This is a genomic window from Micromonospora sp. CB01531, assembly GCF_001905095.1.
In the GTDB taxonomy this organism is placed as follows: domain Bacteria; phylum Actinomycetota; class Actinomycetes; order Mycobacteriales; family Micromonosporaceae; genus Micromonospora.
Window position 1 is genome coordinate 227,847 of record NZ_LWLS01000061.1, and the last position, 172,256, is coordinate 400,102.

Genomic DNA, 172,256 nt, shown 5'->3' on the forward strand with positions numbered 1-172,256 from the left:
GCCGGTAGATGCGACCGAAGACCGCCATCGGCTCGGGCCGCATGCCGGCCCGCTCCCGGCGCCACTGCTCGACGATGACGTCCACGTCGTCCGCTGCCACGGAGGAATTGTGCCGCACCTCGCACTTCCTTCTTTACTCGACACTGATTAGCTTAGCTCTAAGCTACTTAGCAGCGAGGGAAGAGGGCCGCCATGCACCGCCGCTGGACCGACGTCGCGCTCACCGCCGTCGCCCCGACCACGTGGGGCACCACCTACCTGGTCACCGCCGAGCTGCTGCCGGCCGACCGGCCGCTCTGGTCCGGCGCGTACCGGGCCCTGCCGGCCGGGCTGCTGCTGCTCGCCCTGACCCGCCACCGACCGCACGGCGCCTGGTGGTGGCGGGCCGCCCTGCTCGGCGCGCTGAACATCGGCGCCTTCTTCCCGCTGCTCTTCGTCGCCGCGTACCGGCTGCCCGGGGGCACCGCAGCGGTGCTGGGCGCGACCCAGCCCCTGCTGGTCGTCGCGCTCACGGTGGCCGCCCTCGGCACGCGGCCCGGCCGGCCGGCGCTGCTCGCCGCGCTGGCCGCGCCGCTGGGCGTCGCACTGGTGGTGCTGCGGCCCGACGCCGGCCTGGACCTGCTCGGCGTGGCGGCCGGGCTCGCCGGCACCGCCGCGATGGCCACCGGGCTGGTGCTCACCCGCCGCTGGGGGCGGCCGGCCGGCGTCGGCACCCTCACCGCGACGAGCTGGCAGCTGGTCGCCGGCGGTCTGCTGATCCTGCCGGTCGCCGCCGCCGTCGAGGGCGCGCCGCCCGCGCCGGACCAGCCCGCCCTCCTCGGGTACGCCTGGCTCGGGCTGGTCGGCACCGCCCTGGCGTACGCGCTCTGGTTCCGGGGCGCGGCGCGACTGCCCGTCACCCGGGTGTCGGTGCTGGGCGCGCTGAGCCCGCTGACCGCCGCCGCCCTCGGCTGGCTGGTGCTCGGGCAGGCACTCAGCCCGCTCCAGCTGGTCGGCTTCGCGGTGGCGGTCGCCGCGATGGTGCTCGGTCAGCTACCGGGCCGGGCCGGGCCGGGCGAACGGTCGGACCGGCTCACGCCCGCCGCGCCCGGGTCCGCTGCGGAGACTGCCCCGCCCATGTCCCCGGCGGGGGCCGGCCGGCCCGCGTCCGCCGCGGAGGCGAGCCGGCCGGCGCTCAGCCGGCGAGCAGACGGGGCCAGTCCGGCGCCTCGCCGCCCCGACCCGGCAGCGCCCCCGGCGGCAACTCGGCCGCGGCGGCGAGCGGCAGCGTGAACCGGTGTGCGGCGGCCGGGCCGGCCGCGTACGACTGGTCGAGCAGCCAGCGCACCTCGTCGACCGTCCAGCCCAGCCCGGCCCGGCCAGCGATCTCCCGGACCAGCCGCAGGCCCACCCGGGTGTCGTCGTCGTAGAAGCGCATGCACCAGTGGTGCGCCCACATGCCGAGCGCCCGCAGCCCCGCCGGGTCGAGCGAGCCGACGAGCCGGCCGCAGGCGGTCTCGGCGAAGGCCCGCCCCGGGTCGTCCGCCCGGTCCCGTTCGATCGCGCCGTACGCGGCCGGCGCCACCACCCGCATCCGGTCGTAGAAGCCCTGCACCACCGCGCGATCCACCCGAATCCGCCCCGACCGCATCAGCGGGCACCTCGCCCGGCCACGCTCGCCATCTCCCCGCACCCTCTTCTTGAGTTGGTTGGCGGGACCGTACCGACCACTACCGACACTTTCGGCGCCGAAAACCGTTGCCGCGTCAGGGATAGCTGGGCTGAGCTGGGGCGTCTGTATCACTGACAGACAAGCGCGGGAGGGTACGTGGACGAGGACGACCGAGCCCGGCTGGCCGAGTTCGTGGCCAACCGTACGCCGGCGATGATGCGGGTCGCGTACCTGCTCACCGGCGACCGGCACGCCGCCGAGGACCTGTTCCAGTCGGCGCTGGCCAGGACCATCCCGAAGTGGCGGACCCTGCGGCACACCGACCCCGAGGGGTACCTGCGCGCGGTCATGTACCGGGAGCAGGTGAGCTGGTGGCGCCGACTGCGCCGGCGGCGGGAGACGGCGCTCACCGGGGCGGACGAGGCGGTCCAGCCGGACCCGAGCGGCGGGACGGACGTACGCCTGGCCATGCGGGCGGCGCTGCGACGGCTGCCGCCGGCCCAGCGCACGGTGCTGGTCCTGCGCTACTACGAGGACCTCACCGAGACCCAGGTGGCCGAGGTGCTGGGCTGCACCGTCGGCACGGTACGCAGCCGTACCCACCGGGCGGTGGGCCGGCTGCGGCAACTCCTGCCGGACGTCGAACTCCTGGAGGTACGGCTGTGACCACGCCGTTCGAGGATCTCATCCGCGCCACCCTCTCCGACCTGGCCGAGGAGGCACCCACCGTGCAGGACCAGTTGATCCCGGCGGAACACCGGACCCGGAACCGCAAGCGCGTCACCGCGGCGCTCAGCGTGGCGGGGACTGTCGCCGCCGTACTCGTCGCGGCGCCGCTCGCGCTCGCGACGACCGGCGGGGACGCACCTGGTCCCGCCGCCCCGCGCCCGCCGGCGGCCACCACGCCGGCCGGAGCCCCGACCGCCGTTCCCTCCCCGAGCGGCCCGTCCGCGCCGACCGCGAGCCCATCGTCGCAGCCCGGAAGCCCGACCGCCGTTCCCTCCCCGAGCGGCCCGTCCGCGCCGACCGCGAGCCCATCGTCGCAGCCCGGAAGCCCGACGGCCGTCCCCTCGCCGAGCAGGCCCGCCCCGCCCCCGACCCTGCCTGTCCCGTCGCCCAGCGGGCCCGTCCCGACCGGCACCGTCGTCCCCTCACCCAGCGGTCCCGCCGCCTCGCCCAGCCCGCGCCCCTAACCTTCCCGATGCACGCCCGGATGGCCTCCGTGCCTGCCGCGCTCGGGTGGCAGAGAGCCCTCTTTCACGGAACGAGTGGTCTCGCGGCGCGAATTGACCACTCTTTCCGTGAACCTGCGCGGATCTTGGGATGACGGGGGGCGGGCATCGCGGCTGCGGCGGGAGGGGGCCGGAGTGGGCGTACGGCTACGTCCGAATCCCGCCAGCCGGGGGCTGGACCTGCGAGGCAGGATCGATGGCGTGGAGTTGGACTTCGAACGGTGCTACCGGGCAGTCGACAGCCGTGACCAGCGCTTCGACGGCTGGTTCTACACCGGCGTCACGTCGACCGGGATCTACTGCCGGCCGTCCTGCCCGGCGATGACGCCGAAACGGCAGAACGTCCGGTTCTTCCCGTCCGCCGCCGCGGCGCAGGGCGCCGGCCTGCGGGCCTGCCGTCGCTGCCGCCCCGACGCCGCCCCCGGGTCACCGCAGTGGGACGTCCGGGCCGACGTGGTGGGGCGGGCGATGCGGCTGATCGCGGACGGGGTGGTCGACCGGGACGGCGTACCGGGGCTGGCCGCCCGGCTCGGCTACACCGAGCGGCACCTGCACCGGATGCTCCGCGCCGAACTCGGCGCCGGGCCGCTCGCGCTGGCCCGGGCGCAGCGCGCCCAGACCGCCCGGATCCTCATCGAGACCACCGGGCTCGGCCTGGCCGAGGTCGCGTTCGCCGCCGGCTTCGGCAGCGTCCGGCAGTTCAACGACACGGTCCGGGAGGTGTACGGGGCGACGCCGTCCGAGCTGGGGGTCAGCCGAGCGGGACGGCCGGCAGCAGGCGGGGCGGGCACGATCACGCTGCGGCTGGCGTACCGTCCGCCGTTGCACGCGGCGGCGCTGCTGGACTTCCTCGCGCTGCGGGCGCTGCCCGGGGTGGAGGAGGTACACGGCGGGACGTACCACCGGGGGCTGCGGCTGCCGCACGGAGCCGGCACCGTCGCGCTGACCCCGGCCGACGGCCACGTGGCCGCGACGCTGCGCCTGGCCGACATGCGTGACCTGGCCCCGGCGGTGGCCCGCTGCCGCCGGCTGCTCGACCTGGACGCCGACCCGGTCGCGGTCGACGGCACCCTGGCCGAGGATCCCGTGCTCGCCCCGGCCGTTCGGGCGGAACCGGGCGTCCGCCTCCCCCACGCTGTCGACGGCTTCGAGATGGCCGTCCGTGCCATCACCACCCAGCAGATCTCCCTCCAGTCCGCCCGCACCACCCTCACCCACCTCCTCACCGCGACCGCCAGCTCAGTTGATCATGAGGTTGACGGCGAAGTGGATCTCTCGGATTGCCGCCAACCTCATGATCAACAGCTAAGGCTGGGGGCGTTTCCTAGTGCGGAGGAGGTGCTGGGGGTTCCCGACGAGGGGTTTCGGATGCCGGGGGCGCGGCGGGAGACGATCCGGGCGGTGGCGCGGGCCGTGGCGGACGGGTCGCTGGACCTGGCGCCGGGCGGGGACCGGGAGGAAGCCGTACGGCGGCTGACCGCCCTACCCGGGATCGGCCCGTGGACGGCCGGCTACGTGGCGATGCGCGCCCTCGGCGACCCCGACGTCCTCCTCGCCACCGACCTGGGCGTACGCCGGGGCGCCGCCGCGCTCGGCCTGCCCGACGACCCGAAGAACCTCGACGCGTACGCCGACCGCTGGCGCCCCTGGCGGTCGTACGCGGTGATCCGACTCTGGAGAGCAGCATGACCACACTGGACAGCACCGTCATCGACACCCCCGTCGGCCCGCTGAGCGTCCTCACCGGACCCGACGGGGCGGTACGCGCGGCCGGATTCACCGCCGAGCCGGCCGACCTGGTCCCGCTGATGCACCCGAGCCTGCGCGGTGAGCTGCGGGACCGCGCCGAACTGGGCCTGGTGACCACCGCCGTACGCGCCTATCTGGACGGTGACCTGACCGCGATCGACCCGGTCCCGGTGGCGCAGCACACCGACGGCATCTTCCTGGCGCACGCCTGGCAGGTGCTGCGCGACGTGAAGCCGGGTGAACCGGTGACCTACACGGGATTCGCCGAGCTGGCCGGGCGGCCGGCCGCGGTCCGCGCCGCCGCGGCGGCCTGCGCCCGCAACGCGGCCGCCCTCTTCGTCCCCTGCCACCGGGTGCTGCGCACCGACGGCACGCTCGGCGGCTACCGCTGGGGGCTGGACGTGAAGAAGTGGCTTCTCGGGCATGAGGGACGGGTGACGGCTAGCTGACAGCGCTACCGTCACACCCTGCCGCTACCGTCGCGTAGTGCCTGCGCACAGCGACGGCAACCCTTCGGCGCCTCACCCCCCGCTGCGCAACCTCTGGCGGCTGCGTCCCTACCTGCGGCCGTACGCGGCCGAGTTCGCCTGGCTGCTGCTCGCCGCCGTGGCCGCCACGGCGGCGAGCCTGGCCGTGCCACTGGTCGTGCAGCGGGTGGTGGACGGGCCGGTGGCCCGGCACGACCCGGCCGGGCTGTTCCGGCTCGGCGCTCTCGCCCTGCTGCTCGGCGTGGCCGAGGCGGTGCTGATCTTCATCCGGCGGTGGACCCAGTCGTCGTCCTCGGTCGGCATGGAGACGGCGATCCGCGCCGACGTCTACGCCCACCTGCAACGGCTTCCGGCCGGCTGCCACGACCGCTGGCAGTCCGGCCAGCTTCTCTGCCGGATCACCAGCGACCTGTCGGTGATCCGCCGGTTCCTCTCCTTCGGCCTGCTCTTCCTGGTCCTCAACCTGATCACCTACGCCGCCGTGGTGGTGCTGCTGATCCGGCTGCACCCGTGGCTCGGCCTGCTGGTGGCGGCCAGCGCGGTGCCGCTGTTCCTGATCAGCCGCCGGTTCGCCCGGCACTACCACGCGGCGTCCCGGCGGATGCAGGACCAGCAGGGCGACGTGGCCACGCTGGTCGAGGAGACCGCGCAGGGCCTGCGCACCATGCGGGCGTACGGGCGGGGGTCGGAGCTGGCCGCCCGGTTCGCCGGCGGCGCCCGGCAGCTGCACGACACCGGGATCGGCAAGGCGCGGCTGCTGGCGCGTACCTCGGCGCTGTTCGACCTGGTCCCCAACCTGACCCTCGGGGTGGTGCTGGTGGCCGGGGCGGCGGCCGCCACCCGGGGCGTGCTCACCATCGGCGAACTGGTCGCCTTCGTCAGCCTCCAGCTCATGCTGGTCTGGCCGGTGCAGTCGCTCGGCTGGATCATCGCGAACGGGCAGGAGGCGGCAACGGCCGCCGACCGGGTTCAGGAGGTGCTGGACACCCCGCCGACCATCGTGGACGCCCCGCACGCCCGGGCGCTGGACCGCGCCGACGTCCGCGGCCGGCTGAGCTTCGAGCGGGTGACCTTCCGCTACCCCGGTACGACTGCGCCGGTGCTGCGCGAGGTCGACTTGACCGTCGAACCGGGCGAGACGCTGGCCCTGGTCGGGGCCACCGGGTGCGGCAAGAGCACGCTGCTGTCGCTGGTCCCCCGGCTGCACGACGTGACCGGCGGCCGGATCACCCTCGACGGGCACGACCTGCGGGACCTGCGGCTCGGCTCGCTGCGCCGGCTGGTCGGGATGGCGTTCGAGGAGCCGACCCTGTTCTCCATGTCGGTGTGGGAAAACCTCACCCTGGGCCGGCCGGACGCCGGCGAGGACGAGGTCCGGGCCGCGCTCGCGCTGGCCCAGGCGGAGTTCGCGTACGAGCTGCCGTGGGGGTTGGCCACCCGGGTCGGCGAGCAGGGGTTGTCCCTCTCCGGCGGGCAACGGCAACGGCTGGCGCTGGCCCGGGCGGTGCTCAGCCGACCCGCGCTGCTCGTCCTCGACGACCCGCTCTCCGCCCTCGACGTGCACACCGAGGCGCTGGTCGAGGCGGCGTTGCGCCGGGTCCTGCGGGACACCACCGCCCTGCTGGTGGTGCACCGCCCCTCCACGGTGGCGCTCGCCGATCGGGTCGCCCTGCTCGCCGGCGGGCGGATCGTCGCCGTCGGTACCCACTCCGAACTGCTGGCCGGCGTGCCGGCGTACCGGGCGGTGCTCTCCGCCGCGCCGGAGCGGCGGCCAGACGGCGTCGGCCTGGTGCACTCGTGAGCGGGGCGGGCGGTCCGCTCCGCGTACCCCGGCCCCGCCGCGGTGGCGGTTCCGCCCCGCGCCGAGGTCGTGACGGCGGCTCCGCCCCGGGCCGGCCCCGGGACGACGGCCTCGACCTGTCCCGGTGGCGCGGGCGGGCCACCGACCCGGACGCCGACCGCAGCCGGGCCGAGGTCGCCACCCCGGAGGCGGTGGCCCGGCTCCGGGCCCGCAGCCGGGCGCTGCTGCGCGGGCTGCTGCGCCCGCACCGGCGTCGGCTCGGCTGGGCCGTGGCGCTGCTGCTGCTCCAGAACGCCGCCGCGATGGCCGGCCCGTACCTGGTGATGCTGGGCATCGACCGGGGCATCGGGCCGCTGCGGGCCGGCGACGCCGGCCCGCTGGTCGCCGTCGCCGCCGCCTTCGTCGTCGCCACCGGCACCGAGTACGCGGCCCGGCGCGGCTTCCTCACCCTCGCCGCCCGGATCGGCCAGGCCGTCCTGCTCGACCTCCGCCAGCGGGTGTACGGCCACTTCCTCCGCCTCGACGTCGGCTTCCACGAGCGCTACACCTCCGGCCGGATGGTGTCCCGGCTGACCAGCGACCTGGACTCGATCGCCGAACTGGTCGACGGCGGGATCGACAAGCTGGTGATGGCCGCGCTGTCGGTGCTGTCGGTGGCGGGCATCCTGCTCTGGCTGGACCTGCCGCTGGCCGCGGCCACCCTGCTCGCCTTCCCGTTCCTGTTCTGGCTGTCCCGCTGGTTCGCCCGCGCCTCCGCCGGGGCGTACCGGCGGACCCGGGAGGCGGTGGCGCTGGTCATCGTGCACTTCGTCGAGTCGCTGCGCGGCATCCGGGCGGTGCAGGCGTACCGGCGGGAGCCGCGCAACCAGCGCATCTTCGCCACGGTGAACGACGACTACCGGCAGGCCAGCCTGGACGCGTTCCGGCTGATCGCGGTCTACTCGCCGGGCATCCGGATGATCGGCAACCTGACTGTGGCGGTGGTGCTCGGCTACGGCGGCTGGCGGGTGCTGGGCGGCCGGACCGAGGTCGGCGTGTTCGCCGCGTTCCTGCTCTACCTGCGCCGGTTCTTCGAGCCGATGGAGGAGCTCAGCCAGTTCTACAACGCGTTGCAGTCGGCCACCGCCGCGCTGGAGAAGCTGGCCGGGGTGCTCGACGAGCGCCCGGCGGTGGCCGAGCCGGAGCGGCCGGCGCCGCTGCCCGGCGGCGGCCGGGGTGCCGTGGTCTTCCGGTCGGTCTCCTTCGGCTACCGGGCGGAGGCACCGATCCTCGCCGGGCTGGAGCTGGCCGTGCCGGCCGGGCAGACGGTCGCGCTGATCGGGCCGACCGGCGCGGGCAAGTCCACCATCGCCAAGCTGGTCGCCCGGTTCCACGATCCGGGCACGGGCGCGGTCAGCCTCGACGGGGTCGACCTGCGGGACCTGGCGGACGCCGAGCTGCGCCGGGCGGTCGTGCTGGTGACCCAGGAGAATCACCTGTTCAGCGGCTCGGTGGCGGAGAACATCCGGTTCGGCCGCCCGGACGCCGACGACGCGGCCGTGGAAGCCGCCGCCCGGGCCATCGGCGCGCACGACTTCATCGCCGCGCTCCCCGACGGGTACGCCACCGACGTGCACCGGCGCGGCGGCCGGCTCTCCGCCGGGCAGCGGCAGCTCGTCGCGTTCGCCCGCGCGTTCCTGGCCGATCCGCGGGTGCTGATCCTGGACGAGGCGACCTCGTCGCTGGACGTGCCGACCGAGCGCCTGGTGCAGCGGGCGCTCGGCAGCATCCTGCGCGACCGCACCGCGCTGGTGATCGCGCACCGGCTGTCCACGGTGGAGATCGCGGACCGGGTGCTGGTGCTCGACGGCGGACGGATCGTGGAGGACGGCCGCCCCGCCGAGCTGGCCGCCGCCGGCGGCCGGTACGCCGCCCTGCACCGCCAGTGGCGCGACTCGCTGATCTGACCCCACCCCCCACACGGGGTCACGGGCGGCCGGCTCTGCCGATAGACTTCCGGACCGTCGATCGGCCGCATGCACCGGCCGCCGGGAGCGGCCCTGCCACGACAACCGTCACGCCGATCGGCTTCGCCGGACACGGGGAGGTTCACGGCGTGCGGATCCGCAGAAGTCTTGTCGTTGTCGGAGTGGCCATCGCTTGCACGGTCGGGGCGACCGGCGTGGTGCTGGCCCAGGGCGGCGACGCCGACCCGGCACCGGTGGCCGGCACGGCCGCCGCCCCGCAGAGTGCCGACGCCGCGACCAGCGAGCCGACGCCGGGCGCCCAGGCTGGCATGGGCAGCCGGGCGACCGGCGGTGCCACCCGGGACGGGACTCCCGTGGCCACCGCCGCCCGACCGGCTCGCGCGGTGGCCGAGGCCGCCCCCGCGTCCGTCGCCTACCTGCGCGAGCGCTACCGCGTCTCCGCCACCGAGGCGGCCCGCCGACTCGCCCTGCAGGAGTTCTCCGCACCGCTCGCCGCGAAGCTGGCCGGCGACCACCCCGACACGTACGGCGGCATGTGGCTGGACCAGGCGGCCGGCGGCGTGCTCATGATCGGGGCCACCGACGCCGCCCCGGTGCGCGCGGTCGTCGCCGGCTCCCCGGACGCCGCGCACGTCCGGGTGGTCCAGGTACGCCACCCGCTGCGGGAGCTCACCGACGCGGCAGCCCGGCTCGCCGCCTCGCTCGGCCTGACCGCCGGCGAGGACGTCCTGGTCGACCAGGAGCGGAACGCGGTCGTGGTCCTCACCGGGGACGGGATCGCCGCCGACGACTCCCGGCTCGCCGGGGCGCTCGCCGACGCCGGGGTGCCCGCGCAGGCCCGGCCCCGGCTGGCCGGCGCCGCCGTGCCGAAGGCGTGTGACCCGCGCTACTGCCCGCAGGCGCCGATGCGGGGCGGGATCCGGCTGGACGTGCCCCGCGACGACGGCACGGTCGGCGGCTGCACGGCCGGCTTCAACGTCCGCTCCCGCACCGGGACGGCGTACCTCCTGACGGCCGGGCACTGCGTCGTCGGCGGGCGACACACGCAGGTGGACCGGACCTGGCACCAGTTCCTCGGCCCGAAGATCCCGGTCTCGGTCGAGTCGACCGACCCGGTGCTGGCCGAGAACGCCTTCCCGTACGACTACGCGATCATGCCGTACCAGCCGGGGGCGCTGGACCGCTGGGCGTACCAGGGGGGCGCCACGAGCACCCCCAGCCTGGTCAACTACTGGTGCGTGGCCGACAACCCGCGCTGCACGACCAGCCGGGACGTGGCGATCACCGGATACGTGGCGTACAGCGCCATCCAGGTCGGCTGGGTCGTCTGCGCGACCGGTTCCGCGTACACGCCGAAGTCCGGCGAGGTCTACGTCGACTCCGGGGCGGGCGCCGGCTACCTGCCGGGCACCCGGTGCGGCGAGATCACCGGCAAGGGCAGCGGCGGCATCGACGTACGCATCTGCGCTCGGCCGGGGGACAGCGGCGGGCCGCTCTTCACCGAGTCGGACGGCAAGGCGCTGGGCATCCTCTCCAACGGCGACCCGGGCCAGGGCCCCTGCAGCAACCCGAACGAGCACAACTCGTACGCGCCGGTCTCCACCATCCTGGACCGGGCCAACGCGCGGCTCGGCGGTCGGCCCTACTTCCAGCTCGCCACCCGCGGCCCGCTGCTCGGCCCGATCGCCCGCTGACCGCCGGGGTGCCCGGCACCGCCGGTGGCGCTACTCGCGCAGCTGACCGGCTGGCCGACCGCGACGGACGGTGTGGCGAGGGCATAACTCGTGGCTGGTAGCTCACCGGCTGCCTACGATCGGCTGATGACGGATACGGCGAGGACGGGCCGCGCCGGCGTCCCCGAGCGTCCGACCCTGGACGGCATCGAGGAGACCTGGGCGCGCCGCTGGCAGGAGGAGGGCACGTACGCGTTCGACCGCTCGAAGGCGGCTGTCCGGGGTCGCGACACGGCGTCAGACGCGCCGAGCCCGGATGGTCGTAGCTCGGACGTGTACGCGATCGACACCCCGCCGCCGACCGTATCCGGCGAACTGCACATGGGACACGTCTTCTCCTACACGCACACCGACACCGTGGCCCGGTTCCAGCGGATGCGCGGCCGGACGGTCTTCTACCCGATGGGCTGGGACGACAACGGCCTGCCCACCGAGCGGCGGGTGCAGAACGTGTACGGGGTGCGCTGCGACCCGGCCCTGCCGTACGACCCGGAGTGGCAGCCGCCGGCCACGCCGGTGAGCGAGGCGGCCCGCAAGGACCCGGCCCCGATCTCCCGGCGCAACTTCATCGAGCTGTGCGAGCAGCTCACCACGGCGGACGAGCAGGTCTTCGAGGCGCTGTGGCGGCGACTGGGGCTGTCGGTGGACTGGTCGCTGACCTACACCACGATCGGGCGGGTGGCCCGGGCGACCAGCCAGCGGGCGTTCCTGCGCAACCTGGCCCGGGGCGAGGCGTACCAGGCGGAGGCGCCAACGCTCTGGGACGTCGGGTTCGCCACCGCCGTGGCCCAGGCCGAGCTGGAGGACCGGGAGCGGCCCGGCGCGTACCACCGGCTGCGCTTCCACGGGCCGGGCGGGCGTGAGGTGCTGATCGACACCACCCGACCGGAGCTGCTGCCGGCCTGCGTGGCGCTGGTCTGCCACCCGGACGACGAGCGGTACGCGGACCTGGTCGGCGCGTCGGTGCGTACCCCGGTCTTCGGGGTCGAGGTGCCGGTGCGCGCGCACCCGCTGGCGGACCCGGCCAAGGGCACGGGCATCGCGATGGTCTGCACCTTCGGCGACCTGACCGACGTGACCTGGTGGCGGGAGCTGCAGCTCGACACCCGGGTGGTGATCGGCCGGGACGGGCGGCTGCTGCCCGAGCCGCCGGCCGGGGTGCCGGCGGAGCCCTACGCGGCGCTGGCCGGGCAGACCGTCAACGGCGCCCGGCGCACCGTGGTGCAGCTGCTAACCGACGCGGGTGATCTGGTGGGCGAGCCGCGCCCGATCACTCACCCGGTGAAGTTCTACGAGCGGGGCGACCGGCCACTGGAGATCGTCTCCACCCGGCAGTGGTACCTGCGCAACGGCGGGCGCGACCCGGAGCTGCGCGACGAGCTGCTGGCCCGCGGCCGGGAACTGCGCTGGGTGCCGGAGCACATGCGGCACCGCTACGAGCACTGGGTGGGCGGCCTGACCGGAGACTGGCTGGTCAGCCGGCAGCGCTTCTTCGGCGTGCCGGTGCCGGTGTGGTACCGGCTCGACGACGCTGGCGAGCCGGACTGGTCCCACCCTCTCACACCGGACGAGTCGATGCTCCCGGTCGACCCGTCCGGCGAGCCGCCACCCGGCTACGAGGAGGCGCAGCGCGGGCTGCCAGGCGGCTTCGTCGGCGACCCGGACGTGCTGGACACCTGGGCCACCTCGTCGCTGACCCCACAGATCGTCGGTGGTTGGGAGACCGACCCGGACCTGTTCCGCCGGGTCTTCCCGATGGACCTGCGGCCGCAGGGGCAGGAGATCATCCGGACCTGGCTCTTCGCCACCGCGGTCCGGTCCCACCTGGAGCACGGCGTGCTGCCCTGGCGCGACGCGGTGCTCTCCGGCTGGATCCTCGACCCGGACCGCAAGAAGATGTCCAAGTCCAAGGGGAACGTGGTCACCCCGATGGACCTGCTTGTGCAGCACGGCTCCGACGCGGTGCGATACTGGGCCGCCAGCGGCAAGCCGGGGATGGACCTGGCCTTCGACCCGGCGCAGATCAAGGTCGGGCGGCGGCTCGCCACCAAGCTGCTCAACGCGTCCCGGTTCGCGCTCGGGCTGGGTGCCGCCGACGCGTTGGGCGCGCCGGCGACCGAGCCGTTGGACACCGCCATGCTCGCCGAACTGTCCGGCGTGGTCGCCGCCGCGACCGCCGCCTTCGACGGGTACGACCACACCGCCGCGCTGATGGCGACGGAGGCGTTCTTCTGGCGGTTCTGCGACGACTACATCGAGCTGGTGAAGGAGCGCGCCTACGGCTCCGGGCCGGGGGCGGACTCGGCGCGGGCCGCGCTGGCCACCGCACTCTCGGTGCAGCTGCGGCTGTTCGCCCCGGTGCTGCCCTTCGTCACCGAGGAGGTCTGGTCCTGGTGGCGGTACGGCTCGGTGCACCGCGCACCGTGGCCCACGACCTACGAGGTGGGTCGGGCCACCCAGGGACCGGGTGACCCGCAGCTGCTGCGGCTGGCCGCGGACGCGCTGGGCCAGGTGCGCCGGGCCAAGTCGGAACGGAAGCTGTCGATGAAGGCGGACGTGCCACTGGCCGAGGTGCTCGGCCCGGCCGCCCAGCTCGACCAGCTCACCCTGATCGCCGACGACCTCCGGGCGGCGGGCCGGATCGCCAAGCTCGACCTGCTCCCCGACCGAACCCCCGAACTCGTCGTCGCCTGCGCGTTCTGATGCACGGCTGGCCCGGCCCGCTCGGCCGAGCCAGCCGTCCACGGGCGCGCGCCGGCTGGCGGCCGGCGGAGGGCGAGCCGGGACGACGCGAGCCCGGGTAGGCGCGAGCCAATGGCCACGGAGCGTAATAGCCGAGGCGGACGAGGATAACTTTGAGCGAGATGACTGTGAGGCATAAATATGCCTCACAGTCATCTCGCTCATGACGGGTTGCGCCAGCCCACGCGACACGCCCGGGCCGTGCGCCCGTCGGACGGGACGAGGACGAGCCCCGACCCGGCCGGCGCGATCAACTCCCGGCCCGCGGTCAGCTCGTCTCGCCAGCCACGCTGAACGAGCGAAGGCGGTCGATGGCCAGGATGGTGGAGCCGATCGCCACCAGGGCGGTCAGCACCGCGGCCACCGGCACGGAGACGGTGGTGCCGAGCAGTTCGGTGGGGGCGATCCGGTCGGCGATGGCGATCACCCACTGCTGGATGGAGAGCACCTTGGTGCCGTCCACGAACCGGCCGAGCAGCCCCTCCCAGATCAGCACGTAGACCAGCCCGAGCAGCACAGGCCGCCGGGTCAGCAGGCTGAGCACCAGGAACAGCGCCGAGTACGCCAGCGCGCCCAGCGCCGACGCGGCGGCGAGCCCCAGGCCGAGGCGTACCGAATCGGCGAGCACGCCCGCGACGTAGAGCGGGACGGCGACGGTGGCCGCGCTGACCCCGGTCGCCACCGCGAGCTTGGGCAGCACGATCTGCCAGCGCGGCAGCGGCTTGGTGAGGATGTGCACCACCGTGCCGTCGTCGATCTCGGCACCGAGCACCCCGGTGCCGACGATCAGCGCGACCACCGGCAGCACCACGGCGAGCCCGAGGCCGACCAGCACCGGCGGCCCCCACTGGCCCGGGTCGACCCCGAGCGAACGGGAGACGATCGCGAGCACCAGCAGCAGCGCGGGCAGCGGGAGCAGCAGCAGGAACCGGCGCCGGCCGAACAGCCCGCGCGCGGTGATCCAGGAAACGGTCGACATGAGTCAGCTCCCCACCAGATAGGAGAAGACGCTCTCCAGCGATTCGTCCTCGGGCGTCAGGGACCGGACCCGGATGCCCCGGGCCAGCGCGATCTTCGGCAGTGCCCGGGTGAAGGCACCGTAGTCGCCGGCCCGGACGGTGAGCCCGTCCCGGCCCAGCTCCACCCCGGTGACCGACGGCTCGGCGATCAGCGCGACCGCGAGGGCCCGGTCGTCCGTGGAGCGGACCGCGAAGACGTGCGGCCGGTTGGTCATCAGCCGCCGGATGGTTCGGTAGTCGCCGGAGGCGGCCAGCCGGCCGGCCACCATCACCTGGACGGTGCCGGAGACCTGCTCGACCTCCTCCAGGATGTGCGAGCTGAACAGGATGGTCCGGCCAGCGTCGCCGAGGCGGTGCAGCAGGGCCATCATGTGCAGCCGCTGCCGCGGGTCCATCCCGTTGAACGGCTCGTCGAGCAGCAGCACCTGCGGGTCGTGGACCAGCGCGGCGGCCACCCGGGTGCGCTGCCGCATGCCCTTGGAGTAGGTGCCGATCCGCCGGTCCTGCGCGTCCGCCATCTCGACCAGGTCGATCGCCCGACGGGCCGCGGCCGCCGGGTCGGGCAGCCGGTGCAGCTTCGCGCTGGCCAGCACGAACTCGTACGCGGAGAGGAAGGCGTGCACCGCCTCCCGCTCGCTGACCAGGCCGAGCCGCCGGTAGACGTCCGGGTTGCGCCAGGTCGGCTCCCCGTCGAGGGTCACCGCACCCCGGGACGGGGCGAGAAAGCCGGCCATCATGTGCAGCAGGGTGGTTTTCCCGGCGCCGTTCGGCCCGAGCAGCCCGGTCACCCCGGGCCCGAGCCGCATGGTGACGTCGTTGACCGCCACCACGTTGCCGTACCAGCGGGAGACCCCGGCCAGGTCGAGGGTGGACGCGGGCGTGGTCGGCGCCGCCGCCTGCGGGCCGGCACTGATCGTGGTCATCGGGCGGCCACCTTCCGGTATCGGAGCAGGAGCAGGGCGACGCAGCCGGCCACCAGCACCACGGCGGCGGCCACGTAGACGGGCCCGAACTGGCCGATCTCCGCTTCGGCCTGCGCGCCGGGAGCGAGCAGGTCGCCGAGGGTGTACCGGCCGACAGCATGGATCAGGCTGGGGGGCGAGCCGAGCAGCGCCAGCTCGTTGACCGTCCGGGACGGCATGATCGAGAGGATGCCGACGATCGGGGTGGTCATCAGGAACACGGCCACGATGCCGCCGGCCGCGAACGCCCGTTTGCCGGTGAGCGAAGCGATGAGCAGCCCGATCGAGGCGAAGACCATCGCCCACAGGGCCGCGTAGAGCAGGCCGGGCAGCAGGTCGAGCAGTTCGTCCCAGACCCCGTGCATGCCGTTGTCGGTGGTGAACGCGGCGCCGAGGAACATCACCAGCTGCGGCGCGCCGAGCAGCAGCCAGAGCGCGGTGCCCAGCGCGCCGAGCTTGGCCAGCGCGTAGTCGCCGCGCGGCAGCGGCCGGGAGAAGTAGAGCGGCAGCACGCCGCTGAGCAGGTCGCGGGAGACCAGCTCCGGCCCGACCACCGCGACGAAGAAGATGACCAGCCAGCTCATCGCGTCGGCGAACTGGGCGTACGTCATGACGACCTGGCCGGTCTGGGTGCGTACCGCGGTCAGCCCGGCGGCGACGATCACCACGATGCCGACCACCAGCCAGGGGAAGATCTTCGCCTTGGCGGACCGGCCGAGGCCGAACGCGGTCCGCAGGCCGTGCAGGTAGAGCGCGCCGAAGACGTGCCGGCGGCCCAGCCGCGGGCCGGTGTAGCGCTGGTAGCCGATGTCGTGGATGACGCCGGTCGGCTCAGACATGGCTGGGCTCCCTCGTCGCGAAGAGTTCGGCCACCCGGTGCCGCCGCTGGTCCAGCCGGTGCAGCGGCAGGTCCAGCTCGGCGACCGCGCCGAGGATCAGGTCGTAGGTGGCGTCGTCGGCGAGCGGGACGAGCAGCAGCCGTCCCTCCCGCGACACCGGCAGCTGGAGCGCGGCGAGCCGGGCGGCCAACTCCTCCGTGCCCTCGCTGACCTCGACGGCGAGCACGTCGGTGGCGGAGGTCATCGCGGCCACCCGGTCGGCGCGCAGTAGCCGCCCGCCGTCGATGGCGACGAGGGTGTCGCAGATCCGCTCGACCTCGCCGAGCAGGTGCGAGCAGACCACCACGGAGATGCCGAACTCGGTGCCGATCCGGTGGATCAGGGCGAGCATGGCGTCCCGGCCGGCCGGGTCGAGGCCGTTGGTGGGCTCGTCGAGCAGGAGCAGGTCGGGGTCGTGCACCAGGGCCTGGGCGAGCTTCACCCGCTGCTTCATGCCGGTGGAGTAGCCACCGACGGCCCGGTGGCGCTCCTCGTGCAGGCCGACGTGGCGCAGCGCCTCGGAGGCCCGCTCCCGGGCGACCGTCCGCGGCAGGCCGCTGATCCGACCCAGGTGGGTGACCAGCTCGGCGGCGGACAGGTCGGGCGGGAGGGCGTCGTGTTCGGGCATGTAGCCGACCCGGGCGCGGACCGCGGCCGGGTCGGTGGTGGGGTCGAGGCCGAGCACGGAGACCCGACCACTGGTCGGGGCGAGCAGGCCCAGCAGGATCTTGATCAGGGTGGACTTGCCGGCGCCGTTGGCGCCGACCAGCCCGATGATCCCCGGCTCGACCGACACCGTGAGGTCGGCCAGCGCGGTGACCCGACCTCCGTACGTCTTGGTCAGCGACTCGGTCGCGAGCAGTGTCACGATGACCAGCGTAAGAAGTGGACGCCGCCCCGGGTATCGGGAAACGCTCGGGGATGCCCCTGATTCCGCCCGTACGGTCGGTAAGGGTTTCGTAAGCGCGGCGACCGGTGACCGCGGGCGCCGGGCGCGGAAGACTCGGCACATGCCGAGCCGACTGCTTCGCACCCCGCTGACCTGGGTCGTGGTCGCCGTCCTCGCGGCCGGCGCCGCGGCCGGCCTGTACTGGTTCCGGCCCTGGACGCTGGTCACCGACACCGAGGTGCACGAACGGCTCACCGCGGTCGAGGAGATCACCCCGGCCCCGACCACGTCCGCGTCCACCGCGAGTCCCGCCACCACCACCCCGGCGGGGCCGACCCTGGTGAGCCGGGGCGAGTTCGTCAGCCATGAGCACGACACCCGGGGCAGTGCCCGGATCGTCCGGACCGCCGGGGATCGGTACCGGCTGGAACTGGCCGGGCTGGACACCTCGAACGGTCCGGATCTTCAGGTCTGGCTGACCGACCAGCCGGTTCGTACCGGGCCGTCCGGGTGGCACGTCTTCGACGACGGGCGCCACGTCGCGCTCGGCCCGCTCAAGGGGAACCGGGGGAACCAGGCGTACGAGATCCCTGCCGGAACCGATCTCACCGGGCTGACCAGCGTCGCCATCTGGTGCCAGCGCTTCGCCGTGTCGTTCGGCGCGGCCCCGCTCACCCCCGCCGGCTGAGCCGATCGGCGTCCGCCGCGCCAACGGGCGGTGGCCGGGAGGTGGAGTGGCGCTCTCGACCGATCGCCGGTGGGCTGAGAAACTGTGTGCCGGCCGGTGAGTTGGGGGTTCGATGAGCAACGGGTGGGTGCTGCCCGAGGACGTGTTGCGGGACGCGCCGGCGTACGCGCCTCGCCCCGGTGAGCTGGCCGATCTGGAGTTGCTGCTGACCGGGGCGTACGCCCCGCTGACCGGCTTCATGGCCCGCGCCGACCTGGCCTCGCTGAGCCGGCGCGGCCGGCTCGCCGATGGCACGCCGTGGCCGGTGCCGGTGACCCTCCATGTGCCCGCGGCGCTCGCCGACGGGCTGGAGCTGGACGACCCGCTGCGCCGGGCACTGGTGCTCACCGACGGTGAGGGTGCCCCAGTGGCGGCGATGGACGTGACCGACGTCTGGCCGGTCCGCGACGGCATGACGGGCGTGGGTGGCGCGGTGCGCCGGCTGGGCGACGGCGGCCACGGGCCGTTCCAGCGGCTGCGGCGCAGCCCCGACGAGGTCCGCGGGCTGCTGCCGCCGGGGCGGGTGCTCGGGGTCTTCGCCGACCGTCCGCTGCACCGGCCGCAGCTCGCGCAGATCGCGCACGCCGCCCGCACCCTGGGCGCGCACCTGCTGGTGATGATCCCGGTGGGTGAGGCGGCGACCGGCGGGGTGCCGTCCGAGGCGCTGGTGCGCAGCGTGTTCGCCGCCCGGGACCGGATGCCTCCGGCCACCCTGCTGGCGGTGCCACTGGTGCGGCGGCGCGACGAGATCAGCGACGCCCTGCTCCGGGCCCGGGTCGCCGCCGCGTACGGGGTGACCCACCTGCTCTCCACCGAGGGGATGCTCTCCGGGGCCGGGCTGCGCGTGCTCGTGCCCCGGGAACTGGCGTACGACAACCGGGACGGGCAGTGGCGCTGGCGGGAGGACATCCCGCCGCGCAACCGGCGGCTGGCGCTCAGCCAGGAGGAGATCGACGACCTGCTGGACCGGGGCTTCCCGCTGCCCGAGTGGCACACCCCGCCGGCGGTGGCCAAGGAGCTGGCGCGGGCCCGTCCGGCGCGCCGGCACCGGGGCCTGGTGATCTTCCTCACCGGCCTCTCCGGCTCCGGGAAGTCGACCATCGCCCGGGGCCTGGCCGACCTGTTGCGCGAGGGCGGCGACCGGAGCATCACGTTGCTCGACGGGGACGTGGTGCGCCGGGAGCTCTCCGCCGGGCTGGGCTTCACCAGGGCCGACCGGGACGCCAACGTCCGGCGGATCGGCTGGGTGGCCGCCGAGATCGCCCGGCACCGGGGGGTCGGCATCTGCTGCCCGATCGCCCCGTACGCGGCCGCCCGGGCCACCGCCCGGGAGATGGCGCAGGCGGCCGGGGCCGGCTTCCTGCTGGTCCACGTCGCGACCCCGCTGGAGGTCTGCGAGCAGCGCGACCGCAAGGGCCTGTACGCCCGCGCCCGTGCCGGCCTGATCACCGGGATGACCGGCATCGACGACCCGTACGAGGAGCCCACCGATGCCGACCTGGTGGTAGACACCACGGACATGACGGTCGAGGAGGCGGTCCAGCGGGTGATGGAGCACCTGACCGAGACCGGCTGGGTGGAACCCCGCCTCCAGCCGGCCTGACCTGGGCTCCCGCGCCGCCTGATCGGGGCCCGGCGCGCCGGCGCGCCGGCGGGCCGAGCAGTTCGGGCCGCCGCCCGTCAGGTCGCCGGAGAGCGGCGGCCGGCGGCCGCGCACCCCTTTCTTCCGCCGCTTCCTCCTGCGCGCTAGTGTTCATTCTTGTTGGAACACGTTCGACCACGTGAGCACGGGGTCGGGAGGCGGAGGTGAGGTCGGGTGCTGGCACGGCAGCGGCAGGCGGCCATCCTGGAACGGGTCCGTGCCGCCGGAGGCGTACGCGTGACCGAGCTGGCCGGCGAGTTCGGCGTCTCCGACATGACCATCCGGCGCGACCTGGAGACGCTGCACGAGCAGGGCCTGTTGGCCAAGGTGCACGGCGGGGCGACCCTCGCCGGCTCGACCGACGAGCCGGGCTTCCGGGCCAAGTCGGTCCGCCAGTCGGCGGAGAAGGCGGCGATCGCCGCCCGCGCCGCGAAGCTGGTCCGGCCCGGTGCCGCGGTCGCCCTCTCCGCCGGTACGACCACCGCCGAGCTGGCCCGCCGCCTGGTCGACGTGCCCGGGCTGACCGTGGTGACCAACTCGCTGCCGGTGGCCGAGATCCTGCACGTCGCCGGCCGGCCGGACCAGACCGTGGTGCTCACCGGCGGGGTGCGTACCCCCTCCGACGCGCTGGTCGGCCCGCTGGCCGTGGCGGCGCTCGGGGCGCTCCACCTGGACCTGCTCTTCCTCGGCGTGCACGGGATCAGCGAGCGGGCCGGGTTCACCACGCCCAACCTGATGGAGGCGGACACCAACCGGGCGCTGGTGGCCGCCGCCGACCGGCTGGTGGTGCTCGCCGACCACACCAAGTGGGGCACGGTCGGCATTTCCTCGATCGTCGGGCTGGACGCCGCCGACGTGCTGGTCACCGACGAACGGCTGGCGCCGGAGGCGCGCCGGGTACTCGAGGAACGGGTCGGCGAACTGCTGATCGTCCGCGGCATGGAAGGGACGAAGTGAAGCGTACGCGGATCGAGCTGGCCGACGGCCGCGAGCTGATCTACTTCGACGAGCGGGACGACGCGGTCCGGGACCAGCCGGACCGGCGGGACCTGCCCCCGCCGCCGCAGGCGTCCCAGCTCCGGTACGACCCGCTGACCGACGAGTGGGTGGCGGTGGCGGTGCACCGGCAGACCCGCACCTTCCTTCCCCCGGCCGACCAGTGCCCGCTCTGCCCGTCCCGGGGCGACCGGCTCAGCGAGATCCCCGCCCCCGACTACGACGTGGCGGTCTTCGAGAACCGGTTCCCGTCGCTGAGCCAGCGGGTCGCCGCGGAGCCCGCCGAGATCACCCCGTTCACCCCGGTACGCCCCGGACACGGCCGGTGCGAGGTGGTCTGCTTCACCGACGACCACCACACCTCGTTCGCCAGTCTTCCGCCCCGCCGGGTGCGGACCGTGCTCGACGCGCTCGCCGACCGGACCACCGCCCTCGGCGAGCTGCCCGGCGTGGCGCAGGTCTTCCCGTTCGAGAACCGGGGCGTGGAGATCGGGGTGACCCTGCACCACCCGCACGGGCAGATCTACGCGTACCCCTTCGTGACGCCCCGGACCCGCGCCATGCTCGCCGCCGCCCGCCGGCACGCCGAGCGCACCGGCGGCAACCTGTACGCGGACGTGCTCGCCGCGGAACGCGCCGCCGGGGACCGGGTGGTGGCGCGCAACGCGTACTGGACGGCGTACGTGCCGGCGGCCGCCCGCTGGCCGTTCGAGGTGCACCTGGCCCCGCACCGGCCGGTGCCGGACATCCCCGCGCTGGACGACGCCGAGCGGGACACGTTCGGCCCGCTCTACCTGGACGTGCTGCGCCGCTTCGACGGGCTGTTCGACGTGCCGATGCCGTACATCGCGGCCTGGCACCAGGCCCCGCTGCACGTCGACCGCGAGCTGGGGCACCTGCACCTGCAGCTGTTCAGCATCCGGCGGGCCGGGGACAAGCTGAAGTACCTGGCCGGCTCGGAGTCGGCGATGGGCGTCTTCATCAACGACATCGCCCCGGAGCGGGCCGCCGAGCTGCTGCGGGCCGCCTGAACAGAAGGGCCCCTGGGCAGCGACGGCCGCCTGCCGACACTCGGGGCAGAGCGGGTGCCACAACAGGGCGCGGGGGGCCCGGGACAGGGCCCCCCGCAAGGGAAGGGACGGCTGGCTGTGCGCGACAGCCGGGAAGGCTGGCTGATCGGCACTCTGCCGCGAGGCGACCGCGGTCAACCTTCCTGGATGGGACTGGCATCCCGTCCACCCAGCTCAACGAGGCGCGCCACCTCTTGGTGACGCCGGCACCGGACGACGGAGCCCGCCGGCGGGCGCCGGCGGGCTCCGTCGGTGACGGGACGGGAATCAGGCGGCGAGCTTGCGGGCCAGGTTCTCGTCGAGCGCGTTCATGAACTCGTCGGTAGTCAGCCACGGGGCGTCCCGCGAGATGAGCAGCGCCAGATCCTTGGTCATCTGGCCACCCTCGACGGTCTCGACGATGACCTGCTCCAGGGTGTTGGCGAACTCGGCGACCGCCGGGGTGCCGTCCAGCTTGCCCCGGTGGGCCAGGCCCCGGGTCCAGGCGTAGATCGACGCGATCGGGTTGGTCGAGGTCTTCTCGCCCTTCTGCCACTGCCGGTAGTGCCGGGTGACGGTGCCGTGCGCGGCCTCGGCCTCGACGGTGCGGCCGTCCGGGGTCATCAGCACGGAGGTCATCAGGCCGAGCGAGCCGAAGCCCTGGGCCACGGTGTCGGACTGCACGTCACCGTCGTAGTTCTTGCAGGCCCAGACGAAGCCGCCCTCCCACTTGAGCGCGGCGGCGACCATGTCGTCGATCAGCCGGTGCTCGTAGCTGATGCCGGCCTTCTCGAACTCCGCCTTGAACTCGTTCTCGAACACCTCGGCGAAGATGTCCTTGAACCGGCCGTCGTACGCCTTGAGGATGGTGTTCTTGGTGGACAGGTAGACCGGGTAGCCGCGGTCCAGGCCGTAGCGCATCGAGGCGCGGGCGAAGTCCCGGATCGACTCGTCGAAGTTGTACATGCCCATGGCGACGCCGCCGCCGGGGAACTTGGCGACCTCCATCTCCATCGGCGCGCCGCCGTCGGCCGGGGTGTAGGTGATGGTCACCGTGCCCGGGCCAGGGACGACGAAGTCGGTGGCCTTGTACTGGTCGCCGTGCGCGTGCCGGCCGATGATGATCGGCTTGGTCCAGCCCGGGACGAGCCGCGGCACGTTCGACATGATGATCGGCTCACGGAAGACGACGCCGCCGAGGATGTTGCGGATGGTGCCGTTCGGCGACCGCCACATCTTCTTCAGCCCGAACTCCGCCACCCGAGCCTCGTCCGGCGTGATGGTGGCGCACTTGACGCCGACGCCGTGCTCCTTGATCGCGTTGGCGGCGTCGACGGTGACCTGGTCGTCGGTCTCGTCGCGGTACTGGATCGACAGGTCGTAGTAGTGCAGGTCGACGTCGAGGTACGGCAGGATCAGCTGCTCCCGGATCTGCTTCCAGATGATCCGGGTCATCTCGTCGCCGTCGATTTCCACGACCGGGTTGTTTACCTTGATCTTCGCCATCGGCCGGCGCTCCTCTCGGGGGACACGTGCTCAAGCAGTACGAGCGTACTGGAAACTGACCGGGGCTTCTCAGCCGGCCTCACCCGATGGAATCGGGGTCACCCGGGACGGGTCGGGATGGCATCCTTCCCGGATGCCGCTGACGCACACGATCGGGTCTATCACGGTCACCGCGCTGGTCGACGGGGCGGGGCCGTTCTTCCAGCCCCGCGAGGAGGCTTTCCCGGACGCCACCGGAGACCAGTGGCGCGCGGCCGACCGCCGGGACCCGGGCACGGTCACCCCGGACGGCCGCTGGTGGCTGCCGTTTCGGTGCTTCGCCCTGCGTACCGGGGACGGGCCGGTCACCCTGGTCGACGCCGGGATCGGCCCGGCCGGCTCCCTGGCCGCGAGCTGGGCACCGGTCCCGGGCCGGCTGCCGGCGGAACTGGCCGCCGCCGGCATCGACCCGGCGGACGTCCGGACCGTGGTGCTCACCCACCTGCACAGCGACCACGTCGGCTGGGCGGTGCTCGGCACGCCGTACTTTCGCAACGCGGACTACCTGCTGCAACACGCCGAGCTGGCGGCGCTGGACCGGTTCCACCCCGAGTTGCCGGCCCGGCTCCTGGGGCCGTTGCGCGCCGCCGGCCAGCTCCGGCTGGTCGACGGCGACACCGACCTCACCCCCGGGGTACGCGTGCTGAGCACGCCCGGGCACACCCCGGGCCACCAGTCGGTGCTGGTCGACTCGGGCGCCGAGCGCCTGCTGGTCACCGGTGACCTGCTGGTGCACACCGTGCAGCTGGTCGACCCCACCCTGGCGTACGCCCACGAGGAGGACCCCGTGGCGGCACGCGGGGTCCGTACGGCCCTGCTGCGCGAACTGGCCGAGCACGGCCGGGCGGTGCTGGCGACGCCGCACCTGGGCGCGCCGTTCACCGAGGTGCCGGCACCTCGGTGACCGACGTCAGGGGCCCGGAGCAGGCGTACAACTTCGGCCTGGCCCGGGTCCTCGACGGCCTGGGCGTCCTGATCGACGGTGGACGCGGCGGTCGAGGCCGTTCCGGCGCGGCCCGGCCCGACTGATCCCCGGCCCGGACACGAAAGCGCCCCGCGACCGGCGGTCGCGGGGCGCTTCGGGCAGCCAGGATCACATGTTGGCGACGTCGGACTGCTTGGCGCGGACCGCCTCGGCGGCCTCCTTCAGGCTGGCCAGCTCGTCGGCGTCCAGGTCGGTCTCGACGACCCGCCGGACGCCCTCCCGGCCGATCTCGGCCTCGACGCCCAGGTAGACGCCGGAGATGCCGTACTGGCCGTCGACCCAGGCGCAGACCGGCATGACCTCGCCGGAGTCCTCCGCGACCGCCTTCGCCATCCGGGCGGCGGCGGCGGACGGGGCGTAGTACGCCGAGCCGGTCTTCAGCAGCGCGACCACCTCGGCGCCACCGTTGCGGGTCTTGACGACCAGGTCCTCGATCTGCTCGGCCGGCATGACGTCACGCAGCGGCTTGCCGTCCACCGTGCTCTTCGACGGGACCGGCACCATGGTGTCGCCGTGCGAGCCGAGGGTCAGGGTCTTCACCGACTTCACCGGTACGCTCAGCGCCTCGGCCACGAAGTTGGTGAACCGGGCGCTGTCCAGCATGCCGGCCTGGCCGAGCACGCGGTTCTTCGGGAACTGGGTGGCCTTCTGGGCCAGCGCGGTCATCTCGTCGAGCGGGTTGGAGACGACGATGACGACGGCGTTCGGGGCGTACTTGGCGACGTTCTCGGAGACCTGGCGGACGATCTTGGCGTTGGTCTCCAGCAGGTCCATCCGGCTCATGCCCGGCTTGCGGGGCAGGCCGGCGGTGATGACGACGACATCGGAGCCCTCGATGGCCTCGTAGCCCTCGCCGTTCGGACCGGTGGTGACGCCGACGACCTTGGTCTCGAAGCCCTCGACCGGACGCGACTGGTTCATGTCCAGCGCAATACCCGCCGGCTTCCCCTCGATGATGTCCGTGATCACCACGGTGTCGAAGATGTCGTACTCGGCCAGGCGCTGCGCGGTGGTGGAGCCGTAGAAGCCGGCCCCGACGACAGTGACCTTCTTACCCATGGTCGTCCCACTCCCTGATACCAGTCGGTTTTCCGGACCGTATCAGCCATCCTGTCACCGATCCGGCCAGGGGCGGACGGTTATGACGTGCTTGGGATGGTCAGGCGCCACGCTCGGCGCGTTCCACCACGTTGGTCAGCAGCATGGCCCGGGTCATCGGGCCGACGCCGCCGGGCATCGGGACCAGCTTGCCGGCGACCTCGGCCACCTCCGGATCCACGTCGCCGGTGTAGCGGCCCTTGCCGTCCGGGCCGATCACTCGGGTGATGCCGACGTCGACGACGGTGGCGCCCGGCGTGATCATGTCGGCGGTGAGCAGGCCCGGCACGCCGGCCGCGACGATGACGATGTCGGCGGCACGGGTCTGCTCGGCCAGGTCGAGCGTGCCAGTGTGGCAGAGGGTGACGGTGGCGTTCTCGCTGCGCCGGGTGAGCAGCAGGCCGAGCGGGCGGCCGACGGTGTTGCCCCGGCCGATCAGCGCCACCTTCGCGCCCACCAGCGCGACGTCGTGCCGGCGGAGCAGTTCGACGATGCCGCGCGGGGTGCAGGGCAGCGGGGCGTCATAGCCGAGCACCAGCCGGCCAAGGTTGACCGGGTGCAGGCCGTCGGCGTCCTTCTCGGGGTCGATCATCTCCAGCGCCCGCTGGGTGTCCAGTTGGGCCGGCAGCGGCAGCTGGACGATGTAGCCGTGGCAGGCAGGGTCGGCGTTCAATTCGGCGAGGACCGCGTCGAGCTGCTCCTGGGTGGCGTCGGCGGGCAACTCCCGGCGGATCGAGGCGATGCCGACCTCGGCGCAGTCGCGGTGCTTGCCGTTCACGTACGCCTCGGAGCCGGGATCGGTGCCGACCAGGACGGTGCCGAGCCCCGGGACGACGCCCCGATCCGCCAGCGCCTTGACCCGTGTCCGCAGCTCGTCCTTGATCTCCGCCGCGGTCGTCTTGCCGTCCAGGATGATCGCCGTCACGTCTGGATCGTCTCACGCCGCGCGCCCGGCCGGCCCGCGACGGCCAACGGTGCCGATTCGCGCCGCAGGCTTCGTCACCCAGAGTTATGGATTGTGGATTTCGCCACACGTCGGGGCGGACAGCCGATGCTCAACCAGGGTGGAACGGACGGCGGGCCGGTAAGCCCACGAGGATGTCGAGACCTCGTTCCGGGTGCGCCGGGCGACCTCAGCAGCCCCTCTGAGCGGCTCCTTCATCATCCCCCTCAGCGCCGGTGGACAAAGGCCCCGACGCGCGCCCGGTACCCCTTCGCCGCGCTCTCGGTGCCGAAGCCACCACCCGACATACCATTGCCGACCGTTGCGCAGCGTTACCAGCGCCGGGCCATTGTCGGCGACGGCCGGACCAGCGCGCGCCACTTCGCGCAGGAGGTCCGTGATGACAGCGCCCGCCAGCACCAAGGTTCGTGGCGAGACGATCCTCTCCGTCAACAACCTGGTCAAGCACTTCCCGATCACCCAGGGTGTGCTGTTCAAGAAGAAGGTCGGCGCCGTCAAGGCGGTCGACGGGGTCAGCTTCGAGCTACGCCGCGGCGAGACGCTCGGCGTGGTCGGCGAGTCCGGCTGCGGCAAGTCCACCCTGGCCCGGCTGCTCATGCGGCTGGAGACCCCGACCGCCGGCCGGGCCACCCTGGAGGGGAAGGACCTGTTCAGGGCCTCCGGCGCGGAGCTGCGCCGGCTGCGCCGGAACATGCAGATGGTGATGCAGGACCCGTACACCTCGCTCAACCCCCGGATGACGGTCGGCGACATCATCGGCGAGCCGTTCGACATCCACCCGGACGCGGCCCCGAAGGGCAGCAAGCGGCGGCGGGTGCAGGAACTGCTGGACGTGGTCGGGCTCAACCCCGAGCACGTCAACCGCTACCCGCACCAGTTCTCCGGCGGCCAGCGGCAGCGCGTCGGCATCGCCCGGGCGCTCGCCCTGCGGCCCGAGATCATCGTCTGCGACGAGCCGGTCTCCGCGCTCGACGTGTCGATCCAGGCCCAAGTGATCAACCTGCTGGAGCAGCTGCAGGACGAGTTCGGGTTGTCATACATCTTCATCGCGCACGACCTGTCGGTGGTCCGGCACATCTCGGACCGGGTCGCCGTGATGTATCTCGGCAAGATCGTGGAGACCGGCACCGAGCAGGAGATCTACGAGCGGGCCACCCACCCGTACACCCAGGCGCTGCTCTCGGCGGTGCCGGTGCCGGACCCGGAGGCGCGGGCGACCCGGAGCATCATCCGACTCACCGGCGACGTGCCGAGCCCGGCCGACCCGCCGTCCGGCTGCCGGTTCCGCACCCGGTGCTGGAAGGCGCAGGACATCTGCGCCACCCGGGAGCCGCACGCGGTGCTCCGCGCCGCGGACCCGCACCCCTCGGCCTGCCACTTCGCCGAGGTACGCCCCGCCGCCTGACCGGGCTGGCCGCGACGCGGGCCCCGCCCCCGGAGGAAGAGGGGGCGGGGCCTGCGCGGTCGCGGCCTACGGGCCGGCCGGCCCCCACGGACCGGCCGACCCGTCCGTGGTCAGAGTTGGGCGAGGGGGAACGCCCAGATGCCACGGCCGTGGGTCGCGACGTAGACCGAGTTGTCCACCGCGTTGTACTCGACGTCCATGCCCACGGTCAGCGGCAGGCCGGTGCCGAGCCGCTGCCAGTTGGTGGCGCCGGGTGCGCGGTAGAGGGTGGCCAGGTCGGTGGCCAGCACCAGGGCACCGTTGGACAGCTCCTTGATCGAGCTGGCCGGCACGTCCGGCAGGTTCGCCGAGACGTCCTTCCAGGTCGCGCCCGCGTCGGTGGTCTCGTAGACGTGGCCGAAGCCGGCGCCAGGTCCCTCGGTGAACCGGCGGGAGAACCCGTTGATCGCGAGGAAGGCGTGCGCGGCGTTCGCCGGGTCGATCCCGACGCCCTGCACGAACCGGTTCGGGAAGTCACCCGGCAGGGTGACCTGGTGCCAGCTCGACGGGTCGCCGACCTTGCCGACCGCGACGCCCCGGGCGAACCCGGCGTTGTTGCACGGCCCGCACCAGCCGACGTACGCCATGCCGTTGGAGACGGCGACCGAGGTGGCGGTGTGCCCCGCGCCCAGGTCGAAGACGTTCGTCCAGCCCTTGCCGTTCTGGATGGCGTAGCCCTTGGTGTTCACCCAGACGTGCTGGCCACCGGCCACCCAGACGTTGGCGTCGTGGTCGTCCGGCGCGAACGGCGCGATGAACCGGGCCGGCTCGTCGCCCGGCCGCGAGGTGTACGGCCGGATGTCCCGCGAGGTGGAGGTGCTCGCCGTGCCGGGGCCGGGGTTCTCGTTGCAGTTCTCGGTCACCCGCATGGCCAGGTTGGTGTACTCCTGGACCTGCCGGCAGCCGTTGGCCGGGTCGGCCAGCGAATCGCCACCGTCACCGCCGAAGTTGGACCCCATCACGGTGTCGCCGGGGCGGAGCACCGAGACGCCGTTGTCCTGCAGGCCGCCGGAGACGACCGTGCCGGCCCTGGCCGGGTCCTTGCCCACCGCCACCGCGTAGTACTGGAGGGCGTCGATGGTGCCGTCGTTGAGGCTCTCCCAGTCGGTCGCGTGCCCGGCCTTATCGGTCTTGCCGTTGATCGGCCGCCGGTACACCCCTCCGTCGTTGCCCACGTAGACGAAGCCGTTGCCGACCGCCACCGAGTGCTGGTCGGAGTGGGTCGTCTTGCTGCAGGTGTTCTGCGCGTCGTAGATGTTCCAGCAGGAGAAGTTGAAGTTCCAGTACGGACCGACGGTCTTCCAGGTGGCGCCGGCGTCGGTCGTCTCGTAGACCTCCTCCAGCCCCGCCCAAAGGTGGTTCGGGTTGGCCGGGTCCACCGCGACGAACTGGTTGTACCAGGCCTGGATGCCCGGGCCGTAGCCCTTGCCACCGACGGCCTGCTTGAGCGCCGAGCCGGAGTTGCCCAGCTTCGACGAGTCGGCGATCTTGTTCCACGGGCCGGCCGGGTTGCCGGTGTTGGCGACGTAGATACCGTCCAGGTAGCTGTTCACGTTGCCGGCCGGCTTGTTGAGCAGCCGCGGCGACTGGTTGATCGCGTACAGCCGGCCGCCTTCGGCGGAGAAGGCGAACGTCACGTAGCCGATGTCGTCGGCCGGCATGGCGCCGGTCGGGTTGACCTTCGTCCAGCCCCCGGCGGTGTAGTCGGCGGTCTCGTAGAAGCCGTTGTACGTGTCGCCGGAACGCCAGGCCGAGGCCACCACCACGTGCTTCGGCTTGCGCGGGTCGTTCGCCACGTCGTTGACGATGTTCTTGTACGCGGCGTTCGCGTCACCCGCGTTCGCCCCGCCCGGCAGGTAGCTCGGGTTCGGCGCGAACTCCAGCTTCCAGGCGCCCGAGGTGCTGCTCATCGGGTGCGAGAACAGGCCCCGGTTGGTGGCGACCCAGACCTTCCCGTCGAAGAACCGCAGCTCGTTGATGACCGTGCTCTCCAGCTCGGTCCCACCGACCCGGTCGGTCGGCTTGAACGCGCCGCTCTTCGGGTTGGCCAGCCGGTAGACGCCGGCGCCGACGTACGAGGTGCCGCCGGTGTTCGCCTCGCCGGTGGCGTACCAGAGCGAACCGTCGGCGGCCTGCACGAGGCCGCCGCTGGACAGCGTGGGCAGCGCGTCCGAGATCGGCGTCCAGCTCCCGCCGCCGGTCGAGGAGCGCCACACGCCGCCGTCCGCGCCGGCTGCGTAGACGTAGCCGCTGTTGTCCGCCGCGAGGCCGGTGATCCGGCCGGTGACCAGGCCGGCGCCACCCGAGGAGTTCGACGCGTAGTCGCGGTAGCGCGGGTCGTCGCCGTCGTACTTGATGTTGGTGACCTCGCGCCAGGTGCCCTTGGTGGCGGCGAGCCCGTTGAGCTGGCTCAGCGCGTTGGAGTACGCGCCCGGCGAGACGATGCCTGGGGCGTAGCGGGCCTGGGCGAACTGCTCGGCGATGGTCCGGGCCTCGAAGGCCTCCTCGCCGGCCTCCTCGGACGACTCCCCGGCCGCCATCTCCGTGAACTCCCTGGGGTGCCAGGGCAGGTTGGCGCCGGGCTCGTCGGCCAGGCCGAGCTTCTCCTGCACCTCGTGGTTGGTGGCGACGACGCCACCGAGCGCGGCGGCCAGCACCAGCGCGCCCGCGATTGTCGCCGGCTTACGCCAGCGGGACTTGGACATGTGAATCCTCCGGGATTCAAGGGGCCCGGACGGGTGGCCCGGGCTGGGAAAGCCGGGGCGGCGGATGGCCACCTGGGCAGGCTCGGGATCGGACGGATCGTCCGGATTCGACGGTTGTTCCGCGGCGCGTCGGCGGCGACGGGCGGGCGCGCGGGCGGCGACGGGCGGGCCGCGCGGGCGGGTCAGGCGACGGTCGGCGGGGCGCGGGCGAGCAGGGTGCCGCGCGGCGGCAGCGGTAGGGCCGGCGGCCGGTAGCGGGTCGGGTCGAGGCCCGGATGGGGCGGGCCGCCGACGGGCACGGGCGGGGCCGGGAGGAGATCGTCCGGTCCGTCGGCGGGGACGACGCCGGCGCGGTGGTCACCACAGTGTCCGCGGACCTCCGTCCGCAGGTCCGGCGGAGCGTCGGGGGGCGCGGGGCGCGCCACGACGGCTCGGGAGTCGCCGGAGGGCGGGGCCGTACGGCCAGGCGTGGTGACCGGAGCATCGACGACGGCCCCCGGTCGCGGCGCGGTGTCAGACGTGCCGAGCTGGAGCCGTTGCCGGGCCTGTCCGTCCGGGGCAGGAGCCGACGGCGGGTCCTGGCCGATCGACCGGTGCGCGGCGGTGACCATCGCGCCGGGACCAGGGGTTTCCCCGTGGGCGGGCGCCCCGAGACCGACCAGGACGAACGCCAGCGCCACGACGACGGCGGTCAACCGGTCGAACACGCGCATGGGGCGGACCTGTCGGTAGGAGGGGGCCGCTCGGGCGGGCGTCGCGAGGGGCCCGGGCCGCGAACGGGGCTGGCCGAGAGAAGTATCGATCGCTTGCTGCCGGGGCCACGCTAGCAACAACTTTTGCCCGCGGGCAATGGCGAGGTGCTCCTACTTACGGCTGGTCAACGGCCGCCATGTGACGGTGCCATCGGACGACGACCCGGCACGTGCAACGGGGGCGCGGCCAGCCGGCCGCGCCCCCGGACGACGGTGCTCAGTGGAAGAAGTGCCGGGTGCCGGTGAGGTACATGGTCACCCCGGCCTCCTTGCAGGCGGCGATGGTCTCCTCGTCGCGGATCGAGCCACCGGGCTGGACGATCGCCCGGACCCCGGCCTCGACGAGGATCTTGGGGCCGTCGGCGAAGGGGAAGAAGGCGTCCGAGGCGCAGACCGCCCCGCGAGCGCGGTCGGCACCAGCCCGGCGGACCGCGAGCTGCGCCGAGTCGACCCGGTTCACCTGGCCCATCCCGACGCCGACGGTGGCGCCGTCCTTGGCCAGCAGGATCGCGTTGCTCTTCACCGCACGGACCGCCCGCCAGGCGAACACCAGGTCGCGCAGGGTCGCCTCGTCGGCCGCCTCGCCGGTGGCCAGCCGCCAGTTGGCCGGGTCGTCGCCCTCGGCGTCGATCCGGTCCCGCAACTGCACCAGCACCCCGCCGGTGACCTGCCGCCACTCGGCCGGCAGCGGGTTGAATTCCGGGGCGCGCAGCAGCCGGATGTTCTTCTTGGCCTGGAGGATCTCCACCGCGCCCTCGTCGAAGCCGGGAGCCACCAGGACCTCGGTGAAGATCTCCGCGACCTGCCGGGCCAGCGCCACGCTCACCGGCCGGTTGACCGCGATCACGCCGCCGTACGCCGACACCGGATCGCAGGCGTGCGCCTTGCGGTGCGCCTCGGCCACGTCCGCGCCGACCGCGATGCCGCACGGGTTGGCGTGCTTGATGATGGCCACCGCCGGCTGCGCCGGGAAGTCGTTCGCGGCCCGCCAGGCGGCGTCCGCGTCGACGTAGTTGTTGTACGACATCTCCTTGCCGTGCAGCTGCTCCGCCTGCGCCAGCCCGGCCGGGCTCGCCGGGTCGGCGTAGAGCGCGGCCGCCTGGTGCGGATTCTCGCCGTAGCGCAGCACCGCCTGCCGGCGCAGCGCCAGGCCGGCGAACTCCGGCCAGCCGTCGGCGGCCGGCGCCAGGGAGGCCGCGAACCAGTCGGCGACGGCCACGTCGTAGTCGGCGATGTCGGCGAAGGCCCGGGCGGCGAGGGCCCGCCGCTGGGCCAGCGTGAAGCCACCCTCGGCGAGCGCGGCCGCCAGCGCCGGGTACGCCGCCGGGTCGGTCACCACGGCGACCGAGGCGTGGTTCTTGGCCGCGGCCCGGACCATCGCCGGACCGCCGATGTCGATCTGCTCGACGCACTCGTCCTGGTCGGCGCCGGAGGCGACCGTGGCCTGGAACGGGTAGAGGTTGGACACCAGCAGGTCGATGCCGGCGATGCCGTGCTCGTCGAGCTGGGCGGCGTGCGCGTCCTTGCGCAGGTCGGCGAGGAGGCCGCCGTGGATCTTCGGATGCAGGGTCTTGACCCGGCCGTCGAGAATCTCCGGGAAGCCGGTCACCTGCTCGACCGGGGTCACCGGCACGCCCGCGCCGGCGATCGTGGCCGCCGTGCTGCCGGTCGAGACGATCTCCACCCCGGCCCCGTGCAGGGCCCGGGCCAACTCGACCAGACCGGTCTTGTCGTAGACGCTGACCAGCGCCCGTCGGATCGGGCGGCGCGCGTCCTCAGTGGTGCTCACGGAACCCTGACCTTTCTACCGGTGATCGTCCAACCTTCACGGACCAGCCGACCGACCTGCTCGACGAGCTGGCGCCGCTCGGCCTCCTTGATGCGCTCGGTGAGCGTCTCCTCGTCGTCGTCGTCCAGCACCGGCACGGCGACCTGGGCGACGATCGGCCCGGTGTCCATCCCGGCGTCGACGAAGAACAGCGTGGCTCCGGTGATCTTCACGCCGTAGGCGAGGGCGTCCCGGGGGCCGTGGATGCCGGGGAACGCCGGCAGCAGAGTGTTGTGGGTGTTCAGGTAGCGGTCGCCGAACGCGGCCAGGAACTGCGGGCCGACCAGCTTGAGGAAACCGGCGCTGATCACCAGGTCGGGCCGGTGCTCGGCGACCCGGGCGGTGAGCGCGGCGTCCCAGTCGGCGCGGGTCGGATGGTCCTTCAGCCGCTCCACAAAGGTGGGTACCCCGGCCGTGGCGGCCCGGTCCAGGCCGGCGATCCCGTCCCGGTCGGCGCCCACGGCCACCACCCGTGCGCCGTAGCCGGGGTCGGCCGTGGCGTCCAGCAGCGCCTGGAGGTTGCTGCCGGAGCCGGAGACGAGGACGACGAGGCGGGCGACGGACGCGGGCTCGGTCACCCGGCCACCCTATCGGGCAGGTCGGGGCGTCCAGCGTGCGGGCGGTGAACGTCGCGGGTGATCTCCGGGTGGTGCGGGCACGATACGCTGCCGTCGCCCGGTTCGTTGGCGTAGGCCCGGCCCGGTGTCGGCATCGTGACCTTGGTTCCGGGCCCGTCCGCCGCGGGGTCCCGGTGCTGGGCGAAGTGATGCGCAGCAGCAACGGACCATGGACCGTCGACCCCCAGTTTGAGGAGCACCCCGCAATGCAGCCCGGTTACCCCGGTCAGGACCCGTACGGTCAGCAGCCCAACCAGAACCCGACCTCCCCGCAGCACCAGGACCCGTACGCCCAGCCGCCGCAGGCGCCGCAGTACGGGCAGCAGCCCACCTCGGGCCAGCCGTACGGCCAGCAGCCCGACCCGTACGCCCAGCCGCCGCAGGCGCCGCAGTACGGGCAGCAGCCCACCTCGGGCCAGCCGTACGGCCAGCAGCCCGACCCGTACGCCCAGCCCCCGCAGGCGCCGCAGTACGGGCAGCAGCCCACCTCGGGCCAGCCGTACGGCCAGCCGACCTCCGGGCAGCCCTACCAGGACCCGTACGCGCAGCAGCAGCCGTACGGCGCCGCGCCGACGTACCCGGCCGCGGGCTACCCCCAGCCGCAGGGGCAGGGGCAGAACAACAACCTCGGCCTGATCGGCATGATCGCCGGTATCGCCTCGATCGTGCTGGGGCTCTGCTGTCCGCTGCTCGGCATTCCGGCCGGCATCGCCGGCGTGGTGCTCGGCGTGATGGGCCAGAAGAAGGCCCAGCAGGGCCTGGCGACCAACGCGGGCCAGGCCAAGGCCGGCCTCATCTGCGGCGGCATCGGCGTGGTCATCGGCATCATCAACGCCATCGCGGGCGCCGCGATCAACCTGAGCAACCTCGGCTCCTGACCCACCAGAAGGGGGGGGCGTCCGGCACCGCCGGCCGCCCCCCTTCTCCTTGCCCAGCCCACTCCGACCGGTTCGATCAAGAAGTTTGCGTCCGGGCTCCCGACGCAAACTTCTTGATCAACGCGGCGGGGCCGGCGGGCGCGGGGCGGCGGGGCGGGTGGGAGTGGCGCGGGTGGGGCGGGAGGGGGCGGGGGTGGCGGTGCGGGCGAGGGTCTTGGTGGCGGCGGCGCCGACCAGCGCGCCGGCGGCAACCACCAGGGTCGCCACCCCGGCCACCTGCCACCAGACCGGGCCGATCTCGGCCATCCGGCCGCCGCCGAGCGGACCGCCGGAGAGCGCGGCGGCCAGGCCGAGCAGCACCCCGGCGACCGGGCCGGCGAGCGCCGCCGGGACGAGCAGCGCGGGCCAGCCCACCGTCGCCCGCCCGTCGGTCGCGGCCCGCAGCAGCCGCCGGGCCAGCAGCCAGCCGGCCGCCATCCCGGCCAGCACCGGCACCGCGAGCAGTCCCGCGCCGGCCCCGTCCATCGGGCCGCGCGGCAGCCCGGCCAGCAGCGGTACGGCCGGCAGCGCGCCGAGCGAGACCTCTCTGACCTGGACGGCGGTGCCGCTGCCGACGGCGAACCCCGGCCCGAGCAGATAACTGGTCGACCAGACGGTGGCGTTCGGGGCGTATGCGAGGCTGACCAGGGTGATCCCCGCCTGACCGGCCACCCCGGTCCGGTACGCGCCGATCATGTCGGCCGCGTCGCCGCCCCCGGTGGCCACCGACAGGCCGGCCGCCCCGGCACCCGCAGCGAGCAGCAGCAGCCCGGCGACCAGCCCGGCCCGCACCCCGTCCCGCAGCGGCGGCGGGGAGCGCCGGGCCAGCAGCACCGACACGGCCGTGGTACGCGCCGCGCCGACCAGTGCGCACACCGTGCCGAAGATCCAGAAGGTCACCGCCGCCCGGACCGGGGACACCTGCGGGCCGCCGGCCCTGACCGCGATCGCGGCGACGGCGCCGAGCAGCGCGTACCCGATGCCGACGGCGACGGCGGCGGTGAGCGCCTGCCGGGGCGAGCGACCGCCGCGCGCGCCGATGGCCCGGCTCACGTGCACGCCGGCGCGGGTGAGCCGCCAGACGGCGAGCGCGGTGAGGGCGAGCGGCGCCAGGCCGAGCGGCCCGGCGGAGGTGCCCAGCGGCACCCCGTGGCCGAGCAGCCAGCCGGCGGCGCCGGCACGCAGCGCACCGGGCAGCGAGCCCGCGTCCGCGCTGAGCTGGGCCAGGCCGAGCACCAGGGTGACCGGCAGCCAGGACGTCACGGCCGCCCACCCGGCCGCCACCCCGGCGGCGACGGGCAGCGGGGCCCGGCCGCGCGACCCCTCCCCGGACCGGGGCGCGGGCACCCGCGGCACCGGTCGGGCACGACCGGTCGGCCGGGCACCGGCGGCGGGACGGCGGGGCTGGTCAGGGGTGACGGGTGGCATCGCGTTCTACTCTGGCATGTCACGCGGGCGACGGCAGTCCGATACCACTCCGGCGGAGCGGCGAGTTCCCTGATCCACCGGCTCTGCGCCCCCGATCCGGTTAGCCTCGGCCCAGGACGTGACCGTTCGTCGCCGGCCCGTCCGTCCGGAGGAAGCCGTGAACGCTCCGTACCCGCCGCCACCACCGCCGCCGGCCCCCGGCCGGGACCGGACCACTCTCTGGGGCGTGCTAGGGATCGTCCTCGGCCTGCTCTGCTGCGGCATCCTAGGCATCGTCTTCGGCTACCTGTCGATCCGGGACGCTCGGCGTTTCGGGCGTTCGCAACTGCTCGGCTGGCTGGCCGTCGCGCTGGGCGTCATCAACCTCATCGCCAGCGCGATCGTCCGGGCTCGGGGCGCCCACTACCCCTACTGGTACCGCTGATCCGCCGGGCCGGCCGCACCGGACTCGCCCGCCCAAGCGCCGCGCCACAAGCCCGCGGGGGTCGACCGGACCCGGTCGACCCCCGCGGTACGTGACCCGGCAGCTCAGCGGCCGGACATGATCTCCCGCATCAGCTTGGCGGTCTCGGTCGGCGTCTTGCCGACCTTCACGCCGACCGCCTCCAGCGCCGCCTTCTTCGCGTCGGCGGTGCCCGCCGAGCCGGAGATGATCGCGCCGGCGTGGCCCATGGTCTTGCCGGGCGGGGCGGTGAAGCCGGCGATGTAGCCGACCACCGGCTTGGTGACGTTGGCCTTGATGAACTCGGCCGCCCGCTCCTCGGCGTCACCGCCGATCTCACCGATCATCACGATGGCGTCGGTCTCCGGGTCCGCCTCGAACGCGGCCAGCGCGTCGATGTGGGTGGTGCCGATGATCGGGTCACCGCCGATGCCGACGCAGGTCGAGAAGCCGATGTCGCGCAGCTCGTACATCATCTGGTAGGTCAGCGTGCCGCTCTTGCTGACCAGGCCGATCCGGCCGCTGCCGGTGATGTCGGCCGGGATGATGCCGGCGTTGGAGGCGCCCGGCGAGGCGATGCCCGGGCAGTTCGGGCCGATGATCCGGGTCCGCTCGCCCTGCGCCACGTTGTACGCCCAGAGCGCGGCGGTGTCGTGCACCGGCACGCCCTCGGTGATCACCACGGCCAGCTCGATGCCGGCGTCGATCGCCTCGATGGCCGCGGCCTTGGTGAACTGCGGCGGCACGAAGATGACCGTGACGTCCGCCCCGGTCTCCTTCATGGCGTCGGCGACGGTGGCGAACACCGGCAGCTCGGTGCCGTCGAAGTCGACGGTCTGGCCCGCCTTGCGCGGGTTGACGCCACCGACCACGTTGGTGCCGGCGGCGAGCATCCGCCGGGTGTGCTTGGAACCCTCGGAACCGGTCATCCCCTGCACGATGACCTTCGAGTCCTTGGTCAGCCAGATAGCCATGATCAGACCCCCGCAGCCGCCAGCTCGGCGGCCCGCTCGGCCGCGCCGTCCATGGTGTCGACCCGCTCGATCAGCGGGTTGTTCGCGCCGTCGAGGATCGCCCGGCCGGCCTCCGCGTTGTTGCCGTCGAGGCGGACCACGAGCGGCTTGGTGACCTGCTCGCCGCGCTGCTCGAGCAGCGCCAGCGCCTGCACGATGCCGTTGGCGACCGCGTCGCAGGCGGTGATACCGCCGAAGACGTTGACGAAGACGCTCTTGACCGAGGGGTCGGAGAGCACGATCTCCAGGCCGTTCGCCATCACCGCGGCGCTCGCGCCACCGCCGATGTCGAGGAAGTTGGCCGGCTTGACGCCGCCGTGCCGCTCGCCCGCGTACGCCACCACGTCGAGGGTGGACATGACCAGGCCCGCACCGTTGCCGATGATGCCGACCTCGCCGTCGAGCTTGACGTAGTTGAGGTCCTTCTCCTTGGCGGCCTGCTCCAGCGGGTCCACCGCGGCCTGGTCGACCAGGGCCTCGTGGTCCGGGTGCCGGAACGCGGCGTTCTCGTCCAGGCTGATCTTGGCGTCCAGCAGCAGCAGCTTGCCGCCCTTGGTCTTGGCCAGCGGGTTCACCTCGACCAGCGTGGCGTCCTCGGCGACGAACGCCTGCCACAGCTTCACCGCGACCTCGACGACCTGGTCGGCCACCTCGGCGGGGAAGCCGGCCGCGGTCACGATCTCGCGCGCCTTCGCCTCGTCCACGCCGACGTTGGCGTCGATCGGAGCCTTGACCACCTTCTCCGGGGTCTCGGCCGCGACCTGCTCGATGTCCATGCCGCCGGCCACGCTGGCGATGCAGAGGAAGGTACGGTTCGCCCGGTCGAGCAGGTAGGAGAAGTAGTACTCCTCGGCCACGTCCGCGGTCACGGTGATCATGACCTTGTGGACCGTGTGACCCTTGATGTCCATGCCGAGGATGTCGGTGGCCCGGGCCACCGTCTCCTCCGCGCCCTCGGCCAGCTTGACCCCGCCGGCCTTGCCACGGCCGCCGACCTTCACCTGCGCCTTGACGACCACTCGGCCGCCGAGGCGTTCGGCGATCGCGCGGGCCTCCTCCGGGGTAGTGGCGACGCCGCCGGCGAGCACGGGCAAGCCGTGCCGCTCGAACAGGTCCCGCCCCTGGTACTCGTACAGGTCCACGATTGCGCGTCCCGTCCCGTCTCCGCGGCGCGCCCTCGCGCCGCCACCAGCGTTGGAAAATAAGTTTGACGCCTGTCATCAGATGAGACAGGCCATTTGCCGCAGCCTAACGAGATGGGAACCAGGGGCAACCGAGCGGGTGCGCGGTGTGCCGTAATGCACAGCCGCCGTTCCCGCTCATTCCGGCGGGCGGATCAGCCATCCGGGGGATTTACGGAAGAGGCGTAACCGCCCGGTGGGGGCGTCGTTGAGTCTGATGTCGGAGCGCTGGTACAGCGCGGCGACGGGAGCGGCCGATGCCCTGTCGGTCGAGGGGTGGCGGCGGGGCATCGTGCATAGAGGGGCCGGGCGTGTGAGGGGTGCGTCCGGCCCCTCCCCCTGTCCGGAGTTCCCCGGTCGCGTCCGCCCGGCATCCTTCTTTACCGCCGCTCACGCGAACACCGGTCGAGGACCGGGCGCGACCCGGGTCAGGCGACCGGCTGGGCGACGTTCTCCCGGACCCACTCGACGATCGACTGGGTGGTGGCGCCCGGGGTGAAGATCTTGGCGACGCCGAGCCGCTCCAGCTCGGGGATGTCGGCGTCCGGGATGATGCCACCGCCGAAGACCACGATGTCGGCCGCGTCGCGCTCGGCGAGCAACTCCAGCACCCGCTTGAAGAGCGTCATGTGCGCGCCGGAGAGCACGGAGAGGCCGACCGCGTCGGCGTCCTCCTGGATGGCGGTCTCCACGATCTGCTCCGGGGTCTGGTGCAGCCCGGTGTAGATGACCTCCATGCCGGCGTCCCGCAGGGCACGCGCGACGACCTTCGCGCCCCGGTCGTGGCCGTCCAGGCCGGGCTTCGCGACGACGACCCGGATACGAGAGCTCATCAGCGCACACCTTTCACCGGCTACGGCACTGTCACCTGAACGAACGGTAACCCGCCCGGTCGGGTGCCGGGAACCCGGGCCGGCACCGTTGGGGCCTGTCTCATACGACCGCGCCCGCGCCAGGCGGATCCGACGCGTGGAACCCGGGCGGCAGTCACCTGGAGCACCGCGCCCACTACCGCGCGCCCCCGTACGCCGAAAGCCGGACGCCTCCGCCGAACGGTCACTGTCCGCGACGAACGGACAGTGATCGGGCCCTCCAACCGGCGGCACGAGACATGACAAGAGCGGATGTAAAGGGACAGAAAGAAACACCATTTCGGCGCTTTGGCTTGTGACCAGTGTGGCTGTTGGCTAACGTGTCCACGGTTGTCATCAGGTCCACGGACGGGTGACGACGCGGCCACCGGACGTTCGACGGAGCTTCATCGAACGGCAGGAGGTCGCATCGGATCCCCGACAACGGAGGGTGTGCGTGCGCCAGCGCCTGTCGTCTGAGCCCGATAGATATCGCGGTCGACGCCGCGTACCCACCCCCCCGCGGAGCCGCTACGCGGCGGTCGTTACGACCGCTTTCGTGGGAGCCGGCATCGTCGCCCTCGGCGCGAACGCCCTCCCGGACGCCAAGAGCGTCAGCCCGTCGGCCATCGACGAGCTCAAGCAGGCCTCGATCACCAGCCAGGACGTGGCGAGCCGCGCCGACAGCGCTGACGTGGCGACCCGTGCCGACCGCGGGCAGAGCAAGGCCGCGACCGAGCAGGACACCTGGCTGCTGCCCCTGCACGGATACGACTTCAACGCGCCCTACGGCGTGCGCTGGGGCAAGCTGCACACCGGCATCGACCTGGTCGCCCCGGAGGGCACGCCGTACACCGCGATCCACAGCGGCAAGGTCACCAAGGCGGGCTGGTTCGGCGGCTACGGCTACGCGGTGATCGTCCAGCACCCGGACGGCAGCGAAACCATCTACGGTCACTCCTCCGCGGTCAGCGTCAAGGAGGGCCAGCAGGTCAAGGCCGGCGACCAGCTCGGCCTGGTCGGCAACACCGGCCACTCCTACGGCTCCCACCTGCACCTGGAGATCCATGTCAACGGCCAGCCGCAGGACCCGGTGCCGTGGCTGATGAAGCGCGGAGTGGACATCCAGATGGAAATCGAGACAATTTACAGTGAGACGCCTGCGTCCTGACGCTGCGCATCGTGCATTGACCGCCCGGATCGCATGATCTGGGCGGTTTTTCGTTGGCGCAAAGTTGGCTGGGTCACAGCGGGAAGTGTGAGCAGCGCCACCACCACGCATGATCCTTTTTTTAACAAGTCGCACTCAAACGGGCTTAACCCGGACACGATCGATCACCGGTCCGGCCCGGCCTACCGCACCCAGTACCCGCCACGACCGGAGCCGACACCAGTATTTCGAGGTCACGTGCCCCTCGACTGATGAAGGTCCCCGTGCAGGAAGCCAGCTCCAGCCAGAACGAGAAAACCCCGGACGCCCCCGCCCGGCATCGGCGGCGCGCGAGCACGGGTCGCCGTGCCACCTACCTGGTCCTCGGCGCGGTCGCCCTGGTCAGCCTCGGCTTCGGCGGCGTCTCCGTCGCCACCGCCGACCACGGCACCCCGGCCCCGGCCGCCGTCGACTTCGACGCCCAGGCCCGCGCCGAGGAGGCCGCCCGCGCCGACCGCTCCGTCCGCGAGTCGACCGCCCCGGTCACCCCGTCGGCCAACCCGGCCAGCCCGTCGCCGAGCCCGACTGCGGCCAACCCCACGCCGACGAGGACGGCCACCGCCAAGCCGAAGCCGAAACCGAAACCGAAGAAGATCGTCCCGCCGAAGCCCGCCTGGGTCATCCCGATGAAGGGTGCCACGATCACCTCCTGCTACGGGCCGCGGTGGGGCACCCTGCACGCCGGAATCGACTTCGCGATGCCCGCGGGCACCCCGATCCACGCGGCTACGGCCGGCACCGTGGTCAAGGCCGGTGACGCCGGCGACGGGTACGGCAACTCGGTCTTCATCGACCACCACAACGGCTACCTGACCCACTACGGGCACCAGAGCCAGCTGATCGTGAGCGTCGGCGACAAGGTGAGCGCCGGCCAGGTCATCGGCTACGAGGGCGCCACCGGCGACGCCACCGGCCCGCACCTGCACTTCGAGGTGCACCAGGGCGCCATGTGGAACCAGATCGACCCGGCGCCGTTCCTGCGCGCCCGGGGCATCGACGTGGCCTGCTGACGGCCACGGCACGAGGAGGGGCCCGGTCCGGCACCCGCCGGGCCGGGCCCCGCCGTCAGAGCTTGTCGATCGGGGCGTGCCGGAGCACCAGCCACATGGTCTGGTCGCCGAAGTCGATCTGCGCCCGGGCGCCCGGGCCGTGCCCCTCGACGGCCAGCACCCGACCCAGCCCGTAGCGCTGGTGGTTGACCCGGTCCCCCACCGACACCTTCGGCGCCTGCCGCAGCTCGCTGGCCGTGGACAGCCGGCTGGCGTCCACCCCGAGCCGCTTCGCGAGCTGGGTCGCCTTCGGCGTACCCCCGGTGAAGCCGCCCCGGCCGCCGGGCGCGCGATCCGCGCGGCCGCCGACGCCGCCGCCACCGCCGGCCCACGAGGTGTACGAGGCCTCGAGGCGCTCCCAGCGGACCAGCTCCGGCGGCAGCTCCTCCAGGAAGCGCGACGCCGGGTTGTACGCCGGCGCCCCCCAGGCCGACCGGGTGACCGCCCGGGACAGGTAGAGGCGCTGCCGGGCCCGGGTGATGCCCACGTACGCCAGTCGCCGCTCCTCCTCCAGCTCCCGGTTGTCGCCGAGCGAGCGCAGGTGCGGGAAGACGCCGTCCTCCAGGCCGCTGAGGAAGACCACCGGGAATTCCAGGCCCTTCGCCGTGTGCAGCGTCATCAGGGTGACCACGCCCTGGTGCTCGGGGTCGTCGGCGGGGACCTGGTCGGCGTCGGCGACCAGCGCCACCTGCTCCAGGAACCCGGCCACCGTGGCCCGCTCCTCCTCCTCGCCCAGCGCCTCGATCCGCTCGGTGTATTCGCGGGCGACGCTGACCAACTCCTGAAGGTTGTCCACCCGGCCGGCGTCCTGCGGATCCAGGCTCTCCTCCAGCTCGCTGAGGTAGCCCGAGCGGGTCAGCAGGGCCTCCAGCACGTCCTCGGGGGTGCCGGTCGCGGCCAGCTCGCGCGCCGAGTCGAGGAGCGCGACGAACTCGGCGATGCCGTTGGCGGCCCGGGTGGAGATCCCGGGTGCGTCCTTGGCCCGGCGCAGCGCCGCACCGAAGGAGATCCGGTCCCGGCTGGCCAGGGCCTCCACGCACGCCTCGGCCCGCTCGCCGATGCCCCGGCGCGGGGTGTTGAGGATCCGCCGCAGGCTGACCGTGTCGTCGTCGTTGACCACCGCGCGCAGGTAGGCCAGCGCGTCGCGGACCTCCTTGCGCTCGTAGAAGCGCACCCCACCGACCACCTTGTACGGCAGGCCGACCCGGATGAACACCTCCTCGAAAACCCGGGACATGGCGTTGGTGCGGTAGAAGACCGCGACGTCGCCGGGGCGGGTGTCACCCTGGTCGACCAGCCGGTCGATCTCCCGCGCCACCCAGTCCGCCTCGGCGTGCTCGGTGTCGGCCACGTAGCCGACGATCTGCTCGCCGGCTCCGGCGTCGCTCCACAGCCGCTTCGGCTTGCGGGAGGTGTTCCGGTCGATCACCGCGTTGGCGGCGTTGAGGATGGTCTGGGTGGAGCGGTAGTTCTGCTCCAGCAGGATCGTCCGGGCGTCGGTGAAGTCGCGCTCGAACTCGAGGATGTTGCGGATGGTCGCGCCCCGGAACGCGTAGATCGACTGGTCGGCGTCACCCACCACGCACAGCTCGGCCGGCGGAATCCCCTCGGTGCCGGAGACCAGCTCCTTGATCAGCACGTACTGGGCGTGGTTGGTGTCCTGGTACTCGTCCACCAGCACGTGCCGGAACCGGCGCCGGTAGCTCTCCGCGACGTGCGGGTGCGACTGGAGCAGGTGCACCGTGGTCATGATCAGGTCGTCGAAGTCCAGCGCGTGCGCCTCGCGCAACCGCCGCTGGTAGAGCGTGTAGGCCTCGGCCAGGGCCCGCTCGTTGGGGCCCTTGGCCCGGGCGGCGAACGCCTCCGGGTCGACCAGCTCGTTCTTCAGGTTGGAGACCTGGGCCGCCAGGCCGCGCGCCGGGTAGCGCTTCGGGTCCAGGTCCAGCTCGCGGGCGACCAGCTGCATCAACCGGCGCGAGTCGTCCGCGTCGTAAATCGAGAAGGTGGACTTGAGCCCGGCGTGCTCGTGCTCGGCGCGCAGGATCCGGACGCAGGCCGAGTGGAAGGTCGACACCCACATCAACCGGGCGCGCGGGCCGACCAGCGCGGCCACCCGCTCCTTCATCTCGCCAGCGGCCTTGTTGGTGAAGGTGATCGCAATGATCTCGCCCGGGTGCACGTCCCGCGCGGCGAGCAGGTACGCGATCCGGTTCGTCAGCACCCGGGTCTTGCCGGAGCCGGCGCCGGCCACGATCAGCAGTGGGGAACCGGCGTGGGTGACCGCGTCCCGCTGGGGACCGTTCAACCCGTCGAGGAGTGCCTGCGGGTCCGGCCGGACGGCCCCGGGCCGGCGTGACGGGGCCGGGCGGGACTCCGGCGCGGGCGGGGGCGCGGGAATGTCGAAGAGAGGATGCATCGCACGGCGAGTCTATGCCGCCCGGCGGACACTTCCCGCCCACGCCGGCCCGGACGAGACAAAGCCGTCAGTGCCCCATCCCATCTCTTGGCGGGTTTCCTTGCGCGCCGGGCCCGCCGGTCGGCATACTCGACGACGTGTTCGGTCAGCGCTTCTACTTTTACTACGGCACCGGGAGTCCGGCAGCCGTAGGTCGCGCCTGATCACAGACCTGCGAAAGCCCCGGGCTCCTGGAGCCCGGGGCTTTTTCGTCCCGGGATCCGGGCACCGGGCCCGAGACCCGAAGGGTACGACGATGATGACTGACGTGGTGGAGTCCAGCGGCAGCCCGGCGCGACACGACCGGACCGGCGACACCGAACCGACCGGGGCCGCTGCGGCGCGGACCGGCACCGACGACTCGGCGGCCGCCGAGCGGATCGTGGCCATCCGCGAACGGATCGACGAGATCGACCGCACGATCATCGCCCTCTGGCAGGAGCGGGCCGGGCTGTCCCAGGAGGTCGGGGCCACCCGGATGGCCTCCGGCGGCACCCGCCTCGTGCTGTCCCGGGAGCGGGAGATCCTGGAGCGGTTCCGGGAGGCGCTCGGCGCGGACGGCACCCAACTCGCGCTGCTGCTGCTCCGCGCCGGCCGTGGCCCGCTGTGAGGAAGTCGCCGGACATGACGAACCGCCTGCCGGCATCGAGCTGCCGCCGGCAGGCGGTTCGGATCGATCAGGCCACCTCGTGGGCGGGCACGATCTCCCGCCGCTCGGCGAAGTGGCAGGCGCTCGGGTGGTCCGAGCCCGGGCGGATCTGGAGCAGCGGCACCTCCTGGGCGCAGAGGTCCTGCGCCTTCCAGCACCGGGTGCGGAACCGGCAGCCCGAGGGCGGGCTGATCGGCGAGGGGACGTCACCGGTAAGCCGGATGATCGCCTTGTTGTCCCGCAGCGTCGGGTCCGGCACCGGCACCGCCGACAGCAGCGCCTGGGTGTACGGGTGGGTCGGCCGCTCGTAGATCTCGTCCTCGGTGCCGACCTCCACCATCTTGCCCAGGTACATCACGGCGACCCGGTCGGAGAGGTGACGCACGACCGACAGGTCGTGGGCGATGAAGACGTACGACAGACCGAACTCGGCCTGAAGCTTCTCCAGCAGGTTCATCACCTGCGCCTGGATCGACACGTCCAGGGCCGACACCGGCTCGTCGCAGACGATGACCTCGGGCCGCAGGGCGAGCGCCCGGGCGATGCCGATGCGCTGCCGCTGGCCGCCGGAGAACTGGTGCGGGTACCGGTTGATGTGCTCCGGGTTCAGGCCGACCAGGTCGAGCAGCTCCTTGACCTTGGTCCGGCGGCTGCCGCGCGGCGCCACCTCGGGGTGGATCTCGAACGGCTCGCCGATCAGGTCACCGACCGTCATCCGCGGGTTCAGCGAGGTGTACGGGTCCTGCATCACCAGCTGGATCTGCCGGCGCAGGCGCCGCAGCGCGCCACCGGACAGCTTGGAGATGTCCTGCCCCTTGTAGAGCACCTGGCCGCTGGTCGGCCGCTCCAGGTTCATCAGGACCCGGGCGAGCGTCGACTTGCCGCAGCCGGACTCGCCCACCACGCCCAGGGTCTCGCCGGCCTTCAGGTCGAAGGAGACGCCGTCGACCGCCTTGACGTGACCGGTGGTCTTCTTGAACACGATGCCCCGGGTCACGGGGTAGTGCTTGACCAGGTCACGGACCTCGATGATGTTCTCAGTCACGGTTCACGAGCTCCTCGGCGAAGTGGCAGGCGCTGGCCCGGCCGCTGCCGATCTGCAGCAGCGGGGGCAACTTCTCCCGGCACACCGGCTGCGCCATGGGGCAGCGCGGGTTGAACGGGCAGCCCGACGGGATGTTCATCAGGTTCGGCGGGAGGCCCTTGATGGTGCGGAGCTCCTGCCCCTTCTCGTCCAGCCGGGGGATCGAGTTGAGCAGGCCGAGGGTGTACGGGTGCGCCGGCTTGGCGTACAGGTCGTACACGTTTGCTTCCTCGACGATCCGGCCGGCGTACATCACCGCGATCCGGTCCGCGACGTCGGCGACCACACCGAGGTCGTGGGTGATCAGGATCATGCCCATCTGCCGCTCCCGCTGGAGCTCGCCGAGCAGGTCCATGATCTGGGCCTGCACGGTCACGTCCAGCGCGGTGGTCGGCTCGTCGGCGATCAGCACCTCCGGGTCCAGCGCCAGCGACATCGCGATCATGGCGCGCTGCCGCATGCCGCCGGAGAACTGGTGCGGGTAGTTGCTGAACCGGCCCTTGGCGTTCGGGATCTTCACCTGGTCGAGCATCTCGATCGCGCGCTTCTTGGCGTCCGAGCGGCTCATGCCACGCCGGACGCGGAACTGCTCGGCGATCTGGAACCCGACGGTGAAAACCGGGTTGAGGGCGGAGAGCGAGTCCTGGAAGATCATCGCAATGCCCTCGCCGCGGATGCGGCGCCGCTGCTCGGCGGACATCTTGAGCATGTCCTTGCCGTGGAAGCGGACCTGGCCACCGGTGACGAAGCCGGGCGGAGTGTCGAGGATGCCCATGATGGTCTGCGCGGTGACGCTCTTGCCGGAGCCGGACTCGCCGAGCACGGCGAGGGTCTCCCCCGCGTCGACGTGGTACGTCACCCCGTTGATGACCTTGGCGACGCCGTCCCGCGTGCGGAACTCGACCCGCAGGTCGTCAACCTCGAGCAGGCGGCCCGAGGGACGGCCGGATCCGTCGGCGCCCGGCGCGGACTGCTCGGACACGAGAATGTCGGACAACTGAATCTCCCCTATCGGAGCTTCGGGTCGAGGGCCTCGCGGACCGCCTCGCCAAGCATGACGAAGCTCAGCACGGCGGTGACGAGGAACGCGGCGGGGAAGAACAGCAGGTAGGGCGAGACCCGAATGTAGTTCTGCGCCTCGCTGATCATGATGCCCCAGGACACGACGGGCGTCTTCAGGCCGATGCCCAGGAAGGACAGGGTGGCCTCGGCGCCGATGAAAGAGCCGACCATGATCGTCCCGTACACCAGCAGCGGGGCGAGGCAGTTCGGCAGCAGGTGCTTGAGGATGATGCGGCCGGTGCCGGCGCCCAGCGCGCGCGCCGCGACGATGTAGTCGGCCTCCTTGGTGGCCAGCACCGAGGAGCGCATCAGCCGCATCACGACCGGCCAGCTCAGCACGGTCAGCGACATGATCACCAGACCCATGATCGTCCACTCGTTGTTGTCCGAGCCCGAGCCGTTGAAGGTGGTCAGGATGACGATCGAGCCGAGCACGAACGGCAGGCCGAAGAAGATGTCCGCGATCCGGGAGAGCAACGCGTCCACCCAGCCGCCGCGATAGCCGGCGATGATGCCCATCGTACCGCCGATCAGCAGGGTGCCGATCACGGAGAGCAGCGCCACCATGATCGAGGCGCGGGCGCCGTAGATGGTCCGGGCGAAGACGTCCCGGCCCTGCACGTCGTAGCCGAACCAGGCGTCGGCCGAGGGCTTCACCTGGCTGCGGGACAGCGCGCCGTTCACCGCGTCGCCGGAGGTGAACAGCGACGGAAAGGCCGCCATCAGCACGAAGATCACGATGAGCGTGGCGGAGATCCAGAACAGCGGCTTGCGGCGCAGGTCGATCCAGGCGTCACCGAGCAGGCCGCGTGGCTTCTGCTGCTTCTGCGCGCTCTCCGGGAGCCCGGCGTTGACCGGCGCGCCGGCCTCGGACGGCTGCTCGGGGCGGGGGGTGCTGACAAGCGATGCGGCGCTCGGGTCACTCATAGCGAATCCTCGGGTCCAGGGCGGCGTAGAGCAGGTCCACCAGCAGGTTCATCACCAGATACACGACGACCAGCACCACCACGATGCCGACAACGGTAGCGCTCTCCTTAGTGACGATGGCGCGGAGCACCTGGCGGCCGATGCCGTTGATACCGAAGATGCCCTCGGTGATGATCGCACCACCCATCAGGGCACCGAGGTCGGTGCCGAGCAGGGTGACAACCGGGATGAGCGAGTTGCGCAGCAGGTGCACGCCGACCACCCGGCGCATGGGCAGGCCCTTGGCGATGGCGGTACGGACGTAGTCCGCACGCCGGTTCTCGGCGATGCTGGTGCGCGCCACCCGGGCGACGTACGCCGTCGAGGCGCTGCCCAGGACGAAGCCGGGCAGGAGCAACTCGGTGATCCGCATCTCGCTGGAGACGGTGGGGTGGACGATGTGCCAGTTGACGCCCAGGAGCCACTGGAGTACGAAGCCGATGACGAAGACCGGCAGGGCGATCAGGAACAGGGTGGAGACCAGGACCAGGTTGTCCAGGAACCCGTTGCGCCGGAGACCGGTCAGCACGCCCGCGCCGAGGCCGATGGCGGCCTCAATGGCCAGCGCCACCACCGCCAGCTTCAGCGTGTTCGGGTACGACGTCAGGATGATGTCGCTGATTTCCCGGCCGCCGAAGGTGATGCCGAAGTCACCCTGGAACAGGTTCTTCATGTAGCTGGCGTACTGCAGCCAGATCGAGTCGTCGAGGTGGTACTTCGCGGTCATGACCGCTCGGAAGTTCTCCGGGCAGCCCCGGTCGCCGCACTTGCCGGCGAACGGGTCGCCGGGTACCGACCAGACGAGCCAGTAGATCAGGAATGTCGTGCCGATGAACACCGGCACGAGTTGCAGTAGCCGTCTCAAGAGATAACGGCCCATGGGGGTGGTCCTCCAGACAAGGGGCGCGTCGGATCGGCCGACACGGGCGGCGACAACGTGCGAGGGGTTTGTTGTACACCCCCTCGCGGAACGGCCCCGGGTCGGGCTCACCGGTAGGCGAGCCCGACCCGGGGTCAGACCGTTCGGATCAGAGCTCGACCGAGGTGATGTCGAGCTCGCCGACGTTGGTCAGCTCCATCTTCTTGATCTTCTCCGAGTGGCCGGACTGCTGGCCACCGAAGTAGATCGGCATGGACGGGACGTCCTGGTCGATGAGCTTGACGGCGTCAGCGAACTTCTTGTGCGACTCCTCGAGGCTGGGGGCCGCGGAGGCCTCCTTGGCGAGGGCGTTCACCTGGTCGTTGCTGTACAGACCGTCGTTCGAGGAGCCACCCTTCACGTAGAGCGGGTTGATCCAGTTCTCCACGTCCGGGTAGTCCTGCTGCCAACCGGCCCGGTAGGCGCCGTCCATCTTGTGGGCGTTGATGTTCGCCCGGAAGACCGCGAAGGTCGGCACACCGACGGCGACGGCGTCGATACCCAGGTTGGTCTTGACCTGCTGGGCGACGGCCTCCATCCACTCCTTGTGGCTGGCGTCGGCGTTGTAGTACATCTTCAGCTGCCCGGTGAACCCACCGGCCTCGGTGAGGAGCTGCTTGGCCTGCGTCGCGTCGAACTTGCAGGCGGTGCAGTTGCCCGGCTCGGCGCCCGGGGTCAGCGGGTTGGCCCAGCTGTCGGCCGGCTTGCGGTTACCGAAGAAGATCTTGTCGGTGATCTCCTGCCGGTTGATCGACAGCGAGATTGCCTTGCGCAGCTTCGGGTTCTGGAAGCGCGTGTCGTAGATCGGGAAGGCGATGATGCCCGTCGACGGGGTGGTGGAAGCGATGGCCCGGTCGCCCAGGTCGGTCTTCCACTTGTCACCGGCCAGCGACGAGACCGGGACCTGCTGCTGGAAGTCCAGGTTACCCGAGACCAGGTCGGCGTACGCCGCCGTGTCGTCCTGGTAGATCTTGACGGTGACGTCCTTGATCTTCATCTTGTCGCGCAGGCTGTAGTCGTCGAAGCGGGTGAGCTTGATCTCGACGTCGTCCTGCCACGAGACGAGCTTGACCGGGCCGTTACCGATCGGCTTCTTGCCGAACTCCTCCGGCTTCATGTTGAAGAAGGCGTCCGGGAGCGGCATGAAGGCGCTGTAGCCCAGCTTGGTCGGGAACACCGCGGTCGGCGCGGAGAGCGTGACCTCGAAGTTCCAGTCGTCGACGACCTTGAGGCCGGACATCTCCTGGACCGTCGGGGTCGGGGCCTTCTTCGGGCCGTCGCCGTCCGGGTCCTCCGGGTTCAGGTCGGAGAAGCCCTGGATGTCGGCGAAGAAGCTGGCGTTCTGCGCGCCGTTCGGGGCGTACGCCGCCCAGTTCCAGGCCTTGACGAAGCTCTCGGCCTTGACGGTGGTGCCGTCGTGGAACTTGGTGTTCTGCTTGATCTTGATCTTGAAGACCTTGGAGTCGCTCGTCTCGATCGACTCGGCAAGGGCGTTCTGCGGGGCCCCACCGTTGTTGGGGTACTCGACCAGACCGGTCCACATCCAGTCGATGATCTTGCCGCCGCCGGTCTCGGTCGTGTTCGCCGGAACCAGGGGGTTCTCCGGCTGGGTGCCGTCGATGACGATGGCGCCGTCCTTGCTGGCGCTGGCGTCGCCACCGTTGTCGTTCCCGCTCGAGCAGCCGGACGCGACGAGCGCGAAAGCCGCGCCCACCGCGAGCGCGCCGCTCGCCCGCTTCGAGACTCTCATTCCGAGGGGCCTCCTCTTTCTAACCTGGTTCCGTCGTGGGTTTCACGCACGTCTTGGGGGGTGACACCAACCGCCGACCCGAACCACAGGCCGCCGGCTTACCGCAGAGGAAATCGGGACACCCCAGGGGTACCGATCCGCCGGGCACCGCACCCCCGAGGACACCGCGCAGGGTCGACGGCCACATGCCACCACCAGAGGTGGCGCCACGTGGTCGGCGGGCCCGACGAGTTGCCTCACAGCTGGGGGTGAGGTGCTGCAACTGTGACACCAACCGGCAGCTTCCGTGAAGGTGCCGTTATCAAGACGTTAGTTGGCCGCCACGTTGCCGATACTTGAGAAAAGATCATGAAATCGACGAGCTGTACCGGTCTGAACAGCCAAAATACGGTCACAAGGGTCGAAGGGTGACGCGTAGTCTCGACGACTGTGAGCTTTCCCGCCTCCGCCTCGGTACTTCCCGACGTACGCCGGGCGCTGGCGGTTTTTGCCCATCCGGATGATGTCGACTTCGGCTGTGCGGGCACCATCGCCGGCTGGGTGGATGAGGGTATCGAAGTGGCGTACCTCATCGTCACCCGGGGGGACTCCGGCGGCTTCGACGACACCCCGCGCGCGGAGCTGCCCGCCCGACGCGAGGCGGAGCAGCGGGCCGCGGCCGCCGCGGTCGGCGTACACCGGGTCGACTTCCTCGACGGCCACCCCGACGGCATCCTCTCCCCCAGCCCAGAGCTACGCCGCGACATCGCCGCCGGGATCCGCCGGTTCCGCCCGGACCGGGTGCTGACCAGCTCCCCGCTACGCCGCTGGGAGCACCTCACCGGCCCGAGCCACCCCGACCACCTGGCCGTCGGCGAGGCCACCACCTGCGCCGTCTACCCCGACGCCCGCAACCGCTTCGCCTTTCCTGAGCTGATCGACGCGGGCCTGGAGCCGTGGGTGGTCCGGGAGATCTGGTACGCGGGCGGCCCGGCACCGGACCACGCCGTCGACGTCACCGACCGGGTGGACCGGAAGATCGCCGCGATGCGGACGCACCGCTCGCAGACCGCGCACCTGGACGTGGCGGCCTGGGTGCACGACCTGCTCGGCATGATCGCCGGCGACGCCGGACTGCCCGCCGGCCGGCTGGCCGAGGCGTTCACCGTGCTGCGCACCGAGTGATCTGAACCGGTCGTCGGCCACCCGGACAGCGCACGGCCCCGACGCCACGAGGGCACCGGGGCCGGCCGGCCGGGGCGGTCAGACCAGGCGGCGGTCGGCCGCCCAGCGGGACAGCTCGTACCGGTTGGACATCTGCAGCTTGCGCAGCACGTTGGAGACGTGCGTCTCGACCGTCTTGATCGAGATGTACAGCTCCCGGGCGATCTCCTTGTACGCGTATCCCCGGGCCAGCAGCCGGAGCACCTCACGTTCGCGGTTGGTGAGCTGGTCCAGCTCCGGGTCGGCGACCGGCGCGTCCGGCCGGGCCGCGAACGCGTCCAGCACGAACCCGGCCAGCCGCGGGCTGAACACGGCGTCGCCGTCGGCCACCCGGCGGATCGCGTCGGTCAGCTCCTCCGGCGAGATGGTCTTCGTGACGTAGCCCCGGGCGCCCGCCCGGATCAGCCCGATCACGTCCTCCGCCGCATCGGACACACTCAACGCCAGGAACCGCACCTGCGGGTGGGTACGCCGCATCGCGTCCAGCACCGCCCGGCCGCCACCGTCGGGCATGTGCACGTCGAGCAGCACCACGTCGGGCTGGGTGGCGGCGATCCGGCTGACCGCCTCGGCCACCGTGCTGGCCTCCCCCACCACCTCGACGCGCGCGCCGAGCTCGGCGCGTACGCCCGCCCGGAACATGGCGTGGTCGTCGACGAGGAACACCCGCAGCCGCCCGTCGCGGGGCTGCGCCTCCTCGACCGGTTCGTGCTCGGCCATGGTCACCTGTCCCTTTCCGTCGTGCCGCCCGAGCCGCTGATCGGCAGGATCAGCCGGACCTCGGTGCCTTCCCCGGGCGCGGAGCGGATCTCCGCCCGGCCTCCGTGCCGCTTCATCCGCCCGATGATCGAACCCCGGACGCCGTGCCGGTGATCCTCCACCGTATCCGGATCGAAGCCCTTGCCCCGGTCCCGGACGAAGGCGCTGACCTGGTCCGGCTCCACCTCGGCGTAGAGCGACACCGTGCGTACCTCGGCGTGCCGGGCCGCGTTGACCAGCGCCTCCCGGGTGGCGGCGACCAGCGCGCCCACCCGCTCGTCGGTCTCCCGGTCGCCCACCACCACGACCTCGACCGTGATGGCGAAGGTGTCCTCCACCTCGGCGGCGGCCTGTTCCAGGGCGGCGGCGAAGCGCTCGGTCGGCGAGGCGGCCGGCTTGTAGAGCCAGTTCCGCAGCGACCGCTCCTGGCCCCGGGCCAGCCGCTGCACGGTCTTGACGTCGCTGGCGTTGCGCTGGATGAGGGCCAGGGTGTGCAGCACCTGGTCGTGCACCATCGCGGCCAGCTCGGCCCGTTCCTGCTCCCGGATGCGCCCCTCCCGCTCGGAGCGGAGCTGGTTCCAGGTACGCCAGAGCACCGGGCCGGCCACCACGCCCACGCCGGCCAGCCCGACGAGCGCGAAGATCACGCCGTTGAGCACGGCGTCGAAGTTCTGCACCGGCGAGTAGACCGCCGCCACGCCGATGATGCCGACCGCGACGAGCACCCCACCGCCGACGAAGCGGAGCACGAACGCCCGCCGGTCGCTCTCCTCCACCACCGCGCCCAGCCAGGGCACCGGCATCGATCCGCCCCCCTGCCGGCGGCGCTCCGGCGCGGACTGGTGCCAGATCACGCCGGCGCCCACCGCGATGATCGCGACCAGCCAGCCGGCGGTGCCGGCCGCGCCGACGGAGTGGAAGGCCATCATCTGGACCATCAGCACACCGAGCCCGATCGCCACGAACGGCAGGAGCTGGGCGAGGTCGCGGCGGGGCGGGACGGCGGTGTCGCCGGGGCGCGGTGGCACCACCGCCCAGAAGGCGGCGTAGAGGAGCAGTCCGAGGCCGTTCAGCCCGAGCAGCACCATGAAGGCGATCCGGACGCGGAGCACGGAGACGCCGAGGTGTTCGGCGATGCCGGCGGCCACCCCCGCGGCCAACCGGTGCTCGGTGGCCCGGTAGAGCCGCGGTGGGGGCGGGGTCGTGGTGGTGCTGATCGGAGGCTCCCAGGTCGGGGACGGAGGCGGTGCCGGTCCGATCGTCACACGGCTGGACGGCCCCCGACCACGGGGACGCCCCCGACATTCGGGGGCCGAGGATCTCAGGGTGGGGTCAGGGTCGGGTCCGGAGGCCGCTCGGGCGACCGGGGCAGCAGGATCGAAGGCATGACCGACGACCCTGCCCGTCCGCCCCGGCCCGGGGCGGCACCATTGGACGGGCCCCCGCCACCCCCGCCGCCGGGGCCGGCGGCCACCCCCGCCGATGCCCCGACGCCGCCGCCGGCCGGATCCGCCGGCCCGCCGCCGGGCGCGTCGACCGCGGGTTCCGCGCCGTTCGCCGACGCGCCACCCCCGGGGTACGCCCCACCGCCCGGCACCGCCGGCTTCACCTCCCGGTACGGGCTGGTCCGCCCGCGGGACGGCCGCTACCTGGCCGGCGTCTGCGCCGCCATCGGCCGGGCCACCAACACCGACCCGGTGCTGTGGCGGGTGCTGCTCGCCGTGCTGGGCTTCTTCGGCGGCATCGGCATCCTGGTGTACGTCACCGCGTGGCTGATCATCCCCGGCGAGGGAGACACCGCCTCGCCGGTCGAGTCGATGCTCGGCCGAGGCCGGTCGAGCATGTCCCCGATCACCGTGATAATGCTCAGCATCGTGGTCGCGGTCGGCTTCGGCTACGTCGTCACCAATGCTTACCGGGCGATCCTGCTCGGTGCGGTAATCCTCATCGGCGGTGCGCTGCTGCTCAATCGGGACCAGCGCAACCCGCTGGGCCGGCAGCCGGCCCCGGCGGCGCCCGGCACACCACCGGGCCCGTCGGCCTGGCCCGCGCCCGGCGCCACCCCGCCGGCCGGTACGCCCGCCCCGGCCTGGTCCGGCTCCGCCACCGCCGGCCCGGCCGCGGCACCGACCACCGGCACGCCCGGCTGGCCGTCGAGCGCCCCGGCGAACCCGGGTGGCTGGACGGCCACCACGGCGTCGCCGGCCTGGCCGCAGGCCGCACCCACCGCGCCGTCGGCCCGGACCGGCGAGTCGGTCGGCGGGACCCTGCCGGCTCCGGACGCCGGGCCCGCCCCGGAGGCCCCGGCCTGGTCCGACCCCGAGCGCACCGCCGCGCAGCCGGCCTGGCCGGCGACCGGGTACCCCCCGGCCCCCGGCTCGGGCGACCGGACCGCCGAGGCGGGGCGGGGCGACGGGACGCCGACCTGGCCGGGCACGCCGACGACGGGTGCCCCGCTCGGGCAGCCGGTCTCCGTGCCCCCGCCGGCGCCGGTGGGCGCGCCGCTGCCACCGGGCGGCTACCGGCCGCCGTTCGCGCCGCACGGCCCGTACGCCCAGGCGTACCCGCCGTCGCCGCCGGCCCCCCCACAGCCGGCACGGCCACCGAAGCGGCCGAAGGAGCGCTCCGCGCTCGGCGCGGTCACCTTCTCACTGATCTTCCTGGCGCTGGGCGTGGTGACCGTGCTCGACCTGCTCGACGTCTTCGCCGTCGGTGCGGCCGGCTACTTCGCCGCAGTGCTGGCCACCATCGGGATCGGGCTGCTGGTGGGCACCTGGTTCGGGCGGGCCCGCTGGCTGATCGCGCTCGGCCTGGTGGCCGCGGCGGCGCTCGGGATCGCCACCGTCGCCGACTCCTACGACCGGATCCGCGGCATCGACGGCAACGTCACCTGGGCCCCGCCCAGCTACCGCGACCTGGCGGACCGCTACGAGAACAACTTCGGCGACGCGGTGCTCGACCTGCGGGCGGTGGACTTCGACAAGAAGGACACCCAGGTCACCGTGGAGGTCAACTTCGGCAAGGCGACGGTGGTCCTACCGCCGAACGTGGACGTCACCACGGTGGCCGACGTGAACGCCGGTAACGCCACCGTCTTCGGTCGGCGGACCGGCGGGGTCAACGGCCGCCAGTGGGAGACCACCGACCTCGGGCCGGACGGCCGCGGCGGGGGCACCCTGCGCCTGCTCGTCCATGTGAACGCCGGAGACCTGGAGGTGACCCGGTGAAGGCCCACCGCACCGACGTCGTGTCGTTCGCCTTCGGGCTGGTCTTCCTCGGCCTTTCCGTCTGGTGGCTGCTCGCCCGGATCCTCGGGCTGACCCTGCCCCCGGTGGGCTGGTTCCTGGCGGGCGGGCTCCTCCTAATCGGGCTGCTCGGCCTGGTCGGCGCGCTGCGCTCCGGGCGGCACGCCTACAGCGAACCGGTCCACCACCGACCCGAAGCGACGGTCGCCACGCCCTATGTGGAGACCGCCCCGACCGGCGGCGTGCCCACCGCCCCCGAGGCCGACGAGTGGGCCACCGATGCGGTGGCCGACTGGCCGGTCCAGGCGCGGGAGGACCGGCCCGGCGGCGAGCCGCACTGGTCGCCCACCACCCGCCCGGGCGACCCCGGCGACCTCGCCACCCGCGAGCTGCCCGCCGTCGAGCCGGCGGCCGAGGGAGGTCCCGGCGAGAGCGCGCCGGTGACCCGCGAACTGCCCGCGGTGGACTGTCCGGAGCAGCCAGGCGGGCGCGGTGCCGCGGACGGTCCGGGCGCCGACCGGTCGGAGCGGCCGCCGGGCTGACCACGACGGTGCAGGGCGGGGACGCTGCCGCCTATGCTGGCTGGTGGAGATCTCGCCTCCGCCGGCCGGCCCACCGCGTGGCGCACCGGCCGCGGCCGGTGCCTCCGGTCGTCGGGGCCCGTCCCGACCGGCCAGGTCACCGTGGTGGTCCCGCCGCTGTCCGTCGCTACCTCGTCAGGAGCCCGTCCGACATGACCCAGTCCCCCGCCGTGCGCACCCCCGGTCCGTTCGGTGCGGTCGGCATCGGCGAGCGTGCCGCCCGTACCCTCGTCAGCGAACTCGCCCGGCGCAACGACCCGAAGGCCGGCCTGCTGGTCGGCGCGGCCCCGGAGTCCGCGGTGCTGGCGGCGGCGATCGAGGCGCTGCTACCCGGCGACCGGCTCACCGTGGTGCCGGCGGATGACTTCTCCGCCGCTGCGCTCCGCGAGCACGTGACGGCCCAGGGCCGCTGGGTCGCCGACCGGGTACGGGTGGCCGACACCCTCGCCGAGGCGGACGCCGCCGAGGTGGTCATCGCCGCCGAACCGTTCACCGGCAGCGCCGACGAGACCCAGGTGGCCGTCGACGGGCTGTCGAAGTACCTGACCGAGGGCGGGGTGCTGAGCGTGGCCGCGCCGGTCTTCCGTACCGAGGGCGCCGGGGCGGAGCTGGACCGGCAGGGTGTGCTGCACGGGGTCCGCGTGGATCTGGTGCTGCGCAACTCCCCGCCGGTACGCGTGCACCACCTCCGCTTCACCCCGGCGACCGCCGCGCTGGCCGCCAAGCTGTCGCCGGCGTACCGGCCGTCGAGCGTGCCACTGACCCGGACCATGCACATCGACTCCAACGGCGTGGCGGCGGCCGGCATCAGCCTCGGCCTGGCCGCGCTGGCCCGGGTGGCCCGGCCGAAATCGAAGCTCTGGCTGCTGCCGGCGCTGGCTGCCGCCCCGGTGGCCGCGTTCTTCCGGGACCCGGAACGGGACGTTCCGGAGGACCCGTCGGCCGTGGTCGCCGCAGCGGACGGCCAGGTGCTCTCGGTGCAGCGGCTGCACGACGAGCGCTTCGGTGACGGCGAGTGGCTGCGCGTCGCGGTCTTCCTGTCCGTGCTGGACGTGCACGTGAACCGGTCGCCGGTGGCCGGCAAGGTGATCGACTACTTCGTCGCGGACGGCGGGTTCGTCAACGCGATGAAGCCGGACGCCGAGCACAACGTGGCGGCGTACACCGTGCTGGACACCGAGCACGGCACCGTGGTGGTGGCGCAGCGTACCGGCCTGATCGCCCGGCGGATCGTGCAGCGGGCACCGGTCGGCGCGCTGCTGGCGAAGGGCGAGCGCTTCGGCCTGATCCGGTTCGGCTCGCGGACCGACGTCTACCTGCCGGCGGACGCGGCCGAGCCGCTGGTCGGCCCGGGCGACAAGGTGGTCGGCGGCGCCACCGTGATCGCCCGCTGGCTCTGATCCCGGATACGAAGAAAAGGGGCGCCGCTCGTCGCGGCGCCCCTTTTCGCGTCGGTACGGGTCAGGCGGCGCGGCGCTGGTGCAGCCAGAGCACCGGACCGCTGACCAGGTAGCCCACCACCACGAGGCCGAAGGTGAGCCGGATGTCGACCAGCGCGCCGATCACCGGGGCCAGCCAGAGCCACGGCGGCAGCTTCACCAGCCGGGCGAGCTTCGCGTACGGGAAGCTGGAGACCATGGCGAAGGCGAGCAGGGCCACCCCGCCGACCATCACCAGGCCGGAGACCGGCACCCCGATCGCCACGGTCAGGGCCAGCACGGCCGCCGCCATGGTGGTCGGTACGCCGCAGAAGAACCGGCCGTCCTTCGGCGAGACGTTGAACCGGGCGAGCCGGATCGCGGCGCACCCCGCGACCAGGGCGCAGGCGACCGCGGCGGCCGCGGCCGGGACCGAGCCGGCCAGCGAGGCGTAGACGACCACCGGGGCGGCGAGGCCGAACGAGCACATGTCGGCCAGCGAGTCCATCTGGGCGCCGAACGGGCTGGCCACACCGAGCTTGCGGGCCAGCGCGCCGTCCAGGCCGTCGAACGCGACGCAGGCGATCAGGCAGAGCGCCGCCACCCGGACCTCGCCCCGCATGGCCAGGAAGATCGCCAGCATGCCGAGCATCAGGCTGCTCAGCGTGCAGGCGTTGACCAGGGCGAACTTTGCACGGCGGGCGGCGGTGCGGTCACCCGGCAGGAGCGGGATCGACATCCCCGGCGAGTCGTCGACCGGCGCGGCTGGGGCAAGTGCGGGGCTTACCGGCCGCACCGCCTCGACCTCCGGGTCGAACCGGCCGTAGCGGCGGCGCTGGCGGTCGGTCCAGCGGTGGTCGGGGGTGACCAGGTCGGTCGCGCTTGCGGCGGCGCCGTCCCGGCGGCCCACCCGGACCAGCAGCACCTGGCGGGCGAACGTGCTGCTGCGGCGCAACCGGCCCGCCCAGCGACGCCCTGCGGGGCGCGGACTGTCACTCGTACGACGCCGGCGCCATGGGGCTCTCGGCACGTTTCCTCCATCACCGGATCGGCTGAACCGCCGTGGAAGGCGGGTGTCCGGCTGTCTCGTGCCGGACCCATTCTGGTCCGGCAGCCCGTTTGCGGAGTACACCATTGCACAGGCAAGTGGGGCTTGGCGATAGCTGCCGGCGGTACTTATAACTCCCTTAACCGCGCGGATCGCTCAGATCTTCCCATCTCGGGCGTCATCGCCCGTTTTCGTTCGCCAAGTACCCCCGACTGTACCGGAGGCCGGCCACCCCGAGCCGACGAGCGGGTGTCACCTGCCCCGATGTCCGGTTGCCCGGGCCGCCACGTCCGTCATCCGCAGGCCGCCCACCCGGTCCGGAGCGAACCAGGCGGCACGCGCGGTGGACCCGCCGGCCAGTTCCGTGACGACCGCCTCGGTCGGGGCGTCGACGCGTACCCGGTAGATCACCCGGACGCTGTGCCAGTCCATCGGCCGCCCCTCCGGGCCGAGCGCGGCGGGGTTGTGCAGGCTGTCCACCGCCAGCAGGTCGACCACCCGGCCGAGCTGGCCGGCCTCCTCCACCAGCTCGCGGAGCAGCCCGGCCGCCGGCTGCTCGCCGTGATCGGTGCCACCGCCGGGCAGGTGCCACTTCCCGGCCCCCGGATACCCGTCGGCGATCATCGTGAGCAGCACCCGCCCGGCCGGGTCGGTGACCAGCCCGTACGCGGCGAAACGCTGCCGGCGGTCGGCGGGTGCCGGGGCGGCCTGCCCGAGCGGCAGGGCCCGGGGCAACTCCGACGGCAGCGGCGTGACCGGCAGCCCGAGCAGCTCGGCGGTGAACGGCATGAGCGGCAGGGCGGCCGCCTCCGCGGACGTGTACCAGCCCAGCTCGTCGCTGCCACCGGACGGCTCCGGACGAAGCGTCCCGCCCCGCGCCTCGACGTCGAAGACCAGCCGGTCGGTGTGCACGGTGACACCGGCGTCCCGGAAGGTGGCGACGTCGGCGACCGCGGCCCGCACCCCGGTCACGTCGACGGCCAGACCGGTCTCCTCGGCGAACTCCCGCAACACCGCGTCGGCGGGGTGCTCGGCGTGCTCCAGCCCACCCCCGGGCAGCTGCCACACCCCGGGGTAGGGACAGGCCGCGGCCTCCCGCACGAGCAGCACCCGCCCGTCGGCGTCCCGCAACACCCCGTACGCCCCGATCCGCCGCCGTTCCTCCACCCCGCACCACTCCCGTCGCCGCCACCTGCGTCGATCATGAGGTTAGCGGCCTGGCGATGGGCGTACCGCACCGTCAACCTCATGATCACCGAGGGCCGGCGGCGCGGAGGCCGGGGGATGGTCAGATGAGTTGGGCGGCCTGGACGGCCTCGGCGGTGACCTCGGTGAGGCGGTCGGTGGGGAGGGCGCCCAACTCCTCGCGGCGGAACCAGCGGGCCTCGCAGGTGGAGCCGCCCACGTCGACCACGGTGGGCGGGGCCGGTTGGTCGACGACCACCCGGTAGAAGGCGCGTACGCCGTGCCAGTCGATCGGGTAGCCCTCCGGGCCGAGCGAGGCCGCGTCTCGGTGGCTGGCGACGCCGAGGAGCTCGACCAGCCGGCCGGTCTGCCCGGTCTCCTCGACCAGCTCGCGGATCAGCGCGGCGCCCGGCTGCTCCCCGTAGTCGGTGCCGCCGCCGGGCAGGTGCCAGCAGCCGGCGCCCGGGTACCCGTCGGAGACCCGGGTGAGCAGCACCCGCTCCTCCGGGTCGGTCACCACGGCGTACGCGGCGAAGCGCTGCGCCCGGTGCAGCCCGTCCGGCCCCGGGACCGCGTAGAACGAGGGAAACTCGGGGACCTCCTCCGGGACGATGTCCCCGGTGGCGGAGGGCAGGCCCAGGGCCCGCGCGGTGAACGACCGCAGCGGCAGCTCCCGGGCCTCGTCGAGGGTGAACCAGCGGGCCAGGTCGGTCGGTCGACCCTCCCGTTCGGTCAGCGTCCCGCCGCGCACCGAGACGGTGTAGAGCAGCCGGTCGGTGTGGATGGTGATGCCCCGCTCGGGCAGCGCCCGCATGTCGGCGATCACGTCCCGGAGGCCGGCGACGGCGACCGAGAGCCCGGTCTCGGCCGCGGTCTCCCGGACGACCGTGTGGTTGGGGTCCTCACCGTGGTCGACCGCCCCGCCGGGCAGGGACCAGGTGCCGGGGGTGCCGGAGCGGTCCGATGCGCGGACCAGCAACACTCGGTCGTCTGAATCAGCACAAACTGCGTATGCCGCGATCCTGCGGAGCGGCTCCAGCGAGGTGGTCACGGGACAAAATTCTCCCCCGCTGCCGTTACGTCCATCGAAAAGAGTCAGATTCCTGACTCTTTGCTGGCGCCTCAGGGATCGGTCAGGGTAGGAGTCCGGGCGGTCACCGAGGTCGTCCGGCACACCGCGCGGGACCGTGGACGCATGACCTACCAGAGCACCCCTCACGCCCCGTACAAGCAGCTCCGTCGTCCCACCACCGACCGGATGGTCGCCGGCGTCGCCAGCGGCCTCGGCCGCTACTTCGCCGTCGATCCCACCCTGGTCCGGGTGGTCTTCGCCGTCGCCACCCTGCTCACCGGCGGGCTCGCCGCGCTGGCGTACCCGATCATGTGGTTCCTGATGCCGGAGGAGCCGGCGAGCGCCCCCGCCTGGCCGCACCCGGCGGGCACCGCGCCGGGCTGGCCGCCGGTCCCGCCGCAGGCGACCGCCGCTCCCACCCACGCGGGGGCGACGCCGCAGACCGCGCCCATTCCGGCCGCCCCGCCGGCCCCGCCCGCGCCGCAGGCTGGGCCGACCCCGCCGGCCGGACCCACGCCGCAACCGGCGCCCGGGACCGCTCCTCAGCCGCCGGCGGCCTAGCCCGAATCACTCCCACTCGATGGTGCCCGGCGGCTTGCTGGTCACGTCCAGGACCACCCGGTTCACCTCGGCGACCTCGTTGGTGATCCGGGTGGAGATCCGGGCGATCACCTCGTAGGGCAGCCGGGACCAGTCGGCGGTCATCGCGTCCTCGCTGGAGACCGGGCGCAGCACCACGGGATGCCCGTACGTGCGCCCGTCACCCTGCACACCGACGCTGCGCACGTCGGCCAGCAGCACCACCGGGAACTGCCAGACGCCCCGGTCCAGCCCGGCGGCGGACAGCTCCTGCCGGGCGATCAGGTCGGCCTTGCGGAGCAGGGCGAGCCGCTCCTCGTCGACCGCGCCGATGATCCGGATGGCCAGACCCGGGCCGGGGAACGGGTGCCGCCAGACCATCGCCTCGGGCAGCCCCAGCTCCAGGCCGAGCGCCCGGACCTCGTCCTTGAACAGCGTGCGCAGCGGCTCGACGAGGGCGAACTTCAGGTCCTCCGGCAGGCCGCCGACGTTGTGGTGGCTCTTGATGTTGGCGGTGCCGGTGCCACCACCGGACTCCACCACGTCCGGGTAGAGCGTGCCCTGCACCAGGAACTCGACGTCGCCGTGCGCGGCGATCTCCCGAGCGGCGGCCTCGAAGACCCGGATGAACTCGCGACCGATGATCTTGCGCTTCTGCTCGGGGTCGGTCACCCCGGCCAGTGCGCCCAGGAACCGCTCCCGGGCGTCGACCACCTTGAGCTTGATGCCGGTGGCCGCGACGTAGTCCTTCTCCACCTGCTCGGCCTCACCGGCCCGGAGCAGGCCGTGGTCGACGAAGACGCAGGTGAGCTGATCGCCGACGGCCTTGTGCACCAGCGCCGCGGCGACCGCGGAGTCGACGCCACCGCTCAGGCCGCAGATGACCTCCTTGGCGCCGACCTGCTCCCGGATCCGGGCCACCTGCTCGTCGATGATGTTCTCGGGCGTCCAGGTCGGCTCGATCCCGGCGATGTCGTAGAGGAAGCGGGTGAGCATCTCCTGGCCGTGAGCGGTGTGCCCGACCTCCGGGTGGAACTGCACGCCGGCCCGCCGGCCGACCAGGTCCTCGAACGCGGCGACCGGCGCGCCGGCGGACTCGGCGGTGACCGTGAAACCGGTCGGCGCCTCGGTGACGCAGTCACCGTGGCTCATCCAGACCGGCAGGTCGTCCGGAAGATTGCGGAGCAGCACGCCGGCCTCCGGGCGGGCGTGCAGCGGGGTGCCGCCGTACTCCCGGTTGCCGGTCCGCGCGACGGTGCCGCCCAGCGCCTGGGCCATCGCCTGGAAGCCATAGCAGATGCCGAAGACCGGGACTCCGGACTGGAACATGTCGGCGTCGACCTGGGGGGCGCCCGGCGCGTAGACGCTGGCCGGGCCGCCGGACAGGATGATCGCGGCCGGGTTCTTCGCCAGCATGTCGGCGACCGGCATCGAGTGCGGGACGATCTCCGAGTAGACCTTCGCCTCGCGTACGCGGCGCGCGATGAGCTGGGCGTACTGGGCTCCGAAGTCCACCACGAGGACGGGGCGAGGCGTGCTCATGTGCAGCAAGCCTACCGACAGTCACCGCCGGACCGGGCGCGGCCCGGCCGCGTCCCGCCGTGAGGTCGATGACAGCCCTCCGGGTGACCCCCTAGCGCAGCGCGGCGGGGGCGTGCCCGGGGACGGCGGGCTGGTGCGGGGCGACCGGGTCGAGCCGCCGGTACGCCGACCCGAGCGGCGGCCGGGGATCCTCCTCGCCCTTGTTCGGCCAGCACGCCATGGCCCGCTCGGCCTGGGCGGTGATGGTCAGCGACGGGTTGACCCCGAGGTTCGCCGACACCGCCGCGCCGTCCACCACGTGCAGCCCCGGGTGGCCGTAGACCCGGTGGTACGGGTCGATCACCCCACGCTCCGGGGTGGCCCCGATCACCGCCCCGCCGAGGATGTGCGCGGTCATCGGAATGTTGAACGGCTCGGTGATCGCCCCTCCGGGCGTGCCGTCGATCTCCTCGGCGAGCAGCCGCACCGCCTGGTTGCCGCCCGGGATCCAGGTCGGGTTGGGTGCTCCGTGCCCGGGGCCGGAGACCAGCCGACGGCCGAACCACCCGCGCCGGACCCGGGTGGTGAGCGAGTTGTCGACCGACTGCATGACCAGGGCGATCACGGTCCGCTCGGACCAGCCACGCACCGAGAGCAGCCGGGCCGCCAGCCGGGGCTGCCGGACGATGCTGCCCAGCCAACGCCGGACCCGGTGCGGGCCGCCGTCGACCAGCAGCGACTGGAGCAGGCCCATCGCGTTCGAGCCCCGGCCGTAGCGGACCGGCTCGATGTGGGTCTGCGGGTCGGGGTGGAACGAACTGGTGATCGCCACCCCCTCGGTGAAGTCGAGCCCGCGCTGCCGGGCCTGCCGTGGGGCGACCGAGGCGCCCAGGATCGCCTCCGAGTTGGTCCGGGTCAGCTCGCCGAGGCAGGGTGAGAGCCCGGGGAGCGCTCCGGTGGCCCGCATCTCATGCAGAAGCCGCTGGGTGCCCAGCGCGCCCGCCGCGAAGACCACCTGGTCGGCGTGGATCACCTGACGGCGCTGGCGCACCCAGGCACCGGTGCGCACGGCGTACACGTCGTACCCGCCGCCCGTGGCCGGCCGGACCGCGGTCACCGTGGTCAGCGGGTGGACCTGGACGCCGAGCCGCTCGGCGAGCCACAGGTAGTTCTTGACCAGCGTGTTCTTCGCGCCGTGCCGGCAGCCGGTCATGCAGGCGCCGCAGTGGCGGCAGCCCGTCCGGTCCGGCCCGGCCCCACCGAAGTACGGGTCGGGCACCCGCTCGCCGGGCCGGCCGAGGTGCACGCCCACCGGGGTGGCGTGGAAGGAGCGCCCCACCCCCATCCGCTCGGCCACCGCCCGCATCGCCTGGTCCGCGCCGGTGCGGACCGGGTACGTGGTGACGCCGAGCATCCGCTTCGCCTGGTCGTAGTGCCGGGCCAGTTCGTCCCGCCAGTCGGTGATGTCCCGCCACTGGGGGTCGGCGTAGAACGCGTCGAGGGGTTCGTAGAGGGTGTTCGCGTAGACCAGGGAGCCGCCACCCACCCCGGCTCCGGAGAGCACCAGGACCCCGCCACCGGTCTGCCGGTCGGCCGAGCGCAGCAGGTCGATCCGCTGGAGGCCGTAGCAGCCGAGCTTCGGAGCCCACAGGAAGCGCCGGACCCGCCAGGAGGTCTCCGGGAACTCCTCGTCCGCGAACCGCCGGCCGGCCTCCAGGACGCCGACGTGATAGCCCTTCTCGGCCAGGCGGAGCGCGGTGACGCTGCCACCGAATCCGGACCCGACGACCACCACGTCGTACCGCATGAACGCATCATTACCGACGAGTAGCCATCGCGCCAGGGCCAGTTTTCGGAGATCATGCAGAGCGCTCGACGGGCCGGGAGCCGGGCCACGCAACCAGCGGTGCCCCCTGACGCGTTGAGTGGACATCGGGGAAGGGGTCCACCATGCCGGGCGCGACATCGAGACGACGCTGGCCGCTGGGGTTGGCCGCGCTGACGGCCGTACTGCTGGTCGCCGCCGGGGCGGTGGTGGCCGCCCGGCTGGTCTCCCGCCCGTCCTCCGGCGCCTCGCCCGGCCCCGCCGCCGGCGCGGCCACGCCCACGGCGTCCGCCGGCACCCCGAGCCCGACCCCGGCCAGCCCCACCCCGCCGCCGGGCGCCAACCTCACCGGCCCGCTCAACCTGCTGCTGGTCGGGGTGGACACCCGGGTCACCGTGCCCGGCTGGGAGCCGCACTCCGACGCCGTGCTGGTCCTGCACGTGCCGGCCGGGCTGGACCGGGCGTACCTCTTCTCCCTCCCCCGCGACCTGGTGGTGGACATCCCGGCCTTCCCGAAGTCCGGCTACCCGGGCGGCCGGACGAAGCTGACCCACGCGATGAGCTTCGGCAGCCGGGTCCCCGGCGACAAGGCCCACCCCAGCACCGCCCAGGGGTACGAACTGCTGCGCACCACGGTCAGCCGGTACACCGGCCTGCGCATCGACGCGGGCGCGGTGATCAACTTCGGCGGGTTCGACCGGCTGGTCGACATCCTCGGCGGCGTGGACCTCTACGTGGACCAGCGGGTCGCCTCGATCCACCGCCGACCCGACGGGCGAATGCGGAACCTCTCCGGCAGCACCTACACCGGCCCGCAGATGGTCTACGAGAAGGGCGACCGCCACCTGACCGGCTGGCAGGCGCTGGACTACGCCCGCCAGCGCTACACCGCCGGCGGCGACTACACCCGGCAGCGCCACCAGCAGCAACTCATCCGGGCGCTGGCCCGGAAGATCCTCGACCAGGGGCTGGCCCGGGACCCGGCGCGGGTCGACCAGGTGGCCGCCGCCCTCGGCGACACCCTGGTCTACGCCGGCGGCGGGCGCCGCCTGGTGGAGTTCGCGTACGCCCTGGGCGGGCTGCCGGCGAACGGTTTCGTCCTGGTCGGACTTCCCGGCGACGCGGTGGGCAAGGGTGGGTCCTACCGCGGCGAGCAGCTCCAGCCCGTGGGCCGGCAGTTCCTGGCGGCGCTGCGCGGCGGCACCGCGGACGCGTTCCTGGCCACGCACCCGGCGCTGCGCATCAGGACCTGACCGCTGTCGGCCGGGACGGCCTGCGCTGCCGGCGTTGACCGCGGCCCTTCCTCACAGCCGCTTCGGTGCGGCCGGCCGTTCGGTGTCGTAGAGCCAGGCGGCGAAGAGCTTGCCGAGCTTCTTGTGCGAGATCCGCTCGGCCAGCGCCACAAAGTCCTGCGTGGTGGCGTTGCCGTTCTTCTTCTCCTCCGCCCAGGTCCGCAGGATGGAGAAGAAGGCGGCGTCGCCGACGGCCACCCGCAGCGCGTGCACGGTCATCCCGCCCCGCTCGTACACCGACTGGCTGAACAGGTTCGCCACCCCCGGCTTGCCCGGCGGGGTACGCCAGACCTGCCCCGAGGCGCCCGCGTACTTCTGGTCGAAGGTGCGCTGGACGGTGGACTGGCCGGTGTGCTCGGCCCAGAGCCATTCGGCGTACGTGGCCAGGCCCTCGTTGAGCCAGATGTCCTGCCACTTCTGCAGCGCCACGCTGTTGCCGAACCACTGGTGGGCCAGCTCGTGCGCGACCACCCCGGTGTTGTCGCCCTGCCGGAAAAAGCTGGCCGAGTAGACCGGGCGGCTCTGCGTCTCCAACGCGTACCGGATCCGGTCGTCGGCGACCACCACCCCGCCGTACGCGTCGAACGGGTACGGTCCGAAGACGCTCTCCAGGTAGTCGGCGACCTCGGTGGTCCGGGCGATCGACCGGTCCGGCGCGCCCTCGGCCACCTTCGTGGTGACCGCGCTGTACACCGGCCGTCCCCGGTGCTCCCCGGTGGTCACCCGGAACTTCCCGATCGCCACCGTGGCCAGGTAGCTCGCCATCGGCGACCCCTCCGACCAGCGCCAGGTGGTCCAGTCGCCCTGGGTGGTCCGTCCCTTCGGGACACCGTTACTGACCGCGGTGAGCCCCTTCGGCACGGTGATCTCGAAGTCGTAGGTGGCCTTGTCGGAGGGGTGGTCGTTGACCGGGAACCAGGTGCTCGCCGACTCCGGCTGGCCGAGCGCGATCGCCCCGTCGGCGGTGTGCAGCCAGCCGCCCTCGCCGAGCACGTCGTTGGGCAGGGCGGCCGGCTCGCCGTCGTACCTGATCTGGACGACGAAGCCGTTGCCGGAGGTCAGGCCGGTGGCCGGGGTGACCACCAGCTCGTCGTCGGTGCGGGTGGAGGCAGCCTGGGCCCCGTCCACGGTCACCGACCGCACGGTCAGCCCGGCCAGGTCCAGGTTGAACGCGGAGAGGTTCGCCGTCGCAGTGGCCCGCAGCTCGGTGGTGCCGGTGAGCTGATCCTTCGCCGGGTCGTAGCGCACCCGCACGAGGTAGTGGGTGACGTCGTAGCCGCCGTTGCCGTAGCTCGGGAAGTAGGCGTCGCCGGCCCCGGCCGCACCCGGCCCGAAGGTCCGCGCGGCCGTCGCGCTGGGCGGCCCGACGGTCGGCGCCGCGGCCGGATCGGCCGAGCCGCAGCCGGCGAGCAGCAGCGTGCCGCAGGCCAGCAGCCCGAGGCGTCGTCGTCCGCTCCGCCGTGCCCGCGTCATCGCCCTCGGTCCCTCCTCGGCCCGTCTCGGCCCTGCCCGGGCCGCTCCGCCCGCGGCAGCCTACCGATCGATGATCACGCCCGCGTCACGGCAGGGCGGGCGCGCCGGCACCGACCAGCCAGGCGTCGAAGAGCGGGCGCAGCGACCGGCCGGCGATCCGCTCCGCGTACCCGATGAAGTCGGCGGTGGTGGCGGTGCCGTTCCGCCGCTCGGCCAACCAGCCGCGCAGCATGCGGAAGAAGGTCTCGTCGCCGACCGCGCGGCGCAGCGCGTGCACGGCCAGCGCGCCGCGCTGGTAGACCGCGTCGCCGAACATCGCCGCCCGGCCCGGGTCCACAGTCGGTTTCGTCCAGTCGGTCACCGCGTACCGGTCGGCGAAGGCCTGCGCCACGGTGCGGACGCCGTCGTGCTCGTTCCAGAGCCACTCGGCGTACGTGGCGAAGCCCTCGTTGAGCCAGATGTCGCTCCACCGCGACAGCGAGACGCTGTCGCCGAACCACTGGTGGGCCAGCTCGTGCGCCACCACCTCGGTGTTCGGCCGGTCGCCCCGGAAGAAGCCCGGCCCGTAGACCGGCCGGGTCTGGGTCTCCAGCGCGTACCGGATGCGCTCGTCGGCGACCGCGATGCCGCCGTACGCGTCGAACGGGTACGGCCCGAACCGCTCGGCCAGGAAGTCGGCGACCTCGCCGGTCCGGGCCAGCGCCCGGGCGGCCGGCCCGTCCGCCGGCAACCCGGCGGCGACTGCGGTGACCAGCGGCTTCCCGGCGTGCGTACCGGTCGACACCCGGTAGTTCCCGATCACCAGGGTGGTCAGGTAGCTGGCCATCGGCGACCCCTCGGACCAGCGCCAGGTGGTCCAGCCGTCCTTGCTGGACTGTCCCTTGGGCACCCCGTTGCTCAGCGCGGCGAGCCCGTCCGGGACGGTCACCTCGAGGTCGTAGGTGGCCTTGTCGGAGGGGTGGTCGTTGACCGGGTACCAGGTGCTCGCCGACTCCGGCTGGCCGAGCGCGATCGCCCCGTCGCCGGTGGCATGGAAGCCGCCGTCGCCCAGCTCGCCGCTGGGCAGCGGCTGCGGCACCCCGCCGTACGCCACCTCGACGGTGAACCGCTTCCCGGCCGGCAGGCCGTGCGCCGGGGTGACCATCAGCTCGTTGCCGTCCCGCCGGTGGGTGGCCGGGGCGCCGTCGACGCGTACCCGGTCGACGGTGAGACCGGCGAGGTCGAACTGGAACCGGGACAGCCCGGCGGTCGCGGTGACGGTGACGGTGGCCTGGCCGGTGAGCCGGTCGCTGGCCGGGTCGTAGCGGACCCGCAGCGCGTAGTGGGCGACGTCGTAGCCGCCGTTGCCGGCCCCCGGCACGTACGGGTCGCCGAGGTCGGCCGCCCCGGGTCGGAACCGCGCGTTCGCGTCCTCGTCGGTGCACCCGCCCGCCAGCAGCGCGACCGCCAGCACCGCCGCCGACCACCGCCGACCCCGTGTCATCCGCCGAGCCTAGACGCGCGACGGCGCGGGTGAGACGGAATCCACACCCGCGCCGTCGCCGGTCGAGTCAGCGGTCGAGGACCAGGCCGACCTTCTGGAACTCCTTGAGGTCGCGGTAGCCGCACTTGGCCATCGCCCGGCGCAGGCCGCCGAAGAGGTTGAGCTGACCGTCCGGCTCGTCGGCCGGGCCGAAGAGCAGCTTCTCCATCCCGCCCAGCGGCTCGCCGGCCACCTCGAACGCGCCGCGCGGCAGCGACGGGTGGCTGGCCGCCGAGTGCCACCAGGCACCGCCGGCCGGGGCCTCCGCGCAGCGGGAGAGCGGCTCGCCCAGCATCACCGCGTCCGCGCCGCAGCCGAGGGCCTTGGCGATGTCGCCGGAGGTCTGGATGTCGCCGTCGGCGATCAGGTGCACGTACCGGCCGCCGGTCTCGTCCAGGTAGTCCCGGCGGGCCGCGGCGGCGTCGGCGATGGCGGTGGCCATCGGCACCCGGATGCCGAGCACCGACTCCGTGGTCGACCAGTCGTCGCCGCCGATCCCGACGATCACGCCGGCCGCGCCGGTGCGCATCAGGTGCAGCGCGGTCTTGTAGTCGGTGCAGCCGCCGACGATGACCGGCAGGTCGAGGTCGGCGATGAACTCCTTGAGGTTCAGCGGCTCGTCGGTGGTGGAGACGTGCTCGGCGGAGACGATGGTGCCCTGGATGACCAGGATGTCCACGCCGGCGTCGAGGATCACCGGGGCGAGCGCGAGGGTGTGCTGCGGGGACACCCGGACGGCCACCGTGCCGCCGCCGGCCCGCAGCTCGCGGACCCGCTCGGCGATCAGGTCCGGACGGATCGGCTCGGCGTACACCTCCTGGAGCCGCTTGGTCGCCCGGGCCTCCTCGTCCAGGCCGGCCAGCTCCTCCAGCACCTTGGTCGGGTTCTCGTACCGGGTCCACAGGCCTTCGACGTTGAGCACGCCCAGGCCGCCGAGCTGGCCGAGCTGCACCGCGGAGGAGGGGCTCATGGTCGCGTCGGACGGGTGCCCGACGCAGGGGATGCCGAACTGGTAAGCGTCGAGCTGCCAGGCCGTGGAGACGTCGTCGACGTCCCGGGTGCGGCGGCTCGGCACGATGGCGATCTCGTCCAGGTGGTAGCCGCGCTGCGCGGTCTTGCCCAGCCCGATCTCGACCACGTCACGCATGGGGGACTCCAGGTGGTTTGGGGGTGATGGTCAGCGGGTGTGGTAGTTGGGCGCCTCGACCGTCATCTGGATGTCGTGCGGGTGGCTCTCCTTGAGCCCGGCCGCGGTGATCCGGATGAGCTGGCCGCGCTCGTGCAACTCCGGGATGCTCTCGGCACCGGCGTACCCCATCGCCAGCCGCAGCCCGCCGACGAGCTGGTGGGCGACCTGGGCGAGCGGGCCCCGGGAGGGCACCTGGCCCTCGACGCCCTCCGGGACCAGCTTCTCGTCGCTGGTCACGTCCTGCTGGAAGTAGCGGTCCTTGGAGTACGACTTGGCCTGGCCGCGGGACTGCATCGCGCCGAGCGAGCCCATCCCCCGGTATGCCTTGTACTGCTTGCCGTTGATGAAGAGCAGCTCGCCCGGGCTCTCCTCGCAGCCGGCCAGCAGGCCGCCGAGCATCACCGTGTCGGCGCCGGCCACCAGGGCCTTGGCGATGTCGCCCGAGTATTGGATGCCGCCGTCGCCGATCACCGGCACGCCGGCCGGGCGGGCCGCCCGGGCGGCCTCCATGATCGCGGTGATCTGCGGTACGCCCACCCCGGCCACGATCCGGGTGGTGCAGATGGCGCCGGGGCCGACGCCCACCTTGACGCCGTCCGCGCCCGCGTCGACCAGCGCCTTCGCGCCGGCGTACGTGGCCACGTTGCCGCCGACGATGTCGATGGCGACGTCCTTCTTGAGCCGGGCGACCATCTCCAGCACCGCGCGCTGGTGGCCGTGTGCGGTGTCCACGATCAGCACGTCGACGCCCGCGTCGACCAGGGTGCGGGCCCGCTTGTACGCGTCCTCGCCCACGCCGATCGCCGCGGCGACCCGGAGCCGGCCAGCGGAGTCCTTGGTGGCGTTCGGGTACTGCTCGCTCTTGGTGAAGTCCTTGACCGTGATCAGGCCACGCAGCTTGCCCGAGTCATCGACGATCGGCAGCTTCTCCACCTTGTGCTGCCGGAGCAGCGCCAGCGCCTCGTCCTTGCTCACCCCGACCGGGGCGGTGACCAGCGGGGTGCGGGTCATGATCTCGCGGACCGGGGTGGATGGGTCGGAGACGAAGCGCATGTCGCGGTTGGTGACGATGCCGACCAGCTCGCCCTGCCCGTCGACCACCGGCACGCCGGAGATGCGGTAACGGCCACAGAGCGAGTCGACCTCGCGGAGGGTGTCGTCCGGGCTGGCGGTCACCGGGTTGGTGATCATGCCGGACTCGGAACGCTTCACCAGGTCGACCTGGAGCGCCTGGTCCTCGACGGAGAGGTTGCGGTGCAGCACACCGATGCCGCCCTGGCGGGCCATGGCGATCGCCATCCGCGCCTCGGTGACGGTGTCCATCGCGCTGGACAGCAGCGGGATGTTGAGCTCGACGGTGCGGGTGAGCTTGGTGCGGGTGTTCACCCGGCTCGGGACGACGTCCGACTCGCCGGGCTGGAGCAGCACGTCGTCGAAGGTCAGCCCGAGCGGCACCACCCGCGCCGAGCCGGCCGGCAGTTCGGGCAGGTGACCGCCCAGCTCGCCGCCGTCGACGCCGGCAGTAAGGTCGGTGCTGGGCGAATTCTCCACGATTGCTCCCCTGAGCTGTTTCGGACGGGCTTCAGCGAGGCGGCGCGCGCCTGGACCGGCGCACGCCCAGATGACGGCGCGTCGCTTCATCGTACCCACCAACCAGCGCGGGTCCCGGCAGCGGCGGGCCAGGGTAGGCGGCGCCACAGGGAGTCCCGGGGGCGGACTTTTCGGTGTGGCGGGGACTACGGTGAGGGGGTGCACGACGAGCCCATCGACCCGTTCAACGGCGACCCGGCCGATCCGGCTGCCGGCCTGCACGACCCGCGCGAGGACGACCCGCTCGACCCGCTGACCGAGGTCGAGCGGCAGGACGTCCTGGAGGACCTCGCCGACCTGGAGATCTACCAGGCCCTGCTCCAGCCGATCGGGGTGCGCGGCCTGGTCATCGAGTGCGAGGACTGCCGCGAGCCGCACTACTTCGACTGGGACCTGCTCCGGGGCAACCTGCGCCACCTGCTCAACTCCGGGCGGCCGCGGGTGCACGAGCCGGCCTACGACCCGGACCCGGACCACTACGTCAGCTGGGACTACGCCCGGGGCTACGCGGACGGCGTGCACGACACCCTGACCGAGGGCACCGAGGACGACCCGTCCGCCGAGGACTGACCGGCGGGCCGGTGCCGCTCAGGCGACCAGACCGGCGCGGAAGCCCGCGGCCACGGCGTGCGCCCGGTCCCGGGCGCCCAGCTTGCGGAACAGCCGGCGGGCGTGCGTCTTGACGGTGTCCTCCGAGACGAACAACTCCCGCCCGATCTCCGCGTTGCTCTTCCCCTCGGCCATGCCGAGCAGCACCTGAAGCTCCCGCTCGGTCAGCCCGATGGCGCTGCGGGCGTTGGGCGTGGCACGCTGCGGACCGCCCGCCGGCGCCGGCTCGGCATCGGCCGGATCGGGGGCGTCCTCGCCCCGCTGCACCGGCACCATCGTGGGCGCGCCGCCCGGCACCTCCGGCGGGCCCGCCGACCAGGCCGGCGCTGGCCCGGCGGGGGTACGCCCCGGCGCGACCGAGCGGGCCGTCCCGCCGACCGCCGCGGTGTCCCGGGCCGGGTCGGTCACCCGGTGCTTGGCCGCCCGTCCAGGAGCGGCGAGCAGCAGCAGGGCCTTCGCCACCGCGCTGGTCAGATCATGGTCGGCGCCCTGGATGAGCCCACGCGCTCCGGCGCTGATGGTGGCCGCCGCCGCCTCCGATTCCTCGGTTCCCAGCAGCAGCACCGCGGCCTGGGGCGCCCGGGCGAGCACCCGCCGGACGAAGCCCGCGCTGTCCGGCCGGGTGAGGGCGGTGTCGGCGAGCACCACGTCGACGGGACGTTCGGCGAGCCGCAACATCACCTCGGGATCGGAGACCGCCGTCCGGACGACGCCGGACAGCCCGAGCCGCGCCGCCGCGGAGGCCAGGTGCTGGGCCGCGATTGGTGTCCGAACGCATACGAGAACGCTACGCACAGTCGTCTCCTCTCCGCCTCAGAGCAGACCACGACGGGGTCGGGTCAGGAGGAGGTTCCGGGCAATCATCAGAACTTTTCCGGCAGATGGGGCATATGCCACCAACCGCCCCAGGTTTTCGATCAAAGATGTGTGAGCGCGGGAAAGCCCGGGTACCGAGGGATCAGGCCGGAAACGGGTGTCCCGCGCGGACCGCCGACCGGTAGCTGGCCACGAAGGATTCTCCGCGGTGCCGCGCGGGAGGAGGGGTGCTGATGTCGAACGTACGCAGACTGCCTGGACCCATTGTCGACCTGTGGGACTGGCAGCGGCTCGGTGCCTGCCGGGGGAGGGACAGCGCTCAGTTCTTCCACCCGGACGGCGAGCGCGGCTCCTCGCGGCTGCGCCGCGAGTCCGGCGCCAAGGCCGTCTGCCGGGCCTGCCCGGTACGGGCCGAGTGCGCCGCCCACGCCCTGTCGGTCCGCGAGCCGTACGGCGTGTGGGGTGGGTTCAGCGAGGCGGAGCGGCTCCGGCTGCTCGCCCTCGGCTGGGAGGACCTCGCCGACCGCCGACACACCCGGGTCGACGTGGCCCGGCTGGAGGCCCGGCTCGGCCAGCCGCACAAGTCCACCGTGCCGGAACAGCGCAAGGTCGCCTGACCGGCCGACACCGACCATCCCGACGCCGCGTCCCGAACTCCGGGCGCGGCGTCGCGTCGTGCCCGGCCGCTACCCCCGAGCCGAGCCTGCCGGGTCCGCTCCGCCTGAGCGCCGGTGGCAGCCGCACTCGGCCGTGCCTGACCGGCAGCGGCCCGCCGCCCGCGCCCCAGTCGCCGTAGCGCGACGCAGGTCGTCCTTCAGCTACTACGAACTTGATGACGTGGATGATTCAGCTCCGCTTGACGAGGTGGACGAGACTGGTCAGCCCGGCGAGCGGGTCCCGACCGGAAGGGTCGGCGACCGCCGGCCTCGGCCGGTGAATCGTCTACGTCATCAACTTCGTAGTCTCCCGACCATCACCTGCACCCGGCCAGCCGGGCCGGCCCGGATCTCATGATCGTCTGGGAGGCGAGGTGGTGCGGGCAAAGGAGCGTCCAGGTGTCACCGCCCAACTGGTCCGCGCCGCGGACCGGCCGGCTCAACCGACGGCGACCCGTACCGTGTGCCAGCCGGTGGCCCCGTCCGGCGCGACCGGCCGCCGCTCCCCCGGCTGGGTCTCGCCGTCGGCGTCGGTGGCGCGTACCTGGAGGGTGTGCTCGCCCGGGGTGGCGGCCCAGCGCCACGACCACTGCACCCAGGTGTCCACCGAGACCGCCGGGGCGAGCGTCGCCTGCTGCCAGGGGCCGCCGTCGACGCGTACCTCGACGGTTCGGATGCCCCGGTGCTGGGCCCAGGCCACCCCGGCGACCGTGACCGGGCCGGCGGTGAGCCGGTTGCGCGGGCGCGGCGTGTCGATCCGCGACTGGGTGCGGACCGGCGCCTGCGCCGACCACCCGCGCGGCACCCAGTACGCGTCGAAGTCGGCGAAGCGGGTCAGCTCCAACTCGGTCACCCACTTGCACGCCGAGACGTACCCGTAGAGCCCGGGCACCACCATGCGCACCGGGAAGCCGTGCTCGACCGGCAGCGGCTCGCCGTTCATGCCGACCGCGAGCAGCGCGTCGCGGCCGTCCCGCAGCACCGCCGTCGGGGTGCCGCAGGTCCAGCCGTCGACCGAGCGCCCGACCACCTGGTCCGCGCCCTCCTCCGGCTCGGCCTCGTCCAGCAACTCCTTGATCGGTACGCCGAGCCACCGGGCATTGCCGATCAGGTCCCCACCTACCTCGTTCGAGACGCAGGCCAGCGTCACGTAGCGCTCGACCATCGGCCGGGCGAGCAGGTCGGCGAAGCTCAACTCGATCGGCTTGCGTACCCGGCCATGGATGCGCAGCCGCCAGGTCGCCGGGTCCACCTGCGGCACCACCAGGGCGGTGTCGATCCGGTAGAACTCCCGGTTCGGGGTCACGTACGGGGCGAGCCGGCTCACCGACAGGTCCGCGCCGGCCGGCACCGGCGGGGCGGGGGCCACCGGGGTGGGCAGGGCCACCGCCTGCCGGGCCGCCGAGACGCCCCGCCGGCCGGCCAGCCAGTGCCCGCCGAGCCCGGCCACCGCCGCCGTCCCGGCCAGCAGGCCGACGCCGCGCAGGAACCGCCGCCGCGGCCCCGGATCGCCGCGCTCCAGCGGCTCCCACCCCGCGACGGGCTCCTCCCGCGCGAGCGCGGCGACGGCCGGGGGTGGGGTGGGCCCGGGTGAGGTGGCCCGGTGTGGTGTGGCCGGGGCTGCCGGCTCCGGATCCACCCGCAGCGGGCCGGCGACGAAGGCCCAGAGCGTCAGCGCCCCCAGCCCGCCGCCGACCAGCGAGGGCAGCGCGTCGGCGGCGTCCGCGCCGGCCCGGGTCAGCGCGGCGGCCACCCCGAGGGCGGCGAACCCGGCGATGCCGGCCGAGCCGGCCCAGAGTCGCCGGGCCGCGAGCACGCCGAGCAGCGCGGCGAACGCGGCCAGCAGCAGCGCCGTCCCGACCAGCAGGGCGATCTTGTCGTACCGGCCGAAGAGCGCGATGGCGAACTGCTTCAGCGGCTCGGGCACCAGGTCGACCACCAGGCCGCCGACCGCGATCAGCGGCGCCGAGCGGGGCCCGGTGAGGACGGCCACCGGCTCGGCCGAGCCGATCGCCACGGCCGCGGCGGTGACCCCGGCCAGCGCCGCCCGGCGGCGGGACATGCTGCTCACGCCGACCAGTGTGGGCGTGCCCAGCGGCCGACCGCCAGCCACGTCAGCGTTCCGTAAGCAGATACGGATCAGGGCACACCGCGTGGGCGGTGTGCCCTGACTCAGGCCGTACGGGGAATCAGAAGCCCGGGCCGTGCTGGTGGCCGTGACCGTGGCCGTGGCCGTGGCCACCGCCGGCGGCCGGCTCGGCCTTCTCCGGCTTCTCCACCACCAGGCTCTCGGTGGTGAGCAGCAGGCCGGCGATCGAGGCGGCGTTGGTGACCGCGTTGCGGGTCACCTTCACCGGGTCGATAATGCCGGACTTGACCAGGTCCACGTACTCGCCCTTGGCGGCGTCGAGGCCGTGGCCCCACTCCTTGCCGGCGACCTTCTGCACCACCACGTAGCCGTCCTGGCCGGCGTTCTGGGCGATCCAGCGCAGCGGCTCGACCAGCGCCTTGCGCACGATCGAGACGCCGACCTTCTCGTCACCGGTGAAGCCGAGGTCGTCGTCGAGCGCCGGCAGGACCTGGGCCAGGGCGGCGCCGCCGCCCGGGACCGTACCCTCCTCCACCGCGGCCTTGGTCGCCGCGATGGCGTCCTCGATGCGGTGCTTGCGCTCCTTCATCTCGACCTCGGTGGCCGCGCCCGCCTTGATGACCGCGACGCCACCGGAGAGCTTCGCCAGCCGCTCGGCCAGCTTCTCCCGGTCCCACTCGGAGTCCGAGGCCTCGATCTCCTTGCGGATCTGGGCAACCCGGTCGGCGACCTCGGAGGCCCGACCGCCACCGTCGACGACGGTGGTGGTCTCCTTGTCGACCACCACGCGGCGGGCGGTGCCGAGCACCTCCACGCCGACCTGGTCGAGCTTGTAGCCCAGCTCCGGGGCGACCAGCTCGGAACCGGTCAGGATCGCCATGTCCTGCAGCATCGCCTTGCGGCGGTCGCCGAAGCCGGGAGCCTTCACCGCGCAGACCTTGAGGGTCTTGCGGATCGCGTTGACCACCAGGGTGGACAGCGCCTGGCCCTCGACGTCCTCGGCGATGATCAGCAGCGGCTTGTTCTGCTGGAGGACCTTCTCCAGCAGCGGCAGCAGCTCCTCGATCGCCGAGATCTTCTGGGTGGTGATCAGGATGTACGGGTCCTCCAGGACCGACTCCTGCCCCTCCACGTCGGTGACGAAGTTGGGCGAGATGAAGCCCTTGTCGAACTGGAGGCCCTCGGTCACCTCCAGCTCGGTGGTGAGCGCGGAGCCCTCCTCGACGGTGATGACACCGTCGCGGCCGACCTTCTCCATCGCCTCGGCGATCAGCTCGCCGATGGTGGCGTCCTGCGCGGAGATCGTCGCGACGTGCGCGATCGACTCCTTGTCGGCCACCTCGACGGCCCGGCCGAGCAGGGCCTCGGAGACCTTGTTCGCCGCCGCGTCGATGCCCCGCTTGAGGCCGGCCGGGTTGGCGCCGGCCGCGACGTTGCGCAGGCCCTCGCGGACCATCGCCTGGGCCAGCACGGTCGCGGTGGTGGTCCCGTCGCCGGCGACGTCGTTGGTCTTGGTCGCCACCTCCTTGACCAGCTGCGCGCCGAGGTTCTCGTACGGGTTGGTGAGCTCGATCTCCTTGGCGATGGTCACGCCGTCGTTGGTGATCGTCGGTGCACCGAACTTCTTGTCCAGGACGACGTTGCGCCCACGCGGGCCGAGGGTGACCTTGACCGCGTCCGCGAGAGCGTTGACACCGTGCTCGAGCAGGTGCCGGGCGTCGTCCGAGAAGCTGAGGATCTTCGCCATCGGTATCCCTTCGAAGCGTCGTTGCCCCGGCCCGGCGAGCCGGACCGGGGCAACGACACTGATCGGTTGCTTACTTCTCGATGACCGCGAGGACGTCGCGGGCGGAGAGCACCAGGTACTCCTCGCCGGCGTACTTGACCTCGGTGCCGCCGTACTTCGAGTACAGGACGGTGTCGCCGACCTTCACGTCGATCGGAACGCGGTTACCCTTGTCGTCGATCCGGCCCGGGCCGACAGCGAGGACGGTGCCCTCCTGCGGCTTCTCCTTGGCGGTGTCGGGGATCACGATGCCCGACGCCGTGGTGGTCTCAGCCTCGTTCGCCTGGACCACGATCCGGTCCTCGAGCGGCTTGATCGCAACCTTGGTCGCGGTAGTCACGGGCATACCCTCCTGGGGTACTGGTTTCGTTGCCGGTCGGCATGCCGACCGGCGTCAATCTGCCACATGCCACCGGGCGGGGCCGTCGTCGCGGGTGCCGGTCCGCCTGGCGTTCAACCCCCGGACACCAGGGCCCGGGCGTTGGCACCCTCAGGGTGAGAGTGCTAATCGCAGGTTATTCCTCGGCTAGCACTCCGTCAAGGAGAGTGCCAACGCAACGGCCCCCGTGTCGCCCACACCTTCGCCCCCGGCGAGCCGGCGACCCTTCGTCGCCGCCACCGCCACCCTCCGGGTAACCCGGCACGGAGCCCTCGCCAGGTCGGCAACGTGGCGGGGTCCCGGCCCACCAGACCCGCCACGTCGGCGACGTCGAGGGATCCCGCCCCGCCGGGCCCCGCCAGGTCGGCGACCAGGCGCCGGCCAGGGCCGGGAGAATGGCCGGGTGGATCTCGACCAGCTTGCCGCGCTGCGTACCCCCGAGGGGTCGGCCGCCCTCGCGGCGGCCGCCGAGGTGGCCGGCGGCGACCCGCTGGCCGCGGCGGCCCGGCTCCGCTCGGCGGGGTTCCCCGCCGGGCTGGCCGCCGCCGCGCTCACCCAGGCCGAGCTGCGCCGCCGAGCGGTCGGCAAGTTCGGGCCCGAGGCCGCCGGCATGTTCCTCACCCGCCCCGGGCTGGAGCAGGCCACCCGCCGGGTGGTCGCCGACCGGCGGGCCGCGCGGCTGCGCGCCGCCGGCGTGCGCACCCTCGCCGACCTGGCGTGCGGCCTAGGCGCCGACGCACTCGCCGCCGCCCGCGCCGGCATCCGGGTGTACGGAGTGGAGGCCGACCCGGTGACCGCCGCGATGGCCGCCGCGAACGGCGAGGCGGCTGGGCTGGCCGACCTGTTCACCGTCGAGTGTGGGGACGCGACGGCGTTCGACGTGACCCGGGTGGACGCGGTCTTCTGCGACCCGGCGCGACGGACGACCGGCACCGGGCGGCGGATCTTCGACCCGAACGCCTACTCGCCGCCCTGGGACTTCGTCACCGGGCTGGCCGAGCGGGTGCCGCGGACCGTGGTCAAGGTGGCCCCCGGGCTGGACCACGCGCTGATCCCGGCAGGCGCCGAGGCGGAGTGGGTCAGCGTAGCCGGCGACCTGGTCGAGGCCGCCCTCTGGTGCGGCGAGCTGGCCGAGGTGCCCCGCCGCGCGACCGTGCTGAAGGAAGGGCCCCCGCTCAACGCCTCCGGCAGCGGAGCGGCCCCCTGCCATCAGCTCACCGGCACCGGCGACGCCGAGGCGCCGGTGGGCGCGGTCCGGCGGTACGTGTACGACCCCGACCCGGCGGTGGTCCGCGCGCACCTGGTCGCCGAGCTGGCCGCGGAGCTGCCCGCGACCCTCGCCGACCCGAGCATCGCCTACCTGTACGCCGACGCGCCGGTGGCCACCCCGTTCGCCCGCTGCCTGGAGGTCACCGACGTGCTGCCGTTCTCCCTGAAGCGGCTGCGGGCCCTGCTGCGCGAGCGCCAGGTGGGCCGGGTCGAGATCCTCAAGCGCGGCTCGGCGCTGGAGCCGGAGCAGCTGCGCCGGGACCTGAAGCTCGCCGGCAAGGCGGCGGCCAGCCTGATGCTCACCCGGGTGGGCGGCGCGCCGACCGTGCTGATCTGCCAGCCGGTGCCGGGCTGAGGCCGGATTTCGACTCGCCCGGCCGGGCCGGGCGGGGTTAGCTTGTCTGGCATGGCGGGACAGGGCACTCCGGCGACGGCGCTGCTGGCGAAGCGCAAGATCAGCCACAGCACCCACCCGTACCAGGTCTCGCCGGACGCACCGAACTACGGCGCGCTGGTCGCGGCGGCCCTCGGGGTGCCGCCGGAGCGGGTGTTCAAGTCCCTGGTCACCGAGGTCGACGGCGGGCTGACCGTGGCGGTCGTGCCGGTCACCGGGGAGCTGGACCTCAAGGCCCTGGCCGCCGCGGTGGGCGGCAAGCGGGCGACCATGGCGGACCGAACCCTGGCCGAGCGGGCCACCGGCTACGTGCGCGGCGGGATCAGCCCGCTGGGCCAGCGCAAGCGGCTGCCCACGGTGGTCGACGCGTCCGCCCTGGACCACCCGACCGTCTACGTCTCGGCGGGTCGCCGCGGCCTGCAACTGCAACTCGCCCCGGCTGATCTGGTCGCGCTGACCGACGCCGTCACCGCGCCGATCGCCGCCGCCTGATCCACCCCGGAGTCGCTCCGCACGGCGTTCCCGCACCTCGCGCGGGGAGCGCTCTCAGCCGGGTGACAGCGGCGTTGCTGAATTGTTACCGCCGCCAACAAACTACCGACCTCGGCAGTCTTGCGCTCCTCACGCGCACGGGAATACGTTGCCGGACACAACAAACCACCGACCACTCCCCCACCCCCGGAAAGGACCCGTGCACATGCGCAAGGGCTTCCTCACCTTCGCCGCCGTCGGCCTGCTGGCCACCGGCAGCATGGCCGCCTGTGGTGACAACGGCGGTTCCGACCAGGCCGGCAGCGCCAAGAAGCCGAAGATCGGCGTCATCCTCCCGGACAGCAAGTCCTCCGCCCGGTGGGAAGGCGCGGACCGCAAGTTCCTGGAGGAGGCGTTCAAGACCGCCGGCGTCGACTACACGATCCAGAACGCCCAGGGCGACAAGTCCGCCTTCTCCACCATCGCGGACGGCATGCTGACCAGCGGCGTGACCGCCCTGATGATCGTCAACCTGGACTCCGGCACCGGCAAGGCGGTGCTCGAGAAGGCGAAGTCGCAGGGCGTCGCCACCATCGACTACGACCGGCTGACCCTCGGCGGCTCCGCCCAGTACTACGTCAGCTTCGACAACGAGGCCGTCGGCAAGCTCCAGGGTGAGGGCCTGAGCAAGTGCCTGACCGACAAGGGTGCCAAGAGCCCGGTCATCGCCTACCTGAACGGCTCGCCGACCGACAACAACGCCACCCTGTTCAAGAACGGGTACGACTCGGTGCTCAAGCCGAAGTTCGACGCCAAGGAGTACGTGAAGGGCCCGGACCAGTCCGTTCCGGACTGGGACAACGCGCAGGCCGGCGTGATCTTCGAGCAGATGCTCACCCAGACCAAGGGCAAGATCGACGGCGTGCTCGCGGCCAACGACGGTCTCGGCAACGCGGCCATCTCGGTGCTCAAGAAGAACCAGCTCAACGGCAAGGTCCCGGTGACCGGCCAGGACGCCACGCCGCAGGGCCTGCAGAACATCCTCGCCGGTGACCAGTGCATGACGGTCTACAAGGCGATCAAGAAGGAGGCGGACGCGGCCGCCGATCTCGCCATCTCGCTCGCCAAGGGCCAGCGGAAGGACACCGGCCAGTCGGTGAAGGACCCGGAGAGCGGTCGGGACGTCGCCGCCGTGCTGCTCGAGCCGAAGGCCATCTACAAGGACAACGTCAAGGACGTCGTGGCCGACGGCTTCGTGACCAAGGAAGAGCTCTGCACCGGGGCGTACGCGAAGCTCTGCGCCGACGCCGGCATCAGCTGACCCGTACGCGCACCATCCCGCTCCGGCGACGCCGCCCGGCACGGTGCCCACCGTGCCGGGCGGACGCGCCACCGGACGGGCTCCGAGATCTCCCCTCCGCGCAAAGGAGACCCCCGTGTCCGCAACCCCCCTGCTGGAGCTACGCGGGATCGACAAGAGCTTCGGTCCCGTCCAGGTCTTGCGCGACGTCGCCTTCTCCGCCCATCCCGGCGAGGTGACCGCGCTGGTCGGCGACAACGGCGCCGGCAAGTCCACGCTGGTCAAGTGCATCAGCGGCATCTACCCCACCGATGCCGGTGAGTTCCTCTTCGAGGGCAAGCCGGTGCACATCAACAACCCCCGGGACGCCGCCGGGCTCGGCATCGAGGTCGTCTACCAGGACCTCGCGCTCTGCGACAACCTCGACATCGTGCAGAACATGTTCCTCGGCCGGGAGAAGCGCAGCGGGATCGTGCTCGACGAGCCGACCATGGAGCAGTTGGCCGCCGAGACGCTGGCCGGGCTGAGCGTCCGCACCGTCAAATCGCTGCGCCAGCACGTCTCCAGCCTCTCCGGCGGTCAGCGCCAGACCGTGGCGATCGCCAAGGCGGTGCTCTGGAACAGCAAGCTGGTCATCCTCGACGAGCCGACCGCCGCGCTCGGCGTCGCGCAGACCGCACAGGTGCTGGAGCTGGTCCGCCGGCTGGCGGACAAAGGCCTGGCCGTGGTGCTCATCTCGCACAACATGAACGACGTCTTCGCCGTCTCCGACCGGATCGCCGCGCTCTACCTCGGCCAGATGGTCGCCCAGGTGAAGACCACCGAAATCACCCACTCGCAGGTGGTCGAGCTGATCACCGCCGGCCGCTCCGGCAACCTCGGCCTCGCCACCGAGTCGGGCAACGGCCACGAGCCCGCCGACGCGACCCCAGGAGCCCTCCGATGACCACCACCGTCGTCCAGCAGGAAGGGCCCGCGGCCGTCACGCCGGCGCCCACCGTCGGCGACCACGTCCGCAGCTACCTCGCCCGGGTACGCGGCGGCGACCTCGGTTCCCTGCCCGCGGTCATCGGCCTCGTCGTGCTCTGCGTGGTCTTCGCGATCGTCCGCCCGGTCTTCTTCTCCGCGGCGAACTTCGCGAACCTGTTCACCCAGGGCGCCGCGGTCACCGTGATCGCGATGGGCCTGATCTTCGTGCTGCTGCTCGGCGAGATCGACCTCTCCGCCGGCTTCGCCAGCGGCGTCTGCGCGGCGATCCTGGCCAACGTGGTCAGCGTCCTGGGCTACCCCTGGTACGTGGCGGTGCTCGCCGCGCTGGCCACCGGCGTGGTGATCGGCCTGACCCTGGGCTTCCTGGTGGCCAAGGTGGGCATCCCCTCCTTCGTGGTCACCCTGGCCGGCTTCCTCGCCTTCCAGGGCGTCGTGCTGCTGCTCATGAAGGAAGGCACCAACATCTCGATCAGCGACGGGGTCATCGTCGGCATCGAGAACGACCGGATCCCGCCCGCCATCGGCTGGGTGCTGGCCGCCGTCGCGGTCCTCGGGTACGCCGCCGCGCAGCTGCTGCGGCACCGGAACCGGGCCGCCCGCGGCCTGGTCACCGACCCGATCGCGGTGGTACTCGCCCGGATCGCCGGGCTCGCCGTGCTGATCGGCCTCGCCGTCCTCGTGCTCAACCAGGAGCGCAGCATCAACCCGCTGATCACCTCGAACAAGGGCATGCCGGTGGTCGTGCCGATCATCGGGGTGCTGCTGGTCTTCTGGACCTTCGTGCTCAACCGCACCGCGTACGGCCGGCACCTCTACGCCGTCGGCGGCAACCAGGAAGCCGCCCGCCGGGCCGGCATCAACGTGGACCGCATCAAGATCTCCGCCTTCGTGATCTGCTCCGGCATGGCGGCGATCGGCGGCATCATCGCGGCCAGCAAGGACCGGTCCGTCGACCCGAACACCGGCGGCAGCAACGTCCTGCTGTACGCGGTCGGCGCGGCGGTCATCGGCGGCACCAGCCTCTTCGGCGGCAAGGGCCGGATGATCAACGCGGTGCTGGGCGGCGCGGTGGTGGCTGTCATCATCAACGGCATGGGACTGCTGGACCTGAGCTCCGGCCTGAAGTACATCTTCACCGGCCTGGTGCTGCTGCTCGCCGCCGGCGTCGACGCGCTGTCGCGGCGGCGCTCCGCCGCCACCGGCACCCGCTGAACTACTTCGGAATGGTCGTAGCAATGCGCACAGGTCCCAGCCAGGACGAGATCCGTCGGCAGAACCTGGGCGCATTGCTGCGTTACGTGCACGTGCACGGCGCCACCACCCGCGCCGAGCTGACCACCGCCCTCGGGTTGAACCGCAGCACCATCGGCGCGCTGACCGCCGACCTGGCCGGCGCCGGTCTGGTCAGCGAGGGGGCGCCGAAGGAGACCGGCCGGGCCGGGCGACCGTCGCTGGTCGTCCGGCCCGAGTCGGCCCGGGTCTACGCGTACGCGTACAGCGTGGAGGTGGACCGGCTACGGGCCGCGCGGATCGGTCTCGGTGGTGTGGTGCTCGACCGCCGAGAGCTGGACCGGCCCCGCAACCTGGTCGCCGGCGAGGCCGCGCCGCTGCTGGCCGACGCGGTCAAGGAAATGCACCAGTCGGTGCCGGCGGGCTCCATCTGTATCGGGGCCGGTGTCGCCGTCTGCGGCATGGTCCGCCGGGAGGACGGGCTGGTCCGGCTGAGCCCGACCACCGGCTGGGTGGACGAGCCGATCGGCGCGGCGCTCGCCGCCGAGCTGGGCACCGACGTACCGATCGCCGTCGGCAACGTGGCGGACGTGGCCGCCTTCGCCGAGCACGCCCGGGGCGTCGCGGCCGGCTGCGACAACGTCATCTACCTGTACGGGGACGTCGGCGTCGGGGCCGGCATCATCGCCGGCGGCCGGCGGCTCACCGGGCACGGCGGCTACAGCGGCGAGGTCGGCCACATGGTGGTGGTCCGCGACGGGGCCCGCTGCGAGTGCGGCCGCCGGGGCTGCTGGGAGACCGAGATCGGCGAACACGGGCTGCTCCGGGCCGCCGGCCGCTCCGACGCCCGGGGCCGGGACGCGATGCTGGCCGTCTTCGACGCGGCCGACCGGGGTGACGCCCGCGCCCAGACTGCCGTCCGGCAGGCCGGTGACTGGCTCGGCTTCGGCGTCGCCAACCTGGTCAACATCTTCAACCCCGAGATGGTCATCTTCGGCGGCACCATGCGCGACCTCTACCTGGCCGCCGCCGCGCAGGTCCGCAGCCGGCTCAACTCCAACGGGCTGCCCGCCTGCCTGGAGCACGTGCGGCTGCGTACGCCCAAGCTCGGCACGGACGCGGCGCTGATCGGGGCCGCCGAACTGGCCTTCGACCGCCTCCTCGCCGACCCCCTCGACGTCGGCTGACCGTCGGCCGTGCTCGACCGGCTCGCCGACCCCTCAGCCGTGCCAGGAGCGCCAGAGCGCGGCGTACGAGCCGCCGGCGGCGACCAGTTCGTCGTGCGAGCCCAGCTCGGTGATCCGGCCGTCCTCCACCACCGCCACCCGGTCGGCGTCGTGCGCGGAGAAGAGCCGGTGCGCGATGGCGATGACCGTCCGCCCTTCCAGCACCGCGGCCAGGGAGCGTTCCAGCGCCCGGGCGGCGCGCGGGTCGATCAGCGAGGTGGCCTCGTCCAGCACCAGCGTGTGCGGGTCGGCGAGCACCAGCCGGGCCAGCGCGAGCTGCTGCGCCTGGGCGGGCGAGAGCTGATGCCCGCCCGCCCCGACCTGGGTGTCCAGCCCGCCCGGCAACGCCTCCGCCCAGCCCAGCGCGTCGACGGCAGCCAGTGCGGCGCGTACCTGGGCCGGCTCCGCGTCCGGCCGGACCATCGCCACGTTCTCGGCCAGGGTGCCGATGAAGACGTGGTGCTCCTGGCTGACCAGTGCGACGTGGCTGCGCAGCTCGGCCAGGGCCAGGCCGGTGAGCGGGTGGCCATCCACGGTGACCGAGCCGGAGCGGGGCGGGTGCACCCCGGCCAGCAGCCGCCCCAACGTGGACTTCCCCGCGCCGGACGGGCCCACCATGGCCAGCTTCTCCCCCGGCCGGGGCACCAGGGTCACGCCGTGCAGCACGTCGTGTCCCGGCCGGTAGGCGTACCGGACGTCGTGGGCGGCCAGCCGGCCGGCACCCCGCCCCGGCCCGCGACCGCTGGGTGCCGCCGGGGCGTCGGCCGGGGCGGCGGTGGGGTCGGCCGCCACCCCGAGCAGCCGGGCCAGCGAGGCGCCGCCGACCTGCAGCTCGTCCAGCCAGGCGAGGAGCCGGTCGACCGGATCCACCAGTTGCTGGGCGTAGAGGGTGGCGGCGGTGACCTGCCCGAGGCTCACCCAGCCCTTGAGATGGAACCAGCCGCCGATCAGCAGGGTGGCCACCACCGGTACGACGTAGCCGAACTCGGCCACCGGCCAGAAGACCGTGCGCAGGTGGAGGGTGTACTTCTCGGCCGCGTACGACCGGCGGATGTCCGCGTCGGTGCGGGCCCGGCGGCGGGCCTGCTGCCGCAGCGCCTCGGTGGTCCGGGAGCCCTCCACCACCTCGTTGATCCCGTCGGTGATGTCCGAGTACGCCGCGTTCTCCCGCAGGTAGCCCTCCGGCGCGCGGCGCAGGTACCACCGGGTGCCGGCGACCAGCACCGGGACCGCGAGCAGCGCGGGCAGCACCAGCAGCGGGCCGGTCAGCAGCAACGCGCCGAGGATCAGCAGCACGGTGACCGCCGAGATCAGCGTCTCCGGCACGGCGAACCGCACCGTCCGGGAGAGCGCGGCGACGTCCCGGGAGGTGCGGGTGAGCAGGTCGCCGGTGCCGGCGCGCTCCACCGTGGCCAGCGGCAGGGCGAGCACCCGCTCGACGAACTCCTCGCGCAGCTCGGCGAGGACCCGCTCGCCGAGCCGGGCCGAGGCCAGGTGGGCGAAGCGGACCAGCACCGACTGGGCGACGATGAAACCGGCGATGGCCAGCGCGATCCGGTCGACGGTGACGGTGCCGACGCCCCGCGAGATCCCCTCCACCAGGTCGCCGAGGAGCCGGGGCGCGACCAGGCCGGCGGCCGCGGCGAGCGCGTGCAGGCCGAGCGCGGCGGCCAGCCCGCGCGGATGCCGGCGGACCAGGGTACGCGCGTACCGGCGGACCTGACCGGCGTCGGCGACGGGCAGGGCGGCGCTCACCGGTCCTCCTCCTCCCGGCTCACCGTGGCCGCGTAGCGCGGCTCGGCGGCGAGCAGTTCGTCGTGGCGGCCCTCCGCGACCACCTTGCCGTCCTCCACGAACACCACGTGCTCGGCACGGCCGAGCACCAGCGGACTGGTGGTGCAGACGAGGGTGGTCCGGCCGGGGCGCGCGACGCACAGCCGGTCGGCGATCCGCGCCTCGGTGTGCGCGTCCACCGCGCTGGTCGGCTCTACCAGGATCAGCGTCTCCGGGTCCGCGACCAGCGCCCGCGCCAGCCGCAGCCGCTGCCGCTGCCCGCCGGAGAACTCCCGGCCGCGTTCGGCCACCTGGCTGTCCAGCCCGCCGGGCAGCGCGTCGACGATGTCGGTCGCGCCGGCCACGGCCAGCGCCGCCTCGACCGCGGCCCGGTCGCCCCGGTCGTGCGGGTCCAGCTCCACCCGCAGCGGGCCGGTGAAGAGCTGCGCGTCGTTGTCGACCACCAGGATGCGCTCGCGCACCGTGGCCAGTGCCACGTCCCGCAGCGGTACGCCGTGCAGCGTCACGTCCCCGTCGACATACCGGCCGAGCCGGTCGGCGATCTCGGCCGCGTCCTCGGGGACGCTGGCCGCCAGCGCGGTGAGCCGACCCGGCCGCAGCACCAGCCCCGACCGGACATCCACCAGCTCGCCCGGCCCGCCGGGCAGCGGCCGCGGGCGGGCCGGGTCGGTGAACTCCGGGGCGAGGCGGAGCAACCGGACCACCCGGCGGGCAGCCACGTGCCCCCGGGTCAGCTTGTCCGCCGCCTCGGTGAGGTTGCGCAGCGGGCTGACCAGGAAGGCGGTGTAGCCGTAGAACGCGACGAGCTGACCGGCGCTGATCTCGCCGGCCAGCGCGAACCGGGCCCCCAGCCAGGTCACCAGCACCAGGAAGACGCCGGGCAGCAGGATCTGCGCCGCCTGGAGCAGCGACTCCACCCGGGCCACCCGCAGGCCGTCGGCGCGCAGCGCCTGGGACTGCTCCCGGTAGCGGGCGCCGAGCACCGGTTCTCCGCCCACGCCGCGCAGCACCCGCAGCCCGGAGACGATGTCGGCGGCGCGGGCGGTGAGCCGGCCGGTCGAGTCCCGGTACGCCGCCTGTTGCCGGTGCAGCGGCCGGATCAGCAGCGCCACCAACCCCATCAGCAGCGGCACGCCGAGCACCACGACCAGCCCGAGCGGCACGGACGCGGTCAGCAGGATCATCGCCACGGTGACGATCGCCACCACCGACCCGGCGCCCCGGGCGGTGATGTCGATGGCGCTGCCGATGTGCTCAATGTCGGCCGTACCGATGCTGACCACCTCGCCCGCGGCGACCCGGCGGGGCAGCGCGGCACCGAGCCGGTTGGTGGCGTCCACGGCGACCTGCACGGTCCGGTACGCGGCGCCGAGCCAGTTGTGCACCGCGCAGCGGTGCCGGAGGATGCCGGCGGTGGCCTGGAGGAGGCCCAGCCCCAGCAGCACGAGCCCCCAGCGCAGCAGGGCGTCCGGGTCGCGGTGGGTGAGGCCGGCGTCGACGGCGCGCCCGACCGCGGCCGGCATCAGCGCCTGCGCCACCATCCAGACGACGCCGAGTGCCAGGCCGGCACTGAAGATCAGCGGGTGTCGACCGGCCAGCCAGACCAGATAACGGGTGGCGGACCGGGCGTCGGGGGTGCCGGGATCGCCGGCCGGTGAGAAACGCATGACGCCCCGACGCTAGGTGGCCGGCACCGGGCCACGCCAACCAATTCCCGCCGCTCGGCGGCAGTGCCGGATCAGCGATCGACCTGCGTGAAGTCCCAGGCGTGCGGCGGGCGGGCGACCAGGGTCGGCGGCGGGTCTGGCAGGTCCCGCGGGCTGCTCCGCCACTTGGAGATGACCACGAGGCGGTGGTCGGTGGAGGAGAACACCTCGCTGGACAGGTGCAGCGGGTCGTGCTCGAACTCGGGCAGCACCGTCTCGCAGACCCAGGTGATCAGGTCGGCGAAGCCGTACGGCTCGGCCCTCGCCTCCCACATCCGGACGATCACGTCAGCCCCGCCCGCTCAGACGCTGACCACGGTCAGCGGCATCGCGGAGTCGGCGGGCAGGTCGAGGCGGCTCGGGGCGACGCCCGAGGCGACCAGGTGCGAGCCCAGCGCGGCCACCATCGCGCCGTTGTCGGTGCAGAGGTTCGGGCGGGGCGTACGCACCCGGATGCCGTGCCGGGCCGCCCGGTCCTCGGCCATCGCCCGCAGCCGCGAGTTGGCCGCCACCCCACCGCCGATCACCAGCGTCTCGATGCCACTGCTCCGGCAGGCGTCCAGCGCCTTGCCGACCAGCACGTCGCAGACCGCCTCCTGGAAGGACGCGGCCACGTCGGCGACCGGGACCGGCTCGCCGGCCCGCTGCCGCGCCTCCACCCAGCGGGCCACCGCGGTCTTCAGCCCGGAGAAGGAGAAGTCGAAGCGGTGGGCGGCCAGGTCCTTGGGCGCGGTCAGGCCACGCGGGAAGGCGGTCGCCGCCGGGTCACCGGCCCGCGCCTCCCGGTCGATCCACGGGCCGCCCGGGAACGGCAGCCCGAGCAGCCGGGCCACCTTGTCGAACGCCTCGCCGGCGGCGTCGTCGATGGTCGAGCCGAGCGGGGTGACCCCCCGGGCCAGGTCGTCCACGCGCAGCAGCGAGGAGTGGCCGCCGGAGACCAGCAGCGCGATCGCCGGCTCGGGCAGCGGCCCGTGCTCCAGCGTGTCCACCGCGACGTGTGCGGCGAGGTGGTTCACCCCGTACACCGGCTTCTCGGCGGCGACCGCGTACCCCTTGGCGGCGGCGACCCCGACGAGCAGCGCGCCCGCCAGGCCCGGCCCGGAGGTGACGGCGATGGCGTCGATGTCCGCGATCGTCACCCCGGCCTGCTTCAGCGCCCGATCCATGGTCGGCACGATGGCCTCCAGGTGGGCGCGGCTGGCCACCTCCGGCACCACGCCGCCGAACCGGGCATGCTGCTCGACGCTGGAGGCCAGCGCGTCGGCGAGCAGGGTGTGCCCGCGGACGATGCCGACGCCGGTCTCGTCGCAGGAGGTCTCGATGCCGAGGATCAGGGGTTCGTCAGCCATGCTCGTCAGTCCTCGTTGCGCTGCATGACCAGCGCGTCGGTGTTGCTCGGTTGGTAGTAGCCGCGGCGCACGCCGATCGGCTCGAAGCCGTATGTCGCGTAGAGGCGCTGCGCGGGGGCGTTGTCCGCGGCGACCTCCAGCAGCGTGCTGCGGACACCGCGCCGGGCCGCCTCGGCGAGCAGCGCCTCCAGCAGCGCCCGGCCGATCCCCCGGCGCTGCGCGTCGCGGCGGACCGCGATGTTCTGCACCCACGCCTCGTCGGGCGGCGCCACCAGCAGCCCGGCGTAGCCGAGCACGGAACCGTCGGCGTCGGTGGCCACCAGGTAGAAGTGCCCGTTGGCCAACTCGTTCCAGAACATCGCCGGGGACCACTGCTCGGCGCCGAACAGGTCCGCCTCGAGCGGTAGCACCTGGTCGATGTGCCACCAGCGGAACCGGCCGAGCCGTACCCCGGTCACGGCAGGACCGGCTTGTGGCCGGTCGCCGCGACGGCGTCCGGGCGGCGCAGGTAGAGCGGGGTGAGCGGCTCGCTCGGGGCGCCCGCGCGGATCCGCTCGGCGGCGAGCCGGGCCAGCGCCGTCGCGTCCGGATAGCGCGGCTCGCCGCGCACCGGCAGGCCGAGGACGTCCGCGTACCGGTGGGCACCGTCGCCGACCGCGATGGTGACGGCCAGGCCCCGGGCACGCTCCGCGGCGACCGCCGGGACGTCCACGTTCGGCCCGGCGATCCGCTGACCGGCGCCGTCGTAGACGGCCCAGTAGACCTCACGGCGCCGCGCGTCGCTGGCCGCCAGGACCGGCTCGCCGGCGGCCGCCGGGTGGCCGATCCCGTCCAGCGAACAGACCCCGTACGTGGGGATGCCGAGCACCTGGCCCATGGTGGCGGCGGTGACCAGGCCCACCCGCAGCCCGGTGAACGGCCCGGGGCCAAGCCCGGCGACGATCGCGGCCAGGTCGGCAGCGCGAGCGCCGGTGTCGGCCAGCACCGCGTCGACCTGCGGGGCGAGCAGCTCCCCGTGCGCCCGGGCGTCGACCGTGCACCGCTGCGCGCGGGCCGCGACCGCGTCCGCCGAGACCTCGACCAGGGCCGCGGTCACCGCGGGCGTCGAGGAGTCCACCACGAGTACGAGCACGGTATGCCAGCCTAGCCGCACTGCGGTCACGGCCGGTCACGGCACGGTCGGTGGGCGAGCGGATCGATGAGCTGGGGCTGGACCGGATGCCGCGCTGGCCGACCTGCCCGAGGAGCCGGGCGAGCACCGCTGGCAGACCCGGTACGGCGAGCTGCGGGCTCGGATGTGCGACGAGCTGCCGGAGCCCGTCGAGGTGCGACACGGCGGCCGGAGCTACCAGGTCGAACCGCTGGCCCGGGTAGAGGCGACCGATCCGCGCGCGCCGACCTGCTGCGCCGCCTCCGGCAGCGGCTCGCCCTCAGCTGGGCCGAGGATGAGACGCGGGCCGGGGGCGATACGCGAGGCACGAGCCGGGCGCGCGGCGGCTCAGTCGGCGGAGCGTTCCCAGTCGATGGTGGGTAGGCCGGTGTCGGCGAGGGCCTTGTTCGCCGCGCTGAACGGCCGGCTGCCCAGGAAGCCGCGCGGGTTCATCGGGCTCGGGTGGCCGGCCTCCAGCACCACGTGCCGTGGGTTGGTGACCAGGGCCGCCTTCTTGCGGGCGTAGCCGCCCCACAGCAGGAACACCACCCGCTGGTCGAGGGCGTCCAGGGCCCGGATGGTGGCGTCGGTGAACTCCTCCCAGCCCTGGTTGGCGTGCGAACCGGGGGTGGCCTGCCGGACGGTGAGCACCGAGTTGAGCAGCAGCACGCCCTGCGCCGCCCAGCCGGTCAGGTTGCCGCTGCTCGGCTTCGGCACGCCCAGGTCCTCGCCGAGTTCCTTGAAGACGTTGCGCAGCGACGGCGGCACCGCCACCCCCTCGCGCACGCTGAAGCTGAGCCCGTGCGCCTGCCCCGCCTTGTGGTAGGGGTCCTGCCCGAGGATCAGCACCCGGCACTCCGCCGGCCCGCACAGCCGGTAGGCGGAGAACAGGTCCTCGACCGGGGGGAAGACGGTCCGGGTCGCGTATTCCCCGGCGACGAACTCGGCCAGCGCGGTGGTGCGGGCCGGATCGAGGTGCGGGGTGAGCGCTGCCCGCCACGCGTCGGGGAGGAGCGCCAGCAGGTCGAGGGTGGGGGCGTCCTGGGGCATGGCAACCTTTCGCCGGATTGATCGGTCCCGGGCACTGTAGGAGCCGGGTGTGACAGTCCTCAGTCGAGGGTGGCGAGACGCCGCGCCCAGTCGCCGCCGACCGGCTCGCACGTCACCACCCGGGTGTCGTCCTCCCGCCGGTCGATCCGGACCCGCAGGTGCGCGTCGGCCAGCTGCTCGACCATCCCCTCGCCCCACTCGACCACGGTGACCGCCTCGTCCACCGAGGCGTCCAGGTCCAGGTCGTCGATCTCGGCCCGCGGGTCGGCGGACTCCCCCAGCCGGTACGCGTCGGCGTGCACCAGGGTCACCCGCCCGCCGCGGGCCGGGTCCGGCCGGTGCACCCGGGCGATCACGAAGGTCGGCGAGGTGATTTCGCCGCGTACGCCGAGGCCGGCGCCGATGCCCTGGGTCAACGCGGTCTTGCCGGCGCCCAACGGGCCGCTGAGCAGCAGCAGGTCACCGGCGCGCAGCACGGCGGCCAGCCGGCGGCCGAACTCGTGGGTGTCGTCGACCGTCTTCAGCTCCACCACGACGGTCACCGCGCCTCCAGGATCAGAGTTCTGCAAGGAACTGTTCCAGTGCCGCATTCACTTCGTCGGCGTGCTCCAGCATCACCACGTGCCCACTGTCGTGGATCTTCACGAACTTGGCGTGCGGCAGCCGCCGGACGATCTCCTCGGAGTGGGTCACCGGGGTGATCATGTCCTTGTCCCCCACAATCACCAGCACCGGCGTGCCGGCCAGCGCGGCCAGCGCCGGGAAGCGCGAGTGGGTGGCCAGCGTGCGCAGGTAGCGGGTGACCGTGTCGGCCGAGGTACGCGAGTTCATCTTCTCGACGTACGACACCAGGGCCGGGCTGGGCTTCGCGGTGCCGAAGCCGTACCGGCGGGTCAGCAGCCAGGCGACGTTGGACGTCGACTTCCGGGCCTTGTCGATCATCGTGCCGCCGTACCGGGTGGCGTTGCTCATCATGTAGAGCATCGGGGCACCGACCCGGCCGAGCAGCGCGGGCGCCACCAGCTTGGTCTCGGCGAGCAGGCCGCCCGAGGTGGCCATCAGCACCGTGCCGACGACCCGTTCGCCGAACAGCTCCGGGTAGAGCTCGGCCAGCGCCATGATCGTCATGCCGCCCATCGAGTGCCCGATCAGCACCAGCGGCCCCTCCGGGGCCACCTCGTCGAGCACTCGACGCAGGGTCCGGCCCAACCTGGCCAGGTCGTACTCGCCGGTCTCCAGCTTCCCGGAGCGGCCGTGCCCGGGCTGGTCGTACGCGACGACCCGGTAGTCGCCCCGGGCGGCGAGCAACTGGCGCTGGAAGTGGAAGGTCCCCATGTCCAGGCAGAAGCCGTGCACCAGCACGACGGTCGGGTGCCCGGCGACCGGCCGGGTCGGCTCGACCACCTCCACCTGGATGTCGGTGCCGTCCGGCATCTCCAGCAGGAACGACTCGTCGTACCGCTGCTGGCCGAAGTCCTCCTGGGCGTACCGGTCGGTGGAATCGGCCTTGAGGCGGCGGACCAGGACCCGCTCGCTCACCACGCCCGCGGCGAGCCCCGCGGCGGCGACACCGACGGCGGCGCCGACCACTCCGGCGACCCGCCCGGCGGCGGTCCGCGGCCGCGGGACGCGGAGGCGTCCGCTCACGGGGTTACCTCGGCTCGCGACTGCGGGGCTCGCAAACCCGGCTCACTCCTCGCGCTCACGGTCGTTCGCCGTCGTAGACGCGGGGCACCCGGACCCCGCCGAACCGGGTCACGATCTCGTAGTTGATGGTGCCGACCGCCTCGGCCCAGTTGTCGGCGGTGGGCTCGCCGGCCGCGCCGCTGCCGAAGAGGGTCGCCACATCGCCGGCCGCCACCTCGTCGTCGCCGCAGTCCAGCACGAACTGGTCCATGCAGACCCGGCCGGAGATGGTCCGCCGCTTGCCGCCGAGCTGCACCGGACCGGTGTTCGAGGCGTGCCGGGGCACCCCGTCGGCGTACCCGAGCGGGATGACGGCCAGGTTGGCCTCCCGCTCGGTGAGGTAGGTGTGGCCGTACGACACGCCGGTGCCGGCCGGGACCCGCTTGGTAAGCATCACCCGGGCCCGGGCGGTCATCGCCGGGCGCAGGCCGAACTGCTCGCCGGCCACCGGCGAGAGGCCGTAGACCGCCAGACCGGGGCGGACCAGGTCGAAGTGGGTGTCCTGGCGGGTCAGGGTGGCGGCCGAGTTGGCCAGGTGCCGGTAACGGGGACGCAGCCCCGCCTCCTCGACCATGGCCAGCCCCTCGTGGAAGACGGCGAGCTGCCGGTCGATGGTGGGGTGGCCGGGCGAGTCGGCGTACGCGAAGTGGCTCCACACCCCGACCACCTCGACCAGGCCGTCGGCCTCGGCCTTCGCGGCGGCCTCCAGCAGGGCGGGCCAGTCGGCGACGGTCGCCCCGCCGCGCGCCAGGCCGGTGTCGATCTTCAGGTGCACCTGGGCCGGGCGCTCCGCCCGGCGGCTCGCCTCGATCATCTCGTCGAGCTGGGCGAGGCTGGCGCAGCCCAGGTCGACGCCGACCGCGACGCCGTCGTGCAACGGCAGCCCGGGGGCGAGCAGCCAGGCCAGCACGGGTGCGGTGATCCCCGCCTGGCGCAGGTTGAGCGCCTCGTCGAGGGTGCAGACCCCGAGCCAGTCCGCGCCGGCGTCGAGCGCCGCGCGGGCGGCCGGCACCATGCCGTGGCCGTACCCGTCGGCCTTCACCACCGCCATCAGCTCGGCGCTGGTGCCCGCCCTCAGGTGGGCCACGTTCTCCCGGATCGCGTCCAGGTCGACGCGCACCTCCGACTGCCACATGCCCCCAGCCTACTTCCGCCGGTGATCACCCTGGCCCGGAGCCGCGTGGTCCGCTCGCTGGCACCCCCGCCGGGCACACCCGTCCGCCGGCCACGCCGGTGGACCGCCGCGGTCAGCCCAGGCGGGCGATCACCGGACGGAGCGCGGTGGCCACGTCGGGTGCGGTCACCGGACCGCCCCGGGCCGCCTCCCGGCCAGCCAGCCCGTGCAGGTACGCCGCCGCGGCGGCCGCCCGCTCGGCGGGCAGCCCGGCCGCGAGCAGCGCGCCGAGCAGCCCGGCCAGCACGTCGCCGGTGCCCCCGGTGGCCAGCACCGGGGTGCCGGTCGGGTTGACGTACGCCCGGCCGGCCGGGGTGCCGATGATCGTCCGGTCGCCCTTGAGCAGCACCACGGCGTTCATCCAGGCGGCCAGCCGCAGCGCGGCCGCCACCCGGTCCGCGCCCGGGGTCTCCCCGCAGAGCCGGGCGTACTCGCGGTCGTGCGGAGTCACCACGATCGGCGCGTCCCGCGTGCGCAGCAGGTCCGCCATCGCGCCGTCGACCAGCAGGGTGAGCGCGTCGGCGTCGAGCACCGCCGGAACCGGCGCGCTGAGCACGGCCCGCAGCTCCGTGACGGCCTCCTCGCCGGTGCCCAACCCGGAGCCGCAGACCCAGGCCTGCACCCGGCCGGCATCGGCGACCCGGCCGGTGGCGATCACCGAAGGGTGCTGGTGCAGCACCTCCGCGCGGGCCCCGCCCGCGTACCGGACCATGCCGGTCGGACCGGCCAGCGCGCCGCCCACCGAGAGCGCCGCCGCCCCGGGGTACGTGGCCGAGCCGGTCGCCACGCCGACCACGCCCCGGCTGTACTTCTCCGAGGACGGGCCGAGCCGGGGCCACCAGTCGACCACGTCCGACCACTCGGTGACCCGCAGCGCGGGGGTCCCACGCAGCCACGGCCCCAGCCCGATGTCGACCAGGTCCACGTGCCCGGCGAGCGCGGCGGCCGGGCCGACCACCAGGGCCGGCTTCAACGCCCCGAAGGCGACCGTCACGTCGGCGCGCACCGCGCACGGGCGGCCGGAGGCGGTGAGCGGCACGTGGCCGGTGTCCACCGCGACGCCGCTCGGCACGTCCACCGCCACCACGGTGGCCCGGGCACCGTCCCGCCCGGAGCGCCCCGCCAGGCTCGCCGCGAGCTGCTCGGCGGTCTCCCGCAGCCCGCCGGTGCCGCCGATCCCGACGATGCCGTCCAGCACCAGGTCCACCACGGCCGGCGGCCGGTCCACCAGCCGCCCGCCGGCGGCCCGCAGCGCGGCCAGCCCCTCGGCGTGCGCCCGGCCGGGACTGAGCAGCAGGGCCGAGACCGCGGCGCCCCGGCGGGCCAGGTGCGCGCCCCCGTACAGGGCGTCGCCGCCGTTGTCGCCGGAGCCGACCAGCAGCAGCACCTGGGCACCGTAGACGCCGCCCCGATCGGAGAGCAGGAGGGCGCAGCGGCGGGCCAGCCCGGCGGCGGCCCGCTGCATCAGCGTCCCGGGCGGGAGGGTGGCCAGCAGGCCGGCCTCCGCCGCGCGTACGTCCGCGACCCGCCACACCGGTCTCATGCCACCCCGTCCCGTCCGTTGTTTCGCCAGGCGGGCCGGCCGGCCCGCCGGTCGCCTCACCGCTCCGCGACCACCATGGCCGACGCGATCCCGCCGTCGTGCGACAACGACAGATGCCAGCGGTTGATCCCGCGGTCGGCCGAGGCGGCGGCCACCGTGCCGGAGACGGTCAGCCAGGGCCGGCCGTCCGGATCCGGCACGATCTCGCAGTCGTGCCAGCGCAGCCCGCCCGGCGCGCCGAGCGCCTTGGCCACCGCCTCCTTGGCCGCGAACCGGGCGGCCATCGACTCGGGCGAGCGCGGGTTGCCGGAGCGGGTGAACCGCTCGGCCTCGGTGAACAGCCGGTCGGCGAGCAGCGGGGTGCGTGCCAGGGCCCGGGCGAACCGGTCCACCAGCACGACGTCGATGCCGACAGCCACGATCACGGACCTCACCCTACCGGCGGTCGCGGCCGCACATTAGCCGCCGGCTGCGCGGTGGACAACGCCTGTGGACAACCCGGGGGTACGGCCGCCGCCGGCTGTCCACAGGGCCGGTGGAGGTGCGCGGACGCCGCCTAGCGTCCCGGTTGCCTGGTCCTGCAGGCGACCGTTGGTTCCGCCGCCGGTGAGCCCCGCCGGCGGCCCGTCTGGGGAGTCCGCCGATGGCCGAGGAGCCGTTCACCGTCGAGCCGGAGCTGCTGCGCGGGATCGCCCGGCAGTTGGGCGACGACGCGTACCGGCTGGCGCACGGGCTGGCCGGCACGCCCGGGCTGGTGGTGCCGGCCGACGGCTGGCGGGCCGGGGCGGAGCTGGCCGAGCTGGAGGCGGCGGTGCACAGCTGGTGCGGGGCGCTCGCCGCCCGGGTGGCGAGCACCGCCGACGCGGTCCGCAGCGCCGCCGACGGCTACCAGGCAACCGACGAGCGGGCCGCCCGACGGCTGGCCGGGATCCCCCGGTGACAGGCCCTGCCGGCGCCTCGGCGGCACGCCCGCCCGCCCGACCCGGTCCGGCCGGCACGGCCACGCCGGGCGGCGCGCCGACCCTGCGCCGGGAGGCCGCGCGACCGGGGTCCGCATCCGGCGCGCGGGCACCGGCCGGTGACACCTCCCTTCCGGTCGGATACGCCCAGCTCTGGGCGGCCGACCCGGGTGCCTGGACCCGGGCCGGGGCGGCCTGGCGGGGGCTGGTCGGCCCGGTCCGGCAGCGGTCGGACGGGCTGGATGCCCGAGTGGCCGCCCTGCGGCCCGGCTGGTCCGGCGGGGCCGCCGGCGCGGCGCAGGGACGGATCGGGGCGCTGCGCGGCGCACTGACCGACGTGCTGCCCGCACTGGTCGAGGTCGACCAGGTGCTCGCCGAGTTCGCCGCCCGGCTCGCCACGGCGAAGGCCCGGCTCGCCGCCGCCGTGGCGCACGCCGACGAGGGCGGCCTGCTGGTGGACCGGGTGGGTGCGGTCCGGCCCGATCCGGCCCACCCGCGCCGCGCCGCCCCGGGCGGGCCGGGGGTCGCCCAGGTGGCGGCCGAGCTGCGGGCCGCACTGGCGCTGGCCGGCGGCGCGGACCGGGAGGCCGCCGCCCGGCTGGGCGAGCTCAGCACGGCGGCGGTCACCGGCTGGGTGAGCGTCCCGCCCGACCGGCGACCGGCCCCCGGCGCCGGGCCGGCTGAGGTGAGCCGCTGGTGGGCGGGGCTCACCCCGGCCGAGCGCCGCTGGCTGGTCGGCCACGAGCCGGCCCGCATCGGTCACCTCGACGGGGTGCCGGTGGCAGCCTGGGACCAGGCCAACCGGCTGCTGCTCGGCGAACGGCGGGCGGGGCTGGCCGCTGCCCGCGTGGGGCTGCTGCGTCCGCTGCCGCCGGGGCCACCCGAGCTGGCCCGGCTGGCCCGGCTCGCCCGGCTGGAGGCGGCCCTGCGCGGCCTCGACGGGCTCACCGAGCGGCTGGACGAGGCGAAGGCGCCCCGGGCGTACCTGCTCGGGCTCGATCCGGCCGGGGACGGGCGTGCGGTGGTGGCGCTGGGCAACCCGGACCGGGCGGCGGCCGTGCTGACGTACGTCCCCGGGATGACCGCGGACCTCGCCGACGCCCCCGGCGAGCTGGGCCGGGCCGCCCGGGTGCTGGACCGGTGCACGGCGCTCGGCCCGGGCGAGGAGACGGCGGCCGTGCTCTGGCTGGACTACGACGCGCCGGACCACCTGCCCGAGGCGGCCCGGGCCAGGCAGGCCGAGGACGCCGGGCCGGCGCTGCACCGGTTCCAGGAAGGGCTGCGCGCCTCGCACGACGGCCCGCCGGCCCGTCAGACCGTGCTCGGCCACAGCTACGGCTCGCTGGTGGTCGGCACCGCCGCCGGCGACCACGGGCTGAGCGCCGACGCCCTGGTCTTCGTCGGCTCCCCCGGTGCCGGGTCGACCACGCGAGCGAGCTGCGGATGCCGCCCGGGCAGGTCTGGGCCAGCACCGCGCCGGACGACGTGATCCGGCTGGCCCGGCCGCCGGACGAGCTGGCCCGCCGGGCGGTGCTGGCGGGGGCGCCCCTCGGCCCGGTGGCGGCGGTGCTCGACCGGCACGACCCCAGGCTGTGGTTCGGGCGCGACCCGAGCGACCCCGGCTTCGGCGGCCGGCGCTTCCCCAGCGGCCGGTACGGCCACACCGGCTACTGGGAGCCCGGCAACCCGGCACTGGACGGGATGGCCCGGATCGTGCTGGGCCGATGAACGCGGCGGGTACGGAGACGACGAGGCCCCTCCGCCGGGAGCGGAGGGGCCTGGCCGGGGTGGACTACTCCACCGTGACCGACTTGGCCAGGTTGCGCGGCTGGTCGACATCGTGCCCGCGCGCGGCGGCGATCTCGGCGGCGAGCACCTGGAGCGGCACCGTGGTCACCAGCGGCGCCAGCAGCGTCGGCACCCGCGGCACGTAGATCAGGTGGTCGGCGTAGCGGACGACTGCCTGGTCGCCCTCCTCGGCGATCACGATGGTGCGGGCGCCCCGGGCGCGTACCTCCTGGATGTTGGAGACGACCTTGTCGTGCAGCATGCCCCGGCCGATCGGCGACGGCACGATGCAGATGACCGGGGTGCCCTTGTCGATCAGTGCGATCGGTCCGTGCTTCAGCTCGCCGGCGGCGAAGCCCTCGGCGTGCATATACGCCAGTTCCTTCAGCTTCAGCGCACCCTCCAGCGCCACCGGGTAGCCGACGTGCCGGCCGATAAAGAGCACCGTCGGCTCGGACTTCAGGTCACGGGCGAGCTCGCGGACGGGCTCGATCCGGTCGAGCAGCTCGCGCAGCTTGCCCGGCACCTCCTGGAGCTGCTCGACGACCGCGCCCACCTCGTCGGCGAACTTGATCCCGCGTACCTGCGCCAGGTGCAGGCCGATCAGGTAGCAGGCGACGAGCTGGGTGAGGAACGCCTTGGTCGACGCGACCGCGATCTCCGGGCCGCCGTGGGTGTAGAGGACGGCGTCGGACTCGCGCGGGATGGTGGAGCCGTTGGTGTTGCAGATGGCGAGCACCCGGGCCTTCTGCTCCTTGGCGTGGCGCAGGGCCATCAGGGTGTCCATGGTCTCGCCGGATTGCGAGATCACCACGATCAGCGTGGAGCGGTCCAGCACCGGGTCGCGGTAGCGGAACTCGCTGGCCAGCTCCACCTCGCAGGGGATCCGGGTCCAGTGCTCGATGGCGTACTTGGCGACCAGGCCGGAGTGGTAGGCGGTGCCGCAGGCGACGATGAAGATCTTGTCGACGTCGCGCAGGTCCTGCTCGCTGAGCCGGACCTCGTCGAGGGCGATCTCACCGGTCTCGGTGAGCCGGCCGAGCAGCGTGTCGGCGATGGCCTGCGGCTGCTCCTCGATCTCCTTGAGCATGAACCAGTCGTAGCCGCCCTTCTCGGCGGCGGAGGAGTCCCAGTCGATGTGGAAGTCCTTGCCGGTGGCGGGCTGGCCGGCGAAGTCGGTGATCTCGATGTCGTCCGGGGTGATCAGGACGATCTGGTCCTGGCCCAGCTCGACCGCGTCGCGGGTGTGCTCGATGAACGCGGCCACGTCGCTGGCCAGGTAGTTCTCGCCGTCACCACGGCCGACGACCAGGGGCGAGTTGCGCCGGGCGCCGACCACCGCGCCGGGGATCCCGGCGTCGACGGCGAGCAGGGTGAACGCGCCCTCGAGCCGCTGGCAGACCAGCCGCATGGCGGAGGCGAGCAGCTGCGGGCTGTCGACCTCGCCCGCCGCGCGCAGGCCGGCTAGCGACCGGGCGAGCAGGTGGGCGGCGCACTCGGTGTCGGTGTCGCTGGCGAACTCGACGCCCTCGGCCTCCAGCTCGGCGCGGAGCCGGGCGAAGTTCTCGATGATGCCGTTATGGATCACGGCGACTCGGCCGTCGGGGGACAGGTGTGGGTGGGCGTTGCGGTCGGTCGGCCCGCCGTGGGTGGCCCAGCGGGTGTGGCCGATGCTGGTCGTGCCGTCGCCGATGCCGATCGGGCTGGCCGCGCAGGACTCCGGATCGGTGGCTGCGCGCTCGGCGAGGACCTTCTCCAGGTTGGCCAGCTTGCCGGCCTTCTTCTCGATCAGCAGCTCGTCGTCGCAGACGACGGCCACACCGGCCGAGTCGTAGCCGCGGTACTCCAGCCGCCGCAGTCCGTCCAGCACGATGCCGAGCGCTGGGCGCGCGCCGGCGTAACCCACGATTCCACACATGGTCCGCAGCCTAACCCAGTTTCGCTCACCACGCGTGCTCGGAAGCCGGGTAAACAATCACTGAATCTGAGCGAACTGATGGTCAGGGGGCAAGGATCGGACATCCCACCCAACGAGCGGCGCGTGGGAGAGCCCACCCGCCGGCTCCCCGCTTCGGGCACCACTGCCAGTGGCCGGAAAATGGGCTCCGGCCCGACGGATCCGCCGGGCCGGAGCTGTAGTGCCTTGAGCGTGCCTGTGGGTCAGCTCGTCTTCACCGATCCGGTGACCGCGCTGTCCCGCACGGTGCCGCCGATGGCGTCCACCGAGCCGTTCACGTTGCTCTCCACGATCGACACCACGGAGGCGCCGGTCGCGGTGACCGAGCCGTTGAGGGTCGAGTTGAAGGCGATCAGACCGGCGCCCGGCGCGACCTTGGTGGCGCCGTTGACGGTCACCCCGTCCAGGCAGGTGATGCCGGACGTGATGTCGAGGCCACCGTTCTGCCGGTTGCGCAGGACGGTGGTGCAAGCCGGGTAGCTGGGCTGGGTCTGCACGTTCAGCTCGGCGAAGGAGATCGCCCGAGCGTTGTTCGTCCGCGGGTCGTCCAGCTTGAGGACGTCGAGACCCTTCTGGATGTCGTTCGAGTAGATGTATCCGTTGTGGTAGTACGTGGACCAGGCCCCACCGAGGATGCGGCGGGTGTCCGAGAGCGGGCCCCGCTCCCAGTAGGCGATCTCGACCGGGTTGGCCGAGTCGGTGAAGTCGATCACCGAGATGCCGCCCTGGTACCACGCCTGGACCATGATGTCGCGGCCCATCGCCGGGATCAGCGAGCCGTTGTGCGCCACGCAGTTCTCGAGGGTGGTGTTCAACCGCGGGATCTTGAAGTAGCTCTTGAAGACCAGCTTGCGGTCCGCACCGGAGCCGACGATGTCGTAGATCGCGTCCGCGCCCTGGTTGGTCCGGTAGCTGCTGGTGCAGATCGCGCTGCTGCCGCCGCCGAGCTCGTCGGTGAAGAGCACCTTGGTGCCGGCGTTGTTGAACGTGGCCGAGTGCCAGAACGCGAAGTTCGTGTCCCGGACCTGGCTGAGGATCACCGGGTTCTCCCGGTCGGAGATGTCGAACAGGACGCCGTCACCCATGCAGGCGCCGGCGGCCAGGTCCAGCTCCGGGTAGGCGGTGATGTCGTGGCAGCCGGTGGTGGAGTTGGCGCCGGTGGTTCCCGGGAAGAGAACCGGGGTGGCCACCACGGCAGCGCTGGTCGGGTTGTCCAGCGGCACCTTGATGATGGAGATCTTGTCGTGCGGCTGCTTGCAGTAGAAGGCGCTGGCCGACGGGCCGTACGACTGGACGTAGACGTAGACGCTCTTCCCGTCCTTGCTCGGCACCAGCGTCTGGGTGTGCGAACCGCAGTCGGTCCGGACCGACTTGATGTACCGCGGGTTCGCCTTGTCGCTGATGTCGAAGATCCGGACGCCCTCCCAGGAGCTTTCCTGGGTCGCGGAGCTGACCGAGCTGCTGCACGAGTCGTTGGTCCGCGGCTGGTCGACCGCGAGGAACAGCAGGTTGCCGATGACCGACGGGTCGCCCTGCGAGCCGGAGCAGACCACCTGGCTGACCACCTGAGGCGCACTGGGGTCGCTGACGTCGAAGACGTTGAAACCTTCGTAGTTTCCGGCGAAGACGTAGTTGCCCTGGAACGCCAGGTCCGAGTCGTACGCCCCCTCGCTGGCGAACCCGCCGAACTTCGGGATGTTGGCGATCTGCCGGAGGTTCGCGGTGCTGGCGATCTCGTCGACGCCCGGGATGGTGTTGGTGGCGGCGACGTCGTTGGCCGCCTCCTCGCCGATGCAGTACTCGGCGAAGTTGTCCCCGGCAGCCCGGAACGACTCGCAGACGTCGGTGTTCTCGGTGGATTCGGTGGCACCGCTCGCCGGCGCCGCGGCCACGACGGTGGTCAGGAAAAGGGCGCCTGTGGCGGCAAGGCTGACGGCCAGCCTTCGGCTCCCTCGTGGGGTTGCTTGGAACATATGGACACCCTTCGTCATGGGGTTGAGCAGGGTGTCGGGACGATAACCTGGCGCTCGAGACAAGATTGTGATCCAGCTCACACTAAACGCTCCCTTGTGGTCACGGTTCAGTGAATGTGGTGGCGGCGCGGCGGCACGAATAACCGCAGGTGGGACCAATCGAACCTTTCCGCTGCCCGCGATCTTCCCGGTGCAGGTCAACGCCGCGTTACGATCCCGGCCATCCTCGGGCGGACGGCGGGAGTCGAGTTGTGCTAGGTGTACGGTTCCGATCTCTTTTTGGACGGTCGCGGGCGATTGTGCTGGTCGAGCTGGCCGTGCTCGCCATGGTGGCCGCCGGGGCCGCGGCGGTCGTCTGGTGGCCCGACGACCAGCCGAAACCGGCGGCCAAGGCGAGCCCCCCGGAATCGCTCGCCCTGCCCGGCCTGCCGAAGGCAACCGCACCCGTGCTGCTGCCCGGGGCTCCCGGTGAGGCGGCGAAGACCCTGCCGGCAAATGAAATGCCGCCCGTGCCGCGCCGGTCGCACAACAACGCCGACATCCGGTTCGTGACGATGATGATTCCGCACCATGAGCAGGCACTCGTGATGGCCAAGCTGGTGGCGGACCGGGGAGAGAACCGGCAACTCAAGATCATCGCGGACCGGATCCTGGCGGCCCAGGAACCGGAGATCAAGACGCTGGAGACCTGGCTGACGGACCGGGGTTTGAACCGGAACTCCGGCCCCGGCCACCAGCACGGCATGGCCGGCATGCAGTCAGCGGAGGCATTGGAGCAGCTCACCGCCGCCCGGGGCGCCGAGTTCGACCGGATGTTCGTCACCATGATGGTCGAGCACCATCAGGGCGCGATCGACATGGCGGGCGAGGTGCTGGCGCTCGGAGTCGACGGCGTCCTCAACGAGATGGCCAGCAGCGTCATCGTGGAGCAGGGCGCTGAGATCAACCGGATGCGCGAGGCGCTGGGCGCCCGCCCCCCTGCGAGCTGACCTGATGTCCGAGCCAACGCCGACCCCCCAGCCGTCGGCTGACGGGGGCCACACCGATCCCACCACCCCACCGGCGCCCGCGCCCTGGACACCGCCCGATCCGCTCGCCGGCACCCAGCCCTGGGCGCCGCAGACGCCGTGGTCGCCGACGCCGTGGGCGCCAACCCCCTGGTCGCCCGGCTCGACCGGCACACCCGGCCCGACGGGCGTGGCGGGCACGGCGGGCGGCATCGGGACGCCGGGCGACCCGCCGCGACCGGCCGTCCCGCCCGTCACCCCGGTCCCGCCGCCAGCTCACCCCTGGCCCGGGTACGCCGCACCCGGCTGGCCTCCGGCCGGCTACCCGCCGCCATACGCGTACCCCGGGACGCCGCCGACCCGGACGAACGGCGGCAAGATCGCGGCGATCGTCGTCGCGGTGGCCACCGTCCTGGTGCTGCTCTTCTGCGGCTGTGTCGGCCTGGGCGTGCTCGGTAGCTCGTTCGGTGATCCGGTGACGTCCGGGGAGCCCTACGGCGACCCGGGCTACGGCGAGCCGGAGGAGGACGCCACCGCCGGGCAACCGAGCCCCGCCACCACCCCGTCGGGCGGGCCCGGCCAGCTGACGGTCCTGTACGAGGCGACCGGCGCGGCCCTGGTGGACGTGCAGTTCTACGACGCCAACGGGGACTTCTACCAGTACGAGGGGGTGCCGTCCCCATGGCGGATGGGGTTCGCCTCGAATGACCGCCACCGGGTACAGATCATCGTCTCCCCGGCCGGCCTGGCGGACGACAACCAGGTGACCTGCCGGATCAGCATGAACGGGAAGGTCGTATCGGAGGATTCGGGCGTCTACGGGGCGACCTGCTTCGGTTGGTGACACCGCCGGCTGAACGGCGGGCTTGCGGCCTCGGCGGCGGGCCGTAGGCTGGCCCGCGTGACGACGACCGATCCGCTGGTGGCCCGGATGCGGCCGTTCGGCACCACCATCTTCGCCGAGATGTCCGCGCTGGCCGTGCGCACCGGGGCGGTCAACCTCGGCCAGGGCTTCCCGGACACCGACGGCCCGCCGGAGATGCTCGCGGCCGCCGCCGAGGCGCTCCGCTCCGGCCACAACCAGTACCCGCCGGGCCCGGGGATGCCGGCGCTGCGCGCGGCCGTCGCGGCCCACCAGCGCCGCTTCTGGGATCTGGCGTACGACCCGGACGGCGAGATCGTGGTGACCGCCGGCGCCACCGAGGCGATCGCGGCCAGCATCCTCGCCCTCTGCGAGCCGGGTGACGAGGTGGTCTGCTTCGAGCCGTACTACGACTCGTACGCGGCCTCGATCGCGCTGGCCGGTGCCGTCCGCCGCCCGGTCACGCTCCGTCCCGCCGCCGACGGCCGGTACGCCGTCGACCCGGCGGAGCTGCGCGCCGCGTTCGGCCCGCGTACCCGGCTGGTGCTGCTGAACTCCCCGCACAACCCGACCGGCAAGGTGTTCACCCGCGACGAGCTGGCCCTGGTCGCCGAGCTGTGCCAGGAGCACGGCGCGTACGCGGTCACCGACGAGGTGTACGAGCACCTGGTCTTCGCCGACGCCGCCGCCCCACACGTACCGCTGGCGGCGCTTCCCGGGATGCGGGAGCGGACGCTGCGCATCTCCTCGGCCGGCAAGACCTTCTCCTGCACCGGCTGGAAGGTCGGCTGGGTGAGTGGGCCCGCCCCGCTGGTCTCCGCGGTGCTGCGGGTGAAGCAGTTCCTCACCTTCGTCAACGCCGGGCCGCTGCAACCGGCCGTCGCGCTGGCGCTCGGCCTGCCCGACGCCTACTTCACCGACTTCCGGGACGGCCTGCAGCGACGGCGGGACCAGCTCGTCGCCGGGCTCACCGACGCCGGGTTCGACGTGCTCGCCCCCGAGGGCACGTACTTCGTCACCGCCGACGTCACCCCGCTCGGCGGCCGGGACGGGGTCGAGTTCTGCCGATCGCTGCCGGAGCGCTGTGGTGTGGTGGCCGTGCCGACCCAGGTCTTCTACGACGACGCCGAGGCGGGGCGGCGGCTGGTCCGGTTCGCCTTCTGCAAGCGCCCGGAGGTGCTGACCGAGGCGGTGGACCGGCTGCGCCAACTGAAGGGAATCCGATGACCGACCCGAACGCCGACCGGCTACGCCGGATGGCGGCGCAGCGCAGCTGCGACACGGTGCTCTCCGGCAGACCGCCGGCCTCGGTGGCCGAGCAGCTGGAGGCGCTCCGGGCGATCACGGCCGACGACCTGCTGCCCGACTTCTACGGCGAGGGCGGGGCGGTCGAGGAGTTGGAACGCCGCGTCGGCGAACTGCTCGGCACCGAGGGCGTCGCCTTCTTCCCCACCGGCACGATGGCCCAGCAGGTCGCCATGCGGTACGGCGTCGAGCTGACCGGACGGAACGGCGTCGGCCTGCACCCGCTCAGCCACCCGATGCTGCACGAGCGGGACGCGCCCGCCGTGCTCGGCGGCCTGCGGCCGGTACGCTCCGCGGACGCGCCGCGCAACCCGACCGCCGAGGAGATCGTCGCGCTCGACGAGCCGATCGGCACGCTGCTGCTGGAGCTGCCGCTGCGCGACGCGGGTTTCGTCCTGCCGACCTGGGACGAGCTGGTCGCGGTGGTCGAGGCGGCCCGGCAACGGGGCGCCCGGGTGCACCTGGACGGCGCCCGGCTCTGGGAGTCCACCGTCCACCTGGGACGCTCGCCGGCCGAGGTCGCCGCCCTGGCCGACAGCACGTACGTCTCGTTCTACAAGTCCCTCGGCGGGCACTCCGGTGCGGCGTTGGCCGGCTCCGCCGAGCTGGTCCGCTACGCCCGGGCCTGGCGGCACCGCTACGGCGGAAACCTCTTCCAGCAGTCGCCGGCTGCCCTGGCCGCGCTCGCCGGCCTCACCCACGAGCTGCCTCGGCTCGCCGGCTACGTGGCGCACGCAAAGGTGGTGGCGGCGGCGCTGGCCACCCTGCCCGGCGCCCGGGTGCACCCGGCGCCCCCGCACACGCACCAGTTCCGGCTCTGGCTGTCGCACCCGGCGGACGCGCTCAACACCGCCAACCTCGCGCTCGCCGAGGAGGAGAAGGCGTGGTTCGTCGGCGGCTGGCGGGACACCGAGGTGCCCGGCATCGCGCTGGCCGAGGTGACGGTGGCCGGACCGGCGCTGGAACTGGACGCCGACCAGGTGGTCGACCTGGCCGACCGCTTCCTGCGCCGGCTGCCGCGGCGCTGAGCCCGGCCCCGGCCCGGGCCAGGCGGTCGACGGGGCAGCATGGGCGACGCGCCGGCCGCGCGGGTCCAGACGGCCGGGGAAGGCGTGACCGCCCGCTGCGCCATTGCCCGCGGAGCTGGGGCCCTTCTGCCAGACGCTACGAACTTGATGACGTGAATGCATCACCCGGCGGCCCGCGGCCGATCGTCCAGGTCGGGGACCTGCGCCAAACGGCACGGTCTGAGGACCGGACCTGGTCAGCGAGCCGGGGCGGGCTGAACGGCCGGCTGGTGGAAGGCCGCGACGCGACGGGCAGCTCGACTGATCCGTTTACGTCATCAAGTTGGCAGCGTGCCGACGATCAGGTCGTCGCCGTCGGCGTAGACGTCCCGGACCTTGCCCGAGTGCCATGCACAACCGCCGGGCGCCGGCAGACGGAGCCGAATCGGAAACGGCACCGGGCGCGGCGAGAGGATCCCGCCGCGCCCGGATGAACCGGAACGGCCGTCAGCCGGCCGGGCTGGCGGTGCGTACCTGCTCGGCGATCCGTTCCGCCACGGACCGGGCGGTGATCTCGGTGGCCGCCTCGACCATGACCCGGACCAGCGGCTCGGTGCCGGAGGGGCGCAGCAGCACCCGGCCGGTCTCGCCCAGCTCGGCCTCGGCCCGCTCCACCTCGGCCCGGACGGCCGGCGCGGCGGAGCCCACGGTCCGGTCGCCCACCGGCACGTTGATCAGGACCTGCGGCAGCTTGGTGACCACGGCGGCCAGCTCGGCGAGCGACTTGCCGGTGGCCGCCATCCGGGACATCAGGTGCAGCCCGGTGAGCACCCCGTCGCCGGTGGTGGCGTACGCGGGCATGACGATGTGGCCGCTCTGCTCGCCGCCCAGGGCCAGCCCGGAGGCGCGCAGCTCCTCCAGCACGTACCGGTCGCCGACCTTGGTCTCGACCAGCCGGATGCCCTCGGCGGACATGGCGAGCTTCAGGCCGAGGTTGCTCATCACGGTGGCGACCAGGGTGTCCTCGGTCAGCGCGCCGGCCTCCCGCATGGCCAGGGCGAGGATCGCCATCACCTGGTCGCCGTCGACCTCGTCGCCGTCGGCGGTGACCGCCACGCACCGGTCGGCATCGCCGTCGTGGGCGATGCCCAGGTGCGCGCCGTGCTCCACCACGGCGGCCCGCAGCGCGTCCAGGTGGTTGGAGCCGCAGTCGTCGTTGATGTTGAGCCCGTCCGGCTCGGCGCAGATCGCGATCACCTCGGCGCCGGCCTCCTGGTACGCCACCGGGGCGACCTCGGCGGCCGCGCCGTTGGCGCAGTCGACCACCACCTTGATCCCGTCTAGCCGGTGCGGCACGGTGCCGACCAGGTGCTGGACGTAGTGGTCGGCGCCGTCGAGCAGGTCGTGCACCCGGCCCACCCCGGCACCGATCGGCCGCTCCCAGGCGGTGGTGGCGTTCGCCTCGACCGCCGCCTCGATCCGCATCTCGATCTCGTCGGGCAGCTTGTGCCCGCCGGCGGCAAAGAGCTTGATCCCGTTGTCCGGCATCGGGTTGTGTGAGGCGGAGAGCATGACGCCCAGGTCGGCCTTGGCCTCGGCGGTGAGGAACGCCACCGCCGGGGTGGGCAGCACGCCGACGCGGACCACGTTGGCGCCGGCGCTGGTGAGCCCGGCCACCACCGCGGCCTCCAGCATCTCGCCGCTGGCCCGGGTGTCCCGGCCGACCACGGCGAGCGGCGGATGGCTCTTGTCCGACTCGGCGAGTGTGTGCGCGGCGGCGACCGCCACCGCGAGCGCCAACTCCGGGGTGAGATCCGCGTTCGCCCGCCCGCGTACGCCGTCCGTGCCGAACAACCGGCCCATACCCGCCAACCTCCGATGGAACTGCCGTTGCGAGGAGAGGAAAAGCGAACGGCCGGGCCACCTCCCGTAGAGGAGGCGGACCCGGCCGTCCGTCAGAAGTACAAGGCGCTGCTGATGATCAGCGCTTCGAGTACTGAGGAGCCTTACGGGCCTTCTTGAGGCCGTACTTCTTGCTCTCCTTGACCCGGGCGTCACGGGTCAGGAAGCCGGCCTTCTTCAGGGCCGGGCGATCGTCCGGCTCGCTGACGATCAGCGCGCGGGCGATGGCGAGGCGCAGCGCGCCGGCCTGGCCGGTGGTGCCGCCACCACGCAGGTTGGCGATCACGTCGAACGCCTCGGCCTTCTCGGCGGTCACCAGCGGGTCCTTGATCAGCTGCTGGTGCACCTTGCTCGGGAAGTAGGCCTCGAGGTCACGGCCGTTGCAGGTGATCTTGCCGCTGCCGGGGACGATGCGGACCCGGACGATGGCCTCCTTGCGCCGACCCACGGTCTGGATCGGGCGGTCGCCACGAGGCGCGCGGGCGACGGGCGCCGGCGCCTCGGTGGCCTCAGGGGCAACCTCGGTGGCGGTGATGTCGGTCATGCTGCTTCCTTCGCCCGCGCTCACTGCGCGATCTGCTTGATCTCGAACGGCACCGGCTGCTGCGCGCCGTGCGGGTGCTCGGCACCGGCGTAGACCTTCAGCTTCTTGAGAATCTGACGGCCGAGCTTGTTGTGCGGGAGCATCCCCTTCACGGCCAGCTCGATGGCCCGCTCGGGACGCTTGGTGAGCAGCTCCTCGTAGCCGACCTGCTTCAGACCACCCGGGTAACCGGAGTGGCGGTAAGCGATCTTCTGCTGGCGCTTGTTGCCGGTCAGCGCGACCTTGCCCGCGTTCACGATGACGACGAAGTCGCCCGTGTCGACGTGCGGCGCGAAAGTCGGCTTGTGCTTGCCACGCAGCAGCGTGGCGGCGTGGGTCGCGAGGCGGCCCAGCACGACATCAGAGGCGTCGATGACGTGCCACTGACGCTCGATCTCACCCGGCTTCGGGCTGTACGTACGCACAGGTCTACCTTGTCTCGTCGTCGGTCTGGGGTCGCGCGCCGAGGTGACCAGGCGCGCACGAACGACCAAGCGTACCTGATGCGGCACGCCTCTGAATGTCGTACAACAGCAGGCAACGATACCCGGCCGCCCGGCGGCAGGTCAAAACGGGGTGGTCCCCGCGCGGCCCGCGCTTCCACCATGGCGCAGGTCACACGCCGGACAGCTTACGTGGCCCCGGCCGCAGGTACACCATCCAGGTCACCGCGAAGCAGAGCGCGTACCAGCCGACGAAGGCCAGGTAGGCCGCGTCCGCGTTCCCGGCGGCGAGGAAGGACTGCCGGAAGGCCACGTTGACCAGCACCCCGCCCGAGGCGCCGACCGCCCCGGCGACGCCGATCAGCGCCCCGGACCGCCGCCGGCCGCGGCGCTCGGCCGCCGCCCGGTCTCCGGTCCGCTCCGCCTCGGCGGCGGCCCGGGCCCGGAAGATCGCCGGGATCATCTTGTACGTCGACCCGTTGCCGATCCCGGAGAACACGAAGAGCGCCAGGAACCCGACCAGGTAGAGCGGGAACGACCGCTCGCGCGCGGCGTACAGCACCAGCGCGGCGCCCACGGCCATCGCCGCGAAGTTCCAGAAGGTGACCCGGGCTCCGCCGAGCCGGTCGGCGAGCTGGCCGCCGACCGGCCGGATCAGCGAGCCGATCAGCGGCCCGAGGAAGGTCAGCCAGGCGGCGTCGACCGGAGTCGGGAACCGGTCGTGGAACTGGAGCTGGAGCACCTGGCCGAAGGCGAACCCGAAGCCGATGAACGAGCCGAAGGTGCCCACGTAGAGCAGCGACATCACCCAGGTGTGCGGGTCGCGGGCGGCGGCCCGCAGCGCTCCCGGCTCGTTGCGCGCCCCGGGGACGTTGTCCAGCCAGCGCGCCGCGGCGAGCGCCGCGAGCACGATCAGCGGCAGGTAGACCGCCGGCACCAGCCGGGGGTACGCGGCCCCGGCGGTGGCCAGCACGGCCAGCCCGACGAGCTGCACCGCCGGCACGCCGAGGTTTCCGCCGCCGGCGTTGAGCCCGAGCGCCCGGCCCTTGAGCCGGTCCGGGAAGAACAGGTTGATGTTCGCCATCGACGAGGCGAAGTTGCCCCCGCCGACCCCGCTCAGGCAGGCCAGCACCATCAGTGTCGAGTACGACACCCCCGGCTCGATCAGCAGCGCCATCGGCACCGCCGGCACCAGCAACAGCAGCGCGCTGACGACGGTCCAGTTCCGCCCGCCGAACCGGGCCACCGCCAGCGTGTACGGCAGCCGCAGCACCGCGCCCAGCGCGGCCGGCACGGCGGTGAGCAGGAACTTCCCGGCCGGGTCGATGGCGTACTCCGGGCCGAGGAAGAGCACCGTCACCGACCAGAGGCTCCACACGGAGAAGCCGACGTGCTCGGCGAAGATCGAGACGTACAGGTTGCGGCGGGCGATCGAGGCCCCGGCGGTGTCCCAGAACCCGGGGTCCTCGGGGCGCCGGTCGGTGATCGACCGCCGGTGCCCGGCGTCGGGGGCCGGGGCCCGGGGGGAAGCGAGCGTGCTCACGGCGACTCCTCCTCGTCGATGACGAGGGGGACGCTAGGAACGGGTGGTTTCCCGGCCGTGCCCGCCCCGGGTCGGGCCGGAAACGGAAACCGCACGTCCGCCGGAAGCCGGCGGTGAGCCGGTCAGAGCTCCTGGAGGATGCGCAGCGCCCGGCCGACCCGTTGCATGGTCTCGGTGTCGGCGACGTCCACGCACTCGGTGAACCACTTCTTCATGGGCGACGAGAGCCGGTCAGGCATCACCACGTACCCGCCCATGGCCACCGCGAGGGGCGAGTCCCGTAGCAACGATTCCTCGACCACCTCGGCCACGATCACGATCGGTACGTCGGTGGAGTTGTAGACGTCGGAGCTGATCACCAGTCCGAGCCGTTCCCGGGCGCCGGAGATGCGCCAGACCTCTCCCCTACGCAGCACGCGGACGTCCGCCGCCGAAGAGGGCGTCGTCGACCATCGCGGCCTCCTGGTCGTCGGCCAGGGCCGCGGACTCCAGATCCAGGCCGGCGCGGCCGACGGCGGCGGCGTGCGCGGTGAAGACCTCGCGCAGCGCCTTCTCCCGGGCGGCCTGGTCCATCCAGGCGGAGAGGGAGAGCCCTTCCCGCTTGGCGAACCGGCGCGCCTCCTCGATCGTCTCGTCCGAGAACGACAGCGTCACCTTGGCGGTCATGCCGGACAGATTACCCACTGGTACGACCAGCAGTCATCCCCACTCGCGCCCGTCGGCGAACCGGACACCAGGGCACGGGCGGGGCGGACGGGACAACCCCCCGCCGGACGCTCAGGCGGGCCGGCCGCGACGCGACGGTCGACCCCGCAGGCGCGCCGACCGTCACGGGCGGCGGCCGCCGAAGACGGCGAACCGCCACTCCTTGAAGAAGCAGTCCACGTCGGTCAGGCCGGCGTCGGTGAGCCAGCGGCACTGGTCGGTCACCGGCGCCGGCCGGTCGTGCCGCATCCGCTCCCGGGCCGCGGCGATCTCCTCGGCGTCCGAGCCCAGCTCGGTGATCCGGGCCGTCCAGACCTCGTCGTAGCGCCGGTCCAGCGCCGGGGTCGGGCCGGCGACCTGCTCGGCGTTGACGAACACCCCACCGGGCACCAGCGTCTCGGCCGCCCGCCGGTAGAGCGCCCGCTTGCCGTCGTCGACCAGGTGGTGGATGGCCAGGGCCGAGACCACCGCGTCGTAGCGGCCGGCGGGCAGCGGGCCGGTGAGATCGGCGAGCACCGTCCGGTGCGGCACTCCCCGGGCGGCCAGGTGGCCGGTGGCCACCGCGAGCATGCCCGGCGCGGCGTCGACCAGGGTCAGCCGGACGCCCGGCACCGCCGCGGCGAGCAACAGGGAGAGCAGGCCGGTGCCCGCGCCCAGGTCCAGCACCTCGGGGGTATGCCCCGACGCGAGCGCCGCCCGCAGCGGCGGTGCGGCGACCTGGACCGCGGTGCCGTAGAAGGCGTCGAAGCAGGGCACCAGCCGGCGCCGGGCCTCGTCGTAGCTCCCCGCCACCGCGTCGAACGCGTCCGCCACACTCATCGCGCCTCCCATTATTCAGGATTTCCGTCTCATATTCTAAACCTGCCCATCCGGCCCGTCACTCCCGTGCGGCGTGAGGCGCTCTTGACAGGACCGAAACAGACGGGACCCGGACCGGAAACCGCCCACCGGCACGCTTTCCCGACATGACACAGGGTGCCCGCGTGACGACGCGACCGGAGGTCCACCGCCGGGAGGTCGCCACGCACTGCCCGTACTGCGCCCTCCAGTGCGGCATGGTGCTGCGCGAGGCCGACGGGCGGATCGAGGTCGCGCCCCGCGATTTCCCCACCAACCGGGGCGGGCTGTGCCAGAAGGGCTGGACCGCCGCCGAACTGCTCGACCACCCCGACCGACTGGCCGCCCCGCTGCTGCGGGACCGGCCCGGCGCGCCGCTGCGCCCGGCGAGCTGGGACGAGGCCCTCGACCGGGTGGCCGCCGGGATCCGCGCCGTCCAGGACCGGCACGGGCCGGACGCGGTCGCGGTCTTCGGCGGCGGCGGGCTGACCAACGAGAAGGCGTACGCGCTCGGCAAGTTCGCCCGGGTGGCGCTGCGTACCCGGCACATCGACTACAACGGCCGGTGGTGCATGTCCTCGGCCGCGGCGGCCGGGCTGCGCGCCTTCGGCGTCGACCGGGGGCTGCCCTTCCCCCTCGCCGACCTCGGCCGGGCGGACACCCTGCTGCTGGTCGGCGCGAACCCGGCCGAGACCATGCCGCCGCTGCTGCGGCACCTCGCCGACCAGCGCGCCCGGGGCGGCCAACTGATCGTGATCGACCCCCGGCTCACCGCCACCGCCCGGCAGGCCGATCGGCACCTGCAGCCGTTGCCCGGCACCGACCTGGCGGTGGCCAACGCGCTGCTGCACGTGGCGCTCACCGAGGGCTGGCTCGACCGGGCGTACGTGGCCGACCGGACCAGCGGCTTCGACGAGGTCCGGCGGACCGTGGCCGGGTACTGGCCGGCCGAGGTGGAACGCCTCTCCGGGGTACCGGTGGCCGACCTGGAGGCGACCGCCCGGGCGCTCGCCACGGTGGACCGCGCGATCATCCTCACCGCGCGCGGCGCGGAACAGCACGCCAAGGGCGTCGACACGGTCACCGCGTTCATCAACCTGGCGCTCGCCCTGGGCCTGCCCGGCCGGCCCGGCTCCGGGTACGGCTGCCTCACCGGCCAGGGCAACGGCCAGGGTGGTCGGGAACACGGGCAGAAGGCCGACCAGCTCCCCGGGTACCGGCGGATCGACGACCCGGCGGCCCGGGAGCACGTGGCGCGGGTCTGGGGCGTACCCGCCGACGACCTGCCCGGGCCGGGGGTGCCGGCGTACGCCCTGCTGGACTCGCTCGGCACCGCGACCGGCCCCCGGGCGCTGCTGGTCTTCGGCTCCAACCCGGTGGTGTCGGCGCCCCGGGCGGCCCGGGTCGAGTCCCGGCTGCGCGCCCTCGACCTGCTGGTGGTGGCCGACTTCGTGCGCTCCGAGACGGCCGACCTGGCCGACGTGGTGCTGCCCGTCGCGCAGTGGGCCGAGGAGGACGGCACGCTGACCAACCTGGAGGGTCGGGTGCTCCGCCGGCGGGCGCTGCGCGAGCCGCCGCCCGGGGTCCGCACCGAGCTGGCCGTCCTCGCCGGCCTGGCCGCCCGACTGCACGCGGGGGCCATTCTTCATCGCACCCCGCACCGCACGGACCTCTTCCCAACGCCCGGGTCCGCTGGCAGCGGCGGGGGCAACGCAGCCGGCGGGCACGGCTTCCCGGCCGATCCGCGCACCGTTTTCGAGGAACTGCGCCGGGCTTCGGCCGGCGGGCCGGCGGACTACGCCGGGGTGACCTGGGAGCGGGTCGAACGGGACGAGGGCGTCTTCTGGCCCTGCCCCGACCCGGACGGGCCGGACACGCCCCGGCTCTTCACCGAGTCCTTCCCGACCCCGGACGGGCGGGCCCGGTTCCACCCGGTGACGCACTGGCCGGCCGCCGAGGAGGTGTGCGCGGAGTACCCGCTGCACTTCACCACCGGCCGGGTGCTCGCCCACTATCAGTCCGGCGCGCAGACCCGGCGGGTCGACGCGCTGCGCCGGGCCGCCCCGGAGGGCTTCGTCGAGCTGCACCCGGACCTGGCCGACCGGCTCGGCGTGGCCGGGGGCGACGAGGTGCGCGTCGTCTCCCGCCGGGGCGAGCTGCGGGCGCCGGCCCGGCTCAGCCCGGCGATCCGGCCGGACACCGTCTTCGCGCCGTTCCACTGGCCGGGCGCGGCGCGCGCCAACTCGGTCACCAACGACGCCGTCGACCCGCTCTCCGGCATGCCGGAATTCAAGATCTGCGCCGTCCGGGTGGAGAAGGCATGAGCGGGCGAAGCATCCGGAACAGCGCCGTGGCGCCTCATGGCCGATCGGAGCGGAGCGGAGATCGGTCATGAGAGTGGTCATCGTCGGCTACGGGATGGCGGGCGCGCGGCTCGCCGCCGAGCTGCACGCGCGGAACGGCGACCGGAAGGTCACCGTGCTCGGGGCGGAGCAGCACCGGGCGTACAACCGGATCATGCTCTCCGCCCTGCTGGCCGGGAAGATCGACGAGCCAGACGTGGCGCTGACCGAGGTCGCCGGGCAGGGCGTGGACGTCCGGACCGGGCTGGCGGTCACCGCGATCGACCGGGCTGCCCGGGAGGTACGCACCGACGACGGCGACCGGCACGGCTACGACCAGCTGGTCCTCGCCACGGGCAGCCGGGCCGTGGTGCCGCCGCTGCCCGGGCTCGACCCGCTGCCCGACCGGGTGGTCCCGTTCCGCACCCTGGACGACTGCCGGCGGATCCTCGCCGCCGCCCGGGGCGCCCGCCGCGCCCTGGTGCTCGGCGGCGGGCTGCTCGGGCTGGAAGCCGCGCGCGGGCTCGCCGACCGAGGGCTGGACGTGACCGTGGTCCACCCGACCGGATGGCTGATGGAACGACAGCTCGACCCGGCCGCCGGGGCGGTGCTCGCCGGCACCCTCGCCGGGCTGGGCGTACGGGCCGCGCTGGCCGTTCCGGCGACCGGGGTGGCCGCCGACGCCGACGGGGTCCGCCTCGACCTCGCCGACGGCCGCTCGCTCCACACCGACCTGCTGGTGCTCTCCTGCGGCGTACGCCCGGACACCGCCCTGGCCGCCGCGGCCGGGCTGGCCGTGGATCGGGGCGTGCTGGTGGACGACCGGCTGCGGAGCAGCGACCGGCACATCTCGGCGATCGGCGACTGCGCCCAGCACGCCAGGGCGCTGACCGGGCTGGTCGCCCCGGCCTGGGCGCAGGCCCGGGTGGTGGCCGAGGTGCTGGCCGGCGCGGACCCGCTCGCCCGGTACCGGCCGCGGCCGGTGGTGACCCGGCTCAAGGCGGCCGGCATCGACCTCGCCGCGATGGGCGACACCGCCGGCGGCACACCGCCCGCCGGCACCGCCGCAGATGACGGCGGACCGGTCGAGGAGCTGACCTTCGCCGACACGACCCGCGGCACGTACGCCCGGCTGCGGATCCGCGACGGCCGGTTGACCGGGGCGATCCTGCTCGGCGACAACCCGGCCGTCGGCACGGTGGTGCAGCTCTTCGACCGGGGTGACCCGGTGCCCGCGGACCGCCGGTCGCTACTGCTCGGGCGGGCGTCCGGCGCCGCCCCGGCCACCCCCCGCCGCGTCCCCGGCGCTGATGCCGGACGCGGCCACGGTGTGCCAGTGCAACGACGTCCACAAGGGTGCGCTGGTGGCGTGCTGGCGTGCCGGCGCCCGGACCGTCGAGGAGTTGTCGGCGGCGACCCGGGCGGCGACGGGCTGCGGCGGCTGCCGGGACGCGGTCGCCGGCATCGCCGACTGGCTCGCCGAGGCGGACCCGGTGGCGGTAACGCGATGAACGGAGTGCGGGGGCGGGAAAGCGGAGGTGATGGCATGCGGGGCGGCAGACTGGTGGTCGTCGGCAACGGCATGGTCGGGCAACGCTTCGTCGAGGCGTTGCGGGCCCGGGACCACGACCGGCGCTGGCGGGTGACGGTGCTCGCCGAGGAGCGGCGGCCGGCGTACGACCGGGTCCGGCTCTCGGCCTTCTTCGACGGGGTCGGCGCGGCGGAGCTGAACCTGCACACTCCCGACGACGGCGTGGTGCTGCACCTGGGCGAGCCGGTAACCACGATCGATCGGACGCGGCGGGTGGTGACCACGGCGACCGGCAGTCACCCGTACGACGCCCTGGTGCTGGCCACCGGGTCGTACGCCTTCGTGCCGCCCGTCGACGGCGCCGACCTGCCAGGCGTGTTCGGCTACCGGACACTGGACGACCTGGCCGCGATCCGGGAGCACGCCCGGGGCCGGCGGACCGGGGCGGTGATCGGCGGCGGGCTGCTCGGCCTGGAGGCGGCGAACGCCCTACGCCTGCTGGGCCTGTCCACCAGCGTGGTCGAGTTCGCGCCCCGGCTGATGCCGGTACAGGTGGACGAGGCAGGCGGGGCGATGCTCCGCCGTTACGTCGAGGAGCTCGGCGTCACCCCGTGCCTCGGGGTGGCCACCACCGCGCTGCGCCCCGGCCCGGACGGCACGGTCGCCACGCTGGAGCTCTCCGACGGCCGTACGGTCGACGCCGAGCTGGTCGTGGTGGCCGCCGGCATCCGGCCGCGGGACGAGCTGGCCCGGACGGCGGGCCTGCCGCTCGGGCCGCGGGGCGGGGTGCTGGTCGACGCCACCTGCCGGACGGCGGACGAACGGATCTGGGCGGTCGGCGAGTGCGCGGCGGTGGACGGCACCTGCCACGGCCTGGTCGCTCCCGGGTACGCGACCGCCGAGGTGGTCGCCGACCGGCTGCTCGGCGGGGCGGCCACCTTCCCCGGCGCGGACACCGCGACCAAGCTCAAGCTGCTCGGGGTGGACGTGGCCTCGTTCGGTGACGCGCACGGCACCACCCCGGGCTGCCTCGACGTCACCTTCACCGACCCGGCCACCCGCACGTACGCCAAGCTGGTCCTCTCCGACGACGCGCGGACGCTGCTCGGCGGCGTCCTGGTGGGCGACGCCAGCGCGTACCCGACCCTGCGGGCGAGTGTCGGCGGGCCGTTGCCCGCTCCCCCGCTGGCCCTGCTGGCACCGGCCGGGGGCGCCCCCGCCGGGGTCGGCGCGCTGCCGGCCGCGGCCCAGGTCTGCTCCTGCAACGCGGTGACCCGGGCGGACATCGACGCGGCGATCGCGGGCGGGGCGGGGGACGTGCCGGCGTTGAAGGCGTGCACCCGGGCCGGTACGAGCTGCGGTTCCTGCCTACCGATGCTCAAGCAGCTCCTCGACGCGGCCGGGGTGCGGCAGTCCACCGCGCTCTGCGAGCACTTCGACGCCGGCCGGCAGGAGCTGTTCGACATCGTCCGGGTCCGCGGCATCCGCACCTTCTCGCAGCTGATCGCCGAGCACGGGCGGGGGCGCGGCTGCGACATCTGCAAGCCGATGGTGGCCTCGATCCTCGCCTCCCTCGGCACCGGGCACGTGCTCGACGGCGAGCAGGCGTCCCTCCAGGACACCAACGACCACTTCCTGGCCAACCTGCAACGGGACGGCAGCTACTCGGTGGTGCCCCGAATCCCCGGCGGGGAGATCACCCCGGAGAAGCTGATCGTGATCGGCGAGGTGGCCCGAGACTTCCGGCTGTACACCAAGATCACCGGCGGGCAGCGGATCGACCTGTTCGGGGCCCGGGTCGAGCAGCTCCCACAGATCTGGCGCCGGCTGGTCGACGCCGGCTTCGAGTCCGGCCACGCGTACGGCAAGGCCCTGCGCACGGTGAAGTCCTGCGTCGGTGAGACCTGGTGCCGGTACGGGGTGCAGGACTCGGTTGGGCTGGCCGTCGCGCTGGAGCTGCGCTACCGGGGACTACGCGCCCCGCACAAGCTCAAGGCGGCGGTCTCCGGCTGCGCTCGGGAGTGCGCCGAGGCCCGCGGCAAGGACTTCGGCGTCATCGCCACCGAGACGGGCTGGAACCTCTATCTCGGCGGCAACGGCGGCTTCCGGCCCCGGCACGCCGACCTGTTCGCCACCGACCTGAGCACCGACGAGCTGGTCACGCTGATCGACCGCTTCCTGATCTATTACATCCGGACCGCCGACCGGTTGCAGCGCACCGCCGCCTGGCTCGAGGCGATGGAGGGCGGGCTCGATCACCTGCGCGCGGTGCTGGTGGACGACTCGCTCGGGCTCTGCGCCGAACTGGACGCGGCGATGGCGCGGCACGTCGCGTCGTACTCGGACGAGTGGCGGGACGTGCTGGCGGACCCGGAGCGGCTGCGCCGGTTCACCTCGTTCGTCAACGCCCCCGACGTGCCCGATCCGTCCATCACGTTCACCGCCGAACGCGGCCAGCCGGTGCCCGCGCGCGGCGCACCACCGGCGTCCGGCGCCGACCGCCGCCGCCAGCCGGTGGCGCTCGGCCTTCCGGAGGTACGCCCATGAGCCAGCGCAGCGAGCGAATCAGTCAGCTCAGCCTCGTGAACTCGTCGCGACACCGAGCGGAGCGAGGTGACGCGACGAGGAGGCCCAACTGGACGTCGGTCTGCCCGCTCGACCGGTTGGACCCCGATCGCGGGATGGCCGCGCTGGTCGACGGCGTGCAGGTGGCGCTCGTCCGGACCGGCGGCGAACTGTACGCGGTCGACAACCTCGATCCGGTCGGCGGCGCGTACGTGATGTCCCGGGGGATCGTCGGCAGCCGCGGCGGCGTGCCGACGCTGGCCTCCCCGCTGCACAAGCAGGTCTACGACCTACGGACCGGGTGGTGCCTGGACCTCCCGGACGTGGCGCTGCGGCGGCACGAGGTGCGCTGCCGGGACGGGCAGGTCGAGGTGCGGCTGCGGCAGGAGGAGTGATGCGGGAGGAACTGGCCGGCTTCACCATCGGGGTCACCGCTGACCGGCGACGCGACGAGCTGGCCGCGCTGTTGCAGCGGCGCGGCGCGCGGGTGGTGCTCGCCCCGGCCCTGCGGATCGTGCCGCTGGCCGACGACACCGACCTGCGCGAGGCCACCCGGGCCTGCCTCGACCGCCCGCCGGACGTGCTGATGGCCAACACCGGCATCGGGATGCGCGGCTGGCTGGAGGCGGCCGAGGGGTGGGGCCTGGGCGAACCCCTGCGTGCCGTGCTCGCCCGGTCCTACGTGGTCTCCCGCGGCCCGAAGGCGACCGGCGCGATCCGGGCCGCCGGGCTGCGCGAGCACTGGTCCCCGGCCTCGGAGAGCTGCGACGAGGTGGTCGACCACCTGGTCCGGCGCGGCGTGTCCGGCCAGGTCGTCGCGCTCCAACTGCACGGCGAGCGGCAGCCGGAGTGCACCGAGGCGCTGGAAGCGGCCGGTGCCACGGTGCTCGAGGTACCGGTCTACCGGTGGGCGCCGCCGACCGACCCGGCTCCGCTGCACCGGCTGATCGACCTGGTCGCGGGGCGGATGGTCGACGCGGTCACGTTCACCTCCGCCCCGGCGGCGGAGGCGCTGCTGCGGGCGGCCGGGGACCGCACCGAGACAGTGCTGGCGGCGCTGCGGGGGGACGTGCTGGCCGGTTGCGTCGGCGCGGTCACCGCCGAACCGCTGGTCCGGCGGGGGGTGCCGGTGGCCGCCCCGAGCCGCGCCCGGCTGGGCGCCCTGGTGCGGACGATCGTGGACGAGCTGCCCCGCCGGACGGTGACCGTGCGGGCCGGCGGGCACCAGCTGACGCTGCGCGGGCACGCCGCCGTGGTCGACGGGGAGTTGCGGCCGCTCGCGCCGGCCCCGATGGCGGTGCTGCGGGCGCTCGCCGCGTCGCCCGGCAAGGTGCTGTCCCGCACCGCCCTGCTGCGTACCCTGCCCCTAGGCGCGGACGAGCACGCGGTGGAGATGGCGGTCGCCCGGCTGCGGGTCGGACTGACGGCGCCCCGGGTGGTGCAGACCGTGGTCAAGCGCGGCTACCGCCTCCGGGTGGACTGACGGCAGCGGGGCTGCCTTCGGCGCACCGACCCGGCGGAGCCGCCCGTCCGGTCCGGCTACGGACGGGACGGGCGGGCGGTCAGCCGACCGAGGCCGGGTAGCCCCGGTCGTGCTCGGCCTGCAGCCGGAGCATGGCGTGCTCGACCACGGTCACCAGCACCTGCTTGACCGACTCACGATGCCGGGCGTCGCACATCACCAGCGGCACGTCTGGCGAGATGGCCAGCGACTCGCGGACCTCCTCCAGCTCGTACTGCGCGGCGCCGTCGAACCGGTTCAGCGCCACCACGTACGGCAGGTTGCGGTTCTCGAAGTAGTCCAGCGGGGCGAAGGCGTCGCTGATCCGCCGGGTGTCCACCAGCACCGTGGCGCCCACCGCACCCCGGATGATCTCGTCCCACATGAACCAGAAACGGGTCTGGCCCGGCGTGCCGAAGAGATACAGGATCAGGTCCTGGGCCATGGTGATCCGGCCGAAGTCCATGGCGACCGTGGTGGTCTCCTTGCCGGGCACCTTCGACGGATCGTCGATGCCCACCCCGGCCGCGGTCATCAGCGCCTCGGTGGTCAGCGGCGTGATCTCGGAGATTGCGCCGACCAGGGTGGTCTTGCCCACCCCGAAGCCACCCGCGACCACGATCTTCGCGGAGATGATCTCCCGGCTGCGGCTCGCCCCGGCGGGGTCATAGTTCGCGAAGTCCACTTAGCACCCTTCCCAGCAAGTTCATCCGCTCCTGGAACCCCGTCGCGGGAGCGGCAGTGTGTAGCGTCAGCAGGCCCTCGGCCACCAGGTCGGCGACCAGCACCCGGGTGACGCCCAGCGGCATCCGGGTGTACGCGGCGATCTCCGCGAGCGACTGCGCCCGGCCCTCGCAGACCAGGGCGATGCGGTACTTGTCGTGCCCGGCGAACCGCGCCTCGGCCGACTGTGTGGGCGTGCAGGAGAGCACCGCCTCCAACGCGATGTTCTGCAACGGCTCGGTGCGGCCGCGGGTGACCGCGTACGGTCGCACCAGCGCCCCACGCGGATCCCGCCGTGGTTCCATCTCGCGATCACCTCCCTCCGTACGGAGCCGGTCGGCTCCCGGTCACCAGGTCACACCGAACGCCGGTCAGGACCGGACAGCATCCCGCGGCAGCGGGACCAGCGCCTGGCCGACCCGCTCCACCAGCAGCGCCATCTCGTAGCCCACCTGGCCCACGTCGCAACTCCGGGCGGCCAGCACCGCCATCGAGGAGCCGTCGCTGATCGACATGAGGAACAGGTATCCGCTGTCCATCTCGATGACCGTCTGGAGCACCCCGCCGGCGCTGAACATCCGCGCGGCGCCCTCGGTCAGGCTCACCACGCCGGAGGTGATCGCGGCGAGCTGGTCGGCTCGGTCCGCCGGCAGGTCGCGGGAGGAGGCGAGTAGCAGCCCGTCCGCGGACACCGCCACCACGTGGGCGATACCCGCCACGCTGTCGGCGAAGTTGGTGAGCAGCCAACCCATGTCCTGCATGGCCGCTGGCCTGTTCATCGGTTCGTCTCCTTGGTCGAGTTGCTGTTCAGGTCCGCGCCGGCCGTCCGACCCCGCTGCACACCGCGGTGGTAGGCCGACAGCAGACCTCGTACTTCATCCGGCGTGCGCTTGGCGCGGGACCGGCCGCCCTTCGGCTCGATGCCGCCGGGAACGAGCTGGGCCTGCGGCACGCGCTTCGGCAGGCCGGAGCGGGTGGTCCCGCCGGTGCTGGGCTCCGCGGCCTGGCTGGCCCGCGCCCAACCGTCGTCGGCCGCCGTCCGCCAGGCGTCTGGGTCGATCGCCGGCGGCGCGGGCGGCGCGGGCGGGGGCACGGCGGCGGGCGGCGGGGTGTACGGCGGTGGCGAGGCCATCGCCGACGCCTGGGCGCCCGGGGTACGGGTCGGCAGCGGCGGCGCGGTGGCGGATCGCTTCGGGGCGGGCGGCGGGTCTTCGTCGAACCGGGGCCGGGCGAAGATCGTGGTCTCGTCCTCGCCATGCGAGCGGAACCAGACCGCCTCCATCTCCCGGAAGATCGGCGCCTCGGCCGGGTGGGCCGCCAGTGGCGCAGCCGGGGCCGGCTTGGCGACATCGACCGGCGGGGCCGACGCGAGCGGCTGGTACGCCGACACGGCGGGGTACGCCGGCGGCGCGGAGGTGGGGCCGAGCGGCGTGGCCGACGCGCTGGTTGCGGCCACCTCCCCGCCCGGGGTCCGCTTCGGCAGCGGGGCGAGCGCGGGGTACCCGAGGGTGGGTCCGCCCACCGCGTAGCCGGCACCGGAGACGGGGGTCGCCGGGGCGGGCGGCGGCACGGGCGGCAGCGCGCCCGTGCCGCCCCCGACCTGCACGGCGGGGCCGGTGTCCCGCGCCTCGTCCAGGGACTGCCAGCGGGCGGGCGGCGTGGGGGTCCGCCACTGGTCGGTGAGCGTGGCCGTGGTGGTCCGCCCCGCGCCGGCCAGCGGTTCTGCGGTGTGGCCCACCGGATTCAGCGGGGCCTGCTCGACGGCGAGCGGCTGGCGCGGCCGGCTCAGCTGGGCCGGGCCCCGGTTCGCCGGCAGCACCACGGCGGAGTTCGGCAGGGTCACCTGGGCGACGGTGCCGCCCTCGACGTTGCGGCGCAGCTCGACCCGGATGCCGTAGCGGGCGCCAAGCCGGCTGACCACGGCCAGGCCCATCAGCCGGAACGCGGCCACGTCGACCGTGGGCGGGGCGGCCAGCCGCCGGTTCAGCGAGTCGAGCTGCTCGTCGCTGAGGCCGAGGCCGCGGTCCTCGACCTGGATCAGCACGTAGTCCCGGATCCGTCGACCGTCCGCGACCACTGTGGTGTTCGGTGGCGAGAACCGGGTGGCGTTGTCGAGCAGCTCGGCGACCAGGCGAACCACGTCGTTGACCGCGTGCGCGGCGACCGAGATGTCGGTGTCGACGGTGCCGAACTCGATCCGGTTGTAGAGCTCCACCTCGGACTGGGCGGCCCGCAGCACGTCGACCAGGAGCGCGTCGTCCCGGCGCGGCACGGCCGAGTCGGCGCCGGCCAGCACCAGCAGGTTCTCGTCGTTGCGGCGCATCCGGGTGGCCAGGTGGTCGAGTTCGAAGAGCTGGGCCAGCCGCTTCGGGTCCTCCTCGCCCCGCTCGATCGCGTCCAGCTCGCCGATCATCCGGTCGACCAGGTTCTGCGAGCGCCGGGCCAGGTTGAGGAACATCGCCGAGACACTGGTCCGCAGCGCCGCCTGCTCGGCCGCCACCCGGACCGCTTCCCGGTGGACCACGTTGAAGGCCGCCGCCACCTGGCCGACCTCGTCGCGGTTGGTCAGCTGGATCGGGTCCCGGACCTGCTGGACGATCTCGTCCACGCCACCGTCGCCGATGGCGTTGACGTTCTGCAGCCGGTTGACCGCGTCCGGCAGGTCGTGGTTCGCCACCGCAAGGGCGCCCTCGCGCAGCCGGCGCAGCGACTCGTTCAGCGAGCGGGCCAGGACCACGGCCAGGCTCACCGCGATGAACAGCGTGAGCAGGACGATCAGGCTCTCCAGGACGGCCTGCCGGATGACCGCCGACAGGACCGCGTCGGCGTCGGCGAGCAGCTGGTTCTGGAGCTGGATCTCGGCCCACCGCATCAGGTCGTTGACCGCGCCGATGGCGGCCGCGGCGTCGTCCCGACCGACCAGCGGGGCCTTGTTGACCGAACGGGACACGTCGTTCGCGACCCGGTCGGCGAGCTGCACCGCGTCACCGGAGACCGTGCTGTCCACCAGGGCACGCTGTGCCGGCTCGGCGGCCTGGGAGAAGGCGATCAGCGCCTCCTGCTGGGCGGTCAGGGTGCCGACGAAGGAGGAGAACTGTTCCTCGTCGATCCGGCCGGCGGCGAGCGCGGTGAAGACCACCGCCTGCTCCTCGGCGACCTCCGCCTTGGCGTGGGCGAACGCGGCCACCGCCCGCCGGGCATCGGCGATGCCCTCCGCACCGGGCTGCTGGGCGAGGGTGTCGCCGTACGCGACCAGGTCGTTGAGGATGATGCCGTAGCGCAGGGTCGCCTTGGCCACCGGCATCTGTTGCCGGTCCAGGACCTCCTGCCGGGTGCCGTTCAGGGCGGCCAGGTGGTCGTCGATGACCTTGAGCCGGCTGCGGACCGAGGCCGGCACGTCGCCGAGCCCGATCCGTTCCTCCTGGTACGCCGCGATCCGCTCGTCGGTACTCCGTACCCGCAGGTTGTAGTCGTCCGGCTTCTGCTCCGCCCCGGCCAGGTACGCGGCCGCCGCCATCCGCTCCTTGTGCAGGTCCTGGGCCAGCGCCGACACGTCGATCGACAGCGCGGTCAGCGACCGGATCCGGGTGGCGTCGTACGCGCCCTCGCCGACCGAGACGAGTCGGATGGTCGCCAGTGCGATGACGGCTGCCACCGGAACAACCAGGATGAGAGCGAGCTTGGAACGGATCCGCGCGTCTCGCAGCCGAGGCAGCCTCCGTCGCCGGTTCCGCTGACCGGCGTCAGTGCTCTCGGGCAGGGTCGTAGGTCCGGTGCTCACGACATCGCCTCCGTCGTTTCTTCCACGCTTGACCCGCCGACCCGTGCCTGGTGCAGCGGCCAGCGCCACGCGCGGCACGGCCGGAATTTCATCAGAAGAGATCCGACTTGGGAAGCCGCAGTGAGGCAGGAAACGCCCGGCGGCGACTCAACCCCTGATCCGGTCAACTATTACCTTCATTTCCTCAAGCCCCTGAACAGGGCATGTAACTCCAAGGTGGTCATTCGTATCTGCGCAGTAATTACCGGTTAACGTTCCGTGCCCCCAGCATGTGGGACGACCGTCCCACGCAACTCCCGGCAGCGCGCTTGACCACAGGGCTTGGCATTGGCAAGGTTTTGCAGGCTTCGCGCACACCGTACGGCAGACCAATCCCGTTTCTCCACTGAGGACGGACTAGCGGCGGTGATCGGGCCTGCGCCCACGCCGCACCTGGAGGACTGAGTTGAGCCCCATCCGCTCCGCGAGCATCGCGGCGCTCGCATCGGCCGTGCTGGCCACCACGCTCACCGGCTGCCAGTTCGGCGGGGAGCAGCAGGACATCAGCCCCATCGTCATCGCGGCGGACCTCGAACTGTCCGGCGGCTCCGCGCCGGTGGGCAAGGTGTACCAACGCGCGCTGAAACTGAAGGTGGACCAGCTGAACTCCTCCGGCGCACTCGGCGGCCGAAAGATCGAGCTCAAGGTGAAGGACAACCGCTCGGACGCCGCCGAATCCTTGCGCAACATCAACGATTTCGCCAATGACTCGCGGATCAGCGCCGTCATCATGGGCGGTTGCAACGATTGCGCGGTCGGCGCCGCCCGGACGATCGGCGAGAAGCGCATTCCCACGATCGCGCTGGCGTCCACCAGCGCCGTCACCGAACCGGTCGCCGAGCGCAAATACGTCTTCAAACTGGCGCCGAACGCCGGCGACAGCGCTGCCGCGCTCACCGCCGAACTGGCCCGGAAGGGCCTCCGCAAGGTGGCCGTGCTGCACAGCGCCGACCAGTCCGGCCAGGAAGGGCTGACCGCGCTGCGCCGCGAGTTCGGCAAGGCCGGCATCCGGCTGCTCCGTGCCGAGGCGGTACGGCCCACCGACACCGACGTCAGCGGCCAGGTCTCGCAACTGGTGGCGAAGAAGCCGCAGGCACTGGTCATCTGGACCTCACCGGAGCAGGCCTCGCTCGCGGCCGACAACGCCCGGGAGAACCGCTACCCCGGGTCGCTCTTCTTCGACGCGGCGGCGGCGGGCGACCTCTTCCTCGGCGCCTCGGCCAAGTCGACGGAACAGGCGACGCTGATCTTCACCCAGACCATGGTGATCGACGACGTCATCGCCACCACCCCCGCCAAGGCGGCCCGGCGACAGTGGTTCCAGGACTACACCGCCCGTTTCGGCGGCTACCACGGCACCTCCTCGTTCGCGGCCGACGCGGTGCAGCTCATCGCGGACGCCGAGCTGCGCTCCGGCACCGCGGCCGGCAAGGTGAACCGGGACGCCCTGCGCGACGTCCTGGAGACCTCGCAGCTCGACGGCCTCTCCGGCCCGATCCGGATGACGCCGGACAACCACTCCGGGCTGATGCCGCAGGCGCTGACGACGCTGGTGGCGCGGGGTGGCCGCTGGCGGCTCGCTGGCTGATTTTCTTCCTTGCGGTTGGGGTGTGGCCCCAGCACAACCGGCTCCGGGCGGTCAGGCTTGATCCCTCCGCCGGTTGCGCTGGGGCCACACCGTCGGTGGTTCCGCGCCGTCCGCCCCCGCTTGGTTGATCTCGGGTGTCTACGGTCGGCGTCCGGTCCACTGTCGGCGTTGTGAGTCTCGTGCGTGCCTTGTGGTGGTTACCTGGCGGAGGTGGTGGCTCGGACCCAGGGGAGGGCCAGGCGTTCGAGCAGGGTGAGGCCGGAGTAGAGCACGATGCTCATCAGCGCCACCAGCACGATCGCCGCCCATGCCGTCGGGTAGTCGCCGATGCCGTTGTACTGGATGATCTGCTGGCCCAGCCCGGGTTGGTCCGAGTAGAACTCCCCGATCACGGCGCCGATCGCGGCGAGCGGCATGGCCACCTTGAGCCCGACGAAGATCTGCGGCAGCGCGGCCGGGAAGCGCACCTTCCGGAACGCCTGCCACCACGACGCGTTGAGCGACCGGCCCAGCTCGGCGAGGTCCGTCGGGGTGGTGGTCAGCCCGGTCGCGGTGGACAGCACGATCGGGAAGAAGCAGAGCAGGAACACCATGGTCAGGATGGGTTTCTCCCCCCAGCCCACGGCGACCACGAGCAGCGGCCCGAAGGCGATCTTCGGCACCGCGTTGACCGCCACCAGCAGCGGCGCGAACATCCGCTCCACCCGGCGGGAGGCGGCCAGCGCCATGCCGATCAATACCCCGACGGCCGACGAGAGCAGAAAGCCGAGCAGGGTCATCCAGGTGGTGAGCCCCAGCGCCGGCAGCAGTACATGCGCCGACCCGGTCAGCGAGCGCCACACCGACTGCGGCGGGGGAAGCACCGCCTGGTGGATCAGGTGCAGCGAGGTGACCAGCCACCAGGCGGTCACCGTGATCACCAGCCCGATCGCCGGCAGCAGCACCGTGGTCGGGCGTACGGCCGACCGGCGCGGGACGGGCGGGGGCTGCGCCGGTGCCCCGGCGCTGCTCTCGGTCAATTGCGTCAAGGTGTCCTCATCTCTCCGCCGGCCGGACGACCGGCACGCGAAGGGGGTGCCCCCGCCGGAGCCCCGGCGAGGCGCACCCCCGTAGTCCGAACCGGCCGGTCAGGCCTTCGGCGCGAGGTTGAAGTCGATGATCTGGTCGGGGGTCAGGTTCTGCTTGAGCGCGCCCGCGCCCTGGAGCAGCGCGATGGACTTGGCCACCCGGCCGCTGTCCAGGGCGCCGATCGCGGTGCCGGAGTTGTTCGACCGGACGTACGCGGCCATCAGCTCCAGCTCGGCGGCGGCCGCGGCCGGGTTGGTCGCGTCCACGTTCTTCTTCAGGATGTCCGCCGCCTCCTTCGGGTTCGCGAGGCTGTACTCGAGGCCCTTGAGCAGCGCCGCGACGAAGCGCTTGACCATCTCCGGCTTTTCCTTGGCGATCTTCGCGGAGGTGATCAGCGCGTTGCCGTAGAGGTCCTGCATCACGTCGCTGTAGGGCAGCACGACCGGCTTCTTCGTGGTCACCGCCTGGACGGTCGGCTGGCCGACCACGAACTGACCGATGCCGTCGACCGAGCCGGAGCCCAGCATGCCGATCAGCGCCTGCGCCTCGCCATTGACCCAGGTCACCTTGCTGGCGTCGATGCCGGCCAGCTTGGCGTACGTCGGGAAGAGGTTGTAAACGACGGAGAACTTGGTGTCGGCAAGCCGCTTGCCCTCCAGGTCCTTCGGGGTGGCGATGTTCTTGCCCTCGACCGAGACGATGGCGGCCATGGTGCGCTGCTGGATCGCCGCCACCGCGACGAAGTCCTCGGCCTCGCCGTTGCCCATCTGCAGGAGGCCGCCGGTCAGGTCGATCGGGCCGAAGTCGGCCTGGCCGCCGGTGATGGTCTGGATAACCGAGCCGGTGCCCTGCCCGGGCTTGATGTCAACCTCGAAGCCGGCCTCCTTGAAGAAGCCCTTCTCCTTCGCCACCCAGGCGTACGAGTCACGCCCAAAGTTGCCGAACGAGGTGAGGTAGGTCACCTTCTCCAGGGTGCCGCTGGCCGCGTTCTTGGTGTCCGCGGACTTGTCCGAGTCGCCGCTGCAGCCGGCGACGAGGGCGAGGGCGGTGGCCAGCGCGGCGGCGGCGACCGTACGGGTCAGCCTTCTCATCTATGCACCATGTCCTTTCCGACCAGGCAATGTCCGCCTAGCCGGGTCGTGGTTCGACGGTACCGGCAGGAGGGGACAGCCGACCGGACCGTCGTGAGGGGATTCTTCGCGCGCAACAGCGTACGAGAAGCTAGTTGAATGCCGTCAGGCGTACGGGTTGCGGAACGGATACGAAGTTGCCTGACGTAAACCGGACTGCCGTCTAACCCGGACGGTGCTATGCAAGGCTGCGCCCGCTACGCTAGCCCGGCTCACGTTCGTGACGTGGAAGGGAGCCGGCGGGAGATGATCCGACTGTCCGAGGTGTCCCGCACCTTCGACGGCCGCTCGGGACGGGTCGAGGCCCTGCGCGGCATCGACCTCGACGTCGCGGAAGGCGAGTTCGTCGCCATCCTCGGCCGCTCCGGTTGCGGCAAGTCGACACTGCTCCGCATGATCGCCGGCCTGCTCCCGGCCACCGCGGGCGAGATCACCGTGGCCGGGACGCCCATCACCAAGCCCCGCCGGGACATCGCCATGCTGTTCCAGCGGCCCGCGCTGCTGCCCTGGCGCACGGTGCTGGACAACGTCCTGCTGCCGGTGGAGATCTTCGGCTGGAGCCGGGCGAAGCACCGGGACCGGGCCTGCGAGCTGCTGGCGATGGCCGGGCTCGGCGGCTTCGAGAAGCGCCTGCCGCACGAGCTCTCCGGCGGCATGCAGCAGCGGGTCTCGCTGTGCCGGTCGCTGATCGGCGGACCACGCGTGATGCTCATGGACGAGCCCTTCTCGGCGCTCGACGCGCTCACCCGGGAGGAACTCTCCGGCGAGCTCCAGCGGGTGCACATGGAGACGAAGGCGACCATCGTCTTCGTCACCCACTCCATCGACGAGGCGGTGCTGCTCGCCGACCGGGTGGTCGTGCTCAGTCCGCGCCCCGGCCGGATCCGCAAGGTGGTCGAGGTGGACGTCCCCCGGCCGCGCACCCTCGGCCGGCACGCGCACCTGGCCGACGTGGCCCGGATCAGCGCCGACCTGCACGAGCTGCTGATGGAGCGGGACGCGCCCGCGCAGCCGGAGCCGGCCGGGGCGGCCCGGCAGTGACCATGCGAGTGTCGGTCTTCACCGAGCCGCACCGCGGAGCCAGCTACGACAACCAGCTCCGCTTCGCCCGGCGGGTGGAGGAAACCGGCTTCGAGGGCTTCTTCCGGGCCGACCACTACCGGTCGATGGGCGATGACCCGGGCCTGCCCGGGCCCACGGACGCCTGGCTCACGCTGGCCGCGCTGGCCCGGGAGACCTCCCGGATCCGGCTCGGCACGCTGGTCAGCTCGGCCACCTTCCGGCTGCCCGGGCCCCTGGCCGTGCTGGTCGCCCAGGTCGACCAGATGAGCGGCGGCCGGGTCGAGCTGGGCCTCGGCGCGGGCTGGTACGAGCGGGAGCACACCGCGTACGGCATCCCGTTCCCCCCGGTCGTGGAGCGGTTCGACCGGCTGGCCGAGCAGCTGGAGATCATCACCGGGCTGTGGCGTACCCCGGCGGACGAGACGTTCAGCTTCGCCGGCGAGCACTACCAACTCCTCGACGCGCCCGCGCTGCCCAAGCCGGTGCAGCGGCCCGGCCCGCCGGTGATCGTCGGTGGGCGGGGCCCCAAGCGCACCCCTGAGCTGGCCGCCCGGTACGCCGACGAGTTCAACCTGCCGTTCAAGTCTGTCGCCGAGACGGCCGCCGCATACGACCGGGTACGCGAGGCGTGCGACCGGACCGGCCGCGCCGAGTCGGGGCGGCCGCCGCTGGTGCTCTCCGCCGGGGTGGTGGTGGCCATCGGCCGTACCGACGCGGAGGCGCAGCGCCGGGCCGCGCCGCTGCACGTCAAGAGCGCCCTCCCCGCGGAGGATCCGGTGATCGGCTCACCCGCCCAACTCGTCGACCGGCTCGGCGAGTTCGCCGTCGTCGGCGCCACCCGGGTACACCTGCGCCTGATCGACTTCGACGACCTCGACCACCTGGAGCTCATCGCCGCCGAGGTGCTCCCCCAACTGGACGGAACCCGATGACCGACCTCTCCGCCGACCTCGAACTCGGCCCCGTGGGCCAGGAGATCGTCTTCGAGAACGACAAGGTGCGGGTCTGGCACATCCGCCTGGAGCCGGGCGAGCGGCAGCCGCTGCACCGGCACGCCCACCCGTACCTGGTGGTCGCGATCCAGGGTGCGAAGAACGTGGTGCAGACCATCGACGGCACCACCATCGATGCCGACGAGCCGACCGGCGGGGTGGTCTACCGCGACCCCGGCGCCGTGCACATGCTGACCAACGTCGGCGACACCACCTACCTGGCCCGCCTCGTCGAGCTGAAGTAACCACCCCGACACCAGCGCGCCGCACCCAGAGTGGTAAGTGGCGATCGACCCCACCTGGCCGTAACGTGCCGGACATGGCCTTTCGGACGTGGGGCAGGCTGCTGCTCACGGCGCTCGTGGTGAGCTTGCTGGCCGGGGCCGGCCAGCTCGGCATCGCATACGGGTTCGGCGTCGTACGCCTCAACGGCGCGTTCATCGACGGCTCGGTCAACCGGTGGCCGGCCCAGCTCGTCTGGGTCGCCTGGTTCGCGGCGATCGCCGCGGTGACCGGCGCCGTCCTCACCGAACGGTTCGCCCGGCGGGACGGGCTGCCCGGCGGCACCAGCGAACAGCTCGCCGTCGCCGGTGCCGCCGCCCTGGGCGCGATCGTCGTCGCACCACTGTGCATGCAGCCGGCCCGCGCGGCCGAGCTCGGCGGCACCATCGAGCCGGTGTGGGCGGTCGGCATCTGCGCGATCCTCGGCGCGGTGGTCGGGGCGGGCGCCGCGATCGCCGTCCTGCTCAAGCCGCCGCTGGGTTGGAACATCGCGCTGTCCGCGGGGGCTGTCTGGCTGCTCGCGCTGGTCTCCGCCGCGCCGTCGGTGGCCTCGACCGGGCCGCTGCTCAGCGTACGCCTGGGGGTCCTCGAACCGTCCTGGCTGGATCCCGCGCCGGCGCAACGCCTGGCCGCGCTGATCATGCCCACGGTGGCCCTGCTGGCCGGCGCGGCCGTCGGGGCGCTGGCCCGCCGGCGCGGGCACTCCCCGCTCGTCGGGGGGGCGGCCGGGGCGGCCGGCCCGATCCTGCTGGCCTTCGCGTACCTGACCGCCGGCCCCGGCGTCGCGACCGACCGCTACCAGCTCGCCCCCTACTACGGGGCGCTGGTCGCGGTGGCCGTCGGGGCGCTCGGCTCGGCCGCCACGACGGTGCTGCGCCGGCCGGTCGCGGAGACCGAAACCACCGCGATCGAGCCGACCGACATCCTCCAGCCCCTGCCGTCGTCGCCCGCCGGTCCCGGCGACCCGGGCTTCGCCGCGGAGCCGGCCACCGACTCCCTGGCGGCTGTCGAACGTACGGCCATGCAATCGAGCCTTCCCGAGGCCGGGCGGGAGCCGACCCCCCGGAGTGCCGGCGCCCCCACACCCGCCCACTGGGACTGGCCGCGGCCCTCCGGGCTCACGCCATCGCCCCGGCCGGCCCACCGGTCCCGGGCCGACCGGACGACCCCCGACCGCACCGGCCTGGACGACCGCACGGTTTCCGAGGAGCACACCGCGTTCGAGGACCGCCCGGCCGCGGCCGGGCCCATCGAGATCGAGGGCCCGCGCACCTCCGGCGACCGCGCCGGCGTTGACCGCCGCATTGCCGCCGGCCACGCCGCCTCCGTTGAGCCCGCCACCCCGGCCGGCCGGGGTGGCACCGACGAGCGCAACTCCGCCGACGAGCCGGGTTCCCTCGCCGGGGCCGCTGCCGAGCCGGAGCCGGCGGCTTCGCCGAGCCCGGCCGGCGACGCCGGCAGCGATGTGCCCGAGGCCGTGCGGGACGCCGACGACCTGACGCAGACTCTGCCGGTGCCCGGGCTGCTGCCCCCGCGGCGGCGCACCGCCGCCATCGACGTGCTCGCCGCCGGCCGCCCGGCGCCGGAGCAGGCGGTCAAGCCGCAGGAGTCGACCGCCGCCCCGGCCCCGGCGACGCTTCCGGAGCGGATGCCGTCGCCGGACGTCGCGGCGCTCGCGGGCGCGGCGCCGTCGCCGCGGGCCGAAACGCCGGCCGGACCGGAGCCGGACCACAGCACGCCACTCGGGGAGGCAGCCACGACGTCGCCCACCGTGCCACCGGGCGGCGGCCTGCCCGACCACGAGGCGCCGGCCCGGGCGGACGGAGACGACTCGACGGCCCCGGCACCCGCCGCGCGACCGACTGCCGGTCGCCAGTCCCGCCGGCAACCGCGGCCGGCACCGGCCGCGGCCAAGGCGGTCCCGGCCGAAGCGGGCAGCGGCCAGCTGACCGACGCCGAAACGGACCCGCGAACGGATTCGCCTGCCGTGGACGCCGCCGCGCCGGTCCAGGTCGGGCAGGAGCCGGCCGCAGCCGCACCGGAGAGCGCGTCGGCGAACCCCTCGGCGGCGGAGGCGGCGGCCGGTGCCGGCGATCCGGGCTCGACGAGCGCCCGCCCGGGCAGCCGATCCAGGCGCGGACGCAAGACCCGCACCAGCCCGGCAACCGCAACGACTCCGGCCGGCGCGACGAGCCCCGCCCCGGCCTCGTCGACCGGGGCGACCCCAGCCGAGGCGGCGCCCGGCGCGGCGGCCTCCACCGAGGCGAAGCCGGCCGAAGGAACGCCCGGCGCGGCGCCCTCCATCGAGGCGAAGCCGGCCCAAGCGACCCGAGCCCGCCGGAGGCCAGCCCGGACGGCCTCGACCGAGGCGGACCCGGCCCGGGCGCCCCGGATCGAGGCGGACCCGGCCCAGGCGGCCCCGATCGAGGCGCCGCACGTTCGGGCGACACCAGAGGTGCCCCCGGCCGACCCGCACCCGGCTGCGCCCGAGGTCGACGTACCGGCGCGCTCGGCGTCTCCGGCGACGCCGCCGGCCCCCCGGGCGGCCGGTGACCTCGACCAGCGGCCCGGCGGCCGGACGCCGCTGTTCGGCGCCGAGCCGTCCGACGCCACGGCGGATCCCCAGATCAACGAGGGTGGACGCCCAACCCGGAGTTACTTCTTCTCCGACGACGAGCCCGCGGCGACCGACCTACCCGGGCCGGCCGACGCACCGGCGTCGCCGCGCCCGCGCTTCCCGATCTTCGAGGACGTGACGGATCCGCCGGAGGAAGCCCTGCCGACCGGGCCGGTGGCACTCCCACCCAGCCAACCGGTCGGCCCACGGGACGGTGCCGGGCCGGGCAGCAGCGGCGGCGGCGACCCGACCGGTGCCACCGGCAGCACGACGGACACTCCGGACCGGACGGAGGCGCCGACCGGGGCAGCCCAGGTCGAGCCGATGCCGCGTCCCCGTCACCGGGCCCTGCCCGACCTGGGCCGGGAGGCCCGTTGGGACGCCTTCGCCAACGCCCGGCAGGCGACCCCCGTCCTGCCGAACGCCCCGCAGCCCGGCGGCCGGCACGCCGACACCACCGGATCCCCGACCGAAGGTGAGGAGGGCGGGGAGCCGGGTGACGGACGGTCGAAGCTCCGTGGCCTGTTCCGGCGCAACCGGGCCAAGGGCACGCCGGGTGACGCGGGCCGCGAGTCCGAGTCGCTGGCGCAGGACGATGAGTACGTCGACTGGGTCGCCGGACTCGCCTCGGACGACGGGCAGGACATCCCTACGCTGCGCGGCGGCCGCCACCACCGCGACTGACCCCCCGGTCCGGGCCGGCCACCTGGCCGGTCCGGGCCGGAGGCGCTCAGGCCAGCGGCAGGTGGACCCGGGAACCGGTCGAGCGGAACTCGGCGGACTTGTCCCGCATGCCGCGCGCCGCGTAGTCCGCCAGTTCCTGGGTGATCTTCATGGAGCAGAACTTCGGCCCGCACATCGAGCAGAAGTGCGCGGTCTTCGCCGGCTCGGCGGGGAGCGTCGCGTCGTGGTACGACCGCGCGGTCTCCGGATCAAGCGCGAGATTGAACTGGTCCTCCCAGCGGAACTCGAACCGGGCCCGGGACAGCGCGTCGTCCCAGGCCTGCGCCCCGCGGTGTCCCTTGGCCAGGTCCGCCGCGTGCGCCGCGATCTTGTACGCGATCACGCCCGCTTTCACGTCGTCCCGGTCCGGCAGCCCGAGGTGCTCCTTCGGGGTGACGTAGCAGAGCATCGCGGTGCCGTACATGCCGATCATCGCGGCGCCGATCGCCGAGGTGATGTGGTCGTACGCGGGCGCGATGTCAGTGGTCAGCGGCCCCAGCGTGTAGAAGGGCGCCTCGTGGCACCACTCCTGCTGGCGGTCCACGTTCTCCTTGATCTTGTGCATCGGCACGTGCCCGGGGCCCTCGATCATCACCTGGACGTCGTGCTCCCAGGCGATCCGCGTCAGCTCGCCGAGGGTACGCAGTTCGGCGAACTGCGCCTCGTCGTTGGCGTCCGCGATCGAGCCGGGGCGCAACCCGTCGCCGAGCGAGAACGTCACGTCGTGCCGGGCGAAGATCTCGCACAGCTCCGCGAAGTGCGTGTAGATGAAGTTCTCCTCGTGGTGCGCCAGGCACCAGGCCGCCATGATCGAGCCGCCCCGGGAGACGATGCCAGTCACCCGGTCCACGGCCAGCGGCACGTACGGCAGCCGCACCCCGGCGTGCACGGTCATGTAGTCGACGCCCTGCTCGGCCTGCTCGACGACCGTCTCGCGGAACACCTCCCAGCTCAACCGCACCGGGTCGCCACCGACCTTCTCCAGCGCCTGATAGATCGGCACGGTTCCGATCGGCACCGGCGCGTTCCGCACGATCGCCTCGCGGGTCTCGTGGATCCGCTGCCCCGTGGACAGGTCCATCACGGTGTCCGCACCCCAGCGGGTCGCCCAGGTCAGCTTCTCCACCTCCTCGGCGATGGAGGAGGTGACGGCCGAGGTGCCGATGTTGGCGTTCACCTTCACCAGGAACGCCTTGCCGATGATCGCCGGCTCGCACTCCGGGTGGTTGACGTTGAGCGGCAGCACCGCCCGCCCGGCGGCGATCTCGTCCCGGACGAACTCCGGCGGCACGCCCTCCCGGATCGCCACGAACTCCATCTCCGGCGTGACCAGCCCGGCCCGCGCGTACGCGAGCTGGGTCGGGCGCTTCCCGTCGGCACCGGCCAGCGGGGTGCCCGCGTCGCGCACCGGTGCCACGTCACCGCGTTCGGCGATCCACGGTCCGCGCAGCGGCGGCAGCCCCACCGCCGGGTCGGAGCCGGGACCGGAGGTGTCGTAGAGCCGCACCGGCGGGTTGTCCCCGGTCAGCGTCACCTCGGCGAACGGCACCCGGACGTCCGCGCGTGACCCCTCGACGTACACCTTGCGTCGTGCCTGCATGCCAGCCTCCTGTCGGCTCAAGCGGACCAGCCGAAGTGGTCCAGCGGGCCGGATCCCGCGCCCAGTTCCCAGTCCCGCGCGCCGGCCAGCGCGCGGGCGACGTATTCCTTGGCGGCGGTGACCGCGACCGGCACCGGATCGCCTGCCGCCAGCCGGACGGCGATCGCCGCCGAGAACGAACAGCCGGTGCCGTGGGTGTGCCGGGTGGACACGCGGGGCCCCCGCAGCAGCCTGGTCGCCCCGCCGCCGACCAACACGTCCACCGACTCACCCGCGGCGTCCACGTCGCCGCCGGTCACCACCACGTGCGCCGGGCCGGCGGCCGCGAGGGCCTCGGCCGCCGTGACCATCTCCTCGACCGTGGTCACCGGGCGTCCGGTGAGCGCCGCGGCCTCCGCGCAGTTCGGCGTCACCACCTCGGCGTACGGCAGCAGCCGCTGCACCGCCTCCACCACCCCGAGCGGGTGTCCACTGGTGGCGACCAGCACCGGGTCGACGACGAGCCGGGGCAGCCGCCCCGCCTCCGCCGCCTCGGCGATCGCGTCGGCGACCGCCGGGGTGCCGAGCATGCCGGTCTTCACCGCGCGCACGGCGAAGTCGCCGAGCACGCTGTCGAGCTGGCCCCGGACGGTCTGCGGGGGCAGCGGCAGGACGGCGTCGACGCCCCGGGTGTTCTGCGCGGTGATCGCGGTGATCACGCTGGTGCCGTACGCGCCGAGGGCGGCGAAGACCTTGAGGTCAGCCTGGATGCCGGCGCCGGCGCCGGCGTCTGATCCGGCGATGGTCAGGACTGTCCGCGGTGTCACATCTCCCCCATCGTGGTTGCGGTTGGGGGCTGCGGCCGACCGTGCCCACTCCGGGCGGTCAGGCTTGATCCCTCCGTGGGCACGGTCGGCGGGGTGAGCGCCTCGTGGAAGCTCTCGGCTAGCGTGGCGGCCGCCGCACCGGGGTCCTCGGCGCGCATGACGCCACCCAGCACCGCCACCCCGACGGCGCCCGCCTCAACGCACGCGGTGACCTGTTCGGGCGTCTCGATGCCGCCGAGGGCCAAGGCCGGCACCGGGCTGAGCTCGATCAGGTCGGCGAGTCGTGCCGGGAGCAGGGGTGGGCCGTAGCCCGGCTTGGTTCTGGTCGCCCAGACCGGCGACAACGTCACGTAGTCCTCTGTGGTGAGCCGGCGTAGCTCCGCCTCGTCGTGACAGGAGCGGCCGACGAGGCCGACGACCGGCGGTGGATACGGGCCGGCAGCGGGCAGGTGGACGGCGTCGCCGCCGAGCGGGTCGGGACCGGCGACGACCAGGGTGCCGCCCGCCTCGGCGAGGATCGCCCGCAGCTCGCCGGCGAGGGCGGCCCGCTCGGCGCGGGGCAGGTCCTTCTCTCGCAGCACCACCCAGCGCACTCCCCCGCCCACGACCGCTGCGATCACCTCGGGCAGCGGCCCCCGCGCCAACCGTCGATCGGTCAGGACCACCAGGCCGGACGGTGCGGCGCTCGACGAGATCTTGGAAGAATCCGGCCCCTCCAAGGACCCTCTCCTACCAAGATCTCCTTCAGCTTGGTGACCGGCGGCCACCCCGGACGGTGCGGTCACAGGTCCGGTCTTCCCTCGTCGGGGGTGGAGGCAAGGGCGTGGAAGCGGCGGGCGATCCGCCCCGCCCCGTACGCGAGCCGACCGGCCGCCACCGCGTACCGCATGGCGGTGGCCATCGCCACCGGGTCGGCGGCCCGGGTGACCGCGCTGGCCAGCAGCACCGCGTCGCAGCCCAGCTCCATGGCGAGCGCGGCGTCCGAGGCGGTGCCGATGCCGGCGTCGAGGATCACCGGCACGTCGACACTCTGCCGGATCAGCCGGATGTGGTGCGGGTTGCTCACGCCCAGGCCGGAGCCGATCGGCGCGCCGGCCGGCATCACCGCCGCGCAGCCCACGTCGGCCAGCCGCCGGGCCAGGACCGGATCGTCGAAGGTGTACGGCAGCACGGTGAACCCGTCCGCCACCAGGTCCTCGGCGGCGCGCAGCAGCTCCACCCCGTCGGGCAGCAGCGTGCGTTCGTCGCCGATCACCTCCAGCTTCACCCAGTCGGTGTCGAACGCCTCCCGGGCCAGCTGGGCCACCTTCACCGCCTCCGACGCGGTGTGGCAGCCGGCCGTGTTCGGCAACACCCGTACGCCGCACCGGTCGAGCAGGTCGAGCAGGCCGCCGCCGGTGCCCGGCGCGGTGTCGACCCGGCGGAGCGCCACGGTGACCAGTTCGGTGCCGGAGGCGCGGATCGCCTGCTCCAGCACGCGCAGGTTGGCCGCCCCGCCGGTACCGAGGATGAGCCGGGAGCCGAACGCGGTCCCGCCGATCTCAAGGGCCATGACGCTCACCCGCCCTGGGCGGCGCTGAGCACCTCGACCCGGTCGCCGTCGCGCAGGACGGTCGCCGACCAACCGCCGCGCGGCACCACCTCGCCGTTGACCGCGACCGCCAGACCGCGCCGCTGGCCGGTGACCTCCCGAACCACGTCGGCGACGGTCGCTCCGCCGGGCACGCTCCGCCCGGCGCCGTTGACGATCAGTTCCATCCGGGCTCCTCCTCGGGTACGAACCGGTCCGGGGTGAACGGGGCGAGCAGCGGGTCCGGCTCGCCGGTGGCGATCAGCTCGGTGACGAGGTCGGCGGTGACCGGGGTGAGCACGATGCCGTGCCGGTGGTGGCCGGTGGCGACGAGCACGCCCGGTCGGCCGGGCAGCGGCCCGATGATCGGCGCGTTGTCCGGCGTACCGGGGCGCAGCCCGGCGGACGCCTCGACCAGGTCGTACTCGGCCAGCTCGGGAACCAGGTCGACGGCGGCGCGGAGCAGCCGGAGCACCGCCCCGGCGGTCACCTCGGTGTCGGTGCGCTCCTCGACGGTCGCCCCGACCACCACCTCGCCGCTGTCCCGGGGCACCAGATAGATCGACTCGCCGTCGGCGTACCCCCGGACCACGTGCCGGAAGCCCGGCGCGCCGCCACCGGGCGCGCGGAGCCGGAGCACCTGCCCCTTCACCGGCCGGACCGGCAGCCCGGTGAGCGCCGCCGCGCCGCACCCGGCGGCGACCACGGTGAACCGGGCGTCCACGTCGGAGAGCCGGGCGACCGGGGCAGGGCGGAGCACGGCACCGGCCCGCTCGGCCGCCGCGCACAGCGCCGCCACCAGCCGGCGCGGGTCGACCTGATGGTCGCCGGGAGCGAACGCGCCGCCGCGCACCCGCGGGGCCAGCGCCGGCTCGCGGTCCCGCAGCGCGGAGGGACGCAGCGGCGTGATCGACAGCCCCAACCCCTGCTGGTACGACCAGAGCCGGCGCGCCTCGGCCAGGTCGTCGGCGGTCAACCCGACCACCAGCGTGCCGCCGGTGCGGTACCCGACGTCGGTGCCGGCGACCTCGGTCAGCTCGGCGGCGAAGGCCGGCCAGCGGGCGGCGGACTCGGCGAGCAGCCCGGTCAGCTCGTGCTCGCCGAAGTACGCCTCGGCCACCGGCGACAGCATCCCGGCCGCCACGTGCGACGCCCCGGAGCCCGGTGCCGGATCATGGACGACCACCCGCAGCCCGCGCTGCGCGCACCGCCACGCGATCGCCAGCCCGACCGGTCCCGCCCCCACGATGGCGACGTCCGGCCGGATCAGCACGTCAGTGCCCCGAGCAGCTCGGCGGCGGTCCGGGCCGGGTCGGCGGCCTCGGACAGCGCCCCGACCACCGCCACCCCGTACGCCCCGGCGGCCCGCAGCGCCGGCACCCGCGCGGCGGTCACCCCGCCGATCGCGATCACCGGTACGTCCACCGCCCCGGCGACCGCGCGTACCCCCTGGGGGCCGATCGGGTCGGGCAGCCCGGCCTTGGTGGCGGTGGCGTGGCAGGGACCCACGCCCAGGTAGCTGGCTCCGGCGGCGACCGCCGCGACGGCGGCCCCCGGTTCCCGAGCGGTGGCGCCGAGCACGGCGGCGGCGCCGAGCACGTGACGGGCGGCTGCCACGGGCAGGTCGTCCGCTCCGACGTGGCCACCTGCGGCGTCCACCGCGAGCGCCACGTGCAGCCGGTCGTTGACCAGGCAGGTCGCCCCGTACGGCCGGCACAGCGCGACCACCCGATGGGCCAGTTCGTACGCCTCCCGGTCGGTAGCGTCGTCCAAAACCCGGACCTGGACGACCAGTTCGGCGCGGGCCACCGGCAGGGCGGCGCGCAGCACGGCGAGCGGATCCCGCCCCGGCCGAGTGTCGGTGATCAGATGCAGACGTCCCAGGGACGGCACGGCAACACTCCTCCCTGCGCCGGCATTACCCGGATCAGGTTCGACGGTCGGGGGCTGCAGCCCCCCTCTCAGCCCGGTGCACCGGGCTCCCGTGAGTCACTTGTGGCCTACAGTACGACGTCCGCCGCGGATCCGCCAAGGCCGGTGGCACTTTTCCCACCCACCGCCGCCCTGCCCGGCCACGGGTGCTGCCAGCAGGCTGGAGCGGACAGCACGCTGCCCCGGTGCCGAACAGAACGGGCGCCGGGGCAGCGGAAAGCCGGGTCAGAGGATGGCGTCGAGGGCGACCAGGTCCTCGTCGGTGGGCTGCCAGGCACCCGCCTCGGCGTTGGCGCGTACCTGCTCGGGCGTGGTGGCACCGGCGATCACCGAGGTCACCGCCGGGCGGGCGGCGAGCCCACCGATGGCCACCTGGAGCATCGAGATCCCACGCTCCGCCGCGTACGCCTCGATCGCCTCGATGGTGTCCCAGTCCGCCGCGGCCAGCCGCTCGGCGTACCGGCCGCCGCCGGAGAGCCGGCTGCCGGCGGGCGGTACCTCGCCCCGGTGGTACTTGCCGGTGAGCAGGCCGTTGGCCAGCGGGAAGAACGGCAGCATGCCCAGGCCGAACCGCTCGCAGGCCGGGATGACCTCGGCCTCGACGCGCCGCTCCAGCAGGCTGTAGTGGTTCTGCGCGGAGATGAAGCGGGTGCGGCCCTGGGAGGACGCGGTCCAGTCGGCGTCGGCGATCTGCCAGCCGGCGAAGTTCGAGTTGCCGAGGTAGCGGACCTTGCCGGTACGGACCAGGTCGTCCAGGGCAGCAAGTGTCTCGTCGATCGGAGTGTCGGGGTCGGGTTCGTGCATCTGGTACAGGTCGATGTGGTCGGTGCCGAGCCGGCGCAGCGACGCCTCGACTGCGCGAGCGATGTAGCGGCGGGCACCCCGGGCATCGAAGTCCGGCCCGTTCAGGCCGTGCATGTCCATGCCGAACTTGGTGGCGACCACCACGTCCTCGCGGTGGCCCTTGAGCGCCTGCCCGAGCAGCTCCTCGGAGCTACCCTGCGGCTCGCCGTAGATGTCGGCGGTGTCGAAGAAGTTGATCCCGGCGTCGAGCGCGGCCTCGACCACCGCCCGGGTGCCGTCGAGGTCGAGCTTGCGGCCGAAGTTGTTGCAGCCGATGCCGACCACGGACACCACGAGCCCGGAGTCGCCCAGCCGGCGGTACGTCATCTCACTCACGAGATCCACTCTATGCCCGGGCGGAGAGCGCAACTGGTCGAGCCCCGAGGTCGGGACGACCCGGTGAGTCGTTCACGACATCAGCTCCACAGCGGCGCTCACCCGGGGCCGCCGCGCCGAACTCGCGGCGGACCCGGGTCGAAGGCACCGGCCCGGTCAGCCGACGTCCCAGACCGGCTCGGGGGTCTCCACCACCTCGCCGTCGCCACGGAACAGCACGAACCGGTCGAAGGAGCGGGTGAACCAGCGGTCGTGGGTCACCGCGATCACCGTCCCCTCGAACGCGGCCAGCCCGGCTTCGAGCGCCTCGGCGGAGGCCAGGTCGAGGTTGTCGGTCGGCTCGTCGAGCAGCAGCAGGGTCGCGCCGGAGAGCTCCAGCAGCAGTACCAGGAAGCGGGCCTGTTGGCCACCGGAGAGGGTGCCGAAACGCTGATCGCCCTGCCCGGCCAGCTCGTACCGGGACAGCGCCGCCATCGCCGCGTGCCGGTCCATCCCGGCCCGGTGCTCGTCGCCCCGCCAGAGGATGTCGACCAGCGTCCTCTCCACCAGCTCCGGCCGGTCGTGGGTCTGCGAGAAGTGCCCGGGCCGGACCCGGGCGCCGAGGCGTACCACCCCGCCGTGGGCGACGGGGGCAAGCGCGGCCGCGCCGTCGACCGGCGCGTTGGCCGGGTCCGGGTCGCTCCCGCCGCGGGCCAGCAGGCGGAGGAAATGCGACTTGCCCGTCCCGTTCGCGCCCAGCACGGCGACCCGGTCGCCGTACCAGAGCTCCAGTTCGAAGGGGTAGGTCAGGCCGTCGAGCTCGAGCTGCTCGCAGATCACCGCCCGTTTGCCGGTCCGCCCGCCGGTCAGCCGTATCCGGATGTCCTGGTCCTTCGGGGGTACGGGCGGCGGGCCGGCCTCCTCGAACTTGCGCAACCGGGTCTGCGCCGACTGGTAACGCGAGGCCATGTCGGAGTTGTACGCGGCCTTCTGCTTGTACATCAGCACCAGCTCGCGCAGCTTCTGGTGCTCCTCGTCCCAGCGCTTCCGCAGCTCGTCCAGGCGGGCGTGCCGGGCCACCCGCGCCTCGTGCCAGCTCGCGAAGCTGCCCGGATGCACCCAGGCGCTGCCACCTTCGACGGCGACCACCCGGTCGGCGGTCTGCGCCAGCAGCTCCCGGTCGTGGGAGACGTAGAGCACCGACTTGCCGGACTCGCGCAGCCGTGCCTCCAGCCACCGCTTGCCCGGCACGTCGAGGAAGTTGTCCGGCTCGTCGAGGAGGAGCACCTCGTCGGTGCCCCGGAGCAGCAGTTCGAGGGCGAAGCGCTTCTGCTGGCCGCCGGAGAGGGTCCGCACCGGGCGGTCCCGGGCGGCATCCCACGGCAGGTCGAGGACGATGGTGGTGACGGTGTCGAAGAGCACCTCGGCGTCGTACCCGCCGACCTCACCCCAGGCCGCGAGCGCGTCCGCGTACGCGAGCTGGGCCTTGCCGGCGGCGGTGCTGTACTTGCCGCGGACCTCGGCCACCCGCATGGCCGCCTCGGTCTCGGCGAGCCGGCGGCCGGCGTCCCGCAGCGCCGGCGGGGCGAGCGCGAGGGCCAGGTCGGCGAGCGTCGAGTCGTCCCCGATCATCCCGATGAACTGCCGCATCACGCCGAGACCGCCGGAGCGGGCGATCGCGCCGGTCTTCACCGGCAGGTCGCCGGCGACCATCCGGAGCAGGGTGGTCTTGCCGGCGCCGTTGGGCCCGACGAGGGCCACCTTGGCGCCCTCACCGACCCGGAACGACACCTCGGCGAAGAGCTCCCGACCGTCCGGGAGGAAGTGCCCGACCCCTGCCACGTCCACGTATCCCACGCGGGCATCCTGCCCGAGGGGGCGGGACGGCGACACTCGATTATCGGGTGACCCGCAGCACCCGGTAGCCCTTCTGGCTGGCGTGCCGCTCGACCTGCCAGCCCTGCTCGATGAGCCAGCGGTGCAGCGAGTCGCCGCCGAGGTGCCGGGCGACGACCAGCCACGCCACCCCGTCCGGGGCGAGCCGGGGCAGCCAGCGGAGCAGCAGTTCGTGCAGCTCCGCTTTGCCAATGTGGATCGGCGGGTTGGACCAGATCTGGGCAAGGGAGAGGTCGGCCGGTACGTCGTCCGGCGCGGCCACCCGGACGCGGTCGGCGACGCCCACCCGGGCAGCGTTGGCGGCGGTGAGTTCCCGGGCCCGTTCGTTGACGTCGACCGCCCAGACGGTGGCGGACGGCGCGCTGGTGGCCAGTACGCAGGTGATCGGCCCGAACCCGCAGCCGACGTCGAGCAGTGGGCCGGTGGTGCCAGCGGTCGGCAGCTCGGCCTTACGCAGCAGGACGGCGGTGCCGGGATCGAGCCGGTCGGCGGAGAAGACGCCGGCGGCCGAGGTGAGGGTGTAGTCGCGCCCGGCCACGGAGAACTCGACCTCGCGCGGCCGGGCGGGGGTGGTGGGTTCAGCGGTGAAGTAGTGGTCGCCGGTCACGTCCGGCATTGTCGCACCGGCCCCGGACGGCACCGCCGACGGTGCGGGCGAAGTAGATGCGACACCACTTCGCTTGATTTTCCCGATATTACCCCCGAAAGGGACAATGGGTCCTAGGGTAACGCACATGGTGTATCGGTACGAGTCCGATAAGGACGGCTTCCTGGAGTACCCGAGGCCCGGGTCGGAGCCGTCCGTACCCGCGGCACCTCCACCCGCGGGCCCCTCGCCGTCCCGCTTCCCCACTCCGTCGCTGCCCCCGCCGGTGCGGCGCACCCGACCGCCCGTCGACGTCATCCCGGCCCCGGCCCCCGCCCCGGCGCCGGCCCGGCAGGCGTCCGCTCCGGCCGCCGCCCGGGCCACCGGGCCGACGCCGCCGCCGGCGTCCACCGCCGCACCGCATCGGGAGGCAGCGCCGCCGGCGTCCACCACCGCGGCGCGCCCATCCGCGCCGGCCGCGGAGCCCCCGGTCACCCGCACGGCAGACGAGCTGGATCAGGCCGAGCCTGCCAGGCCCGCCCGCAGGCGCGGCGGCGGCCGGGCCTGGCAGGTGCTGATCGGCGGCGCCGCCGTGCTGGTGCTGCTCGCGCTCTGCGGCCTGGCCGTCGCCGCCCTGCTCCAGGAGCGGACCGGCAACCCGCAGGCCGGCCAGCAGACCGGGCAGCCCGTGGTGGAGCAGTCGGCCGCCGCCGACGGGAAGGACCTGGACTCCCGGGACACCGACCAGTCGGCGCTCACCGCCAAGGAGGTCTTCCCGGGCCGGCAGCTCGTGGTCGCCAGCGGCCAGCCGGCCTACCAGGTGCTCAAGTCGCAGTCCAGCGGCAGCTGCGCGGTCGCGGCGACCGATGAGATCGCCGACCTGCTCGTCCGCCTCGGCTGCAACCAGGTGGTCCGGGCGACCCTCCGCTCCCCCGACGGGGACTACCTGATCACCGCCGGCCTGTTCAACCTGACCGACGTGGCCAGCGCCCAGCGGGCCCGGGACCGGATGCGGCAGCTGCTTGACGAACGGCAGGGCCGGCTGCAGGGCATGTCGGTCGACAACAGCACCGAGGCCGTGGCGAAGGCCGGCGCCCGGGTCGGCTGGCAGGTACGCGGGCACTACCTCGCCTACTGCCTGGTCGCCCGCGCGGACGGGCAGCGAATCAGCTCCACCGACGCCAACGCGCGCGACATCCTGTACGACCTGATCGAGGTCCACCTCAACCGCGGCGTGCTGGAGCGCCGGGCGAACGGCGGGGTGGCCAGCCAGCCCACCCAGCCGCAGACCGACGACAGCGCCGGCCAGAACGCGACCGACCAGCGGAGCCCCCGCAACAACTGACGGGCGGCCCGGCGCCGGAAGGACGGTCAGCCCTCGGCGACCGGGACCCGGAGCCGGCGGGTGAGATCGGCGCGGCGGGCGTACTCGGCGGGGTCGTCCGGATAGCCGACGGCGACCAGGGTCAGTCCGTGCGCCGGGGCCACGGTCACCTCGCTGGACCGTTCCCGCCGGCTCAGCAGGCTGGCCGGCCACTCCACCGGCCGGCGGCCGTCCCCGGCGACCAGCATGGCGCCGACCAGGCTACGCACCATCGCCTGGCAGAACGCGTCGGCCTGCACCGTGGCGACCAGGATCCCGTCCGGGTCGCGCCGCCAGTCCAGCCGGGTCACCTCGCGCAGCGTGGTGGCGTTCTCCTTGCGCCGGCAGTACGCGGCGAAGTCGTGCTCCCCCACCAGGCCGCCGGCGGCGGCGTTCAGCGCCGCCAGGTCCAGCGGCTTCGGCCAGGCGAGGGTGTCGGTGCGGCGCAACGGCTCGGCACCCCACGGAGCGTCGGTGACGCGGTACTCGTAGCGGCGGAAGGTGGCCGAGAAGCGGGCGTCGAAGTCGGCCGGAACCTCGGTCATGGCGCGTACCCGCACGTCGGGCGGGAGCAGCCGGGCCAGGCGGCGCAGCAGGCCCCCCTCGTGCTGCCGCCACCCGGCGGTCGGCAGGTCGAGGTGGCAGACCTGCCCGGTGGCGTGCACGCCGGCGTCGGTGCGGCCGGCCACGGTCAACCCGGTCGCGGTGCCCGCACCGAGGATCAGGTCCAGCGTCTCGACCAGCACCCCGGCGACGGTGCGCCGGGTGGGCTGGGCGGCCCAGCCGGAGAAGCCGGTGCCGTCGTACGAGACGTCCAGCCGCAGCCGGGTCCGCTCGTCCACCTCGTACCTCCCGTTGACGGCGTCGGGCCCGGCACCCCACGAGGGGATGCCGGGCCCGACGATGCTGCCTCTGCTCAGGCCTTGTTCTCGCTGGCCTCGTCGCTGTCCTCGCGGGCGGCGGCGGTGTCACCGGAGACGTGCACCGGCGGCTCGGAGTCCTGGTCGGCCGGGGCCGCCGGGGTCTCCTCGGCCGGGGCCAGGGCCTCGACCTTGTCCTGCTGCGCGGCCTTGCGGGCGGCGGTCTTCTTGTTCGCCTTCGGCTCGGCGACCTGAAGCTCCTCCACCAGCTCGATGATCGCCATCGGAGCGGCGTCACCCTTGCGCGGGCCGGTCTTCACGATCCGGGTGTAGCCACCGTTGCGGTTGGCGTACCGGGGCGCGATCTGGTCGAACAGGGTGTAGACCACGTCCTTGTCCTTGACGACGGCCAGCACCCGCCGACGCGAGGCGAGGTCGCCCCGCTTGGCCTTGGTGATCAGCTGCTCGGCCAGCGGACGCAGCCGCCGGGCCTTCGTCTCGGTGGTCTGGATCTTGCCGTGCTGGAACAGCGAGGTGGCCAGGTTGGCCAGCATCAGCCGCTCGTGCGCGGGGCTGCCGCCGAGGCGGGGGCCCTTGGTGGGCGTGGGCATTGTTGGTGCTCCTCAGATGTGGCGGCAGCCGGACTTAGAGCTGCTCGGTCTCGCGGTAGTCGTCGGTGTCGTAGTCGGCTTCGCCGAAGGCGTCCACGACGTGCGCCGGGTCGAAGTTCGGGGCGGAGTCCTTCAGCCCCAGGCCCATCCCGGCGAGCTTCATCTTGACCTCGTCGATCGACTTCTGACCGAAGTTCCGGATGTCGAGGAGGTCCGCCTCGGTACGCCCGATCAGCTCACCAACGGAGTTGATGCCCTCGCGCTTGAGGCAGTTGTAGGAGCGGACGGTGAGGTCCAGCTCCTCGATCGGCAGAGCCAGGTCCGCCGCCAGCTGGGCGTCCTGCGGGGACGGCCCGATGTCGATGCCCTCGGCGGTCTCGTCCAGCTCCCGGGCCAGCCCGAACAGCTCCACCAGCGTCGAGCCGGCCGAGGCCAGCGCGGTACGCGGGCCCATCGACGGCTTGGTCTCGACGTCGATGATCAGCCGGTCGAAGTCGGTCCGCTGCTCGACACGGGTCGCCTCGACGCGGTAGGTCACCTTGAGCACCGGCGAGTAGATCGAGTCGACCGGGATCCGGCCGATCTCCGCGCCCGCCTGCTTGTTCTGCGCCGCCGTGACGTAGCCCCGACCCCGCTCGACGGTCAGCTCCATGTCGAGCCGGCCCTTGCCGTTCAGGGTGGCGAGCTTCAGGTCCGGGTTGTGCACGGAGACACCGGCCGGGGGCTGGATGTCACCGGCGGTCACGTCGCCCGGGCCCTGCTTGCGCAGGTACATGCTGACCGGCTCGTCGTGCTCGGAGCTGACGCAGAGCTCCTTGATGTTCATGACGAGCTCGACCACGTCCTCCTTGACCCCGGGGATCGTGGTGAACTCGTGCAGCACGCCGTCGATCTTGATCGAGGTGACGGCCGCACCCGGGATGGACGACAGCAGCGTACGCCGCAGCGAGTTGCCCAGGGTGTAGCCGAAGCCCGGCTCCAGCGGCTCGATGGTGAACCGGGACCGGGTCTCGTTGATCGACTCCTCGGAGAGGGTCGGTCGCTGACTGATGAGCATCTTTTCTCTTCTCTTCCGGGGCGCCCGCCATATGACGCCCACGACACAAACTGTTCCGGTGGCCCGCCCCCGATGGGGCGGGCCACCGCAACGAGCCCTTACTTCGAGTAGAGCTCGACGATCAGCTGCTCCTGGACCTGGGTGTCGATCACCTGGCGAGCCGGGAGCGAGTGCACGAGGATCTTCAGCTGGCTCGGGATGGCCTCCAGCCACGCCGGGACGGTCCGCGAGCCGGCCTCACCCTGCGCCACCAGGAACGGGGTGAGCTCCTTGCTCTTCGCACGCACCTCGACGATGTCGTGCTCCTTGACCCGGTAGGACGGGATGTCGACCTTCTTGCCGTTCACCGTGAAGTGACCGTGCTTGACCAGCTGACGGGCCATGTCCCGGGACTTGGCGTAGCCGGCCCGGTAGACCACGTTGTCCAGCCGCGACTCGAGGATCTGCAGGAGGACCTCACCGGTCTTGGCCTGCTTGCCCACGGCCTCCTCGTAGTAACCGCGGAACTGCTTCTCCAGCACGCCGTAGACCCGGCGAGCCTTCTGCTTCTCACGGAGCTGGAGCAGGTACTCCGTCTCCTTGGTGCGGCCGCGGCCGTGCTGCCCGGGCGGGAACGGCCGGGACTCGAACGGGCACTTCGGGCCATCGCACTTGCTGCCCTTGAGGAACAGCTTCATCTTCTCCCGCCGGCAACGGCGGCAGTCAGCACCGGTGTAACGAGCCATCTCTCTCTAACCTCTCAGACCCGGCGACGCTTCGGCGGACGGCATCCGTTGTGCGGCTGCGGGGTGACGTCGGAGATCTGACCGACCTCGAGGCCCACGGCCTGCAGCGAGCGGATGGCGGTCTCCCGGCCGGAGCCGGGGCCCTTGACGAACACGTCGACCTTGCGCATGCCGTGCTCCATGGCCCGACGCGCGGCGGCCTCGGCGGCCAGCTGCGCGGCGAACGGGGTCGACTTGCGCGAGCCCTTGAAGCCGACCTGGCCCGCGGAAGCCCAGGAGATGACCGCACCGGTCGGGTCCGTGATGGACACGATGGTGTTGTTGAAGGTGCTCTTGATGTGCGCCTGCCCGTGGGCGACGTTCTTGCGTTCCTTGCGCCGGACCTTCTTGACTGCGGCTCCGGCACGAGCCTTCGGTGGCATAAGTCTGTGCGCTCCTAGTTACTTCTTGCCGGGCTTCTTCTTGCCGGCGACGGTCCGCTTCGGGCCCTTCCGGGTCCGCGCGTTGGTCTTGGTCCGCTGGCCACGCACGGGCAGGCCCCGGCGGTGCCGGATGCCCTCGTAGCAGCCGATCTCGACCTTGCGGCGGATGTCAGCGGCGACCTCGCGGCGCAGGTCACCTTCAACCTTGTAGTTGCCCTCGATGTGATTACGGAGCTGGACCAGCTCCTCATCCGTGAGGTCCCGAGCGCGCTTGTCCGGCGAGATGCCGGTGGCGGCCAGCGTCTCCAGGGCGCGGGTACGGCCGACCCCGAAGATGTAGGTGAGCGCGATCTCCATCCGCTTCTCGCGGGGGAGGTCCACGCCGACTAGACGTGCCATGTGCGGGCGTACTCCTCGTGATGTTGTGGCGGAGGTGTGGACCCGTCCCACCCCGCTACCGGCCGTCCCTGTCCTTCCGGCGTCACGCGCCGGCGACCGGGATCGGTCGCTGCCCGAGCGGGCCCCGGCCTCCGACCGGGGGTCGACCACGAGGGGGTACGCGCTGCGTACCGCTCGCGGCTGGGACGAGCTGGTGATGTGTTTGTCGGGATCTGCCACCCGGGCCTGTTCCGCCGCCGCTCGTCACGGTCGGCGGGAACGGCTCAGCCCTGGCGCTGCTTGTGGCGCGGGTCCTGGCAGATGACCATGACCCGGCCGTGCCGGCGGATCACCCGGCACTTGTTGCAGATCCTCTTGACGCTCGGCTTGACCTTCACGGTTGCCTTACTTCCCATCTGGCCCGGAGACGCGACGGTGCGCGACGCCGGACGTCGAAGACGGACACGGGGACTTCCCGGCCGTCGTCAGGCTTACTTGTAGCGGTAGACGATGCGCCCGCGGGTCAGGTCGTACGGCGAGAGTTCGACGACGACCCGGTCCTCCGGCAGGATGCGGATGTAGTGCTGCCGCATCTTGCCGCTGATGTGAGCCAGCACCTTGTGGCCGTTCGCGAGCTCCACGCGGAACATGGCGTTCGGCAGGGGCTCGATGACCCGACCCTCGATCTCGATGGCTCCGTCTTTTTTCGGCATGTCCTCCGCTGTCCTGACGTCGGTTGCTCCGGACGGCCCACAACGTCTTACACGGGTGAACTGACCAAGATCAGGAAACCCGCGCCAGCCGCGGCTCCAGCTCCCACCGAAGCGCTGGGTGGGCATGCCGGAGTGGACGCTGTGCGCCGATCAGAAAGTGTACGCCCGCCTGCGCGCCGTCGCCAAACCGGCCACGCATCCGGCCACCCGACGGAGGAATTCCGTCGAGCCCCCGGCAAGCTGCTGTGGCACCGGCCACAGGATGCCGAGCGGCCTCCGGTGCCACGGGTTCCTGGGCAACCTGGCCGCCGCAAGGGCCGCCGCTACCGGTCCTCCCCCTCGCCCACCCGCCGCCGAGCCTCCCGGCGGGCCCGGCGCCGCTCCCGGCGCTCCGCCTCGCGCCGTGGCTCGCCGGTGGCCAGGCCACCCGCCGTACGCATCAGCAGCACGGCACCCCACGGGACGAGCGGATAGGCCGGCCAGTAGAAGACCAGCTCCCTCGCGCCGAGGCAGGAGAGCAGCCAGATCGCGGTCAGGATTCCCGCCACCCGCAGCCAGGGCAGCCACGCCTGGATCAGCCAGCGGGTCGAGTTGGGGGCCGGCACCGCCACCGGCGCCTCCTCGGGCACCTGGGCAGGCTCGGGGCCGCGCTGCACCGGCGCCACGGCCGACCGCTCTGCCGGCGCGGGCCCCGGCAGGTCCGCCAGCACCTCGTCGAGCTCGCCGTACGTCTTCGCACCATAGGCACGGCCCAGTCGCTCGTCGTACTCGTGCAGGTTGAGCCGGCCCTCCTCCAGGGCCACCCGGAGCCGCTCCGCCGTCGCCTGCCGGTCGGCGTCGGCCGCCCGCATCTCCTCCCGCCCTTCCATGACCGCAAGCATGCCACCGACGCGCCAACCTGCCGGTACCGCCAGCTTCGAACGACCGAGTTGGCCCGCCACGAACACGACGCGGCGGTCCGATCGGGGAGGAGTCCCCAGTCGTCGCCGTACGAACCTGATGACGCAAACGGATCGCGCTGGTTCGACTGCGCACTCGAAGTCTCGCGGGTCACAGCCTCCTCCCGCCCGGTCGGGCCGAGGCGCCGCCCCCTGGCCGCCCGCCGACGTCGCCATCACCGCCGCCCCTGGGCACGCCACCCGCACAGCCGCCCCTCCGATGTCACCGCCGCCCCTGGGCACGCCACCCGCGCAGCCGCCCCTCCGATGTCACCGCCGCCCCTGGGCGCACCGCCCGCACAGCCGCCTCTCCGACGTCGCCATCACCGTTTCACCGGGCGCCGAATCGTTTACGACATCAAGTTCGTAGCGACCCGCATGGCATACCTCGGTCCGCGCTGAGGCTCGCCGACCACGGTCAACGGGCGCTGGCGGCGTCGCGACTGTCGGCCGGCGCGCCACCGGATTTCGCCTGGGCCGGGATCGGCCGCCGGGCACGACGGGCTGGGATCGGCCGCCGAGCACGACGGGCCGGGCGCGGGCCGGTCAGACGGCCGGGGAGCCCGCCGGCTGGCGGGCGGTGACCAGGTCGCCGAGCCGGGCCCGGCCGCCGTCCTCCGCGGTCAGCACCCACACACCGTCGTTCAGCAGGGCCATGGAGTGCTCGACATGCGCCGCCACGGAGCCGTCCCGGGTCACCACCGTCCAGCCGTCGGCCTGCTCGACCGTACGCGGCGAGCCCATGGTGATCATCGGTTCGATCGCCAGCGCCATGCCGGGCACCAGCCGGGGGCCCTTGCCGGGGCGCCCGTGGTTGAGCACGTGCGGGTCCTGGTGCATCTCGGTGCCGATGCCGTGCCCGCCGTACCCGTCGACGATGCCGTAGCGGCCGGCCTTGCGGACCGCGTGCTCCACCGCGTGAGAGATGTCGGTGAGCCGGCCCTTCCCGCCGGCGGCGCCCCGGGCGGCGGCGGCGATCCCGGCCCACATCGCGTCCTCGGCCACGGCGGCCATCTTCAGCAGGGCCGGGTCGGCCTCGCCGACGCCGACGGTGATCGCGGCGTCGCCGTGCCACCCGTTGAGCACCGCGCCGCAGTCGATCGAGATCAGGTCACCCTCGCGGAGCACCTGCTTGGACGACGGGATGGCGTGCACCACCTGCTCGTTGACCGAGGAGCAGATCGACGCCGGGTAGCCGTGGTAGCCCTTGAACGACGGAACGGCACCGGCCTCCCGGATGGTGGCCTCGGCGATCGCGTCCAGGTCGGCCGTGCTCACACCGGGGGCAACCGCCTCCCGCATCCGACGCAGCGCGCGGGCCACCACCAGACCGGCGGCCCGCATCATCTCGATCTGGTCGGGGGTCTTCAGCTGGATGTCCAGCTGGGGACGACGCATGGAGGCGTTACCTTTCGTTGCGCGGAACAGCGGGGCACGCCGCACGTACCCCGCTGTTCGCACTCTATCCGCCGGAGGCCGGCGGGACGTCAGCCGCCGTAGGAACGGAGGGCGTCGATGGCGCGGACGGTGACGTCCTCCACCGGCCCGGTCGCGTCGATACCGACGAGCTTGCCCTGGGCGCCGTAGTAGTCGACCAGCGGCGCGGTCTTCTCGGCGTACTCCCGGAGCCGGGCGGCGATGGTCTCTGGCTTGTCGTCGTCCCGCTGGAACAGCTCGGCGCCGCAGCGGTCGCAGATCCCCTCGCGGGTGGTGGCGTCGAACTCGACGTGCCAGATCTTGCCGCAGCCCCGGCAGGTACGCCGGCCGGACAGCCGCCGGATCACCTCGTCGTCGTCGACGACCAGTTCCAGCACCAGGTCCAGCGCGGTGCCGAGGTCGGCGAGGAGCTTGTCCAGCGCGGCGGCCTGCGGGGTGGTACGGGGGAAGCCGTCGAGCAGGAAGCCCTCACTGGCGTCCGGCTCGGCGAGCCGGTCCCGCACCATGTTGATGGTGACCTCGTCCGGGACCAGCTTGCCGGCGTCCATGTATCGCTTGGCCTCGACGCCGAGCGGGGTGCCCTGGGAGACGTTCGCCCGGAAGATGTCCCCGGTCGAGATCTTCGGCACCGACAGGTGAGCGGCGATGAACTCCGCCTGTGTGCCCTTGCCCGCGCCCGGCGGGCCAACCAGAACGAGTCGCATCTACCGCAGGAACCCTTCGTAGTTCCGCTGCATGAGTTGGCTCTCGATCTGCTTCACGGTCTCCAGACCGACGCCGACCATGATGAGCACAGCGGTGCCGCCGAACGGGAAGTTCTGGAACTGCTGGTTGTCGAGCCAGATGAAGAAGAAGTTCGGCAGGATCGCGATGATGCCCAGGTAGAGCGCACCCGGCAGGGTGATCCGGCTGAGGATGAAGTCGAGGTACTCGGCGGTCGGCTTGCCGGGGCGGATGCCCGGCACGAAGCCGCCGTACTTCTTCATGTTGTCCGCGACCTCGGTCGGGTTGAACGTGATCGACACGTAGAAGTACGTGAAGAAGATGATCAGCAAGAAGTAGATCGCGATGTGCTCCGGCGCGCTCGCCTTCACGATGTGGTTCTGGATCCAGGCCTGGGTCTTGCCCGGGTTGGTCTGGTCGAAGAACTGGAGCGCGAGCGTCGGCAGGTAGAGCAGCGACGAGGCGAAGATGACCGGGATGACGCCGGCCTGGTTCACCTTCAGCGGGATGTAGGTGGAGGTACCGCCGTACATCCGCCGGCCGATCATGCGCTTGGCGTACTGCACCGGGATCCGGCGCTGGGCCTGCTCGATGAAGGTGACCGCGCAGATGACCACCAGCACCAGGGCGATGACGAGGAGGAACATCCCCCAGCCCTTGGTGGTCTTGATCTTCCAGCCCTCGCTGGGGAGCCGGGCGGCGATCGAGGTGAAGATCAGCACGGACATGCCGTTGCCGACGCCGCGGTCGGTGATCAGCTCGCCGAGCCACATCACCACACCGGTGCCGGCGGTCATGGTCATCACCAGGATGCCCAGGGTCAGCCAGTCCGGGATGCCGGTGTCCCGGGGGACGATCGGCCACTGGTCGCAGCGGTTCTGGAAGAGCTGCCCGGAGCGGGCCAGCGCCACGAACGCCGAGGACTGGAGGATACCCAGGCCCAGGGTCAGGTAGCGGGTGTACTGGGTGATCTTCGCCTGGCCGGCCTGGCCCTCCTTGCGGAGCTGCTCCAACCGCGGGATGACCACGGTCAGCAGCTGCAGGATGATCGACGCGGTGATGTAGGGCATGATGCCCAGCGCGAAGACCGAGAGCTGCAGCAGCGCGCCACCGCTGAAGAGGTCCAGCAGGTTCAGCACGCCGGTGCCGCCGCCCTGGATGGCGTCGAGGCACTTCTGGACGTTGCCGTACGAGACGCCGGGGCTGGGCAGAGTGGCGCCGAGCCGGTAGACCGCGATGATGCCTACTGTGAACAGCAGCTTCTTGCGCAGGTCAGGCGTACGGAACGCACTGAGAAAGGCGGACAGCAACTTCTTCCTCCTGCGCGACGCGGGCCGCCGGTCTGATTCCTGGCGGATCCGGGGTGGGTGCCGGGCGAGTGCCCGATATCCATAGCTGGGATGGGACTCTAACAGCCCGATCCCGGTGGGGGCAGATGCGCCCGGCTACATAAAACGAATCCGATGTTACCCGGCGCACATTCGCCAGGTAGACCATGGCGCCCGCCCAGTCACGCGGACCTGAGCGGGCGCCATGTGTCGTGCCTTACAGCTCGGTGACCGAGCCACCGGCAGCGGTGATCTTCTCCTTGGCCGACGCGCTGAACGCGTGCGCCGACACCTGGAGGGCCGCACCGCCGAGGTCGCCGGTGCCGAGCACCTTGACCGGCTGGCCCTTGCGGACCGCGCCGGCCTCGACCATCTCGACCGGGCCGACCTGGCCGCCGTTCGGGAACAGCTCGGCGAGCCGGTCCAGGTTGACCACCTGGAAGACGACCTTGAACTTGTTCTTGAAGCCCTTCATCTTCGGCAGGCGCATGTGGATGGGCATCTGCCCACCCTCGAACGCCGGCGAGATGTTCTTCCGGGCCTTCGAACCCTTGGTACCGCGACCGGCGGTCTTGCCCTTGGAGCCCTCACCGCGACCCACGCGGGTCTTCTCGGTCTTGGCCCCCGGCGCCGGACGCAGGTGGTGGACCTTGATCGTCATTACTCGACCTCCTCGACCTTCACGAGGTGGTTGACCGTGAAGATCATGCCGCGGATCTCCGGCCGGTCCTCCTTGACCACCACGTCGTTGATCCGCTTGAGACCGAGCGAACGCAGCGAGTCACGCTGGTTCTTCTTGGTCCCGATCTCGGACCGGACCTGGGTGACCTTCAGGCGCGCCATCAGGAAGCCACCCCCGCGCGGGACGCCAGCATCGCGGCCGGCGCGACGTCCTCGACCGGCAGACCACGACGGGCCGCGACCGCCTCCGGCGACTCGAGCGCCTTCAGGGCCGCCACCGTGGCGTGCACGATGTTGATCGGGTTGGACGAGCCGAGGCTCTTGGAGAGCACATCGTGGATACCCGCGCACTCCAGCACGGCGCGCACCGGACCGCCGGCGATGACGCCCGTACCGGCCGAGGCCGGCTTGAGCAGCACCACGCCGGCCGCGTCCTCGCCCTGCACCGGGTGCGGGATCGAGGCGCCGATCCGCGGCACCTTGAAGAAGTGCTTCTTGGCCTCCTCGACACCCTTGGCGATCGCCGCGGGCACCTCCTTGGCCTTTCCGTAGCCCACGCCGACGGTGCCGTCGCCGTCACCCACGATCACCAGGGCGGTGAAGCTGAAGCGACGACCACCCTTCACGACCTTGGCGACGCGGTTGATCGCGACGACCCGCTCAAGGTGCGGGGTCTTCTCGACGGGCGCGTTTCCGCGGCCGCCCTCACGGCGGTTGTCGCGGCGACCACCCTCGTTGCCACCGGACCCGCCGCCACGGCGCTGTTGACCTGGCATCAGCAGCCTTCCTTCTCTCTCGTGACGGGGTTTCTAGAACTCGAGCCCGGCTTCGCGGGCGGCGTCGGCAAGCGCGGCGACCCGCCCCGCGTACCGGTTGCCACCGCGGTCGAAGACGACCTTCGAGATGCCGGCGGCCTTGGCCCGCTCGGCGAGCAGGGCGCCGACCTTGCCGGCCAGGGCGCTCTTGTCGCCCTCGGCGCCGCGCAGCGAGGCGTCCAGGGTCGAGGCCGACGCCAGGGTGTGACCCTTGGTGTCGTCCACGATCTGGGCGACGATGTGCCGCAGGGAGCGGGTGACGACCAGGCGGGGACGCTCGGCGGTGCCGCTGATGTTCTTGCGGACCCGGAAGTGCCGACGCGCACGCCCGACGGCACGCTTGGCGGCGACGCCGCGGCGGCGCTTGAGCAGCGTGGCGCTCACTTCTTACCTGCCTTTCCAGCCTTGCGGCGGATGACCTCGCCCTGGTACTTGACGCCCTTGCCCTTGTAGGGCTCCGGCGGGCGGATCTTCCGGATGTTGGCGGCGATCTCACCGACCTGCTGCTTGTCGATGCCGGCCACGTGGAACAGCGTCGGCTTCTCCACCGTGAAGGTGATGCCCTCCGGCGCCGGCACCAGCACCGGGTGCGAGAACCCGAGCGCGAACTCGAGATCCTTGCCCTTGGCGGTGACGCGGTAACCGGTGCCGGCGATCTCGAGGCTCTTGCGGTAGCCCTCGGTCACCCCGACGATCATGTTGGCAACCAGCGTACGGCTCAGGCCGTGCAGCTCCTTGGCCTTGCGCTCGTCGTTCGGCCGGTTGACGTGCAGCGCACCGTCCTCGCCCCGCTCCGCCGTGATCGGCTCGGCGAGGACGTGGGTCAGCTCGCCCTTCGGGCCCTTGACCTTGACGGTCTGGCCGTCGATCGTGATGTCGACGCCGGCTGGCACCGGGATCGACTTACGTCCAATACGCGACATTTCTACCTGTCTCCCGTTACCAGACGAAGGCGAGGACTTCCCCGCCAACGCTCCGCTTGCGGGCCTGCCGGTCGGTGAGCAGCCCCTGGGACGTCGAAATGATCGCCACGCCCAGCCCGCCGAGCACCCGCGGGAGCCCGTCCGACTTGGCGTAAACCCGCAGACCGGGCTTGGACACACGCTTGATGCCGGCCAGGCTCCGCTCCCGGTTCTGGCCGTACTTCAGCTCGACGACCAGTCGCTTGCCGACGGCGCCCTCCTCGGGCTCCTCGACCGACCAGGTGGCGATGTAACCCTCGGCCTTGAGGACCTCGGCGATGTTCGCCTTGATCTTCGAGTAGGGCATCGTCACCCGGTCGTGGTACGCCTGGTTGGCGTTACGCAGACGCGTGAGCATGTCTGCGATCGGGTCGGTCATCGTCATGGAATTCGTCAGCCTTTCTCGCCGCGGTTCCCCGGGCACGCCCGGGGCCTACGGCGAAGAGCAATAGCTATTACCAGGAAGCCTTGGACACGCCGGGCAGCTCACCGCGGTGGGCCATCTCCCGGATGCACACCCGGCAGAGACCGAACTTGCGGTAGACCGCCTTCGGACGCCCGCACCGCTGGCAGCGGGTGTACGCGCGAACCGAGAACTTCGGCTTCGCGGCCGCCTTGAGGATCAGCGCCTTCTTCGCCATCTCAGTTCTCCTTGAACGGGAAGCCCAGGAGCTTGAGCAGCGCCCGGCCCTCGTCGTCGGTCGTGGCGGTCGTGACCACCGTGATGTCCATGCCCCGCTGGCGATCGATCTTGTCCTGGTCGATCTCGTGGAACACCGACTGCTCGGTCAGACCGAACGTGTAGTTGCCGTGCCCGTCGAGCTTGCGCCCGTCGAGGCCACGGAAGTCGCGGATACGCGGCAGCGCGATGGACAGCAGCCGGTCCAGGAACTCCCACATCCGGTCGCCCCGCAGGGTCACCTTCGCGCCGATTGGCATGCCCTCACGGAGCTTGAACTGCGCGATGGACTTGGTCGCCCGCCGCACCTGCGGCTTCTGGCCGGTGATGGTGGCCAGGTCGCGAACCGCGCCGTCGATCAGCTTGGCGTCCCGAGCGGCCTCGCCGACACCCATGTTGACGACGATCTTGACCAACCGCGGCACCTGCATGGGGTTGCCGTAGTTGTGCTGCTTCTGCAGCTCGGCCACGATCTCGTTGCGGTACCGCTCCTTGAGGCGCGGCATGGTCTTGGTTTCGGTAGCCGTGGTCATCACAGGTCCTTACCGGTGCTACGCGCGATGCGGACCTTCTGGCCGTTCTCGTCGATCCGGTAGCCGACGCGGGTCGGCTTGCCGTCGGAGTCCAGGACCTGCACGTTCGAGACGTGGATCGGGGCCTCCTGGGTGACGATGCCACCGGTCTTGGCGCCACGCTGGGTGGTGCTGATGCGGGTGTGCTTCTTGACCCGGTTCACGCCCTCGACCAGGACCTTGTCCTGCCGCGGGTAGGCCGCGATGACCTTGCCCTTGGCGCCCTTGTCCTTGCCGGCGATGACGACGACCGTGTCGCCCTTCTTGACCTTCACGGTCACAACACCTCCGGCGCGAGAGAGATGATCTTCATGAACCGCTTGTCCCGCAGCTCCCGGCCCACCGGGCCGAAGATACGGGTACCGCGCGGGTCCCCACCGTCCTTGATGATGACGGCGGCGTTCTCGTCGAAGCGGATATACGAGCCGTCCGGCCGCCGCTTCTCCTTGGCGGTGCGAACGACGACGGCCTTGACGACGTCGCCCTTCTTCACACCGGCACCGGGGATCGCGTCCTTGACCGTGGCCACGATGACGTCGCCGATGCTCGCGTAGCGCCGACCGGAGCCACCGAGAACCCGGATGCACAGGATCTCCCGGGCACCCGTGTTGTCGGCGACGCGCAGTCGCGACTCCTGCTGAATCACGTCTATCTCCTATGTCTGCCGGTTCTCCGGCCGCCGCACTGGCGGCCGGAGCCTGGCGGAACCTGCGCCCGACCGTACGGCCGAGCTCGAGCCTTCGCTACTTGGCCTTCTCGAGGATCTCCACGAGCCGCCACCGCTTGGTGGCGGACAGCGGCCGGGTCTCCATGATCAGGACCCGGTCGCCGATCCCGGCGGAGTTCTGCTCGTCGTGGACCTTGAGCTTGCTGGTCCGGCGCATGATCTTGCCGTACAGCGCGTGCTTGACCCGGTCCTCGACCTCGACCACGACGGTCTTTTCCATCTTGTCGCTGACCACGAGGCCCTCGCGCACCTTGCGGCGGGCCCGCGCGGCGGCGGTGGTGGTGTTCTCACTCATGATGCAGTCACCTCAGTCGGCGCGGCCGAGAGACCCAGCTCACGCTCACGCATGATCGTGTAGATCCGGGCGATCTCCCGACGGATGACCTGCAGCCGCCGGTTGTTGTCCAGCTGCCCGGTTGCGGCCTGCACGCGGAGGTTGAACAGCTCCGCCTTCGCCTCACGCAGCTTCGTGACCAGCTCCTCCTCGGAGAGCTCACGCAGCTCGGAGGCCTTGACGCCCGCTGCCATCAGGATTCACCCACTTCGCGCGTAACAATGCGGCACTTCATCGGGAGCTTGTGGATCGCGCGACGCATCGCCTCTCGCGCGATCTGCTCGTTGGGGAAGGACATCTCGAAGAGGACCCGCCCCGGCTTGACGTTGGCGACCCACCACTCGGGCGAACCCTTACCGGAACCCATCCGGGTTTCCGCCGGCTTCTTGGTGAGGGCCTGGTCCGGGAAGATCGTGATCCAGACCTTGCCACCACGCTTGATGTGCCGGGTCATCGCGATACGCGCCGACTCGATCTGGCGGTTGGTCACGTACGCCGGCTCGAGAGCCTGGATCCCGAACTCGCCGAACACCACCCGGTTACCACCCTTGGACGCGCCGTGGCGGTCCGGGTGGTGCGGCTTGCGGAAGCCCTTCGGGGGCTTGCGCGGCATCAGCATCTGTCAGCCCTCCTGCTGCGTTTCTGCCGCTGCGGCGACCGCGCCGGCGTCCACCGGCTCGCCGCTCGGCGTCTCGGCCTGCTGCGCGATGGTGGTCGCGGCAGCCCGGCCGGCCTCGGTGCCACCGGCGGTCGTGCCGGACGAACCCGACCGGCCACGGCGCGGCCGCTCGGGACGCTCGCCGCGCTCACGGCGCGGGCGGGACGGACCGGCCTCGGCCGGAGCCTCCCGGCCCGGGACGGCGTCGCCCTTATAGATCCAGACCTTCACGCCGATCCGGCCGAAGGTGGTACGGGCCTCGAAGAAGCCGTACTCGATGTTGGCCCGCAGCGTGTGCAGCGGAACCCGGCCCTCGCGGTAGAACTCGGTCCGGCTCATCTCGGCGCCGCCGAGACGGCCCGAGACCTGCACCCGGATGCCCTTGCAGACCGGGTTCTTCATCGCGGACTGCATCGCCTTGCGCATGGCCCGACGGAAGCTGACCCGGCTGGACAGCTGCTCGGCGACGCCCTGGGCGACCAGCTGCGCGTCCGACTCGGGGCTCTTCACCTCGATGATGTTCAGCTGAACCTGCTTGCCGGTGAGCTTCTCCAACTCGCCCCGGATCCGGTCGGCCTCCGCACCCTTACGGCCGATGACGATGCCCGGCCGGGCGGTGTGGATGTCGACGCGGACCCGGTCCCGGGTGCGCTCGATGTCGACCTTGGAGATGCCGGCGCGCTCCAGGCCCTTGGACATCATCCGGCGGATCTTGACGTCCTCGCCGATGTAGTCCTTGTAGAGCTTGTCCGCGAACCAGCGGGACTTCCAGTCGGTCGAGATGCCGAGCCGGAATCCGGTCGGGTGAACCTTCTGACCCATTACTCGGCACCCTCCGTCGTGCTCTGCCCCTCGGCGGCCTCGGCCTGCTTGGCCGGAGCGGCCTTCTTCGCCGACTTCTTCGGCGCGGCCGGCGCCACCGCCTCAACCGCCACGGTGATGTGGCAGGTGCGCTTGCGGATCCGGTACGCCCGACCCTGCGCCCGCGGCCGGAACCGCTTCATGGTCGGGCCCTCGTCGACGAACGCCTCGCTGACGAGCAGCGCGTCGGGGTCCAGCCGCTCGTTGTTCTCCGCGTTGGCGATCGCGCTCGCGAGCACCTTGTACACCTGCTCGCTCGCAGCCTGCGGCGCGAACTGCAGCACCGTGAGCGCCTCCTTCGCGGGCAGGCCGCGGACGAGGTTGACCACCCGGCGCGCCTTCATCGGCGAGATGCGCACGTGCCGCGCAACCGCCCGCGCGCCCGGAAGCACCGGAGCGTCGCCCTTTCCTGGCATCGCTGTAACCCCTTGTTCCTCTATCCGTATGCCCGCGGCGTCAGCGCCGGCGGCTCTTCCGGTCGTCCTTCTCGTGACCCTTGAACGTGCGGGTCAGCGCGAACTCGCCGAGCTTGTGCCCGACCATGGCCTCGGTCACGAACACCGGGACGTGCTTGCGTCCGTCGTGCACGGCGATCGTGTGCCCGAGCATCTCGGGGATGATCGTCGAGCGCCGCGACCAGGTCTTGATGACGTTCTTCGAGCCCTTGTCGTTCTGCGTCTCCACCTTCTTGAGCAGGTGGTCGTCGACGAACGGGCCCTTCTTCAGGCTGCGAGGCATCTGTCAGCTCTCCTGTTAGCCGCGCTTGCGGGTGGCGTAGCGGCGGCGGACGATCAGCCGGTCGCTCGGCTGGCCCTTACGACGGGTGCGGCCCTCGGGCTTACCCTGCGGGTTGACCGGGTGGCGACCGCCGGAGGTCTTACCCTCACCACCACCGTGCGGGTGGTCGACCGGGTTCATCGCGACACCACGGACGGTCGGGCGCTTACCCTTCCACCGCATCCGGCCGGCCTTACCCCAGTTGATGTTCGACTGGTCGGCGTTGCCGATCTCGCCGACGCTGGCGCGGCAGCGCACGTCGACCCGCCGGATCTCACCGGACGGCATGCGGAGGGTCGCGTACGCGCCCTCACGGCCGAGCAGCTGGATGCCGACGCCGGCCGAGCGGGCCAGCTTGGCGCCACCGCCCGGACGCAGCTCCACGTTGTGGATCGTGGTACCGACCGGGATGTTGCGCAGCGGCAGGTTGTTGCCCGGCTTGATGTCGGCGCTCGGGCCCGACTCCACCGTGTCGCCCTGCTTCAGGTCCTTCGGCGCGATGATGTAGCGCTTCTCGCCGTCGGCGTAGTGCAGCAGCGCGATCCGCGCGGTGCGGTTCGGGTCGTACTCGATGTGCGCGACCTTCGCCGGCACGCCGTCCTTGTCGACCCGCTTGAAGTCGATCAGACGGTACTGGCGCTTGTGGCCGCCACCGTGGTGCCGCGTGGTGATCCGGCCGTGGGCGTTGCGACCGCCCTTCTTCGGCAACGGAGCCAGCAGCGACTTCTCGGGCGTCGACCGGGTGATCTCGGCGAAGTCGGCGACACTCGAGCCACGCCGGCCCGGCGTCGTCGGCTTGTACTTACGGATAGCCATTGTCTACACCCCTCAGCTGACCGGGCCGCCGAAGGCCTCGATACGGTCACCGTCAGCCAGCTTCACGATCGCCCGCTTGGTGGCCTTGCGCTGACCGAAGCCGGTCTTGGTGCGCTTGCGCTTGCCCTCACGGTTGAGCGTGTTGACCGTCAGGACGCGGACGTTGAAGATCTGCTGGATAGCGATCTTGATCTCGGTCTTGTTCGCGTCCGGGTGCACCAGGAAGGTGTACCAGTTGCGGTTCAGCTCGCTGTAGCTCTTCTCCGAGACGACCGGCGCGACGATGATGTCGCGCGGATCGGCGATCGTGCTCACTTGCCACCCTCCTCGGTGGTCTCGGCGGGAACGCCCAGGAACTCGTCCAGGGCCTCCGTGGTGAAGACCACGTCGTCGGCGACCAGCACGTCGTACGTGTTGAGCTGGCCGGCCTCGATCAGGTGCACCCGCGGCTCGTTGCGCAGCGACACCCAGTTCAGCTCGTCGGTGCTGCTCAGCACGACCAGGACGCGACGGGCATCGGTCAGCTTCGCGAGCGTGGCCAGCGCGGCCTTGGTCGACGGCTTCTCGCCCGAGACGAACGCCTCGACGACGTGCACCTGGCCGGCGCGGGCCCGGTCGGAGAGGGCGCCACGCAGGGCGGCGGCCTTCATCTTCTTCGGGGTGCGCTGGCTGTAGTCGCGCGGCACCGGGCCGTGGACCACGCCACCGCCGGCGAACTGCGGCGCGCGGGTCGAGCCCTGGCGGGCACGACCGGTGCCCTTCTGCTTGTACGGCTTCTTGCCTCCACCGGAGACCTCGCCGCGGGTCTTGGCCTTGTGCGTGCCCTGCCGGGCCGCCGCGAGCTGAGCCACCACGACCTGGTGCATCAGCGCGATGTTGGCCTGGGCGTCGAAGATGTCGGCCGGCAGCTCGACGGAGCCGCTCTTGGTGCCTTCGACGCTGAGGACGTCAACGGTGGTCACTTGGCCGCACCGCCCTTCTTCGCCTTGCTCTTGGCCGCGGTGCGGACCAGGACCAGCGCGCCCTTGGGGCCGGGGATGGCGCCACGGACGAGCAGGAGGTTGTTCTCGGTGTCGACCGCCTGGACGGTCAGGTTCTGGACGGTGTAGCGCACGCCACCCATCCGACCCGCCATCCGGGTGCCCTTGAAGACGCGACCCGGGGTCGCGCACGCGCCGATGGAGCCCGGCGAGCGGTGCTTGCGCTCGACACCGTGGCTGGCGCGCAGACCGTGGAAGCCGTGCCGCTTCATCGGGCCGGCGTAGCCCTTGCCCTTGGTCTTGCCGGTGACGTCGATGGTGACGCCGGCCGGGAACTCCTCGACCGTGACCTCCTGGCCCAGCGAGTAGTCCGCGGCGTCGACGGTGCGCAGCTCGACAATGTGCCGGCGCGGCGCGACGTCCGCCTTGGCGTAGTGCCCGGCGACCGGCTTCTTGACCTTGCGCGGGTCGATGGCCCCGTACGCCAGCTGGACCGCGGAGTAACCGTCCTTGTCGGCGCTACGAACCTGGCTCACGACGCACGGGCCGGCCTGAACCACGGTCACCGGGACAACACGGTTGTTGTCCCAGACCTGGGTCATGCCGAGCTTGGCGCCCAGGATCCCCTTGACTTGCCTGTCCATTTGTCCGGTCCCTACAGCTTGATCTCGATGTCGACGCCAGCCGGCAGGTCGAGGCGCATGAGCGAGTCGACCGTCTTCGGGGTCGGGTCGATGATGTCGATCAGCCGCTTGTGCGTGCGCATCTCGAAGTGCTCGCGCGAGTCCTTGTACTTGTGCGGCGAGCGGATAACGCAGAAACGGTTGATCTCCGTGGGCAGCGGCACCGGGCCAGCGACCTGCGCCCCGGTACGCGTCACCGTCTCGACGATCTTCCGAGCCGAGGAGTCGACGACCTCGTGGTCATAGGCCTTGAGCCGGATGCGGATCTTCTGTCCCGCCATGGTGGCTTCTGTTCCTTCTCTCGATGCCGCTGTGTTGCGGGCGCCTGCACCGGCTGGCACAGGCCCACTTCCGCCGACCCCCGCGGTCGGGCGTGTCGCGCCCGTGGGCCGGGCTCCGCCCCGGGACTCCGGAGCGGTTCTCCGACCACGCGGTGGGTCATGGCGCCGATCGCGTTGCCGCGACCTGGACGCCGCGCGAGGGTGGTTGACCGCCAGGGGCGATCAACCACCCTACGCGAGACTGTCGGTCACCCGGAGGTCCAGCAGACACCGGACGCAGGCGACTGACCGTCGTTACGCAACCTGATTAGTATGCCGCACGACCGGCGGCGACGCTAATCGGGGTTACCCAGCTCACTTGATGATCTTGGTGACGCGACCCGCGCCGACCGTACGGCCACCCTCCCGGATCGCGAACTTGAGGTTCTCCTCCATCGCGATGGGCTGGATCAGCTTCACGGTCATCGTGGTGTTGTCGCCCGGCATGACCATCTCGGTGCCCTCAGGCAGGGTGACGACACCGGTGACGTCCGTGGTCCGGAAGTAGAACTGCGGACGGTAGTTCTGGAAGAACGGGGTGTGGCGGCCACCCTCCTCCTTGGAGAGGATGTAGACCGTCGCCTCGAACTCCGTGTGCGGGGTCGTGGTGCCCGGCTTGATGACGACCATGCCGCGCTCGACGTCCTCGCGCTTGATGCCGCGGAGCAGCAGACCGACGTTCTCGCCCGCGCGGGCCTCGTCGAGCAGCTTGCGGAACATCTCGATGCCGGTGCAGGTGGTCTTCATCGACTTCTCGCGGATGCCGACGATCTCCACCTCCTCGTTCGGCTTGAGGATGCCGCGCTCGGCGCGACCGGTGACCACGGTGCCGCGGCCGGTGATGGTGAAGACGTCCTCAATCGGCATGAGGAACGGCTTCTCGGTCTCGCGCTCCGGCTGCGGGATCGCGGTGTCGACGGCGTTCATCAGGTCCAGGAGCTTCCCGGTCCACTCCGGGTCGCCCTCGAGGGCCTTCAGCGCCGAGACCCGGACGACCGGCAGGTCGTCACCCGGGTACTCCTGCGAGGAGAGCAGCTCGCGGACCTCGAGCTCAACGAGCTCCAGGAGCTCCTCGTCGTCGACCATGTCGCTCTTGTTGAGCGCCACGACGATGTACGGCACGCCGACCTGACGGGCCAGCAGCACGTGCTCGCGGGTCTGCGGCATCGGGCCGTCGGTCGCCGCCACCACCAGGATCGCGCCGTCCATCTGGGCGGCACCGGTGATCATGTTCTTGATGTAGTCGGCGTGACCGGGGCAGTCGACGTGCGCGTAGTGACGCGCCTCGGTCTGGTACTCGACGTGCGCGATCGAGATCGTGATGCCGCGGGCCTTCTCCTCCGGCGCCTTGTCGATCTCGTCGAACGGCGTGTACGGGTTCAGGTCCGGGTACTGGTCGTGCAGGACCTTGGTGATGGCCGCCGTCAGCGTCGTCTTACCGTGGTCGATGTGACCAATGGTGCCGATGTTGACGTGCGGCTTAGTCCGCTCGAACTTCGCCTTCGCCACTGGTGTCCTCCTGTGGACTTTCTTGGTTCGTTCGCCCCGGCGCGCCGGGTCGGCGCTTAGGACTCTGTCGACAGCCTTTCCGACCTGACGGCCGGAGAGCCTTTGTGGGTTCTGCGGCGATGAAGCCTACAGGCCCGGATTCACACAACTCGCCCGAGGTGGCCGCGGGCGGGAGATCCCTCCCGCGACCAGCCCCGGCTCATCGGATCAGCTCAGGTGAGCGTCACTCACCAGTCGCCTTGGCGATGATCTCCTTCGCCACGCTCTGCGGAACCTCGGCGTAGGAGTCGAACTGCATGCTGTAGCTAGCCCGGCCCTGGGTCTTCGACCGCAGGTCGCCGACGTAGCCGAACATCTCCGACAACGGCACCAGAGCCCGGACGATGCGAGCGCCGTGACGCTCCTCCATCGCCTGGATGATGCCGCGCCGGGAGTTGAGGTCGCCGATGACGTCACCCATGTTCTCCTCCGGAGTGGTGACCTCAACAGCCATCATCGGCTCGAGCAGCGCGGGGTCGGCCTTGCGGGCCGCCTCCTTCATCACCATCGAACCGGCGATCTTGAATGCCATTTCCGACGAGTCGACCTCGTGGTACTGGCCGTCCAGCAGCGTCAGCTTGACACCCACCAGCGGGAAGCCGGCGAGAATGCCGTACTGCATCGCGTCCTGGGCACCCGCGTCCACCGAGGGGATGAACTCCCGGGGGATGCGGCCACCGGTGACGGCGTTGGCGAACTCGTAGGTCGGCGAGTCGTTGTCCAGCGGCAGCGGCTCGATGCTCACGATCACGCGGGCGTACTGGCCGGAACCACCGGTCTGCTTCTTGTGGGTGTACTCGACCTTCTCCACCGTGCGGCGGATGGTCTCGCGGTACGCCACCTGCGGCTTACCGATGTTCGCCTCGACGTTGAACTCGCGGCGCATCCGGTCGACCAGGATGTCCAGGTGCAGCTCGCCCATGCCGGAGATGACCGTCTGGCCGGTCTCCTCGTCCAGCTTGACGCGGAAGGTCGGGTCCTCCTCGGCCAGCCGCTGGATGGCGGTGCTGAGCTTCTCCTGGTCGGCCTTGGTCTTCGGCTCGATGGCGACCTCGATGACCGGCTCCGGGAAGGTCATCGACTCCAGGATGACCGGGTTCGCCGGGTCGCACAGGGTGTCACCGGTGGTGGTCTGCTTGAGACCCTGGACCGCAATGATGTCGCCAGCCTTGGCGGAGCTGCGCTCCTCCCGCTTGTTGGCGTGCATCTGGTAGATCTTGCCGATCCGCTCCTTGCGGTCCTTGGTGGAGTTGACCACCTGGGTCCCGGACTCGACCACGCCGGAGTAGACCCGGACGTAGGTGAGCTTGCCGAGGTGCTTGTCGGTCTGGATCTTGAAGGCCAGACCCGAGAACGGCTCCGAGGTGGACGGCTTCCGCTGCATCGGGGTCTCGCCGTCGGTCGCGGTGCCCTCGATGGCCGGGATGTCCAGCGGCGACGGCAGGTAGGCGACCACCGCGTCGAGCATGGGCTGGATGCCCTTGTTCTTGAAGGCGGTGCCGGTGAAGACGGGGTTGGCCTTGCCGGCGATGGTGGCCCGGCGGATGGCGGCCTTGATCTCCTCGACGGAGATCTCCTCGCCCTCCAGGTACTTCTCCATCACCGCGTCGTCGACGTCGGCGAGGGTCTCCATCAGCTTCTCGCGCCACTCCGCGGCGGAGTCGGCGAGGTCGGCCGGGATCTCCTCGATCGCGTAGTCCTCACCCTTCTGGGTCTCGCCGCGCCAGGTGAGGGCCCGCATCTCGATCAGGTCGACCACACCGATGAAGTCGGCCTCGGCGCCGATCGGGATCTGGAGCACCAGCGGGGTGGCGTTGAGCCGGTCGATCATCATCTGCACGCAGCGGAAGAAGTCGGCGCCGGTCCGGTCCAGCTTGTTGACGAAGCACATCCGGGGGACGTTGTACTTGTCGGCCTGGCGCCAGACGTTCTCCGTCTGCGGCTCCACGCCGGCGACACCGTCGTAAACAGCCACCGCACCGTCCAGGACCCGCAGCGACCGCTCGACCTCGACGGTGAAGTCGACGTGGCCGGGCGTGTCGATGATCTGGATCGTGTGGCCCTTCCACTCACACTTGGTGGCAGCGGAGGTGATGGTGATACCACGCTCCTGCTCCTGCTCCATCCAGTCCATTACGGCAGCGCCCTCGTGGACCTCACCGATCTTGTACGTGATACCGGTGTAGAACAGGATCCGCTCGGTGGTCGTGGTCTTACCGGCATCGATGTGCGCCATGATGCCGATGTTGCGTACGTTGGCGAGCGCGTCTGCGGCGGCCACTTCAATCCCTACTTATCGTCGTCTCGACACAACTGGTGGCGGTTCCGGCGCCTCGTGGGCGCCGGAACCAGGGTGTTACCAGCGGTAGTGCGCGAAGGCCTTGTTGGACTCGGCCATCTTGTGCGTGTCCTCGCGCCGCTTGACGGCGGCACCAAGGCCGTTGCTCGCGTCCAGCAGCTCGTTCATCAGCCGCTCGACCATGGTCTTCTCGCGCCGGGCGCGGGAGTAGGTGACCAGCCAGCGCAGGCCCAGGGTGGTCGCCCGGGCGGGCCGGACCTCGACCGGGACCTGGTAGGTGGCGCCACCGACGCGGCGGCTGCGCACCTCGAGGGTCGGCTTGACGTTGTCCATCGCCCGCTTCAGGGTGACGACCGGATCGGTGCCGGACTTCTCGCGGCAGCCCTCGAGGGCGGCGTACACGATGCTCTCGGCGAGCTGGCGCTTGCCGCGCAGCAGGATCTTGTTCACCAGCTGGGTGACCAGCGGCGAGTTGTACACCGGGTCAGCGACCAGCGGCTTCCGCGGAGCGGGTCCCTTACGCGGCATGTCAGCTCTTCTCCTTCTTCGCGCCGTAGCGGCTGCGCGCCTGCTTGCGGTTGCGGACACCCTGGGTGTCCAGCGAACCGCGGACGATCTTGTACCGCACGCCGGGGAGGTCCTTCACCCGGCCACCGCGGACGAGCACGATCGAGTGCTCCTGCAGGTTGTGGCCGACACCCGGAATGTAGGCGGTCACCTCGATCTGGCTGCTGAGCTTGACACGAGCGACCTTGCGCAGCGCCGAGTTCGGCTTCTTCGGGGTGGTGGTGTACACGCGGGTGCACACGCCGCGCCGCTGGGGGGACCCCTTGAGCGCCGGGGTCTTGGTCTTGGTCGTCTTGGCCTGGCGGCCCTTTCGGACCAACTGCTGGATGGTGGGCACCGGGTTTCTCCGCTCCCTTCGGCCGCTGCGAGGCGACCGCGCTGTCTGCTCGTTAGCCGACCTGATGGACGGCTCTCCTACATTCCAACCAGGGCCACCTGACGGCGGTCCCAGCACCCGCGGTCGGGCGTGTCGCCCGGGTCACGGTCCCGGTGCGCCGCTCGCGCGTCGTACCGGGTTTCTGTCACCGGCGCAGGAAATTCCAAACACCGGATCTTGGACTTGGTCGTGCCGCCGCACGATCACCGGAGTCCCGGCGCCTGCGCACGCACGCATTGCCCGGGCATGCCCGGGCACAAGGGGAAAGGGTACCTACCACAGCCGCGCAGGTCAAAACGGAGCGGCCCGGTTGAACCGCCTCGCGGTCCGCCGGCCGATCGCCTCTTCCCTGCCCGCCCACGACGGGCTCCTACGGTGACAAGTGTACCGGCTTCGCCACGCATCGCCCCGGGGGCCCCGGTTCCGCCCGAACGGCGGACTCCCCCGCCGCGGCGGTCTTCCCTGGTCGCCCGGCAGACCGGCCGCCGGACTCCGCTCACGTGAGCTGCACCACCAGCGCCACCCCGAGCCCGAGCAGGCTGAGCAGCAGCCCGACCCCCCCGCAGCTGAGACCGGCCACGGCCAGTCCCCGCCCGGTGAACCGGACCCCCGGCGGCGGTGCCGGGCGCCGGATCTGCCGGCGGCCCAGCAACCCGGTCACGATGGCGGCGCCGCCGGCGAGCGCACCGAGCACCGTGAACGCCCCGGCCGCCCAGGCGCCGCCGAGGTTAGGCCCGGCGATGCCGAAGCAGAAGACCAGCAGCGAGACCAGGATCGAGGCGATCCCGGCGACCAACGAGCCGATGGCGAGCCCCGAGGTCACCGGGGCGACGTCCAGGTGGACCACGCCGAACGGGGTGCCGGGGACCGGGTCGACCCGCTTCGGCGGGCGCGGGGCCTCCTGCGGGGGCGGCGGCAGCACCCCCGGCCGCGGACCGGCCGCCGGCGGCGTCGGAGCCCAGGCTCCGCCGGGCGGCACGCCGCCCGGGCCCGCCCACCCGCGGCCGGGCACCGGCGGGGTTCCCGGGTACGCCCCGGGCCCCGCCCAGCCGGCGGAGGCGGGCGGCGGCCCGTGGTGCGGTCCGGGGCCGGCCGGAACGGGGGGCCCGGCATAGGGCGGAGCCGGCCGCTGGCCGGGCGAGGCACCCGGGACCGACGCCCCGACCGGCGGGTACGGGCCGCCGGGCGGCCACGGCCCCGGCGGGGAGGACTGCGGGGCGGCCGGCGGCGGGGCGTACCCCGGGCTGGTGACCTCCGGCGACGCGCTCGGCCCCTCGTCCGGTCCGACCCTCGGCGCGGCCCACGGGCTGGTGGGGTCCGGGCCCGGCGTCGGCGCGGCGGCCTCTGGCCCGGCGACGGACCGGGTCGGGTCGTCTCCCGGCGGTGGGGCCGGCTCCGTCACGTGGTCCTCCTGTCGACATGGGCTCACCCGCCGCGCGGCGGACACCGGCCAGGCTACCGTCGCGGGTCCCGCCGCCGGGCCCGGGCGCGGCGCCGCTCCCCCGCCCGGTCAGTCGACGTTCGGGGGATAGTCGTGCCCGAAGGGGCTGTCCGCGAGCCGGACCACTCCGATCACCACGGCCACCACCACCGCGACCGCGCACAGCACCAGGCCCATCCAGGCCAGCCGCTCCCCGCGCCGTAGCCAGTCCGCACCGGTGAGGAACCCGCCCGAGGCGTACGCCTCCCGCCGGGCCTGGCGGGCGAGCCACAGGGCGATGGTCGACGGCACCACCCCGCCGATGAACAGCCCGGTCAGCCCACCGATCAGCCCCAGGGCGAAGACGGCGCGGGCCTTCGTCGAGCGGACCGGCTCAGGATCGAGCGGATGGCGCGGCCCCTGCTGGGCGACGGGCACCTGCCCGGGCGCGGTCGTCATGCCGTCCATCATGCCCCGGCCCGCCGCACCCGACACTCAGGAGGAGCAGACCGTCAACCGGTCGCCGGCACCAGCGCCACGCCCGACGGGAGACCTGGCCGCGGACGCGACGAGGCCCCCGGCGGGGGCGGTTTCTGGGGGTCCTCGCAACACCTGGTGGCTTAGAGCGACCGGCGATAGGTGTCACTTGAGCCTG

General features: G+C 72.7%; 165 protein-coding genes, 2 pseudogenes and 1 riboswitch (1 of these 168 only partly in view). Of the genes and pseudogenes, 53 read left to right on the forward strand and 114 right to left on the reverse strand.

All coding sequences use genetic code 11. From position 1 onward, the window contains the following. On the reverse strand, positions 1-100 hold the 5' portion of the coding sequence (locus A6A27_RS12820) for a MarR family winged helix-turn-helix transcriptional regulator (protein WP_143193983.1). Its footprint begins 398 nt before the window's first position; only the first 100 of its 498 coding nucleotides appear in the window; the start codon lies at positions 98-100; the stop codon falls past the left edge of the window. A gap of 92 nt (positions 101-192) precedes the next feature. Here A6A27_RS12820 and A6A27_RS12825 point away from each other — a divergent pair, with 92 nt between their 5' ends. Further along, on the forward strand, positions 193-1,272 hold the full coding sequence (locus A6A27_RS12825) for an EamA family transporter (RefSeq protein WP_198940285.1): 1,080 nt from the start codon (positions 193-195) through the stop codon (positions 1,270-1,272). Here the strand turns inward: A6A27_RS12825 and A6A27_RS44975 are convergent. After that, positions 1,175-1,630 carry a hypothetical protein gene (locus A6A27_RS44975; RefSeq protein ID WP_198940286.1) on the reverse strand — a complete coding sequence of 152 codons (456 nt, stop codon included), beginning with the start codon at positions 1,628-1,630 and terminating at the stop codon, positions 1,175-1,177. The genes A6A27_RS12825 and A6A27_RS44975 overlap by 98 nt on opposite strands. 177 nt (positions 1,631-1,807) lie before the next feature. Here A6A27_RS44975 and A6A27_RS12830 point away from each other — a divergent pair, with 177 nt between their 5' ends. From A6A27_RS12830 to valS, 8 genes are all read left to right on the forward strand, one after another. Further along, positions 1,808-2,317 (forward strand): SigE family RNA polymerase sigma factor, encoded by a 510-nt coding sequence (locus A6A27_RS12830; RefSeq protein ID WP_073834805.1) that lies wholly within the window; start codon positions 1,808-1,810, stop codon positions 2,315-2,317. Next, positions 2,314-2,844: a hypothetical protein gene (locus A6A27_RS44225; protein WP_073834806.1), complete on the forward strand. Its 531-nt coding sequence runs from the start codon at positions 2,314-2,316 to the stop codon at positions 2,842-2,844. The genes A6A27_RS12830 and A6A27_RS44225 overlap by 4 nt, the downstream gene beginning before the upstream one ends. A 240-nt stretch (positions 2,845-3,084) precedes the next feature. Then, the gene (locus tag A6A27_RS12840; RefSeq protein ID WP_073834807.1) at positions 3,085-4,572 is read left to right on the forward strand and encodes a DNA-3-methyladenine glycosylase 2 family protein; all 1,488 of its coding nucleotides are present in this window, start codon (positions 3,085-3,087) and stop codon (positions 4,570-4,572) included. Then, positions 4,569-5,081 carry a methylated-DNA--[protein]-cysteine S-methyltransferase gene (locus tag A6A27_RS12845; protein WP_073834808.1) on the forward strand — a complete coding sequence of 171 codons (513 nt, stop codon included), beginning with the start codon at positions 4,569-4,571 and terminating at the stop codon, positions 5,079-5,081. The genes A6A27_RS12840 and A6A27_RS12845 overlap by 4 nt, the downstream gene beginning before the upstream one ends. A 37-nt stretch (positions 5,082-5,118) precedes the next feature. Beyond that, positions 5,119-6,921, forward strand: coding sequence for an ABC transporter ATP-binding protein (locus A6A27_RS12850; RefSeq protein WP_073834809.1), 1,803 nt, complete (start codon positions 5,119-5,121; stop codon positions 6,919-6,921). 116 nt (positions 6,922-7,037) lie between these two features. After that, positions 7,038-8,867 (forward strand): ABC transporter ATP-binding protein, encoded by a 1,830-nt coding sequence (locus tag A6A27_RS12855; protein ID WP_073834958.1) that lies wholly within the window; start codon positions 7,038-7,040, stop codon positions 8,865-8,867. 149 nt (positions 8,868-9,016) lie between these two features. After that, positions 9,017-10,582 carry a trypsin-like serine protease gene (locus A6A27_RS12860; RefSeq protein WP_143193984.1) on the forward strand — a complete coding sequence of 522 codons (1,566 nt, stop codon included), beginning with the start codon at positions 9,017-9,019 and terminating at the stop codon, positions 10,580-10,582. Between the two features lie 126 nt (positions 10,583-10,708). After that, positions 10,709-13,324 (forward strand): valine--tRNA ligase, encoded by a 2,616-nt coding sequence (gene valS, locus A6A27_RS12865; protein WP_073834811.1) that lies wholly within the window; start codon positions 10,709-10,711, stop codon positions 13,322-13,324. Between the two features lie 307 nt (positions 13,325-13,631). Here the strand turns inward: valS and A6A27_RS12870 are convergent, their stop codons facing one another. The 4 genes from A6A27_RS12870 to A6A27_RS12885 are packed head-to-tail and all read right to left on the reverse strand — an operon-like array spanning position 13,632 to position 17,090. Continuing rightward, positions 13,632-14,342 carry an ABC transporter permease gene (locus A6A27_RS12870; RefSeq protein WP_073834812.1) on the reverse strand — a complete coding sequence of 237 codons (711 nt, stop codon included), beginning with the start codon at positions 14,340-14,342 and terminating at the stop codon, positions 13,632-13,634. Positions 14,343-14,345: 3 nt separating this feature from the next. Continuing rightward, positions 14,346-15,305: an ABC transporter ATP-binding protein gene (locus A6A27_RS12875; protein ID WP_073834813.1), complete on the reverse strand. Its 960-nt coding sequence runs from the start codon at positions 15,303-15,305 to the stop codon at positions 14,346-14,348. Beyond that, positions 15,302-16,183, reverse strand: coding sequence for an ABC transporter permease (locus A6A27_RS12880; protein ID WP_073834814.1), 882 nt, complete (start codon positions 16,181-16,183; stop codon positions 15,302-15,304). Before A6A27_RS12880 ends, A6A27_RS12875 begins: the two co-directional genes overlap by 4 nt. After that, positions 16,176-17,090, reverse strand: coding sequence for an ABC transporter ATP-binding protein (locus A6A27_RS12885; RefSeq protein ID WP_073834815.1), 915 nt, complete (start codon positions 17,088-17,090; stop codon positions 16,176-16,178). Before A6A27_RS12885 ends, A6A27_RS12880 begins: the two co-directional genes overlap by 8 nt. A 142-nt stretch (positions 17,091-17,232) precedes the next feature. Between A6A27_RS12885 and A6A27_RS12890 the strand changes: the two genes are divergently transcribed. From A6A27_RS12890 to galT, 4 genes are all read left to right on the forward strand, one after another. Next, on the forward strand, positions 17,233-17,799 hold the full coding sequence (locus A6A27_RS12890; protein ID WP_073834816.1) for a DM13 domain-containing protein: 567 nt from the start codon (positions 17,233-17,235) through the stop codon (positions 17,797-17,799). 112 nt (positions 17,800-17,911) lie between these two features. Then, positions 17,912-19,441 carry an adenylyl-sulfate kinase gene (cysC, locus tag A6A27_RS12895; RefSeq protein ID WP_073834817.1) on the forward strand — a complete coding sequence of 510 codons (1,530 nt, stop codon included), beginning with the start codon at positions 17,912-17,914 and terminating at the stop codon, positions 19,439-19,441. A gap of 213 nt (positions 19,442-19,654) precedes the next feature. After that, positions 19,655-20,437: a DeoR/GlpR family DNA-binding transcription regulator gene (locus A6A27_RS12900; RefSeq protein ID WP_073834818.1), complete on the forward strand. Its 783-nt coding sequence runs from the start codon at positions 19,655-19,657 to the stop codon at positions 20,435-20,437. Beyond that, complete coding sequence (gene galT / locus A6A27_RS12905; RefSeq protein WP_073834819.1) at positions 20,434-21,507, forward strand: galactose-1-phosphate uridylyltransferase; 1,074 nt, start codon at positions 20,434-20,436, stop codon at positions 21,505-21,507. The genes A6A27_RS12900 and galT overlap by 4 nt, the downstream gene beginning before the upstream one ends. 306 nt (positions 21,508-21,813) lie before the next feature. On the opposite strand, the gene A6A27_RS12910 is transcribed toward galT, so the two are convergent. Beyond that, on the reverse strand, positions 21,814-23,031 hold the full coding sequence (locus A6A27_RS12910; protein WP_073834820.1) for an NADP-dependent isocitrate dehydrogenase: 1,218 nt from the start codon (positions 23,029-23,031) through the stop codon (positions 21,814-21,816). 133 nt (positions 23,032-23,164) lie between these two features. Between A6A27_RS12910 and A6A27_RS12915 the strand changes: the two genes are divergently transcribed. Together A6A27_RS12915 and A6A27_RS46805 are read left to right on the forward strand one after the other, a co-directional pair. Then, positions 23,165-23,974 carry an MBL fold metallo-hydrolase gene (locus A6A27_RS12915; protein ID WP_073834821.1) on the forward strand — a complete coding sequence of 270 codons (810 nt, stop codon included), beginning with the start codon at positions 23,165-23,167 and terminating at the stop codon, positions 23,972-23,974. After that, positions 23,971-24,099, forward strand: coding sequence for a hypothetical protein (locus A6A27_RS46805; protein ID WP_274534548.1), 129 nt, complete (start codon positions 23,971-23,973; stop codon positions 24,097-24,099). Before A6A27_RS12915 ends, A6A27_RS46805 begins: the two co-directional genes overlap by 4 nt. Positions 24,100-24,163: 64 nt before the next feature. Here the strand turns inward: A6A27_RS46805 and mdh are convergent, their stop codons facing one another. Continuing rightward, complete coding sequence (gene mdh / locus A6A27_RS12920) at positions 24,164-25,114, reverse strand: malate dehydrogenase (RefSeq protein WP_073834822.1); 951 nt, start codon at positions 25,112-25,114, stop codon at positions 24,164-24,166. A 100-nt stretch (positions 25,115-25,214) separates the two neighbouring features. Beyond that, positions 25,215-26,078 carry a bifunctional methylenetetrahydrofolate dehydrogenase/methenyltetrahydrofolate cyclohydrolase gene (locus tag A6A27_RS12925; RefSeq protein ID WP_073834823.1) on the reverse strand — a complete coding sequence of 288 codons (864 nt, stop codon included), beginning with the start codon at positions 26,076-26,078 and terminating at the stop codon, positions 25,215-25,217. Positions 26,079-26,496: 418 nt separating this feature from the next. Here A6A27_RS12925 and A6A27_RS12930 point away from each other — a divergent pair, with 418 nt between their 5' ends. Continuing rightward, positions 26,497-27,522: an ABC transporter ATP-binding protein gene (locus tag A6A27_RS12930; protein ID WP_073834824.1), complete on the forward strand. Its 1,026-nt coding sequence runs from the start codon at positions 26,497-26,499 to the stop codon at positions 27,520-27,522. Between the two features lie 110 nt (positions 27,523-27,632). Here A6A27_RS12930 and A6A27_RS12935 read toward each other — a convergent pair whose 3' ends face one another. The 4 genes from A6A27_RS12935 to purN form a co-directional block, all read right to left on the reverse strand. Beyond that, positions 27,633-30,266 (reverse strand): glycosyl hydrolase, encoded by a 2,634-nt coding sequence (locus A6A27_RS12935; RefSeq protein ID WP_073834825.1) that lies wholly within the window; start codon positions 30,264-30,266, stop codon positions 27,633-27,635. A 182-nt stretch (positions 30,267-30,448) separates the two neighbouring features. Continuing rightward, entirely contained in the window at positions 30,449-30,979 is a 531-nt protein-coding gene (locus A6A27_RS12940; RefSeq protein ID WP_073834826.1) for a hypothetical protein, read from the reverse strand. A gap of 256 nt (positions 30,980-31,235) precedes the next feature. Beyond that, positions 31,236-32,807 carry a bifunctional phosphoribosylaminoimidazolecarboxamide formyltransferase/IMP cyclohydrolase gene (gene purH / locus A6A27_RS12945; RefSeq protein ID WP_073834827.1) on the reverse strand — a complete coding sequence of 524 codons (1,572 nt, stop codon included), beginning with the start codon at positions 32,805-32,807 and terminating at the stop codon, positions 31,236-31,238. After that, a complete protein-coding gene (gene purN, locus A6A27_RS12950) occupies positions 32,804-33,424 on the reverse strand; it encodes a phosphoribosylglycinamide formyltransferase (RefSeq protein WP_073834828.1) in 621 nt (206 codons plus the stop codon). The genes purH and purN overlap by 4 nt, the downstream gene beginning before the upstream one ends. A gap of 245 nt (positions 33,425-33,669) precedes the next feature. Here purN and A6A27_RS12955 point away from each other — a divergent pair, with 245 nt between their 5' ends. After that, positions 33,670-34,341, forward strand: a complete 672-nt coding sequence (locus A6A27_RS12955) for a DUF4190 domain-containing protein (protein WP_073834829.1) — start codon at positions 33,670-33,672, stop codon at positions 34,339-34,341. 117 nt (positions 34,342-34,458) lie between these two features. Here the strand turns inward: A6A27_RS12955 and A6A27_RS12960 are convergent, their stop codons facing one another. Beyond that, a complete protein-coding gene (locus tag A6A27_RS12960) occupies positions 34,459-35,808 on the reverse strand; it encodes a cell division protein PerM (protein ID WP_073834830.1) in 1,350 nt (449 codons plus the stop codon). 157 nt (positions 35,809-35,965) lie between these two features. Here A6A27_RS12960 and A6A27_RS12965 point away from each other — a divergent pair, with 157 nt between their 5' ends. Next, positions 35,966-36,232: a hypothetical protein gene (locus tag A6A27_RS12965; RefSeq protein ID WP_073834831.1), complete on the forward strand. Its 267-nt coding sequence runs from the start codon at positions 35,966-35,968 to the stop codon at positions 36,230-36,232. A gap of 104 nt (positions 36,233-36,336) precedes the next feature. Here the strand turns inward: A6A27_RS12965 and sucD are convergent, their stop codons facing one another. From sucD to A6A27_RS12980, 3 genes are all read right to left on the reverse strand, one after another. After that, positions 36,337-37,224, reverse strand: coding sequence for a succinate--CoA ligase subunit alpha (gene sucD, locus A6A27_RS12970; RefSeq protein ID WP_073834832.1), 888 nt, complete (start codon positions 37,222-37,224; stop codon positions 36,337-36,339). A 2-nt stretch (positions 37,225-37,226) separates the two neighbouring features. After that, complete coding sequence (gene sucC, locus A6A27_RS12975) at positions 37,227-38,405, reverse strand: ADP-forming succinate--CoA ligase subunit beta (protein WP_073834833.1); 1,179 nt, start codon at positions 38,403-38,405, stop codon at positions 37,227-37,229. A 467-nt stretch (positions 38,406-38,872) separates the two neighbouring features. Beyond that, the gene (locus tag A6A27_RS12980) at positions 38,873-39,277 is read right to left on the reverse strand and encodes a cobalamin B12-binding domain-containing protein (RefSeq protein WP_073834834.1); all 405 of its coding nucleotides are present in this window, start codon (positions 39,275-39,277) and stop codon (positions 38,873-38,875) included. 475 nt (positions 39,278-39,752) lie between these two features. On the opposite strand from A6A27_RS12980, the gene A6A27_RS12985 reads away from it, so the two are divergent. Both A6A27_RS12985 and A6A27_RS12990 read left to right on the forward strand, forming a co-directional pair. Further along, positions 39,753-40,466, forward strand: coding sequence for a M23 family metallopeptidase (locus A6A27_RS12985; RefSeq protein WP_073834835.1), 714 nt, complete (start codon positions 39,753-39,755; stop codon positions 40,464-40,466). 251 nt (positions 40,467-40,717) lie between these two features. Next, positions 40,718-41,515: a M23 family metallopeptidase gene (locus A6A27_RS12990; RefSeq protein ID WP_073834836.1), complete on the forward strand. Its 798-nt coding sequence runs from the start codon at positions 40,718-40,720 to the stop codon at positions 41,513-41,515. A 55-nt stretch (positions 41,516-41,570) separates the two neighbouring features. Here A6A27_RS12990 and pcrA read toward each other — a convergent pair whose 3' ends face one another. Beyond that, complete coding sequence (gene pcrA, locus A6A27_RS12995; protein WP_073834837.1) at positions 41,571-43,970, reverse strand: DNA helicase PcrA; 2,400 nt, start codon at positions 43,968-43,970, stop codon at positions 41,571-41,573. Positions 43,971-44,265: 295 nt separating this feature from the next. Between pcrA and A6A27_RS13000 the strand changes: the two genes are divergently transcribed. Continuing rightward, positions 44,266-44,619: a chorismate mutase gene (locus A6A27_RS13000; RefSeq protein WP_073834838.1), complete on the forward strand. Its 354-nt coding sequence runs from the start codon at positions 44,266-44,268 to the stop codon at positions 44,617-44,619. Between the two features lie 67 nt (positions 44,620-44,686). Here the strand turns inward: A6A27_RS13000 and A6A27_RS13005 are convergent, their stop codons facing one another. The 5 genes from A6A27_RS13005 to A6A27_RS13025 all read right to left on the reverse strand — a co-directional run bounded on the left by A6A27_RS13005 (position 44,687) and on the right by A6A27_RS13025 (position 50,439). Then, positions 44,687-45,703, reverse strand: a complete 1,017-nt coding sequence (locus A6A27_RS13005) for an ABC transporter ATP-binding protein (protein ID WP_073834839.1) — start codon at positions 45,701-45,703, stop codon at positions 44,687-44,689. After that, the gene (locus A6A27_RS13010; protein ID WP_073834959.1) at positions 45,696-46,724 is read right to left on the reverse strand and encodes an ABC transporter ATP-binding protein; all 1,029 of its coding nucleotides are present in this window, start codon (positions 46,722-46,724) and stop codon (positions 45,696-45,698) included. Before A6A27_RS13010 ends, A6A27_RS13005 begins: the two co-directional genes overlap by 8 nt. Positions 46,725-46,750: 26 nt before the next feature. Continuing rightward, positions 46,751-47,731 carry an ABC transporter permease gene (locus tag A6A27_RS13015; protein ID WP_073834840.1) on the reverse strand — a complete coding sequence of 327 codons (981 nt, stop codon included), beginning with the start codon at positions 47,729-47,731 and terminating at the stop codon, positions 46,751-46,753. After that, positions 47,724-48,650, reverse strand: coding sequence for an ABC transporter permease (locus tag A6A27_RS13020; protein ID WP_073834841.1), 927 nt, complete (start codon positions 48,648-48,650; stop codon positions 47,724-47,726). Before A6A27_RS13020 ends, A6A27_RS13015 begins: the two co-directional genes overlap by 8 nt. A 148-nt stretch (positions 48,651-48,798) precedes the next feature. Continuing rightward, on the reverse strand, positions 48,799-50,439 hold the full coding sequence (locus A6A27_RS13025; protein ID WP_073834842.1) for a peptide ABC transporter substrate-binding protein: 1,641 nt from the start codon (positions 50,437-50,439) through the stop codon (positions 48,799-48,801). A 429-nt stretch (positions 50,440-50,868) separates the two neighbouring features. Between A6A27_RS13025 and A6A27_RS13030 the strand changes: the two genes are divergently transcribed. After that, positions 50,869-51,603 carry a PIG-L deacetylase family protein gene (locus A6A27_RS13030; RefSeq protein WP_073834843.1) on the forward strand — a complete coding sequence of 245 codons (735 nt, stop codon included), beginning with the start codon at positions 50,869-50,871 and terminating at the stop codon, positions 51,601-51,603. A 78-nt stretch (positions 51,604-51,681) separates the two neighbouring features. Here A6A27_RS13030 and A6A27_RS13035 read toward each other — a convergent pair whose 3' ends face one another. Both A6A27_RS13035 and A6A27_RS13040 read right to left on the reverse strand, forming a co-directional pair. After that, a complete protein-coding gene (locus A6A27_RS13035) occupies positions 51,682-52,362 on the reverse strand; it encodes a response regulator (protein ID WP_073834844.1) in 681 nt (226 codons plus the stop codon). A 2-nt stretch (positions 52,363-52,364) separates the two neighbouring features. Next, a complete protein-coding gene (locus A6A27_RS13040; protein ID WP_198940294.1) occupies positions 52,365-53,618 on the reverse strand; it encodes an ATP-binding protein in 1,254 nt (417 codons plus the stop codon). A gap of 168 nt (positions 53,619-53,786) precedes the next feature. On the opposite strand from A6A27_RS13040, the gene A6A27_RS13045 reads away from it, so the two are divergent. The 3 genes and pseudogenes from A6A27_RS13045 (at position 53,787) to A6A27_RS13055 (ending at position 57,627) form a co-directional block, all read left to right on the forward strand. Beyond that, on the forward strand, positions 53,787-55,628 hold the full coding sequence (locus A6A27_RS13045; RefSeq protein ID WP_073834846.1) for a PspC domain-containing protein: 1,842 nt from the start codon (positions 53,787-53,789) through the stop codon (positions 55,626-55,628). After that, positions 55,625-55,807: pseudogene (locus tag A6A27_RS13050) on the forward strand (hypothetical protein); the annotation flags it as partial. The gene A6A27_RS13045 and the pseudogene A6A27_RS13050, both read left to right, overlap by 4 nt. 572 nt (positions 55,808-56,379) lie before the next feature. Next, positions 56,380-57,627 carry a phosphatidylserine decarboxylase gene (locus A6A27_RS13055; RefSeq protein WP_073834847.1) on the forward strand — a complete coding sequence of 416 codons (1,248 nt, stop codon included), beginning with the start codon at positions 56,380-56,382 and terminating at the stop codon, positions 57,625-57,627. 61 nt (positions 57,628-57,688) lie between these two features. Here A6A27_RS13055 and A6A27_RS13060 read toward each other — a convergent pair whose 3' ends face one another. The 3 genes from A6A27_RS13060 to A6A27_RS13070 all read right to left on the reverse strand — a co-directional run bounded on the left by A6A27_RS13060 (position 57,689) and on the right by A6A27_RS13070 (position 60,929). Continuing rightward, positions 57,689-58,600: a CDP-alcohol phosphatidyltransferase family protein gene (locus A6A27_RS13060; RefSeq protein WP_073834848.1), complete on the reverse strand. Its 912-nt coding sequence runs from the start codon at positions 58,598-58,600 to the stop codon at positions 57,689-57,691. A gap of 345 nt (positions 58,601-58,945) precedes the next feature. After that, entirely contained in the window at positions 58,946-59,860 is a 915-nt protein-coding gene (locus A6A27_RS13065) for an NUDIX hydrolase (protein ID WP_073834849.1), read from the reverse strand. Between the two features lie 121 nt (positions 59,861-59,981). Continuing rightward, entirely contained in the window at positions 59,982-60,929 is a 948-nt protein-coding gene (locus tag A6A27_RS13070; protein ID WP_073834850.1) for an NUDIX domain-containing protein, read from the reverse strand. 144 nt (positions 60,930-61,073) lie between these two features. Between A6A27_RS13070 and A6A27_RS47425 the strand changes: the two genes are divergently transcribed. Then, the gene (locus tag A6A27_RS47425; RefSeq protein WP_073834851.1) at positions 61,074-61,511 is read left to right on the forward strand and encodes a PspC domain-containing protein; all 438 of its coding nucleotides are present in this window, start codon (positions 61,074-61,076) and stop codon (positions 61,509-61,511) included. Between the two features lie 6 nt (positions 61,512-61,517). Here the strand turns inward: A6A27_RS47425 and guaA are convergent, their stop codons facing one another. After that, positions 61,518-63,071, reverse strand: coding sequence for a glutamine-hydrolyzing GMP synthase (gene guaA, locus A6A27_RS13080; RefSeq protein WP_073834852.1), 1,554 nt, complete (start codon positions 63,069-63,071; stop codon positions 61,518-61,520). A gap of 91 nt (positions 63,072-63,162) precedes the next feature. Next, entirely contained in the window at positions 63,163-64,857 is a 1,695-nt protein-coding gene (locus tag A6A27_RS13085) for an FAD-dependent oxidoreductase (RefSeq protein WP_073834853.1), read from the reverse strand. Between the two features lie 143 nt (positions 64,858-65,000). On the opposite strand from A6A27_RS13085, the gene A6A27_RS13090 reads away from it, so the two are divergent. Further along, positions 65,001-66,128 (forward strand): LCP family protein, encoded by a 1,128-nt coding sequence (locus tag A6A27_RS13090; RefSeq protein WP_073834854.1) that lies wholly within the window; start codon positions 65,001-65,003, stop codon positions 66,126-66,128. A gap of 51 nt (positions 66,129-66,179) precedes the next feature. Here the strand turns inward: A6A27_RS13090 and A6A27_RS13095 are convergent, their stop codons facing one another. From A6A27_RS13095 to guaB, 4 genes are all read right to left on the reverse strand, one after another. Then, positions 66,180-67,640 (reverse strand): M1 family metallopeptidase, encoded by a 1,461-nt coding sequence (locus A6A27_RS13095; RefSeq protein WP_073834855.1) that lies wholly within the window; start codon positions 67,638-67,640, stop codon positions 66,180-66,182. Positions 67,641-67,725: 85 nt separating this feature from the next. Beyond that, positions 67,726-69,123: a M1 family metallopeptidase gene (locus A6A27_RS13100; RefSeq protein ID WP_073834856.1), complete on the reverse strand. Its 1,398-nt coding sequence runs from the start codon at positions 69,121-69,123 to the stop codon at positions 67,726-67,728. Positions 69,124-69,190: 67 nt separating this feature from the next. Further along, positions 69,191-70,309, reverse strand: a complete 1,119-nt coding sequence (locus A6A27_RS13105) for a GuaB3 family IMP dehydrogenase-related protein (RefSeq protein ID WP_073834857.1) — start codon at positions 70,307-70,309, stop codon at positions 69,191-69,193. 30 nt (positions 70,310-70,339) lie between these two features. Continuing rightward, the gene (gene guaB, locus A6A27_RS13110; RefSeq protein WP_073834858.1) at positions 70,340-71,902 is read right to left on the reverse strand and encodes an IMP dehydrogenase; all 1,563 of its coding nucleotides are present in this window, start codon (positions 71,900-71,902) and stop codon (positions 70,340-70,342) included. A 198-nt stretch (positions 71,903-72,100) separates the two neighbouring features. Between guaB and A6A27_RS13115 the strand changes: the two genes are divergently transcribed. Further along, positions 72,101-72,511 (forward strand): DUF5319 domain-containing protein, encoded by a 411-nt coding sequence (locus tag A6A27_RS13115; RefSeq protein WP_073834859.1) that lies wholly within the window; start codon positions 72,101-72,103, stop codon positions 72,509-72,511. An 18-nt stretch (positions 72,512-72,529) separates the two neighbouring features. On the opposite strand, the gene A6A27_RS13120 is transcribed toward A6A27_RS13115, so the two are convergent. Beyond that, entirely contained in the window at positions 72,530-73,345 is an 816-nt protein-coding gene (locus tag A6A27_RS13120) for a helix-turn-helix transcriptional regulator (protein ID WP_073834860.1), read from the reverse strand. A 254-nt stretch (positions 73,346-73,599) separates the two neighbouring features. Here A6A27_RS13120 and A6A27_RS13125 point away from each other — a divergent pair, with 254 nt between their 5' ends. Then, positions 73,600-73,983, forward strand: coding sequence for a WhiB family transcriptional regulator (locus tag A6A27_RS13125; RefSeq protein WP_073834960.1), 384 nt, complete (start codon positions 73,600-73,602; stop codon positions 73,981-73,983). Between the two features lie 478 nt (positions 73,984-74,461). Here A6A27_RS13125 and A6A27_RS13130 read toward each other — a convergent pair whose 3' ends face one another. The 3 genes from A6A27_RS13130 to groES form a co-directional block, all read right to left on the reverse strand. Further along, entirely contained in the window at positions 74,462-76,093 is a 1,632-nt protein-coding gene (locus tag A6A27_RS13130; protein WP_073834961.1) for a molybdopterin-dependent oxidoreductase, read from the reverse strand. 118 nt (positions 76,094-76,211) lie between these two features. Next, positions 76,212-77,858 (reverse strand): chaperonin GroEL, encoded by a 1,647-nt coding sequence (groL, locus tag A6A27_RS13135; RefSeq protein ID WP_073834861.1) that lies wholly within the window; start codon positions 77,856-77,858, stop codon positions 76,212-76,214. Between the two features lie 70 nt (positions 77,859-77,928). Further along, positions 77,929-78,243, reverse strand: a complete 315-nt coding sequence (gene groES, locus A6A27_RS13140) for a co-chaperone GroES (RefSeq protein ID WP_018222648.1) — start codon at positions 78,241-78,243, stop codon at positions 77,929-77,931. Positions 78,244-78,679: 436 nt separating this feature from the next. Here groES and A6A27_RS13145 point away from each other — a divergent pair, with 436 nt between their 5' ends. The 6 genes from A6A27_RS13145 to A6A27_RS13170 all read left to right on the forward strand — a co-directional run bounded on the left by A6A27_RS13145 (position 78,680) and on the right by A6A27_RS13170 (position 85,117). Further along, a complete protein-coding gene (locus tag A6A27_RS13145; RefSeq protein ID WP_073834862.1) occupies positions 78,680-79,900 on the forward strand; it encodes a THUMP-like domain-containing protein in 1,221 nt (406 codons plus the stop codon). Between the two features lie 51 nt (positions 79,901-79,951). Beyond that, a complete protein-coding gene (gene ybaK / locus A6A27_RS13150; protein WP_073834863.1) occupies positions 79,952-80,431 on the forward strand; it encodes a Cys-tRNA(Pro) deacylase in 480 nt (159 codons plus the stop codon). Between the two features lie 205 nt (positions 80,432-80,636). Then, a complete protein-coding gene (locus tag A6A27_RS13155) occupies positions 80,637-81,731 on the forward strand; it encodes a sugar ABC transporter substrate-binding protein (protein ID WP_073834864.1) in 1,095 nt (364 codons plus the stop codon). A 115-nt stretch (positions 81,732-81,846) separates the two neighbouring features. Continuing rightward, positions 81,847-82,656, forward strand: coding sequence for an ATP-binding cassette domain-containing protein (locus tag A6A27_RS13160; protein ID WP_073834865.1), 810 nt, complete (start codon positions 81,847-81,849; stop codon positions 82,654-82,656). Then, positions 82,653-83,912 carry a sugar ABC transporter permease gene (locus A6A27_RS13165; RefSeq protein ID WP_073834866.1) on the forward strand — a complete coding sequence of 420 codons (1,260 nt, stop codon included), beginning with the start codon at positions 82,653-82,655 and terminating at the stop codon, positions 83,910-83,912. Before A6A27_RS13160 ends, A6A27_RS13165 begins: the two co-directional genes overlap by 4 nt. 23 nt (positions 83,913-83,935) lie before the next feature. After that, positions 83,936-85,117 carry an ROK family transcriptional regulator gene (locus A6A27_RS13170; protein ID WP_073834867.1) on the forward strand — a complete coding sequence of 394 codons (1,182 nt, stop codon included), beginning with the start codon at positions 83,936-83,938 and terminating at the stop codon, positions 85,115-85,117. Positions 85,118-85,150: 33 nt separating this feature from the next. Here A6A27_RS13170 and A6A27_RS13175 read toward each other — a convergent pair whose 3' ends face one another. From A6A27_RS13175 to A6A27_RS13235, 12 genes are all read right to left on the reverse strand, one after another. After that, the gene (locus tag A6A27_RS13175; RefSeq protein ID WP_073834868.1) at positions 85,151-86,911 is read right to left on the reverse strand and encodes an ABC transporter ATP-binding protein; all 1,761 of its coding nucleotides are present in this window, start codon (positions 86,909-86,911) and stop codon (positions 85,151-85,153) included. Beyond that, a complete protein-coding gene (locus A6A27_RS13180) occupies positions 86,908-88,617 on the reverse strand; it encodes an ABC transporter ATP-binding protein (protein WP_073834869.1) in 1,710 nt (569 codons plus the stop codon). The genes A6A27_RS13175 and A6A27_RS13180 overlap by 4 nt, the downstream gene beginning before the upstream one ends. Positions 88,618-88,688: 71 nt before the next feature. Next, positions 88,689-88,943 carry a hypothetical protein gene (locus tag A6A27_RS13185; RefSeq protein ID WP_073834870.1) on the reverse strand — a complete coding sequence of 85 codons (255 nt, stop codon included), beginning with the start codon at positions 88,941-88,943 and terminating at the stop codon, positions 88,689-88,691. A gap of 15 nt (positions 88,944-88,958) precedes the next feature. Next, positions 88,959-90,005 (reverse strand): tRNA (adenosine(37)-N6)-threonylcarbamoyltransferase complex transferase subunit TsaD, encoded by a 1,047-nt coding sequence (gene tsaD, locus A6A27_RS13190; protein ID WP_073834871.1) that lies wholly within the window; start codon positions 90,003-90,005, stop codon positions 88,959-88,961. A 5-nt stretch (positions 90,006-90,010) separates the two neighbouring features. Further along, positions 90,011-90,463, reverse strand: coding sequence for a ribosomal protein S18-alanine N-acetyltransferase (gene rimI / locus A6A27_RS13195; protein WP_073834872.1), 453 nt, complete (start codon positions 90,461-90,463; stop codon positions 90,011-90,013). Continuing rightward, positions 90,460-91,137, reverse strand: coding sequence for a tRNA (adenosine(37)-N6)-threonylcarbamoyltransferase complex dimerization subunit type 1 TsaB (gene tsaB, locus A6A27_RS13200; protein ID WP_073834962.1), 678 nt, complete (start codon positions 91,135-91,137; stop codon positions 90,460-90,462). The genes rimI and tsaB overlap by 4 nt, the downstream gene beginning before the upstream one ends. A 366-nt stretch (positions 91,138-91,503) precedes the next feature. Continuing rightward, positions 91,504-92,205, reverse strand: coding sequence for a uracil-DNA glycosylase (ung, locus tag A6A27_RS13210; RefSeq protein WP_073834873.1), 702 nt, complete (start codon positions 92,203-92,205; stop codon positions 91,504-91,506). A 59-nt stretch (positions 92,206-92,264) separates the two neighbouring features. Further along, positions 92,265-92,747, reverse strand: a complete 483-nt coding sequence (gene tsaE / locus A6A27_RS13215; protein ID WP_073834874.1) for a tRNA (adenosine(37)-N6)-threonylcarbamoyltransferase complex ATPase subunit type 1 TsaE — start codon at positions 92,745-92,747, stop codon at positions 92,265-92,267. 13 nt (positions 92,748-92,760) lie between these two features. After that, positions 92,761-93,852: an alpha/beta fold hydrolase gene (locus A6A27_RS13220; RefSeq protein WP_073834875.1), complete on the reverse strand. Its 1,092-nt coding sequence runs from the start codon at positions 93,850-93,852 to the stop codon at positions 92,761-92,763. A 55-nt stretch (positions 93,853-93,907) separates the two neighbouring features. Next, positions 93,908-95,026 (reverse strand): alanine racemase, encoded by a 1,119-nt coding sequence (gene alr / locus A6A27_RS13225; RefSeq protein ID WP_073834876.1) that lies wholly within the window; start codon positions 95,024-95,026, stop codon positions 93,908-93,910. A gap of 112 nt (positions 95,027-95,138) precedes the next feature. Further along, positions 95,139-96,608, reverse strand: a complete 1,470-nt coding sequence (locus A6A27_RS13230; protein ID WP_073834877.1) for an NAD(P)H-hydrate dehydratase — start codon at positions 96,606-96,608, stop codon at positions 95,139-95,141. A gap of 56 nt (positions 96,609-96,664) precedes the next feature. Continuing rightward, entirely contained in the window at positions 96,665-97,033 is a 369-nt protein-coding gene (locus tag A6A27_RS13235) for a holo-ACP synthase (protein ID WP_073834878.1), read from the reverse strand. 218 nt (positions 97,034-97,251) lie between these two features. Here A6A27_RS13235 and A6A27_RS13240 point away from each other — a divergent pair, with 218 nt between their 5' ends. From A6A27_RS13240 to A6A27_RS45860, 3 genes are read left to right on the forward strand one after another with little or no spacing between them, the layout of a single operon-like run. After that, positions 97,252-97,548, forward strand: coding sequence for a type VII secretion target (locus A6A27_RS13240; RefSeq protein WP_073834879.1), 297 nt, complete (start codon positions 97,252-97,254; stop codon positions 97,546-97,548). Beyond that, a complete protein-coding gene (locus A6A27_RS46810; protein ID WP_274534549.1) occupies positions 97,545-99,056 on the forward strand; it encodes an alpha/beta hydrolase in 1,512 nt (503 codons plus the stop codon). The genes A6A27_RS13240 and A6A27_RS46810 overlap by 4 nt, the downstream gene beginning before the upstream one ends. Next, the gene (locus A6A27_RS45860) at positions 99,011-99,295 is read left to right on the forward strand and encodes a hypothetical protein (protein WP_241825242.1); all 285 of its coding nucleotides are present in this window, start codon (positions 99,011-99,013) and stop codon (positions 99,293-99,295) included. The genes A6A27_RS46810 and A6A27_RS45860 overlap by 46 nt, the downstream gene beginning before the upstream one ends. A gap of 64 nt (positions 99,296-99,359) precedes the next feature. Here A6A27_RS45860 and glmS read toward each other — a convergent pair whose 3' ends face one another. Together glmS and A6A27_RS13255 are read right to left on the reverse strand one after the other, a co-directional pair. After that, positions 99,360-101,273 carry a glutamine--fructose-6-phosphate transaminase (isomerizing) gene (gene glmS, locus A6A27_RS13250; protein ID WP_073834880.1) on the reverse strand — a complete coding sequence of 638 codons (1,914 nt, stop codon included), beginning with the start codon at positions 101,271-101,273 and terminating at the stop codon, positions 99,360-99,362. Between the two features lie 242 nt (positions 101,274-101,515). Continuing rightward, positions 101,516-103,285, reverse strand: coding sequence for an LVIVD repeat-containing protein (locus A6A27_RS13255; RefSeq protein ID WP_083672577.1), 1,770 nt, complete (start codon positions 103,283-103,285; stop codon positions 101,516-101,518). A 299-nt stretch (positions 103,286-103,584) separates the two neighbouring features. On the opposite strand from A6A27_RS13255, the gene A6A27_RS13260 reads away from it, so the two are divergent. The 4 genes from A6A27_RS13260 to A6A27_RS13275 are packed head-to-tail and all read left to right on the forward strand — an operon-like array spanning position 103,585 to position 107,487. Continuing rightward, positions 103,585-104,274, forward strand: a complete 690-nt coding sequence (locus A6A27_RS13260; RefSeq protein WP_241825243.1) for a DUF305 domain-containing protein — start codon at positions 103,585-103,587, stop codon at positions 104,272-104,274. Between the two features lie 4 nt (positions 104,275-104,278). Then, a complete protein-coding gene (locus A6A27_RS46815; RefSeq protein WP_073834881.1) occupies positions 104,279-105,136 on the forward strand; it encodes an MmpS family transport accessory protein in 858 nt (285 codons plus the stop codon). Positions 105,137-105,193: 57 nt separating this feature from the next. Then, entirely contained in the window at positions 105,194-106,381 is a 1,188-nt protein-coding gene (locus tag A6A27_RS13270) for a pyridoxal phosphate-dependent aminotransferase (RefSeq protein ID WP_073834882.1), read from the forward strand. Then, entirely contained in the window at positions 106,378-107,487 is a 1,110-nt protein-coding gene (locus A6A27_RS13275) for a threonine aldolase family protein (RefSeq protein WP_073834883.1), read from the forward strand. Before A6A27_RS13270 ends, A6A27_RS13275 begins: the two co-directional genes overlap by 4 nt. Positions 107,488-107,973: 486 nt before the next feature. Here A6A27_RS13275 and glmM read toward each other — a convergent pair whose 3' ends face one another. From glmM to A6A27_RS13310, 7 genes are all read right to left on the reverse strand, one after another. Continuing rightward, a complete protein-coding gene (glmM, locus tag A6A27_RS13280) occupies positions 107,974-109,329 on the reverse strand; it encodes a phosphoglucosamine mutase (RefSeq protein WP_073834884.1) in 1,356 nt (451 codons plus the stop codon). Positions 109,330-109,447: 118 nt separating this feature from the next. After that, the gene (rpsI, locus tag A6A27_RS13285) at positions 109,448-109,912 is read right to left on the reverse strand and encodes a 30S ribosomal protein S9 (RefSeq protein ID WP_030501567.1); all 465 of its coding nucleotides are present in this window, start codon (positions 109,910-109,912) and stop codon (positions 109,448-109,450) included. A 20-nt stretch (positions 109,913-109,932) separates the two neighbouring features. After that, on the reverse strand, positions 109,933-110,376 hold the full coding sequence (gene rplM / locus A6A27_RS13290) for a 50S ribosomal protein L13 (protein WP_073834885.1): 444 nt from the start codon (positions 110,374-110,376) through the stop codon (positions 109,933-109,935). A gap of 190 nt (positions 110,377-110,566) precedes the next feature. Then, the gene (locus A6A27_RS13295) at positions 110,567-111,937 is read right to left on the reverse strand and encodes an MFS transporter (RefSeq protein ID WP_073834886.1); all 1,371 of its coding nucleotides are present in this window, start codon (positions 111,935-111,937) and stop codon (positions 110,567-110,569) included. A gap of 122 nt (positions 111,938-112,059) precedes the next feature. After that, positions 112,060-112,353, reverse strand: coding sequence for a hypothetical protein (locus A6A27_RS13300; RefSeq protein WP_073834887.1), 294 nt, complete (start codon positions 112,351-112,353; stop codon positions 112,060-112,062). After that, positions 112,343-112,603, reverse strand: a complete 261-nt coding sequence (locus A6A27_RS13305; RefSeq protein WP_073834888.1) for a DUF6364 family protein — start codon at positions 112,601-112,603, stop codon at positions 112,343-112,345. The genes A6A27_RS13300 and A6A27_RS13305 overlap by 11 nt, the downstream gene beginning before the upstream one ends. A 162-nt stretch (positions 112,604-112,765) precedes the next feature. After that, positions 112,766-113,461, reverse strand: coding sequence for a class I SAM-dependent methyltransferase (locus A6A27_RS13310; protein WP_073834889.1), 696 nt, complete (start codon positions 113,459-113,461; stop codon positions 112,766-112,768). A gap of 146 nt (positions 113,462-113,607) precedes the next feature. Here A6A27_RS13310 and A6A27_RS13315 point away from each other — a divergent pair, with 146 nt between their 5' ends. The 5 genes and pseudogenes from A6A27_RS13315 to A6A27_RS13335 all read left to right on the forward strand — a co-directional run bounded on the left by A6A27_RS13315 (position 113,608) and on the right by A6A27_RS13335 (position 121,400). Further along, positions 113,608-115,803, forward strand: coding sequence for a molybdopterin oxidoreductase family protein (locus A6A27_RS13315; protein WP_073834890.1), 2,196 nt, complete (start codon positions 113,608-113,610; stop codon positions 115,801-115,803). 67 nt (positions 115,804-115,870) lie between these two features. Further along, positions 115,871-117,332, forward strand: a pseudogene (locus tag A6A27_RS13320) (FAD-dependent oxidoreductase). 35 nt (positions 117,333-117,367) lie between these two features. Next, on the forward strand, positions 117,368-119,899 hold the full coding sequence (nirB, locus tag A6A27_RS13325; RefSeq protein WP_073834891.1) for a nitrite reductase large subunit NirB: 2,532 nt from the start codon (positions 117,368-117,370) through the stop codon (positions 119,897-119,899). After that, positions 119,896-120,312 carry a nitrite reductase small subunit NirD gene (gene nirD / locus A6A27_RS13330; protein ID WP_083672578.1) on the forward strand — a complete coding sequence of 139 codons (417 nt, stop codon included), beginning with the start codon at positions 119,896-119,898 and terminating at the stop codon, positions 120,310-120,312. The genes nirB and nirD overlap by 4 nt, the downstream gene beginning before the upstream one ends. Continuing rightward, positions 120,312-121,400 (forward strand): uroporphyrinogen-III synthase, encoded by a 1,089-nt coding sequence (locus A6A27_RS13335; protein ID WP_073834892.1) that lies wholly within the window; start codon positions 120,312-120,314, stop codon positions 121,398-121,400. Before nirD ends, A6A27_RS13335 begins: the two co-directional genes overlap by 1 nt. A gap of 79 nt (positions 121,401-121,479) precedes the next feature. Here A6A27_RS13335 and A6A27_RS13340 read toward each other — a convergent pair whose 3' ends face one another. The 4 genes from A6A27_RS13340 to A6A27_RS13355 form a co-directional block, all read right to left on the reverse strand. After that, positions 121,480-122,103 carry a GTP-binding protein gene (locus A6A27_RS13340; RefSeq protein WP_073834893.1) on the reverse strand — a complete coding sequence of 208 codons (624 nt, stop codon included), beginning with the start codon at positions 122,101-122,103 and terminating at the stop codon, positions 121,480-121,482. Beyond that, positions 122,084-122,446 carry a DUF742 domain-containing protein gene (locus A6A27_RS13345; protein ID WP_073834894.1) on the reverse strand — a complete coding sequence of 121 codons (363 nt, stop codon included), beginning with the start codon at positions 122,444-122,446 and terminating at the stop codon, positions 122,084-122,086. Before A6A27_RS13345 ends, A6A27_RS13340 begins: the two co-directional genes overlap by 20 nt. 66 nt (positions 122,447-122,512) lie before the next feature. Beyond that, positions 122,513-122,920 carry a roadblock/LC7 domain-containing protein gene (locus A6A27_RS13350; RefSeq protein ID WP_073834895.1) on the reverse strand — a complete coding sequence of 136 codons (408 nt, stop codon included), beginning with the start codon at positions 122,918-122,920 and terminating at the stop codon, positions 122,513-122,515. Then, positions 122,917-125,922, reverse strand: a complete 3,006-nt coding sequence (locus A6A27_RS13355; protein WP_073834896.1) for a sensor histidine kinase — start codon at positions 125,920-125,922, stop codon at positions 122,917-122,919. Before A6A27_RS13355 ends, A6A27_RS13350 begins: the two co-directional genes overlap by 4 nt. Positions 125,923-126,367: 445 nt before the next feature. Here A6A27_RS13355 and A6A27_RS13360 point away from each other — a divergent pair, with 445 nt between their 5' ends. Continuing rightward, positions 126,368-127,549 carry an ABC transporter substrate-binding protein gene (locus A6A27_RS13360; RefSeq protein WP_073834897.1) on the forward strand — a complete coding sequence of 394 codons (1,182 nt, stop codon included), beginning with the start codon at positions 126,368-126,370 and terminating at the stop codon, positions 127,547-127,549. 197 nt (positions 127,550-127,746) lie between these two features. On the opposite strand, the gene A6A27_RS13365 is transcribed toward A6A27_RS13360, so the two are convergent. Further along, complete coding sequence (locus A6A27_RS13365; protein WP_073834898.1) at positions 127,747-128,577, reverse strand: ABC transporter permease; 831 nt, start codon at positions 128,575-128,577, stop codon at positions 127,747-127,749. Between the two features lie 99 nt (positions 128,578-128,676). Beyond that, the gene (locus tag A6A27_RS13370) at positions 128,677-129,708 is read right to left on the reverse strand and encodes an ABC transporter substrate-binding protein (protein WP_073834899.1); all 1,032 of its coding nucleotides are present in this window, start codon (positions 129,706-129,708) and stop codon (positions 128,677-128,679) included. Between the two features lie 285 nt (positions 129,709-129,993). Between A6A27_RS13370 and A6A27_RS13375 the strand changes: the two genes are divergently transcribed. From A6A27_RS13375 to A6A27_RS13390, 4 genes are all read left to right on the forward strand, one after another. Next, positions 129,994-130,788: an ABC transporter ATP-binding protein gene (locus tag A6A27_RS13375; RefSeq protein WP_073834900.1), complete on the forward strand. Its 795-nt coding sequence runs from the start codon at positions 129,994-129,996 to the stop codon at positions 130,786-130,788. Positions 130,789-130,790: 2 nt separating this feature from the next. After that, positions 130,791-131,741 carry an LLM class F420-dependent oxidoreductase gene (locus A6A27_RS13380; RefSeq protein ID WP_073834901.1) on the forward strand — a complete coding sequence of 317 codons (951 nt, stop codon included), beginning with the start codon at positions 130,791-130,793 and terminating at the stop codon, positions 131,739-131,741. Further along, positions 131,738-132,046 carry a cupin gene (locus A6A27_RS13385; protein WP_073834902.1) on the forward strand — a complete coding sequence of 103 codons (309 nt, stop codon included), beginning with the start codon at positions 131,738-131,740 and terminating at the stop codon, positions 132,044-132,046. The genes A6A27_RS13380 and A6A27_RS13385 overlap by 4 nt, the downstream gene beginning before the upstream one ends. A gap of 74 nt (positions 132,047-132,120) precedes the next feature. After that, entirely contained in the window at positions 132,121-135,384 is a 3,264-nt protein-coding gene (locus A6A27_RS13390) for a hypothetical protein (protein ID WP_073834903.1), read from the forward strand. Between the two features lie 46 nt (positions 135,385-135,430). Here the strand turns inward: A6A27_RS13390 and thiC are convergent, their stop codons facing one another. From thiC to A6A27_RS13440, 10 genes are all read right to left on the reverse strand, one after another. Next, positions 135,431-137,023, reverse strand: coding sequence for a phosphomethylpyrimidine synthase ThiC (gene thiC / locus A6A27_RS13395; protein WP_073834904.1), 1,593 nt, complete (start codon positions 137,021-137,023; stop codon positions 135,431-135,433). Positions 137,024-137,040: 17 nt separating this feature from the next. Next, the gene (gene thiD / locus A6A27_RS13400; RefSeq protein ID WP_073834905.1) at positions 137,041-137,829 is read right to left on the reverse strand and encodes a bifunctional hydroxymethylpyrimidine kinase/phosphomethylpyrimidine kinase; all 789 of its coding nucleotides are present in this window, start codon (positions 137,827-137,829) and stop codon (positions 137,041-137,043) included. After that, positions 137,826-138,524, reverse strand: a complete 699-nt coding sequence (locus tag A6A27_RS13405; protein WP_073834965.1) for a thiamine phosphate synthase — start codon at positions 138,522-138,524, stop codon at positions 137,826-137,828. Before A6A27_RS13405 ends, thiD begins: the two co-directional genes overlap by 4 nt. Positions 138,525-138,610: 86 nt before the next feature. Next, a complete protein-coding gene (locus A6A27_RS13410; RefSeq protein ID WP_443189970.1) occupies positions 138,611-139,381 on the reverse strand; it encodes a thiazole synthase in 771 nt (256 codons plus the stop codon). 5 nt (positions 139,382-139,386) lie between these two features. Beyond that, positions 139,387-139,587, reverse strand: coding sequence for a sulfur carrier protein ThiS (gene thiS, locus A6A27_RS13415; protein ID WP_073834907.1), 201 nt, complete (start codon positions 139,585-139,587; stop codon positions 139,387-139,389). Next, a complete protein-coding gene (gene thiO / locus A6A27_RS13420; protein WP_073834908.1) occupies positions 139,578-140,672 on the reverse strand; it encodes a glycine oxidase ThiO in 1,095 nt (364 codons plus the stop codon). The genes thiS and thiO overlap by 10 nt, the downstream gene beginning before the upstream one ends. Further along, on the reverse strand, positions 140,666-141,292 hold the full coding sequence (thiE, locus tag A6A27_RS13425) for a thiamine phosphate synthase (RefSeq protein ID WP_073834909.1): 627 nt from the start codon (positions 141,290-141,292) through the stop codon (positions 140,666-140,668). The genes thiO and thiE overlap by 7 nt, the downstream gene beginning before the upstream one ends. Beyond that, positions 141,287-141,394, reverse strand: a riboswitch (TPP riboswitch). (Overlaps the previous gene by 6 nt.) 162 nt (positions 141,395-141,556) lie before the next feature. Continuing rightward, complete coding sequence (locus A6A27_RS13430; RefSeq protein WP_198940287.1) at positions 141,557-142,519, reverse strand: aldo/keto reductase; 963 nt, start codon at positions 142,517-142,519, stop codon at positions 141,557-141,559. Positions 142,520-142,666: 147 nt separating this feature from the next. After that, the gene (locus A6A27_RS13435) at positions 142,667-144,346 is read right to left on the reverse strand and encodes an ATP-binding cassette domain-containing protein (RefSeq protein WP_073834911.1); all 1,680 of its coding nucleotides are present in this window, start codon (positions 144,344-144,346) and stop codon (positions 142,667-142,669) included. 40 nt (positions 144,347-144,386) lie between these two features. Further along, the gene (locus A6A27_RS13440) at positions 144,387-144,992 is read right to left on the reverse strand and encodes a class I SAM-dependent methyltransferase (protein WP_073834966.1); all 606 of its coding nucleotides are present in this window, start codon (positions 144,990-144,992) and stop codon (positions 144,387-144,389) included. 127 nt (positions 144,993-145,119) lie between these two features. On the opposite strand from A6A27_RS13440, the gene A6A27_RS13445 reads away from it, so the two are divergent. Then, complete coding sequence (locus A6A27_RS13445) at positions 145,120-146,316, forward strand: hypothetical protein (RefSeq protein WP_073834912.1); 1,197 nt, start codon at positions 145,120-145,122, stop codon at positions 146,314-146,316. A 26-nt stretch (positions 146,317-146,342) separates the two neighbouring features. Here A6A27_RS13445 and truA read toward each other — a convergent pair whose 3' ends face one another. From truA to A6A27_RS13640, 39 genes are all read right to left on the reverse strand, one after another. Next, on the reverse strand, positions 146,343-147,176 hold the full coding sequence (truA, locus tag A6A27_RS13450; RefSeq protein WP_073834913.1) for a tRNA pseudouridine(38-40) synthase TruA: 834 nt from the start codon (positions 147,174-147,176) through the stop codon (positions 146,343-146,345). Between the two features lie 74 nt (positions 147,177-147,250). Beyond that, on the reverse strand, positions 147,251-147,805 hold the full coding sequence (gene rplQ, locus A6A27_RS13455) for a 50S ribosomal protein L17 (RefSeq protein WP_073834914.1): 555 nt from the start codon (positions 147,803-147,805) through the stop codon (positions 147,251-147,253). Between the two features lie 34 nt (positions 147,806-147,839). Continuing rightward, on the reverse strand, positions 147,840-148,862 hold the full coding sequence (locus A6A27_RS13460; protein ID WP_013735931.1) for a DNA-directed RNA polymerase subunit alpha: 1,023 nt from the start codon (positions 148,860-148,862) through the stop codon (positions 147,840-147,842). A 98-nt stretch (positions 148,863-148,960) separates the two neighbouring features. Further along, the gene (rpsD, locus tag A6A27_RS13465; RefSeq protein WP_073834915.1) at positions 148,961-149,587 is read right to left on the reverse strand and encodes a 30S ribosomal protein S4; all 627 of its coding nucleotides are present in this window, start codon (positions 149,585-149,587) and stop codon (positions 148,961-148,963) included. 14 nt (positions 149,588-149,601) lie between these two features. After that, positions 149,602-150,009, reverse strand: coding sequence for a 30S ribosomal protein S11 (gene rpsK, locus A6A27_RS13470; RefSeq protein ID WP_007073011.1), 408 nt, complete (start codon positions 150,007-150,009; stop codon positions 149,602-149,604). Positions 150,010-150,027: 18 nt separating this feature from the next. Further along, positions 150,028-150,408 carry a 30S ribosomal protein S13 gene (gene rpsM / locus A6A27_RS13475; protein ID WP_073834916.1) on the reverse strand — a complete coding sequence of 127 codons (381 nt, stop codon included), beginning with the start codon at positions 150,406-150,408 and terminating at the stop codon, positions 150,028-150,030. A 263-nt stretch (positions 150,409-150,671) separates the two neighbouring features. Beyond that, positions 150,672-150,785, reverse strand: a complete 114-nt coding sequence (gene rpmJ, locus A6A27_RS13480) for a 50S ribosomal protein L36 (RefSeq protein WP_073834917.1) — start codon at positions 150,783-150,785, stop codon at positions 150,672-150,674. A 93-nt stretch (positions 150,786-150,878) separates the two neighbouring features. Further along, positions 150,879-151,100, reverse strand: coding sequence for a translation initiation factor IF-1 (gene infA, locus A6A27_RS13485; protein WP_007073013.1), 222 nt, complete (start codon positions 151,098-151,100; stop codon positions 150,879-150,881). 323 nt (positions 151,101-151,423) lie between these two features. Beyond that, positions 151,424-151,969: a DUF1707 SHOCT-like domain-containing protein gene (locus tag A6A27_RS13490; RefSeq protein WP_241825244.1), complete on the reverse strand. Its 546-nt coding sequence runs from the start codon at positions 151,967-151,969 to the stop codon at positions 151,424-151,426. A 615-nt stretch (positions 151,970-152,584) separates the two neighbouring features. Beyond that, on the reverse strand, positions 152,585-153,436 hold the full coding sequence (gene map / locus A6A27_RS13495) for a type I methionyl aminopeptidase (RefSeq protein ID WP_073834918.1): 852 nt from the start codon (positions 153,434-153,436) through the stop codon (positions 152,585-152,587). Between the two features lie 89 nt (positions 153,437-153,525). Next, positions 153,526-154,179 carry an adenylate kinase gene (locus A6A27_RS13500; protein ID WP_073834919.1) on the reverse strand — a complete coding sequence of 218 codons (654 nt, stop codon included), beginning with the start codon at positions 154,177-154,179 and terminating at the stop codon, positions 153,526-153,528. Then, the gene (secY, locus tag A6A27_RS13505) at positions 154,180-155,508 is read right to left on the reverse strand and encodes a preprotein translocase subunit SecY (RefSeq protein WP_073834920.1); all 1,329 of its coding nucleotides are present in this window, start codon (positions 155,506-155,508) and stop codon (positions 154,180-154,182) included. A 235-nt stretch (positions 155,509-155,743) separates the two neighbouring features. Next, entirely contained in the window at positions 155,744-156,187 is a 444-nt protein-coding gene (rplO, locus tag A6A27_RS13510; protein WP_073834921.1) for a 50S ribosomal protein L15, read from the reverse strand. Then, the gene (rpmD, locus tag A6A27_RS13515; RefSeq protein WP_013473693.1) at positions 156,187-156,369 is read right to left on the reverse strand and encodes a 50S ribosomal protein L30; all 183 of its coding nucleotides are present in this window, start codon (positions 156,367-156,369) and stop codon (positions 156,187-156,189) included. The genes rplO and rpmD overlap by 1 nt, the downstream gene beginning before the upstream one ends. Beyond that, entirely contained in the window at positions 156,369-156,983 is a 615-nt protein-coding gene (gene rpsE, locus A6A27_RS13520; protein ID WP_073834922.1) for a 30S ribosomal protein S5, read from the reverse strand. Before rpsE ends, rpmD begins: the two co-directional genes overlap by 1 nt. A gap of 33 nt (positions 156,984-157,016) precedes the next feature. Further along, the gene (gene rplR / locus A6A27_RS13525; RefSeq protein ID WP_073834923.1) at positions 157,017-157,406 is read right to left on the reverse strand and encodes a 50S ribosomal protein L18; all 390 of its coding nucleotides are present in this window, start codon (positions 157,404-157,406) and stop codon (positions 157,017-157,019) included. Further along, positions 157,403-157,945: a 50S ribosomal protein L6 gene (rplF, locus tag A6A27_RS13530; RefSeq protein WP_073834924.1), complete on the reverse strand. Its 543-nt coding sequence runs from the start codon at positions 157,943-157,945 to the stop codon at positions 157,403-157,405. The genes rplR and rplF overlap by 4 nt, the downstream gene beginning before the upstream one ends. A gap of 16 nt (positions 157,946-157,961) precedes the next feature. Next, positions 157,962-158,369, reverse strand: coding sequence for a 30S ribosomal protein S8 (gene rpsH, locus A6A27_RS13535; protein WP_013288624.1), 408 nt, complete (start codon positions 158,367-158,369; stop codon positions 157,962-157,964). 70 nt (positions 158,370-158,439) lie between these two features. After that, positions 158,440-158,625 (reverse strand): type Z 30S ribosomal protein S14, encoded by a 186-nt coding sequence (locus A6A27_RS13540; protein ID WP_007073023.1) that lies wholly within the window; start codon positions 158,623-158,625, stop codon positions 158,440-158,442. Between the two features lies 1 nt (position 158,626). Further along, on the reverse strand, positions 158,627-159,196 hold the full coding sequence (rplE, locus tag A6A27_RS13545) for a 50S ribosomal protein L5 (RefSeq protein WP_073834925.1): 570 nt from the start codon (positions 159,194-159,196) through the stop codon (positions 158,627-158,629). Continuing rightward, a complete protein-coding gene (gene rplX / locus A6A27_RS13550; protein ID WP_172896341.1) occupies positions 159,196-159,516 on the reverse strand; it encodes a 50S ribosomal protein L24 in 321 nt (106 codons plus the stop codon). Before rplX ends, rplE begins: the two co-directional genes overlap by 1 nt. Then, positions 159,513-159,881 (reverse strand): 50S ribosomal protein L14, encoded by a 369-nt coding sequence (gene rplN / locus A6A27_RS13555; RefSeq protein WP_007073026.1) that lies wholly within the window; start codon positions 159,879-159,881, stop codon positions 159,513-159,515. Before rplN ends, rplX begins: the two co-directional genes overlap by 4 nt. Positions 159,882-159,978: 97 nt before the next feature. After that, a complete protein-coding gene (gene rpsQ / locus A6A27_RS13560; RefSeq protein WP_073834926.1) occupies positions 159,979-160,257 on the reverse strand; it encodes a 30S ribosomal protein S17 in 279 nt (92 codons plus the stop codon). Continuing rightward, on the reverse strand, positions 160,254-160,490 hold the full coding sequence (gene rpmC / locus A6A27_RS13565; protein WP_007073028.1) for a 50S ribosomal protein L29: 237 nt from the start codon (positions 160,488-160,490) through the stop codon (positions 160,254-160,256). Before rpmC ends, rpsQ begins: the two co-directional genes overlap by 4 nt. Then, positions 160,490-160,915: a 50S ribosomal protein L16 gene (gene rplP / locus A6A27_RS13570; RefSeq protein ID WP_073834927.1), complete on the reverse strand. Its 426-nt coding sequence runs from the start codon at positions 160,913-160,915 to the stop codon at positions 160,490-160,492. The genes rpmC and rplP overlap by 1 nt, the downstream gene beginning before the upstream one ends. Positions 160,916-160,918: 3 nt before the next feature. After that, positions 160,919-161,776 (reverse strand): 30S ribosomal protein S3, encoded by an 858-nt coding sequence (gene rpsC / locus A6A27_RS13575; protein WP_073834928.1) that lies wholly within the window; start codon positions 161,774-161,776, stop codon positions 160,919-160,921. After that, positions 161,776-162,231, reverse strand: coding sequence for a 50S ribosomal protein L22 (gene rplV, locus A6A27_RS13580; protein WP_073834929.1), 456 nt, complete (start codon positions 162,229-162,231; stop codon positions 161,776-161,778). Before rplV ends, rpsC begins: the two co-directional genes overlap by 1 nt. A gap of 40 nt (positions 162,232-162,271) precedes the next feature. Then, positions 162,272-162,553 (reverse strand): 30S ribosomal protein S19, encoded by a 282-nt coding sequence (gene rpsS, locus A6A27_RS13585; RefSeq protein ID WP_007073032.1) that lies wholly within the window; start codon positions 162,551-162,553, stop codon positions 162,272-162,274. Between the two features lie 15 nt (positions 162,554-162,568). After that, a complete protein-coding gene (gene rplB / locus A6A27_RS13590; RefSeq protein WP_073834930.1) occupies positions 162,569-163,408 on the reverse strand; it encodes a 50S ribosomal protein L2 in 840 nt (279 codons plus the stop codon). Between the two features lie 12 nt (positions 163,409-163,420). After that, positions 163,421-163,723 (reverse strand): 50S ribosomal protein L23, encoded by a 303-nt coding sequence (gene rplW / locus A6A27_RS13595; protein ID WP_073834931.1) that lies wholly within the window; start codon positions 163,721-163,723, stop codon positions 163,421-163,423. Continuing rightward, on the reverse strand, positions 163,720-164,370 hold the full coding sequence (gene rplD, locus A6A27_RS13600; RefSeq protein ID WP_073834932.1) for a 50S ribosomal protein L4: 651 nt from the start codon (positions 164,368-164,370) through the stop codon (positions 163,720-163,722). Before rplD ends, rplW begins: the two co-directional genes overlap by 4 nt. Further along, complete coding sequence (gene rplC / locus A6A27_RS13605; RefSeq protein WP_073834933.1) at positions 164,367-165,032, reverse strand: 50S ribosomal protein L3; 666 nt, start codon at positions 165,030-165,032, stop codon at positions 164,367-164,369. Before rplC ends, rplD begins: the two co-directional genes overlap by 4 nt. Before the next feature lie 11 nt (positions 165,033-165,043). Further along, positions 165,044-165,352 carry a 30S ribosomal protein S10 gene (rpsJ, locus tag A6A27_RS13610; protein ID WP_007073037.1) on the reverse strand — a complete coding sequence of 103 codons (309 nt, stop codon included), beginning with the start codon at positions 165,350-165,352 and terminating at the stop codon, positions 165,044-165,046. 354 nt (positions 165,353-165,706) lie between these two features. Further along, positions 165,707-166,900: an elongation factor Tu gene (tuf, locus tag A6A27_RS13615; protein WP_073834934.1), complete on the reverse strand. Its 1,194-nt coding sequence runs from the start codon at positions 166,898-166,900 to the stop codon at positions 165,707-165,709. A 223-nt stretch (positions 166,901-167,123) separates the two neighbouring features. Further along, the gene (gene fusA / locus A6A27_RS13620) at positions 167,124-169,220 is read right to left on the reverse strand and encodes an elongation factor G (RefSeq protein WP_073834935.1); all 2,097 of its coding nucleotides are present in this window, start codon (positions 169,218-169,220) and stop codon (positions 167,124-167,126) included. A 75-nt stretch (positions 169,221-169,295) separates the two neighbouring features. Further along, positions 169,296-169,766: a 30S ribosomal protein S7 gene (rpsG, locus tag A6A27_RS13625; protein ID WP_073834936.1), complete on the reverse strand. Its 471-nt coding sequence runs from the start codon at positions 169,764-169,766 to the stop codon at positions 169,296-169,298. 1 nt (position 169,767) lies between these two features. Next, on the reverse strand, positions 169,768-170,142 hold the full coding sequence (gene rpsL, locus A6A27_RS13630) for a 30S ribosomal protein S12 (RefSeq protein WP_007465318.1): 375 nt from the start codon (positions 170,140-170,142) through the stop codon (positions 169,768-169,770). Positions 170,143-170,677: 535 nt separating this feature from the next. Then, the gene (locus tag A6A27_RS13635; RefSeq protein WP_073834969.1) at positions 170,678-171,103 is read right to left on the reverse strand and encodes a hypothetical protein; all 426 of its coding nucleotides are present in this window, start codon (positions 171,101-171,103) and stop codon (positions 170,678-170,680) included. Positions 171,104-171,691: 588 nt separating this feature from the next. Beyond that, entirely contained in the window at positions 171,692-172,060 is a 369-nt protein-coding gene (locus tag A6A27_RS13640; protein WP_073834937.1) for a hypothetical protein, read from the reverse strand. Between the last annotated feature and the right edge of the window lie 196 nt (positions 172,061-172,256).

What these genes read in the sequence shown, in the direction of transcription:
- A6A27_RS13035 (WP_073834844.1), bottom strand. Translation starts at nt 52,362, where the DNA reads ATGGCCGAGCACGAACCGGTCGAGGAGGCGCAGCCCCGCGACGGGCGG.
- thiS (WP_073834907.1), bottom strand. Translation starts at nt 139,587, where the DNA reads ATGGAACTGATCGTCAACGGCGCCGGGCGGAGCGTGCCCGGCGGAGCG.
- ung (WP_073834873.1), bottom strand. Translation starts at nt 92,205, where the DNA reads ATGCCCCAGGACGCCCCCACCCTCGACCTGCTGGCGCTCCTCCCCGAC.
- A6A27_RS13000 (WP_073834838.1), top strand. Translation starts at nt 44,266, where the DNA reads ATGATGACTGACGTGGTGGAGTCCAGCGGCAGCCCGGCGCGACACGAC.
- rplQ (WP_073834914.1), bottom strand. Translation starts at nt 147,805, where the DNA reads ATGCCCACGCCCACCAAGGGCCCCCGCCTCGGCGGCAGCCCCGCGCAC.
- rplO (WP_073834921.1), bottom strand. Translation starts at nt 156,187, where the DNA reads ATGACGATCAAGGTCCACCACCTGCGTCCGGCGCCGGGGGCCAAGACC.
- infA (WP_007073013.1), bottom strand. Translation starts at nt 151,100, where the DNA reads ATGCCGAAAAAAGACGGAGCCATCGAGATCGAGGGTCGGGTCATCGAG.
- cysC (WP_073834817.1), top strand. Translation starts at nt 17,912, where the DNA reads ATGAGCAACGGGTGGGTGCTGCCCGAGGACGTGTTGCGGGACGCGCCG.
- A6A27_RS13640 (WP_073834937.1), bottom strand. Translation starts at nt 172,060, where the DNA reads ATGACGACCGCGCCCGGGCAGGTGCCCGTCGCCCAGCAGGGGCCGCGC.
- rpsE (WP_073834922.1), bottom strand. Translation starts at nt 156,983, where the DNA reads ATGCCAGGTCAACAGCGCCGTGGCGGCGGGTCCGGTGGCAACGAGGGT.
- A6A27_RS12875 (WP_073834813.1), bottom strand. Translation starts at nt 15,305, where the DNA reads ATGACCACGATCAGTGCCGGCCCGCAGGCGGCGGCGCCGACCACGCCC.
- nirD (WP_083672578.1), top strand. Translation starts at nt 119,896, where the DNA reads ATGAGCCAGCGCAGCGAGCGAATCAGTCAGCTCAGCCTCGTGAACTCG.
- rpsS (WP_007073032.1), bottom strand. Translation starts at nt 162,553, where the DNA reads ATGCCTCGCAGCCTGAAGAAGGGCCCGTTCGTCGACGACCACCTGCTC.
- A6A27_RS13335 (WP_073834892.1), top strand. Translation starts at nt 120,312, where the DNA reads ATGCGGGAGGAACTGGCCGGCTTCACCATCGGGGTCACCGCTGACCGG.
- alr (WP_073834876.1), bottom strand. Translation starts at nt 95,026, where the DNA reads ATGTGGCAGTCGGAGGTGCGCGTCGACCTGGACGCGATCCGGGAGAAC.
- A6A27_RS13410 (WP_443189970.1), bottom strand. Translation starts at nt 139,381, where the DNA reads ATGGCCCTTGAGATCGGCGGGACCGCGTTCGGCTCCCGGCTCATCCTC.
- A6A27_RS12845 (WP_073834808.1), top strand. Translation starts at nt 4,569, where the DNA reads ATGACCACACTGGACAGCACCGTCATCGACACCCCCGTCGGCCCGCTG.
- groES (WP_018222648.1), bottom strand. Translation starts at nt 78,243, where the DNA reads ATGCCCGTGACTACCGCGACCAAGGTTGCGATCAAGCCGCTCGAGGAC.
- A6A27_RS13490 (WP_241825244.1), bottom strand. Translation starts at nt 151,969, where the DNA reads ATGGAAGGGCGGGAGGAGATGCGGGCGGCCGACGCCGACCGGCAGGCG.
- A6A27_RS13240 (WP_073834879.1), top strand. Translation starts at nt 97,252, where the DNA reads ATGGCCGAGGAGCCGTTCACCGTCGAGCCGGAGCTGCTGCGCGGGATC.
- A6A27_RS12960 (WP_073834830.1), bottom strand. Translation starts at nt 35,808, where the DNA reads ATGCCACCCGTCACCCCTGACCAGCCCCGCCGTCCCGCCGCCGGTGCC.
- A6A27_RS13255 (WP_083672577.1), bottom strand. Translation starts at nt 103,285, where the DNA reads ATGTTCCAAGCAACCCCACGAGGGAGCCGAAGGCTGGCCGTCAGCCTT.
- A6A27_RS12990 (WP_073834836.1), top strand. Translation starts at nt 40,718, where the DNA reads ATGAAGGTCCCCGTGCAGGAAGCCAGCTCCAGCCAGAACGAGAAAACC.
- A6A27_RS13315 (WP_073834890.1), top strand. Translation starts at nt 113,608, where the DNA reads ATGACACAGGGTGCCCGCGTGACGACGCGACCGGAGGTCCACCGCCGG.
- A6A27_RS46815 (WP_073834881.1), top strand. Translation starts at nt 104,279, where the DNA reads ATGTCCGAGCCAACGCCGACCCCCCAGCCGTCGGCTGACGGGGGCCAC.
- A6A27_RS13025 (WP_073834842.1), bottom strand. Translation starts at nt 50,439, where the DNA reads ATGAGAGTCTCGAAGCGGGCGAGCGGCGCGCTCGCGGTGGGCGCGGCT.
- ybaK (WP_073834863.1), top strand. Translation starts at nt 79,952, where the DNA reads ATGGCGGGACAGGGCACTCCGGCGACGGCGCTGCTGGCGAAGCGCAAG.
- rpsJ (WP_007073037.1), bottom strand. Translation starts at nt 165,352, where the DNA reads ATGGCGGGACAGAAGATCCGCATCCGGCTCAAGGCCTATGACCACGAG.
- A6A27_RS12930 (WP_073834824.1), top strand. Translation starts at nt 26,497, where the DNA reads ATGACAGCGCCCGCCAGCACCAAGGTTCGTGGCGAGACGATCCTCTCC.
- rpsQ (WP_073834926.1), bottom strand. Translation starts at nt 160,257, where the DNA reads ATGAGTGAGAACACCACCACCGCCGCCGCGCGGGCCCGCCGCAAGGTG.
- A6A27_RS12890 (WP_073834816.1), top strand. Translation starts at nt 17,233, where the DNA reads ATGCCGAGCCGACTGCTTCGCACCCCGCTGACCTGGGTCGTGGTCGCC.
- rplE (WP_073834925.1), bottom strand. Translation starts at nt 159,196, where the DNA reads ATGACCACGGCTACCGAAACCAAGACCATGCCGCGCCTCAAGGAGCGG.
- map (WP_073834918.1), bottom strand. Translation starts at nt 153,436, where the DNA reads ATGCGTCGTCCCCAGCTGGACATCCAGCTGAAGACCCCCGACCAGATC.
- A6A27_RS13230 (WP_073834877.1), bottom strand. Translation starts at nt 96,608, where the DNA reads ATGAGACCGGTGTGGCGGGTCGCGGACGTACGCGCGGCGGAGGCCGGC.
- A6A27_RS13385 (WP_073834902.1), top strand. Translation starts at nt 131,738, where the DNA reads ATGACCGACCTCTCCGCCGACCTCGAACTCGGCCCCGTGGGCCAGGAG.
- rpmC (WP_007073028.1), bottom strand. Translation starts at nt 160,490, where the DNA reads ATGGCAGCGGGCGTCAAGGCCTCCGAGCTGCGTGAGCTCTCCGAGGAG.
- A6A27_RS13445 (WP_073834912.1), top strand. Translation starts at nt 145,120, where the DNA reads ATGGTGTATCGGTACGAGTCCGATAAGGACGGCTTCCTGGAGTACCCG.
- nirB (WP_073834891.1), top strand. Translation starts at nt 117,368, where the DNA reads ATGCGGGGCGGCAGACTGGTGGTCGTCGGCAACGGCATGGTCGGGCAA.
- A6A27_RS13370 (WP_073834899.1), bottom strand. Translation starts at nt 129,708, where the DNA reads ATGAGAAGGCTGACCCGTACGGTCGCCGCCGCCGCGCTGGCCACCGCC.
- A6A27_RS13345 (WP_073834894.1), bottom strand. Translation starts at nt 122,446, where the DNA reads ATGGAACCACGGCGGGATCCGCGTGGGGCGCTGGTGCGACCGTACGCG.
- rpsD (WP_073834915.1), bottom strand. Translation starts at nt 149,587, where the DNA reads ATGGCTCGTTACACCGGTGCTGACTGCCGCCGTTGCCGGCGGGAGAAG.
- A6A27_RS13125 (WP_073834960.1), top strand. Translation starts at nt 73,600, where the DNA reads ATGTCGAACGTACGCAGACTGCCTGGACCCATTGTCGACCTGTGGGAC.
- A6A27_RS13180 (WP_073834869.1), bottom strand. Translation starts at nt 88,617, where the DNA reads ATGCGTTTCTCACCGGCCGGCGATCCCGGCACCCCCGACGCCCGGTCC.
- A6A27_RS13460 (WP_013735931.1), bottom strand. Translation starts at nt 148,862, where the DNA reads ATGCTCATCAGTCAGCGACCGACCCTCTCCGAGGAGTCGATCAACGAG.
- A6A27_RS12870 (WP_073834812.1), bottom strand. Translation starts at nt 14,342, where the DNA reads ATGTCGACCGTTTCCTGGATCACCGCGCGCGGGCTGTTCGGCCGGCGC.
- A6A27_RS12910 (WP_073834820.1), bottom strand. Translation starts at nt 23,031, where the DNA reads ATGGCGAAGATCAAGGTAAACAACCCGGTCGTGGAAATCGACGGCGAC.
- A6A27_RS13055 (WP_073834847.1), top strand. Translation starts at nt 56,380, where the DNA reads ATGACCCAGTCCCCCGCCGTGCGCACCCCCGGTCCGTTCGGTGCGGTC.
- A6A27_RS13170 (WP_073834867.1), top strand. Translation starts at nt 83,936, where the DNA reads ATGCGCACAGGTCCCAGCCAGGACGAGATCCGTCGGCAGAACCTGGGC.
- rpsM (WP_073834916.1), bottom strand. Translation starts at nt 150,408, where the DNA reads ATGGCACGTCTAGTCGGCGTGGACCTCCCCCGCGAGAAGCGGATGGAG.
- pcrA (WP_073834837.1), bottom strand. Translation starts at nt 43,970, where the DNA reads ATGCATCCTCTCTTCGACATTCCCGCGCCCCCGCCCGCGCCGGAGTCC.
- tsaD (WP_073834871.1), bottom strand. Translation starts at nt 90,005, where the DNA reads ATGGCTGACGAACCCCTGATCCTCGGCATCGAGACCTCCTGCGACGAG.
- A6A27_RS13390 (WP_073834903.1), top strand. Translation starts at nt 132,121, where the DNA reads ATGGCCTTTCGGACGTGGGGCAGGCTGCTGCTCACGGCGCTCGTGGTG.
- A6A27_RS12955 (WP_073834829.1), top strand. Translation starts at nt 33,670, where the DNA reads ATGCAGCCCGGTTACCCCGGTCAGGACCCGTACGGTCAGCAGCCCAAC.
- A6A27_RS13540 (WP_007073023.1), bottom strand. Translation starts at nt 158,625, where the DNA reads ATGGCGAAGAAGGCGCTGATCCTCAAGGCGGCCGCGAAGCCGAAGTTC.
- A6A27_RS12935 (WP_073834825.1), bottom strand. Translation starts at nt 30,266, where the DNA reads ATGTCCAAGTCCCGCTGGCGTAAGCCGGCGACAATCGCGGGCGCGCTG.
- A6A27_RS13155 (WP_073834864.1), top strand. Translation starts at nt 80,637, where the DNA reads ATGCGCAAGGGCTTCCTCACCTTCGCCGCCGTCGGCCTGCTGGCCACC.
- guaA (WP_073834852.1), bottom strand. Translation starts at nt 63,071, where the DNA reads ATGAGCACGCCTCGCCCCGTCCTCGTGGTGGACTTCGGAGCCCAGTAC.
- A6A27_RS44975 (WP_198940286.1), bottom strand. Translation starts at nt 1,630, where the DNA reads ATGCGGTCGGGGCGGATTCGGGTGGATCGCGCGGTGGTGCAGGGCTTC.
- A6A27_RS45860 (WP_241825242.1), top strand. Translation starts at nt 99,011, where the DNA reads ATGCCGCCCGGGCAGGTCTGGGCCAGCACCGCGCCGGACGACGTGATC.
- A6A27_RS12880 (WP_073834814.1), bottom strand. Translation starts at nt 16,183, where the DNA reads ATGTCTGAGCCGACCGGCGTCATCCACGACATCGGCTACCAGCGCTAC.
- rpsG (WP_073834936.1), bottom strand. Translation starts at nt 169,766, where the DNA reads ATGCCGCGTAAGGGACCCGCTCCGCGGAAGCCGCTGGTCGCTGACCCG.
- A6A27_RS13275 (WP_073834883.1), top strand. Translation starts at nt 106,378, where the DNA reads ATGACCGACCCGAACGCCGACCGGCTACGCCGGATGGCGGCGCAGCGC.
- rplP (WP_073834927.1), bottom strand. Translation starts at nt 160,915, where the DNA reads ATGCTGATGCCGCGCAAGCCCCCGAAGGGCTTCCGCAAGCCGCACCAC.
- A6A27_RS13165 (WP_073834866.1), top strand. Translation starts at nt 82,653, where the DNA reads ATGACCACCACCGTCGTCCAGCAGGAAGGGCCCGCGGCCGTCACGCCG.
- thiC (WP_073834904.1), bottom strand. Translation starts at nt 137,023, where the DNA reads ATGCAGGCACGACGCAAGGTGTACGTCGAGGGGTCACGCGCGGACGTC.
- A6A27_RS12915 (WP_073834821.1), top strand. Translation starts at nt 23,165, where the DNA reads ATGCCGCTGACGCACACGATCGGGTCTATCACGGTCACCGCGCTGGTC.
- groL (WP_073834861.1), bottom strand. Translation starts at nt 77,858, where the DNA reads ATGGCGAAGATCCTCAGCTTCTCGGACGACGCCCGGCACCTGCTCGAG.
- A6A27_RS13310 (WP_073834889.1), bottom strand. Translation starts at nt 113,461, where the DNA reads ATGAGTGTGGCGGACGCGTTCGACGCGGTGGCGGGGAGCTACGACGAG.
- rpsI (WP_030501567.1), bottom strand. Translation starts at nt 109,912, where the DNA reads ATGACCGACATCACCGCCACCGAGGTTGCCCCTGAGGCCACCGAGGCG.
- sucD (WP_073834832.1), bottom strand. Translation starts at nt 37,224, where the DNA reads ATGGCTATCTGGCTGACCAAGGACTCGAAGGTCATCGTGCAGGGGATG.
- rplF (WP_073834924.1), bottom strand. Translation starts at nt 157,945, where the DNA reads ATGTCGCGTATTGGACGTAAGTCGATCCCGGTGCCAGCCGGCGTCGAC.
- A6A27_RS13100 (WP_073834856.1), bottom strand. Translation starts at nt 69,123, where the DNA reads ATGACACGGGGTCGGCGGTGGTCGGCGGCGGTGCTGGCGGTCGCGCTG.
- rplV (WP_073834929.1), bottom strand. Translation starts at nt 162,231, where the DNA reads ATGCCAGGAAAGGGCGACGCTCCGGTGCTTCCGGGCGCGCGGGCGGTT.
- A6A27_RS13020 (WP_073834841.1), bottom strand. Translation starts at nt 48,650, where the DNA reads ATGGGCCGTTATCTCTTGAGACGGCTACTGCAACTCGTGCCGGTGTTC.
- A6A27_RS12825 (WP_198940285.1), top strand. Translation starts at nt 193, where the DNA reads ATGCACCGCCGCTGGACCGACGTCGCGCTCACCGCCGTCGCCCCGACC.
- rpmD (WP_013473693.1), bottom strand. Translation starts at nt 156,369, where the DNA reads ATGGCGCGCCTGAAGGTCACCCAGGTCCGGTCCGAGATCGGGACCAAG.
- glmS (WP_073834880.1), bottom strand. Translation starts at nt 101,273, where the DNA reads ATGTGTGGAATCGTGGGTTACGCCGGCGCGCGCCCAGCGCTCGGCATC.
- A6A27_RS12980 (WP_073834834.1), bottom strand. Translation starts at nt 39,277, where the DNA reads ATGAGCTCTCGTATCCGGGTCGTCGTCGCGAAGCCCGGCCTGGACGGC.
- A6A27_RS13305 (WP_073834888.1), bottom strand. Translation starts at nt 112,603, where the DNA reads ATGACCGCCAAGGTGACGCTGTCGTTCTCGGACGAGACGATCGAGGAG.
- A6A27_RS13500 (WP_073834919.1), bottom strand. Translation starts at nt 154,179, where the DNA reads ATGCGACTCGTTCTGGTTGGCCCGCCGGGCGCGGGCAAGGGCACACAG.
- A6A27_RS47425 (WP_073834851.1), top strand. Translation starts at nt 61,074, where the DNA reads ATGACCTACCAGAGCACCCCTCACGCCCCGTACAAGCAGCTCCGTCGT.
- A6A27_RS13095 (WP_073834855.1), bottom strand. Translation starts at nt 67,640, where the DNA reads ATGACGCGGGCACGGCGGAGCGGACGACGACGCCTCGGGCTGCTGGCC.
- A6A27_RS13375 (WP_073834900.1), top strand. Translation starts at nt 129,994, where the DNA reads ATGATCCGACTGTCCGAGGTGTCCCGCACCTTCGACGGCCGCTCGGGA.
- glmM (WP_073834884.1), bottom strand. Translation starts at nt 109,329, where the DNA reads ATGGGCCGGTTGTTCGGCACGGACGGCGTACGCGGGCGGGCGAACGCG.
- A6A27_RS13090 (WP_073834854.1), top strand. Translation starts at nt 65,001, where the DNA reads ATGCCGGGCGCGACATCGAGACGACGCTGGCCGCTGGGGTTGGCCGCG.
- A6A27_RS13350 (WP_073834895.1), bottom strand. Translation starts at nt 122,920, where the DNA reads ATGAACAGGCCAGCGGCCATGCAGGACATGGGTTGGCTGCTCACCAAC.
- rpsC (WP_073834928.1), bottom strand. Translation starts at nt 161,776, where the DNA reads ATGGGTCAGAAGGTTCACCCGACCGGATTCCGGCTCGGCATCTCGACC.
- mdh (WP_073834822.1), bottom strand. Translation starts at nt 25,114, where the DNA reads ATGGGTAAGAAGGTCACTGTCGTCGGGGCCGGCTTCTACGGCTCCACC.
- A6A27_RS13045 (WP_073834846.1), top strand. Translation starts at nt 53,787, where the DNA reads ATGACCGACGACCCTGCCCGTCCGCCCCGGCCCGGGGCGGCACCATTG.
- A6A27_RS13380 (WP_073834901.1), top strand. Translation starts at nt 130,791, where the DNA reads ATGCGAGTGTCGGTCTTCACCGAGCCGCACCGCGGAGCCAGCTACGAC.
- rplC (WP_073834933.1), bottom strand. Translation starts at nt 165,032, where the DNA reads ATGGACAGGCAAGTCAAGGGGATCCTGGGCGCCAAGCTCGGCATGACC.
- A6A27_RS12940 (WP_073834826.1), bottom strand. Translation starts at nt 30,979, where the DNA reads ATGCGCGTGTTCGACCGGTTGACCGCCGTCGTCGTGGCGCTGGCGTTC.
- A6A27_RS13015 (WP_073834840.1), bottom strand. Translation starts at nt 47,731, where the DNA reads ATGAGTGACCCGAGCGCCGCATCGCTTGTCAGCACCCCCCGCCCCGAG.
- A6A27_RS13085 (WP_073834853.1), bottom strand. Translation starts at nt 64,857, where the DNA reads ATGCGGTACGACGTGGTGGTCGTCGGGTCCGGATTCGGTGGCAGCGTC.
- rpsK (WP_007073011.1), bottom strand. Translation starts at nt 150,009, where the DNA reads ATGCCACCGAAGGCTCGTGCCGGAGCCGCAGTCAAGAAGGTCCGGCGC.
- A6A27_RS13105 (WP_073834857.1), bottom strand. Translation starts at nt 70,309, where the DNA reads ATGCGTGACGTGGTCGAGATCGGGCTGGGCAAGACCGCGCAGCGCGGC.
- valS (WP_073834811.1), top strand. Translation starts at nt 10,709, where the DNA reads ATGACGGATACGGCGAGGACGGGCCGCGCCGGCGTCCCCGAGCGTCCG.
- rpsH (WP_013288624.1), bottom strand. Translation starts at nt 158,369, where the DNA reads ATGACGATGACCGACCCGATCGCAGACATGCTCACGCGTCTGCGTAAC.
- rplB (WP_073834930.1), bottom strand. Translation starts at nt 163,408, where the DNA reads ATGGCTATCCGTAAGTACAAGCCGACGACGCCGGGCCGGCGTGGCTCG.